Source organism: Streptomyces sp. NPDC001410 (assembly GCF_042895235.1).
Classification (GTDB): domain Bacteria; phylum Actinomycetota; class Actinomycetes; order Streptomycetales; family Streptomycetaceae; genus Streptomyces.
In genome coordinates this window covers 168,030-398,715 of the sequence record NZ_JBIAWE010000001.1, presented here as the reverse complement: position 1 = coordinate 398,715, position 230,686 = coordinate 168,030, and the positions used below count along the sequence as shown (strand labels likewise).

Annotated in this window: 198 protein-coding genes and 8 pseudogenes (2 of these 206 only partly in view); 116 read left to right on the top strand and 90 right to left on the bottom strand. The window is 70.5% G+C overall.

Features of this window, described 5'->3' with window-relative positions:
- Nucleotides 1–410: the 3' portion of an APC family permease gene (locus ACFY3C_RS01805; protein ID WP_386576800.1), read on the top strand. The gene continues 1,063 nt to the left of window position 1, outside the view; only the last 410 of its 1,473 coding nucleotides appear in the window; the start codon falls outside the window, past its left edge; it ends in the stop codon at nt 408–410.
- A 36-nt stretch (nt 411–446) separates the two neighbouring features.
- Here the strand turns inward: ACFY3C_RS01805 and ACFY3C_RS01800 are convergent, their stop codons facing one another.
- Nucleotides 447–1,340 (bottom strand): LysR family transcriptional regulator, encoded by an 894-nt coding sequence (locus ACFY3C_RS01800; RefSeq protein WP_386576799.1) that lies wholly within the window; start codon nt 1,338–1,340, stop codon nt 447–449.
- A 120-nt stretch (nt 1,341–1,460) separates the two neighbouring features.
- Between ACFY3C_RS01800 and ACFY3C_RS01795 the strand changes: the two genes are divergently transcribed.
- The 5 genes from ACFY3C_RS01795 (at nt 1,461) to ACFY3C_RS01775 (ending at nt 6,682) form a co-directional block, all read left to right on the top strand.
- Nucleotides 1,461–2,132: a succinate dehydrogenase gene (locus ACFY3C_RS01795; RefSeq protein ID WP_386576950.1), complete on the top strand. Its 672-nt coding sequence runs from the start codon at nt 1,461–1,463 to the stop codon at nt 2,130–2,132.
- A gap of 1 nt (nt 2,133) precedes the next feature.
- Nucleotides 2,134–4,080: a fumarate reductase/succinate dehydrogenase flavoprotein subunit gene (locus tag ACFY3C_RS01790; protein ID WP_390769317.1), complete on the top strand. Its 1,947-nt coding sequence runs from the start codon at nt 2,134–2,136 to the stop codon at nt 4,078–4,080.
- Nucleotides 4,077–4,826, top strand: a complete 750-nt coding sequence (locus ACFY3C_RS01785) for a succinate dehydrogenase/fumarate reductase iron-sulfur subunit (protein ID WP_386576797.1) — start codon at nt 4,077–4,079, stop codon at nt 4,824–4,826. The genes ACFY3C_RS01790 and ACFY3C_RS01785 overlap by 4 nt, the downstream gene beginning before the upstream one ends.
- A gap of 237 nt (nt 4,827–5,063) precedes the next feature.
- A complete protein-coding gene (locus ACFY3C_RS01780) occupies nt 5,064–5,834 on the top strand; it encodes a GNAT family N-acetyltransferase (RefSeq protein ID WP_390769316.1) in 771 nt (256 codons plus the stop codon).
- Nucleotides 5,834–6,682 (top strand): lysophospholipid acyltransferase family protein, encoded by an 849-nt coding sequence (locus ACFY3C_RS01775; RefSeq protein WP_390769315.1) that lies wholly within the window; start codon nt 5,834–5,836, stop codon nt 6,680–6,682. The genes ACFY3C_RS01780 and ACFY3C_RS01775 overlap by 1 nt, the downstream gene beginning before the upstream one ends.
- Here the strand turns inward: ACFY3C_RS01775 and ACFY3C_RS01770 are convergent.
- Both ACFY3C_RS01770 and ACFY3C_RS01765 read right to left on the bottom strand, forming a co-directional pair.
- A pseudogene (locus tag ACFY3C_RS01770) lies at nt 6,658–8,996 on the bottom strand (ATP-binding cassette domain-containing protein). The gene ACFY3C_RS01775 and the pseudogene ACFY3C_RS01770 sit on opposite strands and share 25 nt — an antisense overlap.
- A gap of 70 nt (nt 8,997–9,066) precedes the next feature.
- Nucleotides 9,067–9,258, bottom strand: a complete 192-nt coding sequence (locus ACFY3C_RS01765; RefSeq protein ID WP_390769314.1) for an antitoxin — start codon at nt 9,256–9,258, stop codon at nt 9,067–9,069.
- Between the two features lie 194 nt (nt 9,259–9,452).
- On the opposite strand from ACFY3C_RS01765, the gene ACFY3C_RS01760 reads away from it, so the two are divergent.
- On the top strand, nt 9,453–11,930 hold the full coding sequence (locus ACFY3C_RS01760; RefSeq protein ID WP_390769313.1) for an ATP-dependent Clp protease ATP-binding subunit: 2,478 nt from the start codon (nt 9,453–9,455) through the stop codon (nt 11,928–11,930).
- A 5-nt stretch (nt 11,931–11,935) separates the two neighbouring features.
- Here ACFY3C_RS01760 and ACFY3C_RS01755 read toward each other — a convergent pair whose 3' ends face one another.
- The 4 genes from ACFY3C_RS01755 to ACFY3C_RS01740 form a co-directional block, all read right to left on the bottom strand.
- A complete protein-coding gene (locus ACFY3C_RS01755; protein ID WP_390769312.1) occupies nt 11,936–12,940 on the bottom strand; it encodes an LLM class flavin-dependent oxidoreductase in 1,005 nt (334 codons plus the stop codon).
- Nucleotides 12,941–12,974: 34 nt separating this feature from the next.
- Nucleotides 12,975–14,360 carry an FAD-binding oxidoreductase gene (locus ACFY3C_RS01750; protein ID WP_386576791.1) on the bottom strand — a complete coding sequence of 462 codons (1,386 nt, stop codon included), beginning with the start codon at nt 14,358–14,360 and terminating at the stop codon, nt 12,975–12,977.
- Nucleotides 14,361–14,766: 406 nt separating this feature from the next.
- Complete coding sequence (locus tag ACFY3C_RS01745; RefSeq protein WP_390769311.1) at nt 14,767–16,440, bottom strand: LuxR C-terminal-related transcriptional regulator; 1,674 nt, start codon at nt 16,438–16,440, stop codon at nt 14,767–14,769.
- A 107-nt stretch (nt 16,441–16,547) separates the two neighbouring features.
- Complete coding sequence (locus tag ACFY3C_RS01740) at nt 16,548–16,922, bottom strand: (2Fe-2S) ferredoxin domain-containing protein (RefSeq protein ID WP_390769310.1); 375 nt, start codon at nt 16,920–16,922, stop codon at nt 16,548–16,550.
- 157 nt (nt 16,923–17,079) lie between these two features.
- Between ACFY3C_RS01740 and ACFY3C_RS01735 the strand changes: the two genes are divergently transcribed.
- A complete protein-coding gene (locus ACFY3C_RS01735) occupies nt 17,080–17,724 on the top strand; it encodes a dihydrofolate reductase family protein (RefSeq protein WP_386576788.1) in 645 nt (214 codons plus the stop codon).
- A 43-nt stretch (nt 17,725–17,767) separates the two neighbouring features.
- Nucleotides 17,768–18,259, top strand: coding sequence for a hypothetical protein (locus ACFY3C_RS01730; RefSeq protein WP_386576787.1), 492 nt, complete (start codon nt 17,768–17,770; stop codon nt 18,257–18,259).
- A 30-nt stretch (nt 18,260–18,289) separates the two neighbouring features.
- Here ACFY3C_RS01730 and ACFY3C_RS01725 read toward each other — a convergent pair whose 3' ends face one another.
- Nucleotides 18,290–18,505, bottom strand: coding sequence for a dodecin (locus ACFY3C_RS01725; RefSeq protein ID WP_097258557.1), 216 nt, complete (start codon nt 18,503–18,505; stop codon nt 18,290–18,292).
- Nucleotides 18,506–18,719: 214 nt separating this feature from the next.
- Between ACFY3C_RS01725 and ACFY3C_RS01720 the strand changes: the two genes are divergently transcribed.
- Nucleotides 18,720–19,979, top strand: coding sequence for an extracellular solute-binding protein (locus ACFY3C_RS01720; RefSeq protein WP_390769309.1), 1,260 nt, complete (start codon nt 18,720–18,722; stop codon nt 19,977–19,979).
- A gap of 1 nt (nt 19,980) precedes the next feature.
- Here the strand turns inward: ACFY3C_RS01720 and egtD are convergent, their stop codons facing one another.
- From egtD to egtA, 4 genes are read right to left on the bottom strand one after another with little or no spacing between them, the layout of a single operon-like run.
- Nucleotides 19,981–20,943 (bottom strand): L-histidine N(alpha)-methyltransferase, encoded by a 963-nt coding sequence (egtD, locus tag ACFY3C_RS01715; protein WP_390769308.1) that lies wholly within the window; start codon nt 20,941–20,943, stop codon nt 19,981–19,983.
- Nucleotides 20,940–21,755, bottom strand: a complete 816-nt coding sequence (egtC, locus tag ACFY3C_RS01710; protein WP_386576784.1) for an ergothioneine biosynthesis protein EgtC — start codon at nt 21,753–21,755, stop codon at nt 20,940–20,942. The genes egtD and egtC overlap by 4 nt, the downstream gene beginning before the upstream one ends.
- The gene (egtB, locus tag ACFY3C_RS01705; protein WP_390769307.1) at nt 21,755–23,092 is read right to left on the bottom strand and encodes an ergothioneine biosynthesis protein EgtB; all 1,338 of its coding nucleotides are present in this window, start codon (nt 23,090–23,092) and stop codon (nt 21,755–21,757) included. The genes egtC and egtB overlap by 1 nt, the downstream gene beginning before the upstream one ends.
- A complete protein-coding gene (gene egtA / locus ACFY3C_RS01700; RefSeq protein ID WP_390769306.1) occupies nt 23,089–24,405 on the bottom strand; it encodes an ergothioneine biosynthesis glutamate--cysteine ligase EgtA in 1,317 nt (438 codons plus the stop codon). Before egtA ends, egtB begins: the two co-directional genes overlap by 4 nt.
- Before the next feature lie 275 nt (nt 24,406–24,680).
- Between egtA and ACFY3C_RS01695 the strand changes: the two genes are divergently transcribed.
- Nucleotides 24,681–25,508: a TIGR02452 family protein gene (locus ACFY3C_RS01695; RefSeq protein WP_390769305.1), complete on the top strand. Its 828-nt coding sequence runs from the start codon at nt 24,681–24,683 to the stop codon at nt 25,506–25,508.
- 6 nt (nt 25,509–25,514) lie between these two features.
- Here the strand turns inward: ACFY3C_RS01695 and ACFY3C_RS01690 are convergent, their stop codons facing one another.
- The 7 genes from ACFY3C_RS01690 to ACFY3C_RS01660 form a co-directional block, all read right to left on the bottom strand.
- Nucleotides 25,515–25,961, bottom strand: coding sequence for a type II toxin-antitoxin system PemK/MazF family toxin (locus ACFY3C_RS01690; protein WP_390769304.1), 447 nt, complete (start codon nt 25,959–25,961; stop codon nt 25,515–25,517).
- Between the two features lie 86 nt (nt 25,962–26,047).
- On the bottom strand, nt 26,048–27,277 hold the full coding sequence (locus tag ACFY3C_RS01685; protein ID WP_390769303.1) for a hypothetical protein: 1,230 nt from the start codon (nt 27,275–27,277) through the stop codon (nt 26,048–26,050).
- Nucleotides 27,274–27,762 carry a hypothetical protein gene (locus tag ACFY3C_RS01680; protein WP_386576778.1) on the bottom strand — a complete coding sequence of 163 codons (489 nt, stop codon included), beginning with the start codon at nt 27,760–27,762 and terminating at the stop codon, nt 27,274–27,276. The genes ACFY3C_RS01685 and ACFY3C_RS01680 overlap by 4 nt, the downstream gene beginning before the upstream one ends.
- Before the next feature lie 78 nt (nt 27,763–27,840).
- Entirely contained in the window at nt 27,841–28,728 is an 888-nt protein-coding gene (locus tag ACFY3C_RS01675; RefSeq protein ID WP_390769302.1) for a polysaccharide deacetylase family protein, read from the bottom strand.
- A gap of 211 nt (nt 28,729–28,939) precedes the next feature.
- Nucleotides 28,940–30,430 carry a flotillin family protein gene (locus ACFY3C_RS01670; RefSeq protein WP_390769301.1) on the bottom strand — a complete coding sequence of 497 codons (1,491 nt, stop codon included), beginning with the start codon at nt 30,428–30,430 and terminating at the stop codon, nt 28,940–28,942.
- Between the two features lie 133 nt (nt 30,431–30,563).
- Nucleotides 30,564–30,782 (bottom strand): hypothetical protein, encoded by a 219-nt coding sequence (locus tag ACFY3C_RS01665; protein WP_386576775.1) that lies wholly within the window; start codon nt 30,780–30,782, stop codon nt 30,564–30,566.
- Between the two features lie 26 nt (nt 30,783–30,808).
- On the bottom strand, nt 30,809–32,230 hold the full coding sequence (locus tag ACFY3C_RS01660) for an amidase (RefSeq protein WP_390769300.1): 1,422 nt from the start codon (nt 32,228–32,230) through the stop codon (nt 30,809–30,811).
- 200 nt (nt 32,231–32,430) lie between these two features.
- Here ACFY3C_RS01660 and ACFY3C_RS01655 point away from each other — a divergent pair, with 200 nt between their 5' ends.
- Nucleotides 32,431–33,816, top strand: a complete 1,386-nt coding sequence (locus ACFY3C_RS01655) for a glycoside hydrolase family 43 protein (RefSeq protein WP_390769299.1) — start codon at nt 32,431–32,433, stop codon at nt 33,814–33,816.
- A gap of 91 nt (nt 33,817–33,907) precedes the next feature.
- Here ACFY3C_RS01655 and ACFY3C_RS01650 read toward each other — a convergent pair whose 3' ends face one another.
- The 3 genes from ACFY3C_RS01650 to ACFY3C_RS01640 form a co-directional block, all read right to left on the bottom strand.
- Nucleotides 33,908–35,989 carry a hypothetical protein gene (locus ACFY3C_RS01650; protein ID WP_390769298.1) on the bottom strand — a complete coding sequence of 694 codons (2,082 nt, stop codon included), beginning with the start codon at nt 35,987–35,989 and terminating at the stop codon, nt 33,908–33,910.
- Nucleotides 35,990–36,050: 61 nt separating this feature from the next.
- Nucleotides 36,051–36,347, bottom strand: a complete 297-nt coding sequence (locus tag ACFY3C_RS01645) for a hypothetical protein (RefSeq protein ID WP_390769297.1) — start codon at nt 36,345–36,347, stop codon at nt 36,051–36,053.
- 149 nt (nt 36,348–36,496) lie between these two features.
- Nucleotides 36,497–37,771: a helix-turn-helix domain-containing protein gene (locus ACFY3C_RS01640; protein ID WP_390769296.1), complete on the bottom strand. Its 1,275-nt coding sequence runs from the start codon at nt 37,769–37,771 to the stop codon at nt 36,497–36,499.
- Between the two features lie 487 nt (nt 37,772–38,258).
- Between ACFY3C_RS01640 and ACFY3C_RS01635 the strand changes: the two genes are divergently transcribed.
- Both ACFY3C_RS01635 and ACFY3C_RS01630 read left to right on the top strand, forming a co-directional pair.
- Nucleotides 38,259–40,337, top strand: coding sequence for a molybdopterin cofactor-binding domain-containing protein (locus tag ACFY3C_RS01635; protein WP_390769537.1), 2,079 nt, complete (start codon nt 38,259–38,261; stop codon nt 40,335–40,337).
- A 27-nt stretch (nt 40,338–40,364) separates the two neighbouring features.
- Nucleotides 40,365–40,823 carry a (2Fe-2S)-binding protein gene (locus ACFY3C_RS01630; protein WP_386576771.1) on the top strand — a complete coding sequence of 153 codons (459 nt, stop codon included), beginning with the start codon at nt 40,365–40,367 and terminating at the stop codon, nt 40,821–40,823.
- Nucleotides 40,824–40,826: 3 nt separating this feature from the next.
- Here ACFY3C_RS01630 and ACFY3C_RS01625 read toward each other — a convergent pair whose 3' ends face one another.
- Both ACFY3C_RS01625 and ACFY3C_RS01620 read right to left on the bottom strand, forming a co-directional pair.
- A complete protein-coding gene (locus ACFY3C_RS01625) occupies nt 40,827–41,807 on the bottom strand; it encodes an alpha/beta hydrolase (RefSeq protein ID WP_390769295.1) in 981 nt (326 codons plus the stop codon).
- A 426-nt stretch (nt 41,808–42,233) separates the two neighbouring features.
- Nucleotides 42,234–42,791, bottom strand: coding sequence for an NAD(P)H-dependent oxidoreductase (locus ACFY3C_RS01620; RefSeq protein WP_386576769.1), 558 nt, complete (start codon nt 42,789–42,791; stop codon nt 42,234–42,236).
- 102 nt (nt 42,792–42,893) lie between these two features.
- On the opposite strand from ACFY3C_RS01620, the gene ACFY3C_RS01615 reads away from it, so the two are divergent.
- Complete coding sequence (locus tag ACFY3C_RS01615) at nt 42,894–43,574, top strand: TetR/AcrR family transcriptional regulator (RefSeq protein ID WP_390769294.1); 681 nt, start codon at nt 42,894–42,896, stop codon at nt 43,572–43,574.
- A gap of 7 nt (nt 43,575–43,581) precedes the next feature.
- Here ACFY3C_RS01615 and ACFY3C_RS01610 read toward each other — a convergent pair whose 3' ends face one another.
- Both ACFY3C_RS01610 and ACFY3C_RS01605 read right to left on the bottom strand, forming a co-directional pair.
- On the bottom strand, nt 43,582–44,736 hold the full coding sequence (locus tag ACFY3C_RS01610) for an FAD-dependent oxidoreductase (RefSeq protein ID WP_390769293.1): 1,155 nt from the start codon (nt 44,734–44,736) through the stop codon (nt 43,582–43,584).
- Between the two features lie 25 nt (nt 44,737–44,761).
- Nucleotides 44,762–45,424: a TetR/AcrR family transcriptional regulator gene (locus ACFY3C_RS01605; RefSeq protein WP_389172236.1), complete on the bottom strand. Its 663-nt coding sequence runs from the start codon at nt 45,422–45,424 to the stop codon at nt 44,762–44,764.
- 157 nt (nt 45,425–45,581) lie between these two features.
- On the opposite strand from ACFY3C_RS01605, the gene ACFY3C_RS01600 reads away from it, so the two are divergent.
- On the top strand, nt 45,582–46,628 hold the full coding sequence (locus tag ACFY3C_RS01600) for a LacI family DNA-binding transcriptional regulator (protein WP_390769292.1): 1,047 nt from the start codon (nt 45,582–45,584) through the stop codon (nt 46,626–46,628).
- Between the two features lie 122 nt (nt 46,629–46,750).
- On the opposite strand, the gene trxA is transcribed toward ACFY3C_RS01600, so the two are convergent.
- A complete protein-coding gene (gene trxA, locus ACFY3C_RS01595) occupies nt 46,751–47,125 on the bottom strand; it encodes a thioredoxin (RefSeq protein WP_386576764.1) in 375 nt (124 codons plus the stop codon).
- Between the two features lie 176 nt (nt 47,126–47,301).
- Between trxA and ACFY3C_RS01590 the strand changes: the two genes are divergently transcribed.
- Nucleotides 47,302–48,732 (top strand): dihydrolipoyl dehydrogenase family protein, encoded by a 1,431-nt coding sequence (locus ACFY3C_RS01590; protein WP_390769291.1) that lies wholly within the window; start codon nt 47,302–47,304, stop codon nt 48,730–48,732.
- 8 nt (nt 48,733–48,740) lie between these two features.
- Here ACFY3C_RS01590 and ACFY3C_RS01585 read toward each other — a convergent pair whose 3' ends face one another.
- Nucleotides 48,741–49,385: a peptide deformylase gene (locus ACFY3C_RS01585; protein WP_390769290.1), complete on the bottom strand. Its 645-nt coding sequence runs from the start codon at nt 49,383–49,385 to the stop codon at nt 48,741–48,743.
- 108 nt (nt 49,386–49,493) lie between these two features.
- On the bottom strand, nt 49,494–49,826 hold the full coding sequence (locus tag ACFY3C_RS01580) for an SDR family oxidoreductase (RefSeq protein ID WP_390769289.1): 333 nt from the start codon (nt 49,824–49,826) through the stop codon (nt 49,494–49,496).
- Between the two features lie 53 nt (nt 49,827–49,879).
- Here ACFY3C_RS01580 and ACFY3C_RS01575 point away from each other — a divergent pair, with 53 nt between their 5' ends.
- The gene (locus ACFY3C_RS01575; protein WP_386576760.1) at nt 49,880–50,311 is read left to right on the top strand and encodes a BlaI/MecI/CopY family transcriptional regulator; all 432 of its coding nucleotides are present in this window, start codon (nt 49,880–49,882) and stop codon (nt 50,309–50,311) included.
- Between the two features lie 6 nt (nt 50,312–50,317).
- Nucleotides 50,318–51,247 carry a M56 family metallopeptidase gene (locus tag ACFY3C_RS01570; RefSeq protein WP_390769288.1) on the top strand — a complete coding sequence of 310 codons (930 nt, stop codon included), beginning with the start codon at nt 50,318–50,320 and terminating at the stop codon, nt 51,245–51,247.
- A gap of 98 nt (nt 51,248–51,345) precedes the next feature.
- Here ACFY3C_RS01570 and ACFY3C_RS01565 read toward each other — a convergent pair whose 3' ends face one another.
- From ACFY3C_RS01565 to ACFY3C_RS01515, 11 genes and pseudogenes are all read right to left on the bottom strand, one after another.
- A complete protein-coding gene (locus ACFY3C_RS01565) occupies nt 51,346–51,693 on the bottom strand; it encodes a tetratricopeptide repeat protein (protein ID WP_386576946.1) in 348 nt (115 codons plus the stop codon).
- A 62-nt stretch (nt 51,694–51,755) separates the two neighbouring features.
- Nucleotides 51,756–52,229: a MarR family winged helix-turn-helix transcriptional regulator gene (locus ACFY3C_RS01560; protein WP_386576758.1), complete on the bottom strand. Its 474-nt coding sequence runs from the start codon at nt 52,227–52,229 to the stop codon at nt 51,756–51,758.
- A gap of 30 nt (nt 52,230–52,259) precedes the next feature.
- Entirely contained in the window at nt 52,260–52,697 is a 438-nt protein-coding gene (locus ACFY3C_RS01555; RefSeq protein WP_390769287.1) for a hypothetical protein, read from the bottom strand.
- A 115-nt stretch (nt 52,698–52,812) separates the two neighbouring features.
- Nucleotides 52,813–53,274, bottom strand: a pseudogene (locus ACFY3C_RS01550) (sugar phosphate isomerase/epimerase family protein); the annotation flags it as partial.
- 65 nt (nt 53,275–53,339) lie between these two features.
- A complete protein-coding gene (locus ACFY3C_RS01545) occupies nt 53,340–54,836 on the bottom strand; it encodes a CoA-acylating methylmalonate-semialdehyde dehydrogenase (RefSeq protein WP_390769286.1) in 1,497 nt (498 codons plus the stop codon).
- 13 nt (nt 54,837–54,849) lie between these two features.
- The gene (gene iolD / locus ACFY3C_RS01540; protein WP_390769285.1) at nt 54,850–56,727 is read right to left on the bottom strand and encodes a 3D-(3,5/4)-trihydroxycyclohexane-1,2-dione acylhydrolase (decyclizing); all 1,878 of its coding nucleotides are present in this window, start codon (nt 56,725–56,727) and stop codon (nt 54,850–54,852) included.
- The gene (iolB, locus tag ACFY3C_RS01535; protein WP_390769284.1) at nt 56,724–57,596 is read right to left on the bottom strand and encodes a 5-deoxy-glucuronate isomerase; all 873 of its coding nucleotides are present in this window, start codon (nt 57,594–57,596) and stop codon (nt 56,724–56,726) included. The genes iolD and iolB overlap by 4 nt, the downstream gene beginning before the upstream one ends.
- Nucleotides 57,593–58,465, bottom strand: a complete 873-nt coding sequence (locus ACFY3C_RS01530; RefSeq protein ID WP_390769283.1) for an aldolase — start codon at nt 58,463–58,465, stop codon at nt 57,593–57,595. Before ACFY3C_RS01530 ends, iolB begins: the two co-directional genes overlap by 4 nt.
- A gap of 4 nt (nt 58,466–58,469) precedes the next feature.
- On the bottom strand, nt 58,470–59,444 hold the full coding sequence (iolC, locus tag ACFY3C_RS01525; RefSeq protein ID WP_390769282.1) for a 5-dehydro-2-deoxygluconokinase: 975 nt from the start codon (nt 59,442–59,444) through the stop codon (nt 58,470–58,472).
- A 210-nt stretch (nt 59,445–59,654) separates the two neighbouring features.
- On the bottom strand, nt 59,655–61,235 hold the full coding sequence (locus ACFY3C_RS01520) for an alpha/beta hydrolase (protein ID WP_390769281.1): 1,581 nt from the start codon (nt 61,233–61,235) through the stop codon (nt 59,655–59,657).
- Nucleotides 61,236–61,494: 259 nt separating this feature from the next.
- A complete protein-coding gene (locus tag ACFY3C_RS01515) occupies nt 61,495–61,683 on the bottom strand; it encodes a hypothetical protein (RefSeq protein WP_390769280.1) in 189 nt (62 codons plus the stop codon).
- Between the two features lie 270 nt (nt 61,684–61,953).
- Here ACFY3C_RS01515 and ACFY3C_RS01510 point away from each other — a divergent pair, with 270 nt between their 5' ends.
- The 5 genes from ACFY3C_RS01510 (at nt 61,954) to ACFY3C_RS01490 (ending at nt 68,056) form a co-directional block, all read left to right on the top strand.
- A complete protein-coding gene (locus ACFY3C_RS01510) occupies nt 61,954–62,637 on the top strand; it encodes a response regulator (RefSeq protein WP_390769279.1) in 684 nt (227 codons plus the stop codon).
- Nucleotides 62,638–62,900: 263 nt separating this feature from the next.
- Complete coding sequence (gene ctaD / locus ACFY3C_RS01505; protein WP_386576945.1) at nt 62,901–64,547, top strand: cytochrome c oxidase subunit I; 1,647 nt, start codon at nt 62,901–62,903, stop codon at nt 64,545–64,547.
- A 3-nt stretch (nt 64,548–64,550) separates the two neighbouring features.
- On the top strand, nt 64,551–65,114 hold the full coding sequence (locus ACFY3C_RS01500; protein WP_390769278.1) for a hypothetical protein: 564 nt from the start codon (nt 64,551–64,553) through the stop codon (nt 65,112–65,114).
- A gap of 233 nt (nt 65,115–65,347) precedes the next feature.
- Nucleotides 65,348–66,553, top strand: coding sequence for a globin domain-containing protein (locus ACFY3C_RS01495; RefSeq protein ID WP_390769277.1), 1,206 nt, complete (start codon nt 65,348–65,350; stop codon nt 66,551–66,553).
- A gap of 156 nt (nt 66,554–66,709) precedes the next feature.
- Nucleotides 66,710–68,056 (top strand): PP2C family protein-serine/threonine phosphatase, encoded by a 1,347-nt coding sequence (locus ACFY3C_RS01490; RefSeq protein ID WP_390769276.1) that lies wholly within the window; start codon nt 66,710–66,712, stop codon nt 68,054–68,056.
- Between the two features lie 4 nt (nt 68,057–68,060).
- Here the strand turns inward: ACFY3C_RS01490 and ACFY3C_RS01485 are convergent, their stop codons facing one another.
- From ACFY3C_RS01485 to ACFY3C_RS01450, 8 genes are all read right to left on the bottom strand, one after another.
- Entirely contained in the window at nt 68,061–68,423 is a 363-nt protein-coding gene (locus tag ACFY3C_RS01485) for a DUF488 domain-containing protein (RefSeq protein ID WP_386576748.1), read from the bottom strand.
- Nucleotides 68,424–68,470: 47 nt separating this feature from the next.
- Nucleotides 68,471–68,821 (bottom strand): cupin domain-containing protein, encoded by a 351-nt coding sequence (locus ACFY3C_RS01480; RefSeq protein WP_390769275.1) that lies wholly within the window; start codon nt 68,819–68,821, stop codon nt 68,471–68,473.
- A 41-nt stretch (nt 68,822–68,862) separates the two neighbouring features.
- Entirely contained in the window at nt 68,863–69,711 is an 849-nt protein-coding gene (locus ACFY3C_RS01475) for a class I SAM-dependent methyltransferase (RefSeq protein WP_390769274.1), read from the bottom strand.
- A 115-nt stretch (nt 69,712–69,826) separates the two neighbouring features.
- Nucleotides 69,827–70,432 (bottom strand): vitamin K epoxide reductase family protein, encoded by a 606-nt coding sequence (locus ACFY3C_RS01470; protein ID WP_390769273.1) that lies wholly within the window; start codon nt 70,430–70,432, stop codon nt 69,827–69,829.
- Nucleotides 70,429–71,208 carry a respiratory nitrate reductase subunit gamma gene (narI, locus tag ACFY3C_RS01465; protein ID WP_390769272.1) on the bottom strand — a complete coding sequence of 260 codons (780 nt, stop codon included), beginning with the start codon at nt 71,206–71,208 and terminating at the stop codon, nt 70,429–70,431. Before narI ends, ACFY3C_RS01470 begins: the two co-directional genes overlap by 4 nt.
- The gene (narJ, locus tag ACFY3C_RS01460; protein WP_390769271.1) at nt 71,205–72,011 is read right to left on the bottom strand and encodes a nitrate reductase molybdenum cofactor assembly chaperone; all 807 of its coding nucleotides are present in this window, start codon (nt 72,009–72,011) and stop codon (nt 71,205–71,207) included. Before narJ ends, narI begins: the two co-directional genes overlap by 4 nt.
- Entirely contained in the window at nt 72,008–73,576 is a 1,569-nt protein-coding gene (gene narH, locus ACFY3C_RS01455) for a nitrate reductase subunit beta (RefSeq protein WP_390769270.1), read from the bottom strand. Before narH ends, narJ begins: the two co-directional genes overlap by 4 nt.
- A 1-nt stretch (nt 73,577) precedes the next feature.
- On the bottom strand, nt 73,578–77,288 hold the full coding sequence (locus ACFY3C_RS01450) for a nitrate reductase subunit alpha (RefSeq protein WP_390769269.1): 3,711 nt from the start codon (nt 77,286–77,288) through the stop codon (nt 73,578–73,580).
- A 548-nt stretch (nt 77,289–77,836) separates the two neighbouring features.
- On the opposite strand from ACFY3C_RS01450, the gene ACFY3C_RS01445 reads away from it, so the two are divergent.
- The 6 genes from ACFY3C_RS01445 to ACFY3C_RS01420 all read left to right on the top strand — a co-directional run bounded on the left by ACFY3C_RS01445 (nt 77,837) and on the right by ACFY3C_RS01420 (nt 84,980).
- The gene (locus ACFY3C_RS01445; RefSeq protein WP_390769268.1) at nt 77,837–78,652 is read left to right on the top strand and encodes a DUF2249 domain-containing protein; all 816 of its coding nucleotides are present in this window, start codon (nt 77,837–77,839) and stop codon (nt 78,650–78,652) included.
- A gap of 23 nt (nt 78,653–78,675) precedes the next feature.
- A complete protein-coding gene (locus ACFY3C_RS01440) occupies nt 78,676–79,173 on the top strand; it encodes a hypothetical protein (RefSeq protein ID WP_386576739.1) in 498 nt (165 codons plus the stop codon).
- Between the two features lie 398 nt (nt 79,174–79,571).
- Complete coding sequence (locus tag ACFY3C_RS01435; protein WP_390769267.1) at nt 79,572–80,861, top strand: TIGR04053 family radical SAM/SPASM domain-containing protein; 1,290 nt, start codon at nt 79,572–79,574, stop codon at nt 80,859–80,861.
- Entirely contained in the window at nt 80,858–83,461 is a 2,604-nt protein-coding gene (locus ACFY3C_RS01430) for a multicopper oxidase domain-containing protein (protein ID WP_390769266.1), read from the top strand. Before ACFY3C_RS01435 ends, ACFY3C_RS01430 begins: the two co-directional genes overlap by 4 nt.
- Nucleotides 83,461–83,907, top strand: coding sequence for a hypothetical protein (locus ACFY3C_RS01425; RefSeq protein WP_386576736.1), 447 nt, complete (start codon nt 83,461–83,463; stop codon nt 83,905–83,907). Before ACFY3C_RS01430 ends, ACFY3C_RS01425 begins: the two co-directional genes overlap by 1 nt.
- A 62-nt stretch (nt 83,908–83,969) precedes the next feature.
- Nucleotides 83,970–84,980 (top strand): Acg family FMN-binding oxidoreductase, encoded by a 1,011-nt coding sequence (locus ACFY3C_RS01420; RefSeq protein WP_390769536.1) that lies wholly within the window; start codon nt 83,970–83,972, stop codon nt 84,978–84,980.
- Nucleotides 84,981–85,054: 74 nt separating this feature from the next.
- Here ACFY3C_RS01420 and ACFY3C_RS01415 read toward each other — a convergent pair whose 3' ends face one another.
- Complete coding sequence (locus tag ACFY3C_RS01415; protein ID WP_390769265.1) at nt 85,055–85,477, bottom strand: pyridoxamine 5'-phosphate oxidase family protein; 423 nt, start codon at nt 85,475–85,477, stop codon at nt 85,055–85,057.
- Nucleotides 85,478–85,765: 288 nt separating this feature from the next.
- On the opposite strand from ACFY3C_RS01415, the gene ACFY3C_RS01410 reads away from it, so the two are divergent.
- The 4 genes from ACFY3C_RS01410 to ACFY3C_RS01395 all read left to right on the top strand — a co-directional run bounded on the left by ACFY3C_RS01410 (nt 85,766) and on the right by ACFY3C_RS01395 (nt 90,675).
- Entirely contained in the window at nt 85,766–87,019 is a 1,254-nt protein-coding gene (locus ACFY3C_RS01410) for an MFS transporter (RefSeq protein WP_390769264.1), read from the top strand.
- 18 nt (nt 87,020–87,037) lie between these two features.
- A complete protein-coding gene (locus ACFY3C_RS01405) occupies nt 87,038–87,511 on the top strand; it encodes a hemerythrin domain-containing protein (RefSeq protein WP_390769263.1) in 474 nt (157 codons plus the stop codon).
- Between the two features lie 401 nt (nt 87,512–87,912).
- On the top strand, nt 87,913–88,893 hold the full coding sequence (locus ACFY3C_RS01400; protein ID WP_386576732.1) for a LysR family transcriptional regulator: 981 nt from the start codon (nt 87,913–87,915) through the stop codon (nt 88,891–88,893).
- Nucleotides 88,894–89,073: 180 nt separating this feature from the next.
- Nucleotides 89,074–90,675, top strand: coding sequence for a M4 family metallopeptidase (locus tag ACFY3C_RS01395; RefSeq protein ID WP_390769262.1), 1,602 nt, complete (start codon nt 89,074–89,076; stop codon nt 90,673–90,675).
- Between the two features lie 112 nt (nt 90,676–90,787).
- Here ACFY3C_RS01395 and ACFY3C_RS01390 read toward each other — a convergent pair whose 3' ends face one another.
- Complete coding sequence (locus ACFY3C_RS01390; RefSeq protein ID WP_386576730.1) at nt 90,788–91,462, bottom strand: hypothetical protein; 675 nt, start codon at nt 91,460–91,462, stop codon at nt 90,788–90,790.
- Between the two features lie 343 nt (nt 91,463–91,805).
- Here ACFY3C_RS01390 and ACFY3C_RS01385 point away from each other — a divergent pair, with 343 nt between their 5' ends.
- Nucleotides 91,806–93,146 carry a phosphatase PAP2 family protein gene (locus ACFY3C_RS01385; protein ID WP_390769261.1) on the top strand — a complete coding sequence of 447 codons (1,341 nt, stop codon included), beginning with the start codon at nt 91,806–91,808 and terminating at the stop codon, nt 93,144–93,146.
- Between the two features lies 1 nt (nt 93,147).
- On the opposite strand, the gene ACFY3C_RS01380 is transcribed toward ACFY3C_RS01385, so the two are convergent.
- The 7 genes and pseudogenes from ACFY3C_RS01380 to ACFY3C_RS01350 all read right to left on the bottom strand — a co-directional run bounded on the left by ACFY3C_RS01380 (nt 93,148) and on the right by ACFY3C_RS01350 (nt 101,651).
- Nucleotides 93,148–94,800 carry a DEAD/DEAH box helicase gene (locus ACFY3C_RS01380; RefSeq protein ID WP_390769260.1) on the bottom strand — a complete coding sequence of 551 codons (1,653 nt, stop codon included), beginning with the start codon at nt 94,798–94,800 and terminating at the stop codon, nt 93,148–93,150.
- An 87-nt stretch (nt 94,801–94,887) separates the two neighbouring features.
- Nucleotides 94,888–95,091, bottom strand: a complete 204-nt coding sequence (locus tag ACFY3C_RS01375; RefSeq protein ID WP_031161015.1) for a cold-shock protein — start codon at nt 95,089–95,091, stop codon at nt 94,888–94,890.
- 175 nt (nt 95,092–95,266) lie between these two features.
- Nucleotides 95,267–96,070 carry a polyphosphate kinase 2 gene (gene ppk2, locus ACFY3C_RS01370; protein WP_390769259.1) on the bottom strand — a complete coding sequence of 268 codons (804 nt, stop codon included), beginning with the start codon at nt 96,068–96,070 and terminating at the stop codon, nt 95,267–95,269.
- 58 nt (nt 96,071–96,128) lie between these two features.
- Nucleotides 96,129–98,951: a M48 family metalloprotease gene (locus ACFY3C_RS01365; protein WP_390769258.1), complete on the bottom strand. Its 2,823-nt coding sequence runs from the start codon at nt 98,949–98,951 to the stop codon at nt 96,129–96,131.
- Nucleotides 98,948–99,547, bottom strand: a complete 600-nt coding sequence (locus tag ACFY3C_RS01360) for a hypothetical protein (RefSeq protein WP_390769257.1) — start codon at nt 99,545–99,547, stop codon at nt 98,948–98,950. The genes ACFY3C_RS01365 and ACFY3C_RS01360 overlap by 4 nt, the downstream gene beginning before the upstream one ends.
- 108 nt (nt 99,548–99,655) lie before the next feature.
- On the bottom strand, nt 99,656–100,549 hold the full coding sequence (locus ACFY3C_RS01355; RefSeq protein ID WP_390769256.1) for a S1 family peptidase: 894 nt from the start codon (nt 100,547–100,549) through the stop codon (nt 99,656–99,658).
- Between the two features lie 180 nt (nt 100,550–100,729).
- Nucleotides 100,730–101,651: pseudogene (locus ACFY3C_RS01350) on the bottom strand (SMI1/KNR4 family protein).
- Nucleotides 101,652–102,064: 413 nt separating this feature from the next.
- Between ACFY3C_RS01350 and ACFY3C_RS01345 the strand changes: the two are divergent.
- From ACFY3C_RS01345 to ACFY3C_RS01280, 14 genes are all read left to right on the top strand, one after another.
- The gene (locus ACFY3C_RS01345; protein ID WP_390769255.1) at nt 102,065–102,664 is read left to right on the top strand and encodes a YybH family protein; all 600 of its coding nucleotides are present in this window, start codon (nt 102,065–102,067) and stop codon (nt 102,662–102,664) included.
- Between the two features lie 213 nt (nt 102,665–102,877).
- Nucleotides 102,878–104,086: a 3-deoxy-7-phosphoheptulonate synthase gene (locus tag ACFY3C_RS01340; RefSeq protein WP_390769254.1), complete on the top strand. Its 1,209-nt coding sequence runs from the start codon at nt 102,878–102,880 to the stop codon at nt 104,084–104,086.
- The gene (locus tag ACFY3C_RS01335; RefSeq protein ID WP_390769253.1) at nt 104,074–104,697 is read left to right on the top strand and encodes an isochorismatase family protein; all 624 of its coding nucleotides are present in this window, start codon (nt 104,074–104,076) and stop codon (nt 104,695–104,697) included. Before ACFY3C_RS01340 ends, ACFY3C_RS01335 begins: the two co-directional genes overlap by 13 nt.
- The gene (locus tag ACFY3C_RS01330; protein WP_390769252.1) at nt 104,694–106,607 is read left to right on the top strand and encodes an anthranilate synthase family protein; all 1,914 of its coding nucleotides are present in this window, start codon (nt 104,694–104,696) and stop codon (nt 106,605–106,607) included. The genes ACFY3C_RS01335 and ACFY3C_RS01330 overlap by 4 nt, the downstream gene beginning before the upstream one ends.
- Complete coding sequence (locus ACFY3C_RS01325; RefSeq protein ID WP_390769251.1) at nt 106,604–106,951, top strand: hypothetical protein; 348 nt, start codon at nt 106,604–106,606, stop codon at nt 106,949–106,951. The genes ACFY3C_RS01330 and ACFY3C_RS01325 overlap by 4 nt, the downstream gene beginning before the upstream one ends.
- Complete coding sequence (gene phzG, locus ACFY3C_RS01320; protein WP_386576717.1) at nt 106,948–107,565, top strand: phenazine biosynthesis FMN-dependent oxidase PhzG; 618 nt, start codon at nt 106,948–106,950, stop codon at nt 107,563–107,565. The genes ACFY3C_RS01325 and phzG overlap by 4 nt, the downstream gene beginning before the upstream one ends.
- 43 nt (nt 107,566–107,608) lie before the next feature.
- Nucleotides 107,609–109,465, top strand: coding sequence for an asparagine synthase (glutamine-hydrolyzing) (gene asnB, locus ACFY3C_RS01315; protein WP_390769250.1), 1,857 nt, complete (start codon nt 107,609–107,611; stop codon nt 109,463–109,465).
- Nucleotides 109,466–109,586: 121 nt separating this feature from the next.
- Entirely contained in the window at nt 109,587–110,078 is a 492-nt protein-coding gene (locus ACFY3C_RS01310; RefSeq protein WP_386576715.1) for a PhzA/PhzB family protein, read from the top strand.
- Between the two features lie 53 nt (nt 110,079–110,131).
- Nucleotides 110,132–110,542, top strand: a complete 411-nt coding sequence (locus tag ACFY3C_RS01305; protein WP_386576714.1) for a VOC family protein — start codon at nt 110,132–110,134, stop codon at nt 110,540–110,542.
- A gap of 93 nt (nt 110,543–110,635) precedes the next feature.
- On the top strand, nt 110,636–111,613 hold the full coding sequence (locus ACFY3C_RS01300; RefSeq protein WP_390769249.1) for a methyltransferase: 978 nt from the start codon (nt 110,636–110,638) through the stop codon (nt 111,611–111,613).
- Nucleotides 111,614–111,633: 20 nt separating this feature from the next.
- Nucleotides 111,634–112,110, top strand: coding sequence for a DUF488 family protein (locus ACFY3C_RS01295; protein ID WP_386576712.1), 477 nt, complete (start codon nt 111,634–111,636; stop codon nt 112,108–112,110).
- A complete protein-coding gene (locus tag ACFY3C_RS01290) occupies nt 112,107–113,783 on the top strand; it encodes an asparaginase domain-containing protein (RefSeq protein WP_390769248.1) in 1,677 nt (558 codons plus the stop codon). The genes ACFY3C_RS01295 and ACFY3C_RS01290 overlap by 4 nt, the downstream gene beginning before the upstream one ends.
- A gap of 66 nt (nt 113,784–113,849) precedes the next feature.
- A complete protein-coding gene (locus tag ACFY3C_RS01285) occupies nt 113,850–114,683 on the top strand; it encodes a PhzF family phenazine biosynthesis isomerase (protein ID WP_390769247.1) in 834 nt (277 codons plus the stop codon).
- Between the two features lie 146 nt (nt 114,684–114,829).
- Nucleotides 114,830–116,179 carry a replication-associated recombination protein A gene (locus tag ACFY3C_RS01280; protein ID WP_390769246.1) on the top strand — a complete coding sequence of 450 codons (1,350 nt, stop codon included), beginning with the start codon at nt 114,830–114,832 and terminating at the stop codon, nt 116,177–116,179.
- An 89-nt stretch (nt 116,180–116,268) separates the two neighbouring features.
- Here the strand turns inward: ACFY3C_RS01280 and ACFY3C_RS01275 are convergent, their stop codons facing one another.
- Nucleotides 116,269–116,664: a RidA family protein gene (locus ACFY3C_RS01275; protein WP_386576943.1), complete on the bottom strand. Its 396-nt coding sequence runs from the start codon at nt 116,662–116,664 to the stop codon at nt 116,269–116,271.
- Between the two features lie 136 nt (nt 116,665–116,800).
- Between ACFY3C_RS01275 and ACFY3C_RS01270 the strand changes: the two genes are divergently transcribed.
- Complete coding sequence (locus ACFY3C_RS01270) at nt 116,801–117,775, top strand: helix-turn-helix transcriptional regulator (RefSeq protein ID WP_386576708.1); 975 nt, start codon at nt 116,801–116,803, stop codon at nt 117,773–117,775.
- Nucleotides 117,776–117,813: 38 nt separating this feature from the next.
- On the opposite strand, the gene ACFY3C_RS01265 is transcribed toward ACFY3C_RS01270, so the two are convergent.
- The gene (locus ACFY3C_RS01265; RefSeq protein WP_386576707.1) at nt 117,814–118,395 is read right to left on the bottom strand and encodes a hypothetical protein; all 582 of its coding nucleotides are present in this window, start codon (nt 118,393–118,395) and stop codon (nt 117,814–117,816) included.
- A gap of 289 nt (nt 118,396–118,684) precedes the next feature.
- Here ACFY3C_RS01265 and ACFY3C_RS01260 point away from each other — a divergent pair, with 289 nt between their 5' ends.
- The 6 genes from ACFY3C_RS01260 to ACFY3C_RS01235 all read left to right on the top strand — a co-directional run bounded on the left by ACFY3C_RS01260 (nt 118,685) and on the right by ACFY3C_RS01235 (nt 125,704).
- Nucleotides 118,685–119,116 carry a pyridoxamine 5'-phosphate oxidase family protein gene (locus ACFY3C_RS01260; RefSeq protein ID WP_390769245.1) on the top strand — a complete coding sequence of 144 codons (432 nt, stop codon included), beginning with the start codon at nt 118,685–118,687 and terminating at the stop codon, nt 119,114–119,116.
- A 47-nt stretch (nt 119,117–119,163) separates the two neighbouring features.
- Nucleotides 119,164–120,942, top strand: coding sequence for a GAF domain-containing protein (locus ACFY3C_RS01255; protein ID WP_390769244.1), 1,779 nt, complete (start codon nt 119,164–119,166; stop codon nt 120,940–120,942).
- A 222-nt stretch (nt 120,943–121,164) separates the two neighbouring features.
- On the top strand, nt 121,165–121,605 hold the full coding sequence (locus ACFY3C_RS01250) for a pyridoxamine 5'-phosphate oxidase family protein (protein ID WP_390769243.1): 441 nt from the start codon (nt 121,165–121,167) through the stop codon (nt 121,603–121,605).
- A gap of 175 nt (nt 121,606–121,780) precedes the next feature.
- The gene (pflB, locus tag ACFY3C_RS01245; RefSeq protein ID WP_390769242.1) at nt 121,781–124,042 is read left to right on the top strand and encodes a formate C-acetyltransferase; all 2,262 of its coding nucleotides are present in this window, start codon (nt 121,781–121,783) and stop codon (nt 124,040–124,042) included.
- A complete protein-coding gene (pflA, locus tag ACFY3C_RS01240; protein WP_390769241.1) occupies nt 124,039–124,788 on the top strand; it encodes a pyruvate formate-lyase-activating protein in 750 nt (249 codons plus the stop codon). Before pflB ends, pflA begins: the two co-directional genes overlap by 4 nt.
- A gap of 64 nt (nt 124,789–124,852) precedes the next feature.
- Entirely contained in the window at nt 124,853–125,704 is an 852-nt protein-coding gene (locus ACFY3C_RS01235) for a universal stress protein (protein ID WP_390769240.1), read from the top strand.
- An 85-nt stretch (nt 125,705–125,789) separates the two neighbouring features.
- On the opposite strand, the gene ACFY3C_RS01230 is transcribed toward ACFY3C_RS01235, so the two are convergent.
- From ACFY3C_RS01230 to ACFY3C_RS01220, 3 genes are all read right to left on the bottom strand, one after another.
- The gene (locus tag ACFY3C_RS01230; protein WP_390769535.1) at nt 125,790–126,275 is read right to left on the bottom strand and encodes a pyridoxamine 5'-phosphate oxidase family protein; all 486 of its coding nucleotides are present in this window, start codon (nt 126,273–126,275) and stop codon (nt 125,790–125,792) included.
- 190 nt (nt 126,276–126,465) lie between these two features.
- The gene (gene adhE / locus ACFY3C_RS01225; RefSeq protein WP_390769239.1) at nt 126,466–129,111 is read right to left on the bottom strand and encodes a bifunctional acetaldehyde-CoA/alcohol dehydrogenase; all 2,646 of its coding nucleotides are present in this window, start codon (nt 129,109–129,111) and stop codon (nt 126,466–126,468) included.
- A gap of 237 nt (nt 129,112–129,348) precedes the next feature.
- Nucleotides 129,349–129,747 carry a hypothetical protein gene (locus ACFY3C_RS01220; protein WP_390769238.1) on the bottom strand — a complete coding sequence of 133 codons (399 nt, stop codon included), beginning with the start codon at nt 129,745–129,747 and terminating at the stop codon, nt 129,349–129,351.
- 285 nt (nt 129,748–130,032) lie between these two features.
- Here ACFY3C_RS01220 and ACFY3C_RS01215 point away from each other — a divergent pair, with 285 nt between their 5' ends.
- The 21 genes from ACFY3C_RS01215 to zwf all read left to right on the top strand — a co-directional run bounded on the left by ACFY3C_RS01215 (nt 130,033) and on the right by zwf (nt 156,484).
- Nucleotides 130,033–130,725, top strand: a complete 693-nt coding sequence (locus tag ACFY3C_RS01215) for a response regulator (protein ID WP_389172323.1) — start codon at nt 130,033–130,035, stop codon at nt 130,723–130,725.
- Nucleotides 130,726–130,992: 267 nt separating this feature from the next.
- On the top strand, nt 130,993–132,483 hold the full coding sequence (locus ACFY3C_RS01210; RefSeq protein ID WP_390769237.1) for an APC family permease: 1,491 nt from the start codon (nt 130,993–130,995) through the stop codon (nt 132,481–132,483).
- 29 nt (nt 132,484–132,512) lie between these two features.
- Nucleotides 132,513–133,727 carry an arginine deiminase gene (locus ACFY3C_RS01205; RefSeq protein WP_390769236.1) on the top strand — a complete coding sequence of 405 codons (1,215 nt, stop codon included), beginning with the start codon at nt 132,513–132,515 and terminating at the stop codon, nt 133,725–133,727.
- 18 nt (nt 133,728–133,745) lie between these two features.
- Complete coding sequence (gene argF / locus ACFY3C_RS01200; RefSeq protein WP_386576694.1) at nt 133,746–134,747, top strand: ornithine carbamoyltransferase; 1,002 nt, start codon at nt 133,746–133,748, stop codon at nt 134,745–134,747.
- A gap of 3 nt (nt 134,748–134,750) precedes the next feature.
- Nucleotides 134,751–135,674 carry a carbamate kinase gene (locus ACFY3C_RS01195; RefSeq protein WP_390769235.1) on the top strand — a complete coding sequence of 308 codons (924 nt, stop codon included), beginning with the start codon at nt 134,751–134,753 and terminating at the stop codon, nt 135,672–135,674.
- A gap of 181 nt (nt 135,675–135,855) precedes the next feature.
- Complete coding sequence (locus tag ACFY3C_RS01190; protein ID WP_390769234.1) at nt 135,856–136,476, top strand: hypothetical protein; 621 nt, start codon at nt 135,856–135,858, stop codon at nt 136,474–136,476.
- 152 nt (nt 136,477–136,628) lie between these two features.
- Nucleotides 136,629–137,534, top strand: a complete 906-nt coding sequence (locus ACFY3C_RS01185) for a universal stress protein (protein WP_390769233.1) — start codon at nt 136,629–136,631, stop codon at nt 137,532–137,534.
- A 30-nt stretch (nt 137,535–137,564) separates the two neighbouring features.
- A complete protein-coding gene (adhP, locus tag ACFY3C_RS01180; protein WP_386576690.1) occupies nt 137,565–138,587 on the top strand; it encodes an alcohol dehydrogenase AdhP in 1,023 nt (340 codons plus the stop codon).
- Nucleotides 138,588–138,592: 5 nt separating this feature from the next.
- Nucleotides 138,593–139,465 (top strand): universal stress protein, encoded by an 873-nt coding sequence (locus ACFY3C_RS01175; RefSeq protein WP_390769232.1) that lies wholly within the window; start codon nt 138,593–138,595, stop codon nt 139,463–139,465.
- 69 nt (nt 139,466–139,534) lie between these two features.
- Complete coding sequence (gene gap / locus ACFY3C_RS01170) at nt 139,535–140,548, top strand: type I glyceraldehyde-3-phosphate dehydrogenase (RefSeq protein WP_390769231.1); 1,014 nt, start codon at nt 139,535–139,537, stop codon at nt 140,546–140,548.
- A 35-nt stretch (nt 140,549–140,583) separates the two neighbouring features.
- Nucleotides 140,584–143,289: a GNAT family N-acetyltransferase gene (locus ACFY3C_RS01165; protein WP_390769230.1), complete on the top strand. Its 2,706-nt coding sequence runs from the start codon at nt 140,584–140,586 to the stop codon at nt 143,287–143,289.
- Nucleotides 143,290–143,303: 14 nt separating this feature from the next.
- Nucleotides 143,304–144,035 carry a CBS domain-containing protein gene (locus ACFY3C_RS01160; protein WP_386576686.1) on the top strand — a complete coding sequence of 244 codons (732 nt, stop codon included), beginning with the start codon at nt 143,304–143,306 and terminating at the stop codon, nt 144,033–144,035.
- A gap of 16 nt (nt 144,036–144,051) precedes the next feature.
- The gene (locus tag ACFY3C_RS01155; RefSeq protein ID WP_386576685.1) at nt 144,052–144,549 is read left to right on the top strand and encodes a flavodoxin domain-containing protein; all 498 of its coding nucleotides are present in this window, start codon (nt 144,052–144,054) and stop codon (nt 144,547–144,549) included.
- A 189-nt stretch (nt 144,550–144,738) separates the two neighbouring features.
- Nucleotides 144,739–145,641 carry a universal stress protein gene (locus ACFY3C_RS01150; RefSeq protein ID WP_390769229.1) on the top strand — a complete coding sequence of 301 codons (903 nt, stop codon included), beginning with the start codon at nt 144,739–144,741 and terminating at the stop codon, nt 145,639–145,641.
- 15 nt (nt 145,642–145,656) lie between these two features.
- Nucleotides 145,657–148,341 (top strand): pyruvate, phosphate dikinase, encoded by a 2,685-nt coding sequence (gene ppdK / locus ACFY3C_RS01145; RefSeq protein WP_390769228.1) that lies wholly within the window; start codon nt 145,657–145,659, stop codon nt 148,339–148,341.
- A 421-nt stretch (nt 148,342–148,762) separates the two neighbouring features.
- Nucleotides 148,763–150,352: an oleate hydratase gene (locus ACFY3C_RS01140; protein ID WP_390769227.1), complete on the top strand. Its 1,590-nt coding sequence runs from the start codon at nt 148,763–148,765 to the stop codon at nt 150,350–150,352.
- Between the two features lie 141 nt (nt 150,353–150,493).
- Complete coding sequence (locus tag ACFY3C_RS01135) at nt 150,494–150,748, top strand: hypothetical protein (RefSeq protein WP_390769226.1); 255 nt, start codon at nt 150,494–150,496, stop codon at nt 150,746–150,748.
- A gap of 207 nt (nt 150,749–150,955) precedes the next feature.
- Nucleotides 150,956–151,696, top strand: coding sequence for a polyphosphate--glucose phosphotransferase (ppgK, locus tag ACFY3C_RS01130; RefSeq protein WP_390769225.1), 741 nt, complete (start codon nt 150,956–150,958; stop codon nt 151,694–151,696).
- 62 nt (nt 151,697–151,758) lie between these two features.
- Nucleotides 151,759–153,825 carry a transketolase gene (gene tkt / locus ACFY3C_RS01125; protein ID WP_390769224.1) on the top strand — a complete coding sequence of 689 codons (2,067 nt, stop codon included), beginning with the start codon at nt 151,759–151,761 and terminating at the stop codon, nt 153,823–153,825.
- Nucleotides 153,826–153,880: 55 nt separating this feature from the next.
- Nucleotides 153,881–154,912 carry a phosphogluconate dehydrogenase (NAD(+)-dependent, decarboxylating) gene (gene gnd / locus ACFY3C_RS01120; protein WP_390769223.1) on the top strand — a complete coding sequence of 344 codons (1,032 nt, stop codon included), beginning with the start codon at nt 153,881–153,883 and terminating at the stop codon, nt 154,910–154,912.
- A gap of 162 nt (nt 154,913–155,074) precedes the next feature.
- Complete coding sequence (zwf, locus tag ACFY3C_RS01115) at nt 155,075–156,484, top strand: glucose-6-phosphate dehydrogenase (protein WP_390769222.1); 1,410 nt, start codon at nt 155,075–155,077, stop codon at nt 156,482–156,484.
- A gap of 53 nt (nt 156,485–156,537) precedes the next feature.
- Here the strand turns inward: zwf and ACFY3C_RS01110 are convergent.
- A pseudogene (locus tag ACFY3C_RS01110) lies at nt 156,538–156,681 on the bottom strand (pirin-like C-terminal cupin domain-containing protein); the annotation flags it as partial.
- A gap of 33 nt (nt 156,682–156,714) precedes the next feature.
- On the opposite strand from ACFY3C_RS01110, the pseudogene ACFY3C_RS01105 reads away from it, so the two are divergent.
- Both ACFY3C_RS01105 and ACFY3C_RS01100 read left to right on the top strand, forming a co-directional pair.
- A pseudogene (locus ACFY3C_RS01105) lies at nt 156,715–156,882 on the top strand (IS1380 family transposase); the annotation flags it as partial.
- Between the two features lie 628 nt (nt 156,883–157,510).
- The gene (locus ACFY3C_RS01100; protein ID WP_390769221.1) at nt 157,511–158,401 is read left to right on the top strand and encodes a GNAT family N-acetyltransferase; all 891 of its coding nucleotides are present in this window, start codon (nt 157,511–157,513) and stop codon (nt 158,399–158,401) included.
- 634 nt (nt 158,402–159,035) lie between these two features.
- Here ACFY3C_RS01100 and ACFY3C_RS01095 read toward each other — a convergent pair.
- Nucleotides 159,036–160,091, bottom strand: a complete 1,056-nt coding sequence (locus ACFY3C_RS01095) for a patatin-like phospholipase family protein (protein ID WP_390769220.1) — start codon at nt 160,089–160,091, stop codon at nt 159,036–159,038.
- Nucleotides 160,092–160,392: 301 nt separating this feature from the next.
- A complete protein-coding gene (locus ACFY3C_RS01090) occupies nt 160,393–160,869 on the bottom strand; it encodes an Hsp20/alpha crystallin family protein (RefSeq protein ID WP_390769219.1) in 477 nt (158 codons plus the stop codon).
- Nucleotides 160,870–161,497: 628 nt separating this feature from the next.
- Here ACFY3C_RS01090 and ACFY3C_RS01085 point away from each other — a divergent pair.
- The gene (locus ACFY3C_RS01085; RefSeq protein ID WP_390769218.1) at nt 161,498–161,962 is read left to right on the top strand and encodes a universal stress protein; all 465 of its coding nucleotides are present in this window, start codon (nt 161,498–161,500) and stop codon (nt 161,960–161,962) included.
- Nucleotides 161,963–163,029: 1,067 nt separating this feature from the next.
- Nucleotides 163,030–163,266 carry a hypothetical protein gene (locus tag ACFY3C_RS01080; protein ID WP_390769217.1) on the top strand — a complete coding sequence of 79 codons (237 nt, stop codon included), beginning with the start codon at nt 163,030–163,032 and terminating at the stop codon, nt 163,264–163,266.
- A gap of 628 nt (nt 163,267–163,894) precedes the next feature.
- On the opposite strand, the gene ACFY3C_RS01075 is transcribed toward ACFY3C_RS01080, so the two are convergent.
- The 5 genes from ACFY3C_RS01075 to ACFY3C_RS01055 form a co-directional block, all read right to left on the bottom strand.
- Nucleotides 163,895–164,398 (bottom strand): hypothetical protein, encoded by a 504-nt coding sequence (locus tag ACFY3C_RS01075; RefSeq protein ID WP_390769216.1) that lies wholly within the window; start codon nt 164,396–164,398, stop codon nt 163,895–163,897.
- 35 nt (nt 164,399–164,433) lie between these two features.
- On the bottom strand, nt 164,434–165,462 hold the full coding sequence (locus tag ACFY3C_RS01070; RefSeq protein WP_390769534.1) for a zinc-binding dehydrogenase: 1,029 nt from the start codon (nt 165,460–165,462) through the stop codon (nt 164,434–164,436).
- Nucleotides 165,463–165,853: 391 nt separating this feature from the next.
- A complete protein-coding gene (locus ACFY3C_RS01065) occupies nt 165,854–166,063 on the bottom strand; it encodes a BON domain-containing protein (protein WP_390769215.1) in 210 nt (69 codons plus the stop codon).
- Entirely contained in the window at nt 166,060–166,671 is a 612-nt protein-coding gene (locus ACFY3C_RS01060; protein ID WP_390769214.1) for a CBS domain-containing protein, read from the bottom strand. Before ACFY3C_RS01060 ends, ACFY3C_RS01065 begins: the two co-directional genes overlap by 4 nt.
- 688 nt (nt 166,672–167,359) lie before the next feature.
- Complete coding sequence (locus ACFY3C_RS01055) at nt 167,360–168,715, bottom strand: GAF domain-containing protein (protein ID WP_390769213.1); 1,356 nt, start codon at nt 168,713–168,715, stop codon at nt 167,360–167,362.
- Nucleotides 168,716–168,851: 136 nt separating this feature from the next.
- Between ACFY3C_RS01055 and ACFY3C_RS01050 the strand changes: the two genes are divergently transcribed.
- Nucleotides 168,852–169,097, top strand: coding sequence for a CBS domain-containing protein (locus ACFY3C_RS01050; RefSeq protein ID WP_390769212.1), 246 nt, complete (start codon nt 168,852–168,854; stop codon nt 169,095–169,097).
- Between the two features lie 556 nt (nt 169,098–169,653).
- Here ACFY3C_RS01050 and ACFY3C_RS01045 read toward each other — a convergent pair.
- A complete protein-coding gene (locus ACFY3C_RS01045) occupies nt 169,654–169,857 on the bottom strand; it encodes a cold-shock protein (RefSeq protein WP_390769211.1) in 204 nt (67 codons plus the stop codon).
- Nucleotides 169,858–170,628: 771 nt separating this feature from the next.
- Here ACFY3C_RS01045 and ACFY3C_RS01040 point away from each other — a divergent pair.
- Together ACFY3C_RS01040 and ACFY3C_RS01035 are read left to right on the top strand one after the other, a co-directional pair.
- Nucleotides 170,629–171,729 carry a hypothetical protein gene (locus tag ACFY3C_RS01040; protein WP_390769210.1) on the top strand — a complete coding sequence of 367 codons (1,101 nt, stop codon included), beginning with the start codon at nt 170,629–170,631 and terminating at the stop codon, nt 171,727–171,729.
- Nucleotides 171,730–171,795: 66 nt separating this feature from the next.
- Nucleotides 171,796–172,668: a universal stress protein gene (locus ACFY3C_RS01035; protein ID WP_390769209.1), complete on the top strand. Its 873-nt coding sequence runs from the start codon at nt 171,796–171,798 to the stop codon at nt 172,666–172,668.
- Nucleotides 172,669–172,826: 158 nt separating this feature from the next.
- Here ACFY3C_RS01035 and polX read toward each other — a convergent pair.
- Nucleotides 172,827–174,553 (bottom strand): annotated as a pseudogene (gene polX / locus ACFY3C_RS01030) (DNA polymerase/3'-5' exonuclease PolX).
- A 536-nt stretch (nt 174,554–175,089) separates the two neighbouring features.
- Between polX and ACFY3C_RS01025 the strand changes: the two are divergent.
- Together ACFY3C_RS01025 and ACFY3C_RS01020 are read left to right on the top strand one after the other, a co-directional pair.
- Nucleotides 175,090–175,548: an Hsp20/alpha crystallin family protein gene (locus ACFY3C_RS01025; protein WP_390769208.1), complete on the top strand. Its 459-nt coding sequence runs from the start codon at nt 175,090–175,092 to the stop codon at nt 175,546–175,548.
- Between the two features lie 193 nt (nt 175,549–175,741).
- On the top strand, nt 175,742–176,176 hold the full coding sequence (locus ACFY3C_RS01020; RefSeq protein WP_390769207.1) for an archease: 435 nt from the start codon (nt 175,742–175,744) through the stop codon (nt 176,174–176,176).
- Between the two features lie 124 nt (nt 176,177–176,300).
- Here the strand turns inward: ACFY3C_RS01020 and ACFY3C_RS01015 are convergent.
- Nucleotides 176,301–176,736, bottom strand: a pseudogene (locus ACFY3C_RS01015) (transposase); the annotation flags it as partial.
- On the opposite strand from ACFY3C_RS01015, the gene ACFY3C_RS01010 reads away from it, so the two are divergent.
- From ACFY3C_RS01010 to ACFY3C_RS00995, 4 genes are all read left to right on the top strand, one after another.
- Entirely contained in the window at nt 176,658–177,167 is a 510-nt protein-coding gene (locus ACFY3C_RS01010) for an STAS/SEC14 domain-containing protein (protein WP_390769206.1), read from the top strand. The pseudogene ACFY3C_RS01015 and the gene ACFY3C_RS01010 sit on opposite strands and share 79 nt — an antisense overlap.
- Nucleotides 177,151–177,348, top strand: a complete 198-nt coding sequence (locus ACFY3C_RS01005; protein ID WP_390769205.1) for an STAS/SEC14 domain-containing protein — start codon at nt 177,151–177,153, stop codon at nt 177,346–177,348. Before ACFY3C_RS01010 ends, ACFY3C_RS01005 begins: the two co-directional genes overlap by 17 nt.
- A gap of 753 nt (nt 177,349–178,101) precedes the next feature.
- Nucleotides 178,102–178,944 (top strand): universal stress protein, encoded by an 843-nt coding sequence (locus ACFY3C_RS01000; RefSeq protein WP_390769204.1) that lies wholly within the window; start codon nt 178,102–178,104, stop codon nt 178,942–178,944.
- Nucleotides 178,945–179,069: 125 nt separating this feature from the next.
- Nucleotides 179,070–179,534, top strand: coding sequence for an avidin/streptavidin family protein (locus tag ACFY3C_RS00995; protein ID WP_390769203.1), 465 nt, complete (start codon nt 179,070–179,072; stop codon nt 179,532–179,534).
- Nucleotides 179,535–179,578: 44 nt separating this feature from the next.
- Here ACFY3C_RS00995 and ACFY3C_RS00990 read toward each other — a convergent pair whose 3' ends face one another.
- Together ACFY3C_RS00990 and ACFY3C_RS00985 are read right to left on the bottom strand one after the other, a co-directional pair.
- The gene (locus tag ACFY3C_RS00990; protein WP_390769202.1) at nt 179,579–180,151 is read right to left on the bottom strand and encodes a cation-transporting P-type ATPase; all 573 of its coding nucleotides are present in this window, start codon (nt 180,149–180,151) and stop codon (nt 179,579–179,581) included.
- A 54-nt stretch (nt 180,152–180,205) separates the two neighbouring features.
- Nucleotides 180,206–180,493: a universal stress protein gene (locus tag ACFY3C_RS00985; RefSeq protein ID WP_390769201.1), complete on the bottom strand. Its 288-nt coding sequence runs from the start codon at nt 180,491–180,493 to the stop codon at nt 180,206–180,208.
- A 311-nt stretch (nt 180,494–180,804) separates the two neighbouring features.
- Between ACFY3C_RS00985 and ACFY3C_RS00980 the strand changes: the two genes are divergently transcribed.
- Both ACFY3C_RS00980 and ACFY3C_RS00975 read left to right on the top strand, forming a co-directional pair.
- On the top strand, nt 180,805–181,476 hold the full coding sequence (locus ACFY3C_RS00980) for a lysophospholipid acyltransferase family protein (RefSeq protein ID WP_390769200.1): 672 nt from the start codon (nt 180,805–180,807) through the stop codon (nt 181,474–181,476).
- 763 nt (nt 181,477–182,239) lie between these two features.
- The gene (locus ACFY3C_RS00975; protein WP_390769199.1) at nt 182,240–183,574 is read left to right on the top strand and encodes a phosphoribosyltransferase family protein; all 1,335 of its coding nucleotides are present in this window, start codon (nt 182,240–182,242) and stop codon (nt 183,572–183,574) included.
- A 70-nt stretch (nt 183,575–183,644) separates the two neighbouring features.
- On the opposite strand, the gene ACFY3C_RS00970 is transcribed toward ACFY3C_RS00975, so the two are convergent.
- The 3 genes from ACFY3C_RS00970 to ACFY3C_RS00960 form a co-directional block, all read right to left on the bottom strand.
- Entirely contained in the window at nt 183,645–184,445 is an 801-nt protein-coding gene (locus ACFY3C_RS00970) for a sigma 54 modulation/S30EA ribosomal C-terminal domain-containing protein (protein ID WP_390769198.1), read from the bottom strand.
- Between the two features lie 87 nt (nt 184,446–184,532).
- Nucleotides 184,533–184,955, bottom strand: coding sequence for a hypothetical protein (locus tag ACFY3C_RS00965; protein WP_390769197.1), 423 nt, complete (start codon nt 184,953–184,955; stop codon nt 184,533–184,535).
- 16 nt (nt 184,956–184,971) lie between these two features.
- A complete protein-coding gene (locus tag ACFY3C_RS00960) occupies nt 184,972–185,256 on the bottom strand; it encodes a hypothetical protein (protein WP_390769196.1) in 285 nt (94 codons plus the stop codon).
- Between the two features lie 308 nt (nt 185,257–185,564).
- On the opposite strand from ACFY3C_RS00960, the gene ACFY3C_RS00955 reads away from it, so the two are divergent.
- From ACFY3C_RS00955 to ACFY3C_RS00925, 7 genes are all read left to right on the top strand, one after another.
- Nucleotides 185,565–185,996, top strand: a complete 432-nt coding sequence (locus tag ACFY3C_RS00955) for a DUF2267 domain-containing protein (protein ID WP_386577908.1) — start codon at nt 185,565–185,567, stop codon at nt 185,994–185,996.
- 162 nt (nt 185,997–186,158) lie between these two features.
- Nucleotides 186,159–186,830, top strand: coding sequence for a CBS domain-containing protein (locus ACFY3C_RS00950; RefSeq protein ID WP_390769195.1), 672 nt, complete (start codon nt 186,159–186,161; stop codon nt 186,828–186,830).
- Nucleotides 186,831–186,979: 149 nt separating this feature from the next.
- Nucleotides 186,980–187,399: a CBS domain-containing protein gene (locus ACFY3C_RS00945; RefSeq protein ID WP_386577910.1), complete on the top strand. Its 420-nt coding sequence runs from the start codon at nt 186,980–186,982 to the stop codon at nt 187,397–187,399.
- Nucleotides 187,400–187,532: 133 nt separating this feature from the next.
- A complete protein-coding gene (locus ACFY3C_RS00940; protein ID WP_390769194.1) occupies nt 187,533–187,991 on the top strand; it encodes a CBS domain-containing protein in 459 nt (152 codons plus the stop codon).
- A gap of 156 nt (nt 187,992–188,147) precedes the next feature.
- Nucleotides 188,148–188,813, top strand: a complete 666-nt coding sequence (locus tag ACFY3C_RS00935; protein WP_390769193.1) for a CBS domain-containing protein — start codon at nt 188,148–188,150, stop codon at nt 188,811–188,813.
- Between the two features lie 172 nt (nt 188,814–188,985).
- A complete protein-coding gene (locus ACFY3C_RS00930) occupies nt 188,986–189,432 on the top strand; it encodes an SPW repeat protein (RefSeq protein WP_390769192.1) in 447 nt (148 codons plus the stop codon).
- A 352-nt stretch (nt 189,433–189,784) separates the two neighbouring features.
- Nucleotides 189,785–190,846 (top strand): NAD-dependent epimerase/dehydratase family protein, encoded by a 1,062-nt coding sequence (locus ACFY3C_RS00925; protein ID WP_390769191.1) that lies wholly within the window; start codon nt 189,785–189,787, stop codon nt 190,844–190,846.
- A gap of 468 nt (nt 190,847–191,314) precedes the next feature.
- On the opposite strand, the gene ACFY3C_RS00920 is transcribed toward ACFY3C_RS00925, so the two are convergent.
- Nucleotides 191,315–191,587: a hypothetical protein gene (locus ACFY3C_RS00920; RefSeq protein WP_390769190.1), complete on the bottom strand. Its 273-nt coding sequence runs from the start codon at nt 191,585–191,587 to the stop codon at nt 191,315–191,317.
- Nucleotides 191,588–191,624: 37 nt separating this feature from the next.
- Here ACFY3C_RS00920 and ACFY3C_RS00915 point away from each other — a divergent pair, with 37 nt between their 5' ends.
- The 3 genes and pseudogenes from ACFY3C_RS00915 to ACFY3C_RS00905 all read left to right on the top strand — a co-directional run.
- Nucleotides 191,625–192,341, top strand: a complete 717-nt coding sequence (locus tag ACFY3C_RS00915) for a hypothetical protein (protein WP_390769189.1) — start codon at nt 191,625–191,627, stop codon at nt 192,339–192,341.
- 476 nt (nt 192,342–192,817) lie between these two features.
- Entirely contained in the window at nt 192,818–193,657 is an 840-nt protein-coding gene (locus ACFY3C_RS00910) for an IS5 family transposase (protein ID WP_390769188.1), read from the top strand.
- Between the two features lie 43 nt (nt 193,658–193,700).
- Nucleotides 193,701–194,032 (top strand): annotated as a pseudogene (locus ACFY3C_RS00905) (substrate-binding domain-containing protein); the annotation flags it as partial.
- A gap of 78 nt (nt 194,033–194,110) precedes the next feature.
- Here ACFY3C_RS00905 and ACFY3C_RS00900 read toward each other — a convergent pair.
- The 8 genes from ACFY3C_RS00900 to ACFY3C_RS00865 all read right to left on the bottom strand — a co-directional run bounded on the left by ACFY3C_RS00900 (nt 194,111) and on the right by ACFY3C_RS00865 (nt 209,158).
- The gene (locus tag ACFY3C_RS00900; RefSeq protein ID WP_390769187.1) at nt 194,111–195,871 is read right to left on the bottom strand and encodes a cellulase family glycosylhydrolase; all 1,761 of its coding nucleotides are present in this window, start codon (nt 195,869–195,871) and stop codon (nt 194,111–194,113) included.
- A gap of 63 nt (nt 195,872–195,934) precedes the next feature.
- Nucleotides 195,935–197,446: a glycoside hydrolase family 43 protein gene (locus ACFY3C_RS00895; RefSeq protein WP_390769186.1), complete on the bottom strand. Its 1,512-nt coding sequence runs from the start codon at nt 197,444–197,446 to the stop codon at nt 195,935–195,937.
- A gap of 41 nt (nt 197,447–197,487) precedes the next feature.
- Entirely contained in the window at nt 197,488–199,623 is a 2,136-nt protein-coding gene (locus ACFY3C_RS00890) for an alpha-galactosidase (RefSeq protein ID WP_390769185.1), read from the bottom strand.
- Nucleotides 199,624–199,639: 16 nt separating this feature from the next.
- Complete coding sequence (locus tag ACFY3C_RS00885; protein WP_390769184.1) at nt 199,640–201,625, bottom strand: beta-galactosidase; 1,986 nt, start codon at nt 201,623–201,625, stop codon at nt 199,640–199,642.
- Nucleotides 201,626–201,937: 312 nt separating this feature from the next.
- Nucleotides 201,938–202,432, bottom strand: coding sequence for a MarR family winged helix-turn-helix transcriptional regulator (locus ACFY3C_RS00880; RefSeq protein ID WP_390769183.1), 495 nt, complete (start codon nt 202,430–202,432; stop codon nt 201,938–201,940).
- A gap of 158 nt (nt 202,433–202,590) precedes the next feature.
- Nucleotides 202,591–203,538 carry an expansin EXLX1 family cellulose-binding protein gene (locus ACFY3C_RS00875; RefSeq protein WP_390769182.1) on the bottom strand — a complete coding sequence of 316 codons (948 nt, stop codon included), beginning with the start codon at nt 203,536–203,538 and terminating at the stop codon, nt 202,591–202,593.
- A gap of 369 nt (nt 203,539–203,907) precedes the next feature.
- On the bottom strand, nt 203,908–206,796 hold the full coding sequence (locus ACFY3C_RS00870) for an RICIN domain-containing protein (RefSeq protein WP_390769181.1): 2,889 nt from the start codon (nt 206,794–206,796) through the stop codon (nt 203,908–203,910).
- A 130-nt stretch (nt 206,797–206,926) separates the two neighbouring features.
- Nucleotides 206,927–209,158, bottom strand: coding sequence for an alpha-L-fucosidase (locus tag ACFY3C_RS00865; RefSeq protein ID WP_390769180.1), 2,232 nt, complete (start codon nt 209,156–209,158; stop codon nt 206,927–206,929).
- Nucleotides 209,159–209,591: 433 nt separating this feature from the next.
- On the opposite strand from ACFY3C_RS00865, the gene ACFY3C_RS00860 reads away from it, so the two are divergent.
- The 12 genes from ACFY3C_RS00860 to ACFY3C_RS00805 all read left to right on the top strand — a co-directional run bounded on the left by ACFY3C_RS00860 (nt 209,592) and on the right by ACFY3C_RS00805 (nt 221,272).
- Nucleotides 209,592–210,656: a sugar ABC transporter substrate-binding protein gene (locus ACFY3C_RS00860; protein WP_390769179.1), complete on the top strand. Its 1,065-nt coding sequence runs from the start codon at nt 209,592–209,594 to the stop codon at nt 210,654–210,656.
- Between the two features lie 43 nt (nt 210,657–210,699).
- Entirely contained in the window at nt 210,700–212,262 is a 1,563-nt protein-coding gene (locus tag ACFY3C_RS00855; protein ID WP_390769178.1) for a sugar ABC transporter ATP-binding protein, read from the top strand.
- Nucleotides 212,255–213,298 (top strand): ABC transporter permease, encoded by a 1,044-nt coding sequence (locus tag ACFY3C_RS00850; protein ID WP_386577946.1) that lies wholly within the window; start codon nt 212,255–212,257, stop codon nt 213,296–213,298. The genes ACFY3C_RS00855 and ACFY3C_RS00850 overlap by 8 nt, the downstream gene beginning before the upstream one ends.
- Nucleotides 213,299–213,393: 95 nt before the next feature.
- On the top strand, nt 213,394–214,728 hold the full coding sequence (locus ACFY3C_RS00845; RefSeq protein WP_390769177.1) for an enolase C-terminal domain-like protein: 1,335 nt from the start codon (nt 213,394–213,396) through the stop codon (nt 214,726–214,728).
- A complete protein-coding gene (locus ACFY3C_RS00840) occupies nt 214,721–215,620 on the top strand; it encodes an amidohydrolase family protein (protein WP_386577948.1) in 900 nt (299 codons plus the stop codon). Before ACFY3C_RS00845 ends, ACFY3C_RS00840 begins: the two co-directional genes overlap by 8 nt.
- Nucleotides 215,611–216,048 carry an RbsD/FucU domain-containing protein gene (locus tag ACFY3C_RS00835; protein WP_386577949.1) on the top strand — a complete coding sequence of 146 codons (438 nt, stop codon included), beginning with the start codon at nt 215,611–215,613 and terminating at the stop codon, nt 216,046–216,048. The genes ACFY3C_RS00840 and ACFY3C_RS00835 overlap by 10 nt, the downstream gene beginning before the upstream one ends.
- Nucleotides 216,045–217,088, top strand: a complete 1,044-nt coding sequence (locus ACFY3C_RS00830) for a zinc-binding dehydrogenase (RefSeq protein WP_390769176.1) — start codon at nt 216,045–216,047, stop codon at nt 217,086–217,088. The genes ACFY3C_RS00835 and ACFY3C_RS00830 overlap by 4 nt, the downstream gene beginning before the upstream one ends.
- Nucleotides 217,085–217,846: an SDR family oxidoreductase gene (locus tag ACFY3C_RS00825; RefSeq protein WP_386577952.1), complete on the top strand. Its 762-nt coding sequence runs from the start codon at nt 217,085–217,087 to the stop codon at nt 217,844–217,846. Before ACFY3C_RS00830 ends, ACFY3C_RS00825 begins: the two co-directional genes overlap by 4 nt.
- Complete coding sequence (locus tag ACFY3C_RS00820) at nt 217,843–218,475, top strand: bifunctional 4-hydroxy-2-oxoglutarate aldolase/2-dehydro-3-deoxy-phosphogluconate aldolase (protein ID WP_390769175.1); 633 nt, start codon at nt 217,843–217,845, stop codon at nt 218,473–218,475. The genes ACFY3C_RS00825 and ACFY3C_RS00820 overlap by 4 nt, the downstream gene beginning before the upstream one ends.
- Entirely contained in the window at nt 218,472–219,509 is a 1,038-nt protein-coding gene (locus tag ACFY3C_RS00815) for a sugar kinase (protein WP_386577954.1), read from the top strand. The genes ACFY3C_RS00820 and ACFY3C_RS00815 overlap by 4 nt, the downstream gene beginning before the upstream one ends.
- 36 nt (nt 219,510–219,545) lie before the next feature.
- The gene (locus ACFY3C_RS00810; protein WP_390769174.1) at nt 219,546–220,559 is read left to right on the top strand and encodes an aldo/keto reductase; all 1,014 of its coding nucleotides are present in this window, start codon (nt 219,546–219,548) and stop codon (nt 220,557–220,559) included.
- A complete protein-coding gene (locus ACFY3C_RS00805) occupies nt 220,550–221,272 on the top strand; it encodes a FadR/GntR family transcriptional regulator (protein WP_386577956.1) in 723 nt (240 codons plus the stop codon). Before ACFY3C_RS00810 ends, ACFY3C_RS00805 begins: the two co-directional genes overlap by 10 nt.
- 477 nt (nt 221,273–221,749) lie before the next feature.
- On the opposite strand, the gene ACFY3C_RS00800 is transcribed toward ACFY3C_RS00805, so the two are convergent.
- Complete coding sequence (locus ACFY3C_RS00800) at nt 221,750–222,856, bottom strand: ricin-type beta-trefoil lectin domain protein (RefSeq protein ID WP_390769173.1); 1,107 nt, start codon at nt 222,854–222,856, stop codon at nt 221,750–221,752.
- Between the two features lie 605 nt (nt 222,857–223,461).
- A complete protein-coding gene (locus ACFY3C_RS00795; RefSeq protein ID WP_390769172.1) occupies nt 223,462–225,804 on the bottom strand; it encodes an alpha-L-fucosidase in 2,343 nt (780 codons plus the stop codon).
- A 341-nt stretch (nt 225,805–226,145) separates the two neighbouring features.
- On the opposite strand from ACFY3C_RS00795, the gene ACFY3C_RS00790 reads away from it, so the two are divergent.
- Nucleotides 226,146–227,585: an RICIN domain-containing protein gene (locus ACFY3C_RS00790; protein WP_390769171.1), complete on the top strand. Its 1,440-nt coding sequence runs from the start codon at nt 226,146–226,148 to the stop codon at nt 227,583–227,585.
- Between the two features lie 189 nt (nt 227,586–227,774).
- Nucleotides 227,775–229,235 carry a non-reducing end alpha-L-arabinofuranosidase family hydrolase gene (locus ACFY3C_RS00785; RefSeq protein ID WP_390769533.1) on the top strand — a complete coding sequence of 487 codons (1,461 nt, stop codon included), beginning with the start codon at nt 227,775–227,777 and terminating at the stop codon, nt 229,233–229,235.
- A 280-nt stretch (nt 229,236–229,515) separates the two neighbouring features.
- Here the strand turns inward: ACFY3C_RS00785 and ACFY3C_RS00780 are convergent, their stop codons facing one another.
- Nucleotides 229,516–230,686, bottom strand: the 3' portion of a protein-coding gene (locus ACFY3C_RS00780; RefSeq protein WP_390769170.1) for a cellulase family glycosylhydrolase. It continues 581 nt past the right edge of the window; 1,171 of the gene's 1,752 nt are visible here — the last part of the coding sequence; its start codon lies off the right edge, out of view; its stop codon occupies nt 229,516–229,518.

Here is a 230,686-nt window from a genome sequence, read left to right as displayed (position 1 = left end):
CCGTCACCGCCCTGCTGATCATCGGCGGCTGGGGCCTCGGGCACCTGGTGGGAGCCGACGGCGGCCCGATGGACCCCGTGGTCTTCTTCACCGAGTCCTCGACCTTGGGCACCATCCTGATTTTGCTCGTCTACCTGGCCTCCAACATCGCCCTGCCGCTGTACTACCGCCGCTACCGGCCACAGGAGTTCCGGACCGTACGGCACCTGGTGCTCCCGTCGATCGGCGCCCTGGCGATCCTGGTCCCGCTCTACTACCTCGCCAAGCCGGGCCAGCCCGCACCGTACAACTGGTTCCCCTACGCGGCCCTGGCCGCTCTGCTCGCCGCCGTCGGCTACGCCACCCACCTGGTCCGCCGCGACCCGGACCTGGCCGGACGCGTCGGTTCGGTCATCGCCGACGTGGAGTGAGTCTCTGACGGGTCGTCGACGTCGTCGCGCTCAAGGTCACCGCTCCACCAGCATCCGCTGCAACTCCCGCGCCGCCCGAGGCGGAGCCACATCACTGCGATGGGCCAGCGCGATCGTCCGATGCAAGCCCGGCCGCGCGAGCGGAGTCACCCGCAGTCCCCGTCCCGACCGCGTCGCGACCATGCGCGGTACGACGGCCACCCCCAGCCCCGCCCTTACGAAGCCGAGCACCGCGTCCATCTCCCCGCCCTCGACCGCGAAGTCCGGCTCGAAGCCCTCGGCGCGGCAGGCGGCCACGGTCAGCTCGCGCAGGTCGTAGCCGTGCCGGAACATCACCAGACGCTCGCTCTCCAGGTCCGCGATGCGCACGACCCGGCCGCCCGCACCGGAGGCGCCCGGCGCCCTCACCTCCGGTGAGGACACCACCACCAGATCCTCCCGCAGCAGCTCCACCGTGGTCAGCGCGGGCGCGGGCGTCGGCAGCGGCAGGACGACCAGGGCGAGGTCGAGGGCGCCGCGGGCGAGCTCCCGCACGAGATCGTGCGAGCCGCCCTCCTCGATCAGCAGCTGGATGCCGGGGTAGCGGTCGTGGAAGGCGCGCAGGACGTCCGGCAGCAGGCCGGTGCACAGGCTCGGCGTCGCGCCGAGGCGCACCCTGCCCCGCCGCAGCTGCACCAGTTCCTGCACCTCGTACCGGGCCGTGTCCGCGTCCGCGAGGATCCGCCGGGCCAGCGGCAGCAGTGCCTCGCCCGCGTCGGTGAGCGTGATGTTGCCCCGGGCGCGCAGGAACAGGTCCGCGCCCAGCTCCCGCTCCAGGGCCTTGATCTGCTGCGACAGGGACGGCTGGGCGACATGGACCAGCTCGGCGGCCCGGGTGAAGTGCCGGGTCTCGGCCACGGCCACGAAGTACTGAAGCTGCTGGAACTGCACGGTTACAGAATAGCCCCAGCCTATGGAAACAAGCTGGACCATGTCTTGGACCGATCGGTTCCCTCGCCTCTAGCGTGCTGTTCCATGGCTCTGGCAACGCGGACGGACCGACGGCCGTCCATGGCACGCACCGTGTGGGACAGCACCGTCGGGAAGAAGACGGTGATGGCCGTCAGTGGTGTGATCATGCTGCTGTACCTGGTCGCGCACATGATCGGGAACCTGAAGATCTACTTCGGGGCGGGCGAGTTCAACCACTACGGCCACTGGCTGCGCACCGTCGGCGAACCCTTCATGCACTACTCCTGGACTCTCTGGCTCATCCGGATCGTCCTCGTCGTCGCAGTGGTCGCCCACGCCACGTCCGCCTACCAGCTCAGCCGCCGTGACATCAGGGCACGGCCCAGCAAGTACGTGCACAGGAAGCCGCGGGCGAGTTACGCCACGCGCACCATGCGCTGGGGCGGGATCATCCTCGGCCTGTTCATCGTCTGGCACCTCCTGGACCTCACCACCGGCACCGTGCACTCCGGCGGCTTCCAGGAGGGCCACCCGTACCAGAACGTGGTGGACACCTTCTCCACCTGGTACGGCAACGTCATCTACATCGTCGCGATGCTCGCGCTCGGCCTGCACATCCGGCACGGCTTCTGGAGCGCCGCCCAGACCCTCGGCGTCGGCAGTCGCGCCCGCGACCGCGCCCTGAAGACCGTCGCCGACGTCCTCGCGCTGCTGCTCACGGCCGGCTTCGTCGCCGTACCCGTGGGCGTCATGACCGGAGTGGTGAGCTGACATGACCTACACCGAATACGCCACCGGTGAGCCCGTGGCCGACGGCAAGTCCCCCTCCGGCCCGATCCACGAGCGCTGGGACAAGCGCCGCTTCGAGGCCAAGCTGGTCAACCCCGCCAACCGCCGCAAGCACACCGTCATCGTGGTCGGCACCGGCCTGGCCGGCGGCTCCGCGGGCGCCACGCTCGCCGAACAGGGCTACCACGTCGTCCAGTTCTGCTACCAGGACTCGCCGCGCCGCGCCCACTCGATCGCCGCGCAGGGCGGTATCAACGCGGCGAAGAACTACCGCAACGACGGCGACTCGATCCACCGGCTGTTCTACGACACCGTCAAGGGCGGCGACTTCCGGGCCCGCGAGTCCAACGTGCACCGGCTCGCCCAGATCTCCGTGGAGATCATCGACCAGTGCGTGGCGCAGGGCGTGCCCTTCGCCCGCGAGTACGGCGGCCTGCTCGACACCCGCTCCTTCGGCGGCGTCCAGGTGTCCCGTACCTTCTACGCCCGCGGCCAGACGGGTCAGCAGCTGCTGCTGGGCGCCTACCAGGCGCTGTCCCGGCAGATCGCCGCGGGGAACGTGGAGATGCACCCGCGCACCGAGATGCTGGACCTGATCGTCGTGGACGGGCGGGCGCGCGGCATCGTGGCGCGGGACCTCGTCACCGGGAAGATCGACACGTACTTCGCCGACGCCGTCGTCCTCGCGAGCGGCGGCTACGGCAACGTCTTCTACCTGTCCACGAATGCCATGAACTCCAACGCGACCGCCGTCTGGCGGGCGCACCGGCGCGGCGCCTACTTCGCCAACCCCTGCTTCACGCAGATCCACCCCACCTGCATCCCGCGCACCGGCGACCACCAGTCCAAGCTCACCCTGATGAGCGAGTCGCTGCGCAACGACGGCCGGATCTGGGTGCCCAAGGCCGAGGGCGACGACCGGCCGGCGAACCGGATCCCCGAGGACGAGCGCGACTACTACCTGGAGCGCATCTACCCCTCCTTCGGCAACCTGGTCCCGCGCGACATCGCCTCCCGAGCCGCGAAGAACGTCTGCGACGAGGGCAGGGGAGTCGGCCCCGGCGGCCAGGGCGTCTACCTCGACTTCGCGGACGCGATCAAGCGGATGGGCCGCACGGCGGTCGAGGCGAAGTACGGCAACCTCTTCGACATGTACCAGCGGATCACCGATGAGGATCCGTACGAGGTGCCGATGCGGATCTACCCCGCCGTGCACTACACGATGGGCGGCCTGTGGGTCGACTACGACCTGCAGACGACCGTCCCGGGCCTGTTCGCGATCGGCGAGGCCAACTTCTCCGACCACGGCGCGAACCGCCTCGGCGCCTCCGCCCTGATGCAGGGCCTGGCCGACGGCTACTTCGTCCTCCCGTCGACGATCAACGACTACCTCGCCCGCAACCCGCACCAGGAGCCGGTGACGGCCGAACACCCCGTCGTCCAGGAGGTGTTGGCCGAGACCGAGGACCGGATCGACCTGCTCCTGTCCGTCGACGGCGACCGCACCCCCGACTCCTTCCACCGCGAGGTCGGCGAACTCATGTGGGAGTTCTGCGGCATGGCCCGCACGGACGCCGGCCTGCGCAAGGCCCTGGAGCGGATCCCGCAGATCCGCGAGGAGTTCTGGCGGCGCATCAAGGTGCCCGGCACCGGCGAGGAGTTCAACCAGTCGCTGGAGAAGGCCAACCGCATCGTCGACTACCTGGAGCTGGCCGAGCTGATGTGCCTCGACGCGCTGCACCGCGGCGAGTCCTGCGGCGGCCACTTCCGCGAGGAGTCGCAGACACCCGACGGCGAGGCCGCGCGCAGGGACGAGGAGTTCTCCTACGCGGCCGCCTGGGAGTTCACCGGCACCGGCGAGGCGCCCACCCTGCACAAGGAAGACCTGGTCTTCGAGTACGTCCACCCCACCCAGCGGAGCTACGCATGAAGCTCACCCTGCGCGTCTGGCGGCAGAAGAACGCCGACGCCGAAGGCACCATGTCCACGTACGAGGTGGACGGCATCTCCTCCGACATGTCCTTCCTGGAGATGCTCGACACCCTCAACGAGGAACTCATCCTCAAGGGCGAGGACCCGGTCGCCTTCGACCACGACTGCCGCGAGGGCATCTGCGGCGCCTGCTCGCTCGTCATCAACGGCGACGCGCACGGCCCCGAGCGCACCACCACCTGCCAGCTGCACATGCGGTCCTTCAAGGACGGCGACACGATCGACATCGAGCCCTGGCGCGCCTCGGCCTTCCCGGTGATCAAGGACCTGGTCGTGGACCGGTCGGCGTTCGACCGGATCATCCAGGCCGGCGGGTACGTCACCGCCCCCACCGGCTCCGCGCCCGAGGCCCATGCCACCCCCGTACCCAAGGCGGACGCCGACTTCGCGTTCGAGCACGCCGAGTGCATCGGCTGCGGCGCGTGCGTGGCGGCCTGCCCGAACGGTGCGGCGATGCTGTTCACCTCCGCAAAGGTCAACCACCTCAACGTGCTGCCGCAGGGGGCGCCCGAGCGGGAGACGCGGGTGCTGGACATGGTGGCGCAGATGGACGCGGAGGGGTTCGGGGGCTGCACGCTGACCGGTGAGTGTGCGACCGCCTGCCCCAAGGGGATTCCGCTGGTGTCCATCACGAGCATGAACAAGGAATGGCTGCGGGCCACCCGGAAGGTGGCGGGGCGCTAGCCGCAGCAGAAGACGTTCGCCGACCAGCAGGCGGACGGGCGGGGTCGGGAGAGGTGCTCCTTCCGGCCCCGTCTGGTTTTCCGCCGGCACCCTCACCCACGCCGTTCAACAAGCCCACACCCACTCTCCGGCCACCCGTCACGCGGACGCCAACCGGCGTCGGAAGAACAGGACCGGCAGAGCGGACCGCCGCTTTGCCGCTCCCGCCGACCCCGGCCCGTGACCATGGAGAGAGCCATGACCGGCGTCACCACGCTCGACCGTCCTCCGCAGCCCGCGGCACCCACCCGCTACACCGTCACCCTCGCCCGTGACGAGGCCGACGTCCGTGCCGCGCAGCGGCTGCGGCACGACGTCTTCGCCGGAGAGATGGGCGCCCTGCTGACCACCTCACAGCCGGGCCTCGACGTCGACCCGTTCGACGCTTACTGCGACCACCTGCTCGTGCGCGACACCGTGACCGGGCAGGTCGTCGGCACCTACCGGCTGCTGCCGCCGGAGCGCGCGGCGGTCGCCGGCCGGCTCTACTCGGAGGGCGAGTTCGACCTCGCCCCGCTCGACGGGATCCGGCCCGGCCTGGTCGAGGTCGGCCGCTCCTGCGTGCACCCCGACCACCGGCACGGCACGGTCATCGGCCTGATCTGGGCAGGGATAGCCCGGTACATGGTCGACCGGGGCCACGAGTGGCTGGCGGGCTGCTGCTCCGTGCCGCTCGCAGACGGCGGCGCGCTGGCCACGGCCACCTGGGAGCGGGTGCGCGCGGGGCACCTGGCGCCCGAGGAGTTCCGGGTACGGCCCCTGCTGCCGTGGACCCCGAACGCCGAGGCTCCGGCCGACCGCGTGGAACTGCCCGCCCTGCTGCGCGGCTACGTCCGCCTCGGCGCCTGGGTGTGCGGGGAGCCCGCGCACGACCCGGACTTCGGGGTCGCCGACCTGTACGTGCTGCTGTCGATGCGCCGGGTCAACCCGCGCTATCTGAAGCACTTCCTCTCCCTCGTGCCGGCCTGATGAGCGTCTGGCTGCCCAGCGCGCCCTGCACCCCGGGCGCCTGCGTGGAGCCGGCCGCACCCGCAGCGGCCGTACCCCGGGCCGTGCTGCGGCTCACCGCGGTCACCGCCTTGGTGCTGGCCGGGATCGTGCTGTCCCCGCTCGGCGGGAGGATCCCCGCCGAGTGGGTCAGGCGGTGGTGCCGGTCGATCGTGCGGGCCATCGGGGTCCGGGTCCGCTTCACCGGCACCGCCGCACCGGACGGTGGTCTGCTGCTGGTCGCCAACCACGTCTCGTGGCTGGACATCCCGCTGCTGGCCGCCGTACGCCCCGCCCGGATGCTCGCCAAGACCGAGATCCGTGACTGGCCCGTGGCGGGGGCCCTGGTCGCGCGCGGCGGGGCGGTGTTCATCGAGCGCGACCGGCTGCGCGCGCTGCCCGACACGGTCGCCCGGATCGCGCACGTCATGCGGGAGGGCGCGGCCGTGGTCGCCTTTCCCGAGGGCAGCACCTGGTGCGGGCGGGCGCACGGCCGCTTCCACCGGGCCGTCTTCCAGGCCGCGCTGGACGCGGGCGTGGCCGTGCAGCCGGTCCGGCTGCGCTACCGCCAGGACGGGGGAGGGGCCGCGAGCACCGCGGCCGCGTTCGTCGGCGAGGACACCCTGCTCGCCTCCCTGTGGCGGGTCGCCCGCGCGCGGGGCCTGGTGGCCGAGGTCGACATCCGGCCCGTGATACCGCCCGGCGCCCAGCCCGACCGCCGTTCCCTCGCCCACGCCGCCCAGCCGGTCCCCTCCGAGGCCGCCTGGACCCATGTGGTCCTGCTGGAGCCGAAGGCCGCCCCGAGTCAGGGCATGACCCGGGCCAGATAGGGCGCCGTGGCGCTGCCCGCCGCCCGCGCCACCCGCTGCGGCGGCCCGGCCGCCACGATGCGCCCGCCCCGGTCGCCGCCGCCCGGCCCGAGGTCGATCACCCAGTCCGCCTCGGCGACCACGGTCATGTCGTGCTCGACCACGACCACCGTGTGCCCGGCGTCGACCAGCCCGTGCAGCCGGTCCATCAGCACCTCGACATCGGCCGGGTGCAGACCGGTCGTCGGCTCGTCCAGCAGGTAGAGGGTGTGGGCACGGCGGCCGCGCTGCAGCTCGCTCGCCAGCTTGATCCGCTGGGCCTCCCCGCCGGACAGCTCGGTGGCGGGCTGGCCCAGACGCAGATAGCCGAGGCCCACGTCGAGCAGCGTGCCCAGGCTGCGGGCAGCCCCCGGGGTGTCAGCGAAGAACCCGGCCGCGTCCTCGACGGTGAGGTCCAGGACCTCGGCGATGTTCCGTCCCCGGTAGGCCACCCGCAGGGTCTCGGGGTTGTAGCGGGCGCCCGCGCAGTCCGGGCAGGGCGCGTACGTGCTCGGCAGGAACAGCAGCTCGACGCTGACGAACCCCTCGCCCTGGCAGGTCTCGCAGCGCCCGCCGGCCACGTTGAAGGAGAACCGCCCGACGCCGTAGCCGCGCTCCCGCGCCGCGTCGGTGGCGGCGAACACCTTCCGTACGACGTCGAACAGGCCGGTGTAGGTGGCCAGGTTGGAGCGCGGAGTGCGCCCGATCGGCCGCTGGTCCACCCGGACCAGACGGCCGACCCCGGCCAGGTCCTGAGTCAGTTCGCCGATGAGCGTGGACTTCCCGGAGCCGGACACACCGGTGACGGCGGTGAACGCGCTCAGCGGGAACTCGGCCGTCACCCCGCGCAGGTTGTGCCGGGTCACGGGACCCACCTTCAGCCAGCCGCGCGGCTCGCGGACCTCACGCGCCGGACCCGGGGCCTCGTCGAAGAGGTAGCGGGCCGTGGCCGACTCCTCGACCGAGGCCAGCTCGGCCACCGGGCCGCTGTACAGCACCTGTCCGCCGTGCTCGCCCGCGCCGGGACCCACGTCCACCAGCCAGTCCGCGCCGCGCACCACCGCCAGGTGGTGTTCGACCACGAACACCGAGTTCCCGGCCGTCTTGAGCCGGTCCAGCACCGCGAGCAGCGCCTCGGTGTCCGCCGGGTGCAGTCCGGCCGACGGCTCGTCCAGCACGTACACCACGCCGAACAGTCCGGAGCGCAACTGGGTGGCCAGCCGCAGCCGTTGCAGCTCGCCCGCGGACAGGGTGGGGGTGGCCCGGTCCAGGCTGAGATAGCCGAGGCCCAGTTCGACCACCGGCGCGATCCGGGACTTCAGGTCGTCGGTGAGGACCCGGGCCGTCTCGGTGCCGCCGTCGAGCAGCCCGGCCAGGTCGGTCAGGGGCAGCGCGGCCAGCTCGGCGATGGTCCGGCCGCCGAAGGTCACCGCCAGCGCCTCGGGCCGCAGCCTGCTGCCCCGCACACCGGGCAGGGCGCACTGGTCAGGAAGCGCTCCGCCTTCGCCCGCAGGGTCGGGGACTTGGTGTCGGAGAACGTCTTCATGACGTACCGGCGGGCGCTCATGTACGTGCCCTGGTACGGCCGTTGGATCCGGTCGGCGTCCCGCACCGGGTGGACGGTGACGACCGGCTGCTCGTCCGTGAAGAGGATCCAGTCCCGCTGCTCGGCGGGGAGTTCGCGCCAGGGCCGGTCCACGTCGTACCCGAGCGTGTCGAGGATGTCGCGCAGGTTCTTGCCCTGCCAGGCCCCGGGCCACGCGGCGATCGCGCCCTCGCGGATCGACAGCGAGGGGTCGGGCACCAGCAACTCCTCGGTGGTGCGGTGCACTTGGCCCAAGCCGTGGCACTCCGGGCAGGCACCGGCCGCCGTGTTCGGGGAGAACGCGTCCGAGTCGAGCCGCTCGGCGCCGGGCGGATAGTCACCGGCGCGCGAGTACAGCATGCGCAGGGAGTTCGAGAGGTTGGTGACCGTGCCCACGGAGGAGCGGGAGGTGGGGGCCGAGCGTCGCTGCTGGAGGGAGACCGCCGGCGGCAGCCCGGTGATCTCGCCGACCTTGGGCGCCCCGACCTGGTGGATCAGCCGGCGCGCGTACGGCGCGACCGACTCGAAGTAGCGTCGCTGCGCCTCGGCGTACACGGTGCCGAACGCCAGGGACGACTTCCCCGAGCCGGACACGCCGGTGAACACGGCCAGTACGTCCCGCGGGATGTCCACGTCGACACCCTTGAGGTTGTGCTCGCGGGCACCGCGGACACGGACGTAGGGGTCGTACGGATCATGAGGGCTGTGCATCGGGGGGACACTCCGTACGGGCCTGTCGGGGCGGGGACAAACCCCGCGATTCTAGCCCGCCGGGTCCCGGCTACGGATGCGGAGGGGTGTCCCGCTCCTGGCTTCCGAGCTCGTCCTTCAGCCTCTGCTGGGCGGTGTCGACCTGCGACTTGTACTTGTCCTGGGTCTTCTCGTCGACGTAGTCGCCGGCCTTGTCGATGCCCTTGTTCGCCACGTCCTCGTGGCCCTTGAGCATGCTCTTGATCTTGTCCAGCATGGACATGGCATCCCTCCTGAGGGATAGACGCTCCGCGTTCCAGGGTCTCCGGCCGTGACACGGCTCGCATCTCGGCGGGCGGGGGCGCGCGGAGCGAGAGCGCGGCGCGTGAGCCCGCCGGGGAGGCGCAAGTGCACGCGTGTCCCTTATGTGCGAGTTTGGGGGACGGACGCCTGCCGCCGCAGAAAGGCCTGCCCCTCATGAGCACTCCCGGTTTCGGATTCGGACGCAGCCCGTTCGAGGAGTTCGACGAGCTGATGTCCCGGTTCTTCGGCAGCGGCGGCCCGGCCGCGTCCGCCCGCCGGCCGCAGCGCGTCGACATCGGCAGCCTGCTGTCCGAACGGGCCCGGGACCTGGTGGCCGAGGCCAGGGACATCGCCGCGATCGAGGGCAGCGAGGAACTCGACGCCCGGCACCTGCTGGCCGCCGCCACTCACAACGAGTCCACCCGGCGCCTGCTCACCGAGGCCGGCGCCGACCCCGACCGCATCCGGGAGCGGCTCGGCACCGGCGCGAACGGCGGCGAGAAGACCGAGCCGAACACCCTCACCCCGGCCGCCAAGCGCGCCCTGCTCGACGCCTACCAGATCTCGCGCGCCGAGGGCGACTCCTACATCGGCCCCGGTCACATCCTGCGCGCACTCGCCGCGAACCCGGAGTCGGCGGCCGGGCAGACGCTCGGCGAGGGCGGCTGGGAGCCGGCCAGGCTGCCCACCGAGGGCAGCGCCGAGCGGAAGAAGCCCAGCACCACGCCGACCGTGGACGAGTACGGCCGCGACCTCACCGAGGACGCCCGCCAGGGCCGCCTCGACCCGGTGATCGGACGCGAGGAGGAGGTCGAGCAGACCATCGAGGTCCTCTCCCGGCGCAGCAAGAACAACCCCGTCCTGATCGGCGACCCCGGCGTCGGCAAGACGGCCGTGGTCGAGGGCATCGCCCAGCGCATCGTCGCCGGGGACGTGCCGAAGACCCTCGAAGGCAAGCGGCTGGTCTCGCTGGACCTGGCCGGGATGGTGGCCGGCACCAAGTACCGGGGCGAGTTCGAGGAGCGGCTGAAGAAACTGCTGGAGGAGGTCCGCGAGCACGCCGACGAACTGGTGCTGTTCCTTGACGAGCTGCACACCGTCGTCGGTGCCGGAGGCGGCGGCGAGGGCGCCATGGACGCGGGCAACATGCTCAAACCCGCCCTGGCCCGCGGCGAGTTGCACCTGATCGGCGCGACGACCGTGGACGAGTACCGCAGGCACATCGAGAAGGACGCCGCCCTGGAGCGCCGCTTCGCGCCCATCCTGGTCGGCGAGCCCAGTGTGGACGACACCATCGAGATCCTGCGCGGCCTGCGCGACCGGTACGAGGCCCACCACCAGGTCCGCATCACCGACGAGGCGGTCGTCGCAGCGGCCGAGCTGTCCGACCGGTACATCACCTCCCGCTTCCTGCCCGACAAGGCCATCGACCTGATGGACCAGGCCGCCGCCCGGGTCCGGCTGCGCGCCAAAACCCCCCTGGCCGACACCCGGGAGGTCGAGGACCGCATCGCCGCCCTGAACCGGGAGAAGGACCAGGCCGTCGCCGACGAGGAGTACGAGCGCGCCAAGGACCTGCGCGACCGGATCAAGGAGGCCGAGGCCGAGCTGGCCGCCGCGGGCAAGGCGGAGGAGCACGTCCCCAAGGTCACCGCCGAGGACATCGCCCAGGTCGTCTCCCGCACCACCGGCATTCCCGTCTCCCAGCTCACCGAGGAGGAGCGGGAACGGCTGCTGAAGCTGGAGGAGCACCTGCACGAGCGGGTCGTCGGCCAGGACGAGGCGATCACCGCCGTGGCCCGCGCGGTACGCCGCGCCCGCGCCGGCATGAGCGATCCCGACCGGCCCATCGGCAGCTTCCTGTTCCTCGGCCCGACCGGCGTCGGCAAGACCGAGCTGGCCCGCGCCCTCGCCGCCGCCCTCTTCGGCGACGAGAGCCGCATGATCCGCCTCGACATGAGCGAGTTCCAGGAGCGGCACACCGTCTCCCGCCTGGTCGGGGCGCCTCCCGGATACGTCGGCCACGAGGAGGCCGGCCAGCTCACCGAGGCGGTGCGCAGACAGCCGTACACCGTGCTGCTGCTGGACGAGGTGGAGAAGGCCCACCCGGACGTCTTCAACACCCTGCTGCAGCTCCTGGACGACGGCCGGCTCACCGACTCCCAGGGCCGCACGGTCGACTTCAAGAACACCGTGGTCATCATGACGTCGAACATCGGCGCCGACCGCATCCTGGCCGCCGGCACCGAGGACTACACCAAGGTCCGCGACGCCGTCATGCCCGCCCTCCAGCAGCACTTCCGGCCCGAGTTCCTCAACCGCATCGACGAGATCATCGTCTTCCGCGGCCTGGACCGCACCCAGCTGCGCCAGATCGTCGACCTGCTGCTGGAGCACACCCGGCGCCGGCTGCACGCCCAGGACGTCACCATGGAGGTCACCGACGCGGCCGCCGAACTCCTCTCGAACATCGGCTACCAGCCCGACTTCGGTGCCCGCCCGCTGCGCCGCACCATCCAGCGCGAGGTGGACGACCGCCTCGCCGACATGCTGCTGTCCGGGCAACTCGTACCGGGCGACCGCGCGGTGGTGGACGCGGCGGACGGCTCCATCGTGATGCGCGCGGACAGACCGGCCGACATGCAGGGCTGAGCCGCTCAGTCGCGGGGTGCGAAGAGGGCGGCGAGGCGCCGGTAGGAGTCCAGCAGCGCCGTACGGTCGTACGAGCTGGTCGTGACCAGGACCTCGTCCGCGCCCGTCTCCTTCAGCACCGTCTCCAGCTCGTGCGCGACCTGGTCCTCGGTGTCGGCGAGGTGACCGGCGAGACCGGACTCGTAGAAGTCCCGCTCCTTCGCGGTCATCGCGCGGGCCTCGATCTCCTCGGCCGGGGCCAGGGGCGGGAAGCTGCCGTGGGTCCGCGCGTGCGCCATGGCCCAGGCCTCCGGGACCAGCAGCCGCCGCGCGGCCTGAGCGGTGCCGGCGACCGCGATCGTGCCGGAGATCACCACATACGGCTCGGACGCCCACGAGGAGGGGCGGAACCGGGCGCGGTACTCGTCGATGCCGCGCAGCATCTTCTCGCGGCCCCGCAGGTCACCGATGACCATCGGCAGGCCGGCGCGGGCCGCGATTTGCGCGCCCTCGCCCATGGCCAGCACGAACGGCGGCACCCGCAGGCCCTCCGCCGGGCGGGCGTGCACCCCGGTCGGCGAGGTGCCCTCGAACCAGCCGAGCAGTTCGCCGAGTTGCGCCCCGAAGTCCTCGGCGTCGTCCTTGTCCCGCCCGAGGGCCTTGCGCACTCCGCCGGTGAAGCCCACGGAACGGCCGAGCCCCATGTCGATCCGGCCCGGGAAGAGCGACTCCAGCACGCCGAACTGCTCGGCCACCACCAGAGGTTGGTGGTTGGGCAGCATGACCCCGCCGGTGCCCACCCGGATCGTGCGGGTCGCCGCGGCCACGGCGGCGGCGAGCACGGTCGGCGCCGACCCGGCGACCCCGGGCACGCCGTGGTGCTCGGACACCCAGAACCGGTGATAGCCGAGCGCCTCCGCCTCCCGCGCCAGCGCGACCGTGTCCCGCAGCGCCTCGCCGGGCGGCCGGCCCGCACGGGTGCGGGAACGGTCGAGGACGGAGAAGCGGGTCGCGGCGGTCACGGAACTCATACGAGGTTCAACACCCTGGAGCCCGCAGGATTCCTCACGGCGCGATGTTGTGGTTCAGCCGGAACAGGTTGCCCGGGTCGTAGCGCCGCTTCAGCTCCACCAGACGGGCGTGGTTGCCGCGGTAGTTGTCGCGTACGCGGTCCTGGTCGTCGCCGTCCATGAAGTTCACGTAGCCGCCCCCGGCCGAGTACGGCTCCAGCGCCCGGTGGAAGGCGCGCGCCCACTCCTTCTGGGCCTCACAGCCCGCCCGGGTGGTCAGGGTCGGGCTGAGCGCGGTCGAGAAGCAGGCGTCCCGGTAGGCGAACGCGGTGTCCTGCGGCCCGACCCGGTGGCAGGCGCCGTCGACCGGGAAGATCACCGTCGCGCTCTGGACGGAGGGGGTCGTGGCGGCGTACTCGACGTACGCGTCGATCGCCCCGTCCGGCAGGCCACGGCTGAAGGTGCCCTTCCAGTAGTGGAAAAGACCGGCGGGCAGCAGCTCGTCGAAGAACGTGTTGACCAGCGGATACGGGATGCGCCCCACGTACTGGCCGACCACCGGACCCAGCCCGGCCAGCCGGGCGCGGACCCGGTCGTCCTCCTCCTGCGGCCCGGTCCAGCACAGGACCACTCCGCACAGCGGCCGCCCGTGCCGGCGCTCGGGCAGGAACGGCACCGGCGGTCCCAGCCCGAGGACGAACAGCGCGCCGAGCCGCTCGTCGGACTCGGCGATCAGCTCCCGGTAGCGGCGCAGCACATCGGCGTCGAGCGGGTAGAACGTCGGGCCGCCGAGGACGTCGGCCACGGGGTGCAGCCGGAACACGAAGGACGTGACGACCCCGAAGTTCCCGCCGCCCCCGCGCACCGCCCACAGCAGCTCCGGGTGGCGCTCCTGCGTGCAGGTCAGGAAGGACCCGTCGGCCGTCACCAGGTCTACGGAGACCAGGTTGTCGCAGGCCAGGCCGCAGCGGCGGGCCAGATGGCCCATGCCTCCGCCGGTCGTCAGGCCGCCGACACCGGTCGTGGAGACGACTCCGCCGGTGGTGGCCAGGCCGAAGGCGTGCGTGGCGTGGTCGACGTCCGCCCAGGTACAGCCGCCCCCGACCCGGGCGGTGCGCGATCGCGGGTCGACCCGGACCCCGCGCAGCCGGCCGAGGTCGAGGACCACGCCGTCGTCGCAGGTCCCGTAGCCGGGCACGCTGTGTCCGCCGCCGCGCACCGCGAGCGGCAGGCCCTGGTCGCGGGCGAAGTCCACCGTGGCGATCACGTCGCCCGCGTCGACGGCCCGGACGACGATCGCCGGCCGCTTGTCGTGCATCGCGTTGTAGACCCTGCGGGCCTCGTCGTAGCCCGGGTCGCCCGGCTCGACGATCCCGCCGCGCACGGCTCCGCGCAGCCGCCCGAGGAGCCGGCCGTCCAGGGCCGGTGGGGACGTGGTCATGGCCGCCACCCGCCTTCCGCGTCGGTGTACCGCCGGTCTACCCGCCCGGGCGGGTGGCGCTCATCGCCCAAACGGCCCATCCGCGCAGGTGGGGGCATGGGCGGGACGGCCCATCACGCGTGGCGGTGCGTGCAGGCGTACGCCGTCGCTGCGGCCCGCGAGGACGGTCGGTGTATCGCCGGTCTACCTGCCCGGGCGGGTGGCGCTCGTCGCCGGAACGGCCCATTCGCGCAGGTGGGGGCATGGGCGGGACGGCCCATCACGCGTGGCGGTGCGTGCAGGCGTACGCCGTCGCTGCGGCCCGCGAGGACCGGTCGGTGTGTCGCCGGTCTACCTGCCCGGGCGGGTGGCGCTCGTCGCCGGAACGGCCCATTCGCGCAGGTGGGGGCACGGGCGGGACGGCCCATCACGCGAGGCCGTGCGTGCAGGCGTACGCCGTCGCCGCGGCCCGCGAGGACACGTCGAGCTTGGCGAAGATGTTGTTGAGGTGCCGGGCGACGGTGTGCTCGCTGATCACCAGTTCCGCGGCGATGGCCCGGTTCGTACGGCCCGCCGCGACCAGCCGCAGCACCTGGATCTCGCGCTCGGTGAGCCCGCCCGGCGGCTCCTCGCGCAGGCCGGCGAGGAGGGCTGCCGCCCGGCGGGCATCCGGTGCGGCGCCCAGCTCCTCGAAGGCCTGCCGGGCCGCCCGCAGCTCCATCCGGGCGCCCTCGTCGTCCCCGGCACTCCGGTCGGCGGCGGCCAGGAGCATCCGCACCTGGGCCGCCTCGTACGGCACCCCCAGCCCCAGCCAGACGGCCAGTGCCCGGTGCAGCAGGGGCAGCGCGCGGTCGAGGTCGCGCTCCGCGAAGGCCACCGCTGCGCCGGCAGCCGCGGCGCTCGCGTGCAGCAGGGTCGCCGCCGAGCCGCACCGCAGCTGCCACTCCAGGGCCAGGGCGTCCAGCTCCTCGGCCGCCGCCCGGGCCTCGTCGAGCCGGCCGAGCGCGAGGCAGACCTCCACCTGGGCGGCGAGCAGCCGGCACCGCTCGACCCGGCCCGTCCCGTCCCCGGCGACGGCCAGCCGCAGTCCCGCGGCCGAGGCCTCGGCCCTGCCCTGCGCCAGCCGCAGCAGTGCGAGGCCCGGCTGCGGGTCGCGGCCCAGCTCGTGCGCGCGCTCGTAGGCCTCCTCGGCCGCGGCCGTCTCGCCGCGCCGGCGCCGGATCTCTCCGGTCAGGTAGCAGGCCTCGGCCGCCAACCGCCGCTCGTAGGGCAGCAGTTCCTCGCAGGTCCGGACGGCCTCGGTCAGCGCCAGGGGCCAGCGGCCGCGCAGCTCCAGCACCTGTACCCGGTGCACCCGGCACAGCCCCCGGAAGTTGTTCTCCGCCGGCATCGAGGCGCACCACCGGATGGCCGCCTCGGTCCACTCCGCGGCGCGTTCGAGGTCGGCGCAGGCCATGCACTGCTGCAGGCCCAGACAGTAGATCCAGCCGGTGAAGAAGGCGCTCAGCTCGCCCGCCACGGCCGAGCACATCGCCTCGTCGAGAAGGTCGAGCCCGGCGGCGACCCGGCCCCGGGCCACCAGGACGCCCGCCTGCGCCTGGACGCTCATGGCGTACAGGTCGGCGCTGCCGCAGCGGCGCGCGATCGCCGCCATGCGCCGGGCCGAGGCCATCGCCTCGTCGAACGCGCCGCGCTCCTGCGCCTGCTCCGTGTCCATCCAGACGAGGAAGCACTGCTCGGCGCACTCGGGCTCGGCGCGCAGATGCCGCCGGGCCCGGCGCAGCCAGCCGGTGGCCATGGCCGTACGGCCCGCCAGGTGGTGCTCGTAGAAGAGCAGCCACGCCATGAATCCGGCCTGCCGGTCGGCACCGGCCGCCACGTACCCGGCGTAGGCCCGCATCCGCTGGGCGACGGACTCCTCGACCCGGCTCGTCCACCAGGCGGCGTCGGCGAGCGCGGCCCAGTCGTCGGGGGTGAGATCAGCAGGGTCCAAGCCGTGCAACAGCCGGTACGCGTCGGCCCACGCCTCCCGGGCCACGGCGTCCCGTGCCCGTCGCAGCGCGTCCGGCGTCGCCGTCGCGCCGGCCGTCCGACCACTCACACGCGGCTCCCTTCTCGCTCCTCGCGAGCAGGACGCCCCCTCATACGGTAGTCCGGCCCGGCCCTCGGGGCGCAGCAGGCCGGCTCGCCCGCGGCCGGCCGCGCCGGTCACCGGCCCGACCGTGTCCGTGCGCCTCGTGGGGCCTCGATCATCTGCAGCTCAAGGGCGAGCGGCGGCTCGGCCAGCCCGGGCCCGCCCGTCCGCGCCCACTCGGCGACCTCGGCCGTGCAGTCGTCGTCCAGGGCGAACCCGATCCACACCGGCCTGCCGCCCGCCCGCCGCCCCTCGGCCGAGGGGCGTACGACCACGACGTTCGCCTGGTCGCACGGCCCCAGGCAGTCGGTCGTGCGCACCGCGAAGCCGCCCTCGGCCGCGGCGGCCCGCAAACGGTCCAGCTGGCCGTCGTGATCGGTACCGGGGTGCTTGGCCGGGTTGCCGCAGCAGCAGCCCCGGCAGACGACGAGGGTGGGAACAGAAGGCATGGGAGAAGCATGAGGCCCGCGCTCCTGGGGAGTTGACGCAGGGGTGGCTGGTCGAAAAAAGTTACGCGCCGCCGTCGATCCGCCCCTGTCCCGTTCGACGTGATGGTGTGGGGCGCCTCGCCACACGATGACGCGACCGGACCTGACGAGGAAACACATGGATCAACTGCTGAGAGTCATGAACTTCAACGTCTCGAGTGACGGAATCGGTGCCGGTGAGCACCAGAGTCTCGAGCGGCCGTTCGGCCTCGACGGTGCCGAGAGGCTGTTCGCCTGGGCCGGCGCCACCGCGAGCTGGCCCATGCGCACCGATCCCGGGGGGACCCGGGGCCTCGACGACTACTTCACGCGAGACTTCGCACGCAACATCGGCGCCGAGATCATGGGCCGCAACAAGTTCGGGCCCCAGCGCGGGCCCTGGCACGATCACGAGTGGCGCGGCTGGTGGGGCGACGAGCCCCCGTTCCGCACGCCGGTGTTCGTCATGACCCATCACAAGCGGCCTTCGTTCACGCTCTCCGACACCACCTTCCACTTCGTCGACGGCGACCCGGCCACGGTCCTCGAACGGGCGCGGGAGGCGGCACAGGGCAAGGACGTTCGCCTCGGTGGCGGGGTCACCACCATCAGGGAGTTCCTTGAAGCCGACCTCGTCGACACCATGCATGTGGCGGTCTCGCCCGTGACGCTCGGGTCCGGACTACGGCTCTGGGAGTCACCCCATGAGCTGCTCGACCGGTTCCACCTGGAGGTCGTGCCCAGCCCGAGCGGCGTGACGCACCACCTGTTCTGGCGAAGGTGACGCGAGGGCCCACCCTGTGCGGTCACCGCACTAGGGTGGCCCCGTGACAGACAGCAGTGCGCGCCCGGTTGCCGTGTTCGACCTGGACAACACCCTTGCCGACACCGCCCATCGGCAGCACTTCCTTCAGGCCCGGCCGCGGAACTGGGCCGGGTTCTTCGCGGCCGCGCCCCAGGATCCACCGCTCGCCGAGGGCGTGACGCTCGTCCTGGAGCAGGCTCGCGAGTGCGAGATCGTGTACCTCACGGGGCGGCCCGAGCAATGCCGGCGCGACACGCTCGACTGGCTCGCCGACCAGGCGCTGCCCGAGGGGCGCCTGCACATGCGGAGCAACGCCGACCGCAGGCCCGCCCGGTTCACCAAGCTGGAGATCCTGCGCCGGCTCGCCCGCGACCGCCAGATACGGTTCCTCGTCGATGACGACGAGCTGGTGTGCGACGACGCCGAGCGCGCCGGGTTCGCCGTCGTACGGGCCCGCTGGGCCGCGAAGTCCGCCGCGCTGGAGGACGCCCAGGAGCGTGAGGGCCGGACCTGAGGGCCGGACCTGTGCTGGTCCTGGGGGGGGCTACTCCCCGTCCTCGATGCGGAAGCCCACCTTCAGACCGACCTGCCAGTGCGCGATCTGCCCGTCCTCGATCTGCCCCCTGACCTGCGTCACCTCGAACCAGTCCAGGTTGCGCACGGTCTGGGCCGCCCGGGCGATGCCGTTGCGGATGGCCTTGTCGACGCCGTCGGGGGAGGTGCCGACGATCTCCGAGACCCGGTAGGTGTGGTTGGTCATGTGGTGCTCCTAGCTGTGCCGCCGTGACGGGTGTGTCACGCGTCACTCCACGGTGCCGTATGCGGGGGCGGAGCGCGAGGCGTCGCGGCCGTACCCTCGGTAGCCCTTGACCGCCGCATTGGTCCATACCAAAATCCAGACACCCGTGCGAGCCCCGGCTCGTCCCCCCACGTCGGGCCCCTTCCCCTGTCCGTCAGACAGAACAGGACCCCTCGTGAGACGTCGTCGTCTGCTCGCCCTCCTCTGTGTCACCGGCTCCCTCGTCAGCGGCTGCGCCCTCCTCCCGGGCGGCCAGGACCGGCACACCGTCACCGTGTGGCTGATGAAGGACAGTGCCTCGAAGGAGTTCCTGCGGCGCTTCACCGAGGACTTCGAGCGCACCCACAAGGACCTGCGGCTCGACATCCGCATCCAGGAGTGGACCGGCATCGTCGAGAAGGTCCAGAAGGCCCTCAGGAGCGACGCGAAGGACGGCCCCGACGTCATCGAGGTGGGCAACACCCAGGTCCCGCTGTACGTCGACGACGGCCGCCTCGCCGACCTGACGCTGGAGTCGATGCGCGACTGGGGCAAGGAGCACTGGCTGCCCGGCCTCGCCGAACCCGGCAAGGACGGCAACAAGCAGTACGGCGTGCCCTGGTACGCGGCCAACCGGGTCGTCATCTACCGCAAGGACCTCTTCGAACAGGCCGGCATCACCGCCCCGCCGAAGACCCGCAACGAGTGGCTCACCGCCACCCAGAAGCTCAACTCGGGTGGCAACCAGGGGATTTACCTGGCCGGACAGGACTGGTACACCCTCTCCGGGTTCATCTGGGACGAGGGCGGCGAGCTGGCCGAGCAGAAGGACTACGAGTGGCGCGGCACCCTGGACACCCCGGCAGCCCTGCGCGGCATGGACTTCTACCGGCGGCTCCAGGCGCTCGGCGCGGGACCCATGGACGCGGACGAGGAACACCCGCCCCAGGCAGGGGTGTTCGCGGGCGGCAAGGTCGCGCAGATCATCGCCGTACCGGGGCTCGCCCAGTCGATCGTGCAGCAGAACCCCGGGCTCAAGGACAAGCTCGGCTTCTTCCCGGTGCCCGGCAGGACCGCCGCCCGGCCCGGCACGGTCTTCACCGGCGGCTCCGACCTCGTCGTCCCGCGCAACACCGACGACCAGTTCGCCGCGACCGCCGTCGTCGGGGCGCTCACCGGCGCCAAGTGGGACACCGAACTCGCCCGCACCATGAACTACGTGCCCAACAAGACCACTCTGGCGGGCGCGGTCGCGGGTGAGGAGGGGGTCGCCGCCATGGCGGCGGGCGCCGCACACGGCCGGGCGACCCCCAACAGCCCGCAGTGGGCCGCGGTCGAGGCCGACAACCCGATCAAGGGCTACATGACCAAGGTGCTCGGCGGGGCCGACCCGGCGGCCGAGGCACGCCGGGCCGGCCGGAAGATCACCGACGCCCTCGCTCCGAACCTGGGCTGACCTACCGCGCCACGCTGAGCGACAGCGCGAAGCGGCCCTCGGTGTCCGTCCACCAGTGGGTCAACTCCAGGCCCACCGCATCGAGTTCGGCACTCACGCCCTCCTTGCGGAACTTCGCCGACACCTCGGTGCGCAGCTCCTCGCCCGCCGCGAAGTCCACGGCGAGATCCAGTGCGGGCACCTTCACGGTCTGCGCGGTGCGCGAGCGCAGCCGCATCTCGATCCACTCCTGCTCGGTGTCCCACAGCGCCACATGGTCGAAGGCGTCCGGGTCGAAGTCGGCGCCCAGCTCCCGGTTCATGACGGCCATGACGTTCTTGTTGAACGCGGCCGTCACCCCGGCCGCGTCGTCGTACGCCCGGACCAGCACCTGCTCGTCCTTGACCAGGTCCGTGCCGAGCAGCAGCCCGTCGCCCGGTGCGAGCAGGGCGCGCACCGAGGCCAGGAACTTCGCCCGTTCGGCGGGCAGCAGGTTGCCGATCGTGCCGCCGAGGAACGCCACCAGCCGGGGCCCGGGCGTCTCGGGCAGCGCCAGCGGGGCGGTGAAGTCGGCGATCAGGGCGTGCACGTCGAGTCCGGGACGCTCCTCGATGAGCGCCTGCCCGGCCTGGGTCAGGGCGCTCTCACTGACGTCGACGGGGACGTACGCCGCCAGCGAGGTGAGCGCGTCGATCAGATAGCGGGTCTTCTCCGAGGAACCGGAGCCCAGCTCGACCAGGGTGCGCGCACCGCTCGCCGCGGCTATCTCGCCGGACCGGGCGACGAGGATCTCGCGCTCGGCCCGCGTCGGGTAGTACTCGGGCAGCTCCGTGATCTGCTCGAACAACTCGCTGCCGCTGGCGTCGTAGAACCACTTGGGCGGCAGCGTCTTGGGGTTGACCGTGAGGCCGGCGAGGACGTCCGCGCGCAGCGCGGCGTCCGTCGCGTCCTCGGGGAGAGTGCGGGTGACGTGCAGAGGACTCACGTACAGGGCTCCTTCGGTGATCGGGGCGCCCCCGCTCGAGCGGAGCCGAGAGTGGGGGAGGGCGCCGGGTCCTCGATCGGGGCGAGCAGCACGCCGGTGCGGCTCGCCGTGAGCACGGTGCGGTCGGGGACCTCCTGCCAGAGCGGGTCGTCGTCGTACGGTTCGGAGGCGACGACCGTGCCGGTGCCGGGCTCCGTGCGGTACCAGAGGCTGTCGCCCCAGGCGGTGGCGGTGATGGTGGTGCCGTCGGTGAGCAGCAGGTTCAGCCGGGAGGCGGGGGCCGCCTCGGCCAGCTCGCGAACCGCCCCGCCGAGGGCGTCGGCGGGGTCGTCACCGAGCCGCAGCCGGTGCAGCACCAGCGCCCAGACGAACGCCGAGTCGGTGCGTGCCTCCAGCGACAGCAGTTCGACCGGGGGCAGGGCGGACACCAGCGGTGCCGCCGAGTCCGGCCAGCCGGCGATCGCGCCGTTGTGGCTGAACAGCCACCGGTCGGCGGCGAAGGGTGCCGCCGCGGCCTCGCCGTCCGCGCCCGCGCGGGTCGCGTCGCGTACGGCGGCCAGTACGGCACCGGCGCGCACGACCCGGGCCAGGTCGGTGAAGGACAGGTCCGCCCAGATCGGCCCGGACCGCCGGTAGCGGGCCGGGACCGGATCGCCGGGGGCGTACCAACCCACGCCGAAACCATCGGCGTTGACCGTGCCGTACCGCTGCCGCCGGGGCGCCCACGACTGCCGGAACAGGCTGTGCGGGGGCTCCACGAGGAGTCGGCCCAGCGGCTCCTCAGGTCCCAGGTAGGCCAGATGACGGCACATCAGACGGCCTCCGAGCGGGCGGTGCGGAACCCCGAGAAGATCTGCCGCCGGATCGGGTAGTCCCAGTTGCGGAACGTGCCCCGGCAGGCCACCGGGTCCACGGCGAACGAGCCGCCGCGCAGCACCTTGTACTCGGGCCCGAAGAACACCTCCGAGTACTCCTTGTACGGGAACGCCTGGAAGCCCGGGTACGGCAGGAAGTCGCTCGCCGTCCACTCCCACACGTCCCCGATCAACTGCCGTACGCCGAGCGGGGACTCACCGGCCGGGTAGCTGCCGGCGGGGGCGGGCCTGAGGTGCCGCTGCCCCAGGTTGGCGTGCTCGGGCGCCGGGTCGGCGTCGCCCCACGGGTAGCGGGTGGAGTGCCCGGTGGCCGGGTCGTACCGGGCGGCCTTCTCCCACTCGGCCTCGGTCGGCAGCCGGCGCCCGGCCCAGCGGGCGTAGGCGTCCGCCTCGTACCAGCACACGTGCAGCACCGGCTCGTCGGCCGGCACGACCTCGCTGATGCCGAAGCGGCGCCTGAGCCACTGGCCGCCGTCGCGGCGCCAGAACAGCGGCGCGGCGAGGGAGTGCTGCCGGATGTGCGCCCAGCCCTCGGGCGTCCACCAGCGCTCGGTTTCGTACCCGCCGTCCTCGATGAACGCCTGGTACGCCGCGTTCGTCACCGGGGTCGTGTCGATCCAGTACGGCGCCAGGTCCACCGGATGCGCCGGGCGTTCGTTGTCCAGCGCCCACGGTTCGGTGGAGGTGCCCATGGTGAACGGACCGCCGGGGACGAGGACTTCGGCCGGGCCCGTGAACAGTGGCGCCGGTTCGGGGTCGGGGGCGGTCAGGGCCTGCGGGCCCTTTCGGAGCTGATGGGTGATCAGCATCGTCTCGTCGTGCTGCTGTTCATGCTGCGCGATCATCCCGAAGGCGAACCCGGCCTCGGTCAGCCGGCTGCCGTGGAAGTCCGCGGCCCCCAGCAGGTCCAGGGCCCGGCCGCGCACCTCGGACGCGTAGCCGCGGGCCTCGTCGGGCGGCAGCAGCGGCAGCGAGGGCCGCTCGGCGCGCGGGTGCTCGAAGGCGTCGTACAGGCCGTCGATCTCGGGCCGCATCGCCTCCCGGCCGCCGACCGCCCGCAGCAGCCACAGTTCCTCCTGGTTGCCGATGTGCGCGAGGTCCCACACCAGCGGCGACATCAGCGGGGAGTGCTGGGCGGTGAGGTCGGGGTCCTCGACGCAACTGGTCAGCAGCGTGGTGCGGGCGCGGGCTGCGGTGAGCGAGGCCAGCGCACGCTCGCGCAGCGCCTCGGTGTCCGGCTCGGTGGCCGTGACCTCGGTCTCCGGGGCGGTCATGTGCGGATGTCCTTCCTCCCGTGGGCACGACGGTCCGTGTCGCGCAGGCGGTCCAGCAGGTCGTCGGCCGGGCAGCGGCCCTGGGTGACGTAGCGGTGGAGATGGGCCGCCACGGCGTCCATGACCGCCGGTGTGGCACCGAGCCGGGGCAGGGCCTCCAGCGCCACCGTGAAACAGGCGACAGCGGCTTCGCGCAGCTCGGGGTCGGCGAGCCCGTGCCGGGCCGCGTCGGTCCACAGCGGATTGTGCGGGGCGGGCAGGTTCAGGGCCCGCTCCGCCAGGGGTTTCACCACCCGGTGCGCGGACTCGGCGGCCTCCGGGTCGTCGAACAGCGCCGCCGTCACCGCGAGCGGCACGATCCAGCCGTCCTCGCCGGGCTGCGCGTCGATCATGCGCAGCTCCAGGTGGCCGCGGGGCCGGACCGGCGGGAACAGGGTGGTGAGGTGGTAGTCGAGATCCGCCCGGGTGGGCGGCCGGGGTGTCCGCGAGCGGGTCCACTTGCGGAAGGTCAGGTCCTCGGGCACCTCCCACGAACCGCCGTCGCTGCGGACGCACATCACCGGGGCGTCCAGCACATGCCGGGTCCAGGCGTCCCGCGGCTCGCCGTCCGGCGGGGGCCCGCCCGCCCGGCCGGCCACGCCGATCTCCATCCACAGCAGCTGCCGGGTGGACCGCCAGCCCGTGGGCTGCCGGCCGATCAGCGGGGAGTTCGCGAACGCGGCCACCAGTACCGCGCCCAGCAGGTGCGCCAGCCGCCAGCGCCGCTCGTGCCCGAGCGGCCCGGGCTCCTCGTAGCCGGCGTCCACACACACCTGGACCGAGGCCGAGGTGCACATCATGTGCCGGCCGGCCGTGCCGGTGCGGTCGAGGCAGGCCTCCATGGCGTCGTAGCGCGGTTCGTGCAGGAACCGGCGGGGTGGGTGCCAGGGGTCGTGGCCGACGCCGACGAGTCCCAGATCGTCCTCGGCGAGGACCGCGCGGACCGTGTCCAGGTCGGCCGAGACGGTGTCTATGCACTCCATCAGGGAGGTGGCGGGCGGTGAACTCAGCTCCAGCTGGCCGCCGGGTTCGATCGTCAGCGGCGACTTCAGGGGCACGGTCCGCAGGGCGGCGTAGGCCGCTTCGAGTCGTTCGGGTGTCACCGGGAGCTGCGGCTGCCGCAGCTCGTGTACGAGCCATTCCACTTCGACCCCGAGCGTGCGGGGCGGGCCCGTCTTGAAACAGATGCCTCGGACGAGAGCTTCGACCTCGGCCTCGGTGACGGCTGTGCGGTGCTCCGTACAGTCGCCACCATCGGATATTGAGTCGGACATGTCGGGATCCTCCTGAGATTCCACCATGTCACCGGCCCGGCGTTCGGTGAGCCGGGCAGGCACTCGTCCCACCCAAGACCCTCGCAACGATTCGCACAAGGGTGCCCATCGGGACGTTCGGGATCGGTAATCTCCGTTTTCTTGGGCGTTTCCAGGCCGTTCCTGGACCCGGAAACTCCGTTGCACCGCATCATCAGCATCACCCAGGATGCCTGCATGAGCACGACGGGGGAGGCTGCGCGGGCCGCGGTCATGGCGCCCACGGGGGTGGCGCCGTGAGCGCGCGCCTGCGTGGCATCGCCACGGAGACCGAGCAGATCGTGGCGTCAGGGAGGTACCGCCTGCCGGGCGGCCGGGAGGTCTCCGTCGCGGCGGCGACCGAGGCCGCCCGGGCGGGCACGCGGATGTATGGCCCCGGGCCGGTGCCGGTGTCCGTGACGGCGGATGCGGAGACGTTGTTCCAGGTCACGGGCGAGAGCAGCCTCGAAGCCGCCCGCCGGCTCGCCGACGCCCCGGTCGCGGTGCTGAACTTCGCCTCGGCCCGCAATCCCGGCGGCGGCTATCTGAACGGCGCCCAGGCCCAGGAGGAGGCCCTGTGCCGCGCCTCCGCGCTGTACACCTGCCTGCTGGAGGCCCGGGAGTACTACGACCACCACCGCGCCCACCGCGACCCGCTCTACACGGACCGGGTGATCCACACCCCCGCCGTCCCGGTGTTCCGCGACGACCGGGGCCGCCTGCTGCCGGAGCCGTACCTGGCGGGCTTCCTGACCGCCGCCGCCCCCAACGCGGGCGTCGTACGGCGTATGGCACCCGAGCGCGTCGGCGAACTCCCGGCCGCCCTGACCCGGCGGGCCGAGCGGGTCCTGGAGACCGCTGCCGCCCACGGATACCGGCGGCTGGTGCTGGGCGCCTGGGGGTGCGGTGTCTTCCAGAACGACCCGGCGCAGGTCGCGGGCGCCTTCCGTACGCTGCTCGGGCCCGGCGGCCGGTTCGCTCGGGCGTTCGAGCGTGTGGTGTTCGGCGTCCTGGACCGTACGCCGGGAGCGACGGTCCGGGAGGCCTTCGTACGGGCGTTTCCGCAGCGCCTGCCGCAGCCCTAGAGGGCGTCAGGTCCAGCCGTACCGCTCGTGGAGCCGCCGGCGGACCAGGTCGAACCGCATCCGGTCGATCGCGCACGCCTCCCGGCGCATCCCCTCCTCGTGCAGCCGCAGCACCCGGTCCACGTCCACCCACGAGTCGCGGCCCGACCGGTCCCATGGCCCGCTGCCTATGGCCACCCACTCCCGGTCGCCGTCGTGCCGCTTGCTGGACAGCTGCACGGCGAGGAAGGTGCCCGCCGCCTCCCGGGCCACGACCAGCACCGGGCGGTCCTTGCCCCGGCCGTCGTTCTCCTCGAACGGCACCCAGGTCCACACGATCTCGCCCGGATCGGGGTCGCCGTCATGGGCGGGGGAGTACTCGGTGCGCACCTTGCCGACCTCGCGCGGGTCGGCCTCGGTGGTGGCGGAGGGGCCGTGGCGGCCGGGGATGTCTTCGTCGGTAAAGGCAGTCACGGGGGCACCTTAGGGCGTGCGCCGGGGAGTTGGGCAACCGCCCTCCGGTTGTGGTCCGTGACCGACACCGGCCGGAGCTGTCAGGTCTAGGCGGCCGGCCCGGGCCCCGGGTCGCCGGTCTCCTTCGGGATGGTCCGCCAGGTCCGGGCCGTCGGCACGCCGCGCCGGTGCAGCTCCCGCAGGGCCGGGCGGGTGCGCGCCCACAGTTCGCGGATGATCTGCCCCTGGATGTCGGCCAGTTCGAGCGTCATCCGTACCCGGTCGGCATCGGCCATCTGCGGAAGGACCGCGCGAAGGCGCTGCTTGCGCAGGTCGGACGGCGGGTGGGAGCCCAGTTGACGGGTGCGCTCGTCGCCCGTCTGCAGCAGGGCGACGGCGCGGTCCATCACGTTCAGGGCGTCGAAGAACAGACTGATGCCCAGGAACCCCACCCACAGGTCGCGGTTGTCGTGCTCGATCCCCGCGTTGAGGGAGAGGACCATGCCGATCAGGTCGGCGTCGAACTCCTGCCCCCACGAGTGCACCAGCACCTCGGCCTCCTCGACCGGCAGCACACCCTTGCGCCGGACCGCGGAGTTCAGGTGGCCGCTGACGATGTGGGCGTACTCGTGGCCTATGACGAAGTACTCGAGGCCGTCACGCAGCATCCCGGCGAGGTTGAACGGGCCCGGCGGCAGCAGGTGGTGGCCGGCGTCGCCGATCCGGCCCGAGACGGCGTAGGCCACGACGATGTCCGTGAAGCGCTCGACGACCTCGGGCACGGTCTCGATCCGCTCGACCGCGGCGGCCAGGTTCCACTGGATGTCGATCAGGCCCTCGGTGGCGGCCGGTCCGTAGGGGAGGGCCCAGGCGACCGCCTTGCTGAGTTTGGAGGCGAAGAGCGGCATCTGGTCCTCGACGAGCACCAGATGGGCACCGTGGTGGCCCGGCACGCGCAGGCTCACCGCGTTGAGCTGTCCGGTTCGCAGATGGCTGATGAGCGGGCGCATCGCCGCGAAGTCCAGGCCGTCGCCCCGGATCCGGTCCTTGGCCGTCCGCTCGATGTGGTCCTGCATCCCCGCGAACATCTCGTCGAAGACGTCGTCCCGGTTCCGCAGGTTGCGGGCGGCCTCCTGCTCCACCAGCGCCCGTACCCGAGGGTCGTTGCCCTGCTCGGCGTTGAAGCTGTCGCGCAGGAGCCGTTCGGTCAGGTCCCGTACGGCGGCCCCGGTTCCCGGCCGCTCGGAAATGCCCTGTTCGGCCTGGGTCTGTGCCCTGAGCAGGTCGAGGAAGTCCCGCGCCTCCTGCTGCCGCCCCTGCTCCGTGTCCCCGCTCATGCGTCACCGCCCGGGGTCGGCCGCCCGGCCGCGGGCCGGACCTCCACGTCGGCGCCGAACCTCGCCGTGACGGCCGCCGTGACCTGCGCGGTGCCACTCCCGCCGGCGGAGAGGAGGTTCGGCAGGACGGAGATCACTTTGCCGAACATGCCGGCCGGCTCCCTGACCTCCACGGTCACCGTGCCGTCGGCCGCGAGGACGACCACCGTTCCGTAGACCACGTCCGGGGTGCGGTAGATCGCCCGCGGCGCGCCTGCTCTGAGGTCGATCACCTGGCCACCCCTGCGCTGCTCCAGCGCGTGCTGCAGGGCGCCGACGGCGGTCGCCGCGCCCACCAGGACCAGGGTGACGGTGGTGACGGGTTCGATGCCGCGCCGCGGGACCTCCTGCAGTTCGACGCCGTGGGCGGCCGCCAGCTCATGCACGGCGGGCAGCTCCGCCGGGTCGAGAACGACGAGGGCCTGCGTCCGAGCTGACTCCGACACCTGAACTCCCTTTTGTCCGACGGTCTTTCACGCCAGAAGCATGCCATCCCGGAGCGCAGTCCGGTCAGCGCCGTCCGGTCAGTGCAGTCCATCCGAGAGGCGGACGAAGTCGTTGCCCGCCGCCAGGAGATGAGGGACTGCCGCGGTGATGCCTCGGGCGGTGCCGCCCTCGGGGTGGTTCATGTGGCAGATGACGATCGAACCGGCCTGGGCGGCGGAGACGGTGGCGCGGACCTGTTCGGGCGTGAAGGTCGCGCCGCCGTCACCGTTCACGGAGAAGCTGACGAAGCGCTCCCCGAGGTCGCCGACGATCCGTGCCGCGACGTCGTCGCAGTACGCCGTGCCGGAGCGGAAGAAGCGCGGAGCGGTGCCCAGCAGGTGGGTGAGCCTGGCGCGGTTGCCGGCGATCTCGTCGTACACCTCGCCGGCGTTGAGGGTGCCCGGGATGCCGTAGGCGGAGCGCCCGGTGACGGACAGCGGGCGGTGCCGGGTGCCGTGGTTGGCGATCTCGAACAGCGGCTCGGCGGCCAGCCGGCGGAAGACCGCCGGGTTGGCGTCGATCCAGCGGGAGTTGATGAAGAGGGTCGCCGGTATCTCCCGCCTGCGGAGGAAGTCGATCAGTGCCCGGTCGTAGCCACTGCCGCCCGGGCCGCCGCAGGCGTCGAAGGTCAGCGCGATCGCGCGTTTCGTGGCCGGCAGCGCATGCGTCACTCCGGGCGCGTCGAACCCCCAGGTGTGCGGCACGGAGTGCCGGTAGCGGACGACGATCTCGGCACGAGTGACCTTGGGCGGCGCGGTGGCGGGTGCCGTGGCCGAAGGGGTGCCGGTGGCGGGGGTGCGGGTGGCGGTCGCCGAGGGTGCGGGCGACGCGGGCACACGGATGTTCGTCGAGCTTCTCGGGCCCGCGCAGCCGGCGAGCACGCCGCCCGTCAAGCCGGCCAGCACAGCACGGCGACTGGCAGTCATCCACGCCCCCACCTGGTCGAAGTTCCTCAATCGGGGCGTTCGACGCCCGTCACGGAAACCGTACGTGGTGGCGATGCCGCAACCGGAAAGGGGGCGGTAAGGGTTCGGTTGGGGTTGGCCAGGCGTTGCCTTCCGCGGCACAGGTGCCCCGGGCCAGCCCGCCGGGGCCCTCGCAAGCCGAGGACCCCGGAACGGACCGACGGGTGGGTGTTCAGTCCTCGTCCTGCTCCACCGGCACCTGCTGCGCCGGCGGTGCCGCGTGCCCGCCCAGGGACGGCACGGTGCCGTTCTGCGCCTGCCCGTTCTGGTTCATCGAGGAGAGCAGCTGACGGGCGAGCCCGAGGCCCGTGCCGCCCATCGTGAGCGCCTTGGCGAACAACTCGGCCATGCCGTCGGCGCCGTTGAGCAGCACCATGTTGTCCACATTGCCGAAGGCGGACGCGCCGGCCTGGACGATCTCCGGCCAGTTCTCGGCGAGTTGCTGGGCGACGACCGCCTCCTGGTTCTCTGCGAGGGCGCTGGCGCGGGCCTTGATGGCCTCCGCCTCCGCGAGACCCTTGGCCCGGGTCGCCTCGGCGTCGGCCAGACCCTTGGCCTGGGCGGCCGCGGCCTCCGCCTCACCGGTGGCCCGGGTCGCCGCGGCCGTGGCCGCACCCCGGGTCTGGGTGGCCTCCGCCTCGGCGCCCGCGGCCGTCTTGACCCGGGTCGCCTCGGCCGCGGCCGCCAGTTCCGTCTCCTTCGCCTTGGCCTCGGCCGCCGAGATCCGCGCGTCACGCTCGGCCTCGGCCAGCGTGCGCTTCTCGTACGCCTTGGCGTCGGCCGGCTTGCGGACGTCCGCCTGGAGCTGCTGCTCCCGCCGGTGCGCCTCCAGCTCGGCGACCCGCGTCTCCTGGACCACGACCTCCTGCCGGGCGCCCGCGTCGGCGAGCGGACCGGCCTGGCGGGCGCGTGCCGCCGCCTTGTCCCGCTCGGCCTGGTAGCCGGCCTGCAGGATCTCGCTGTCCCGGGTGGCCTCCGCCATCCGCGCGAACGACTGCTGCTCGGCCTCGGTGGCGAGACGGTTCGACTCCGCCTGCGCGATGCGCGCGTCCCGCTGGACGGCGGCGGCGTGCGGGGCGGCCAGGTTCTGGATGTACCCCGTCGGGTCCTCGATCTCGTGGATCTGCAGCGAGTCGACGATCAGACCGAGCTTCTCCATCTCCGTACCGCAGGCCGCCCGGGTCTGCCCGGTCAGCTTCTCCCGGTCGCGGATCATGTCCTCGACCGTCAACCCGCCCACGATGGAACGGAGATGACCGGCGAAGACGTTGTGCACCCGCTCCGACATCATGCGCTGCTGGTCCAGGAAACGGCGGGCCGCGTTGGCGATCGACACGAAGTCGTCGCCCACCTTGAAGATGACCACGCCCCGCACCTTCAGCGGAATACCCTGGTGCGTCACGCAGTCCACGTGCAGCTCGGTCTCGTTCAGGTCCAGGGAGAGCTTGCGCACCGCCTGCACCCCGGGCAGCACCAGCGTGCCGCGCCCGGTGACGATGCGGAAGCCCATGCCCTCCTCCAAGCCCTCGGTGCGGTGCTTGGACCCGGAGATGATGAGCGCCTCGTTCGGTTCGGCGACCCGCCACATCATCTTGAACAGACCGATCAGAACGAGGACGGCAACGACGACCGCCCCCGCAACGACGCCGACAACCATCGGCATTCGCCCCCTTTGGATGGTGCCCTTTCGGCACCGAACGAAGGGAGTGTGCGCCTGCGGGAACACGCCGAGAAGACGCTGACGAATCCTTGTTGCAATCTTGACGCACACGCCCCTCACCTGGGGCTGAGCCCGCTCAACTGTCGTACGCGGCAGTGACGTAGACCGTCCTAGGCGGCAGGTACTCCACCACCATCACCACTGTGCCGCGCTCGATCCGGCCGGTGCCGTCGGCCGCGTAGGCGAGGAAGTGCTCCGCGCCACCACGCACCCGGACGATCACCTCGCCGACCAGCCCCGGCCCGATCGTCCCCGTCACCCGTCCCACGAGCCCGACCATCGACGCATCGTCCATGGTCACAGGGTACGGGCGGAGCGCGTTCATGCCGCCGTGCCGTCCGCGTCCGCCTTCTGCGGCGGCCACCGTTCGTGCCAGCGCAGCTCGGCCTCCAACTGGGCTGCCAGGGAGACCAGCAGGAGTTCGCTGTTGGCCGGGCCGAGCAGTTGGGCGCCCACCGGCAGCGCGCCGACGAACCCGGCGGGTACGTTCACGCCGGGCCAGCCGAGGACGTTCCAGGGCCAGGCATAGGGGCAGGCGGCGATCATCGCGCGGTCCGTGGCGAGCCCGCCGAGCCGGTACAGGGCGCCGATCGCGGGCGGGGGAGCGGCCGTCGTCGGGGCCAGGACGACGTCGTACGACCCGAAGAACGCGCCGATCCGCCGGTGCAGGACCGCCTCGGCGCGCCGGGCAGCGCGCAGCGGGGCCCCGCCGAGCAGCCGGCCCAGCCGGGCCGCGTCCCGGGTGCGCGGGTCGAGCAGGGCGGGGTCGGGGGTCTCGCGGACGTGGTCGGCGATGCCGGCGGTGGCGCGGGGCACGAAGGTCAGCCCGATCTGGCCGTAGGGCGGGTCGGCCTCCTCGACGATGTGTCCCAACACGCTGAGTTTCTCGGCGAGTTCGAGGATCCGGGCCCGGACCTCCGGGCGCAGCCGGGCGGGTACCGCTGTGAACGGCGGCTTCAGCGACAGGGCGATGCGCAGGCGGCCGGGGTCGCGGCCGACCGCGTCCGACACCGTGAGCGCGGGCGGCCGGTGCGGGTCCCGGTCGTGGTTGCCGCTCGCCGCGTCCAGCAGCAGGGCCGCGTCGGCGACCGTGCGGGCCAGGGTGCCGTTGACGGTGATGCCGTGGAAGGCCTCGCCGCGCGGCCAGGTCGAGATGCGCCCGCGCTGCGGCTTGATGCCGATCAGATGGGTCCAGGAGGCCGGGATCCGCACCGAACCGGCGCCGTCCGAGCCGAGCGCGGCCGGGACCAGGCCGGCGGCGACCGCGGCCGCCGAACCGCCCGACGAACCGCCCGGGGTGTGGCCGGTGTGCCAGGGATTGCGGGTTTCCCCGAACGCCGGGCCCTCCGTGAACGGCCACTGCCCCAGCTCGCAGGTGTTGGTCTTGCCGACGATCACCGCCCCGGCCGCCCGCAGCCGGCGTACTGCCTCCCCGTCCCGGGCGACCGGCGGGAAGTCGCCGGGGCAGCCGAAGGCGGTCGGCTCGCCCGCGACATCCATGTCGTCCTTCACCGCGACCGGTACCCCGAGCAGCGGGCGCCGCGCTCCGCCGGCCAACTCCCGGTCGGCGGCGTCCGCTTCGGCGAGCGCGGCCTCCGTGCGTACGATCCGGAAGGCGTTCAGGGTCGGCTGGGTGGCCTCGATCCGGGCCAGGGCCCGCTCCACCAGCGTGCGGGAGCTGACCTCCCCTTCGGCGAGCGCGCGGGCGGACTCTGCAAGGCCTGCGGCACGGTCGGGCATCATTGCGGGAGCACCTCCGAGAGCCTCCTGACACGATATCTACTGAACGGTAACCGCAGAGCGGCCGGTGTCGTACAGGTTTCGCGCAGGCGGCATCGAGTCAAGTTCAAAGCATTGACGTGAACCTGCCCGCGTCTTAGTTTCTGGGCGATTTATCGAACTGCGTTCGAAATATCGTACGCGCGAGTTCAGGAGAGCCGCCCGTGAGTACTGCCCCCACCCCGCCCCGCCGCACCCTGCTGCGCGCTCTGGCCGCCCTGCCCGCCGCCGCGGCCCTCCTGGGCGAGACGCCCGGCCTGCTCGGCACGGCCCTGGCCGCCGTACCCCCCGCCGGGTCCGCCTCCCGCTACACCATCGTCCCGTTCCTGAACAGCAACGACGGCACGGTCAACGTCTACCAGTCCGACGACGCCACCGACTTCCGCCTGCTGCGGGCCTCCGCCTACACCCCGCCCGCGAACCGCATCCGCGACGCCAGCGTCTTCAAGCACACGGACGGCTCCTACTACCTCTCCTACACCACCCACACCTGGCAGGACGTCAGCACCACCATCGGCTTCGCCCGCAGCGCCGACCGCGTCAACTGGACGTTCCTGTACGACTACACGGTCCCGATCCCGAACCTGTCCCGGGCCTGGGCGCCCGAGTGGTTCGTGGACGCCGACGGCAGCGTGCACCTCATCGTGTCCTGCTCGACCACCGACAACGAGTGGATCTTCACCCCGTACCTACTGACGGCCACCAACTCCGCCCTGACCGCCTGGAGTTCACCGATCGCCCTGTCCGGCATCGGCCCCAACCACATCGACACCTTCATCGTCCGCATCGGCTCGACCTACCACGCCTTCACCAAGAACGAGACCACCAAGTACATCGAGTACGGCACGGCGTCGAGCCTCACCGGCCCCTACACGATCACCAGGACGGGCGACTGGGCCGGCTGGGGCAGCTACCGCGAGGGCCCCGCGCTGGTGCAGCTGGACAACGGCGGCCGCCGGATCTTCTTCGACGGCTACGGCGACGGCAGTTACTACTACTCCGACAGCTACGACACCTTCACCACCTGGACCACCCCGGCCAAACTGCCCGGCATCTCCGGCACCGCCCGCCACTTCACCGTCGTCAAGGAGACGGTGTCCGGCGGAACGAGCATCACCAGGAACGCCGCCCGCTCCCTCCAGTCCGTGAACTACACCACCCGGTACTGGGAGGAGCAGTCCGCCCTGCTCAACCTGCCCGTGGTGAACGCCTCCAGCGCCACGGCCGACAAGCAGGCCGCCACCTTCACCGTGGTCGCGGGCCTGGCCGACGCGAACGGCTACTCCTTCCGCGACGCGTCCGGCGCCTACCTGCGGCACTACGACTTCCGAGGCCGCTTCGACGCCGACGACGGCACGACGACGTTCGCCGAGGACGCCACCTTCATCGCCCGCACCGGCACGGCGAGCGGTTCGGTGCGCTTCGAGTCGTACAACTACCCCGGCCGCTACCTGCGCCACTACAACTACCAGCTCCGCGTGGACCTCCCCGACGGCACGGACCTCTTCCGGCAGGACAGCTCCTTCGTGCCGGTGACGGCCTGGAGCTGAGCCATCCGGACGAGGCGACCAGGGCCACGGGGGCCGGGCCGACGGCTGCTTGCCGCCGGCCCGATGCCTTCCTCCGTGACGCCCCTTCCCGTCAGTGGTGCACCAGTACGCCGGGCATGATGCCCCGGTATCCGCGCAGCGCGCCTTGCTCCGGCTGATCGCCGGCCGCGACGGTCTGTGCTGCGGACTGCAGCCGGTTGACGGCCTCCCGCAGGTGAGGGGCGCCGCCCAGGGCCACGTACTTTCCGACCTCGGGGTGGAGGAGCGTGGCGGCGATGTCGTTGTCGGTCCGGGACTGCGGGTAGTTCACCCACACTTCGGCAGTCGCCTTGGCGCCGACCGGGACCGCGCCCTGCGCCCACAGGAGTTCCACCTCGACGAGGTGACGGCCCGGCGTGGAGAAGGCGAACCCGTCGGAGTCCCAGAACACCCGGGCCTCGGCACTCCGGTCGCTGTTCGCCTCCAGAGGCCGCAGCGACACATGGTCGGTGCGGATCACGTACGAGCGCAGCGTCTTCAGACGGCCCTGCGGGTCGATGATCCGGATGAACGCGTGCTGTGCCTCGATACCGACGTCGGTCGGCACGGGGATGGGCAGTCGCGTCCGGTTGGTCAGCGTCCACGACAGGACCAGCGGCTCGCCCAGGTCGATCCGGTCGCTCTCCACCGTGAGGTTCAGGTTGAGCTCGTCCGGGCTGAAGTAGAGCCGGTCGGCCGACGGAATGCTCGACGAGTGACCGGAGCCGAAGGTCATGCCGCCGGGGCGCACCGCCGGATCCGGCCAGTGGATCAGGTGGTGCCGGACGTGCTCGTTGAACGCCAGGTTGATGTCCGTCGGGAACACCCCAGGAGGGCCACCCAGCACGTCCGCCACGCTGGGCGTCGTCGTCATGATCGAGTTGTCGGCGCCGCCCTCCTGCTCCTGGTGGATCTGGTTGAAGCCATGTCCCAGTTCGTGGCAGGCGCTGCGCATGAACGCCCGCGGTACGTTGCGCTGCCGCTGGTCGGCCGCGGAGCCGAAGAACTGGGACTCGTTCGAGGGGTAGCCGTCGTCCGAGAAACTGGCCACGCCTTCACGGGGCACGTCGATCGTGTCGTACATGACGCCGCGGCCGCAGCCGAGCCGTGCGGGCACGACGACGACGTGGATGTGCCATTCCTTGTCCAGGTCGGTCGTGGGTTTGCGCACCGACTGCATGAGCTGGTGGAGGTTCCCATTGCTCCAGCAGTCCGTGCTGGTGACACCCGCGGGGACAGGGATCCCGGTCTGGTCGTACTCGACCGTCACATCCCAGTTGACCGAGGCGAAGGCGGTGCGGATGTCCTGCGTCCCCGTACCCGACGCGTCGGGCACGGGTTGAGGCGCGATCGCCCCGGCCACGGTGTCGATCTCCACCGTGGCGCGACGGAAGTACGGCGAGATCCACCGCATGCTGACCGTTCCCTGCGGTGCCCCTGCCTCCAGGAGGCTTCCCTCGAATGCCGCGCCCCCGAGGACCGGAGGAGTGGGAACCGGGTGCAGGTCCATCGTGAACGTGCGGCTCGGGGTGGCCGGGAACGTGCCGTTGAACGAGCCCGGCGTGGGCTGGGTGTAGCGGTACTCCTCCACGGTGAGCGTCAGGCGAGCCGGGCCGGGAGGGAACGGCGGGCTCTGCCGGATGCCAGTCACCTTCAGGTAGGAGTAGTACTTGTTTCTCGGGTGAACGGGAATCTCGGGGGCGCTCAGGTCCAGAGGCTCGAGGCTGGCGAGCATCGCGGGCGAGTGGCCCACCTCGGCCGCTTCTCCGTTCACGTTCGCACCGGGGACCGGAATCGGGAGGTTGAGGAAGCGGTACAGGTCACCGCTCGCGGTGGTGTTGGTGCCGTTCCGTTCCACGCGCAGCGTTCCCCGGTACGACACCAGGGCCGGCGCGGCCTGGATGGTGAGCTGGTAGCAGCCCTGGCGCAGACCGACCTGGGGCAGAGGGGACGGCGGGAACGGCGTCACCTGCGGAAAGCCGGGGATCTCGCCCGATGGCTGCATGCCTCCCGGGGTGGGCTGTCCGAGCCCCAGGTCCACGGCCGTCTGGATCGGCTCGGCGATCGGCACCGTACCGGCACCGGTCTGGACGGCCGACGGTACGGCTTCGGGCGGAGTCGGTTCCGCGTGGTCGTGTGCGACCCTGTCGTTCATGCTTTCTCCCTCGACAACGATGTCATCTCTGTGGTTGGTGCTTCAGAGGTCGTAGCGGTGGTCAGAGGTCGTGGCGGCGGTAGGAGAACTCGCACCCGTCGGCATCCCGAAAGGTCAGAACGTCGTCGCAGAGCGTGTACGTGTACCGCGCGAGTTCGTCGGTGGCGGTGGTGATGTGCACCGTTCCGGGCGTGTCCGTACGCCAGATACCGGCATCCCAGCAGATGAATGCCTGACCGGGGCCTTTGGCGGCGCGGTAGGTTCCTTCGAAGAACTCCAGAACCCTGGGGTACAGGCGATCGCAGTCCGTGCTGGAGACCTTTTCCCAGCGCCCGACCAGAATGGGCTGCTCGGTCATGTCTGAACTCCTGTATTGCGCCCTGCGCGCCTGCAACTGGGCGAGCAAGGGCAGCTCGATCACACAGGTCTCTGCCTCCACCCTCAGGCCGGCCCAGGGCAACGGCAACCCGAGTTGCTCCGCTGGAGGAGGCAGGCATCCGAGCGGTTTCAGTGCCCTCGGGTCAAGTGCCTGAGCGTCAGCGCGAGTTGGAGCCGGAAGCGGCCCTGCGGGGTGCGCACCGGCCAGCCCAGCAGGTGCTCGGCGTGGGCGAGGCGGTCCTGGAGGGTGGAGTGGTGCACGCCGGCCTCGGCGGCGGCCGCCCGCAGGCTGGCCGTGGCGGCGACCGCGTGCAGCGTCCGCAGCATCCAAGGGGCGGCCGCCGCGGCCGCCTCCACGGCCCGGACGTCCGGGTGCGGTTCCGCGCCAGGTACGACGAGTTCGGCGAGCTGTGCGATCCCGCCCAACTCATCCGCCGCTACCGCCCGTTGTCCCGGGTCCAGGTCGTCGCCCTCGGCGGTGAACCGCAGCGCGAGCCGGGCGGCGGCCCAGGAACGGGGGAGGTCCAGGACCGGGACGGCGGGGCCGATGCCGAGCCGCTCGGAGGGGACCGCGCCCGCGGTGGGCGCGCCGGGGTGTGCGGGACCGATTCCGCGCCCGGGGGCGGCGCCGCCGTCCGGTCGCCCGGCGCCGATGGGATCCGTTCCGGGCCGCCCGGTCGTGGCACCGCGGTCCGGTCGCCCGGCGTCCACGGGATCTGTCCCGGGTCGCCCGGTCGTGGCACCGCCGTCCAGACGCCCTGAGCGGGCCCGAGCCGCTCCCTTCCGTTCGGGCCGCGCCGCACCGCCGGCCTGTGCAGGCAGGGCAGCCCCTGCCCCGGTGAGGTCCTTCGCCCGGTCGGCCGCGACGATCCGGGGCGGCCCCTCGGCCGGGGCGACGGCGCGTACCCGTACGTCCGGGGCCAGGCCCAGTCGGCGGGCCGCGTGCAGCCGGGCCTGCTCGGGTGCCGTGGCGTCGAGGAGCGTCTCCACCAGTGCCGGGTCGTCGGCCGGGGCGGCAGGGGCGCGCCCCCGGGTGCGGTCCAGTACGGCCCGTGCGGCTCCGGCGGCTCGCTCCAGGATCACCGCGTCCACCATGCTGGGCCCGGCCTCCGCCCGCTCCAGCCACAGCGCCGGAGGCCCGCCCGGCACCAGGGGTGCGGACGGCCAGTCGGGGTCGGCGTCCGTCTCCGGGGCGCGGCGCCGCCCGTCCGGCTCGACCCGTAGCGTCACCCGCCGCTCCGCGTCGACGAGCCGCGCGGGACACCCCGCCAGTACGGCGGCACCGCGCACCAGCGCCTCCAGACCGGCCCGGGTCTCGGCCAGCCGGTCGAAGTAGGCGATGGCCCGCACCGCGGCACCTGCATCCGGATCCAGCGCGGCGAGCCGCCCGGCCAGCTCTTTCATGGGGTCATCATGCGCCACGGGCCTGGGCGGCGAGGAGACGGTGGACCGGATCGGGCAGGGCCTGCCTGGCGAGTGAGTCGGACCCGGGGCGCGCTGCCCTGCGTGCCCGGGCGCCGGACTTGGCCGGCTCGTCGAAGGGGGCGATGACCCGCGCGGCGGCCCCGGCCCGGGCGGCGAGGAGATGGCAGACCGGGACCGGATCCGGCAGGGAACCGGCGCAGGGCCAGGGCTCTCCTATTTCTTGAGTGAGCCGAACGCGATGACCCGCGGCGCCGCCCCGGCCTCGGCGGCGAAGAGACGGTGGACCGGATCGGGATCCGTCAGGCAACCGGTGCGCGGCCAGGGCCCTCCTACCTCTTGAGTGAGCTGACCCCAGGACAGGCGTCGCCCTGCGTGCCGAGTCCCGCCCGCCCCACGTGCCGACAGGAGCCCTCGTTTGGACCGCACCGAGCCCCTGCCCTCCGCAGGCCCGTCCCGCCGCGGATTCATGGTGTACACGGTGGCCGCTGCCACCCTGACGGTCGCCGCCCCGCTCGCCTGCACCCCTTCGCGCGCGGAAGGCGCCGAGCCCGACCGGGCCGGCAACGGCACCCACGTCCTGGTGACCGGCACCGACGAGGAGATGCTGGTCCTGGAGGTCACGGAGAAGAACCACGTCGTCGTACGGCTGCCCCGGGCCGAGGTCGGACAGGGCATCACCACCGCGGTCGCCATGATGATCGCCGAGGAGCTGGACGCCCGCCTCACCGATGTGCGCATCCCGCTCGCCGACGCCCGCACCAAGGGCAACCAGTACACCGGCGGCTCCAGTTCGGTGAGTTCGCTGTACGGCCCGGCCCGGCAGCTCGCCGCCACCGCCCGGGCCAAGCTGGTGACCGCCGCCGCCCGCCGCTGGCACCTGCCCGCCCGGACCCTGCGCACCCGCGACACCATGGTTGTCGCCCCGGACGGGCGCACGGCCACCTTCGGCTCGCTGACCGCGAGCGCGGCCCGTGTCCACCGCCCCGACGTCCCGAGCAAGCCCAAGCCCGCGTCCCGGCATCGGGTGATCGGCCGGCCGACGACCAGGATCGATGCGCGGGACATCGTCACCGGCCGGGCGAAGTACGCCGGGGACGTGGCGGTGGCCGGGGCGAAGCCGACGGTGGTGGCACGGCCGCCGACGATCCGGGGCAAGCTCGTCTCGGTCGACGACCGGGCCGCCCGCGCCCTGCCCGGCGTCCACGCCGTCGTCCGGCTGCCCGGCGGTGTCGCCGTCGTCGCGGACACCTTCCACCACGCCTTCCGCGCCCGGGACGCCCTCCGCCTCACCTGGGCGCCCGGCCCGCTGCACGCCCTGTCGGACGCGCAGATACGCTCCCGGCTCAAGGCCGCCGTGCCCCGGCTCGGCACCCCGCCGCACGGATCGACCCCCGTAGCGGCCGAGTTCGCGTTCGCCTTCGTCGGCCACGCCCCGATGGAGGTGCTCACGGCGGTGGCGGACGTCCGCGCCGACCGCGCGGAGCTGTGGTTCTCCTCCCAGACCCCGATGGACGCGCGGGACGCGATCGCCCAGGCGGTCGGTCTGCGCCCGTCGAAGGTCAAGGTCCATGTGGTGCGCGCCGGTGGCTCGTTCGGCCGCCGGCTCAACTACGACGCGGCGATCGAGGCGGCGCTGGTCTCCAAGGCGGCCCGCCGCCCGGTGAAGCTGATGTGGAGCCGCGGCGACGACATCCGGCACGGCCGAATGCGCCCCGCGAGCCACCACCGGATCCGGGCCAGTGTGGCCGGCGGCCGGGTGGTGGCCTTCGAGCAGGTGATGGCCTCGGTGTCGGAGTCGTACGACGCCGCCGGGCTGTCCGCGCAGGGGGGCGTGCGGGCCGCGTCCGGCCCCCTGCCCAGCCAGACGGGCCTGTACAACTTCGGCCGCGTGTCCGGTAATTCGGGCGGCATCGAGCTGGCCGTGCCGCTCGGCGCCTGGCGGTCGGTGGACTCCGGGACCGTGCGGACCGCCGAGGAGATCGTCGTGGACGAGATCGCCCGCAAGCTCGGCAGGGATCCGGTGGCCTTCCGCCGGACCACCTTGCGGAACAAGAAGGTCAGGGCCGTCCTCGACAAGGCGGCGGCCGCCGGGCACTGGGGCCGCACCATGCCCACCGGATGCGCCCAGGGCATCGCCGTGCACGAGGAGTACGGCTCCTGCGTGGCCTGCCTCGCCGAGATCGACGCGACCGACCCGAAGAACCCCCGGGTGACCAAGGTGGTGATGGCGGCCGAGGTCGGCACCGCGGTCAACCCCCGTGGTCTGGAAGCCCAGTTGATGGGCACCGCGATCGACGGCATCTCCGTGGTGCTGCAGGCGGGCCTGCACATCGACCGGGGCGCCGTACGCGAGGGCAGCTTCGCCGACTTCCGCTACGCCCGCCAGCGCCACGCCCCGCTCGTCTTCGAGGCCCACGTCCTGCCCTCGACCGGGGAGCCGGGCGGCGCCGGCGAACTCGGCGTCCCCGCGGCGTCCGGCGCGGTCGCCAACGCCTACGCCCGCGCGACCGGCACCGCACCGCGCAGCTTCCCGCTCACCTTCTGACCGCCGACTCATCTTCCGAGGCACCCCATGAGTACGTACTCCTTCACCCTCAACGGCAGACAGGTGACCGTTCAGGCCCCCGCCGACATGCCCCTGCTGTGGGTCCTGCGCGACCTGCTCGGCGTCACCGGCCCCAAGTACGGCTGCGGAGTGGGCGTCTGCCGCGCCTGCACCAGCCACCTCGACGGCGCCGAGATCCAGCCCTGCGTGGTCCCGGTCGCCGACTGCGCGGACCGTACCGTGACCACCATCGAGGGCCTGGCCGACGGCGACACCCTGCACCCGGTCCAAAAGGCCTGGCTGGACTGCGACGTGGCCCAGTGCGGCTTCTGCCAGCCGGGCCAGATCATGGCCGCCACCGCCCTGCTGAAGCGGACGCCCCACCCCACGGACGCCGACATCGACGCCATCGAGAACATCTGCCGCTGCGGCACGTACGCCCGCATCCGGGAGGCGATCAAGAAGGCCGCGGAGAGCGGTGGCTGACCCTCAGTCGGCCAACAGCCGCCGCAGCCAGTCCAGTTGGGCTGCCCGGGCCGCCTGGGACAGGGCCGCCTGCGGGGCGAAGCCGTCGAAGCCGTGGAAGCCGCCCGGCCAGACGTGGAGTTCGGCGGTGCCGCCGGCCTGCCAGATACGGGAGGCGTAGTCGACGACCTCGTCCCGGAAGGTCTCCGCGGAGCCGACGTCGAGGAAGGCCGGCGGCAGGCCGGACAGGTCGCTCGCGCGGGCGGGGGCGGCGTGGGACGGGACGTCGGGGCCGCCCCGGCGCTCGCCCAGCAGCGCCGTCCAGCCGGTCTCGTTGGCGGTGCGGTCCCAGACGCCGAGGCCCGCCATCTGGCGGCTGGAGACGGTCTCGTTGCGGTCGTCGAGCATCGGGCACATCAGCAACTGGCCGATGACCGGCGGGCCCTGGCGGTCGCGCAGCAGCAGGGCGAGCGCGGCGGTCAGGCCGCCACCGGCGCTCGCGCCCGCGATGACGATCCGGTCCGGGTCGCCGCCGATCTCCTTGGCGTGCGCGGCCGTCCACAGCAGGCCCGCGTGGACGTCGTCGATCGGCGCCGGGTGCGGGTGCTCGGGCGCGAGGCGGTACTCGACGGACACGACCACCGCGCCCAGCTCGCGCGCCCAGGCCAGCGGGCCGTCCACGCCGGCCCGGTTGTCGCCGAGGACCATGCCGCCGCCGTGCATGTGGTAGATCACCGGCAGCGGGGTGGCCGGGTCGGCGGACGTGGGGCGGCAGACGAGGAGGGAAATCTCCGGTGCCCCTTCCGGGCCGGGCACCGTGCGGTCCTCCACCTCGAAGGCCCCGCCCATCGTGAGGTCGAGCTGTCCCAGCAGCCCGACGCCCGCGCCCTGCCGGACGGCGGGGATCTCCTCCATGGTGAATCCGGGCGAGATCTGGTCCTTGATCAGCTCCAGCGCGGCGGCGAGTTCCGGGTCGAACGGGGGCGGGGGCGGGACCTGGGGCATGGCTTCTCCTCACCTGACTCATGCGGCTCGGGCCACCCGTCGCACGACTCGAACGACCCGCGGTGGCTCCTGTGGCCATGATCCGCGTACCCCGAGGAGCCCGGAGGCCGCCGGACGGCGGAACCTGCCCGCCGGACGGCGGGTGCCCGGAACAGGCCCGAGTGGCGTAGTGGCCTCAGCGCGGTGAGCAGCGCGACCAGGACGCACACCCCGGCCCGGCCGAACCGCCCGTAGGCCCGCGTGCCCAGCCACGACCCCAGGCTGCCACCGAGGTCGGCGCACGTCATGCACGCGGTGTCGAGGCGGCTGCGGACCTCTCGATCAGCGCCGACCAGCCCGCTGGGGGAGCGGCTGGTGTCGGCGTGACCCCGGTGGCACGCGAAAGGGGCCGGAGCATGGCTCCGGCCCCTCGCTGGTGCCGATGGCTCAGGCAGCCGCGCCCACGTTGCCGTGCAGGCGGGCGACGACCTCGGTCAGCTGGGCGGCGACCTCGGTGTCGTCGACCGGGTGGGTCTCGGCGAAGCGGGTCACGGAGCCCGGGATGGACAGCTTGATGTCCTCGATGACCTTGCCGCCGGCGATGCCCACGGCCTTGCGGGCCTCGTCCTGCGCCCACACGCCGCCGTACTGGCCGAAGGCGGTGCCGATGACGGCGACGGGCTTGCCGCCGAAGGCGCCGGCGCCGTAGGGGCGGGACAGCCAGTCGATGGCGTTCTTCAGGACGGCCGGGATGGTGCCGTTGTACTCGGGGGAGAAGAGCAGGAAGGCGTCGGCGGCCTGGGCGGCCTCACGCAGCTTGGCGGCGGCGGCCGGGACGCTGCCCTCGACGTCGATGTCCTCGTTGTAGAAGGGGATCTCGGCCAGGCCCTCGAACAGGTTGACCTCGGCACCCTCCGGAGCGAGCTTGACGGCCGCCTCGGCGAGCTGGCGGTTGTGCGAACCGGCGCGAAGGCTGCCGACGAGCGCGAGGATACGAACAGACATGGCTGTACTCCAAGGGGGGTGAAACATCGCTGGCACGATCCGGACCGGGGTCCGTTTAACTTTCTACCAGGCTAACCGGACCGCGGTCCAGTTTCATTCCCGATGCTTTACGCTGTCGTCATGTCCAGCGCCCTGCCGCCCTTCCCGAAGCCTCAGGAGCCCCTCGAAACCCCTCAGTTGCTGGAGGTCGAGTCGGCCCCCGAGGAGCCGTGCCTGCGCGCCGACGCGGCACGCAACCGCGCCCGGCTGCTGGAGGCCGCCGCCCGGCTGATCGCGGAGCACGGAGTGGCCGGAGTGACGATGGAGGCGGTGGCCGCCGCGGCCCAGGTGGGCAAGGGGACGGTCTTCCGCCGCTTCGGCGACCGCAACGGGCTGCTGACGGCGCTGCTCGACCACTCGGCGCGGCAGCTGCAGGCCGACTTCCTGGGCGGGCCGGCGCCGCTGGGTCCCGGGGCGCCGCCCCTGGAGCGGCTGGGGGCCTTCGGTGTGGCCGTGCTCTACCGGTCGGCCGAGCAGCTGGAGCTGCAGCTGGCCGCCCAGCCGGAGCCGGCCCGCCGCTTCTCGCACCCCTCGTTCCAGGCCCTGCGCACGCACGTCGCGATGCTGCTGCGGCAGATCGCGCCCACCGCCGACTGCGAACTGCTCTCCCAGACGCTGATGGCGTATCTCGACCCCGCGCTGATCCACCATCTGACCCGGCAGTGCGGGATGCCGATGCAACGGCTGGAGTCCGGCTGGCACGACCTCGTGGCGCGGGTGACGTGCACGGAGCGCTCCGGCTGAGCCGTGGTCAGCCGTGGTCGGCGGCGAACATGTCGAGCAGCCCCTGCGGCGCGTCGGCGCGGAACAGCATCGCGGCGTTGCGTGCGGACTCCGACGCGGAGAACTCGGCGCGCGGGAACATCCTCTCCTCGTAGGCGGCCAGCGCTGCCTCGGTGTCCCCGGGGTGCGCGGCGAGCGCGAGGCCCAGTTCGGCGCCGTCGAGCAGCGCGAGGTTGGCGCCCTCGCCCGCGAACGGCGACATGAGGTGCGCGGCGTCGCCGAGCAGCGTGACCCCGGGGATCCGGTCCCAGCGGTGACCGACCGGCAGGGCGTGGATCCGTCGCGGCACCAGCTTGCCGTCCGCGTCCGTGACCAGCGCCGTCAGGCTGTCGTCCCAGCCGCCGAACTCCTTGAGCACGGCAGCCTTGGCCGCCTCCGTGTCGGTGAAGTCGATGCCGTCCAGCCAGTCCTCCGGCGCCTCGACGGCGGCGTAGACGTGCAGGCTGCCGTCGGACTCGCGGTGCGCGAGGAAGCCCCGGCCCGCGCCGAGCGCGAACAGCATGCCGCCGCCGGCCACCCGCGCGCTCCCGGGGTGGCGCACCTCGGCCTCCAGCAGGTCCGCCTCGACGAACGACACGCCGGTGTAGGCGGGCTGTGCGGACGAGAGCAGCGGGCGGATGCGGGACCAGGCGCCGTCCGCGCCGACCAGCAGGTCCGTGGTGAAGGCGCTGCCGTCCGCCGGCGTCACCTCGTGCCGGCCGGCGCCGAGCGAGCGCGCGCCGGTCACCTTCACGCCCCAGTGGACCGTGCCCTTCGGCAGGGAGTCCAGGAGCAGGTCGCGCAGGTCGCCGCGGTCGATCTCGGGACGCCCGCGGGTGCCGTCGTCGGGCTGCTCCAGGCGGACGGTGCCGTCCTGGCCGAGCACCCGCGTGGCCTCGCCGCCGACGTGGACGCGGGCCAGGAATTCCTCGTGCAGCCGGGCCGCACGCAGCGCCTCCTGGCCGGAGTCGTCGTGGATGTCGAGCATGCCGCCCTGCGTCCGCACGGTCGGCGAGGGGTCCAGGTCGAACACGGCGGACTCGATGCCGTGCACGTGCAGCACCCGGGCGAGCGCGAGCCCGCCGAGTCCGGCGCCGACTATGGCGATGGGGTGGTGGGGGAGGGTGTGGGCAGGGGTGGTCAACGTGGCCTCCTGGGAGGTGAGGGGATCAGTCGGGTACGGCGGTGCGCTCGATGCCGTTGATCAGCGCCTGGAAGGCCCAGGACAGCCGGGCCTCGGGGGCACCTGACAGCAGGGCGTCGGCGGTCGCGGCGATGTGCGGGTGGGTGTCCTCGGACGCTCCACGCAGGGCGCTGTCCAGCGCCTGCCAGTCGCCGGGGGACTCCTCCCCGGCGTGCTCGGCGGCGGTCGCGGTGGCGTGCTGCAGCAGCAGGTCGACGCCCCAGGCCGCCCGCTCGCGCGGCACCCCGCCCTCGTCGAGCAGGGCGAGCAGCGTCTCGATCAGATTCAGGTAGTGCGGGCCGCTCGGCCTGGCGGTCAGCGCCGAGCGGGCCAGGCTCGGATGCTCCAGCAGCATCCGCGTGCAGTCGGTGAGCACGCGCTCCAGGCGCTCGCGCCAGGTGCCCTCTGCCGGAGCGGGTCCGACCGTGCCGAGCAGCTCGTCCAGGACGGCCGCGTGCAGCTCGTCGGTGTTGCGGACGTAGACGTACAGCGAGGCGGGACCCGTGTCCAGCTCCTGCGCCAGCCGCCGCATGGTCACCTTCCGCAGGCCTTCGGCGCGCAGGATCGCCACCGCGGCGGCGACGATGCCCTCCCGGGTGAGGGCGGGCTTGGCGGGACGCTCACGACGGGAGCGGGGGGAAGCTGTCATGCGTCCACAGTAACGAACACGTTCGCCCCGAACAAGTTCGTAGCGAACGTGTTCGCAATTAGTCGACCTGCGGTTGCTCGACGGAACCTTCGTTCAGCGGTGAAGCACCTTCCCCCGCCCGCCCCCGCCCGCCCCCGCCCGCCACCCCTCTGCAAAGATGCGCTCTGTCATGGTGCAGATACCGAACACGTCCCCGTCCGCTGCGCCCGCACCGCACTCCGTCCCCACGAGTGCCGATGTGGCCCGGCTGGCCGGCGTCTCGCGCGCGACCGTCTCCTACGTCCTCAACAACACCAGCGCCGTACGGATCAGCGAGCCGACGCGCCGCCGCGTCCGCGAGGCCGCGCGGGAGCTGGGCTACGTGCCCCACGCCGCCGCCCGCAGCCTGCGCGCCGGACACAGCCGTATGGTCCTGATGCCCGCCCCGACGATCCCGGTGGGCCCCCTCTACAGCCGCTTCCTCAGTGATCTCCAGTCGGCGCTCGGCCGCCTCGACTACACGGTCGTGCAGTACGGCACGGTCGGCCTCCAGGGCGACGAAGCTGCCCGCGCCTGGGCCGAGTTGCGTCCCGTCGCCGTCCTGGTGCCGGGCGCGGGGCTCGGCCCGCAGGGCGTCGCGGTGCTCAAGCGGTCCGGCGCCCGCGCCGTGGTGACCCTCGGCCCCGAACGCGTCGACGGCGCACACGCCCTGCTCATGGACCACGAGGCTGTCGGCCACTGCGCCGGCATGCATCTCTACGCCCGCGGCCGGCGCCGTATCGGTGTGATCGTCCCCGAAGAGCCGGGCCTGGAGTCCTTCTCCCGGCCCCGGCTCGCCGGTGTGCACCAGGCCCTGCACGGCACGGGCGCGACCGTGACCGCGCTGCCGCTCGCGTACACGGAGCAGGCCGCCGCCGAACTCGCCGCCCGCTGGCCAGAGTTGGGCCTGGATGCGGTGTTCGCCTACAACGACGAGTACGCCATGCTCCTGATGCGCGCTCTGCAGGACCAGGGCGTGCGCATCCCCGAGGACATCGCTGTCGTCGGCGCCGACGACCTGATGCTCGGCCGGCTGCTGCGGCCCCGGCTCAGCACCGTCCACATCGAGCTGCCCTCCGGCCGCGAACTCGCGGAACTGGTCGACCGCGCGCTACGCGACCCCGGCGGCGAGCCCGAGGTGCGCAGGGTGCTGGGGGCCTCGCTCGTCCAGCGCGCCTCCAGCTGAGCCGGTCTCCGGCGGCGGTCAGGGATCCGGAGAGGTGTGACCGGGCCCAAGTGCCGTGCAGAGCAGGGGACTTACGTGGCGGCGTACCCCTCCCAGGGCCGCCCAGGGCTGCCGCCCGGGTGTCACTCGCCCTGCGCCTGCTGGGCGGCGATGCTCTTGCGGACCTCCTCCATGTCCACCTTCCGAGCCTGCCCGATGACGTCCGCGAGGGCGGCCTCGGGCAGGGCACCCGGCTGGGCGAAGATCGCGACCTGGTCGCGGACGATCATCAGCGTCGGGATCGACTGGATGCCGAAGGCCTGGGCCAGTTCCGGCTGGGCCTCGGTGTCCACCTTGGCGAACACCAGGTCGGGGTTGTCCTCGGCGGCCTTCTCGTAGACGGGCGCGAACTGACGGCACGGCCCGCACCAGGAGGCCCAGAAGTCGATGAGGACGAACTCGTTCTCGGTGACGGTCTGGTCGAAGTTCTCCTTGGTCAGCTCCACAGTGCTGCTCATGGCGTGATTCCCTCTTCCTGATGTGGGGGCTTGTGCCGACGGCGGAAACACGGCGATGCGGTCGCCTATTCCATGCCTGTTCCGTGCGTGTTCCATGCCTGTCCCGTGGGTGCACGGTCGTGTCCCGCGCGCGTACTCGTGTGGCCTGGGCGCCGACCACCCACCAGACTGACCCCATGACGGAAACGGAATCCATCGCGTACGACGTCGTGGTGCTCGGGGCCGGGCCCGTGGGGGAGAACGTCGCCGACCGCACCCGTGCGGCCGGCCTCACCACCGCGGTCGTGGAGAGCGAGCTGGTCGGCGGCGAATGCTCGTACTGGGCCTGCATGCCCAGCAAGGCGCTGCTCAGGCCGGTCATCGCCCAGGCGGACGCCCGCCGCCTGCCCGGCCTGGCCGAGGCGGTCCAGGGTCCCCTCGGCACACCCGCCGTCCTGGCCCGCCGGGACGAGTACACCTCGCACTGGAAGGACGACGGCCAGGTCCGCTGGCTGGACGGCATCGGCGCCGACCTGTACCGCGGTCAGGGCCGCCTCGCCGGCCCCCGCACGGTCACCGTGACCGGCCCCGACGGCACCGTGACGACCCTGACGGCCCGGCACGCCGTGGCTGTCAGCACCGGCACCCGCGCCCAGCTGCCCGACCTGCCGGGGCTGGCCGAGGTCAAGCCCTGGACCAGCCGCGAGGCCACCAGCGCCAAGGCCGCCCCCGGCCGGCTGATCGTGGTCGGCGGTGGTGTCGTCGCCACCGAGATGGCCACCGCCTGGCAGGCCTTCGGCTCGCAGGTCACCCTGCTGGTCCGCGGCAAGGGCCTGCTGGGCCGCATGGAGCCGTTCGCCGGGGAACTGGTCGCCGAGGCCCTCGCAGAGGCGGGCGTCGACGTCCGCACCGGCACCACGGTCGAGTCCGTCGCCCGCGAGAACGGCACCGTCGTGGCCGTCACCCACACCGGCGACCGCCTGGAGGCCGATGAGATCCTCTTCGCCACCGGCCGCGTCCCGCACACCGACGACATCGGCCTCGACACCGTCGGTCTGGAACCGGGCTCCTGGCTGGACGTCGACGACAGCCTTCGCGTCGACGGTACCGACTGGCTGTACGCGGTCGGCGACGTCAACCACCGCGCCCTCCTCACCCACCAGGGCAAGTACCAGGCCCGCATCGCAGGCGCCGCCATCGCCGCCCGGGCCGCGGGCACCGCCCTGCTGGACGAGCCCTGGGGTGCGCACGCCGCGACCGCCGACCACTACGCCGTGCCCCAGGTCGTCTTCACCGACCCGGAGGCCTCCGCCGTCGGCCTCTCCCTCGCCGAGGCGGAACGGGCCGGTCACCGCGTCCGCGCCGTCGACGTCGAGTTCTCCTCCGTCGCCGGGGCCGGCCTGTACGCCGACGGCTACAAGGGCCGCGCCCGCATGGTGGTCGACCTGGAGGAGGAGATCCTGCGGGGTGTCACCTTCGTCGGCCCCGGCGTCGGCGAACTGATCCACTCCGCGACCGTCGCGGTGGCGGGCCGGGTCCCGGTGGGCCGCCTGTGGCACGCGGTGGCGTCGTATCCGACGCTCAGCGAGGTGTGGCTGCGGCTGCTGGAGGCCTACCGGGACAACTGACGGCCGGCTCAGGGCAGTTCAAAGCCCAGCGCCTCGGCCGCCGCGTGCGCGGTCGGCTGTCCCCAGCGGGCGGCCACCGCCTCGTTCGTGGACAGGGAACGCAGTTCGGCGCGGTCGAGATAGAGCAGGCCGTCGAGATGGTCCGTCTCGTGCTGGACGATGCGCGCGGGCCAGCCCGTGAACACCTCGTCCAGCTCGCGGCCGTGCTCGTCCTGCCCGCGCAGCCGCACCTCGGCGTGCCGGGCCACCACGGCCTGCCAGCCCGGCACGCTCAGGCAGCCTTCGAAGAACGCGGCGCGGGCGGTGCCGACAGGCTCGTACGACGGGTTGACGAGGACCCGGAACGGCTGCGGCACCCGGCCCCGGGCCAGCGCCACCTCCTCCGGCACCGGCGCCGGGTCCTCGATCACCGCGATCCGCAGCGGCACGCCGACCTGCGGTGCGGCCAGGCCCACGCCCGGGGCCGCGTGCATGGTGACGCGCAGGGCCTCCACGAAGCGGTCCAGCAGAGCGGGGCCGAGCTGACCGTCGTACGGTTCGGTGCCCTGGCGCAGGACCGGCAGACCGGCCGCGACGATGGGCAAGGGGCCGCCGGCCGCGAGGAGTTCCTCGACCCGCTCGGCGAGAAGTTCGCGATGACTGGGAGGTGCCATCGCGTCAGGATGCCATGCCCGCCTGCCACATCCTGTGGAAGCCGGTGAGTTCCCCTCAGTGCGGCTCCGCACGGCAGGGGTTTGTCCTTCCGTCGGCACGTTTCCGGTTCAGACCGTCTTGATCGTGCCGCCGTCGATGACGTAGTTGGCGCCGGTGATGTTTCCGGCGACGTCGGACAGGAGGAAGGCGATGAGGGCCGCGACTTCTTCGGGTTCGGTCGGGCGGCCGGTCGTGATGTTCTGGCCTTTCACGAGCTGCTGAACGAATTCTTCAAGGCTCATGCCGGCCGCGGCAGCCCACTCGCCGACCGGGCCGTCGGGATCCTGGTAGACGGCGGTGCGCACCAGGCCGGGGGAGACGGTGTTCACGCGTACGCCCCGGGGACCGGACCAGAGGCGACGGCCGGCGTGAAGTAGCGTGGTCCGACACGCTCTCGGCACTGGCTCCGGTGCCCCGGAGGTGAACCGAGCGACAGGCAAGGGGAGAGCAGGACATGGTGCGGGACGGTGGCCGGGCCCGGCGGCGCGGGCAGGGGGAACTGGAGGGCCAGGTCCTCGGCGCGCTGCGTGAGGCGGGCGGGCCGGTCAGCGCCGCCTGGGTGCAGGAGCGCCTCGGCGGCGACCTCGCCTACACAACCGTCGTCACCATCCTCACCCGGCTGCTCGCCAAGGACGTCGTCGCCCGCGAACGACAGGGCCGCTCCTTCCTGTGGACGCCCACTGCCGACGTGGCCCGGCTCGCCGCCCTGCGCATGCGCCGTCTGCTGGACGGCGAACGGGACCGCGAGGCCGTCCTGGCGAGCTTCGTCACCGCCCTGCCGCCCGGCGACGAACAGGTGCTGCGGGCGCTGCTGGACGCCGCCGAGCCGGGCTCGGTGAACAATGGGAACACCCCGCACACCGGCGACGGCGGTGCGCAAGACTGACCGCCCATGGGGGTCTTCGTCTTCCTGCCGCTGGTGCTGCCGCTGTCCGCCTGGCCGGTCGCCCGGCTCGCCGAGGTGCACCTGCACCCGCGCACCGCCACCCGGCTGCTCACCGCGGTCGCCGTCGTGATGGCCGTGTGCAGCACGCTCTGCCTGGCCCTGCTGATGGTCGTGGGCACCGCCCAGCTGCCCGGCAACCCCCTCCCGGACGGCTGGTCCGACCCCGAGGTGCGGGCCGCCGTCCCGCACGACGAGGTCGCGGGCCGCGCCGCCATCCCCGCGCTCGCCGCGGTCGCCACCGCCTGCGCCCGCACGCTGTGGCGCCACCACCGGGTCACCCGCCGGGCCCACCGCGCCCTGGCCGCCCTGCCCGGACCGACGGTGGCCGTCCTGCCCGACAGTGCGCCGTACGCCTACGCCCTGCCCGGCGGCCGGGGACGGATCGTCGTCACCACCGCGCTGCTGGACGGGCTCGCTCCCGCCGAACGGCGCGCCCTGTTCGCCCACGAACGCGCCCACCTCGCCGCCCGCCACCACCGCCACCTGCTCGCCGCCCAGCTGGCCGCCCGGGCCAACCCCTTCCTGCGCCCGCTGCGCACCGCCGTCGTCTACACGGCTGAGCGCTGGGCGGACGAGGAGGCGGCCCGCGCGGTCGGCGACCGGCGCACGGTCGCCCGCGCGATCGGCAAGGCGGCGCTGCTGCCCCACGGCACCCCGGCGCCCACCCTCGCCGCGCTCGCCACGACCGGCTCCGTCCCGCGCCGGGTGGCGGCCCTGCTGGCCCCTGCCCCCGTGGCCCGCTCCTGGCCCTCGGCGTTCACCTCGGTCGGCCTCGCCGCCTGGGGCGCCGCCGCCGGCACCCTGGTGTCGGCGATGTCCTCGGCGAACTCGGCCGTCACCCTGTTTGTGACCCTGCACGCGGCGGCCCCGCTGTGACCGCGGTAGATCGCCGATGACGTGCACGGTGCGGCGGCCGGTCCAGGACGCACGAAGGGCCCGGTTCCTTGAGGGAACCGGGCCCCGCTCACGTCGTGTCAGTCCTCCGGGAAGTCTCCCGCGAGCGCCGAGGCGATCCGCAGATGCTGGTCCGCCTCGTCGTGCCGCGCCTGCCGCTGGAGCGTGCGGCCCAGCATCAGCCGGGCGTAGTGCTCCACCGGGTCGCGCTCCACGATGAGCCGCAACTCGGCCTCCGCACGGCGCAGTTGGGCCGAGTGGTAGTAGGCGCGGGCCAGCAGCAGCCGGGGTCCGGTCTGCTCCGGCACCTCCTCGACCAGGCCGGCCAGCACCCGTGCGGCGCCCGCGTAGTCCTGAGCGGCGAAGAACTGCTGCGCGCGCTCCCAGCGCTCGGCGGGGGTGCCGTGGTCGTAGTACGTGGTCTCCACTTGCGTCTCCACTCGTGACCTCCTTCGACGGCCACAACGGAACGCGATAGTTCAATATTCCACTACTGCGGGGTGGTGGCGGTCGGGTCCAGAGGCGCGTCGAGCAGGGTCGTCAGCTCGTGGGTCAGCTCCCGGGTCCGGGCGCTGTCCAGTCCGCCGAGCGGCTCCAGCAACTGGGTCAGCAGGCCGTGGACGACGTCGATCGCCCGCCGGGTGGTCTCGAGACCCTCCTCGGTGAGCGCGAGCTGCACCGCGCGCGGGTCGCGCGGGTCCTTCGCGCGCTCCAGCAACCCGGCAGACTCCAGGCTGCGGGCGAGCTTGGAGACGTACAGCGGTTCCAGGCCGGTGTGGTCGGCGAGGCGCCGCTGGCTGGGCCGCTCACCGGAGCGCTGCATGCCGTACAGCGACGCCACCAGCGAGTACTGGGCGTGGGTGAGGCCCAGCGGGGCCACCGCCCGGTCGACGGCGACCCGCCACTTCATCGACAGCCGCCACACCAGGAAACCCGGGGTGGCCCCTTCGGATGTCTTGCTCATGGCGGATACGGTACATGGCTACTATGGCGGTCACGATCGCAGCGACTCCTGGAGCGCCGCGTCGGCCGCCTTGAGCACTTCGGCGGCCACGGCGACGCCCTCGACGCGTCCCAGCTCGGTGTCCTCGTGCTCGATGTTGACCAGCATGTCCGGGTCGACCTCGTGGAGGGCACGCAGGAACTCGGTCCAGTAGGCGACGTCGTGGCCCTTGCCGAGGGCGACGAAGTCCCAGGAGGACTCCTTGGGCCACTCGTTGGCCCACTCGTCTCCGCCGAGGTTGGTGCGCGGCTCGTCGGGCGACAGACGTCGGAAGCTGTTGTCGAGCACGCCGTTGAGGGCGACGTGTTCGCGGTTGATCCGGACGTCCTCGGCAGCGGCGTGGAAGACCAGCTCGCCCAGGTGGCGGACGACCTCGACGGGGTCCACCTGCTGCCGGAACAGGTGCGAGGCGTCCAGCTCGACGCCCACGTGGGTCGCCCCGGTGAGCTCGATGAGCCGGTGGCACGTCGGCGCAGTTGAACACGACGTTCTGCGGGTGCAGTTCCAGGGCGACCTTGACGTCGTGGTCACGGGCGAGCCGGTCGGTCTCGCGCCAGAAGTCCGCGACGATCCGCCACTGGTGGTCGAGCACGTCCAGGGCCGCGGAGTTCCACGCGTTGACGATCCAGTTCGGGCGGGACGCGCCCGGCTCGCCGCCGGGCAGGCCCGACATGGTCACCACGCGGTGCTGTCCGAGCCGCTCGGCCAGGCGGATGGAGCGGCGGATGTCCTCGGCGTGCTTCTCGCCTGTCCGCGCGTTCGGGTGCAGGGGGTTGCCGTTGGCGTTCAGGCCCGCGACGGCGACTCCGGTGCCCTCGAAGAGGCCGAGGAAGTCGTCCCGGGCGGCGTCGCTGACCAGGATGTCGTCGAAGGTCGGGACATGGACGGCGGGCAGGAAACCACCGGTGTTGATCTCGATGCCGGTCAGGCCCAGACCAGCGATGACTTCGATCGCTTCCGGCAGCGGCCGGTCGTGCAGGAGCGCGTTGTAGAGTCCGAGCCTCATCTTGTCGTTCCTCAGCCCTTCTCGACAGTGCGGGTAATGGTGCGCGGGGTGGGCGGGAAGGGGAGTCAGCTGGAGGTGGGGAAGGCGAAGCCGGCGGCGATCTGTTGTGTCCGCTGGGGCCAGCGGGTGGTGACGACCTTGGGGCGGGTGTAGAAGCGGATGCCTTCGGGTCCGTGGATGGGGGAGTCGCCGATGAGGGAGTCCTTCCAGCCGCCGAAGGAGTAGTAGGACATCGGGACCGGGACCGGGACGTTGATGCCGATCATGCCGATCTTGACGTTGCGCTGGAATCGGCGGGCGGCTTCGCCGGAGGCGGTGAAGAGGGCGGTGCCGTTGCCGTAGGGGTTGGCGTTGATGAGGTCGATCGCCTGGTCGAGGCCCTCCGCCCGGACGATGGCGAGGACCGGGCCGAAGAGTTCCTCCTGGTACGCGTCCATGGCGGTGGTGACGTGGTCGAGGAGGGAGGGGCCGGTGAAGAAGCCGTCTTCGTGGCCGTCGATCTTGAGTCCGCGGCCGTCCACGACGATGGTGGCGCCCTGGGCCGCGGCGGTGGTGACGGCGTTCTCGACGCGTTCCTGGGCGGCCTTGGTGACCAGGGGGCCCATCTCGGTGCCGGGTGCGTTGCCCGGTCCGACCCTCACCTCGCGGGCCTTGCGCTCCAGCACCGCCACCAGTGCGTCGGCCGCGTCACCCACGGCCACGGCGACGGAGACGGCCATGCAGCGTTCGCCGGCGGAGCCGTAGGCGCCTGCGGTGATGTGGTTGGCGGCGAATTCCAGGTCGGCGTCGGGGAGGACGACGGCGTGGTTCTTGGCGCCGCCGAGGGCCTGGACACGCTTGCCGTGAGCGGTGGCCTGCTCGTGGACGTACTTGGCGATCGGAGTCGAGCCGACGAAGGAGACGGCCTCGATGCCGGGGTGGGTCAGGATGGCGTCCACGGCGTTCTTGCCGCCGTGGACGACATTGAAGACGCCGTCGGGGAGGCCGGCCTTCTGGTACAGCCCGGCGACGAAGTTGGCGGCGGAGGGATCGCGTTCGCTGGGCTTGAGGATGAAGGTGTTGCCCGTCGCGATGGCGATGGGGTGCATCCACAGCGGCACCATGGCGGGGAAGTTGAAGGGCGTGATGCCGGCGACGACGCCGAGGGGCTGGCGGAAGTTGTGGACGTCGATGCCGCGGGAGACCTGGTCGGAGAAGGATCCCTTGAGGACGTCGCCCAGGCCGCAGGCGAACTCCACCACCTCGCGTCCGCGGACGATCTCGCCGCGTGCGTCGTCGACCGTCTTGCCGTGCTCGGCGGAGATGATCCGGGCCAGTTCCTCCTCGTGTTCGACGAGGAGCTGACGGAAGGCGAACATCACCTGAGTGCGCCGGGTCAGCGAGGATTCCGACCAGGTCTCGAACGCGGCGGTGGCAGCCTGGACGGCGGTGTCCACGTCGGGTGCGCCCCCGAGGACGACCTGGGCCCGTTCCTGCCCGGTAGCGGGGTTGAAGACCGGCTGGGTGGCGGTGGCGGAGCCCTGGGTGGGGGAGCCGTTGATCCAATGGGGAATGGTGTTCACGGGAGCGGGTTCCTTACAGGTAGTGGCGCTGGGTCTGCTTGTGGGCGGCGTATGTCTCGTAAGCGGTGCGGGTGGTGTCGAGCGCGGAGACTTCGCTGACGGGGACGTCCCACCAGCCGTGGCCGGGCGGGTTGGGCCCGTAGAGGTCGGTCTCGACGTGGACGACGGTGGTGCGGGTGGCGGCCTTCGCCTCCTCCATCGCCGAGCGGAACTCCTCGACGCTGGTGGCGTGCAGGACATCCGCACCCAGGCTGGCGGCGTTGGCGGCGAGGTCGACCGGGAGGACGCTGCCGTCGAGGAGGCCGGAATCGTCGTTTCGGTAGCGGTACTTGGTACCGAAGCGCTGGGAGCCGAGTGATGCGGAGAGCGCGCCGATGGAGGCGAAGCCGTGGTTCTGGACGAGGACGATGATGACCTTGAGCCCTTCGGAGACCATGGTGACGATCTCCTGGGCCATCATGAGGTAGGAGCCGTCGCCGACGAGGACGACGACCTCGCGGGAGGGATCGGCCATCTTGGCGCCGACGCCGGCGGCTACCTCGTAGCCCATGCAGGAGTAGGCGTATTCGACGTGGTAGGCCTTCGGATCGCGGGCTCGCCACAGTTGTTGCAGGTCGCCGGGCATGGAGCCGGCCGCGTTGATGACCACGTCACGGTCGTCGAGTACGTCACCCAGCACACCGAGGATCTCGGTCTGGGCGGGAAGCGGACCGTGGCCCAGGGTGAAGCACCGGTCCTCGATCTCCCTTGTGCGGGCGATGAGCCGGCGGGTGTGCGCCCGGTGGTCCGCGGAGACCTCCCAGTCCGCCAGCGCTCCCGCGAGGGCCTGGATGCCCAGGCGGGCGTCGGCGACCAGCGGTTCGGCGGAATGCTTGACGGCATCGAGCCGGGCGACGTTGAGGTTGACGAAGGCGACGTCGGGGTTGGCGAACACGGTGTGGCTGGCGGTGGTGAAGTCGCTGTAGCGGGTGCCGATGCCGAGGACGACGTCGGCCTCGCGAGCCAGCTCGTTCGCCGCGTACGAGCCCGTCGAGCCGATGCCGCCGACGGCGTAGGGGTGGTCCCAGGGCACCGCGCCCTTGCCGGCGTGCGTGTCGGCGACCGGGATGCCCGTGGCCTCGGCGAACGCCCGCAGTTCGGTCTCGGCACCGGAGTACACGGCGCCGCCGCCCGCGACGATGAGCGGCTTCTTCGCGTTGCGCAGCAGCCGCGCGGCTCGCTCGACGGCGCTGGGTTCCGGCACCGGGCGGCCCACGTGCCAGACCCGGCGCCGGAAGAAGGAGAGGGGCCAGTCGTAGGCCTCGGCCTGCACGTCCTGTGGCAGGGCGAGGGTGACGGCGCCGGTCTCGGCCGGGTCGGTGAGCACGCGCATCGCGGCCAGTGCGGCCGGGACGAGCTGCTCGGGGCGGGAGATCCGGTCGAAGTACTTGGACACGGCGCGGAAGGCGTCGTTGACGGTGACGTCCCCGCCCCGGGTGTCCTCCAGCTGTTGGAGCACCGGGTCGGCGGCGCGCGTGGCGAACATGTCGGACGGCAGCAGCAGGACCGGGATGCGGTTGGTCGTCGCGAGCGCCGCGCCCGTGATCATGTTCGTCGAACCGGGCCCGGTGGAAGCCGTGCAGGCGAAGGTCGCCAGCCGGTCGCGCATCTTCGCGTACGCCACCGACGCATGCACCATGCCCTGCTCGTTGCGCGCCAGGTAATAGGGGAGGTCGGCCTCCTGGGTGACGGCGGCCTGGAGGAGTGCCTGTCCGATGCCGGCGACGTTGCCGTGCCCGAAGATGCCCCACACACCGGGGATCAGCCGCTGCTCCTGGCCGTCGCGTTCGCTGTACTGGTTGGCCAGGAAGCGGACGAGAGCCTGGGCTGTGGTCAGTCGTACGGTGTTCATCGGTTCTCTCCGAAGGGCAGCCGGTCGTCGATGTCCTGGGAGTCCCAGGTCGATCGCACCCAGCCGTGGGCGGGGTCGTCGCAGATCAGCCAGGCGCGGTCCGGGCCGGGGCCGGCCATGACGTTGAGGTAGTAGAGGTCGTAGCCGGGCGCGGCGATGGACGGGCCGTGCCAGCCGTGCGGGATCAGCACGGTGTCGCCTGAACGCACCTCGGCGAGCACGTCGATCGGCCGATCCGAGGTGCCGTAGACGCGCTGGTAGCCGAAGCCGTTCTCCCCGGCGATCTGGAAGTAGTAGATCTCCTCCAGCTCCGATTCCTGGCCGGGCCGGGCCTCGTCGTGCTTGTGCGGCGGGTAGGACGACCAGTTGCCGCCGGGGGTCAGCACCTCGCACACCAGCAACTGCTCGGCGTCGAAGGTGCCGGGCAGGCAGTAGTTGTTGACCTGCCGGGAGCAAGCGCCCGCGCCGCGCAGTTCGACGGGGACGTCCTCCTTGCGCCCGTACCGAGCGGGGAGGCCACCGCGCTCGGTACGGGCGGAGGGCAGCGCGAACGTCCCGCCGGACGCACTGCTGATGAGGGCCTCCGACTCGCGGGTCAGATACGCGAAGTCGGAGGCCGAGGCGAACACACTGCTGCGGCCCTGGAGTTCGAAGGCGCGGCCGTCCGTGGTGACGGTGCACGAGCCCGTCAGCGGCAGCACCAGGAACTCCGAGTCGCCGGTGGACAGCGCGTGCGCCTCACCCGGCTTCAGGGTGAGGATCCTGAGGCCGGAGCATCCCCAGCCCGCCGACTCGGGCGTGACCAGGAGGTCGTAAGGTCCGTCGGCCGAAGTCCCCTTCGGCAGGTGGTACTTGCTCGTGCTCGTCACAGCAGGCTCACCGCCCGGTCCACCGCACCGGCGACATCGCCGTCCGAGGGATGGAGCAGCGAGCGTCCGACGACCAGACCCTGCGCCGTGGGCAGCTTCAGCGCCCGGCCCCAGGAGGCGAAGGCCGCGTCGGGGTCGGTGACCTCGCCGCCCAGCAGCAGCGCGGGCAGCGTGGACGAAGCGAGTACGCGCTCCATGTCCTCGACGACCGGCAGCTTCAGCCAGGTGTACGCGGTACGGCGGCCCAGCCCCGACGCGATCGTGATCGACTTGACGACGGCCTCGGGGGAGAGGTCGTTATGGATCTTCCCGTCCTGCCAGGTCGAGATGAACGGCTCGACCATGGCGATGAGGTGATGGTCATTCAGCTCATTCACGGCGCGGGCGGTGTCCACCAGGGCCGACGGAGTCGCCGGATCGTCCAGGGCGATGCGCGTGAGCATCTTGCCGCCGTCGAAGCCCATCGCGGCGATCGTCTCGGCGTCGTAGCCGGTGAACCGGTCGTCGATCTCGAACACCGACCCCGCAAGGCCCGCCCGGTTCATCGAGCCGAACACGCTCTTGCCGTCGAGGACGCCGAGCAGCAGCAGATCCTCCAGGATGTCGGCGGTGGCCAGCACCCCCGTCACACCCGGCCGCTCCAGAGCGGTGCACAGCCGCTCCAGCAGCTCGAAGCGGTCCGCCATGGCGCTCGGATCACCGCCCACGCCGTTGGCGCCCCGCGCCGGATGGTCCGCAGCGACGATCATCGCCTTGCCGTGCTCACCCAGCAGCGAGGTCGCCTTCACGCGGCGCGCGGCCGCTGCCGCTATGGCGCCGGGATCATTGACCCGGGCGGACACGATGCGGCTCACGTTGTCGGACGACACGTCGTCACGCCTTTCGTTCGGTGGAGGCGGGGACGAGGGATGCCTCGCGGAGCCTGACGTCGACCTCGGCCTCGGTCGGCATCGCGTCGGAGCAGGCCAGGCGGCCGGCGACGATGGCACCGGCGGCATTCGCGAAGGAGACCGTGCGCCGGGTGTCCCAGCCGGAGAGCAACCCATGACACAGCGCGCCGCCGAACGCGTCACCGGCACCCAGGCCGTTCACCACGTCCACCGGCACCGGCGCGATCTCGACCGCCGAGCCATCCCGGTCCATCGCCAGCACGCCTCTGGGACCCTGCTTGACCACAGCCAGCTCCACCCCTGCGGCCAGCAGCGCCTTCGCGGCCGCGTACGGCTCACGCTCACCGGTGGCCACCTCGCACTCGTCGAGGTTGCCGACCGCGACCGTCGTATGCCGCAAGGTCTCCGCGTAGTACGAACGCGCCTCGGCCGGGTCCTTCCAGAACATCGGCCGCCAGTCGAGGTCGAAGATCGTCGTCCCGGCCTCGGCCCGATGCGCGAGCGCGGCCAGGGTCGCCGAACGGCTCGGCTCCTCGCTCAGCCCGGTACCGGTGATCCAGAAGATCCCCGCGCCGCGCACCGCCCCCAGATCCAGCTCACCCGGCTGAATGTCCAGGTCAGGCGCCTTGGGCAGTCGATAGAAGTACAACGGAAAGTCATCCGGCGGGAAGATCTCACAGAACGTCACCGGAGTCGGCGCAATATCCGACGTACCGACGAACCGGCTGTCGACGCCGTATCCCTCCAGCGCCGACCGTACGAACGCACCGAACGGATCCCGCCCCGTCTTCGTGATCACAGCCGAGCTGCGCCCGTACCGCGCCGCGGCCACCGCCACATTGGTCGGGCTGCCGCCCAGGTACTTCCCGAACGACGTGACCTCCGCCAACCCCACACCTGTCTGGAGCGGATACACATCCACTCCCACTCGGCCCATGGTCAGCACTTCGAACGACATCAGGCTGGTTTCCCTTCGAGGGCTTGAAGCGCTTTAAAAGCACGCTCTAAGGCCAGTACGATGCCGTTCTTCAAATGTCATGTCAATAGGATGTTGCTACGTGGTCGTCCGGGCCTGTCTCGGTCACACCCATCACCGGTTGCGCGCCGGGCCCTGCTTCTCGCAGTGCCCGGCGCGCAACCGGCAGTCAGCATGCCTCGGTGAGGCGTGTCAGAAGCGGGGTGCCTGCGGTGTGTTCTGCGGCATCGGGACGATGCGCTGGTTCACGCCGGGGCTCTGTCGGCCGGACGGCTTGCAGGTGACGTCCTGCGCCGGCAGCTTTCCGTCGCCCAGGTAGGCGTTGATGGTGCGTTCGGCGCAGGAGCCCGGGTCGGTGGCGTAGACGCCGTGACCCTCGCCGCCCTTGACGTACACCATGCGCGAGCCCTTCAGGGCGCGGTGCATGCCGAGGCCGCTGACCAGGGGCGTCTGGGAGTCCCACTGGTTCTGCACGGTGAGTATGCCGACCTTGTTGTCCACCGTGGTGACGGGCTCGGCCGGCTTGTCCCAGAACGCGCAGGGCGTGATGTTGGAGCCGAAGTCACCGTAGAGCGGGTACTTGGCCTTGTCCTGGATCGCGTCACGCCGGTACTGCTCGGGGTCGCGCGGCCAGGCCGCCGTGTCGCCGCAGACCACGGTCCAGAAGGCGGCGCTGCCGTTGTCGGCCGGCGGCTGCGCGGCGGCAGCCCCGGACCGGCGTGGTCCCCGCTGATCGTCCGGCGCGGGGGAACGGTGGGAGACCGCGTGGCCGCCGGCGGCCTTCTTCAGCTCGACGACCGCCTCGGCCGCGCCCTTGGGGCTGAAGAACGCGGGGCGCAGAGAGGCGCGGATGTCGTCCCCGGTGACCTTCTCGCCGCCGTTGTCGATGGGCGTGCGGTCGGCCCGGGCGATCAGGTCCCAGAAGGACTTCTTCACCTTGGCCGGGGTGTCCCCGAGTCGGTAGGTGCGGTTGCGCTGCGCGGTCCACTTCGTCCAGCGGGCGAACGCCGGCTCCGTGCCCTCCGCCCAGACCTGGATCATGCCCCGCCAGACCCGTGCGGGGTCGACCGCGCTGTCCAGCACGAAGCGATCGGTCCGCTCGGGGAACATCTGCGCGTAGACGGCGCCCAGGTACGTGCCGTAGGAGTAACCCAGGTAGGAGATCTTCTTCTCGCCCAGAACGCCGCGGATGACGTCCATGTCGCGGGCGGTGTTGCGGGTGGTGATGTACGGGAGCTTGTCGCCGTTCTTGGCACGGCACTTGTCGGCGACGGTCCGGGCCCACTTGACGTCATGGCTGAACGTCCGCGGGTGGTAGGGGTGTTCGGTGTTCTGCTCCTTGTCCGTGAGGCCGCAGGTGACCGGGCTGCTGCGACCCACGCCGCGCGGGTCGAACCCGATGAGGTCGTACTGCTCACGGACCTTCTTGGGCATCACGTCCTTCATCATGACCGGCATGTCCAGGCCCTCGCCGCCCGGGCCACCGGGGTTGAAGAGGAGCGCGCCGTGCCGCTTGCCCGGGACACTGGTCTTCATACGGGAGATGGCCAGCTTGATCGTCTTGCCGTCGGGGCGGCTGTAGTCGAGCGGTACCTTGAGCGTCGCGCACTGGTACGCGGCGGGCAGCGACGTGTCGCATCTGTGCCACGCGGGCCTCTGGCTCTCGAATGTCTTCAGCGGTTCCGCCGCGGATGCCTGAGCCGGGGCGAGGGCGGGGACCAGCGTTGCCGTGACCCCCACGGCGAGCAAGGGCGCAATGCGTCCTATCCGCACGATGGTCGTTCCTTTCCGTCAACTTCCGGGAAGGTATGACCATTTCGTGTCTGTGGGGGCCGGCGAATCCATCTGCAGGGCGGTCTTGCTACAACTCGCGGCGTACACAGAACAAGACGTGCGGAGGAGAACCCGAACGGGCTGATCACCATCCGCGCTTGTCCGTCGAGACACCGTTGCCGAGGGCGTTGTCGTCGCGTCCGTACTGGAGTTCCTCGTCGAGCACGCCGAAGACCCTGTCGAGTGAGCGCGTGGAGGGTCAGCCGTGCTGTCGCCGCGTCCGGTCGCGGAGCAGGGCGGTGCCCGCGCCGAGCGAGACGACGCCCATGCCGACGCTGGTCGTCACCCCCTGGGTGCCGTCGACGGCGAAGGGTGCGACCGCGGCGACGGCGAGGTTGAACAGGAACAGGGACCACAGGACCGGACGGGAGGAGAGCAGCTGCTTCACGGACGTTTCCCTTCGGAGGGGGGACGCGGACTCCCCGGCGGGGCGTCGCTGAACTTGCGTAAGTCAACGATCCCGCTTGCCGCGATGCGCCACGAGGGAGTGCACTCCCGGACCTGTGGTGCAGCCGGCTACACCTGCGTCGTGACAGGCGAGAGAGGGCCGACCGGCCCTGGCCCTTGGTCTTGGATGCAGGAAGGATCTCGGCAAAGCGGCCGATCCCTCCACGAGCATCCACAAGTGGTCGGCATGAACGCGGACAAGGAGTCTTCGATGGCGGACGGCGAGCTGGGCAGCCCGATACGGGTCTTCCTGCTGGACGACCATGAGGTGGTACGGCGTGGCGTGCGCGACCTGCTGAACGACGAACCGGACATCGAGGTGATCGGCGAGGCCGGTTCGGCGGAGCAGGCCCTGGTACGCGTCCCCGCGCTGCGCCCGCAGGTCGCGGTGCTCGACGTGCGTCTGCCCGACGGCGACGGAGTGAGCGTCTGCCGGGAGCTGCGCTCGCGCATGCCGGAGCTGTCCTGCCTGATGCTGACCTCCTTCGACGACGAGGAGGCCCTGCTGGACTCGATCATGGCAGGCGCCTCCGGGTACGTCCTCAAGCAGATCCAGGGCTCGGACCTGGTCTCGGCCGTGCGCACCGTGGCCGCCGGGCAGTCGCTCCTCGACGCGAGCGCCACGACCAAGCTGATGACCCGGCTGCGCGGCGGTCAGCCGCAGAAGGAGGAGCCGGACGGCCTGCCCGGTCTGACCGACCGGGAGCAGGAGATCCTGGCGCTCATCGGGGAGGGCCTCACCAACCGGCAGATCGGTCAGCGCCTGTATCTGGCCGAGAAGACCGTGAAGAACCACATCTCCCGCCTGCTGGCCAAGCTCGGCGTGGAGCGCCGTATCCAGGCCGCCGTCATCGCGACCCAGGTCCAGGACCGGCAGAGACAGGAAGGACGCTGACCCAGGTGTCTGCTCCGGCCGCCGCGTGACGAGGGACCGTTGGACCCTGTCGAACGGCCGATCAGGGACTGTTCGGCCCTATGCGGTCCTGGTACCCCTCCGACGATCATGATGCGGCGGCCGGGAGGGGAGCCAGGTTCACACCCGCACAGCACTTCCCGGCTCGCTGTCTTCATGACACAAGGGAAGGGCACCGTCCGGTGGACGAGACGCAGGAACAGCAGGTGACGGCCGTGCGGCCGGGGGACACATCGGTGGTCTCCATATCCGCAGGGACCGTCGGGCGAACGGAGCAGGTCACGGCCGGACGGCCGTCGTGGGCGGAGTGGTTGACGACCACCGACCACAAGAGGATCGGGACGATGTACCTGGTCAGCGCGTTCGCCTTCTTCATCGTGGGTGGCGTGATGGCGCTGATGATGCGCGCGGAGCTGGCCAGGCCCGGCCTGCAGATCATGTCGAGCGAGCAGTTCAACCAGGCATTCACCATGCACGGCTCGATCATGCTGCTGATGTTCGCGATGCCGCTGTTCACCGGGTTCGCCAACTGGATCATGCCGCTCCAGATCGGCGCCCCGGACGTCGCCTTCCCGCGGCTGAACATGCTTGCCTTCTGGCTGTTCCTGTTCGGCTCGTCGATCGCGGCCTTCGGCTTCCTGACTCCTGGAGGTGCCGCCGACTTCGGCTGGTTCCTCTACGCTCCGCTCTCGGACGCCGTCCACTCGCCGGGGCTCGGTGCCGATCTGTGGATCATGGGTGTGGCGCTGTCGGGCTTCGGCTCGATCCTCGGTGCGGTCAACTTCATCACCACGATCATCTGCATGCGCGCGCCGGGCATGACCATGTTCCGGATGCCGATCTTCACCTGGAACGTGCTGCTGACCGCTCTGCTGGTCCTGATCGTGTTCCCGGTCCTGGCGGCCGCGCTGTTCGCGTTGGAGATGGACCGCAAGTTCGGTTCCCACGTCTTCGACGCGGCCAACGGCGGGGCGCTGTTGTGGCAGCACCTGTTCTGGTTCTTCGGCCATCCCGAGGTCTACATCCTGGCACTGCCGTTCTTCGGCATCGTCTCCGAGGTCGTCCCGGTCTTCGCCCGCAAGCCGATGTTCGGATACATGGGACTGATCGCGGCGACGATCTCCATCGCCGGTCTGTCGGTGACGGTCTGGGCGCACCACATGTACGTCACGGGCGGTGTGCTGCTGCCCTTCTTCTCCTTCATGACGTTCTTGATCGCGGTGCCGACCGGGGTGAAGTTCTTCAACTGGATCGGCACGATGTGGAAGGGCTCGCTGTCCTTCGAGACTCCGATGCTGTGGACCACCGGCTTCCTGATCACGTTCCTCTTCGGCGGCCTGACCGGGGTGATCCTGGCCTCCCCGCCGCTGGACTTCCATCTCTCCGACTCTTACTTCGTCGTGGCGCACTTCCACTACACGGTCTTCGGCACCGTCGTGTACGCGATGTTCGCCGGATTCCACTTCTGGTGGCCCAAGTTCACCGGCAAGATGCTCGACGAACGTCTCGGGAAGATCACGTTCTGGACGCTCACGGTCGGCTTCCACTCCACGTTCCTGGTGCAGCACTGGCTGGGCGCCGAGGGCATGCCCCGCCGGTACGCCGACTACCTGGCCGCCGACGGCTTCACGGCTCTCAACACCGTCTCGACGATCGGATCGTTCCTGCTCGGCCTGTCGATCCTGCCGTTCTTCTACAACGTCTGGAAGACGGCGAAGTACGGTGAGCGGGTGGAGGTCGACGACCCGTGGGGTTACGGCCGTTCGCTGGAGTGGGCGACCTCCTGCCCGCCGCCCCGCCACAACTTCGCTTCCCTCCCTCGTATCCGCAGCGAGTCTCCGGCGTTCGACCTGCACCACCCGGAGATCGCCGCGCTCGAGGCGGCGAAGTAGACCATGTCCCAAGCCGTACTCGCGCTTGGGGCCACCATGGTGGCAGCGGCAGGCTGCGTCTGGTACCTGCCGGCGCTCGCCGACCTGCGGGCGGGAGCCGACCGGCCGGTGTCCCGTCGCAGGGCGGCTGCCGCCTGCCTCAGCGGCTGGACCACGGTCGGGGTTGTCGCCGTACTGCTGCTCGTCGCGGAAGCATGGTGGGTACCTTCGGGTGCGGCCGTGGCCGGCGCTGCTGTCACGCTGGGCCTTCGGGTCCGGGCGTCCCTGCAGCGCCGCCGCGAGTCGCGCGAGGCCGCAAGCCAGTGGGCGGAGTTGCGCAAGGATCAGCAACCGCCCGGCACCGGACGTGCCCGAACGGCCGTCGTCGCCGTGCTCGTCGGCTTCGGGCCGGCTGCCGCCGTGGTCGCGGCGGCAGCCATGGTGGTCGTAGAACCCGGGCACGGCATGTCCGGATGGATGCTCGCCGCCATGCCGACCACGATCGTCGCGCTGTTTCTCGGCGTCGCGGCCGTGTCCGGGTGGATGCTCCGCCGTCATCGCGTCGACGCGAGCGGCCGCCGTCGGTGACACCGCGCCGGCGGTCCGGGTCCGGCCGTCCGGCGCACCGGTCCGCATGCCTGTGACAGGCGTCATGCCCTGCACGGTGACCGGACCGACGGGCCCTGCCTTCAGGGCGGTTCGGCCCTATTCCGGGTGGCGGCGTCACCGGATGATCGATGTGCCGGTCGGACCCGCACGACGGATCCCGGCTGTGGCGGTGAACGCCGTCCCTCTACCTTCGTACACTCCAGAGGAGTCCCATGCTTTCGCCCGAGTCGGCCGCTGTCGTTCGCGCCACCCTGCCCGCCGTCGGCGGCGCCCTGGACGAGATCACCGCACGCTTCTACGCCACCATGTTCGCCGAGCAACCCCAACTGCTCGACGGCATGTTCAACCGCGGCAACCAGGCCAGCGGCGAGCAGCGCCGGGCACTGGCCGGGTCCATCGCGGGCTTCGCCCAGGCCCTGCTGGCCGACCCCGACGCCCGGCCGGACGCCCTCCTGGCCCGGATCGCTCACAAGCACGCGGCGCTCGGGATCACCGAGGACCAGTACACGATCGTCCACAAGTACCTGTTCCGCGCCATCGGCGACGTGCTGGGCGATGCGGTCACCCCCGATGTGGCCGCGGCCTGGGACGAGGTGTACTGGCTGATGGCCGGCGCGCTGATCGCCCGGGAGGCCCGCCTCTACCAGGAGGCACAGGTCGACCCGCGCAAGCCGTGGCGGCAGTGGACCGTCGTGGAGCGGCGGGAGGAGACCCCGGACGTGGTCTCCTTCCTGCTGCGCCCGGCCGACGACGGCCCCCTGCCCCAGGCGCGTGCCGGGCAGTACGTCAGCGTCCGGGCGCTCATGCCCGACGGCATCCACCAGACCCGCCAGTACAGCCTGTCCAACGCACCCGGCGACCGCCTGCGGCGCATCACCGTCAAGCGGGTGGCGAGCGTCGCCGACGCCCCCGAGGGCGAGGTCTCCAACCAGCTGCACCGCACGGTACGGGCCGGTGACGAGCTGACCCTGTCGGCCCCGTTCGGAGACGTGGTCCTCGACGACGCCGACACCCCGCTCGTACTGGTCTCCGCCGGCATCGGCTGCACCCCTATGGCCGGCATGCTCGAACACCTCGTTGCCGGCGGTTCGTCCCGGCCGGTCCGGGTCCTGCACGCCGACCGCACCCCGGCCGACCACGCCCTGCGCGCGGAGACCCGGCGCCTGGTGGAGCAACTGCCCGACGCCACGGCCGAGTTCTGGTACGAGGAGGACGCTGCCGAACAGCCGGGCTCCCGCACGGGCCTGATGGACCTCGACGGCCTGGGCCTGCCCGCCGACGCCGACGTCTACCTGTGCGGCTCGCTGCCCTTCATGCGTGCCGTCCGCACCCAGCTGCTCCAGGCCGGTATCCCCGCCCGCAGCATCCGCTACGAGGTCTTCGGCCCGGACCTGTGGCTGGCCCACGCCGAAGACTGAGACGGTCGCCCCCGACCCGTCAGCCGGCCCTCCCCGTGGTGTGGACGGGGCCGGGGCGAATCCGTGGGGCCGCGTTCGGTCGGCTGAGCCCGTAGGGTGACAGAGCAGGGCAGGGCGAGGTGGCGACGGCGCCGGGCGGCGTCGGGAGGAAGCACCATGGCGCACGATCCGTGGCAGCGGTCCTACGACAGCCCGCCGTCCGGGGCCGTTCCGGCCGACGAGTCGCAGCAAGGGGCCGTGCCGGGCCGAGTGGCCGCGCCGGCGTCGCAGCTCGTTCTCAGTCCACAACGACTGCGGCGGCTGCTGGGCGCGGTCGCGGCGATCAGCGCCGACATGGACATCCGTACCGTGCTGCACCGCATCGTGGAAGCGGCCACCGACCTCGTCGGCGCGCGCTACGGAGCACTGGGCGTGCTCGGGGACGACGGCGCCTTCACCGACCTGATCACCGTGGGCATCGACGACCCGCACCTGTGCGCCGCCATGGGCCTGCCACAGGGGCACGGCGTGCTGCACACACTGGTGGCCGACCGGAGGCCGTTGCGGGTGCCGGACGTGGCCGCACACCCTCGTTCCGCCGGATTCCCGACCGGGCACCCGGCCATGCGCACGCTGCTGGGCGTACCGCTGACGGTGCGCGGGACCGTCTACGGCGACCTCTACCTCGCCGACAAGACGGACGGCACGCTCTTCGACGATGACGACGAGAACCTGCTGACGACGCTCGCCAGTGCCGCGAGCGTCAGCATCGAGAACGCCCGCCTCTACGATCACCTCAAACGCGCCGCCGAGCACTTCCAGCGCCGCATGCTGCCCGTCCTCCCGGACCTGTCGCCGCTGCAGGCGGCGGTGCGCTATGAGCCCGCCTCCGAGCTGCCCAGGCTGGGTGGGGACTGGTACGACGCCTTGGTCCTGCCCGACGGCGCCACCTGCGTGGTGGTGGGCGACGTGACCGGCCACGACGTCGAGGCCGCCCCGCTGATGGGCCAGTTGCGCAACATGCTGCGGGCGCTCGCCTTCGACCGGTGCGAGCCGCCCGGCCTGATCGTGTCGCGTCTCGACCGCGCTCTGACGATGTTCGAGGACCCGCCCATGGCCACCCTCGTGTTCGGCCGCATCGAACCTGGCCCTGATGGATACACCTTCGGCTGGAGCAACGCCGGGCACCCGCCCCCGCTGCTGATCGGGGCGGACGGCAGCGCCCGCTACCTGGCGCCCGCCCGGCACGGGATTCCGGTGGGCATCGATGCGTCCGTCCCCCGGTTCAACCACGCGCAGGCGCTCCCGCCGGCGAGCACCCTGCTGCTGTTCACCGACGGGCTGGTGGAGCGCCGCGGCCAGGACATCGACACCGGCCTGGGCGACCTGGCCGAGCAGGCCGCCTCCCTGGCCCGGGCCCCGTTGGACGACCTGTGCGACGCCCTCGTCCCGCGAAGTGGCCAGGTGTTCGACGACGACGTCGCCGTCCTCGCCCTGCGCACGCCGGGCGACCCGGCACAGTGAGCCGTCACCGCTTCCTGGTCAGCCACTCCGTCAGAACAGCGGCCTGGCTGTGGTCCACGTCCTTGGTGGCGGTCAGCAGCATCAGCTTGTCGTGCGCCGCCAGGTCACGCAGATGCTCCGCGGCCTCCTGGTGTTCGGCATCCCGCAGCTCTGCCAGGTAGCGGCGACGGAACTCGCCGAAGCGGCTGGGCTCATGGCCGTACCACTTGCGCAGTCCGCTCGACGGGGCGACATCGCGCAGCCACTCGTCCAGATGTGCGTCCTCCTTGCGCATGCCCCGGGGCCAGACCCGATCGACGAGCACGCGCTTGCCGTCCTGCGGTGAGGTCTCCTCGTAGACCCTGCGGTAGGTGATCTGTTTGACCATGACGAAGTCCTTCCGGATCGGTCGGCCGACCCGACCGGCCCTGACGGTCAGGAGTCCGCAGCGCCGTCGGCCGCGGCGGGCAGCATCGTCAGCAGCATGATGGTGGGCTCAACGGCGCGGACGCAGTGCGGCAGCCGGGCGGGCAGGTGGATCCAGGTGCCGGGGGTCGCCTCGGCCTTCTCCTCGCCGAGCACGAGGTCGAGACGGCCCTGGACGACCTGGATGACCACGGGGAGGGCCGAGGTGTGTTCGGTCAGCTCCTGGCCGGCCGCGAACGCGAAGCCGACCACGCGCAGCCGGTCGTCGCGGTACAGGACGCGGCTGAGGGTGCCGTCCTCGGACAGGGGCAGTTCGGCGGCCAGGTCCTGGATCAGGGTGGCGGTCACAGGGGTTTCCATACCCTTCTTCTCCTTACTGTTCACCGGGCGGACGAGCCTGTTCACCGGGCGGACGAGTCGGGGACGGCGACCAGGCTGATCGCGCCCAGGTGCTCCCGGTGGCGCTGGAAGACGCTGCGCATGTGCAGCACACGCTGCCGGGCCGCCGGGTGCCGCAGGGCGCGGCCGGCGATGCCGAGGGCCCGGATCAGTCCCTCGTCGGCGATGACGCGGCCTGGTTCGAGCAGCGCCATCGGTGCCGTTCTGCGGGCGGTGACGGTGAAGCCCTCGGCGGCGAGCAGGTTCTTCCAGCCGGTCGGGGTGAGCGGGCGGGCGCCGACGTGGATGGCGTCGTGCAGGTCGGCGGCGATCTGCCGGGCGTGGGCCGGATCGATGTCGTCGGGCAGGAGGCACATCTCGTGGATGGCGTAGCGACCGGACGAGTCGGCGAGGAGACGGCGTGCCTCTCGTACGATGCGCCGCTTGGCGGGCTCGGGCTGCATGGTGAGCATCGCCTCGCCGTACACGACGGTGGCGCTCTTGCTCGGCAGGCCGGTGTCCGCCGCATCCGCCCGCACCGCGCGGACCTCGGTCGGTCCGGGAGCCGTGAGGGCGCTCAGGCGCGTCACGGCGGCTGCGTCGCGGTCGACGGCGGTGTAGGCGGCGGGAGTGCACGCGAGCGCAAGCCGGGCGGTCGCCCCGAGTCCCGCGGCGAGTTCCACCACGCGGTCGTCGGGACCGATGGCGAGTGCGTCGAGCATCGAGCGGGTCAGTTCCAGACCGCCGGGGCGCAGGACGCGCTTGCCCAGGCGGGCGAGGAGCCAGTGGCCGGGCATGCGGGCGGCGTCGAGACCTTCGCCGGGTATCGGCATGTCCTGGGGGAGTGGCTGGTTGCGGTCTGTCGTCGCCATGGAGTGAGGCCTCGCTCTCTACCTGCCCTTTCGGTACTTACTTAGGGGAGCCTAATTCTGATGGTCCAGGTGTGCTTGGGCCGAACGTCCCGATCCGCGGTACCTGGCGGCCCGGTCACAGCAGGCTGCTCCAGTACGGCCAGAACCGGGTCAGGACGAGCACGCCGATCACGCCGTACCAGGCGGCCAGGAGCATCCAGTGTGTCTCCAGCACCAGGGCGAGCCAGCTCCGGCCGGTTGCCGGTACGGGGACGAGCCCGTGTCTGAGGTTGCGCAGCGTGACGTACCAGAACAGGGCGATGGTGACCGTCCAGACCACGGCGCAGTAAGGGCAGAGCCGGCCCAGCGAGAAGAGGGACTCATAGATCAGCCAGTGCACGAACAGGACGCCGGCGGCCGCCCCCGCGTTCAGCGTGAGCCACAGCGCCCGGTGCAGGCGCGCCCCCGTGAGCACGGCCAGGCCGAGGACCGCGACGGCGGCGAAGGCGCCGAGACCGAGCAGCATGTTGGGGAAGCCGAAGACGCTGCCCTCGGGGCCGGCCATGACGCTGCCGCAGCTGATGACCGGGCTGATGTTGCACGGCGGCTGGTAGTCCGGGTCCTTCAGCAGCCGCCAGTCGTCCACGGTGAGCTGGAACGACGCGAGCCAGCCGATGAGCCCCGTCAGGGTCAGCAGCCAGCCGATGCGCCGGCCCGGTCGCGTCGGGCGGGGCTGCCTCATGCGGTACGCCGGGTACCCGGCTCGGGGGACTGCACGCCGTGCACCGCCGGCGCCGGTGTGGCCGCGCGTCGCCGGTAGACCAGATAGGGCCGGGCGAGGTAGCCGATCGGGGCGCTCCAGACATGCACGAGGCGGGTGAAGGGCCAGGCGGCGAAGAGCAGGCAGGCACTCAGGGCGTGCAGCTGAAAGAGCAGCGGCGCTCCCGCGATCGCCTCCGGATGAGGGTGGAGGGCGAAGATGCCGCGGAACCAGACCGAGACGGTGGAGCGGTAGTCGTAGCCTCCGCCGAACACGTTGTGTACGGCGGTGGCGCTGAAGCCCAGCAGGACCGTGACCGACAGGAGCGGGAACAGCACCTTGTCGCTGCGGTCGGTGGTGAGGCGGATCCGGCGGGCGAGCAGCCGGCGGGCGCTCAACATGCCCAGGCCGGTGACCATGGCGACCCCGGCGACGGAGCCCAGTGCGACGGCGGTGGTGTGGTAGGCGTGCTCACTGATGCCCGCTGCCTCGGTCCAGGACGCCGGGACGGCCAGGCCCACCACGTGTCCGGCGATCACCGCGAAGGCGCCGAGGTGGAACAGGGGGCTGCCCCAGCGCAGCCAGCGGTGTTCGAGGAGCTGGGTGGTGCGGGAGGTCCAGCCGAACTGGTCCTGGCGGTAGCGCCAGACGTGTCCGACGGCGAACACGGCGAGACAGATGTAGGGGAAGGCCACCCACAGGAGCAGGTCGGCACCGCCCGCCGGGGCGGCGGCCGAGAGGGAGAGCGGGGCGTTCAACGGGGGCCTTCCAAGTGGCTGGTCGGGGCGGGCGGTACCCGGGTCGGCGGGGCGGGCGCCGGCGGCACGAAGGCGCCGGGCGGGGCGAACTCACCGTCGCCGTAGGCCCCGTAGGGGTCGAGGCCGACCTCCTCGTCCGGCGGTCCCTCGGCGACGAGCTGGGCCACCGCTGCGCGGTCCGCCTCGGTGGGCGGCGGCAGCAGGGTGAACAGGGCGGCCAGGACGTGCCGGTAGGGGGAGTCGGCGTCGGTCAGGGCGCGGTGGATCAACTCCAGTCCCCGCCGGTGCTGGCGCAGGGGTGCCTCGCCGCCCCTGGGTCCCGCCAGGGCCGCGAACTCCAGGACGACCGGCAGGTGGTCGGGCAGTTCGCCCCCGTTGATGTCCCAGCCCATGGCCCGGTACCGCTGGTTCAGGGCGAGCAGGGCCATGCCCCGGCGACGGGTGTCACCGTGCAGGTAGTAGGTGAGGTAGAGGCTGCTTCTGCGGCGCAGGTCGAACATCTCGACGTAGTGGCGCTCCAGCCCGTCGGGCTCCTGGCCGGCCATCCACGTGGTGACGGCGGTCAGGTGCGCGGCAGCGGGAGAGGCCGGAAGCGCGGCGACACCGGCCTCCAACTCCGGTCGGGCGGAGCTGAGTTCGCTGTCCGGGTACTGCAGCAGCAGCGAGCACAGCCGCAGCAGCAGGGTGCGTGCCTCGGCCTCCTCGTACGCGCCGGGCCCGGCGGTGCGGCGGACCGGGCGGCGCACGGCCGCGCGGAGGCGGGTCCGGACGATGGCGGGGATCGTTGCGGGCAGCGGGCTCACGGACGGCCTCCGGCGGGAGCTTCGGGAGTACGGCGGCGCAGGGTGGGGATGCCGAGCATCACGCGCCGGCCACCGGCGTCCGCCGGTTCGCCGGACGTCTCGACCGGGCAGCGGTTCTCCATCGCGGTCAGCGCGGCGGCGTCCTCCTTGTGGGCGGCGGGGACGACGTACCGGTCCTGGTACTTGGCGACGGCGAGGAGCCGGTGCAGGTCCTCCGCCTCGCGCGGGGTCAGTCCCACGGCCTTCAGCGTGGCCTCGTCGCCGGTCTCGCCGAGGGTGCGTTCACGCATGTACGAGCGCAGCGCGGTGAGCTTCATCAGCACCCCGGCGACCACGTCCGTGTCCCCGGCCGTGAACAGTTCTGCCAAGTACTCCAGCGGGATGCGCAGCCGGGTGACGGCGGCGAAGACGTGGTCGGGGTCGTCCTGATTCCCGCCCGCCGCGTCGACGGCGTCGAGGACGGGGGAGAGCGGCGGGACGTACCAGACCATCGGCATCGTCCGGTACTCCGGGTGCAGCGGCAGCGCCACCTTGTAGCGCATGACGAGGTCGTACACGGGGGAGCGGCGGGCGGCGTCCAGCCAGTCCTCGGGTATGCCCGACTCCCGTGCGGCCGCACGGACTTCGGGGTCGTGCGGGTCGAGGAAGACGCCGCGCTGGGCGTCGAGCAGGTCGTGCTCGTCGGGGGTGGCGGCGGCCTCGCCGACGCGGTCGGCGTCGTACAGGAGCAGGCCGAGGTAGCGCAGCCGGCCGACGCAGGTCTCGGAGCAGACGGTGGGCTGGCCGGCCTCGATGCGCGGGAAGCAGAACGTGCACTTCTCGGCCTTGCCGGTGGCGTGGTTGACGTACACCTTCTTGTACGGGCACGCCGTCACGCACATCCGCCAGCCCCGGCAGCGGTCCTGGTCGACGAGGACGATGCCGTCCTCGACCCGCTTGTACATCGCGCCGGAAGGGCAGGCCGAGACGCAGGCCGGATTGAGGCAGTGCTCGCACAGGCGGGGCAGGTGGAAGAGGAAGGTCTGCTCGAACTCGAACTTCACCTTCTGGGCCCATTCCCCGCTGAGGTTGGGGTCGCCGCCGGCGTTCTCGGGCGCTCCGCCCAGGCCGTCCTCCCAGTTGGCGCCCCAGGTGATGGCGGTGGGCCTGCCGGTGAGGACGGACCGGGGGCGGGCGACCGGGACGTCCTTCTGGGCGGGGGCGTTGACGAGGTTGTCGTAGTCGTAGGTGACCGGCTCGTAGTAGTCCTCGATGGACGGCAGGTCGGGGTTGGAGAAGAGGGAAAGGAGCCGCTTCATCCGCCCGCCGGAGCGCAGGACCAGACGCCCGCGCTTGTCGAGCATCCAGCCGCCCTTCCAGTGCTCCTGGTCCTCGTAGCGGCGCGGGTAGCCGACGCCGGGCTTGGTCTCGACGTTGTTGAACCAGGCGTACTCGACGCCGGTGCGGTTGGTCCACGTCTGCTTGCAGGTGACCGAGCAGGTGTGGCAGCCGATGCACTTGTCGAGGTTCATCACCATCGCCACCTGTGCCATAACCCGTCCGACAGTGACTCCGTCACGGGGCATCTCAGTACTCCACTTCCTGGCTGCGGCGCCGGATGACGGTGACCTCGTCGCGCTGGTTGCCGGTCGGTCCGTAGTAGTTGAAGGCGTAGGTGAACTGCGCGTAGCCGCCCGCGAGATGGGTGGGCTTGAGCAGCAGCCTGGTCAGGGAGTTGTGGATGCCGCCGCGCTTGCCGCTGACCTCGGTCTTCGGCACGTTCACGTTGCGGTCCTGGGCGTGGTACATGTACACCGTGCCCTCGGGCATACGGTGGGTGACCACGGCCCTGGCGGCGACGACACCGTTGCGGTTGTACGCCTCGATCCACTCGTTGTCCTTGACCCCGATCCTGTCGGCGTCGGCGGTGGACATCCAGATCGTCGGTCCGCCGCGGGACAGGTCGAGCATGTACTTGTTGTCCTGGTAGTTCGAGTGGATGGACCACTTCGAGTGCGGGGTCAGATAGCGGACGGTGACCTCCGCGCGGTCCTTGTCGTGCAGGTGTTCGTCGCCGTAGTGCCTGGGGGTGTTCAACGGCGGCCGGTACACGGGGAGTTGCTCGCCCAGCTCGGCCATCCAGTCGTGCTGGACGAAGAAGTGCTGCCGGCCGGTGAGGGTGTGCCAGGGCTTCTTGTGCTCGGTGTTGATGACGAAGGGCGAGTAGCGGCGCCCGCCGGTCTCCGAGCCCGACCACTCGTACGACGTCATCACCGAGCGGGGCTGGGTGCGGGTGTCGGCGAACGTGATCCGGTCAGCCTCGCGCTCGGCGGCGAGTTCCACCAGGCCCTCGCTGCCGGTCTGCCGCTCCAGCTCGCGGAAGCCTTCGGTGGCCAGGCGGCCGTTGGTGGTGCCGGACAGGGCGAGGATCGCCTCGCACATGTCGCCGGCGGTCGCGAGCGAGGGCCGCCCGGCGGCGACTCCGTCCCTGACGGTGCCGTTGCGGTGCCGAAGGTCTTCGATCTCCTGGTTCGGGTGGACGGTGACGCCCTTGGTGGTCGTGCCCAGGGTGTCGAGCAGCGGGCCGACGGCGCGCATCTTCTGCGCGATGGCGGCGTAGTCCCGCTCGATGACCACCAGCTTCGGCATGGTCCGCCCGGGAACCGGCTCGCACTCGCCGCTCTTCCAGTCCCGCACCACGCCGCCCGGCTGGGCGAGTTCGTCGGGGGTGTCGTGCAGCAGCGGCACCGCGAGGACGTCGGTACGGGTGCCGAGGTGCTCGGCGGCCAGCTCGCTGAACCGGTCGGCGATCGTCAGGAACGTGTCGTAGTCGGTGCGGGCCTGCCAGGGCGGGGCGATGGCCGGCGTGAAGGCGTGCACGAAGGGATGCATGTCCGTGCTGGACAGGTCGTCCTTCTCGTACCAGGTCGCCGCCGGCAGGACCACGTCGGCCATCAGGCCGGTGGACGTCATCCGGAAGTCCATGCAGACCAGCAGGTCCAGCTTGCCCTCAGGGGCCTCCTCCCGCCACACCACCTCCTTCGGGCGGCCCTCGGGCGGGGTCTCCTCGGAGCGGACCGCCGCGTCGGTGCCCAGCAGGTGGCGCAGGAAGTACTCGTTGCCCTTGCCGGAGGAGCCCAGCAGGTTGGCCCGCCACACGGTCAGCACGCGCGGGAAGTTGGCCGGGTCGTCGGGGTCCTCGACGGCGAACCGCAGCCGCCCGGACTTCAGCTCGTCGACGATGTGCTCGGCGACCGGACGGCCGGCCTGCGCCGCTTCGTCCGTCAGGTCGAGCGGGTTGCGGTTGAAGCCGGGGTGGCCGGGTGTCCAGCCCAGTCGCACCGCCTGCGCCAGGCAGTCCGCGAAGCCCTTGCCCTTGAACCGCCCTTCCCCCAGCGGGGAGGCCAGCTCCTCGGGCCCGAACGCCTCGTAGCGCCACTGGTCGGAGTTCAGATACCAGTAGGAGGTGCCCGCCATGTGCCGGGTGGGCCGCTGCCAGTCGAAGGCGAACGACAGATGCTGCTGACCGGTGACCGGGCGGACCTTCTCCTGGCCGACGTAGTGCGCCCAGCCGCCGCCGTTGACGCCCTGGCAGCCGGTCATGGTGAGCAGCGCCAGGAAGGCGCGGTAGATGGTGTCGGAGTGGAACCAGTGGTTGGTGCCGGCGCCCAGCGCGATCATGGACCGGCCGTTCGTGCGCTCGGCGTTGCGGGCGAACTCCCGGGCGATACGGGCCGCCTGCTCGGCCGGCACGGAGGTGATCGTCTCCTGCCAGGCCGGGGTGTAGGGCTCGGAGGCGTCCTCGTACGACGACGGCCAGCTGCCCGGAAGACCCGGCCGCGCCACTCCGTACTGGGCGAGCATGAGGTCGAAGACGGTGGTGACGAGCCGTCCGCCGACGCGCCGCACGGGCACCCCGCGGACCATGACCGAGCCGCCCTCCGTGCCGCCCTCGTCGAAGCGGGGCAGGGCCACGGCCACTGTCTCCTCCGCACGGTCGAGCAGACTCAACTCGGGCACGGTGTCGCCCAGATCGAGGTTCCAGCGGCCTGACTCCGCCTTTGCCCAGCGGAAGCCGAGCGAGCCGTTCGGCACGACCGGCTCGCCGGTGGCCGCGTCGATGAGAACGGTCTTGGACGCCGCGTTCTCTTCGGTCTCCGTGTCGCGTCCGAGGTCGGCGGCGGTCAGGAACCCGTCCGGGACCAGGCCGCTCTCGCCGTGCTCGCGCAGCGTCACCAGGAACGGTGCGTCGGTGAACTTGCGCAGGTAGTCCTGGAAGTACGGCACCTCGCGGTCGACGAGGAACTCGCGCAGGATCACGTGCCCCATGGCCATCGCCAGCGCGCCGTCCGTGCCCGGGTGCGGGGCCATCCATTCGTCGGCGTGCTTGACGTTGTCGGCGTAGTCGGGGCTGACCGCGACGACCTTCGTGCCGTTGTAGCGGGTCTCGGTGAGGAAGTGCGCGTCGGGCGTGCGGGTGACGGGGATGTTGGACCCCCACATGATCAGATAGCCCGCGTTCCACCAGTCCGCGGCCTCCGGCACGTCCGTCTGGTCGCCGAAGACCTGCGGCGAGGCGACAGGCAGGTCGGCATACCAGTCGTAGAAGGACAGGAGCGTGCCACCGATCAGCGACGTGTAACGGGCACCGGCCGCGAACGAGGCCATCGACATCGCGGGGATCGGGGAGAAGCCGGCGACGCGGTCGGGGCCGTACGTCTTGATGGTGTGGACCTGGGCGGCGGCGACCAGCTCGGACACCTCGTCCCAGTCGGCGCGCACCAGCCCGCCCTTGCCGCGGGCCCGCTTGTAGGCGCGCGCCTTCGCCGGATCGCCGGTGATCTCCGCCCATGCGGCCACCGGGTCCCCGAGCCGCCGCCGGGCCTCGCGCCACAGCTTCAGCAGCGCGCCGCGCACATACGGGTAGCGGACGCGGCTGGGGGAGTAGGTGTACCAGGAGAACGACGCCCCGCGCGGGCAGCCGCGGGGCTCGTACTCGGGACAGTCGGTGCCGATCGACGGGTAGTCGGTGGCCTGGTGCTCCCAGGTGATGATGCCGTCCTTGACGTACACCATCCACGAACACGAGCCCGTGCAGTTGACGCCGTGCGTGGAACGCACCACCTTGTCGTGCGCCCAGCGGTCCCGGTAGAAGCCCTCCCACTTGGGGTCGCCCGCACCGAAGACGGCGCGTCCGTCGGCCGAGATCTCGCGGCGGGTCAGCAGCCTGCGGGCGGCCAGCGGCCAGGCGTCGCCTGTGCGCCGTTGCGATGGGTGTGCGGTCCTGTCGTTCTCCATGGTCAGGAACCTAGGCGCCGGCGCGGTCCCGGTCCCGGGGCCGAACGGCCCTGTCCTGGCGCCCTACCGGCCCAACCTTCCCGTCGGAGCCCGTCCGGTGGAGGCCACCGGACGCCAGGGCTGTGTGAGCGGCGCGCACCTGGGCCGAAGTTCCCTGCTTCGGGTGGCCGTTCGGCCCTGCTCACAGCCGTGATCAGGGGCCGGTGGGCGGTGCCGGAGGACCGCTCGGCCCAGGCATCGGCGGCTGCGGCACGGTGATGCTTTGCTGTGACCGGCCAGGAGCGGCCACGGACCATCGGGTCCCGCTGTCCGCGGCCACGTCTCCTCGTGTACAGGCCGGGGCAGGCGCGGCTCGCTCCCGGTCCGGTCACCGTCCGGCCCGCTGTCTCTGCCAGGGCCACGGCCGGACAGCCGTCCGCCACGCCCCCGCGCCGGCGTGCCCTCTGTGCCTGGCCGCCTGGTGCGTCGGTCGCTTCGGGGACGTGGCGGACGGCCGCCTCTGCCCGACTGGCCGGCTGGTCCGGCTGTGAACCGCTGGAGACACCTTCATGAGTGCTCTCACCCTTGCCTCGGCCCCCGAGGACGCCGAGGCTCTCGAAGCCGCAGAGCGGCATCATGTGCGCCTGGCGGGCGAGCTGGCCGGGCGCGCGGCGATGCTGCTCACCGCCGCGGACCGCGATCCCGGTGCCGCGGAGAGGATCCGCGCCGGCCTCGTCGCCTTCTGCGACCGCGAACTCCTGCCGCATGCGACCGCCGAGGAGTCCGTGCTCTACCCCGCCGCGCGCAGTCTTCCCGACAGCCGGCTCCTCATCGAGAGCCTGATCGCGGAACACAGCTGCATGACCGCGCTGGTGGACGCCCTGCGTGCCGCGCCCGCGCCGACCGGCGCCGCGGCCGACGCCCGCGCCCTTCAGGTGCTCTTCGAAGAGCACGTGGCCAAGGAGAACGGACTCGTTCTCCCACTGCTCGCCGTGGCACCCGGCGTACGACTCGCCACGCTGCTCGAGGAAATGCACGAGCGGGTCTCGTCGGCCACGCCCGCAGACGGCGGGTCCGACTCCCAGGCATCCGGAGCAGACGCGGATCGCACGGTCGAAACGGCCCAGGAGGGCTGCGACTGCGGCGGTCACGCAGAGGAGGCCGTGCCCGAACTGGATGTGCGGTCCGTGCCCCACGCCCTGCGTCATGCCACGGTCTTCGGCGCGCTCGACGCCGTACCGGCGGGCAGCGCCATGGTGCTCGTCGCGCCGCACGACCCGCTGCCGCTGCTCGCGCAGATCGAGCAACGCAACCCCGGCCGCTTCGCGGTGGAGTACCTGCAGCGGGGCCCCGAGGCCTGGCGGCTCCGCCTCGGCCACCGCTGAATCTGCAACAAGGAAGGCACGTCATGAACTCAGCACACCGCTGGACCGGCGCACTGCTCGGCACGGTCGGCGCGACCCTGATGGTCGCCGGACCCGTCATGCTGGCCCGGGGCCGACAAGGCCGGAAGGAGATACGCACCGAACTCGCCGCGCAGAAGATCACATTCCCCGATCACGGGCTGCCGGCCCATCTCGCCGCCTTCGCCGGCCGGAGCGTGGAGACCGGGCCCCAGGCCCACGCCTACGCCGATCTGATAAAGGACCATGTCGTCCAGGCGACCGGTGGCCGCACCTACGCCGAGATCACCGAAGAGCTGTTCGCCGCCGGCGACGACGAGAAGCTCGCCCAGCTGCGTCAGACCGCTTTCATGGGCGAAACGCTGCGTGGCTCCCTGCTGTCCGCCTATCAGGCCTGGCACCTGACCACACTGGTCACAGGCCTGGGAGGTGCGCTGACCGGCCTCGGTGCGGCGCTGGTGGCCACGGCGAACACCCTGGGCGCGAAACCGCCGCGCCCCTGATCCACCCGGCCTCGCGAGCCGCTCGTGCCGAGGCCCCAAGACGCCCGGGACCCGGGAAAGCTCGCACGCCCTGTCGATCCCCACCACGAACGCATCCATGGTCCGCAGGCCCGTACGGCACAGCCCTGATCGCCGGAACCAGGGACCCTCGGCCCCCCTCGACGGGCCCATCGGCCGCCGCGCCGAGGCCGTCGGATGCCGGATGCTGACTGCCGACCGATCCGGAGGTATCCCGTGTACGACCGATCCGAGCGCCCGCGCGGGTGTCTTTGCCGCCGTCCCTCGCGACGGGTGCCGTGCACGTGCCGGACCGGTCACCGTCCGGCCGCCCGCCACGTCTGCCCTGACTCCCGGGCGGCCGGACGCACGATACGGATGAACCCGGCATGGAGGACCTGGTGAGCGGCGCCCGAGTGATCCGTCGACAGCGTCAGAACGTGGCGGACAAGCCGTTCATCGTGATCTGGGAGTGCACCCGCGCCTGCCCGCTGGCGTGCCTGCACTGCCGCGCGGAGGCCGTGCCCGACCGCGACCCGCGCGAGCTGGACACCGCCGCCGCGCGCGGACTGCTCCGGCAGGTGGCCGCATTCGGGCATCCCGCTCCGTTGTTCGTGATCACCGGCGGGGACCCGTTCCAGCGTCCCGATCTGCCGGAGTTGATCGCCTACGGCCAGGAGGTGGGCGTCCGAGTCGCCGTGTCCCCCTCCGGCACCCCCACGCTCACCCCGGCCCGGCTGCGGGAGGTGCACGAGGCGGGCGCCGTCGGGCTCTCACTCAGCCTGGACGGTTCCACAGCCGCGTCGCACGACGGCTTCCGGGGTGTGCCCGGGGTGTACCGCTGGACCCTCGACGCCTGGGACACCGCCCGCACACTCGGTATGAAGGTGCAGATCAACACCACGGTCACCCGGCGCAACCTCCATGACCTGCCGGACATCGTCCGCCTGGTCGTCGAGCACGGCGCGATGCTGTGGAGCGCGTTCTTCCTGGTGCCCACCGGCCGTGGCCGCGGGCTCGGCGTGCTCACGGCGGCCGAGACCGAGGACGTCCTGAACTTCGTGTACGACGTCGGGCTGACCGTGCCCGCCAAGACGACCGAGGCACACCACTTCCGCCGCGTGGCACTCCAGCGAAAGGTGCTGGCGCAGGCGGGCGAGGATCCCGTCGCGGCGCTGGGACTCGGGCCGCTGTACCGGCAACTGCGTGATCGTACCCTTGAGTTGGGCCTGGACGCCGGGGGACGCCGGGCCCGCCGCCCGCCACTGGACGTCAACGCCGGCCGTGGCTTCGTCTTCGTCTCCCACACCGGCACGGTCCACCCGAGCGGCTTCCTGCCGCTGGGCGCGGGCACCGTACGCGAGACGCCACTGCCCGAGATCTACCGCACGTCCGAGCTGTTCACCGGCCTGCGGGACCCCGACCGGCTCGGCGGCCGGTGCGGAGCCTGCGAGTTCCGCCGCGTCTGCGGTGGCTCCCGCTCCCGCGCCTACGGCCTCACCGGCGATCCGTACGCCGAGGAGCCCTGGTGTGGCTACCGGCCCGGATCCTTCCCCCACCAGCAAGAACTGGCCGCGCTGTTGGCCGACGACGCCGCTGTGGCGCATACCGCCGACCCGCCGGTCCACCCCGACCTGCCGGTCCACGCTGCCTCGTCCGCGCCCTGCGCACAGCGACAGGACGTCACATGACCGGCCAGCTCGATCCCCCCGAAGCCACCGCGGGCCGGTACCCCAGCAGGTTCAGGCAATCCGGTCTGAAGGCCCGTCACCTGCGCGCCCACATCGTCGTCGTGGCGTGGGTGATCCTGGCACTGCTGGCCGCTACCGCCCAGCAGACGTTGCCCGTCGCCCGCTGGCTGGCCATCCATCTGTTCCTGCTCGGGGCCGCCACCACCGCCATCGTGGTCTGGAGCGAGCACTTCGCTGTCGCCCTGCTGCATGCCCGCCGTCCTGACCAGCGGTGGAGCGATGCCCGGCTGGTGGCGGTGAACCTCGCTGTGGCAGGTGTGCTCACCGGTGTGTGGGCGGATCAGCCCGCCATGACGGGCGCCGCATGCGCGCTGCTGGTGGGAGCGATCACCGCCCATCTGGTGGTGCTGGTGCGCATGGGCCGTGGCGCGCTCGGCGGACGCCTCACCCCTGTGGTCGGCTTCTACCGGGTGGCCGCCGGGGCCATGATCGCCGGCGTGGTGCTGGGCGGCCTGCTCGCCACCGGTCACACAGGTCCGGGGCAGTATGCCGGGCTGCGGCTGGCCCACATCCACGTGATGCTGCTCGGCTGGATCGGACTGCCGGTGCTGGGCACCCTGTTCATGCTGTGGCCCACCGTGCTCGGCGTGCGCATGGCCGAGCGCACCACCCGGGTCGCGCCCTGGGTGCTGAGGCTGACGGGGAGTGGACTGCTGATCACGGTGGCGGCGTCGGCGGTCGGCCGGCGCTGGGCCACACTGGCCGGTGTCGCGGCGTACGCCATCGGCGTGGCGGTGGCGATGGAGCTGTTCGTCCGCACGGTGCGAGGGCGCCGCCCGGTGTCGGGGGCGGCCGCCTGGATGCTGGGCGCGGCGGCCGGATGGCTGTGCGCGGGTGTGGCGGCGGACGCGGGCATCCTGGCCGCCCGGCCGCTCGCCGAGGCGGGGGAGGCGGTCCGATCCCTTGTGCCGGTCCTGCTCATCGGGTTCGTCGCACAGGTCCTCATGGGCGCCCTCACGTATCTGCTGCCGATCGTGCTCGCCGCCGGTCCCAAGGAGCGGGCCGCGCTGCGGGCGGTACTGGAGCGCGGTTGGCCGGCCCGGCTGGTGAGCCTCAACGCCGGCGTCGCACTGCTGGCGCTGCCGCTGCCCGGGCCCGCCGCGACCGCGGGTTCGCTGCTGGCCGCGGCATCCGGAGTGGCATTCGTCGCTCTCGTGGTCTTTGCGCTCCTCGGCGGTGGTCTCGGTGCTCGGGAGGACGGTCCGTCGCGACGGCCGGTCCTGCTGGGCAGCGCGGCGGGTGCCGTGCTGATCGTGCTGGCCGTGCTGGTGGCCAACAGCGGTGGCGGCACCGACGCCCCGGCCGTCGCCGCCGGGACAGGCGGTGGCGCTGCCGCCGTCACACGCACCGTCGACGTCACCCTGGCCGACATGCGCATCCGGCCCGGCAGGATCGAGGTCACCGAGGGAACCGCCCTGAAGCTGAACGTCACCAACAGGGACGGGCAACGCCACGACCTCAAGGTCGACGGCGGCCCCGCCACCCCGCTCCTCTCCCCGGGCGAGAGCCGCACGCTCGATCTCGGGCAGGTCACCAAGGACCGCACGGCCTGGTGCACGCTGCCCGGACACCGTGCCGCCGGGATGTCGCTGAGCATCGTGGTGCGGCACAGCACGGGTGAGGACGCCGTGGCGCACGATGGCCACATGTCCATGACGGACGGCAGCGGTCTGGACCTCGCCGCCGACTTCTCCCACGGGTGGAAGCCCCGCGACGCCGCGCTGCCCCCCGCAACCGCCGGAACCCTGCACCGCATCGAGCTGCACACCGTCCGCCGGACCATCGAGGTCGCCCCGGGCGTCGAGCAGCAGATGTGGACCTTCGGCGGCACTGTGCCGGGCCCCACCCTGCACGGCAAGGTGGGCGACACCTTTGAGGTCACCCTCGTCAACGACGACCCCACCATGGGCCACGGCATCGACTTCCACGCCGGTTCGCTCGCCCCCGACCAGGCGATGCGCACCCTTCAGCCCGGTCAGCGCCTCGTCTACAGGTTCCGTGCCGACAGGGCCGGCGCGTGGCTGTACCACTGCAGTACGGCACCGATGCTGCAGCACATGGGCAACGGCATGTACGGCGCCGTTGTCATCGACCCGCCCGGCCTGCCCAAGGTGGACCACGAGTACGTACTGGTTGCCTCCGAGCTCTACCTCGGCACCCCCGGCAGCACGGCCCAGGTGGCGAAGATGCGTCAGGACACCCCGGACGCCTGGGTGTTCAACGGCAGCGCCGCCCAGTACGCCAAGGCGCCGCTGTCGATGAAGGCCGGCGAGCGGGCCCGCTTCTGGGTGGTGGCCGCCGGACCGAGCGACGGCGTCTCCTTCCACATCGTCGGCACCGTCTTCGACACCGTGTACAAGGAGGGCACCTACCTCCTCGAACCCGGCCGGCCGGGCGGTTCGCAGGTCCTGGACCTGGCCGTGGCCCAGGGCGGCTTCGTCGAGACGACGTTCCCCGCGGCCGGCCACTACTCCTTCGTCGACCACGACATGCGGCACGCCGAGGCCGGGGCGATGGGCATGGTGGAGGTGAACGGGTAGTGGGCACTGTCGGCCTGTGGTCCCTGGTGCGGTTCCTCCACGTCACCGGCGCCGTCCTGTGGGTCGGCGGACAGCTGGCCCTGACCCTGGTGGTGCTGCCGCTGGCCCGGCGGATGCTGTCCCCGGAGGCCAGGGACCGCTTCGCGGCCGCGGCGGGCCGCCGGTTCGGACTGCTGACAGCGGCGGTGTTCCTGCCGGTGCAGCTGGGCACCGGCTGGGCCATGGCCTGGCACCAGGGCGTCACTTGGGCCTCGCTCGCCGAGCCCGGCTACGGGCGCACCCTGGCCGCCAAGCTCGGGCTGTTCGTGCTGGTGATGCTCGCAGCGGCCGGGCATGGCATCGCGTACGCCAAGGGCCGTGCCGAACTGGCCCGAGCCCTGGCCGTCGTGTCGCTCGTCGGCTCGCTGGGCGTCGTCCTGCTCGCCACCGCCCTGCCCGTCACATGACCGCCGACGGTGCGGGTCCCGCCCCTCGGGCGTCGGCGGTCCCGGACAAGAGAGGAAGCATGGTGCGTACTTCTCACCTCGATGCGGCAAGCCTGGAAACGCTGCTCGCGGCAGCGGTGGCGGCCCCGTCCATCCACAACACCCAGCCCTGGCGCTTCCGCGTCAACCCGCACGACCAGAGCCTGGAGATCCGCGCCGTGCCGGAGCGGATGCTGCCGCTGGCCGACCCCGACAGCCGCGCGCAGTATCTGTCCGTGGGCGCGGCCGTGTTCAACCTCCGGCTGACCGCCGAGCATCTGGGCCGGCGCCCGGAGGTGTGGCTGCTGCCCGATCCGGGCGAGCCCGAGCTGCTCGCCATCGTGTTGCTCGCCGACCCGACCGGTCCGCACGCCCACCGCGCGCGGGACACGGACCTGTACGAGGCCATAGCCCGGCGGCACACCAGCCGGATGCCGTTCACCGGGCGTCCGGTACCCGATCCGGTCGTGGTGGAAATGACCACGGCCGCGCACACCCAGGGCGCGCAGCTGTATCTCCCGGAGATCGTCGGCACCCGACGGCTCCTGCGTCTGACCGCCGTGGCCGAGGCCCGCAACCAGGCCAGCGCGGCGCGCACCGCCGAATCCCGCCACTGGATCACCGTCCCGGGAACGGGCGCCCCCTACGGCATCCCCGTCACCGCCCTCGGCCCGTCGGACGCGGGCGGGCGGATGCCGATGCGGGACTTCACCGGCCCGCTGCCGGTGCCGCGCCTGCCGGCTCTCCGCTTCGAACGCCACGCCCAGGTCGCGCTGTTGTGGACTTCCCACGACCGGCCGCAGGACTGGTTGCGCGCGGGCCAGGCCCTGCAACACGTGCTGCTGACGGCCACGGTGCACGGGGTGCGCACCTCGCTCCTGCACCAGGCGATGGAGTGGCCGGACCTGCGCGAGGCCACCAGCCTCTCCCGCAAGCGGTGCCACCCGCAGGTGCTGATCCGCTTCGGCTACGGCCCGGACGGCGGCCGTACACCCCGCGTCCGCGGGCAGGCGGTGACAGAGCTGGTGGGCGAGCCCGGCGCAACGCGTCCCTGACGCCTACAAGGCCGACTTCCTGAACCCGAATTTTCCCGCCGCTACGGGACGGGCGCGTGTCGCCCGCACCGTGGTCAGTCCGCTTCGCGCGTGCCGACGATCTCGCGGCCCGTGACCATCTCCGCCTCGACGCGCACGAAGACTGCGTCGTCCGTGACCACCCAGGAGCGCGGACCGGTCCGTGACAACCGTTCCTGTTCGGCAGGGTCGGTCACCACGGCCGCCCGGCCGGTGACGACCACGCTCCAGCCCGACCGGGTCGCGACGTCGAAGTCGTCGGCCTCGAAGGCCACCACGACGCCGTCGATGGCGCGGACGAGGTCCGAGCCGACGGAGGTGCGCAGGAGCACGGAGGAGTCGTGGTCCACGGAGAAATTGACCGGGAGCACGGCGGGCAGTGCCTTCCGGGTGTAGACGACACGACCGACCGGTGCCTTCGCCAGCAGACGCAGGCACTCCTGCCGATCGAGCGCGCGGAAGCCGTCTTGGTGGATCATCCGGCCATGGTCTCTCGCCGGAGCGGGGCACGTTAGGGCCGTACGGCCCTTGTCCCGTCGTCCGCCGGTACAGCCGGGGCATGCCAGCAGCCGCTACGAGGGCCCGTGGGCCGGTGGGGCGGGGGAACCGGGGACTGCCGGTCCCGGGGATGAGGCCGTACGGCCCACCCTGCGGAGAGTCTCCTGCGCGAATAGTGGCGGTAGGCCGCCGGCCGCACCGCGCGGCCGTAGGCCCTGCGCCCCGGCTCCGACCGGGGCCGCACCACTGCGAACGAAGGGACGGGCGGCATGTTGCAGCCGTCGAGGAAGCAGAACGAGACACCGGCACCAGCACCGGCTGCGCCCGTGTCCGGCCAGGCCTGGCTGATGCTGGCGCTGGCCACGGTGGGCTTCGCCGTCAACTTCTGGGCATGGGCGCTGCTCAGCCCGCTCGGCCCGCGGTTCAAGGACAGCCTGGGGTTGTCGTCGTTCCAGCAGTCGCTGCTGGTGGCGGTGCCCGTGGTGGTCGGCTCGCTGGGCCGGATCCCGGTGGGCGCGCTGACCGACCGGTTCGGCGGGCGCGTCATGTTCCCGCTGGTCTCGGCGGCCACCATCGTGCCGGTGCTCTACCTGGGTCTGGCCGGGCACTCCTCGCTCACGGCGCTGCTGGTGGGCGGGTTCTTCCTCGGCATCGGCGGCACCGCCTTCGCGGTCGGCGTGCCCTTCGTCAACGCCTGGTTCCCGCCGGAGCGGCGCGGACTTGCCATCGGCGTCTTCGGGGCCGGTATGGGTGGCACCGCGATCAGCGCCCTGACCACCGTCAAGCTGGTGAAGGCGCACGGCATGGCCAACCCGTTCCTGCTCACCGCCGCGGTACTCGCGATCTACGCCGTGGTGGCCGCCCTCGTCATGCGGGACGCGCCCGGCCGGAACGTGCCCACCGAACCGCTGGCCCGCCGGCTGGCCGCCACCCTGAAGCTCGGCGTCACCTGGCAGGCGTCCGCCCTCTACGCGGTGGTCTTCGGCGGCTACGTCGCCTTCTCCGTCTACCTGCCGACCTACCTGAAGACCGGATACGGCCTGGCCCAGGCGGATGCCGCGAACCGGATGGCCGGCTTCGTGCTGCTGGCCGTCGCGATGCGGCCGGTCGGCGGCTGGCTCTCGGACCGGATCGGTCCGGTGCGGGTCCTGGCCGCGGCCCTGGCCGTGGTCTTCGCCGGAGCCTTCGTCCAGGCGTTCACGCCGGATCTGGCGCCGGCGGGCACGATCGCGTTCCTGGCGATGGCCGCCGCGCTCGGCGCGGGCAGCGGCGCCGTCTTCGCCTTGGTCGTGCTGCTGGCCCCGGCGGACAAGGTCGGCTCGGTGACCGGTGTCGTCGGCGCCGCGGGCGGCCTCGGAGGTTTCCTGCCGCCGCTGGTGATGGGCTCGCTGTACGGCGCCTACGGCTCCTACGCCGTCGGCCTGGTCCTGCTCGCGGCGGTGGCCGCCACTGCCCTGGTCTTCACCGGCACCGGCGTGCGCCACGCGCTCACCCGGCGCGTCGCCGCGGTCCAGGCTCACTGATCAGGAGGAGAGCACACGATGTGCGAGTACTGCGGCTGCCAGGCACTGGAGTCCATCGACCAGCTGACCATGGAGCACGAGACAGTGGTCAACCTCATCAGCCAGGTGCGCGACGCCCACCGCGACGGCAAGATCGCGTACATGGCGGAGCTGGCCCGGGAGATCACCGCCGTGCTGGGCTCCCACACCCAGGTGGAGGAGCACGGACTGTTCCCGGCGATGGCCGCCGACTTCCCCGAGAAGATCGCCGCGCTGGAGGACGAGCACCGGCGCATCGAGGCAGTGCTGGGCGAAGCGGACGGACCGTTCCTGACCGACCCGGACTGGCCCGGACGGCTGATCGAGGCACTCGATCTGCTGCGGGACCACATCCTCAAGGAGCAGGACGGCGTGTTCCCCGCCGCACTGGCGCTCCTGGACACCGAACAGTGGGAGGCCATCGACGCGGTACGCGCCCGAGTCGGCACCCGCATGCCGCAGCGCTCCGCCTGACCTGACATCCCCGTCCCCGTCCCACCGTCCGCCCGGCGCAACCTCTGCCGCCGGGCGGACCGCTGCGATCCGACCACTCGACGACCGTGCCGCTCGGCCGGTTCGAGGACAGGGCCGGGAAACCGGCGGACGCCGGTACCGCTCCCCTCATCGTTTCGCCCCCCGTCCTCAGGATGCCCGACGGCCTGTCAGGGGCAGGGGCAGCCCGGTGAGTCATGCCGATATCGGCGGACCGGAACTGTTATGCCGGTGAAGCGTCCTAGCGTTCGCACGGATGTTTTACCAACCCATGGTTGCCGCCCTCGCGGGTCCGTCGGACTCTTGGTCACCATGCCGTCGGGCAGTTGGTTCTGCTGGTCACGGGGGTGCAGGGGTTCCCCCGCGCTGAGCGGGGAATGTTCATGCACCTCGAGTTCCGGCACCTCCGTATCCTGCTCACCGTCGCCGAGGCCGGCAGCATCCGCAGGGCCGCCGCACGGCTGCAGCTGTCCCAGCCGGCCACGAGCGCTCAGCTGAAACGGATCGAACACGAGCTGGGCGGCCCGCTCTTCATCCGCAGCGCCGACGGGGTGAAACCGACCGAGAACGGACAGTACGTCCTGCGCTGCGCCCGTGACCTCGTCGTCGGCTTCGACCGGCTGCGCGAGTACGCGCGATCGGCGGCCGAGGCGGACAGAAGGGCCGCCGCGCCGCTGAGGGCGGGCGGAACCGCCGGCCCCCTGGTGTCCCTGCTGGTCTCCGCCCTCTTCGAACTCGTCCCGGAGCGCCGGCTCACCATAGATGCCCGCCGTTCCGTGCACACCCTGGTGAAGTCCCTGAGCCAGTCGAAATGCGACATCGCGGTGTTCGGCGAGTTCCCCGGCTTCCCGCTTCCGGTCGGCGAGTCGGTGGCGACCCGCACACTGCTCCGTGAGCCGGTCTTCGTCCTGCTCGCCGAGGACCACCCGCTGGCACGCCAGGAGAGGGTGAGTCTTCATGAGCTGGCCGGCGAGGAGTGGGTCATGCCGGAGGCCGACGAGAGCGGTGTGCACGCGTACCTTCATCTCACCTGTAGGGCAGCGGGATTCACTCCGCGCATCGCCCATGTGACGCCGGATCTGTCCGTGGCGCAGATCCTGGTCGCCGGCCGCCGCGCCGTCTGCGGGGTGTGGCCGACCGCCGACGTCCCCGCCCAGGGCACCGTGCAACGGCCGCTGGTGGACGTCCCGTTCCACCGGCGGCTGCTGCTGGCCTGGAACACGGAATCGGTGCCGGCCGAACTCGCCGACGCGGCCGGCGAGCGTGTGCTGGCCGCCTATCTGTCGCTGGTGCGCCAGCGGCCGCAGTACCTGGCCTGGTGGCAGGACGGGGGAGAGGAATTCGCCCTCGGCGAGGGCACGTGACCGGCCGGGCCACGGTTCCCGCTGCCCTATAACTCCGGGGTTGTATCCCAGCTGGAGTCACGTCAGGAACATGTCACCTGGTGAACACTTCGCGTCAACGTCCAAGGACGTCGTCACCCCACGACGAGCGAACGTCCGAAGGCGTCGTCACCCCACGACGAGCGAAGGAATCACCCCGTCATGCCCCGTCCCCTCATTGCCCTTTCCGCGATGGTCGCAGCCGGCGTCATCACCACGGGTGCGATGGCCGTACCCGCGCACTCGCAGACCAACGCGGTGCGAGGCGGAATTTCCGTCCGCGACACAGCGATATCCCAGGCCAAGGCGAACGTGACCCGGCACGCCGACACCTTCGGTTTCGGCGCGGGCCAAAGACTCCACGTCAAGGACGTCGTGATCGACGCCGACGGCACCCAGCACGTCCGCTTCGAACGGACCTACCACGGCCTGACCGTCGTCGGCGGCGACTTCGTCGTCCACCAGAAGGCCGACGGTTCGCTCAAGGGATCCACCCGGGCCAAGGCCCACAAGGTGGCGCTCAAGTCCGTCACTCCCGCCGTCGACGCGAGGGGCGCCGCGGCAGGCGCCCTGAAGCGCTCGCACGGGCTGGTGCGCAACGCCAAGTCCGCCCCCGAGCTGATCGTGTGGGCCGCCGACGGCACCCCCCGGCTGGCCTGGCGCACCACCGTGCAGGGCCTGGGCGACAAGGGCCAGCCGCACGGCGAGGTCTTCGTCACCGACGCCACCACCGGCGCCGCGATCGAGAACTACGACGTCGAGCGCGAGGCGACCGGCACCGGCCACTCCGAGTACACCGGTGACGTCGGCATCGACACCACCCAGCAGGCCGACGGCACCTTCGCCCTGATCGACCCGGTGCGCGGCCACATCACCAGGGACGCGCACAACATCTCGTCCTCGTCCCTGAAGAGCACCTCCGGCACCCTGTTCACCGACGCCGACAACATCTGGGGCGACGGCAGGAAGTTCTCCACCGACCGCGCCACCGCCGCCGTCGACGCGCACGCCAACACCGCGGAGACCTTCGACTACTACAAGGCGACCTTCGGCCGCAACGGCATCAAGAACGACGGCCGCGGTGCCACCGTCTTCGTCCACGTCGGCACCAACTGGGACAACGCCCAGTGGTCGGACGCCTGCTTCTGCATGATGACCGGCGACGGCAACGGCACCACCGACCCCGAGCAGGTCGACCTCGACACCATGGGCCACGAGATGACCCACGGCGTCACCTCGGCCACCGCCAACCTGCGCTACAGCGGTGAGTCCGGCGGCCTGAACGAGGCCACCAGCGACATCCTCGGCACCATGGTCGAGTGGTACGCCAACAACCCGATCGACACCCCCGACTACCTCTTCAGCGACCAGTCCACCCCGCCGTGGCTGCGCCGCTTCGACAAGCCGTCCCTGGACGGCCGCTCCGCCGACTACTGGTCGAAGTCCGTCGGCCGGCTCGACGTGCACAACTCCTCGGGCGTCGGCAACCACTGGTTCTACCTCGCCAGCGAGGGCAGCGGCACCAAGACGATCAACGGCATCACCTACAACAGCCCGACCTACAACGGTTCCACCGTCACCGGCATCGGCAACAAGAAGGCCTCCGCCATCTGGTACCGGGCGCTGACCGTCTACATGACCTCCACCACGGACTACAAGGGCGCCCGCACCGCGACCCTGAACGCGGCGAAGGACCTCTACGGCGCCACGAGCCCCGAGTACGCCACCGTGGCCGCCGCCTGGAGCGCGGTCAACGTCAACTGACGCACCGACGCCCCACCTGATCCGCGGGCGCCGGCCCGGACGACGAGTATGTGGTGCATGCTGCCCGGCATGCACGGTCGTCCGGGCCGGCCCCGCTTTCAAAATCGCCGGATCAGCCCTGGACGACGAACGTCTTGGCCTTACCGGAGCGGCTGGAGCAGGACTGCTTCTCCTTCGCGGTCATCTTCCGGGACTTGACGACCACCGCGTTGCTCTCGCCGTCCGTTCCGTTCGGGGCAGGCCCGGTGACGACATCCGGGACGAACCAGAAGTAATGGCCCCACTTCCGGTCGTCGTAATGGGTCTGCCACGTACCGGAGACGGTCTGCATGACCTGCGCACGCGAGATCCAGCCGACTTCACCCGGCTTCACCGTCATGTTGATGGAGCTGGACTCCGAGTGCGAGCTCGACCAGGTGTGGCTGTAGGTCGCCGTCACGCTGAGATCGATGATGTCCGCGATCTTGCCGCCGACGGTCACGGACACGCCCGCCGAGTCCGTGGAACCGACCGTGTCGGACCAGGTCATCGACTGGGTGGCAGCCGAGGTGCTGCAGTTGTAGAGCGAGTCGGAGACCCGGTGGAAGTCTCCGAGGTACGCCTCGCCCAACTGCGGCTCGTTGAAGGTGCACTTCCCCAGCCCCGAGTCGCAGTCCGCTATGAGCTGCGCCCGGGTGGGCTGGTCATCGGCCGAGGCCGGGGCGGCCATCGCCGCGACCATGCCCAGGGCAGCCGCCGAGAGCGCCAGCACGCGTCCGCTATAGCGCATCCTGCGGTTGTTCGCCATACATGTGCCTTTCGCTGTGCATGAGGGGGGTCGGCGATCGCAGGAAGAGCATCCAAGCCACCACGATCACCGCCTGTTGCGATCGAGGAGACGCAACAACTGACTTATCTACACCACCAGTTGATGAAATCCCAGCCGTGGGCGGCCTTCTGCCTGTAAATGATCGGCGGGACCCGCTTCGCGGCAGGTGGGTCGGCGAGTCCGAGAGAGGCCGGATGTCAGGCCGTGGCGGCGCAGCCACCGGCACCGCTGCGATGGCATGATCGGCTCTCGACACTGTATGACCAACATCTAACAATCGGCCGAACAATTGATACCTAGAGTCTCGCGGGCACTCTCGCGAATGGACGGCAGAACCAAGTTCGCCGCATGGCGTCAACCGCGGTCGATGCTGTGGGCCGCGGCGGGGGTGGCGGCCCTCGGACTCCTCGTCGCGCTGGAGGTCGCCGCACGCCGCTACGGCTTGCCGGGGCCGATCACCAACCAGGTGCAAGGGGTGATATTCGCCCCCAAGGCGGGGCCGCTATATGCCGGTTTGGCGTTGATGATGGTGGTGCTCACCTGGCGGCAACGGTTCATCGCGGCCGGTGTCGCGATCGGCATCGACGTCGTCTTCTTCCTGGTGCGGTGGGCGGTCGGCGCCAGGACGCCCGACGGTCATTTCTTCGGCAGCGGCGCGTTGTGGGTGATGTTGGGCTGTGCGGTCATCGCTGTCACGCGCCGCACCGGCCGGGACCGTGTCCTGCTGCTGAAGGGTGTCGGGCTGGGCCTGCTGCTGGTGGCCGCCCGCAAGACCGGCGACACCTGGCTGCTCATCACGGCGAAGACCCGCCCCCTGGTGCTCGACCCGTACGTGGCAGCCGCCGATCACGCGCTGGGCAACCCGTCGTGGCTGGTGGGCCGGATGGTCAAGGCCACCGACCCGATCGGCACCCATCTACTCGAATTGGTCTACGCCCAGCTTGCGGTGGCCGCTGTCGTCGTCGTGCTGTACCAGCTGCGCAACGTGGCGGCCGAGCGCCGCTTCCCGCGCCATCATCTGCTGCGCACCTTTCTGGTGATCGGCCTCCTCGGTCCGGGCATCTACATGCTCTTTCCGGTGGTCGGACCGGTCTTCGCCTACGGTCCAGGCGCCTCCGGCACCGGCGGCGTGCAGTGGGCGGTGGCCAACCTGTGGCCGGACACGCCACCGCCGATCAGTACCCCGCACCCGGTGCCGTACGACTCGATCACCCCTCGCAACTGCATGCCCAGCCTGCACACGGCGTGGGCCACCGCGATCTTCATCCATTCCCGCAAGGGCCCGCGCATGCTGCGATGCGCAGGCGTGTTCTGGCTGATCGCCACGCTCACCGCAACGCTGGGCTTCGGCTACCACTACGGCGTGGACCTCATCGCCGGCGTGGTGTTCACGCTCACGATCGAGGCAGCTCTGCGCGCGCTCGACCATGGCTGGGACCGGTCGGCAACCCAGCTGGTCGCGTACGGCACAACGGTCTTCGCTGCGCTCCTGCTGTCCTATCGCTACCTGCCGACGGACATGGCCGAGCATCCGTACCTGTTCGGACCACTTCTCGTTCTGGCGATGGGCTCAGTGATCTACGGCTACGTACGAACCACCAGAGTGTGGGAACCGAAGGCCGCACCGGCGGCGCAACGGGACCCACAACCCGAACTGGTCTGAATCAGGTGGCAGAGGTGCGGCGGCCGCCTCGGCGGTCGGAGCTGCGGCCTCCGGTCCCGGCCGCGCCACCCGTGGCTCCGCCGGCCGCCGCACGTCGGCCGGATCCGCGGACGACCTTGCCGGAGGCGGCACCGGTCGCCGCACCGGCCGCGGACCGGCGCTCTGAGCTGCGGCCGCCCGCGCCGGCGGCACCGCCCGATCCCGCACGGCGGTCGGAGCCCCGACCCCCGGTCCCGGTGGCAGCACCTGTCGGCGCCTTGGCCCCGCCGCCGTTCCGGCGTCGGCGGCCCGATCGCGCGCCCGGCTTGGCATCGGTCGTGCGGTCCGGGCGGGACGCCGCCGGTGCCGCCGGCTGGGGGACCTCGATGGTGACGGCCACGCCGGACGGCTCACGGGCGCCGGTGATGGTGGCCAGCGCCGCGTCGCTCGACGTGATGCGGGCCGTCCGGGGCCGGATGCCCGCGTCCGACATGAGCCGGGTGACGTCCCGCTTCTGATCGGGCAGGACCAGCGTGACCACGCTGCCGGAACCGCCGGCACGGGCCGTGCGGCCGCCCCGGTGGAGGTAGTCCTTGTGGTCGGTGGGCGGATCGACGTTCACCACGAGGTCGAGGTCGTCGACGTGTATGCCCCGGGCCGCGACGTTCGTCGCCACCAGGGCGGTGACCTGGCCGTTCTTGAACTGTTCCAGGGTGCGATTGCGCTGGGGCTGGGAGCGGCCGCCGTGCAGTGCCGCCGCGCGGACACCGACGGCCAGCAGCCGCTTGGCGAGCCGGTCGGCGGACCTCTTGGTGTCGAGGAAGAGGATGACCCGGCCGTCACGGGCCGCGATACGCGTGGTGACGGCCTTCTTGTCGGTCTCGTCCTGCACGTGGAGCACGTGGTGCTCCATGGTGGTCACCGCACCCGCGGACGGGTCCACGGAATGCACCACGGGGTCGGTCAGGAACCGTTGCACCAGGCGGTCGATGTTCTGGTCCAGGGTGGCCGAGAACAGCATGCGCTGTCCGTCGGGCCGCACCTGCTGGATCAGCTTGGTGATCTGCGGCAGGAAGCCCATGTCGGTCATCTGGTCGGCTTCGTCCAGCACCGTGATGCGTACCTGGCCGAGCACGCAGTCGCCGCGTTCCACGAGGTCGTTGAGCCTGCCGGGCGTCGCCACGAGCACCTCGGCACCGCGCCGGAGCGCACCGGCCTGCTTGGTGATGGACAGCCCGCCGACCACGGTGGCCAGCCGGAGGTTGACCGCCGTCGCGTAGGGGGTCAGCGCGTCCGCCACCTGCTGGGCGAGTTCACGCGTGGGTACCAGCACGAGGGCGAGGGGCGCCTTGGGCTCCGCACGCAGCCCGGCCGTGCGGGCCAGCAGCGCCAGCCCGAACGCGAGGGTCTTGCCGGAGCCGGTGCGTCCGCGTCCCAGCAGGTCACGGCCGGCGAGCGAGTTGGGCAGCGTGGCGGCCTGGATAGGGAAAGGGGCGGTCACGCCCTGCGAGGTGAGGGTCTTCAGCAGCGCCGCGGGCATGTCCAGACCGGCGAAGTCCTCGACGGCGGGAAGCGCGGGTGTCGTGCTTTCCGGAAGCCGGAATTCCCTCGGTGACGACGCGGACGGTCGGGGCGACGAGGCGCGCCGGTTCGGCTTCTGGGACCTGCGGGACATGCGGTTATCTGCCTTCCTGGAAACAGCACAAACCGAGGTCCGCACCATGATGGTGCGGACCCCGGTGAGCGGATACGCGTCCGGTGATCAGGCGGGGACGATGTTCTCCGCCTGCGGGCCCTTCTGGCCCTGCGTGACGTCGAACGAGACCCGCTGGCCCTCCTGGAGCTCACGGAAGCCCTGGGTCGCGATGTTCGAGTAGTGGGCGAAGACGTCCGGACCGCCGCCGTCCTGCGCGATGAAGCCGAAACCCTTTTCAGCGTTGAACCACTTCACGGTTCCCTGCGCCATGACCTTCTCCTTCAGTAGGCAGAGGCCCCATCCGGAGATGCCGGAAAACAAATAGGCGCCTGAGGAAAAACATTATCCGTCAGGCGCACATACGTTCATGGGTACCACAACTGCAACTCCGAAACCCTAGCACAGCTCGGCGGGCCCGTCGTGCATCACCGAGGCGCGCACCCGCTCAGAGGCCCGCCGCGTGGTCGGGGACGTAGGTCTGCAGATCGCGCGGCGGTCGCTCGTAGCCGGTGGACGGCGGCCGGTCCGGGAGCTCCAGCACCGGGGGCGGCACCTCGTGGTACGGCAGGGAGCCCAGCAGATGGGCGATCATGTTCAGCCGCGCCCGCCGCTTGTCGTCGCTCTCCACGACGTACCACGGCGCCTCGCGGACGTCGGTGTGCACCAGCATCTCGTCCTTGGCCCGCGAGTACGCCTCCCAGTGGGTGATCGAATCCAGGTCCATCGGCGACAGCTTCCAGCGCCGCAGAGGATCGTCCAGCCGGCGCCGGAAACGTTCCTGCTGCTCGGTGTCGCTCACCGAGAACCAGTACTTGCGCAGCAGGATCCCGTCCTCCACCAGCATCCGCTCGAAGATCGGGCACTGGCGCAGGAAGAGCTGGTGCTCCTCCTTGGTGCAGAAACCCATCACGTGCTCGACCCCGGCCCGGTTGTACCAGCTGCGGTCGAACAGCACGATCTCCCCGGCTGCGGGAAGGTGCTCGACGTACCGCTGGAAGTACCACTGGGTGCGCTCGCGCTCAGTGGGCTTGGGCAGCGCCGCGATCCGTGCCACCCGCGGGTTGAGGTATTCGGTGACCCGCTTGATGGTGCTGCCCTTGCCCGCCGCGTCCCGCCCCTCGAAGACCACGACCAGGCGGGCGCCCTCCGCCCGCACCCACTCCTGGACCTTGACCAGCTCCGTCTGCAGACGCAGCAGTTCCTTCTCGTACACCTCGCGCGGCAGCTTCGCCGCCTTCTTACCGGCCATGCCGTCTGCGTACCCCTGAGCGCGGAGGAGTTCAACACCATGACCGGACGTGTCGGCATCAGCGGTTTCGGGCGTCCTTCCACTGCGGCCACTGCTCCAGCGCGGAGGTGACGCGGTCCGTCAGGAGTGAGAGGGCCTTACCTGCCTCTTTGTAGGCGTCGACCAGGTGCTCCAGCATCCTCGTGTTGCGCTGCACGTCGTCCGTCTCCGAGTCGAGCACGGACGTGCACTCGCGGGCTGCGTCCCGGCTCTTGGCCAGCAGGGTGGACCATGCGCGGCCCAGCTCGGCGTCGGGTACGCCCAGATGGTGCTGGGCGGTGACCGTGTCGCGGGTGAGGCCGGTGCAGACGGGGCGCAGGGTACTGCCGTCGACGGCACCGGTCTCGGCGTCGGCCGACTCCTTGATCCACTTCGCGAGTTCCGTGTAGCGAGAGGCCAGGGCAACCATGTCGGCCCGGCCGCTCATCTTGAACCAGGCCAGTAACTGGAAGCTGCCCACCCTTTCGTTGCTGTCGGCGGCCGAGGGACGGTTGGGAACGGCCAGGGCCGTGCCGTCGCCCGTGACCGAACGCACGGCGACGACGGACGACATGACGGCCAGGACCGCGACGGCGCCCACCGCGATCCGGATCGGCCAGGACCGCCGTACGGCTTCGGCGGGCGCCGAAGGTCTTTCGGCGCGGGGGAGCCGGGCCAGGGGGGTGGCGACCAGGGCGGCGCCGAACATCGCCGGTGCGGCCGTCTGTACCAGGAGTTCGGTCAACGACCATGAGGCGTCGGGCAGCCAGTGGCAGGTGTTGCCCATGACCCGCAGCGGGCCCAGACAGCCGTCGGCGGACTGGAGCAGGAACTGCCCTGCCAGCGCCGTGATCTGGGCGATTCCCGCGGCGGCGAGGGCGCGGGGCAGTCGGTGGGTGCGGGTGGTCGCGGCGACGGCGGCCGCCGTCACGGCCGCGCCGGTCCACAGGGCGACGGTCCGCCACCACATGTAGACGACTCCGAAGGCGACGCCTCGCCCGTCGAGCGGAGGGCGCCAGGAGTGGACGTACGCCATCACCGCCGCCACGGCGGCGACGCCGAACACACCCCCGGCCAGTCCGGCGAGGACCGTGGACTGCAGCCCCGTCGCCCGTGGCCGCCTGAGCAGCAGCGCCGCCGGATAGACCCACAGCACCACCGCGGCCGCCGCGATCAAGGGGGTCGAGCCCGCAGCGCTCGCGCTCACGAGAGCCGAGGAGATCCAGGGCAGGACCGTCGCGTACTGCTCGACCTGGTTCCAGGGGCCGGGGAAGAGCTGACGGATGTGCTGCTCCAGACCGCCCGCGTGATACAGGTCCCCGGCCAGCCACAACTGGCCCTCGCCCAGCCACCAGCCGAGACCGGCCGCCGCCACGACACACCCTGAGACGGCCGCGACGAGCACCGCCCCGCGCAGCGCGGGCAGGGTGCCCGGCATGTCCCGCAGGCGCAGCCGGGCGCACTGGGCCAGCCAGCAGACGTAGACCACGGCGCCGAGGAAAGGGAAGAGCAGAGGCTCCAGGTGCGCGGGCCACCAGCCGGGGCCGATGCCCGCACCGGACAGCAACCCCCCGCAGACCAGACCGAGTCCGAGAGCCAGGCCCGCCCGCACACCCGAGGGACCGGGGGCGCCCCGGTGCGCCGCGTACAGGGCCGCACGCCAGACCGAGACCGTCAGGAGGGCCGCCGCCAGCCCCCCGATGAGCCAGGCGGCCGGACGGGTGTCCCACAGGTTGCTCAGCGCGTTCCCGGTGACCAGGGTCACCGCGCCGAGCAGGAACAACGGCACGCCCGTCAGCGCGAACAGGCCCGCCGGATCCCCGAGTACGCGGCACCGCTCCTCCCAGGAGGGGTGACTGCGCCACAACGCCGAGACGCCCCGGGCCGGGCGGCCCTGTGTCACGGCGGCCTCGGCCCGCGCCCGCCAGACGTCGGGGTCGGCACCCAGGGCCACGGCCCCCCGGTCGGCATACAACTCGCGGTGGCGCAGGGTGTCGGCGCGGGCCAGGACGACCAGCAGGAAAAGGAACGCGGCGGTCGCGATCTCCCTGACCATGTACGGTCGGGCGGCGGGCCAGAAGACGGCGTCGGCGCCCATGAACCAGCCGAAGTGCGCCGCGACGAGGCTCCCGCCGACCACGAGGGTGAACGGGACGGCGGCCAGGGCGAGGAAGGCCCGCCAGAGTGCCGTCACGGCGTAGGCGATGTCCACGTCTCGGTGGCGCAGATGGGCCAGTTCGTGCAGGACCACGGCCTGGAAACGGGCCGGCTGGGAGCGGCGGACGTGCAGCAGGCCGTTGTTGAGGCAGAGGGTGCGGCTGCCCGCACGGCCGAACACCACCGCGCCGGGATCGAGGGCGGCCAGGTCGACCACGAGGGCGGGCAGGGTGCGTACCCCGGCGGCCCCGGCCAGCCGGGCGATCTCGGCTCGGATCTCACCCTGCGGGTCCCGGCCGTGCAGCGGCACCAGACCGCGCCGCCGCCGCTTCCAGCGTGGCAGCAGCAGGTACACCGCCGTGGCCGCCAGCAGGACGACGACGCTGCCGGCCAGGCCGTACCAGTCCGGCGTCACGGGGGCGCCCTTGGCGCACTCCTTGATCGCCGCTGCCTGGGCGTTGCTCCGTGTCACGTTGTCGATGAGATTGCCGCCCGGGTCGTAGCCCGCCGCGAACTCGCAGACGAACTCGACGTTCTGGGCGGGGTACGGCCGCAGGATGTCCCGCAGCATCTCGAGTGTGGCCGCCGCCATCGCGACGACCAGGACGAGGAAGCGCAGGGTGGTCCCGGCGGGCAGCGCGCCGGGGTCGGGGGCCGACGCCACGGGGGCCCGGCGGGGCACAGCCGCCTCCGTGCCCCCGCTCACCGGACCTCTCCGTTCTCCTGGCGACCACCACCATCCCCCGACTCACCGGGCTCACCCGACTCACCCGACTCACCGGGCTCACCTAACTCACCCGAACCGCCGGGCTCACTGGACTCGGCCTCGTGGGGATCTTCAGTGCCCGCCAAGGCCAGCCGTGCGACCACGCTGTCCGCGAGGGCGTCGGCCTCCGTGTCGGGGAGGCCGCGCCGGATCGCCTCCTCACGCACTCGCCGCCGTACGGACGCCAACTGCTCCCGGTCGAGGTCGGGCACCTCGGGAGGGGCGGCTGTGCGGCGGGCGGACGGTCGCAGCCGTCCGAGGGCGGTCGTGGCCCGGTTCACCAGCCGCCCGGCCCCGTCCGCGACGGCGGCGCGGCACGCCTCGTCGACCACCATCAGTACCCACGGCGTGAGCATGCTCGCGATGTCGTCGAGGCCGAAGCCCAGCGGGTCGCTCCGTCCGGCGGAGGACGCCTGCCGCATCCGCCGTATCACGAGGCCGTACTCCAGACCCGCCAGGTCCTCGACCAACTGCCTTTCCTGTGGCGCGTGTTGGTCGACGACGTCCCGCACCACATCCAGCACGGTCGCACGCATGCGTCCGCTCCCTCCCTCTGTGCGCCCCCTCACCGAGCGCGCCTGATGCGGTATTCCCGCGGGGGCATGCCGTACGCCTGCCGGAACGCACAGCTCAAGGGAACCGGATCAGCGGCCGAGCAGTTGCTTCACCTTCCGGCCCGCGGCGGACTCGTCCAGCGTGTCCCACAGCTTGGCCGAACCGGTGTACGTGTACACGCCCGGAGCGCCCTGTGCCGCGCAGCCGTCGCCGTACGACACGATGCCCACCTGGTAGACCCCGCGGCGGCCCGGCAGCTTCCGGAACATCGGTCCGCCGCTGTCACCCTGGCAGGAGTCCTTGCCCTCGACGCCCGCACAGACGTTGACCTTCTTGTCGTAGCTCGAGTAGGACGCCTTGCACTCGATGTGGGACACGATCGGGACGTCCACCGCTCGCAGGCGGTCCGGATAGTTCGGCACTTCCGTGTCGGTGTTGCCCCAGCCGATGACCGTGGCCTTGGCGCCCGGGCGGATGAGCGCGTCCGTGCCCATGGTCGGCAGGTTGACCGGCGCGGTACCGGTGACGGGCTTGTCCAGCATCAGGAACGCGATGTCGTACGCCTCCTGGCCCCTGGTGTAGCGGGGGTGGACGACGATGTCGGTGACGTTGCGCAGGTGGCCCTGGTTCTTCTTGGACAGCACCGTGCGGCCGACGACCGTTTCGAGCTGCTTGGGCTGCACACCGACGACGCAGTGCGCGGCCGTCATGACGACGTACGGGTCCAGCAGGCTGCCGCCGCAGAACTGCCGGTCGTGCGGGTTGCCCCGACCCTTCGCCAGCAGCGCCGCCATGAACGGATAGGAGCCGACGGGCTTCTCGGTGCCGCCGATGATGGGACTGTCCGGGCGGCCGGGGTGCGTCGGTGTCGCCGCGCCGGCCGTACCGGTGGACGTACCGACGAGGCCGAGCACCGCGCCGGCGGCGATCGAGACGGCGGCGATCCGTCGGGTCGCGGTTCTGTGGGCGGTGGAAAGACGCATGGGGGGTGTCTCCAATCTCCGAAGGGCCACCACGACGGACACTCCCGAGGCGCCCAACCGGGCCGGACATCGCGGAATGACCCGTCGACGGTGGCATGCCGCCCTGTCAGATGGGATCTTGCAGAGCGCGGTTCCCGAAGGTCCTCGACGGTGCACAAGGGTGTCCCGCTCGCGGAGTGTTCAGCGCCGGTGCCGCTCGAAGCCGATGTAGGCGTAGGCAAACGCCTCGCCCGTGCGTGGCGACCGGGTCCAGGACCGGGTGGTGAAGGTGCCGAGCCTGCCTTGGGTCAGTCCGAAGCGGGGGAGCGAGAGCGCGAGTTCGGTGTGCAGAGCCTCCAACACACGTAGTTCGCAGTCCAGTTCACTGTCTTCCGGGCGGAACAGCCGTGCGGGGTCCAGGGCCTCGGGTATCGCGCCGGAGCGCTCGATCTCCGTGCCCCGCACGGTGAACGCGTACAGCTCCTCGCCCTGTTCGGCCACCGACAGGTGGAACGCGGTCGGATGGTCACCCGGGGTCGAGCGCCTCGGGTCGCGCCACACCACCACATCTCTGCGCCCGGTCGCCGTGGAAGCCGCGGTACATGGCCTCCATGTAAGCGCGGAACGACGGGTAACGGTCCGGCAGTTCACCGCTCCAGTTCTTGTAGACGTAGAGCGACCACTCGCCGTCCTGGTCGCTGTCGCCCGGGTCGAGCAGGGCGTGCGACATGTCGGAGTCCGTCTCCAGCCGTAGCGCCCGTTGCCACATCCCGGCCAGCAGGACGTCCTCCTCGGCAGGGTTGTCGTCCAGAAGCTCCTCGTACAGCGGGGTCATGTCGTAGGGATCCCGAAACCAGTCGATGTCCGCGGCGCCGCCGAGCTGATAGACCCCGGCCATCTGGTCCACGTGCCACCCGTCGCTCACGGCCAGGAAATCCCGGTACGAGGGCGGCAGCCGCCGCCCCAGCCGCTCCTCGGCCGCGGCGATCGCCGCCTCGTCCGCCCCGGAACTGCCCAGCGGGACGACGGTCTGCCCGCCGTCCCCGTCCCGGTCCGCGCGCGGAACCCACTCCGCCTGCCAACGTCCGAAGAACTCATGCCAGTTGAAAGACTCGCCACTCATGGCCGGATGGTGTCACCCAGCACTGACAACGGCGCCCGACTGCCTCCACGGCCACCGTCCTAAACCGCGCCACTGACCAGCCCGAATGCGTCAACGATCAAGAACTGCAGCTGCCGTGACAAATATTCACACCCTCTGCATTTTTGCCTGGCATTGACAGATCATAGTTTCGGACGGTTATATGGCTGCCATCACGGGGACGGGATGGCAAACGGGGGCGAGTGCGACCACACCCGCCAGTAAACGGATCACGGTATTCCTCGGTAAACGGATCTCAGTATTCCGCAGAGAGCGGATCGCGATATTCCGTAAAGAACGGATCGCGGTATTCCGTCGAGGAGTGGGCCCGAGAGTCCAACGCCGCAGACGCGTTGTGTCCACCTGCTTGCCATCTCCAGTTTGGGGGAGATGTCATGAGTAGAATCAAGCGCGCCCTGCCGATCGCTACCACCGCCATTGTGTTGACGGCTGCGAGCATCGTCGGCCCTACCTTCTTCCTGGCCGAGACGTCGAATGCGGCGCCGGCCGTGAGTAAACCGACTGCCACCACGACCCCGGCGGACCGCAGCGGTAAGCCGGCCGCCGCCAAGACCCCCGCCGAGTTGCTGCAGCTCTTGGGCGAGAGGATCAAGTCCAAGGACGTGGACGGAATCATCGCTCTCCAGGAGCCCGAAGCGGCGATCGTCAACTACGACGGGTCGATCATCAGAGGCCGCGAGGACATCAGGGCGTTCTACGTCGAGTGGTTCAAGTCGGATCCGGTGCTCACGGTCAACCCTCTCCAAACTGTGCTGGCGGGAGGGAAGCGGGCAAAGGACGGCACGGTACGTGGCCGCTCGGCGTCCATCATGGGCAAATACACCCTGGAGCAGACTCGCGCGGATGGTACCCGCGAGAGCTTCAGTGGGAATTTCTGCGACACCGTGCATGAGCAGCCGAACGGTACGTGGCTGTATGTCCAGGACAACCCGTACCCGCCCCACGGCGGAACAGCGCTGTCGCACCACCACTGATCGGGCTGTCTCGGCGGTCTCGTCTTCTTTGTGCTCAGCCGACTTGTCGGCGAGCAAGCTGTAAGAACGGGAGTTTGATCCGCCGTACCCAAAATCAAGCGTTGCGGGGCAACCCCTGCCACCTTATTGGGCTTCTTCATCGGTCATTTGTGGCGGGTCATCGGTTGAGGCGCGGATGGCGAGTTGCCGACATGCCTGAGGTTTGGAGAAAGCTTGAACGTCACCTCGGTCGAAGTTTCACAGGCCCCGGTTGTGCGGCAGCAGCCTCAATGGAGAGACCCGGCACAGGTCGAGCAGGTCCGGGATGTACTGGCGGCCCTTCCCCCGCTCGTGGAGGCCGAATCGCTGGGCAGGCTCCGGGGGTTGCTCGCCGGAGTTGCCGCCGGGCAGGCACAGGTGGTGCAGGCGGGTGACTGCGCGGAGGATCCCGCGGAATGCACCGCAGTTGACGTGGAGCGGAAGGTGGGACTCCTCAACGTGCTCGCCGGCGTCATGAACGCGATTACTCATCAGCCGGTGGTGCGGGTGGGCCGGATCGGAGGCCAGTACGCCAAGCCCCGGTCGGCGCACACCGAGCGGGTCGGTGGCGTCGAGCTCCCGGTGTACCGCGGGCACATGGTGAACGGTCCGGAGCCGAACCCGGAAGCACGGCGGCACGATCCCCGGCGCCTGTTAGCGGGCTACCGGGCGGCGAGCCAGCTCATGGTCAATCTCAGCCCGACGCCACGGGCGCGCATCGATCCGGCGGTGTGGACCAGCCACGAGGCTCTGCTGCTCGACTACGAGATTCCGATGCTGCGCCGGGATCGGGAGGGCCGAGTCGCGCTCACTTCCACCCATTGGCCGTGGGTCGGCGAGCGAACCCGCCAGCTCGAGGGAGCCCACGTCGCGCTGTTGGCAGATGTGGTCAACCCGGTCGCGTGCAAGGTCGGGCCGCGTATGACGGTCGCCGAGCTGCTCGGGCTGTGCGCGCGGCTCGACCCTGAACGGGAGCCGGGCCGACTTACCTTGATCGCTCGGATGGGTGCTGACGCGACCATGGATCTGCTGCCGCCGTTGGTCCAGGCCGTGCGCGCCGCCGGACACCCGGTGATCTGGCTGGTCGACCCCATGCACGCCAACACGGTGACCACCGCTGAGGGACGCAAGACCCGCATGGTGGAGACGATCGTCCGGGAAGTCATGGCCTTCCAGGTCGCCGTTCGCACAGCCGGCGGAATTCCGGGCGGGATACACCTGGAGACCACTCCCGACGACGTGACCGAATGCGTCGACGCCCGATGCGGCACCGACCGGATCGATGAGAACTACAGGACGTTGTGCGACCCGCGCCTCAACCCTCGCCAGGCAGTATCGGTGGTCTCGGCCTGGCAGACGCAGATGATGATGAACCGGGCCGAGGGAGAACCGTGCCGGGCATAGCGCCGATTCCAGCCTACCCACTGCCCACGACGGAAGAACTGCCCATCAGCACCGCGCAGTGGACCCTCGACCCGCGCCGGGCGGTGCTGCTCGTGCACGACATGCAGCGCTATTTCCTCGCGCCGTTTCCCTCGTCGGTGCGTGACCCGCTGGTGCGCCACTGTGTGCTGCTGCGGGAGCGCTGTACTGCGCTCGGGGTCCCGGTGTTCTACACCGCGCAACCCGGTGGCATGACGGATGAGGAACGCGGCTTGCTGAAGGACTTCTGGGGTCCGGGGATGAAGGTGGACCCCGTCGACCGTCAGATCGTCTCGGAGCTCGCACCCCGGCCGGCGGACCAGGTGCTCACCAAGTGGCGCTACAGCGCGTTCTTCCGCTCGGACCTGCTGGCGCAGATGCGCGACCAGGGCCGCGACCAGCTGATCGTCTGCGGGGTGTACGCGCATGTCGGTGTACTGGTGACGGCCCTCGAGGCATTCACCAACGACATCCAGCCGTTCCTGGTGGCCGACGCCGCCGGCGACTTCTCCGCCGAGTACCACCGGCTGGCCCTCGACTACGCGGCCACTCGCTGCGCGGTGGTCACCACCACCGAGGAGGTCTTCCAATGAACTCGCCGCAGTTACTCCAGCAGGTGCTGGGGCCCGACCCGGGCGCCTTCGCCCTGCTGCACCGCCCCGAGACGCTGGGCCCGGACCGAGTGGAGATCCTGCTGGGCCAGGTCAGCACCCCGGCCCGGCTCGCCGACATCCCGCTGGTCGACGTGGCCGATCTGGCCGGACGGCCCGGCGAGGCCCGGCATGAAGCGCTGGTCCTGGTGCCCCACCAGCAGATCACCGAGCGCGGCTTCGCCGCCGCCGCGGACGGCTCACCGCTGCTCGCGATGTCAGTGACCCACCAGGGGCAGATCGCCACGTCCGAGGCGCTGAAATCCCTGCCGGACGAGCCGATCACCCTGACCGGGGGGCGTTTCGACACCGAGGACGACGCCTACGCCGACACGGTGCGCGCGGTGCTCGACAACGAGATAGGCACCGGAGAGGGCTCGAACTTCGTCATCAAGCGCTCGTTCGTCACCACGATCACCGGGTACTCCACGCGCAGCGCACTGAGCCTGTTCCGCCGGTTGCTCACCCGGGAGAGCGGCGCCTACTGGACCTTCCTCGTGCACACCGGCACTCGGACCTTCGTCGGCGCCACACCGGAGCGCCACGTCAGCCTGCGGGACGGGATCGCGGCGATGACCCCGATCAGCGGCACCTACCGCTACCCGCCGACAGGACCGGTCCTGTCGGAGGTCATGGATTTCCTCACCGACGGCAAAGAGACCGACGAGTTGTACATGGTCCTGGACGAGGAACTGAAAATGATGGCCCGGGTCTGCCAGGGCGGTGGGCGGGTGGTGGGCCCGTTCCTGCGGGAAATGGCCTGGCTCGCGCACACCGAGTACATCATCGAGGGGCGCAGCGACCTCGATCCCCGGGACATCCTGCGGGAAACAATGTTCGCCCCCACGGTGACCGGTAGCCCGCTCGAGAACGCCTGCCGGGTGATCGCCCGCTACGAGCCGCGCGGCCGCGGGTACTACGGGGGCGTCGCGGCCCTCATCGGCCGCGACGCCGGTGGCGCGCGCACCCTGGACTCGGCCATCCTCATCCGCACCGCCGACATCAGTACCTCGGACGTCGACGACAGCGGTCATGTCGAGGTCGGGGTGGGCGCAACCCTGGTCCGGCACTCCGACCCCGACACCGAGGTCGCCGAGACCCGCACCAAGGCCGCAGGCCTGCTCTCGGCGCTGGGCGCCGACGAGCGGCTCGACGAGCACCCGCTGATCCAGGAAGCTCTGGGCAGGCGCAACGCGACGATCGCGAACTTCTGGCTCACCGACGCGGACACGCGAGCGCAGCCGCATCCGGTGCTGGCCGGCCGCCGGGCGCTGATCATCGATGCCGAGGACACCTTCAGCTCGATGCTGGCCCACCAGCTGCGCGCCATCGGACTGACCGTGCAACTCACCCGCTTCGACGCACCCCACCGCTTCGACGACCACGATCTCGTCGTACTGGGCCCCGGACCCGGCGACCCGCGGGAGGCCGACCACCCCAGGATGGCCCACCTCACCTCGGCGATCGAGCACTTGCTGGCCCGGCGCATCCCCTTCCTGGCTGTGTGCCTGAGCCATCAGTTGCTCTGCCGGCACCTCGGGCTCGGGCTGAGGCGCCGGGAGGTCCCGAACCAGGGCACCCAGCGCGAGATCGACCTGTTCGGCTCGCGGGAACGGGTGGGCTTCTACAACTCCTACGTGGCCTGCGGACGGGCTGAGCAGTTGGAGTGTCCTGGCATCGGTGAGGTGAAGGTCAGCCTCGACGCCGGCACGGGCGAGGTGCATGCCCTGCGCGGGCCGCACTTCAGCTCGGTGCAGTTCCACCTCGAATCGGTGCTCACCCAGGACGGGGAGCGCGTCCTGGGTGAACTGCTGGCGCCGCTGATGGAGACCAAGGAGGTACTGAAGGCATGAAAGCCACCATCTCCTGGTGGGACCTCTCCGGGTCCGACCAGACCATCGACTCGCTACGCGTCTACCTGCGAGACGAGGGCGTGGAACCGTGGGCGCAGATTCACGGGCTGCGGCTGAAGTTCTGGATCTCCGACCCGCAGACCAACCGCTGGGGCGCGGTGATGCTGTGGGAGTCCACAGCCGACCTGACGGCACCGATGCCGCCGAACCGTGCCACCGAGCTCATCGGATACCCGCCGACCGACCGGATGATGACCGACATCGAGGCCATCGTCGAAGGTGTCCACTCCGGCCGGCTGGTCGATCGCGGCCTGGCCTTCGAACCGATCAGGAAGTCGTCGTGAGCGCATCGCCCCAACCCCGGCCGGCCGAAGAGTTCGTGACCCCGCCCGCCGACCCGATGGGCCTGCTCCAGGCCTGGTTCGACAGCGCCGTCGCGAACGCCGTCCGCGAGCCAGGGGCGCTGGCGCTGGCCTCCGCCGATGCCCGCGGTCACGCCTCCAACCGGATCGTGCAGGTGCTCGCCGTCCGCGATACGGGTCTGGTGTTCGCCAGCCACGCCGACAGCCGCAAGGGCCGGGACCTGGCCGAGACGGGCTGGGCATCGGGCGTGCTCTACTGGCGCGAGGCCGGCCGCCAGGTGAGCGTGACCGGCCCGACCCGTCCGTTGCCCGACGAGGAGTCCGACGCCCTGTGGGCGGCCCGGCCGGTCGGCGCGCACCCGATGTCGGTGGCTTCGCATCAGAGCGCGCCGCTGCTGGACGAGGACGCGCTGCGGAAGCAGGCCGAGGAACTGGGTCGCGACGGCTTGGCGCTGCCTCGCCCGGCCCGCTGGCTGGGCTATCTGCTGGAGCCCGCGTCGGTCGAGTTCTGGCAGGCCGACCCGGACCGGTTGCACCAGAGGCTGCTTTATGAGCGTGACGGTTCCGGCTGGCGTACTGGCCGGCTCCAGCCCTGACCGTGCCCTGGGCAGTGCACTCGAGAGGAAGAAAGGCAAGTCGATGTGTGGAATCACGGGCTGGGTCTCGTTCGATCGGGATCTGACTCAGCAGCGCGCGGAGCTGGACGCGATGACAGCGACCATGGCCTGCCGTGGACCGGACGCCGAAGGCACCTGGGTCGACCGGCATGCGGCGCTCGGCCATCGAAGGCTGGCGGTCATCGACATCGAAGGCGGCACCCAGCCCATGGAGGTGCGCACCGACGACGGCGCGGTGGCGATCACCTACAGCGGTGAGGTCTACAACTTCACCGAACTCAGGAGCGAGTTACTCCGTCGCGGCCACCGGTTCCGGACCCGCAGCGATACCGAGGTGGTGCTCCACGGCTACCTGGAGTGGGGCGAGGCAGTCGCCGAACGTCTCAACGGCATGTACGCCTTTGCCGTCTGGGATGCCAGGACCGACAAGCTCGTGATGATCCGCGACCGGATGGGCGTCAAGCCGCTCTATTTCTCCAGCACCGACGACGGGGTGCTGTTCGGCGCCGAGCCGAAGGCGATCCTCGCCAACCCGCTGGCGGACCGCGCGGTCGACCTCGACGGACTGCGTGAGCTGGTCAGCTTCACCCAGACGCCGGGTAGTGCGGTGTGGTGCGGGATGCGTGAGGTGGTACCGGGCGGCGTGGTCACCGTCGACCGCGCCGGCCTGCGTGAGCGGCGCTACTGGACCCTGCCGACCCGTACGCACACCGATGACCGGAGGACTACGGTCGCCCACGTGCGCGACCTGCTCGAGGACATCGTGAGCCGGCAACTGGTCTCCGACGTGCCGCGCTGCACACTGCTTTCCGGCGGGCTGGACTCCAGTGTGATCACCGCGCTGGCCGCCGCCAAGCTCGGCAGGCCCGGGGAGCACGGCGAGCCCGGGGAGAAGGTGCGCAGCTTCGCGGTGGACTTCGTCGGGCGGGAGGACGATTTCGTCGCCGACGAGCTGCGCGCCACGTCGGACGCCCCCTACGCGCTGGAGGTGGCCGCACACGTCGGCGCGCAGCACGAGACCATCGTGCTCGACCATGCCGCGATCGCCGACCCGGCGGTGCGCCGTGCGGTCATCACCGCGCGGGACAGTCCGCTCAGCCTCGGCGACATGGATGCCTCGCTCTACTTGCTGTTCCAGGCCATCCGCGAGCAGTCCACGGTCGCCCTGTCCGGGGAGTCCGCCGACGAGGTCTTCGGCGGGTACAGGTGGTTCCATCAGCCGGAAGTCCAGGCCGCGGACACCTTCCCCTGGATGGCCGTCTTCGTCAGCGGCGCGCGGGCCCAGGTGTCCGACCGGTTCAATGCCGACATCACCGCGGCCCTCGACCTGCCCACCTACATTCGCGACCGCTACGCCGACGCGGTTGCCGAGGTCGAGCGGGCCGACGGTGAGAGCGACCACGAGATGCGGATGCGGGTGATGTGTTACCTCCACCTGACCCGCTTCGTCCGCATGCTGCTGGAGCGCAAGGACCGGATCAGCATGGCCGTCGGACTGGAGGTCCGGGTCCCCTTCTGCGACCACCGGCTCACCGAGTACGTCTACAACACCCCGTGGTCGTTGAAGACCTTCGACGGCAGGGAGAAGAGTCTTCTCCGCGCAGCGACTGCCGACCTGCTGCCCCAGTCGGTGCTGAACCGGGTGAAGGCTCCCTACCCGGCGACTCTGGATCCGCACTACACCGGCGCGCTGCTGCAGCAGTGCAAGGAACTGCTCACGACCGACGACCCGGTGTTCGATCTGGTCGACCGCAGCTGGCTGCAGGACATCACGCGGCAGGACTCGGGTGCGATGCCCATCGACGTCCGCAACGGCATGGAGCGAGTACTCGATCTGAGTACCTGGTTGGACATCTACCGCCCCGAGCTCCGGTTCTGACCGATATCGCCGCCGCTGCCTGCGAGCGGAGACGGTCGCAGGCAGCGGTCGGCAGCCCAGCCGCACGCACCGATCACGAGCGACAACATCCACGCCCACATCACGGATTGAGGGGTTCGAGATGGGAACGGACAACACTCGGCCTGGCGGCTTCGAGACCGACCTCGACCTGCGCGCCCGGCACCGTGCCGTCGTCGCGGATTACATGAGCCGGAAGGGCGAGAACCGATTGACGCGGTATCAGCTCTTCACCGAGGACGGCAGCGCCGGCCTCTGGACGAGCGATACCGGTGAGCCGATCACCTCCCAGGGGCACGAGAAGCTCAAGGCGCACGGCGAGTGGTCATTGCGCATGTTCCCCGACTGGGAATGGAAGAACGTAGAGATCTTCGAGACACAGGACCCCAACAGGTTCTGGGTCGAATGTGACGGAGAGGGTCAGATTCTCTACCCGGACTACCCGCCCGGCTACTACAAGAACCACTTCATACACTCGTTCCTGCTCGAGAACGGAAAGATCAAGCAGAACCGCGAGTTCATGAACCCGTTCCAGCAACTGCGTGCGTTGGGGATCGAGGTACCGAAGGTCAACCGCGGCGGGATCCCTACGTAGGGCTTGCCCGCTGCCGGGTTCAAGTTTTTCGCACTCACAGCAAGGAACATCGGATGGAATCTCGGCTCAACCCGTACATCGCCTTCAACGGGAACGCACGGCAGGCGATCGAGTTCTACCAGGAAGTCCTCGGCGGCAAGCTGGAGATCGGCACGTTCGGGGACTTCGGCTCGTCGGAGATGCCCGACGCCGACAAGGTCATGCACGCCGTGCTCGATACCGCGGACGGGTACAGGGTGATGGCGTGGGACGTCCCTGAGCGGGTGCCCTTCAACCCGGGCAACAATGTTGCGCTGTACCTCGGCGGAGACGACACCAAGCTCCGCGACTACTTCGAGAAGCTGGCCGTCGGTGGCACCGTGACGATGCCGCTGGAGAAGCAGTCATGGGGTGACGAGGCCGGCACGCTCGTCGATCGGTTCGGGATCACCTGGATGGTCAACATCACCCAGCGGCAGTCCTGATCGACCACGACGGCCGTCAGACGCCCTACTGCGGACATCCCGTCTTAGAATGGAGAGGTCTCAATGACAGTCGACGTGCAGGCCACTCGAGACGTGGTCGACATCATCACCGGTGGATGGAGGGCGCAGGCACTCTACACCGCCGTCAAACTGGGGCTGCCGGACCATATCGAGGCCGGCCGGGCCACCTCCGCCGAACTCGCCAAGTCGACCGGGGCGAATGAAGAGGGCATTCGCCGCCTGATGCGCCTTCTGGTGGCCATGGGCGTATTCGAGGGCAACGAGTCGACCGGCTACCGGAGTACCGATGTGAGCGCGGCACTGCTCGACGGCCCTCAGTCCCTACGCGACATGTGCCTGCTCTACGGCGAGGAGTTCTACTCCGCCTGGGGTCACGCCCACCACGCCATCAGCACGGCAAGCTCGGGTTTCGAGGTCGCCTACGGCCAGTCGTTCTACGACTATCTCGGTCAGGATGCGGCCACCGCCAGGCGATTCCAGCACACCATGAACGCCGGAAGCATGTTCTTCCACCAAGTACCCGAGATCTTCGACTTCTCCGGCGGCAAGATGGTCGTGGACGTGGGCGGAGGGGGCGGACACCTGCTCGCCACGATCCTCGGCGCCGCACCGGATGCCAGAGGCACGCTCTTCGACCGCGAACACATGATGCCCAAGGCGCGTGAGCACCTGGCCGCCACCATCGGACTGGACCGCGTCGACCTGGTCGGGGGCGACATGTTCGAAAGCGTCCCGACCGGCGGGGACGTCTATATCCTCTGCCGAGTTCTGGCCGGCTGGGACGACGACGCGGTCGTCAAAGCCTTCGAGAACTGCCGCCGCGCCATGGCGGACTCCACGTCGCGACTGCTGATCCTCGACCGTTTCGTCGAGGACGAGAACTCCACCATGCTGCCCGCTCTGTGGGATCTGCACCTCCTGATGACAACCGGCGGCCGGCACCGCACCGTTGAGGGGATCACGGCGCTGCTGACCCGGGCCGGCCTGGACGTCGCAACGGTCACCGAGTTGCCCATGGAGACGACCGCCCTGATCGCTCGATCTCGATGAGGAGATCTCCAGTGCGCAAGATGGCAACAATCGGCGTCTATGGCTTCGACGGCGATTCCTACCTGCAACAACTACAGCGGGCGAACGTTCGTCTGCTGCTCGACGTACGTCAGCGCCGCGGCGTCCGCGGACCCGACTACGCCTGGGCGAACTCACGCCGGCTGCAGGCGGCCCTCGCCGATGCCGGGATCGCCTACGAACACCACCGGGAACTCGCCCCGACCACCGAGCTGCGTCAGCTCCAGTACGCCGAGGACGACCGCCTCGGGGTCGGCAAACGCTCCCGCCGCGAACTCGCTGCCGAGTACACCCGCCGCTACACGAGCGAGATCCTCGACCACGCCGACCTCGCGCCGATCGTGTCGGCGCTGCCGAGCGACGGAACCGCGGCGCTCTTCTGTGTCGAGCGCGACCCCGAGGCCTGCCACCGATCGTTGGTCGCCCAGCGGCTGACCGAATGGCACCACGTCACGATCGAGCACCTGCGGCCATTGTGACAGGCGAAATCCTTCCGGGCGGCGCGCCGCGACCGCGGATCGCGGTGTTCGCCGGGCCGACGGCGACGATTCTGAACACACCAGACCTGATCACATCGAACAAGGCACGCACACGCCACGGTCTCCCGCTACGCCCCTCTCACTTCGACGTCCTGCGCCCTCAGCGGCTCGCAGCACCTGTGACGGTCTACATCGAGGCGTTCAGCGCGCACCCACTCGAACGAGATGCGGCCGGCTTGTACGCCCCTCCGGACGGCTGGCTCGACAAAGACGGCAACTTCCACCAGGAGCAGCCTTTCGACGACGCCACACCGGTGTATGTCGTCGAACTCGATCCCGCCGACGGTCTCTATCCCCTCCCTTACATGGCCAGACAGGCGAATGGATCCCCTTGGGAGGAAACCTCGACGACACCGTTCGCACCACCGGGAGCCGCTCGGCAGACGTTCTACCCCGACGCTCGCCGCTTCTACGAGGAGATCGAGCGGTTCGGCCTTGCCGACCACGGCACGCCCGTCGAGCTGTGGTCAAGCGCCGACTTCGACTTCTTCCGCGCTGCTCCGTCGGGCGGATACACCGCAGACCCCGATTCCGAGCGCCATGGGCAGGACTTCTTCGTCTACTACCCCTACCACCTGCAGAGCGAACCCGGCCTGACGAACCTCGCCGAGGCGACCAACCAGGTCCAGGCCGTCCTCGCCACGGGAAAGTACGCCGGCGTCCAATGGCTCGAGGGGAGTCCGACTGTCGAGGAGACCTTGTACTGGCTCGGACTGGTGGTCGACACGACAGTGCCACTCGTCGGACACGCGGCTCAACGCCGTCACCAGTCGTTGAGCGCCGACGGCGACCGCAACGTGGTGGATGGCGTGAAGTACATCGCGTCGGGTGTCGCCCTGAACGAGCGGGGCGAAGACCGCGTCGGTGCCTGCGTGATCGTCGATGAACTCGTCTACTCGGCCCGGGACGTGACCAAGGTCGACGCCCGACCGGGCGGTTACGAAGTCACCGGCGGTCATGGAGGAGTCGTTGCCGACCTGGGTGGCTACGGCCCCCCTCAACTCACGTACCTCCCGGTCCGTCGCCACACACATTGCTCGGAGCTACGCCTCACCGTGCTCCCCGAGCGGGTGCCCGGCGTCGCTGGGACATTGGACACGGGCGTGTCCTTGGCCGACGTCTCGACCAAGGACGCCGACGGACTCGTACCCACCGCCATGCCGCACGTCACGATCACCAAGTACACCCGGTACGCGGCAACACGGACCGGCACCGACAGTCCGCCCACCGCTGACGACGAGGTCGAGATCTTCGCACGGATCAAGGCCAATCTCGCCGGCGCGCCACTGGCCGGTTTCGTATGTGAAGGCATGTCGCCGTTCGGGATGGCCGACCCGACCAGGAACGCGGCATTGAGCGTCGCCATCTTCGCCGGCATGCCGGTGGTCCGCACCGGCCGTGGCAACACCGGAGGCATGGCGTACCGGACCGACCCGACGTTCATCTCGGGCAACAACCTCACAGCCACCAAAGCGCGCATGCTTCTCATGGCCGCGCTGCTCAAACTCGGTGCCCTGCCCCCTGCCGCAGATCCGTTCAACCCGACCTCCGACGAGCGTGCCGCCACAGAAAAGGCAGTCGCTCGATACCAGACCCTGTTCGACACCCACTGACCCGACACGTGTCCACCGACCGACTCCCCACTTCGAGAACGGGAACCCATGGGTACATATGAGTACGTGGTGGCCGACGTCTTCACCGACGTCGCGCTGGAAGGAAATCCGACCGCGGTCTTCGTGGATTCCTCCCGCATCTCCCCCGAGCGAATGCAGCAGATCGCGCAGGAGATGCACCTGTCGGAGACCGTTTTCGTCCTTCCCGCGGAAGCCGACGGTGATGTGCGGGTCCGAATCTTCACCCCGGTGAACGAGTTGCCGTTCGCCGGGCATCCGACCCTGGGTACTGCCATCGTGCTCGGCGAGTTGAAGACGGCGGAGACGATCCGCATGGAGACCGCCATGGGCACCGTGGCGTTCGATCTCGAGCGGGCCGGCGACGGCGCGGTCGGCGCGGCTCGCATGTGGCAACCCGTCCCGACGTGGGAACTCTACGACCGTGCGGACGAGTTGCTCGCCGGTCTCGACCTGGCGACCTCCGCCTGCACCCTGCCGGTCGAGGTCTACTGCAACGGACCGCGGCACGTGTTCGTCGGCCTCGACAGCGTGGCTGCGCTCTCAGGTCTGGAGCCGGACCAGAGGATTCTCGCCAGGCTGCCCGACATGGCCGCCAACTGCTTCGCGGGTTCGGGCTCACGATGGCGGCTGCGGATGTTCTCGCCCGCCTATGGCGTGGTGGAGGACGCGGCCACCGGCTCGGCTGCTGGTGCGCTCGCGGTACACCTGGCCCGGCACGGACTGATTCCCTTCGGGGAGTGGATCGAGATCCAGCAGGGTGTCGAGATCGGCCGTCCTTCGACGATGCGGGCCCGGGCCATGGGGACGCCGCAACGGATCGAGTCGGTCCAGGTGGCGGGATCCGCCGTCGTCGTCGCCCGGGGAACGCTGTACGCGTAGGTGCCGAGAACCACAGGACGTAGGGTCCTTTTCATGAGTTACCGACCCATCATTCGGACCGGGTCAGGACGAGGCGACCGAGAACCTCGGACGCGCAGCCGACTCCGACACCAAGGTGTGCTCTGTGTCGATGGACGGGGGGAGTGATGACTGCCGAGGGGGAGGGGCTGTTCGAGTTGCCGACGTCCGACACCCCGCCCGCTGAACCCGCGCGGGCCACCGCGCCGTTGGCGGTGCGGATGCGGCCGCGCGCGCTCGATGAGGTCGTCGGGCAGTCACACCTGCTGAGCCCCGGCGCGCCGCTGCGGCGGCTGGTGGAGGGCGGGGATGCGGCGTCGGTGCTGCTCTACGGTCCGCCAGGCACCGGCAAGACCACGATTGCGCGTCTGCTCGCCACCGGCGCCACCCGGTACTTCGTCGCCCTCTCGGCGCTGTCCAGCGGAGTCAAGGAACTGCGCGAGGTGATCAACGACGCGCGCCATCGCCACCATCGTCACAACCGGCAGACCGTGCTGTTCATCGACGAGGTCCACCGCTTCTCCAAGACCCAGCAGGATGCGTTGCTCGGGGCTGTCGAGGACAGGCTTGTGCTGCTCGTTGCTGCCACCACGGAGAACCCGTCCTTCTCGGTGGTCTCTCCGCTGCTCTCGCGGTTGCTGGTGTTGCAGCTCCGGTCTCTGCGCGAGGACGAGGTCCGCGAACTGCTGCGGCGGGCGGTGACGGATCAGCGCGGCCTCGACGGTTCGGTCTCGCTGTCGGCCGAGGCCGAGGACGCCCTGGTGCGCCTTGCCGCCGGCGATGCCCGTAGCGCGCTGACCGCGCTGGAGGCGAGCGCCGACGGGGTGGCTGACACGGGTGGCAAGGTGATTGACGTGCCGGCCGTGGAGCGGGCCGTCGCCCAGGCCACCGTGCGCTACGACCGGCAGGGTGACCAGCACTACGACGTCATCAGCGCGTTCATCAAGTCGATCCGCGGCTCGGACCCCGACGCCGCGCTGCACTACCTGGCCCGCATGCTCGTGGCTGGGGAGGACCCGCGGTTCGTCGCGCGGCGGCTGTTGGTGCACGCCAGTGAGGACGTCGGGCTGGCCGACCCCACAGCGCTGCAGGCCGCCGTCGCCGCGGCGCAGACGGTCCAGCTGATCGGGATGCCCGAGGCCCGCCTCGCCCTGGCGCAGGCCACCGTGCATCTGGCCCTGGCGCCGAAGTCGAACTCGGTGATCGTCGGGATGGACGAGGCCATGGCCGACGTCCGGGCGGGCGCCGTCGGTGAGGTACCCGCTCACCTGCGACAGGGACGCTACGCAGGCGCCGCGGAGCTGGGCAACGCCGTCGGCTACCGCTACCCCCACCGCACGTCCGACGGAGTCCTGGAGCAGCAGTACCCGCCGGACGAACTGGTGGGGAAGGATTACTACCGCCCCACGCAGCACGGCGGGGAACGCACCCTGCACGAGCGTCTCACCAAACTCCGCCGCGCAGTCCGCGGCGGGTAGAGGTATTGCCGCTGTCGTCAGGGTGCGGAAAACACTCACCTGCCCGGCTGGTCGTGCCGGTTGAACCAGCACGACCAGCCGAGGTCGCATCACGCGACGGCGGTTCCCTCGAGCTCGACCATCTGGCCGGGGATCGCCAGTCGCTTCACCTCGAGCATCGTGGTGGTCGGCGCCACCCCCGCGGCGCCCAACCGCGCCGCCAGCACGCCGTAGTGCTGGAAGAGCAGATCGACGTCGGTCGTGTAGACGTTGAGCCGGACGAGGTTCGCGAAGGACATGCCGGCCTCGCCGAGCACGGCCTCCACGTTGTCGATGCTCAGCTTCAACTGCGCCGCCATGTCATCGTCATGCAGGGGCTTGCCGTCGCCGCTCATCGCGGTCTGCCCCGAGATGTACAGGGTCCGTGTGTGTCCGGAGACGACCTCCCCCTGGTTGAATCCCATCTCCACCGACCACGGCACCGGGTTGACCGCCGCTCGTTCCATTGCCACCCCAACTCGATTCGATTCATTGGCAGTTCGCACGTCCGTGGGCTCGCTCGCCGCCGGTTCGGACGTCGCGATCATGAGCCTCCCAAGAAATCACGACATCCTCAGTCATGTATTCCGTTACAGTTTTCGTATGCGCGCCGACCGGTTGTTCTCGCTGGTGCTGCTGCTGCGCCACCGGGGTCGGCTGACTGCGGACGAGCTGGCCCGCGAGCTGGAGGTATCCACCCGCACCGTGCTGCGCGACATCGAGGCGCTGTCCGCGGCCGGTGTCCCGGTCTACGCCGAACGCGGGCGGCACGGCGGTTTCGCCTTGCTGCCCGGTTTCCGGACCGAGCTCGCCGGACTGAACCACGACGAGGCCCTTGCCTTGCTGACCGCCGGATCGGGGCGCGGCGAGCAGGTGTTCGGCCTCGGCTCGGCGCTCGCCTCGGCCATGCGCAAAGTGGTCGACGCGCTGCCCGAAAGCCACCGGGCCACCGCGAGCGACGCGACCCAGCGATTTCTCGTCGACCCGGAGACCGACCTGCTCTCACGCCGGCCGGCCACTGCGGAGATACCCGACACCACAATGATCGAGATCCGGCGCGCGGTGCTCGCCGGACACAAGCTGCGCATCCACTACGCGGCTACGGGCCAGGCACCGCAGTGGCGCACGGTGGACCCGATCGGCCTGGTCACCGTACGCGACCGGGGATACCTGCTGGCCACAAGATCAGGCGCGGACCGCACCTACCGGCTGTCGCGGGTGCTGGCCGCCGAGGAACTCCCCGAAGCGGCGCAGCGACCGAACCGGGTTGACCTGGACCGGATCTGGCGGGAACGCTCCGCGCAGTTCCTCTCCGGCGGCGACCACATCACCGTGCTGGTGCGGGTCAACCCGGCGCGGCGGGAGGACCTGCTGGACACCGCGCTGGCCGTCCGCGCAGAAGACCCCGACGCAGACGGCTGGCTGCGGCTGGAGGTCACCTTCCAAGATTCACGACACGCCGAATGGGCGCTGTGGCAGCTCAGCACGGACGCGGAAGCGCTGGCCCCGCAATCGTTGCGCACCTTCCTGTACCACCGCGCCACCGCGGTCGCCACCCGCTACCGACACTCATCCTGAGAGTGAGAAGCCATCCCATAGCCGTCATTCGGCGCGGCTCATCCAGTTTTGTGGCCCCACTGCGGGCCGACAAGTTCCCATTCCCTGTCCCACTGCTCGATGCGTTGCCGTTCGAGCTTCCACCGCGCGAGGCCTCCAACGCCGAGGGCGAGGCCGGCGAAGGCCAGTACGGCCCCGGTGGCCAGGAGACCGGCTTCCGCGGCCGCCTCGGAGGGACTCGGCGGCTCCGTGACGACCTGACCCCTGTCGTCCGTCCAGACCAGGACCCCGGATCCGGCCTTGAGACCGGTGTTCACCAGGGCCTTGTCGGTGTGGACGGATCCGTCGGGCGCCGTCCACCGTACTCGCGTGGAGATCTTGTCGATCGTGGTCCAGCTCCCCGTCGGCTTTCGAGGTACGTCGGTGAGGAGCACGGCGTGCACGGGATGTCGCTCCAGTCGCTGCCGGGTGAACACCTCACTGGCCGAGTGGGCTGTCAGCAGGCCGACGACGGTGCCTCCCACGGCGACAACCACCCATATGGTCAGTACCACCCACGCCTCGACGATGTCGCCATGCCGCCGTAGGGGATTGTTCCGCCATCGCCAAAGCATCTTCTTGGTACGCCGGTTGCCGTTCATGACCCTCCCTCGCGCCGTCATCGCACTGCCCATGAAGATGACAGCCGGAAGCGAGCCGCGGCATGGGCCGACCAGGCCGTCGTGGAGGGGCTTTCCGGACCTGCTCGCAGCCGCGCCTGGTCCGTTCGTCCCGGTCCCCGCAGGGTAGTGAGCCGGCGGCGCTTCCGGTTGCCTCAGGGTCGCTCTCCGGCACCGTCGGGACCCATGGGCCCTGATCCCCGGGCGTCATCCGGCGCAAGGTGAAAGAACGAAGTACCGCCGCACCCAATGGCTGAGGACAGACTGACCGATGTTCCCCGATGACGGCTTCCGCGAACTTGCGCGGCACGAGTGCCTGCGGCTGATGGCCAAGGCACCCGTCGGTCGCATCGTCTACACGCGCCAGGCCCTCCCTGCCGTGTCGCCGGTCAGCTTCCGCCTCGAAGCCGATGGTGCTGTGGTGGTGCGCACTTCCGCAGCTTCGGACCTGGTCCGCGCTGTCGACGGGGCAGTGGTCGCCTTCGAGGCCGATGACGTCGACACGGCCCGGCGGTCAGGGTGGAGCGTAGTCATCACAGGCTCGGCCACGGTGGTGACCGACCCCGCCGAGCACGAAGGCCTGGCCCGTACCGGCCCTGTCTCCTGGGCGGCGACGGCGTCGAAGGAGGTCTTCATCCGCATCGAGCCGGAATTGGTCACCGGCCGGGAGATGGTGTCGCCTGCCACTGAGCCCTGCCCCTAGCAGGGCGGGCTGTCTTTCGGTAGGGCCGTTCGGGCATGCTGTCTCCCATGGTCAGCGAAGACGACGAGGGCACCGGCACGGACGAGCGGTTTGGAGCCGAGCGTTCCGGCGCGGTATCGCCGTTGCGGATGGATGCGCTCCTGAGCGAGCTGCAGGAGCATGTACAGCGGGTCCGCGGTGGTCGGGACCGCATGCACACATTGCTGGATGCCGTGATGGCGATCGGCAGCGACCTCGATCTGGAGGATCTGCTGCGACGGATCGTGCAGTCGGCCGTCGATCTGGTGGACGCCACCTATGGCGCGCTGGGCGTGCTGGGCGAAGAGGGTACGATCCGGCAGTTCATCACGGTCGGCATGGACGAGGAGGCGATCGCGAAGGTCGGCCACTACCCCGAGGGGCGCGGCATTCTGGGCCTGCTGATCCGGGAACCCCAGCCGCTGCGGCTGGACCATCTCGGGGAGCACTCGGCGTCGGTGGGTTTCCCGCCGGGACATCCGCCCATGCGTACGTTCCTGGGCGCCCCCGTTCAGGTGCGTGGGAAGGTGTTCGGCAACCTCTATCTGACGGACAAGCGTGGCGGTCTGGCCTTCGACGCCGACGACGAGGTGGTGCTGCAGAGCCTGGCCGCAGCCGCGGGCGTGGCGATCGACAACGCCCGCCTGTACGACGGCAGCCGCCATCGCGAGCGTCGCCTGTCCGCCAGCGCGGACATGACCCGTGCTCTGTTGTCGGGGACACCGCCCGAGGAGATCCTGCGGTCCCTGGCCGACACGGTCCGGCAGATGACCGAGAGCGACCTGGTGACCCTGGCCCGGCCCGTGCGGGAGGGCTCGGATCTGATCGTGGAGGCCGCGGCCGGCGAGCGGGCCGACGAGGTGCTCGGCCTGGCGCTGCCGGCGACCACCCTGGCGGCGAAGGTGTTCACCACCGGAGAGCCGATCACGAGTGAGACCCTCAGCGACGACCCCCGAGGAGCGGGTGGCAGCGCCTCCGCGGTGCGCCTGGGTCCTGCCTTCTTCGTGCCCGTAGGGGACAGCGAGGGGGTACGTGGTGTGCTGCTGGTGGCCAATGTGCCCGGCAGACCCTCGTTCAGTGACGCGGCCTTCGACATGGTCCTCACCTTTGCCGATCAGGCGGCCCTGGTGCTGAAGATCGCCGAGCACCGTCGGGAATCCGAACAGCTCACGCTGCTCGGTGACCGCGACCGCATCGCCCGCGACATGCACGACCAGGTCATCCAACGTCTCTTCGCGGACGGACTGACGCTCCAAGCCGTGCTCGGCCACGTGCGCGACCAGCCCACCGCTGTCGAGCGCATCCAGCGGGTCGTGGACGACCTGGACGACACGATCAAGATCATCCGCTCGACCATCTTCGGCCTGCAGCACCGCGGCCGGCAGGAGCGATCCGGTGGACTGCGCGCCCAGCTGCTCGGTCTTACGGACGAAGCCACTCGGGTCCTCGGCTTCACCCCGGCTCTGCGCATGACCGGTCTGCTGGACACCGACGTGCCCGCCACGCACGCGGGCCACCTCCTCGCGGTCCTGCGCGAAGCCCTGACCAACGCGGCCCGGCATGCCGAGGCCACGACGGTGGAGGTCACCGCCGAAGCCTTTGACCGGACGCTGCGGCTGACCGTCGCCGACAACGGACGCGGCGTCGACCCGGCCGTGACTCGCCGCAGCGGGCTGGCGAACCTGCGTAGCCGTGCCGAGGAACTCGGCGGTACCTTCGACGTCGCTCGCCGTGACCCTTCCGGCACGCTTCTGGAGTGGACCGTACCCCTGCCGGTCGGTGGCGAGACTGCTCGGGCGGGCGGGTGATCTGCCCAGGAAGACACTTCCTCACGCCCTGACGAGGGTTTCGGCCATGGTCAGAGGAAAGCCGGATCCAGGGCCCGGCCGGAAGGGCCGTTCGACCCCCGGTGAACGGCATGCTTGCGTGGGCCACTCTCCGGTCAGGGCGGGACGGGTGGCACTCACCCACGGTGGCGGCCGGGCTCAGCATGGACGGAACCCGTGTACCGGTCGAGGGAGGGCTGACTCATGCACCCCAACGACGGATTCCGCGAACTCGGTCGCGCCGAGTGCCTGCGCATGCTCGCGACAGCACCCGTGGGCCGGCTCGTCTACACGCGGCAGGCCCTGCCCGCGGTGGTGCCGGTCAACTTCGGCCTGGACACGGACGGAGCGGTCCTGCTGCGCACGTCGGCGGCGTCCGAGCCGGCCCGCGCGGTCGACGGTGCGGTCGTCGCGTTCGAGGCGGACGCGGTCGACGTGGCACGGCAGGCCGGCTGGAGTGTCGTCGTCACCGGCCGGGCCGAGATCGTGACCGACGGGCCGGAACTGGAACGCCTTGAGCGGATGTCCCCATGCTCCTGGGCGCCGTCGCCCGACGAGGTCATCGTCCGTATCGACCCCGAACTGGTCACCGGGCGTGAACTCGTCGGCGGCCGGACCATGTACGGCGTGCCCCTGTCGGCCTGACGCCCGCGCATCGCCTCTCACCACCGGGACCGAACGTCCCTACGACGGTGGGGTCGGACGGCAGGGCAACGGGCTCCCGCAGGCCCTGCCTCCCGCGGTGACGGGCGAGGAGCATCGTCGGTGGAGCCGCCCACGGGACCTTCCCTGAGCGGTGTCGCGAACGATGGAGGCAGAGATGACCGTGGCACCCCACCCAGACGTGGCCGCACCCACCGAGGCCTGGCGGGGTTTCGCCGGACCGCGGTGGCGCGAGAGTGTCGACGTGCGTGACTTCATCCAGGCCAACTACACGCCGTACGAGGGCGGTCCCGAGTTCCTGGCCGGCCCGACCGAGCGCACCCTCTGCGTATGGCGCAAGGTCAGCGCCCTGTTCCCCGAGGAGCGCCGCAAGGGCATCCTCGACGTGGACGCCGCCACCCCTTCCACGATCACCGCGCACGCGCCCGGCTACATCGACCGGGAACGTGAGCTGATCGTCGGGCTGCAGACCGACGCCCCGCTGAAGCGGGCGATCATGCCGAACGGCGGCCTGCGGATGGTCGAGAACGGGCTGAAGGCGTACGGCTACGCACCCGACCCGTTCGTGACCAAGGTCTTCGGGACCTACCGCAAGACCCACAACGACGGCGTCTTCGATGCCTACACCCCGCAGATGCGCGCCGCCCGCAAGGCCGGCATCATCACCGGGCTGCCCGACGCCTACGGCCGGGGCCGGATCATCGGCGACTACCGGCGCGTCGCGCTCTACGGCACCGACCGGCTGATCGAGGCCAAGCGGGCCGAACGCGCCCTGCTGGACGCCCAGCCCTCCACCCCGGACGTCATCCGCGACCGCGAGGAACTGGCCGAGCAGATCCGCGCGTTGGGTGAGCTGACGCGGATGGCGGCGTCGTACAACTGTGACGTGTCCCGGCCGGCCGCCACCGCGCAGGAGGCCGTGCAGTGGCTCTACCTCGGTTTCCTGGCCGCCGTGAAGGAGCAGAACGGCGCCGCGATGTCGCTGGGCCGCACCTCGACCTTCCTGGACGTCTACCTCCAGCGGGACCTGGACGAGGGCCGCATCGACGAGGTCCGGGCCCAGGAGCTGATCGACGACTTCGTGATCAAGCTGCGGATCGTCAGGTTCCTGCGCACCCCCGAGTACGACGCCCTCTTCTCCGGCGACCCCACCTGGGTGACGGAGTCCATCGGCGGCATCGGCGCCGACGGCCGACCGCTGGTCACCCGCACCTCCTTCCGCTTCCTGCAGACCCTCTACAACCTCGGGCCCGCACCGGAGCCGAACCTGACCGTGCTGTGGTCGCCGCGACTGCCCGAAGGGTTCAAGCGGTTCTGCGCCCAGGTCTCCACCGACACCAGCTCCATCCAGTACGAGTCCGACGACCTGATGCGCCCCCGCACCGGCGACGACACCGCCATCGCCTGCTGCGTGTCCGCCATGGCGGTGGGCAGGCAGATGCAGTTCTTCGGCGCCCGGGTCAACCTCGCCAAGGCCCTGCTGTACGCCGTCAATGGCGGCCGGGACGAGCTGACCGGCGAGCAGATCGCATCCGAGATGTCCCCGCTCACCGGCGAGTACCTGGACTACGACGAGCTGTCGGCGGCGTACGACAAGATGCTGGACTGGCTGGCCGAGACGTATGTCGACGCGCTCAACGTCATCCACTACATGCACGACAAGTACGCCTACGAGCGCATCGAGATGGCGCTGCACGACCACCCGGTCCACCGCTTCATGGCCTGCGGCATCGCCGGCCTGTCGGTCGCCGTGGACAGCCTGTCCGCCGTCAAGTACGGCCGGGTGAAGGTGATCCGGGACGAGACCGGGCTCGCCGTGGACTACGAGACCGAGGGCGAGTTCCCCGCGTACGGCAACAACGACGACCGCGCCGACGCGCTCGCCGTCGACCTGGTCGAGTCGTTCATGGCGAAGGTGCGCAAGCACCCCACCTACCGGGGCGCCGAACACACCCAGTCGGTGCTGACCATCACCTCCAACGTGGTCTACGGCAAGCACACCGGCAACACCCCCGACGGCCGGCGCGCCGGTCAGCCCTTCGCGCCCGGCGCCAACCCGATGAACGGCCGGGACCGGCACGGCGTCGTCGCCTCGGCGCTGTCGGTGGCGAAGCTGCCGTACGAGCAGGCCCGGGACGGGATCTCCCTGACCACGACGATCACGCCCGAGGGGCTCGGCCACGACCCCGCGGAACGCGCGGGCAACCTGGTCGGCATCCTCGACGGCTACATGGCCGCGGGCGGCTTCCACATGAACGTCAACGTGCTGGACCGGGCCACCCTGGAAGACGCCATGGAACACCCGGAGAAGTACCCGGATCTGACCATCCGGGTCTCCGGATACGCCGTCAACTTCGTCCGCCTGACCCGTGAGCAGCAGCTCGACGTGATCAGCCGCACCTTCCACGGGTCGCTGTGAAGGGTACGACGGCGCCGGCGGTGACCGGCCGGATCCACTCCTGGGACCTGTCCACCGGCGTGGACGGTCCCGGGACCCGGTTCGTGCTGTTCGTCAGCGGCTGCCCGTTGCGCTGCCTGTACTGCGCCAACCCCGACACCTGGCACATGCGGGACGGCCGGGAGACATCGGTCGACCAGGTCATGGCCGAGATCGAGAAGTACCGGAGCTTCGTGACCACCGCCGGGGGAGGGGTGACGATCACCGGCGGGGAGCCGCTGCTCCAGCCCGCGTTCACCGGCTCCGTCCTGCACCGCTGCAAGGAGGCCGGACTGCACACCGCGCTGGACACCTCCGGCTTCCTGGGCGAGCGGGCCTCCGACCGACTCCTCGCCGACACGGACCTGGTGCTGCTGGACATCAAGTCGTTCGACGTCCCCACCTACCGCAAGCTCACCGGTGGCCGGCTGGCCCCCACGCTCACCTTCGCCACCCGCCTGGACCGGCTCGGCGTCCCCGTGCACATCCGCTACGTCCTCGTCCCCGGCTGGACCGACGACCCGTCCGCGGTGGACGGCCTCGGTGCCTTCCTGGCCGGGCTCGGCAACGTGGACCGGGTGGACGTCCTGCCGTTCCACAAACTCGGTGCCCACAAGTACGACGCCCTCCGCATCGACTTCCCGCTGCGCGACACGCCTGTGCCCGACCTGAATCTGGTGGAACGGGTGCGGGAGCAGTTCAGGGAGCACGGCCTGCGGGCACTGTGAGCCGAGCGGTGGGTGACACCGACGCCGTTCACCCAGTGAGTTCACATTCGAGAAGGAGATCAGCATGCCCCGCACCATCATCGTCGGCGTGGACGGTTCGCCCGGCTCCCTCGCCGCCGCCGACTGGGCCGCCCGGGAGGCCCGGCGCCGCGACGTTCCGCTGCGTCTGGTCCATGCCGTACGGCAGTCTCCCGACGCGGACCGGTCGCTGGGGGAAGCCGAGGCGAAGATCGCGCGCCGCCACCCGGACCTGCGGATCGAAGGTGACCGCGTTGCCGCCGAGCCGGCCTCCGCGCTGCTCACGGCGGCTGAGGGTGCCGAGCTGGTGGTACTCGGCTCGCCCGGTCCGGTGGGCGGGGTCGCAGGTCTTCTGGCCGGGTCCGTCGCCCTCGCCGTCGTCGCGCGCAGCCGGCGGCCCGTCGTCCTGGTACCGGGCGGACCCCACCAGGACGAGCACCGGACCGGCGCCCACGACACCGTGCCGCAGGCCACCACCGTCCCCGACGTGGTCCTCGGCCTCGATCTGTCGGATCCGCACGACGCGGTGCTCGAGTTCGCGTTCGACGCGGCCTCGCGCCGCGCGGCGAGGCTGCGCGTCGTCCACGGCTGGAGCGCGGAGCCGTACGCCCACGACGAGGTCGGTGCCGCCGAGGCCGGACAGCCCGGGGTGGCAAGAGGGCGCACCCTGTCGGAAGTGCTGGAAGCCTGGCGGGAGAAGTTCCCCGGCGTCGAGGTGACCGAGCAGGCCGTGATCGGCACGGCCGGGACGCACCTGGCCGAGGCCTCCGGCGACGCGTCCCTGGTCGTGGTCGGCCGCGCCGAGCGCCGGATGCCTGTCGGTACCGCGATCGGGCCGGTCACCCAGGCTGTGCTGCAGCACGCTTCGGCACCGGTGGCGGTGGTCCCGCACGCCTGATCCCGTCCGCGAACCGCCCGTCGGCCGGTGGGCCGGCGGGCGGTTGCACGCATGGCCGACGCTGCCTGTGGCAGGTGAACTGCGGTCAGGAGTCGCCGGTGGGGCTGTCTGCTTCGGCCACGCGCTCGGCGGCCGTCAGACGGATACCGGTGATCAGTTCGGGGCGGATGCGGACCGCGTGGTCCATGGTCTGCTGCATCCAGGGCACCAGCAGACCCTGGTAGCGAACCAGTTCATCCGGGTCGGTCACCAGATGCGCGTAACCGGTGACCACCACACTCCAGCCGAGGTGGGTGTCCGGGTCGATGACGTCGGCCTCATAGGCGACGACGACGCCGGATCCGTCGGCCTCCTGTGCATGTGAGGTGAGGGCCGCGGTTTCGTGGGTGCGGATGACGATGCAGCCGTCGTCCAGGACGTGGTTCACCGGGCGCACGGTCGGCAGTGCGTGCCGGGTGAAGACGATCCGGCCCAAGGAGACGCTGCCCAGCAGCCGTAGCGCCTCGTCGCGGTCCAGCTCGATGCTCTGGCGCGGCTCGGCGGGAAGGGCCTGGGTGCGGTCGACGGTCATGGCGGGCTTCCGTGCGGTCTCGTTGCTCACTGCCGTGTGTCTCTGCTCGACGTGCCGGGAGGTGAACGCACGCGCGTCCGCGGCGCAACGCCGAAGCGTACGCCGCGGACAGACGCATCCGATCATTGAAACCGCGCCGGGACTCGCCACACCAGGGCCGTTCGGCCCTGGTGTGCGTCCGCTCGGCCCTTTACACCGCCCAGTAGTAGGCGGTGCGCATGATCTTCTGCATGTCGTCGAGCATGGGCATCCGCGGGTTGGCGGGCGCGCACTGGTCCTCGTAGGCGTTCAGCGCCTGCTGGGGCAGTGCGTCGAGGAAGGACCGCTCGTCGACGCCCAGTTCCCGGAACGACCGCTCGATGCCGACGGTGTCGCGCAGCTGCTCGACCGCACGGGCGAGGGACTCCACGCCCTCGTCCGCGGTGGCAGCCGGCAGGCCGAGGGCGCGGGCCATCTCCTGGAAGCGTTCCGGCGCCCGGTAGTTCTCGTACTTCGGCCAGCCGGTCAGCTTCGTCGGCACGGTGCCGTTGTAGCGGATGACGTGCGGCAGCAGGACCGCGTTGGTACGGCCATGTGCGATGTGGAAGGTGGCACCGAGCGTGTGGGACATGGCGTGCACGATGCCGAGGAAGGCGTTGCCGAAGGCCATGCCGGCGATGGTGGCCGCGTTGTGCATCTTCTCCCGCGCGTCAGGACGGTCGGTGCGGTCGTTGACCGCCGCTTCGATGTTGTCGAAGATCAGCCGGATCGCGTGCAGGGCGAGACCGTCGGTGAAGTCGTTGGCGTACACGGACACATACGCCTCGATGGCGTGGGTGAGCGCGTCGAAGCCGCTGTCGGCGGCCAGCGCCGGGGGCAGGTCGGCGGTGAGCAACGGGTCGACGATGGCCACGCTGGGGGTGAGCGCGTAGTCGGCGAGCGGGTACTTCTTGCCGGTCTCCGGGTCGGAGATGACCGCGAAGGGGGTGACCTCGGCTCCGGTGCCGGAGGTGGTGGGAATGCAGACCAGGCGTGCGCGGACGCCGAGCGGCGGGAAGCGGAAGGCGCGCTTGCGGATGTCGGAGAACTTCTGCCGCATGTCGGCGAAGTCGATGTCCGGGTGCTCGTAGAGCAGCCACATCACCTTGGCCGCGTCCATCGGGGAGCCGCCGCCGAGCGCGATGATGGTGTCCGGGCGGAAGTCCCGCATGAGCTGGGCGCCGCGCTGGACGGAGTCGATGCTCGGCTCCGGTTCCACGTTGTCGATGATCTGCACGGTCACGGGCTCGTGGCGCCGCTGCAGGACGCGGCTGACCCGGTCGACGAAGCCGAGGCGGGTCATGGTCGCGTCGGTGACGACCGTGACGCGGTGGACGTCCGGCATGGAGGTCAGGTAGCGGATGGACTGCGGCTCGAAGTAGATCTTCGGCGGTACCTTGAACCACTGCAGGTTGTTGCGGCGGTTGGAGACCCGCTTGATGTTCAGCAGCTGGGCGGCGGAGACGTTGTTGGACACCGAGGTGCTGCCCCAGGAGCCGCAGCCGAGGGTCAGGGACGGCAGCAGACTGTTGTAGATGCCACCGATCGCCCCCTGCGAGGACGGGGAGTTGACGATGACCCGGACGGTCTTCATGCGCCTGCCGTACTCCTCCGCCAGCGCCGGGTCCTCGGTGTGGACGACGGCAGTGTGTCCCTGGCCGTGGAAGGCGACCATGTCGGCGGCCAGGTCGAAGCCCTGCTGCTCGGACCCGGCCCGCAGCACGGCGAGCACGGGGCAGAGCTTTTCCCGGGTCAAGGGCTCGTCCGGGCCGACCCGTTCGACCTCGACGAGGATCAGCGAGGTGTCGTCGGGCACGGTGAAACCGGCCTGCTCGGCGATCCACGCAGGGCTCTGGCCGACGGCTGCGGCGTTCACCTTGGGCTCGCAGCCCGAGTTCGCGCGGCCGTCCGGGAACAGGAACGCCTCCAGCTTCGCCTTCTCCTCGGCGGTCGCCAGATGGGCGTGCAGCGTGTGGAACTCGGCGAGAGCCGCGTCGTAGATCTCGGCGTCCAGGATGACGGCCTGTTCGGAGGCGCAGATCATGCCGTTGTCGAAGGACTTGGACAGCACGAGGTCGTTGACGGCGCGGCGCAGCTTGGCGCTCTTGTGCACATACGCCGGCACATTGCCCGCGCCGACCCCGAGGGCGGGCTTGCCCGCCGAGTAGGCGGCCCTGACCATGGCGTTGCCTCCGGTGGCGAGGATCAGCGAGATGCCGGGGTGGCGCATCAGGAGGCCGGTCGCCTCGACGGAGGGTGTCTCGATCCACTGCACGCAGTGCTCCGGCGCGCCGGCGGCGACGGCCGCGTCCCGGACGATCCGGGCCGCCTCCGCACTGCACCGCTGGGCGGAGGGATGGAAGGCGAACACGACGGGGTTGCGCGTCTTCAGCGCCATCAGGGCCTTGAAGACGGTGGTGGAGGTCGGGTTGGTGACGGGCGTGACGGCGCAGACGACACCGACCGGTTCGGCGACCTCGACCATGTCCTCGATGTCGTCCCGGGCGATGACGCCGACGGTCTTCATCCGGCCCATGCTGTGCGTGACGTGCTCACACGCGAACATGTTCTTGGCCGCCTTGTCCTCGAAGACCCCGCGCCCTGTTTCCTCGACGGCCAGCCGGGCCAGCGCGGTGTGGTGGTCCAGGGCGGCGACCGAGGCCTTCTTGACGATGTGGTCGACCTGCTCCTGGGTGAGGGCGTCGTAGTCGGCGAGCGCCTTGAGTCCGTTGGTGACCAGCCGGTCCACCGCGACGGCGATGTCGGAGGGTGCGCCGGCGCTGGTGGCTGCCTCGGTTCCGGCGTCATGACGGGACATGGGGATGGGCCTCCCTTTGACGGAGCCGCCGGGTGTGGCCGGCGGCGGGCGGGTGTGACCGGCACCTCGGGGAACGCCGCCGCTCACACCTCGACTCTCGTGCGGTGCGCCCTTCGCTCCCAGGTACCGATGGTCCCTGCCGGCGGGCCTGACCGGCACGGCTGCGGGTGGGACGTGAGGCGGTACGGGGTTCGGCGGCGGCCGGCCGAGGACGTCGACCGGCCGCCGCCGACGGCCCTAACCGCGTCGGTCCACGGCCGGGCCGCCGCGCCACGGAGGCGGAGTGGCCGACTTCCGGGCCGCCTCGCGGCGGTGCAGCACCTTGGTCAGCTGACCGCGCAGCCGGTCCTGCACCCGGTCCGCCAGCTCGTGTGCCGTCGCCTCCTGGGCGTGCACGACCACGCGTACGTCCCCCACGACCAACTCGGCCCCGGCCGACCAGGGTTGCTCCGTGTGGCGCGCAGATGCCCTGGCGATCCGCACCTCGCCGCTGACGGCAGGCATCCCCGGCCGGCCGAGGACCGCGTCGATCTTCGTCCTGACGTACGCCAGTGCCTCCTCGTCCACATCCCCTTCGCTCCGCACGTGTACGGCGACGGCGGTGTCGGCGTGTGTCACGGTGTCCTTGGCAGTCATGCGATCCGCTCCTTCTTGATCGTCGGTGACGGCTCCAGACTTCTGCGCGGTGCGTCCCGTGCCCAGGGCTGCCAGGTCCCCGCGAGCGGACCGAAGGTCCCTCCGCCCGGCTCCTCCCCTCGCGCCACGTGACCGTCGTGACCGCTCCGGGTACGGAAGACTGGGCGGGAACACTGGGCCGTCCGGCCCTGGTCCTTCCGCCGGGATGGGAGCAAGATCTCGACGTGGACCGATACCGTCCACGAACGGACCTCGGTGAAGTACGCCCGGAACAGGGAGCGATTGATGGCAGACGGCGAGCAGCACGGCCCCGACAACCCGATCCGGGTCTTCCTGATGGACGACCACGAGGTGGTACGGCGTGGCGTGCGCGACCTGCTGAACGACGAGCCGGACATCGAGGTGATCGGCGAGGCCGGTTCGGCGGAGCAGGCCCTGGTACGCGTCCCCGCGCTGCGCCCGCAGGTCGCGGTGCTGGACGTCCGCCTGCCCGACGGCGACGGAGTGAGCGTCTGCCGGGAGCTGCGCTCGCGCATGCCGGAGCTGTCCTGTCTGATGCTGACCTCCTTCGACGACGAGGAAGCACTGCTGGACGCGATCATGGCGGGTGCCTCCGGGTACGTCCTGAAGCAGATCCAGGGCTCCGATCTGGTCTCGGCCGTGCGCACCGTGGCCGCCGGGCAGTCGCTCCTCGACGCGAGCGCCACCACCAAGCTGATGGCCCGGCTGCGCGGCGGCCGGCAGCAGGAGGAGGAGCCGGACGTGCTGCCCGGACTGACCGACCGGGAGCGGGAGATCCTGGCCCTGATCGGCGAGGGCCTCACCAACCGGCAGATCGGTCAGCGCCTGTATCTGGCCGAGAAGACCGTGAAGAACCACATCTCCCGTCTGCTCGCCAAGCTCGGGGTGGAACGCCGCGTCCAGGCGGCCGTGATCGCCGCGCAGGTCCAGGACCGGCAGAAGCAGGACGGCCACTGACCGTGGAGCCGTACTCGGCGTCGCGTCCCCGTTGCGCCCTACGCCCTACGCCCTTCGCCCTTCGCCGTGATGCGTGACAAGCGTGCCCGGCCGGTCGCACCGGCCGGGCACGCTCGCGTCGCGTGGGCGTGCTGGGCTGGGCGGGCCTCGGGGGCGGGACCATCGGGCCGGGAGCGGGGGCCTTGCGGCCACTGACCTTGTGCGGCGGGGCGCAGAAAGATCGTCAGCAGATCGACTCACCCTGACGAACTGCGCAAGGAGTACGCCATGTCCGGACCCAGACGAGACGGAAAGGGGACGGCGCCGACGGCGGCACTCGGCCTTCCCGCCGCATCCGCGCTCGTGATCGGCAGCATCATCGGCACCGGAGTCTTCGCGCTCCCCTCCGCCCTCGCCCCCTACGGACCGATCTCCCTCGTCGCGTTCGCCGTCGTCACCCTCGGCGCCCTGGCGCTGGCGCTGACCTTCGGTGCGCTGTCCCAGCGGGTCCCGGCCAGCGGCGGCCCGTACGTCTACGCCCGTGAGGCGTTCGGCGAGTTCGCCGGGTTCCTCAACGCCTGGTCGTACTGGATCACCGCGTGGGCCGGCAACGCGGCCATCGTCGTGGCCTGGGTCGGCTACGTCGAGGTGTTCGTCAACACCGGTCACAGCAAGTGGATTTCGGTGCTCCTCGCGCTCGTCGGACTGTGGATCCCCGCCGCGATCAACCTCACCGGTGTGCGCAACATGGGCGCCTTCCAGGTCATCACGACCGTGCTGAAGTTCGTCCCGCTCGTCTTCATGGCCACCGTCGGGCTGCTCTTCGTCGACTCCCACAACTTCGGCCCGTTCAACGCCAGCGGGCAGTCGGCCCTCGGCGCCATCTCGGCAGCCGGCGCCATCGCCCTGTTCAGCTACCTCGGTCTGGAGGCGGCCGCGGTGGTCGCCGGGCGGGTCCGGGAGCCGGGACGCAACGTTCCGCGCGCGACGGTCTACGGCACCCTCCTGTGCGCGGTCATCTACATCCTGGGCACGCTCGCCGTCTTCGGCACCGTCTCCCACGGCAAGCTCGGTGGCTCGACCGCGCCGTTCACGGACGCCGCGAACAACATCTTCGGCGGCACCTGGGCCGGTGACATCGTCGCCGTCGCCGCGATCATCTCCGGCATCGGAGCCCTCAACGGGTGGACCATGCTGTGCGCCGAGATGCCGTACGCCGCAGCCCGCGACGGCCTGTTCCCGCGCGCCTTCGCCCGGCTGCGCGGCAAGAACGACGTGCCGGCCTTCGGCATCGTCGCCTCCACCGTGCTGGCCTCGCTCATCACGGTGTTCAGCTACACACGCTTCGACGACGTCTTCACCAAGATCGTCCTGCTGAGCGTGCTGACCGCGGTGATCCCCTATCTGTTCTCCGCCGCCGCCCAGCTGTACTGGCTCCTCGTGCGCGACGGGGAGAAGCCGAACCCCCGGCGATTCGCCCGTGACGTCACGGTGGCCGCTCTCGCCCTCGCCTTCTCGTACTGGTCGATCCAGGGCAGCGGCTACCAGACCGTCTACTACGGCCTGTTCGTGCTGCTGCTGGGTGTGCCGGTGTACGTCTGGCTCAAGCGTGGTCAAGCCGTCGGCGACCGGACGGCCGACGCTCAGGACGCGGCGATCCCGTCCCAGCGGGAGCGGGCGCCCGAGACGCCCGCACCGGCCCGGCGGCTCTCCCGGGGTCTGCGCACCGGCCGCATCGGCGGGTTCCGCAGGCTGGGCGACCTCCGCCACCGCGACTGACCACCCACCCGCTCGAAGGAACTGCCGCGATGAACACCTTTCACGTCGACTCCGAGGTCGGCCGCCTGCGCCAGGTGATCCTGCACCGCCCCGGCCTCGAACTCTCCCGCCTCACCCCGCGCAACGTCGACGCCCTGCTCTTCGACGACATCCTGTGGGCCAAGCGCGCCCGCGAGGAGCACGACGCCTTCGCCCAGGTCCTGCGCGACCACGGCGCCCGCGTCCACCACTTCGCCGACCTGCTCGCCCAGACCCTCGACGTCCCCGAGGCCCGCGAATGGCTCCTCGACCGGGTCATCACCCCGGCCGTCGTCGGGCCGGCCCTCATCGACCCGGTGCGCGCTCTGTGCACCGAGCTGGACGGCGAGACGCTCGCCGGCTACCTCATCGGCGGGCTGCTCAAGAGCGACCTGCCGCTGGCCGCCCCGCACAGCCTGGTGTGGAGCGCGCTCGACGCCGACGACTTCGCGCTCACGCCGCTGCCCAACCACCTCTTCCCGCGCGACAACTCGTGCTGGATGTACGACAAACTCTCCGTGAACCCGATGGCCAAGCCGGCCCGGCGCCGCGAGAGCCTCCACGCGGAGGCGATCTACCGCTTCCACCCGAGGTTCGTGGGCGTCGCGCCCCAGCCACTGCTCGACGGTGCCGTGGGCACGCTGGAGGGCGGCGACGTACACGTCCTCGGCAACGGCGCCGTCATGGTCGGCATGGGCGAGCGCACCACCGCCCAGGCCGTGGAGAACCTGGCCGCCCGCTTGTTCGCGAGCGGCACGGCGAGTCGGCTGATCGCGGTCCAACTGCCCGCCACCCGCGCCTACATGCACCTCGACACCGTACTGACCATGCTCGACCGCGACGCCTTCGCCGTCTACCCGGGCCTGGCCGACTCCCTGCGCTCCTGGACCCTGCGCCCCAGCGACGCCCGCGAGACGGGCTTCGACGTGACCGCGAATTCCGATCTGGCCACCGCGCTCGCCGAGGCCCTGGACCTGGACAAGGTCCGCATGCTCTCCGCGCCGCAGGACATCCGGGGCGCCGAGCGCGAACAGTGGGACGACGGAAGCAACTTCCTCGCCCTCGCCCCCGGCGTCGTCGTCGGCTACGAGCGCAACGTCACCACCAACACCTACCTGCGCAAGCAGGGCATCGAGGTCGTCACCATCGCCGGTGCCGAACTCGGCCGCGGCCGGGGCGGCCCGCGCTGCATGAGCTGCCCCATCGAACGCGACCCGGCCGCCTGACCCCGTAAGGACACCACCATGACCATCGACCTGCGAGGCCGCTCCTACCTGAGCGAACTCGACTTCACCGCCAGGGAGATCCAGCACCTCCTCGACCTCGCCGCCGACCTGAAGGCGGCCCGTCGCGCCGGCACCGAACAACCCCGGCTCACCGGTAAGCACCTCGCCCTGATCTTCGAGAAGACCTCCACCCGCACCCGCTGCGCCTTCGAGGTCGCCGCCGCCGACCAGGGCGCCGCCACCACCTACCTCGGCCCCGGCGACACCCACGTCGGCCACAAGGAGTCCGTCGCCGACACCGCACGCGTCCTCGGCCGCATGTTCGACGGCATCGAGTACCGGGGCTCCGCCCAGTCGATCGTCACCGAACTCGCCGCCCACGCCGGCGTCCCCGTCTACAACGGGCTGACCGACACGGCCCACCCCACGCAGAGCCTGTGCGACATGCTCACCATGCGCGAGCACAGCACCAAGCCGCTCACCGACATCAGCTACTGCTACCTCGGCGACGCCCGCAACAACATGGGCAACTCCCTGCTCTCCATGGGGGCGCTGCTGGGCATGGACGTGCGCATCGCCGCTCCTCGTGCGCTGTGGCCGGACAGCGGTCTGGTCGCCACCTGCCAGGTGCTCGCCGGGCGAAGCGGAGCCCGCATCACCCTCACCGAAGACGTCGAGAGCGCCGTGCGCGGCGCCGACTTCCTGCACACCGACGTCTGGGTGTCCATGGGGGAGCCCGCCGACACCTGGCGCGAGCGGATCGACCTGCTCCTGCCGTACCAGGTCAACGGCAAGACGCTCGCGGCGACCGAGAACCCCGACGTCAAGTTCATGCACTGCCTGCCGGCCCTGCACGACGAGGGCACCAGGCTCGGCCGGGAACTGCTCGCCACCTACGGCCTGACCGGTCTTGAAGTCACCGACGAGGTCTTCTCCTCGCCCGCCTCCCTCGTCTTCGACCAGGCCGAGAACCGCCTGCACACCATCAAGGCCGTCCTCGTCGCCACCCTGGAGGACTGAACCATGCGCATCGTCGTCGCCCTCGGCGGCAACGCCCTGCTGCACCGTGGCGAACGCCCCGACGCGGCCGTGCAGCAGACCAACATCGATGCCGTCGCCGGCGCCCTGGCCGTCCTCGCCCAGGAACACGAGCTGGTCATCACGCACGGCAACGGCCCGCAGATCGGCCTGCTCGCCCTGGAGAGCGAGGCCGACCCCGTGCTCAGCGCCCCGTACCCGCTCGACCTGCTCGGCGCGCAGACCCAGGGCATGATCGGCTCCCTGCTGGCCCGCGCCCTGCACGACACCCTGCCCGGGCACCGGATCGCCGCCCTCGTCACGCACACCCTCGTACGGGCCGACGATCCCGCGTTCGCCCGGCCCACGAAGTTCGTCGGCCAGGTCTACTCCCGAGCCACGGCCGAGAAGCTGGCCCGCAAGCGCGGCTGGCACATCGCCCGGGACACCACCGGCTGGCGCCGTGTCGTCCCCTCCCCGTCGCCCGAACGGATCCTGGAGACCGACACCATCCACGAACTGCTCGGTCCCGGCGCCCTGGTGATCTGCGCCGGCGGGGGAGGCGTCCCCGTCACCGCCGACGACGACTCGGGCGCCCTGACCGGCGTGGAGGCCGTCATCGACAAGGACCTCACCGCCGCCCTGCTCGCCGAGGACCTGAAAGCCGACTTCCTCCTCATCCTCACCGACGTGCCGTGCGTCTACGAGCAGTACGGCACACCGGACCAGCGGCCCGTCCCCGACGCCACACCCACCGACCTGCGCCACGGCGGCTTCCCGGACGGCTCCATGGGACCCAAGACCGAGGCCGCCGCCCGCTTCGTGGAACGCACCGGAGGACTGGCCGCGATCGGCGCGCTGGACGCCGCGTACGACATCGTCCACGGCCGCTCCGGCACCCTGGTCCGCCCCGATCTCACGGTCGGCTGAACGGCCCGGTCCCGGCGTCCTACGCCCCCCTCCGCTCACCGCGAACCGGCCCTGAGGGCAGGGACGTTGGGCCCCACCGCCGGAGCCCTTCGGCATCCGGCGCCGGGCGGCGCACGCCACGAGAGTAAGGGGCGTCAAGGAAACCAGGACCTGAACTGCCAGACCAGAAGGGACCACCATCATGGCCGCGCACGAGCACTCCCACCGCAGCCCCGGCTTCCGTCTGTCGTTCCGCAGCAACCGGACCGGCTCCGCGCTCGCCGTGTCGGCGGGCATCGAAGCGCACACCGCCCAGGCCCGCGCCCTCGCGTCCCTGCGCATCCTGACCGGGTTCGTCTTCCTGTGGGCGTTCCTGGACAAGACCTTCGGCCTCGGCTACGCCACGGCGTCCGGCAAGGGCTGGATCGACGGCGGGTCCCCGACGAAGGGCTTCCTCAGCTCCGTCGCCGCCGGGCCCATGCGGTCCACGTTCCACGCGTGGGCCGGTGACACCTGGGCCGACTGGCTGTTCATGCTCGGCCTGCTGGGCATCGGCGTGGCCGTCATGGCCGGTGTGGCGCTGCGGCCGGCCGCGGTCGCGGGCACCGCGATGATGGCGCTGATGTGGATGGCCGAGTGGCCGCCGGCCAGACACCTGGCCAACGGCTCGCCGAGCATGTCGACGAACCCGTTCGCCGACTACCACCTGATCTACGCGGTGGCGCTGATCGCCGTCGCGGCCGTCGGCGCCGGCACCACATGGGGTCTGGGCCGGTGGTGGGCGGGACTGCCCGTCGTCCGCGACCACGCCTGGCTGCGCTGACCCCCCGCCACGCCGGGACGGGCCCTCCGGGCGGCCCCGGCGAGCGGTGATCAGGGCCCATCGGTCCACCCGGAGGACCGGCGGCACCTGCCGCGAACAACCCCCCAACACGACGCTGGAATCGGGAGTCCCCGATTCAGGAGGTGGAGATCATGCCCCGCACCATCACCGTCGGCCTCGACGGTTCCGTCGAGAGCCGGGCCGCCGCCGAGTGGGCGGCCCGCGAGGCGGAGACACGCGGACTGCCCGTCCGGCTCGTCCACGTCTGGGAGCCGGTACCGGAACCCATGGCACAGGCCCCGCTCCTCGGCGCCGAGACGCACCAGCACTGGACCGAGCGCATTCCGCGGAAGTCCGCCGAGGACCTGCGGCTGCGCCACCCCGGCATCGAGGTGACCACCGAACAGCTCACCGGACGGCCCGCCGAAGTCCTCGTCCACGCCGCCCAGGACGCCGAACTGCTCGTCCTCGGCTCCCGCGGCCTCAGCGGGATCGGCGGCTTCCTGGTCGGCTCGGTCGGCCTCGCGGTCGTCGCGTCCACAGAACGGCCCGTCGTGCTGGTCCGCGCCGGCGAACAGGCCGCCGACCGGCAGGAGAAGAACCGCGCGGGCAGCCCTGCCACGGCCACACCGTCCGGCCCCGTCGTGCTCGGACTGGACACCCGCAACCCGGACGCGGCACCGATCGAGTTCGCGTTCGAGGCCGCCGCCCGCCAGGGCGTGCCACTGCGGGTGCTGCACGGCTGGAACGAGCCCTACTACTACCCCTACGGCATGGCCCCCGACCCCCAGGTCACCCAGATGGTGGCGCAGAGCGACGCCGCCGCCCTGACCGAGGCGGTCAAGCCCTGGCGACAGAAGTACCCCGACGTGGAGGTCGTCACCGAGTCCCGTTCCGGCAGCCCCTCGGTCCTCCTGATCGACGCCTCCCACCAGGCCTCCCTGGTCGTCGTCGGCCGGCGCATCCGCCGCTCCGCCCTCGGGGCCCACATCGGCCCGGTCGCCCACGCCGTCCTCCACCACGCCACCGCACCCGTCGCCGTCGTCGCCCACGACTGAACGCGCCGATACCCGAGGAGAGAACACATCATGAAGGCAGCGGTCGTACGAGCCCTCGGCGATCCCCTGGTCATCGAGGAGCGCCCGGACCCCGAGCCCGGCCCCGGCCGGATCCGCATCCGCCTGGAAGCCTCCGGGCTCTGCCACACCGACATCCACGCCGCGCACGGCGACTGGCCGGTCCAGCCCAACCCGCCCTTCGTCCCCGGCCACGAGGGCGTCGGCCTGGTCGAGAAGCTGGGCGAGGGCGTCACCCAGCTGGCCGTCGGACAGCGGGTCGCCGTGCCGTGGCTGGGCAAGGCGTGCGGGCGGTGCGAGCACTGCCTGTCCGGGTGGGAGACGCTGTGCGAGCAGCAGATCAACACCGGCTACGGCTGCGACGGCGGGTACGCCGAGAAGATGCTGGCCTGGGCTGACTTCGCCCAGCCGGTGCCCGAGGGGGTCTCCGCCTTCGAGGCCGCCCCGCTGACCTGCGCGGGCGTCACCACGTACAAGGCCCTCAAGGTGGCAGACGTCCGGCCGGCCCAACTGGTGGCGGTCTCCGGGGTCGGCGGCCTCGGCCACCTCGCCGTGCAGTACGCGAAGATCGCCGGTGCGACGGTGGCCGCGATCGACGTCACCGACGACAAGCTCGAACTCGCCACCGAACTCGGCGCCGACATCGTCATCGACGCCCGCAAGCAGGACGTCGGGGCGGAGCTGAAGAAGCACGGCGGCGCCCATGCGGCGATCGCCCTGGCGGTGAACCCGGCCGCGTTCGAGGCCGTCAACTCGGGCCTGCGGCGCGGCGGAAAGCTCGTCATGGTGGCGCTGCCCGCCCACGGCGCGATCCAGGTCCCGATCTTCGACACCGTCCTCAACGGCACTTCGGTGATCGGCTCCATCGTCGGCACGCGGCAGGACCTGGCCGAAGTGTTCCAGCTGCACGCCGCCGGCCGCACGAAGGTCATCTACGAGACGCGTCCGCTCAGCGCGGTCAACGAGTGCATCGACGAGGTGCTGCGCGGTGACGTGAAGGCCCGGATCGTCTTCGACCTGGGTTCGGGACGGTGAGGACGATGGAACTGCCCCTGGTCGTCGGCGTCGACGGTTCGGAGCCGAGCCTCGGCGCCGTCGACTGGGCGGCCGACGAGGCCGCCCTGCGCGGGGTGCCGCTGCGCGTCGTGTACGCATCCCTGTGGGAGCGCTACGAAGGCATCGCGCCCGCGCAGGCCCTGAACAAGCCGTCCGACCAGGTGATGGCGGAGGACATCGTCGCCGGCGCGGCCCGGCGCGCACAGGGCCGTCACGCCGACCTGAAGGTCGTCACGGACGTGCTGCCGGAGGAGCCGGAGTACGCCCTCGTCCGGGAGAGCCGCAGCGCCTGCGCCCTGGTCGTGGGCACCCGGGGCCGCGGCGGCATCGTCGACATGCTGCTCGGCTCGGTCAGCCTGACCCTGGCGGCCCACGCCGACTGCCCGGTGATCGTGCTGCGCGGCAGCCACGACAACCAGATCGCCCCGGACACCCACGGTCGCATCGTCGTCGGGGTCGGCGAGCACCCGGAGCACTCCGCAGCCGTGCGCTTCGCCCTGGAGGAGGCACAACGGCGCCGCGTTCCGCTGGAGGCCGTACGTGCCTGGCGGCGCACCGCTCCGGCTACCACCGATCAGGCCTTGCCGACCGCCGAGTCGGCCCGGCTGCCCGAGCGGCAGGCGGCCGAGGAACTGGACAAGGCGCTCAGCGACGCACCCGCCGACGTCGAGATTCACCCGCGTACGGCCGAGGGTCACGCCCGCAAGGTGCTCCTCGACGCCTCCCACGGCGCGGACCTGCTGGTCATCGGCGCCCATCGCCGCGGGGACCGCTTCGGCCTCCAGCTCGGGCGGGTCGCCCACACGGTCCTGCACCACTCCGCCTGCCCGGTGGCGGTCGTCCCCCAGCGGTGGTGAGTGACGCGACCGGACGGCTGCCGACAGGCCCGACCACTGCAGCGCTTCAACGAGAAGGAGTTCACCACCATGACCGTACGTGTCGGCATCAACGGCTTCGGCCGCATCGGCCGCACCTTTCTCCGCGCGGCCCTCGACCGCGCCGAGGCGGGCACCCAGGACGTCCACGTCGTCGCGATCAACGACATCGCGCCGCCCGCCACCCTCGCCCATCTCCTGGAGTACGACTCGACGTTCGGGCACATCGGACGCGAGGTCACGCACGACGACAGCTCCCTCACCGTCGACGGCCGGCGCATCGCCGTCACCGCCGAACGCGACCCGTCGGCCCTGCACTGGTCCGACTGCGGAGCCGACATCGTCATCGAGTCCACCGGCCGCTTCCGCGACCGCGACTCGGCCGCGCTGCACCTGAAGGCAGGCGCGCACACCGTGCTGCTGTCGGCACCGGGCAAGGGCGTCGACGCCACCATCGTGATGGGCGTCAACGACGACACCTACGACAGGCACCGCGACCGCATCATCTCGGCCGCCTCCTGCACCACCAACTGCCTCGCGCCGATGGTCAAGGTGCTCGACGACGCCTTCGGCATCGAGCGCGGTCTGCTGACCACGGTCCACGGGTACACCAACGACCAGTCGCTGCTCGACGGCCCGCACAAGGACCTGCGGCGCGCCCGCTCCGCGGCACTGAGCATCATCCCGACCAGCACCGGTGCCGCCCGGGCCGTGGGCCTGGTGGTGCCCGAACTGGCAGGTGCCCTCGACGGCATCGCCGTCCGGGTCCCCGTGGAGGACGGCTCGCTCACCGATCTGACGGTGCTGCTGGAGAACGAGGCCACCGCCGACGAGATCAACGCCGCTTTCGTGGCAGCCGCCGACGGCCCGCTGAACGGCATCCTGCGCGTCTCGACGGCACCCATCGTCTCCCGCGACGTCATCGGCGACCCCGCGTCCTGCGTCTTCGACGCCGCCCTGACCCAGACCAACGGCCCCTTGGCCAAGGTCTTCGGCTGGTACGACAACGAGTGGGGCTACACCAACCGGCTGCTGGACCTCACCGCACTGGTCGCCGACGACTGACGACCACCCACCGAGAGTCCTGAAGGAGCTCTGTGATGTCGGACGACGTGCTCAACCGCCCTCCGGTCCGCCCTCCCGTCCACGCCCTGCTGGCGGACGGCACCACCGCGTGCATCCGTCCCGTGGCCCCGGCCGACCACGACCAACTGCAAGGACTCTACGAGGAGATGTCCCCGGAGAACCTGCGTCTCCGTTTCTTCTCCGCGAGCCCGTTCTCCGCCGGACGGGCCGCCGACCGGGCCTGTGCCCCGGCCCACCCGGGCCACCGGGCCCTGCTGGCGGAGCGCCACGGGCAGGTGATCGGTCTCGCCGAGTACGACACCGGGGGCACCGGCGACGGGGCCGACATGTCCATCGCCGTCTGCGACGGCCTGCACCACCGCGGGGTCGGCACCCTGCTCGTCGAGCACCTGGTCTCCGCGGCCCGGGCCGAGGGCATCACCGCCTTCACCGCCGACGCACTCTGCGAGAACCACGAGGTTCTGCGGCTCTTCGCCGATCTCGGCCTGCGCATCACCCGTCGGTTCGACGGCCCGGAGGTGCGCTGCACGATCCGGCTGGACCAGGACGACACCTACCTGTCGGCCGTGGAAGCCCGGGGCCGCGCCGCCGATGTGGCCAGCCTGGAGCCGCTGCTCCGTCCGCAGACCGTCGCCGTCGTCGGCGCCGGACGCAAGCCCGGATCCGTGGGCCGGGCGATCCTGCACCACCTCAAGACGGGCGGCTACAGCCACCGCCTGTTCGCCGTGAACCCGGGCGCCGACCACATCCTCGGCGTACCCGCCTACCCGTCCGTCAGCGCCCTGCCCAGGACGCCCGACCTGGTGGTCGTGGCGGTGCCCGCCGCCGCGGTCCCGGCGACCGCCGAGGAATGCGGCAAAGCGGGAGCCCGGGCGCTGCTCGTCGTCACCGCCGGCCTCGACCCCGACCAGGCGCACGCCCTGCTGGCCACATGCCGCACCCATGGCATGCGCCTCGTCGGACCCAACTGCCTCGGCATCTCCAACACCGAACCCGGCGTGAGCCTGGACGCCACGTTCGCCGCCGATCACCCGCGACCCGGCACCGCGGGCGTCGCCGTACAGTCCGGTGGGGTCGGCATAGCCCTGCTCGACGGCCTGTCCCGGCTCGGCATCGGTGTCTCGTCCTTCGCGTCCCTCGGCGACAAGTACGACGTCAGCGGCAACGACATGCTCCAGTGGTGGGAAGGCGACGGCCGCACCGAACTGGCGCTGCTGCACCTGGAGTCCTTCGGCAGCCCCCGGGCGTTCTCCCGCACGGCCCGCCGCGTCACCCGCCGGATGCCGATCCTCACCGTGGACGCGGGCCGCACCGACGCCGGCCGGCGCGCCGCCGCCTCCCACACCGCGGCCGCCGCCACCCGCACCATGACCCGGCAGGCCCTGTTCACCCAGGCGGGCATCACCGCGACCCGCTCGATCGGCGAACTCCTGGAAACCGCCGCTCTGCTGCACTCCCAGCCGCTCCCGGCCGACGACCGCGTCGCGATCGTCACCAACGCGGGCGGCGCCGGGGTCCTGGCGGCCGACGCCTGCGCGGAGGCCGGACTCACCCTGCCGCAGCTCACCCCGCAACTGATCGACGACCTGCTCGCCGTGCTGCCCGAAGGCGCCGCGGCCGGCAACCCCGTCGACGCCACCGCCGCCGTCACCGAGGCACAGCTCGCGGACGTCGTGGACCTGCTGCTGCGCCACCCCGGCGTCGATGCCGTCCTGGTGGCCCTGGTCCCCACCGCGGTCGCCGCCGCGACCGGGGACGACCTCGTCCGGGCGGTGACCCAGGCACCGGCACACCGGGGCAAGCCCGTCGCCGTCGTACGGCTCGAACAGGAACTGCCGGTCAAGCTGCTGCCGGCGGCCGAGGGCGGCACGATCCCGTCGTACGCCGAACCGCAGGCGGCGGCCCGTGCGCTGGCTCACGCCGCCCGCCGCGCGGCCTGGCTCGCCCGGCCCGCCGGCACGGTCCCGGACCTCGAAGGCGTCGACACGACCCGCGCCCGTGAACTCACCGAGACCTTCCTGGCCGCGCACGAGGACGGCGGCTGGCTCGACCCGCACACCTGCGCCGACCTGCTGGCCTGCTACGACATCCCGCAGCTGCCGTGGGCCTGGGCCCAGACCGAGGAGGACGCGGTCATCGCCGCCCGGCGGTTGCGCGGTCCGGACGGCCGGGTGGTGATGAAGGCGCACTGGCCGGGACTGCTGCACAAGAGCCGGCAGCGCGCCGTCCACCTGGACTTGGAGGGCGACTCCCAAGTACGGGCGGCCTTCCGGGACTTCGAGACCCGCTTCGCCGGACTGCTGACGGGCGTGGTGATCCAGCCGCTCGCCGCGCGCGGCACCGAACTGTTCGCCGGGGTCGTCCAGGACGAGGTCTTCGGCCCGCTCGTGCTGTTCGGGCTCGGCGGGACCGCGACCGAAGTGCTGGGCGACCACGCCGCCCGGCTGGCCCCGCTCACCGACCACGACGTCCACGACCTGATCACGGCCCCGCGCTGCGCGCCGCTGCTGTTCGGCGCCGGCGGCGCCGGGCCGGTCGACCTCGCCGATCTCGAACAGCTGCTGCTGCGGCTGTCCCGGATGGCAGCCGACCTGCCGCAGCTCGCGGAGGTCGACTTCAACCCCGTACTGGCGGCACCGGGCGGCATCAGCGTGCTCGACGCGCGCGTGCGCCTGCTGCCCCGCAGGCCCCAGGACCCGTATCTGCGCCGACTGCGCTGAGGGAGGCACACACCATGAGACACGACAAGGTCGGTTCCGTGATGACCACGGAGGTCGTCCGAGCCGGATACGGCACCCCGTTCAAGGAAGTGGCACGACTGCTCGCCGAGCACCGGATCAGCGGACTGCCGGTCGTCGACGAGGACGAGAAGGTCATCGGCGTCCTGTCCGAGACGGACCTGATCACCCGTCAGGCGCAAGCCCCCGATCCCTACCGGACGCCGCGCCGCATCCCCGACGTGGCACTGACGAAGGCCGCAAGGCGCCGCGCCGCCAAGGCCCGGGCCCGCACCGCCGGCCAGCTCATGACCGAGCCGCCCGTCACCGTGCACGCCGAGGAGACCGTCGCCGCGGCCGCCCGGACCATGGCCGAACGGGGCGTGGAACGGCTGCCCGTCGTGGACGAGGAGGACCGGCTCGTCGGCATCGTCACCCGCCGCGACCTGCTCCAGGTCTTCCTGCGGCCCGACCCGGAGATCCGCGACGAGGTGCTCGAAGAGGTGCTGGAACGCACCCTGTGGCTGGCGCCCCGGAGCATCGACGTCTGCGTGGTGCAGGGCGTCGTGACCCTCACCGGTCAGCTGGAGCGCAAGAGCGAGACGGAGATCGCCGTCTCGATGACCAGTCGGATCGACGGCGTGGTGGCCGTCGTGGACCAACTCACCTACCGACTGGACGATTCCCACCTGCAGCCCGCGCGACAAGGGCCGCACGGCGTCACCGAGGAGTGGCTGCGCAGCCTGTGAAAGGAGGTGGACGGCGATGTCCACCAGGGTGTTGGTCGCCTACGGCACGACGAACGGCTCGACCGCACAGATCGCCGAGACCGTGGCCGAGGCTCTGCTCAAGGAAGGGCTGACGGCGCAGGCGCGGCCCGCCCGGTCCGTCACGAGCGTCGCCCCGTACGACGCGGTGGTCGTCGGAGGCGCCCTGTACGCCGGGCGCTGGCACCGCGACGCACGCCGCTTCCTGCGCCGTCACCGCCGGGACCTGGCCGAGCGCCCGCTCTGGCTCTTCAGCAGCGGGCCGCTCGACGCCTCCGCCTCCGAGCGGGACATCCCGCCCGTGCCCGGCGTACGGCGCGCCATGGACCGTCTGACGGTCATCGAACACGCCACCTTCGGCGGCTGCCTGGAAGAGGGGGCGAAGGGCAGGATCGCAGGCATGCTCCTGCGCGACGGCAAGGGCGGTGACTTCCGCGACGTCCCCGCGATCGAGGAGTGGGCGAGACACATCGCAGCCGGACTGCCTCCCGGTTGAGCGGATGGCCCGGTGCGGCGGTCCGGCGCAGCCCCCCGCCGCACCGCCGCACCGCCGCACCGCCGCGCCCACCGGCCTCGGCACGCAGGGCCGAACGGGCCCGGAGGAGACCGTGCGGCCCCTGCCCACAGGGTTGCGGCCGCACGATCCTGGCACCAACCAGTAGACCCCACACAGGAGGTGGGCACCATGCCCGCACCCGTCATCGCCGGAGTCGACGGATCACCCGAAAGCCTCGCCGCCGCCGAATGGGCGGCCCGCGAGGCGGAGCGCCGCGACCGGCCACTGCGACTGATCCACGTCTGGGACTGGCACCCGCGCCCGCACGACGGCGAGCCGGCGAACGCCGCGCAGCGCTACCTGGCGTTGCGGGCCCTGCGCCAGGCGGAGGACCGGATCCGCGGCGCGGTTCCCGGCGCGCGCCTCACCGACGAGCAGGTCGAGGGCCCGGCGACCGCCGCTTTGCTGAAGGCCGCCGAACAGGCGGACCTGCTCGTCCTCGGCTCGCGCGGCCTGACCGGCCTCGCCGGGTTCCTGGTGGGCTCCGTCGCCCAGGGCGTGGTCGCACAGGCCACCGGCCCCGTCGTCCTGGTCAGGGCGGAGGAGACGGCCGAGGACGAGCACCTCCCGGCCGCCGACGGCAGCGCCTCCGCGCGAACCGGCTACCGGGACGTCGTGCTCGGCCTCGACGTCAACGACCCGTGCGACGAGGTGATCGAGTTCGCCTTCGAGGCGGCCATGCTGCGGCGGGCCCGGCTGCGCGTGGTGCACGCCTGGCAGCCGCCGTCCGCCTTCGGCCTGGGCCCCGGCGACATCGCCCTGGTCGACGACCCCTACCGGGCGGAGGAGTGGCGGGGCTTCGTGTCCGCCGTGCTCCGGCTCTGGCGGGACAAGTACCCCGGCGTCGAGGTCCTGGAGACGGTCGTACGCGAGAAGGCCACGACCGCACTGGTGCGGGCCGCCTCCGGTGCGAGCCTGCTCGTCGTGGGCCGGCACGTCACCGACCGGCCGACGCTCGCGCGCACCGGCCCCGTCACCCACTCCGTGCTCCGTCACGTCGGCTGCCCCGTGGCTGTCGTCCCCCACCACTGAGAGGAGCCGGCGAAGATGAGCACGCCGACGAAGTACGTGTACGCGTTCGCCGAGGGCGGCCGGGAGATGGCCGACGTGCTCGGCGGCAAGGGAGCCGGGCTGGCCGAGATGACCCGGCTCGGTCTGCCCGTGCCGCCGGGCTTCACGGTCACGACCGAGGCATGCAGGAGCTATCTGACCACAGGTCAGGAACCGCCCGGACTCGGCGCCGAGGAGGCTCGTGCCCTGGCCGCCCTGGAGCAGACCATGGGCCGCACGCTCGGCGCGCCGGACGACCCGCTGCTGGTGTCCGTACGGTCGGGGGCCCGGTTCTCGATGCCCGGCATGATGGAGACCATCCTCGACATCGGCCTGAACGACCAGTCGGTCGCCGGCCTGGCCAAGGCGTCCGGGCAGGAGCGGTTCGCGTGGGACTCCTACCGGCGGCTCGTGCAGATGTTCGGCCGCACGGTGCTGGGCGTGGACGGCGACCTGTTCGAACAGGCCATCGCCGAGCACAAGGCGCAGCGCGGCACGCGCGACGACCACGACCTCGATGTCGGCGAACTCGCCGCCCTCACCGAGGAGTTCAAGGCGATCATCCGCCGGGAGACGGGTGAGGACTTCCCCCAGGACCCCGCCGAGCAGCTGCGTCGTGCGGTCCGCGCGGTCTTCGACTCCTGGAACGGCGAACGCGCCCGCGTCTACCGGCGCCGCGAGCACATCCCCGACGACCTCGGCACCGCCGTCAACGTGCAGGCGATGGTCTTCGGCAACCTCGGCTCCGACTCCGGGACCGGAGTCGCCTTCACCCGCGACCCGGCCACCGGCGCCCGTGGCGTGTACGGCGACTACCTGCCCGACGCCCAGGGCGAGGACGTCGTCTCCGGGGTCCGCGACGCCGTACCCCTGGACGAGCTGAAGATCCTCGACCCGCGCGCCTACGTCGAACTCGGCGACCACCTGCGCACCCTGGAGAGCCACTACCGGGACCTGTGCGACGTCGAGTTCACCATCGAGCGCGGCCGGCTGTGGATCCTGCAGACCCGGGTCGGCAAGCGCACCGCCGAGGCCGCCTTCCGCATCGCCCACGACCTGCGCGAGGAGGGGACGATCACACCGGACGAGGCGCTGGCCCGGGTGGACGGCGCCGAGCTGACCCGGCTGATGTTCCCCCGCTTCGACACCACCCCCGCCGACGTGCCCCTGGCCCGCGGCGTGCCCGCCTCGCCCGGCGCGGCGGTCGGCGTGGTCGTCTTCGACTCCGCCGAGGCGCGCCGCCGGGCCGCCGACGGTCGGCACACCATCCTGGTCCGCCGCGAAACGACCCCCGACGACCTGCCCGGGATGATCGCCGCGCAGGCCGTCCTCACCAGCCGCGGCGGCAAGACCAGCCATGCCGCCGTCGTCGCGCGCGGCATGGGCAAGGTGTGCGTGTGCGGTGCCGAGTCGCTCACCGTCGACCCGGCCGCCCGCCGGTTCACCACGGACACGGGCGTCGTCGTACGCGAGGGCGACACCGTCTCCGTGGACGGAACGGCGGGCACCGTGCACCTCGGTGCGCTCCCGCTCACCGCGTCCGACGTCGGCCGCGCGCTGGAAACCGGCGAGAGCACCGGCCCGCTGACCGAGGCTGTTCTCACCGCTCTCGCCCACGCGGACTCCGAGCGCCGCCTAGAGGTGCGGGCCAACGCCGACACTCCCGAGGACGCCGCACGCGCCCGTGCGCTCGGCGCCCAGGGCATCGGCCTGTGCCGCACCGAGCACATGTTCCTCGGCGAGCGCAGGCAACTGGTCGAGGCGATGATCCTGGCCCGTGACGACACCGCACGGGAGCAGTCCCTGGCGGCGTTGCTGCCGCTCCAGCGAGCGGACTTCACCGGCATCCTGAAGGCGATGGACGGGCTGCCGGTGACCATCCGGCTCATCGACCCGCCGCTGCACGAGTTCCTGCCCGACCGCACCGGGCTGGCCGTCCGGCTCGCGGGCATCGCCGACCCGGATGTCCACGACCGCGAGCTGCTGGACGCAGTCGAGCGCCTGCACGAGCAGAACCCGATGCTGGGCCTGCGCGGCGTCCGGCTCGGCCTCGCGGTCCCCGGTCTCATGGCCATGCAGGTCCGGGCGATCGCCGAGGCCGTCACCGACCGCCTGGACGCGGGCGGCCGGCCCAGGGCCGAGATCATGATCCCGCTCGTCGCCACCGTCGAGGAACTGCGGCAGGCCAGGGCGGAGGCGGAGCGCGTGCTCGCCCAGGTCGCGGCCGAGACCGGCCGGCCCCTGGGCCTCCCCATCGGCACGATGATCGAACTGCCCCGCGCGGCCCTGACCGCCGGACGCATCGCCGAGGCCGCCGACTTCTTCTCCTTCGGCACCAACGACCTGACCCAGACCACCTGGGGCCTGTCCCGCGACGACGCCGAGGCGTCCTTCTTCCCGCTCTACCTGGAGAAGGGGATCTTCGGCGTCTCGCCCTTCGAGACGATCGACCCGGAGGGCGTCGGCCGGCTCGTGGAGCTGGCCGTCGAGGCGGGCCGCGCGGTCAGGCCGTCCCTGCAGACAGGGGTGTGCGGCGAGCACGGCGGCGACCCGGAATCCATTCACTTCTTCCACCGGGCCGGTCTCGACTACGTCTCCTGCTCGCCCTTCCGCGTCCCGGCCGCCCGCCTGGAAGCCGGGCGAGCGGCTCTCTGCGGCACCGAGATCAGCGACAGCAGGTGAAGGACGGGGCGAAGGGCGGGGGCGAGGGCGGCGCCGGAATCGGGCCGATGGGGCACCTCCCGGGCCTCATCGGCCGGCGGAGGCGCCTGGCGCCGTCCTGGGCTTGCCGCCTGCGCTTGCCGTCCTGCGCTCGCAGGGGCAGGACTTCAGCCGCCCGGGGCAGGGCCGCCGCCCCCGACCTGACCGGCCGCGCTCCAAGGGCGGCCCGGCACAGGGCCCGTCCGGCGCCCGCCCAGGGACATCCGGCCCTGCCCACACCGCCTCCCCACGAGTTGACTGACGACTACAGGCACCTGGTCCAGACAGAGACCACCGGCGCCCTGCCGTGCGCACGCCCCGGCCGCAGAGTGGCCGATGCACCGCTGCACGGAACCTGATCACTGTCGGCAGCCCTGAGGGGCGGCCGGAACGGAGAGACGTCATGACCGATGCTGCGCAGCAGTCCCGCGCCTACCTCGTCGGCGGCGGAATCGCCTCGTTGGCAGCCGCCGTCTTCCTGATCCGGGACGGGGGATTCGCCGGAGCGGACATTCACGTCCTTGAGGAGCTACCGCTCGCCGGTGGCTCCATGGACGGCCGCGGCGAGCCCGCCGGATATGTCTCGCGCGGCGGACGCATGCTGGAGGACGAGGCCTACACCTGCCTGTGGAACCTCCTGGAGACCATCCCCACCCTCACCGACGAGACGGTGTCGGTGCGTGAGGAGATCCGCGCCTTCAGCGCCCAGTGGCCCACCGAGGCCAAGGCCAGGCTGATCGGCAAGGGCACCGAGATCCTGGACGCGTCCGACTACGGCCTCGACGCCCGGGACCGCCTGGAGCTGACCCGGCTGCTCGTGCTCCCGGAGCCGGTCATCGGGGCCCGCCGGATCGAGGACTTCTTCTCCCCGCACTTCTTCACGACCAACTTCTGGGCGATGTGGCGCACCACGTTCGCCTTCCAGAACTGGCACAGCGCCATCGAACTCAGGCGCTACTTCCTGCGCTTCATGCAGGAGTTTCCGCGCATGCACACCCTGGCGGGTGTGCGCCGCACCCGGCTCAACCAGTACGACTCGATCATCCGCCCCGTGCGGGCCTGGCTGGAGGAGCGCGGCGTACGTTTCGAGCACGGAGTGCGGGTCACCGACGTCGACTTCACCACCGAGGACGACGGCACCCGCCGGGTACGGCGCCTGCACCTCGACCGCGCCGGGCAGCCGGACACCTGCGAACTCACCGACGCCGACTACGCCTTCCTCACCCTCGGCTCGATGACCGCCGACGCCGCCTACGGCAGTGACGACCGCGCACCCGAGCTGATCCGCGACAAGCGGGACGGCGCCTGGAGGCTGTGGGAGACCATCGCGGCCAAGGCCGACGACTTCGGTCGGCCGGCCGCCTTCTACGGGAACGTCGACGAGGCCAAGTGGGAGTCCTTCACCCTCACCATGCGCAGCCCGCTGCTGCTGCACCGCATCGAGGAACTGTCCGGCAACCTCCCCGGCACCGGCGCCCTCATGACCTTCAAGGACTCCAACTGGCTGATGTCCGTCGTGGTTCCCCACGCCCCGCACTTCGAGGGCCAGCCCGAGGACGTCTACACCCTGTGGGGCTACGGCCTCTTCGTCGACAACGAGGGCGACTTCGTCGGCAAGCCGATGGCCGGCGCCACCGGCCGCGAGATCCTCACCGAACTCCTCGGCCACCTCGGCCTGTCCGACATCGAGGAACAGATCGCGGCCACCACGACCGTCATCCCGGTGATGATGCCGTACATCACCAGCCAGTTCGCCCCTCGTACCACCCATGACCGGCCCCTCGTCATCCCGCGCGGCTCGGTGAACTTCGCGTTCCTCGGCCAGTTCACGGAGATCCCCGAGGACGTGGTGTTCACCGTCGAGTACTCCGTCCGCGGCGCCATGCGCGCCGTCTACGGCCTCCTCGGCCTCGACCGCGAGATCCCCGGCATCTATCACGCCCTGGCCGACCCGAAGACGGCGTTCGGCGCACTCAAGGCCGCTCTGGGCTGATCGTTCCGACTGGAATGAGCGTGTACCGGATCACCGAGCAGGTCGGAAGGGGCACAAGAACGTCGACGTCACGTTCGAGATCTACCGGCACTTGCGGAGGGTCCGCCCACACCAAGTGCCCTCTCAGGCTCGGGGCTTGGCATGATGGTGGTGCTCGACCGAGTCGCCGCGGGCGACGAACACGTCGGCGACCAGCGTCGGAGGGAACAGACCGTGCTCGACGACTCCGGGGGTGGCGCCGACCAGCCTCGGCAGCGCGTTGCTTCTCGTGTTCGACGCTCACGGTCCTCCTCCTTGCTCGCCGAACTGCGCGCGAGCTGCGACCGCGGCCGCCTCGACGACCTCGATCGGGAAGTCGCGTTCCTCTCGAAAAGCGGGGAAGGCCAATACCCTTGAGGGTGCACAAAGCTTGGATATACCCCTTAGGCTTAGATACAACCAAATAAGAGCGATGTAGCGAATATATAGGATATATGCTATTGTTGAGCATTGTCTAGCGAAATCCTTGCGGGGTTTGACGTCCAAAATTCACGCAACACACTTTGGGCCGGCCCCTGAGGGGAGCGGGCAGTGGTGCAGGAAAGTCTGGACAAGACGGCCCACGTGCTGGGGGTCGACATCGGCGGGACCGGTATCAAGGGAGCGCCGGTCGACCTCGAGCTCGGTAGCCTCATCGGTGAGCGGGTCCGGATCCCGACCCCGCATCCGGCGACCCCGGAGGCAGTCGCGGACGTGGTCGTGCAGGTGCTCTCCCAGCTCGGCGTCCCAGGACCGGTCGGGCTGACGCTCCCGGCCGTCATCCGGGGCGGCAAAGTCCAGACGACGGCCAATATCGATCCGGCCTGGATGGAGACGGACGCCGCCCAGCTCTTCGCACGAGCGACCGGCCGCGACGTGAGGGTGGTGAACGACGCCGACGCGGCCGGGATCGCCGAGATGCGCTTCGGCGCCGGCAAGGGACGCAAGGGCGTCGTCGTGATGGTGACGCTCGGCACCGGTATCGGCAGCGCCGTCTTCTCCGACGGGTTCCTGGTGCCCAACAGCGAGCTGGGGCACCTGCCGCTGCACCACGGGGATGCCGAGGACTGGGCCGCGGAGTCGGTGCGCGAGCACGACGACCTGTCCTGGAAGAAATGGGCGCACCGTCTGGAGACGTATCTCGAGCTCGTCCAGCGGCTGCTGTGGCCCGACCTGATTGTCATCGGCGGCGGCGTCAGCAAGAAGGCCGACAAGTTCCTGCCGCACATCGAGCTGAGGACCGAGATCGTGCCGGCGCAGCTGTTGAACGATGCGGGCATTGTCGGCGCGGCACTCTTCGCCCCGGCCGGAAAAGCTCAACCCTAGTCTGCCGCACTCGATATCAGCGCAGGGGAGCACCTTCAGGGAGACCTTCAGGGAGGCTCGCGTTGAGCAACAACGACCTGGAAACCCTTTCCGTCAACACGATCCGCACTCTGTGCATGGACGCCATCCAGGCGGCCGACTCCGGCCATCCGGGGACACCGATGGGAATGGCCCCGGTCGCGTACACGCTCTGGCAACGCTTCCTGCGCTTCGACCCGGCCGACCCGATCTGGCCCAACCGCGACCGCTTCGTGTTGTCGGAAGGACACGCCTCCGCGCTGCTCTGGTCGCTGTTCCACCTCACCGGCATGCAGGCTGTCGACCCCGACTACGAGGTCCTCGGCCGACCCGCCGTGACCCTCGACGACCTCAGGACGTTCCGACAGCTCGGCTCGCACTGCCCCGGGCACCCGGAGTACCGGTGGACCAGCGGCGTGGAGACCACGACCGGCCCGCTCGGCCAGGGCGTTGCGACCTCGGTCGGGATGGCGATCGCCGGACAGTGGCTCGCCGCCCGGTACAACCGCGACGACTTCACCGTCTTCGACTTCGACGTGTACGCGATGGCCGGCGACGGCTGCATGATGGAGGGGATCTCCTCGGAGGCCGCCTCGCTCGCGGCCCACCAGCGGCTGTCGAACCTGTGCTGGATCTACGACTCCAACCGGGTGACGATCGAGGGCCACACCGACATCGCGTTCACCGAGGATGTGGCGGCCCGCTTCATCGGCTACGGCTGGAACGTCACCACCGTGGCCGACGCCAACGACCTCGACGCCGTGGCCCGCGCGCTGCACACCTTCAAGTCCGAGAACGAGCGCCCGACGCTCATCGTGGTGCACAGCCACATCGGCTACGGGTCACCGGTCGAGGACACCCCGAAGGCGCACGGCGCGCCGTTCGGCGTGGAGGGCGTCAAGTCGACCAAGCGATTCCTCGGGATGCCGGAGGACAAGGACTTCTTCGTTCCCGACGGCGTCTACGAGCACTTCGCCTCAGGAATCGGCGCGCGCGGCCGCGAAGCCCGGACGAGCTGGGAGGCTCGAATCGAGGCCTACCGAACCACCCATCCCGCGCTCGCCGACGAGCTGGAGCGCATCCAGCGGCGTGAGCTGCCGGAGGGCTGGGAGTCGGCGCTTCCGACCTTCCCGCCCGACCCCAAAGGCATCGCCGGCCGTGACTCCAGCGGCCAGGTGCTCAACGCCCTTGCCCAAGCCGTGCCGTGGCTGCTTGGCGGATCGGCGGACCTTGCGCCGTCGACCAAGACCAACCTCATGTTCTCCGGCGCCGGCGACTTCCAGGCCGATGACCGCTCGGGACGCAACCTCCACTTCGGGATCCGCGAACACGCCGCCACCGCGATCACGAACGGGATGGCGCTGACCAAGCTGCGCCCGTACTGGTCGGGGTTCCTGATCTTCTCGGACTACGCACGCGGCGCGATCCGGCTTTCGGCGCTGATGGAGATCCCGGTCGTGCACATCTTCACCCACGACTCGATCGGGGTCGGCGAGGACGGTCCCACCCACCAGCCGGTCGAGCAACTCGCGTCGCTGCGCGCGATGCCGGGGCTGCTGGTGTTCCGTCCGGCCGACGCGAACGAGGTCGTCGAGACCTGGCGGGTCGTCGCCGCGCTCAGGCACGAGCCGGCGGTGCTGGTCCTGTCCCGTCAGGCACTGCCGACCCTCGACCGCTCCGAGACGGGGGCCGCATCCGGGGTGGCCAGGGGAGCCTATGTTCTGGTCGACGCGGTGGACGGCAAGCCCGACGTCATCCTGCTCGCCACCGGGTCGGAAGTACAACTCGCGCTCGCGGCCCGTGACGAGCTCGCCGCCGAGGGCCTCGCGGCTCGCGTGGTCAGCATGCCCTGCTGGGAACTGTTCGACCGCCAGCCCAAGGAGTACCGCGACTCGGTCATCCCGCCCGGGGTCAGGGCCCGGGTCGCCATCGAGCAGGCGGCGACTCTCGGCTGGGACCGTTACGTAGGCGACGGCGGCGCGGTCGTCGGCATGCACACCTTCGGGGCGTCGGCACCGCTCAAGATGCTCCTGACCAAATTCGGCTTCACTCCCGAGAAGGTCACCCAGGTTGCCCGCGAGTGCGTGGCCGCCGGCAGGGAGCAGGCGTGAACGTAGCCCAGGCGCTCCATGAGCAGGGCCAGCGTGTTGGACTAGGAGGCACCACATGGCGACAGACAAGCCCATGCAGCTCGGGATGATCGGGCTCGGCCGGATGGGGGCGAACCTGGTGCGTCGGCTGATGCGAGACGGCCACCATTGCGTCGTGTCCGACGTCAACGTGGACGCCGTCGCCGAACTGGCCGGCGAGGGTGCGACGGGCGCAGAGTCACTCCGGGATCTCGTTGCGAAACTGGACAAGCCACGGGCTGTATGGCTCATGGTTCCGGCTGCGATCGTCGACTCCATCCTCGACCAGCTCGAGCCGTTGCTGGAGCCCGGCGACATCCTCATCGACGGCGGCAATTCCTACTACCGCGACGACATCACGCGCGCCAAGCGCCTTGCCGACAAGTCGCTGCACCACGTCGACTGCGGGACCAGTGGTGGGGTCTGGGGGCTGGAGCGCGGCTACTGCCTGATGATCGGCGGCGAGGACGACGTCGTGGCCCATCTCGACCCGATCTTCAGGACGATCGCTCCCGGCGAGGGCAGCGCCGAGCCCACGCCGAGCCGGACCCGGACCGACGGCACCGCCCCGCTCGGGTACCTGCACTGCGGGCCGAACGGGGCCGGGCACTTCGTGAAGATGGTCCACAACGGGGTCGAGTACGGGATGATGGCCGCGATCGCCGAGGGCCTCGCCATCATCGAGCGCGCGGACGCCGGCAAGAGCCGGCAGGAGGTCGACGCGGAGACGACGCCGCTGCGCGATCCGTGGGCCTACCGGTACGACATCGACGTCGGTGAGGTGGCCGAGGTCTGGCGACGCGGCTCGGTCGTCGGCTCATGGCTGGTCGACCTGATCGCCGACGCCTTCGCCAGGTCGCCCTCCCTCGACGACTTCGCCGGGCGGGTCTCCGACTCCGGGGAAGGCCGCTGGACCGTCCTCGCCGCAGTGGACGAAGGCGTCCCGGTACCGGTCATCACCACCTCGCTCTACGAGCGCTTCGAGTCCAGGCAGGCCGGGGAGTTCACCGACAAGATCCTCTCGGCGATGCGCTCCGAGTTCGGCGGGCACGCCGAAAAGAAGGGCTGACCGCCGTGCATCACGAACTCGAGGCCGTCGCCGACCCCCATGCGGTCGCCGGCATCGCGGCGGCGTTAGTGGCGCGGCCGAACCGAGCCTGCATGCAAGCCCACGGCCGATTCACGTTCGCCGTCAGCCGGGGGGACACACCCTGGGCGATGGGAGGATGAGGTGGCTTCGAACTCGTCGAACGTTCCCGCAGACGTGCTGGTCATTTTCGGGATCAGTGGCGACCTCGCTCGTAAGATGACGTTCCGCTCGCTCTATCGGCTTGAGCGGCGCGAGCTGCTGACCTGCCCGATCGTCGGAGTGGCGCGCGACGGCTGGTCCGACGACGCGCTGCGTGACCATGCCCGCGCGGCGATCAAGGCAGCGGGCGAGCCGCTGGACGAAAGCGTCCTGGCCCGGTTCGCCGCCCGACTCAGCTATGTGCAGGGCGATTACGCCGACCCGGAGACGTTCCATCGCCTCGCCCGGGCGGTCAACGGCAAGCGGCACCCCGTCTTCTATCTGGAGATCCCGCCGTCGCTGTTCGCCCGGGTGGTCGAGGGCCTGGCAGGCGTCGGGCTGACCAAGGGCGCCCGGGTTGTCGTGGAGAAACCATTCGGGCACGACCTCGCGTCGGCGCGCGCCCTCAATGCCGAGCTGCGTCAGCTCCTCGATGAGGATCAGCTGCTGAGGATCGACCACTTCCTCGGCAAGGAGCCGGCGATGGACATCCAGTTCCTGCGGTTCGCCAACTCCGTGTTCGAGCCGGTGTGGAACCGCGACCACATCTCCTGTGTGCAGATCACCATGGCAGAGGACTTCGGGGTCGAGGACCGCGGCCATTTCTACGACCCGGTCGGCGCGCTCCGCGACGTCGTGCAGAACCATCTGCTGCAGCTGCTCGCCCTGGTGGCGTCCGAGCCGCCATCAGCCGCCGATGCAGACGCGCTCCGGGACCGCCGGGTCGATGTGTTCCGGGCGATCCCCGACGCCGACCCGGCCCACTACGTCCGCGGGCAGTATGAGGGGTACCTGCAGGTCCCCGGCGTGCGGCCGCACTCGCGCACCGAGACCTTCGTCGGGTTGCGGCTGGAGATCGAGAACTGGCGCTGGTCCGGCGTGCCGTTCTTCATCCGCGCCGGCAAGTCGCTCCCCGAGCGAGTGACCGAGATCCGGATCGTGTTCAAGCGCCCGCCGCGGCTTGCGTTCGCGGAGTGGTTCGCGCCCGAGCCCGACCAGTGGATCCTGCGGATCGACCCGAGCCCTGGCGTGAACTTCCGCATCCAGGCCAAGCAGCCGGGCAAGCAGGACACGCAGCTGGTGGACCTTGACCTCCTCTTCGAGGCCGCGCTCGGTGAGGCACCCGAGCCGTACGAACGCCTGCTCAGTGATGCAATGCAAGGCAACGCGAGCCTGTTCACTCGGGAGGACTCGGTGGAGGAGACGTGGCGAATCGTCCAGCCACTGCTGGAGGCGCCCAGCGATCCCGAGCGCTACCGGCAGGGGACCTGGGGACCGGCGGGAGCCGGCAAGCTCGTCTCCGGAAGTGCGCAATGGCACGAACCATGGATGCCGGCGAGGTCTCCCGACTGACACAGCCGCGCCCCGGACCCGGTGAACCGCCGGTTGTGTCTCCGGAGATGGCGCTTCAGCGGCACAGCCGGCATCTCGGGCGCAGGCAACGGCTCCCCGTCGTACCCCTTCACCTCGCCGAAACTGGACCCGCTCATCCAGTCCGTACGGGCCTGCTCGATCTCCTCCTGGGTGCGCGCGACGAAGTTCCACCACATATCGCACTACGTCGCTGTTTCCGCAGGTCAACGGCCTGCGCGACTGCTCCAGGTCCGCAATGGCGGAGGTCGCGGGCCGTCCACGATCCCGGCAAGGCCCTCCTGGACGTCGCCCTGGCGGTCGCACTGGGCGGGGACTGCCTCGCGGACGCCGCGATGCTGCGGTGTGAGCCGGCCGTCTTCGGCCAGGTCACCTCCGACCGCTTGCGACTCCACCGTGTCCGCTGCCTGCGCTGCGCCGTCGATGCCGACGGCGCGTTTTCACCCAATTTTCATAAAACCCATTGACTCGGAACATATACAGCGCAACATGGTTAATAGCCCACAACACCGAAAGAGTCACAAAGTCGACGAGGACGTCTAGTCGGCGGAGCGAACTCGGACAGGATGTGGTTCAGGCCCCCGGCAAGCCGGCGCGATACCGAGGCGGCAGTGACGACTGAAGCCCCAGGACACGTGCAGCACTACCGGGGACTGTTTTGCCCTCGGAGCCTTCGCACCGCAGCCTGACCTCGGTGCGAAGGTTCTGCCACGCCTACGCTCCCCATGGAACCGAAGAGCACCAAGCGTGGCCTGCAGCGCCCACCCAGCGGCCTCCGTATCGCGGCTTGCCTTCCGCTCAGCCGTCGGGAACTGCTCCGGTCGGGTTACGTCCCGCCTTCATCGCCGCCCCGAATCCCCAGTCGACTCGGCCGTGCAACACCCCCGCTCCGCCTCGTGACGGGCAAGAGAGCCAGGTCGGCCGACACGACATCCGTGGTGGTGGCGTGTGCGGACCGGCAGGAGCAGGCTGGGGAAAGAACGGTTCAAGAAAGGGCGGAAGAAGTCCGTGGCGAGCACGAGTTCCGGTTCGGTGTCGCAGTTGTCGGTGCGGTCTTACGAGGCGGGGGACGAACAGGCCGTGCTGGATCTGATCGATGCCGACCGGCTGCCCGGCCAGCCTCCCACGTCCGCGGCCATGCTTGCCGAGGCGCTGGCGGGTCGCTCACCGGTGGACGGCAGCCGGTGGGCCGACCTCGATGGGCTGGTCACCGAGGTGATCCATGACGGTGTCCGGGTGCTGGGCGTCGTCTCCTACGCGGTCCGCCCTTCGGATGGGGCCGGCCATGTCCTGTGGCTGCATTGTCTGGAGGAGTCTGCCCTGGCGCAGGCCCTGGTCGTCCGCGCCCTTGACCGGCTCGGCTCGCGCCCGGTGTACGCGTTCGAGTTCGCTTCGGCACTGGCGCACGAGGTGAGGGGCCTCCCGGTGCGCAACCGTCCGGGCACCCGCCGGGCCTTGGAGAGGAGCGGGTTCACCGCTCGCGACCGGTGGCGATACCTCCACCGGCTCCTTCCCACGGCCCCTGTGGGTGTGCTCAGCTATCCGGTCGCGGAGGTGAGCGAGTGCGCCGATTCGCCCGGCTGGCAGCTGCGCGTGCGCGAGCCGGACGGCACCGCGGTCGCCCAGGCCACCGTCGGCCGCCCGGTGAACGGGGCCGGCGTGCTGTGGTGGATCAGCACCGACCCCGCCCACCGTGGCCGCGGGCTCGGCCACAGCCTGCTCGCCCAGTGCTTGATCGTCCTGGTCGAGGCGGGTGCGCGCGAGGTCATCGCCTGTGTGCCCGCCGACGACGACGCGCCCGGCGCAGCCGAGCGCGACCCCGCCGCGGCGATCTGCTTGTTCGAGTCGGCAGGCTTCAGCGAGATCGACCGACTGGTGTCCTTCATCCGCCGTCCCTGAGCCCCCCCCGTGCCCGGGCCGGTCGGTGCAGGGTCGGCTGCGAAGCCAGGCGGCGCCCGCACAGGGTTCTGCGGAACGTCGCCCTTGGCCATTGATCTGCCTCCCTTCCCCGGCCCTGCCGGGCCCGGCGGCGCGGCCCACAGGGCTGCCCACGAAACGGTCCCGGCACCTGATCGGACCGGCCGACGTGGGCCAGCCGGGCGAACTGCAAGGCCGAATCCCCGCGTCGCCCGGCGGGCCGTCACCGCACGGCATGAAAGAAGGGAACATCAAGATCACGCCGGTGCTGTCGCTGCTGCTGCGGTACTGGACCGACGCGGTCATCATCGGGGTGCCGCCGACGATGAGCGGCGGGGTGGCGTGAGGAACACCAAGCAACGAGCACCGTCACCGCGCTCAAGGCGGGCTCCTGGTGGCCACCGCTCCGCCCTTCGCCGGCGATTTTTCGGAGCCGATGCGTCCTGGCTGTATCAGCGGGCTGGTGCTCCTCGCCCCGTACGACCTCGTCGGCCACTTGGCCATCGATGCCCGGACTCTGCGAAACCCAAGGCAGCTCAGTTGACCTGGCGGGCTCAAAGCCGCCTGATCGTGGCCCGGTCTTTGGTGGTGGCCGGCGGCGTGGAACTCCGCTCTGTCAGCCTGCGCGTCGGCCCGCCGTGCCTGGCTCGACCGGTGTGCTTCTCTGCTGCGGGCAGGGCCTGCGCAAGTCTGCGGCGGTCGTTTGCAGCGAGGTCTCCAGGACGGCCAGTCGCTGTTGTGGGTCCATCAGATTCGCGCCCATGGCTGCCAGATCCTTTGGCCCGGGAACGATCAGCCGAACCCGAGTGCCTGCCTCCCGTACGAGTTGGGCTTCGTGCAGCAGGCGCCGGGTCGCGATTCCGCGCAGGCGGCGCTCGACTCTGGCGGGGATACTGCGCGGGTGGTCCATCCGGCGGGCGGAGGTGGGTGCCAGGACGAACACCTCGTCCAGTTCCTCTCCGGCCATCAGGTCGAGGTTGGTGTCCGACCAGGCGCAACCGTCCACGTACCGTCGCCCGTCGATCGGCACGGGCTCGAACCAGGCGGGCAGGGCACAGGAAGCCGTCACTGCGGAGGCCAGGCCGGTGCGCGGGGCGTCGGGTGCCCCGAACAGCACGCGCGTACCGCTGTCGAGGTCGACCGCGACCACGCGCAGCGCCGGGTTGGCGGACCAGCGGTCGGTCATCCCAAGCTGACGGAACAGGTCGTGCACGCCGCTGAGGCTTCCCCGCCCCGGCGGTGCGCAGGCGGCGAGCAGGGTCGTGAACGGCATCCGGTGCGGGTGCCTGGCCAGGCTCCCCAGCAGTTTGACCGACCCGATGCCCGGCCTGGGGAGGTGCGGCAGCGCGCCGCCGACCCACGTGTCGTAGTCCACGTGGACCTGGTCGAACGGGCCGGACGGCACCGCCTCGCCCCGCTGATGGTCGCGCAGGTCACGCGGACGCGCCCCGAGCGCCAGCATCGAGCCCACGATGGAACCCGCGGAGGTGCCCAGGATCACGTCTGCGGTGCGCGGATCCCATCCGTAGGCGTCCTCCAGCGCGCACAGCGCTCCGATCGTCCACGCGGCGCCGAGGCTTCCGCCGGCACCGAGTACCAGGCCCCGGCGCCGACCGGGAGCCGAACGCGGCGTGTCCGAATGCCTGCGGCCCCCCGTCACCTGCGACGTCATTTCCAGCCGCCTCTCCTCACGTGTCCATCGGCCGACGCTGTCACCAGCTTCCCGGACAACAACGCAGGAGGAGTATCCCAAAATTCCTTCATTTGCCACATTTGCGGCGACCGTCAGGGTGCGCACCACGTCGACCAGCCAGGCACTTTGGGGGAGGTTGCGGGGCGACGGGTTCCGTCCCCGACGGCTCGACTGCCGAGGGGCGGTACCGGACCAGGCCGGATGACGACGGTGGCGGCCTTGCCGCCCATACGACGGGGCGGGCGACGCCAACCGCCCCGTCACCTTGCCTTGCTGCGGTTCAGGCCTGGGTGATCTCGATGTGCCGCGGCTTGGCCTCCTGGGCCTTGGGGACGGTGACGGTCAGCACCCCGTCGGCCAACGTCGCCGTGATCTCTTCGGCCTTGGCGTCGGAAGGCAGCAGTGCCCGGTATTCGAACCGCCCGGCGCGCCGGGTGCTGCGACGCAGCACGCCTTCACGTTCGCGTTCCTTGTACTCGCCGGTGATGCACAGTTCGTGCTCGCTGATCTCGACGTCGATGTCCTCGCGCTTGATGCCGGGCAGTTCGGCCTCGACCACGTAGGCGTCGTCCGTTTCCTGCAGGTCGGCCAGGGGCGCCCAGGTGCCGACCGCAGGGGTGACGCCGGCGGCCTCCAGGAACCGGTTCATCCGCTCGAAGAGTTCGTTGAATTCGGCGGCGATCGGTTCGCTCCAGCTCAGGGCTGGAAACGGCCGCTCCAGGAGCTGGCCGGGCCGGTGGCGTACGGGCAGGTTCATCGCGGTTCACCTCCGCGAACGACGGCATTCGGGTCATTTCCATGCTCCGCGCCTTCGCCTCGCCTGGCGAATCGGGGACCGGATCGCAGCAAGCGCGGCCCTCTGCCACGGATCCCAGCCTCCCTCGACCGCAACCGGAGCAGACGTCCCAGCAGGCTCCGGCTCCCGTACACCGGCCTGCGCCACCAGTTCGGCCACGGTCTCCCGCGTGATCACCAATCGCGACAGCTTCTCGCGCTCGGCCTCCAACCGCACCGTCAACTCCGAGAATTCCGCCTTGAGTTCCTCAATGCGGCGCGAACCGCTGCCTCCCGCGACTCCAACTCCTCGCGCAATGAGCCCATCGACGCCCCCTTTGCCGCCACGGCAGAAGGATCCCTACCCGCCCCACCCGCGATCAGCGTTCCTCCAGCTCAGCCCTTCCCTTCAGAAGAACCGGCACGCTTTTGAGTATGCGCCCGGCCGACGGTGTACTGCGCGGGGCGTTGGGCCCATGGAGTGACTCGAACTCCGGGAAGCCGGCGGATCTGCTCTTGTGCCCTCGAGATCCGCTGACTGAGGTGGCGGCCCGCTGCTGCCACGGGGATGGTGGAAAGGGAGAACCAGGCGCGGACCAGGCAGGTGTGTAATGAGCAACGAAGCGACGTCCGCTCCGCGGATCGTGGTGGGTGTCGACGGCTCCGAACCGTCGAAGGAAGCCCTGCGGTGGGCGGTCGCCCAGGCGAAGCTGATGGGTGGTGTGGTCGACGCGATCATTGCCTGGGACTTCCCGACGGCCTGGCACGGCTTGGCGCCGCCCACAGACAAGGATCCGGCTGACTACCAGAAGCAAGTACGCAAGATCCTGGACCGGGCGATCGACGAGGCCCTCGGCCCGGGCCCGGGACGGCCGGTCGACCTCCGCCCCATCTCGGCCCACGGACACCCGGCCGCCGTCCTGCTCGATGCCGCCGCAGGAGCGCAGTTGCTGGTAGTAGGCAACCGAGGGCACGGCGGATTCCGTGAGGCACTACTGGGCTCGGTCGGCCAGCACTGCGTGCAGCACGCCCCGTGCCCAGTAGTCGTGATCCGCGGCTCCGGCCACGGAGCCTGAACAGTGGGCGTATGTCCCCCACTGGCCGGCCGGCGGGAGATGTCTGTCCCGGCGTGCGGCGTGAGGCTCGACCGCATGCGGCCGCTACCGCGCGACTTTGCGAAGTCCACTGCCACCAGGGGGCGGTGGGGGCGCAGGTTCAGTGACAAGGCAGGCTGGCCGCTGACGGGCGTGGCCCGGCGGGCCCGCTTTTCCTGCGTCCGCCCAGGGCACCAGGGGTCACCTGCGCGGGGTGCGCAGGGCGTGGATGGCCACGTCGTCGTGGCCATCGCATGCCGGGGCGAACGGCGAACCGGTGGTGTGGCTCCGCCCGGAGTGCCCGCATGATCGCGCGCGTGTTGGGCGCGGTGGCGGACGGCAGACGAGAGGGAAGAGGAGACAGTACGGGACGGGACGACTGGAAGACGGCGGCGGGCTCGCGCGTGTGGATCGGGGCGGATCGGCGCGGAGGGTTCGTCTGGTGGGACGGGTGCCGACGGCGGATCCGGATCATCGGTGCGGGTCCTGCTCGGTTCGCCGCTCGGCAGCGCGCAAACACCTGCCGGACCTAGCGGAAATGGCCCCTCGGCGGGCTGGGGTTTCCTCTGTTACGGGTCTGCCCCTGCTTGTGAGACGTGGGTCGTTCGGCGCACTCTCAGGGCATGGGCGGCCAGACTTCAGGGCCTCCGCCGTGCCACTCGATCAGGGGCGAGTCGATCACATCGACTTCGTCCACGTCCTGGACATGCCGACCGCCTCTCTCGGTCGGCGGGGACACGGTCACGCGACGTTCGGCCATACCCCCAGCGCCTCACCCGGTGTGGGTGCACGCGCATGCGGGAGAGGGCTGTCAGTGACGCCCCTGCTCTCCGACGTGCGGTTCGGGATTCCGGGCCAGGCGGGCGCCCGGACGGTTGCCTGGTATTCGCAACTGCAGTTCATGTCCCGGGGCCGTTGACATCCCCATCTTCGAGGCATAGGACAAAAGGCGTAAAGCATATGAATCTATGCATTCCTGGATCTTGGGTGGTCCCGGGCGGCCACGCCAGAACTCCTTGACTTGTGTGCCGCGAGACGGAGGTGAACACATGAGCGACACCGAACAAGAACCTCAGGAACCCGAGGAGACCTCGACCGAAGGCGAGCAGCCGGCGGCCGAAGCGGAGGAGGTCACGGAAGGCGCGGAGGCGGAAGCCCCCGCGACCGGTGAGACGGCAGAATCCGAGGAGACCTCGACCGAAGGCGAACAGCCCACAGCCGAAACGGAGAAGGAGGAAGTAGAGGCGCCGAAGGCTGAGAGTGAGGAGTCGGCTGAGGGTGAGTAAGGGTGATCGTATCCTGGCAAGATGATCACGTCAGGTGATCGACGGATAGTGCCCTTTCCAGGAGGCCGGAGGAGAACGCGCCGACCCCGGCATTCTCCTCCGGTCGACGCTTCTTCTTCCCCGCGCCGTTTGGTCATGTCCCGGGGGAGTTGTGCAGACCACCGGGCGACGTCACTCCAGGTGCCTCATGCCCTGCACGCCCCCGACTACCCGACTGGCCAAGCGGATCGAGCAATCTGCGGGCTGCGGGCAAGAGCTGTGCTGATCCGCTGGGGCTGACCTGGACGGTTACTCCGTCGTTGCCCCGCTTGGCAATGATGTTGACGCTGAACTCATCCTGGTACTTGGAAATCGTCGTCCATCCCTCTCGGGCCAGAGTGTCCACGTAGAACGCCCCCACCTTGCTGACGGGTCGCCGGAGTGCAGCAGAGTGGACCCGTCGACGTGGCTGGTCACCGTTGCGCCCGGGTAGGTGGGCATCGACTCTGAGGGCGAGCGTCTTGGACGGTGTCCCCGACGGTGATGAGGACTGGCTGGGGGGTGTCGGCGCGGGGGCCGGGTTGTTGGAACGCGCCGAGTGTGATGAGAACCGCAGTGACACCCGCGGAACTTTCAGGCGGTGCCGGGCTCAGCCGCCTGTGCCCGTCGTGCGCGTCCGACGCTCCGCCAGCTGTCGAAGGATCACCCAGCGTGTCACGGCGTATCCGAGCAGGCCGGTGTACACGGCCATGAACAGCACGAATCCCGCCAGGGAAAGACCGGACAGCCCCAGGGCACCGAGCAGCCGCAGCGTGACGGTGGCGACGACCGCCACTCCCAGCCCGAGCAGCAGGCCAAGAGCCCACCATCGTGCGGGTAGCCGCGCCAGCACACGTCCTGCTCTGGGCGGTTCGTCCGTCGCCCTGACGCGTCCGGCGTCGAGATCGTGGCGCACCCCTGCGGAGACGAACAGCGAGACCAGCAGCGACAGCAGGATCGAGGTCACGAAGACGTCAACGACGATGCCGCTGTTCCCGGCGAGCAGCACGGAGCGCGTCCGGCGATGGCCGAGCCAGGTGATCGGTGAGTTGATCACCACGGTGATGATCGCGCAGATCGTCCCTTGCCTGCGCATGTACGAGGTCACCGACATACGAGTTCTCCGTGCACGCCGGGGCGCGGTCCCGGCTACGGCTTGACCACGATCCGGACTGGGTTGCCTTCCTTCGTCTGTAGCCGCTCGACACCCCGGGTGACCTCTTCCAGGGGCAGTACGTCGGAGACCGAGCGGGACAGGTCGAGGCGGCCGGAGGCCAGCAGGCGCATGAGCTGGGTGAGGTGGCGGCGGGTGTAGCCGTCGTGGCCGAGGACGGAGTGGTTGTAGTAGCCGAAGAGGATCGTGTTCTCGGTGAGACGGATCGGCTCCGGCGACATTCCGATCATGACAGCCCGTCCATACCGGCCGAGACAGGAGACCGCCTGGTCGAGCGTGCTGTTGACGCCGGAGAGTTCGGCCGTCAGGTCCAGCCCCTCGCCGTCGGTGAGCCGCCGTACCTCCTCGGGCACGTCAGCCGTGCCCGGGTCCAGGGCATGGTCGGCTCCGGCCTCCAGGGCCCGTCGGCGGGCGGCGTCGAGAGTGTCGACGGCGATGATCAGGCTCGCCCCTGCCAGGCGGGCGATCTGAACGGCGTGCACGCCGAGGCCACCGACCCCCCACACGCCGACGGTCTCGCCAGGGCGCAGCCCACCTCGCTCGACGAGTCCTGAGAACGGTGTGGCCACCGCGTCGGCGCAGATCGCCGCCTGCTCGATGGGCACCCCGTCGGGCACCTCCACCAACGTCTGGAACGGGGTGATGACGTACTCCGCCCAGGCGCCGTCCCAGTTCTGCCCCATCGTCTGGGGGGCAAGGCAGGCCAGGGCGTCCCCGCAGTGGCGGCAGGAGCCGCAAGCTCTCCCCGGCGCGATGACCACCCGCTGGCCCGGCTGCCAATACGGCACGTCGGCCCCCACCTGGGCGATGGTGCCCGCCGGCTCGTGGCCTGGGGTGACCTCCTCCAGCGGGCAGTCGATGGTGCCATCGATCATGTGTACGTCCGACAGGCATATCCCGCAGGCTTCAACACGGACCAGCACTTCCGCCGGCCCCGGCTGCGGCACCGGCACCTCCTCCACCCGCAATCGGCGACCGGCACGGGAAAAACGCGCCGCACGCATGGTCGCCGTCGTCATCGGTTCACCTCCACAATGCCGGCAGTCAGGGTACGGCTGATACTCGGTCGCCTATCGGAGTAAATGCCAGATCATTACCCTTTTGTGAGAGTTGAAACCATCCGGCCTCCCAGCGGGCACCGACCGGCGCCCGCCCACACCACACCGCGGTCCGGGCCATCGGTTCCCACTTGTGCGGTGTGGCTTGGTGGCTGGGTCTCCATTGGAGCGAAGGCGTGCACTGCCCGGTATGGCGGGGTGAAACATGCCCGGTATTGCGCGCGCTCGCCAGGTGGCTGGCGGGATGCGCAGGCGAGGCCAGGGCCTGGACGGGGCACGGCGACTGTGGATGTGCGCTGGAGGACTGCATGGCCGGTGGACGGGGTGGTCCGCCGCGTCAGGCCGTGGTTCCGCTGACGTGGTCGAGCAGCTTGGGAAGGAGATCCACATCCAGCTGTCCCTCAACGGTCACCACGCCGTTCTCCACCTCCACCCGGAAGGTGGCCGGGTCAAGGAGGAGGTCCCCCCTGAGGATCCGGCCCTCGATCTCTTCCTTGATCTCGGCATCGTCGCGTACCAGGGATCGCAGCAAGTCGATCCGGCTCACGACGCCCACCAGCCGGCCCAGATGGTCGGCAGCCGCTTGAGGCGGGAGCGTGCGGCACTCCAGGCGGCATCGGTGACCAGGTCCCCGGGATGCACGGTGATGGCCGGGTACGTCATGAGCGTGGCGGCCGTCTCGCCGCGGCTCTTTTCGTAGAGGCGGTGCTCGCGCAGCCTGGCCAGCGGGCCGGGGCGGTGCGGGGTGGACATGACGGCGGCCTTGGCCAGCAGGTCGGATTCGGAGACCACTCCGATCACATGGTCCTCGGCATCGACGACGGGTACGGCGCTCACGTGCTCGTGGCACAGCGTGTGGGCGACGTCCAGGAACGGTGTGTCCCCGCGGACGGAGACGGCGGGGACAGTCATGACCTGGCGCACGCGCGGTGCGGGCGGCCGTCGGGGCGTCGCAGCCTCGCGCTCGTGAATCGGCCTTGTCCCCTCGTCGGGGACGGGTTCTGGTGCGGCGGCCTGTGAGGCCGCGGCCGCGGCGACGGCTGCGAGATATCGCCGTAGCATCTCCTCCCGGCGTTCTTCTTCCGGTGTCCAGACGCGCCGCGGAACGGTCAGACGGGCCTCCTTGCCAACGGTCTGGCGATCGAAGTCGCTCACGGCAACCTCCTGATGAGAGTGGCCCGTCACCTACCCGGTCAATGTCGCACCGATCCGATCAGCCTGCCGCTGGATGAAAGAGGCAGTGCGTAGGGCTGCCGACTCGGTGCCACGCAGTCTTTTCCCATGGGGAGATCTGGCCGCCCGTCGGGCCTCGACGCCCGGGTGCCCGGCCTCAAGTGCGTTCACCGCCGCCCGCGACCTGCTCCCCTTCGCGGGTCCGCGGGAAAGCCGTGGGACGGCGGGCGGCCGGAGAACAAGGCTGTGAGGGGGCCGCAGGTATAGAGCGCGACCACCATCCACCGGCTCCCAGCCCCCGTCGGCAGGAGGCGAAGCGGCCGCTGCACCCACATCACCATCACGACGAGCGTCACCAGTACTGCCGTCAGGAGCGCGATCCAGGCGGCGCGCAGGGGGCCCACCACTGCGCCGCCCCGATCGTCGGCTGAGGCAACACCACACCCCCGCCCGGGCCCCTGCCCGATCCGCGGGCCCGGGCGAACCGCGAGGAAACCCTGGCCGCCGGGCAAGGGGCCCAACAGACAGTCCAGCAGCCGGTGCCCAACAGGCGACAGAGGCCGCTCTCCGCCCCCTGCCCGCACCGCCCGGCGCGAGCAGGGGGCGGAGACGGACATCGTCGGTGCTCACTGCGGTGTGCGGGGCGGCGTCGCTCAGCGCCTGGCTGCGGTCACCCGGCACCGTGGTCCCGGTCCTTCGGGCTCTCTCCTGACGTATGCAGCCCGAAGATCACGGAGCGGATGATCTTGATGGTGGTGTCGAGATCGTCCAGGGTCCGGGCCAGCCGCTCCGCGGCCTCAGGGTGCTCCACGAACGGCTGGACGCCGTGCAGGCCCAGACCCGATGCGAACAGCCGCTGGGTGACGATGTCGTGCAGGTCGTGGAGGATCCGCTCCCGTTCGCGCAGCAGGGCGACCTGTTCCGCTTCCTGCCGCCGGTCTGCCAGCTCCATCGCCACGGCCGCGTGTCCCGCGAAGTCGGCCAGCGGTCGGGTCTCGGCCGCGCCGAAGGCCGGGCGCCCCCGGTGGCGCGCCAGGAACAGCACACCGTGGACTGTCCTGCCCGTACTCATCGGGACGGCCACCGCGGGCCCGAACCCCGCCCATTGTCCGGCGTCCTCGGCAGCAGTCCGCGGATCGTGCACGATGTCGCTGGTCACCACGACTTCGCAGCCGCTGACCGCCGCCGCGAGAAATCCGTCCCGCGCCGAGAGCCGAAGGCCGGTGTTGTGCACTGCCGCCCCTTCGCCGTCCGCCAGGGCGGTGCGCAGGCCGTCCGTTTCCTCGGCGGGGACGAGGACGATGCCCAGGTCGGCGGAGACGTTCCGCCGGGCGTGCTCGATGACGAGCCGCAGCACCTCCTTCTGCGGCTGGTCCGACAGCAGACTGCTCGTGACCTCCCCGGCGGCGGTCGGCCAGGCCTGCCGACGTTGCCCCTCGGCGAGCAGGCGGGCGTTGTCTATGGCCACCCCGGCCGCAACTGCGAGCGTGCTGACGACCGACTCGTCCTCCGCGTCGAACTCCTTCGCCGACCGCTTGTTCGCGAGGTACAGGTTGCCGACGACCTCGTCCCGCACCCGCACGGGAACTCCCAGGAACGAGTGCATGGGTGGATGGTGCTCGGGGAAACCGTGGAAATCCGGGTGATCGTAGATCTCCGCGATCCGCACCGGCGCCGGGTGCCGGATCAGCAGGCTGAGGACTCCGTGGCCCTGCGGCAGCGCGCCGATGTGCTCCCGGACCTCGTCAGGGATTCCGACTGGTACGAACTCCACCAGCTCATGGTCCTCGCCGATCGCTCCGAGCGCCCCGTACTCGGCGTCCACCATCACGACAGCCGCCTCGACGACCTGCCGTAGCACCTGAGGCAACTCCAGCCCTCGGCCGACGGCCGGGACCGCCTCCAGCAGAGTACGCACCCGGTCCCGGGTCTCACGGATCGCGTTGACGCGCGGCTGCACCTCGTCCAGCACCTGGTCCAGATGCAGTCTCAGCGGCTCGTCCCCGTGCATGCTGCCCGCGCTCACCACGCCCTCCGTCTTGCGTCTGCCCGACGGTCCAGCCTCGGCTTCCACGGTAGAACGGGGCAGCTCACCGGGCCAGAGGCGCAGTCAGCCGCCAAGGCCGGCGGGCTGGTTCCTGGTTCCGCCGGCTGCAGCCCCCGTGGCGTCGCTGATCGCCGACTACTCACAGACCCGGACAGTGACGGTGGGTGAGGTGATGGTGCCGCTGTCGCGGACCACCGTTGCTGGTCCGGACGACTCACTGGCGGATCTGCTGCCCCGCATGGAGCCCGGCGCCGAGCACCGCGTCCTGGTGATGGACCAGAGCGGACTCGTCGGGATCCTGTCGTTGTCGGACGTCAGCCGTACGGTGACCTGGCTGATGGGTGCCGCCCCGAGGAGGTGAGAAGTCGATCGCGGAGCCCCCGGTCAACGGCCCATCCACCGCGCACGTCGGCGTCGTTGGGGTGCTCGGCCAGGTTCAGGAGGCCGGGTACGAGATGCTCTGGCGCTGTTGCACAGCCGGCGTGCGGTGTGGGCCTGGCTGTGCCGGGACCGACCTCGGCGTGCGCGACCAGACCCGCGATCGCCGAGGCACCCGAGGCACGCCAGCAAGAACTCGTACCTGTTTCGAGCGCACGGCGGAGTTGGCGAGGTGACCTACTCCAGGGCGACGCAGGGTAACCAAGTCCGGGAAGCGTCATAGCGGCTCACCTCCACCTCGGTCACGCATCCCGATCACTTCCAGGTCGGATCGCCCAGGCGCGCCCGGCGCCCCGAACACCACGGCGCTGCACTCTTCGGCGGCGGCCCCGATCCCAAGGTTCTGAGCGAGAACGGTCTCAAGGCGGGTCAGCGCGTGCCGCAGATGGTCGCGGCTGTTCGCGTAGCCCGCGGCGAGCGGTCCATGCTCGTCATCTCCGGGTTCGTCGGGCTGCCCGGTGTGGTCGCTCGCCATGCCACTACAGCGGTACGACCTGGTCGGCCTGTGGCCCCTTCGGCCCTTGGACGATGGTGAACTCGACCCGCTGGCCCTCCTCCAGGCTCTTGTAACCGGGCATGTGGGTGGCGCTGTAGTGAACGAAGAGGTTGTCGCCGCCCCCGTCGGGGGTGATGAACCCGAAGCCCTTGTCCACGCTGAACCACTGCGCTGTTCCTTGCGCCATCGCCATGTCCCTTGCAGGAGAGGTACCGAAGATCGGGACGCACTGTCCGTCGGCACGGTACAGGGCTGCGGCCACCGACCAGGTGCCGCCACGACGCGGACAGTTGCATGGCGCCTGGTGGGTGGCGGCCCTCTCGCCGACAGAACGCGGGACCCGACCGACACCGGGTCCGCTGCCAGTAGCGTCCGCCTGCTCAAAGTCGGCCCTTCGGCCTCACGAGGTTCGCCCGATGAGCGGCACGGGCGGCCTCGTCGCGGCCCGGCACTGCGCCGCCTGCCTGCTCCGGCCGTGTGGCCCTTGTCGACCGGAGCGACACCTTCGGGTTCGCGCCGAACCTGGACTCCGGTCTCGACAGGTACTGGCAGGAGCTTCTTTATGACACCGAGGTTGAGGACTGCCGCTGGATGCCGTGCACTTCGACTGCGGGTTCGCTCCACGGCCGTGCTGATCGCGGATTCGCCGCGACCCGCCGTGGCTCTGGAACCGAGTCGCCGTTGCTGCGGGCACCCGCGGCCGACGACCGTCCCAGGCGGCGCACGGCGGTTGCCTCGTTTCGCGTCCGCGCAGGCCGCGGATCCTCCCCTGCGGATTCGATCCGCGATCGGCATGCTCTGCGACCTGTGAGTTGGCGGTGCACCGTCCGGCGCGCAAAATCGGTGGCCGGGAGGTCTACTGGAAGCAGCGGAAGCGGGTTTGGGGTGACACCGAAAGCGGTGGCCGGGAGGGAGCGGCTCGGGGTGGCTCGGCCGGCCACCGTGATGAGGAGCGACCGTGGAACTGACCTTTCTCGATCCCGTGTACGCACGACCGGGCCCTTACGCCTGCGCCTACCTCGACACCTCCCGTGACGTCCGCAACCCGGAGGCGGCGATCAGGCTGCGGCGTCGGCATCTGCGTGAGGATCTGGCGCAGCAGGGGGCCGACAATGCCACCGTGGCTGTTGTCTCCGATGTGGCGGGCACGGACCGGGAGGTTTCCGGGCGACACGGGCAGGCCATCTTTGCGAGCCACGGCCACGTGGCCCTGGTGGAAGAACTGCCCGACCCGCCGGCGCACGACGCGGCCCGGTTCAGCGCCTTGCCCGACGTGATGCCGCTCGCGGTCCAGCACGCGCCGGACATCCCGTATGCCGCCGCCACCATGCACCGTGTGGCGCGCCCGGAGACCGGCGCGCCGGAAGAACTGGAGGTGGACATCCAGACGGGGAGGTGGCCGAGCAGCACCGTCGCACCTGGAACGCGTCACCACCGGAGTGGTCCTGCGGCCCGGTGGCCGCACGGCGCCGCCGAGGTCGCCGGTGAGCTGGCGGAGTTGGTCCACCGCACCCATGCCGAGGTGATCGTGCTGAGCGGGGACGCATGGGCGCTCAATGTCCTGGTGAACCGCATACCCGGCCCCTTGCGTGAGCGCGTGGTCACAGTCGCGGGTGACGGGCACACGGCCGGTGAGGGCCGGGCGCTGCTGGAGCAGGAGCTGAGCGAGGTCTTCCGGGGCCGGATGAGCGAGCGGGACCAGGCTCGGGTGGAAACGTTCCGGGCGCGGCGAACCCAGCACGCCGACGCGGTCGAGGGAATGCCTGCGGTCGTGGCCGCGTTGCAGCGCGCTCAGGCAGGCGCACTGCTGCTCAACACGCCCGTCGACCCGCCCGTGCGGCTGTGGGTGGGCTCCGAGCCGACGCAGATCGCTCTGTCAGCCGCCGACCTGGAGTCCTTCGGCGTCCTCGGTTTCCAGGAGGTACCACCCGGCGCGGCCTTGATCCGCGCACTGGTCCGCACCGGCGCGGAGCTGGTGGTCGTGCCGCGGGAGGAGTTGCCCCTGGAGGACGGGGTGGGGGTGCTGCTGCGGTACACCGAACCGGGGGTGCCGCTGTGACGCCCCGTCGCCCGGCCGGGGCCGAGACGGTGGGGTCTGTTCGGTGCCGGGAAGAGCTGATCGGGTATGTCTGAGGGACCGGTGGTGGTGGGGACGGACGGCTCGGCCGGAGCGGCCCGCGCCGTGCTGTGGGCCGCGCAGGAGGCCGCTCTGCGGCACCAGCCCCTGCACATCGTGTGCGCCGTCGACCTCGACCTGGCGCAGCGCCTGTCCGCCGAAACCACCCGGCGGGTCCGCGAGGCCGCCCAGTCGCTGGCGGCCGAAGCGGCGGCCGCGGCCTCCGACAGGGCGCCTGACCTGACGGTCACCACGGAGGTCGGCCGGGAACCCGTGGCGGACAGCCTGATATGGGCCGCATCGGCAGTGCCGCACGCCGGGGATGCCACGGTGACGATCGTCGTGGGTTCACGGGGGACGGGTGGTTTCTCCGCGCTGCTGCTGGGGTCGGTCGGGCTGACGGTGGCCGAACAGGCGACGTGTCCCGTGGCCGTCGTGCGTGGTACGGAGCGGCCGTCGAGCGGGGTGATCGTGGTGGGCGTACGGGATGAGGGGGACCTCGAAGCTGTGCGCTTCGCCGGGGAGACGGCCAGGCGGCGGAAGGCGACCTTGCGCCTGCTGAGTGCGTGGACCTACATCCAGTACGTCGGAAGCATGGTGCCCATGGCCGACGCGGTGCGGGGTGCCGTGGAGGCGAAGGCCGCGGCGAGCACGCGCGTGCTCGGCTCCGTCAAGGCGGAGTTCCCGGACCTCAAGGTGACCGAAGAGGTCGTGAGGGTCCCGTCGCCGGCCGGTGCACTGGTCGCGGCGTCCCTGGACGCGGATCTCGTCGTGGTCGGCGCACGCAGGCCCGCGCACCACGTAGGCCGTTCCCTGGGCCGGGTCACGCACGCCGTTCTGCAGCACGCGCACTGCCCGGTGGCTGTCGTCCCGCGGGGGTGACTTGTGTTGAACCGGTGCTCCGGCCCTGGCACCCTCGGCATTGCCTCGGCGCGCAGCCCGAGCAGGTAGGCGTCCCGCTTCAACGGGTTGGAACGGTGGTGGCAGGTCCCCGGTGACGGGGCATGCGATGCCTGTCGGGACGCCCGCGCAGCGCAGCCTCAGTCCGCCCAGTCTTTGCGCAGCAACCGGCGCAGCCGCAGCAGTGGCCATGTGTTGATCACATCGTCCGGGGTGAGCCAGCCGCGTTGTGCCGTGCCGATTCCGTAGCGGAGGTACGCGAGCTGGGGGACCGAGTGGGCTTCGGTGTCGATGGCGAACTTCGCACCGTGACTCCTGGCCCGGAGGATGTCCTCGTCGCCCAGGTCGAGGCGGTCGGGCTGGGCGTTGATCTCCAGGGCCGTGCCGGTGCGGGCACAGGCGGCGAACACCTCGTCGAGGTCGGCGTCGATGCCGGGCCGTTTGCCGATCAGGCGGGTGGTGGGGTGGCCGATGACGTTGATGTGGGGGGTTCTCGCAGGCGCGTACGATCCGCCGGGTCATCGTTTCGGTCGAGGTTGAAGTGGGAGTGGACGGAGGCCACGCAGATGTCGAAGCCCCGGAGGAACTCGTCGGGCCAGTCCACCTCCCCTTCGGCGCCTATGTTGAGTTCGGTGCCGTGCAGCAGTCGCATCCTGTGGTGCTTGCCGTCCAGTGACCGCACCTGCTCGCGCTGGGCCAGGATCTTCTCGTCGGTCATGCGCTGCATGTACAGGTTCGGTGCGTGGTCGGTGACCGCGTAGTACGCCTAGCCCCGCTCGGCGGCGGCTGCCACCATTTCCTCCAGTGAGGCGAGGCCGTCGGTGAGGTCGGTGTGGGTGTGCAGGTCGCCTTTGATGTCGTCCTCCGTCACGACCTCGGGCAGTTCGCCGCGCAGGCCGGCTTCGATCTCTCCTCGGTCCTCGCGCAGTGTGGGCGGGATCCATGGCAGGCCGAGCCTGGCGTACACCTCCTCCTCGGACCGGGAGGCGACCCGCTTCCCGCCCTCGGTTTCGAACAGGCCGTACTCGGAGAACTTCAGCCCCAGGCGGACGGCGATCGTGCGGGTACGGATGTTGTGCGCCTTCGAGCCGGTGAAGTACTGCAGACCGGCACCCCACGCGTCCGGTCGCACCACGCGCAGGTCGACCTGGACGCCCTTGACGGTACGGATCGAAGTCTTCTTCTCGCCGTGAGCGATGACCTCGGCGGTGGAGGGCAGCTCGGTGAGTGCGTCCATGAAGGGGGCCGACCGGCCGGCGGAGACGAGGATGTCGATGTCGCCGATGGTTTCCTTCATACGGCGCAGCGATTCGGCGTACGCGCAGTCTTCACAGTCCGTGATGCGGGAGAGTTCCGTGACGATGTCCTCGGCGGCCTCCATGGCGGCGCCCAGCGGGATCCGCCCTCCCGCCTGCTGCATGAGGGCGATGCCGTGCAGGATGTTCTCCTCGGTCTTCTCCCCGAAGCCCTTCAGATCGCGCACCTTCTCCGCCTTGATGGCGTCGGCCAGCTCGCCCACCGAGGAGATGTGCAGATCCTCGTAAAGCTCCATTGCCTTCTTGGGGCCGAGGGTGGGGATGGTGATGAGCTGGCGCACCCCTGCGGGAATCCTGGCCCGCCTCTCCTCGACCACCGTGACCTTGCCGGTGCGGAAGTACTCGATGACCTTCTCGGCGATCGACTTGCCCACGCCCGGGATTTCTTTCAGACCCGCGACGTCGAGGTGCGAAACATCGGCGGGGTAGCCGCCGACCGCGCGGGCGGCCTTTTCGTAGGCGCGCGCTTTGAACGCGTCGCCTCCGGTGATGGCGATGAGATCCGCATACTCCTGAAGGAGTGCCTCGACCTCCTCGTCGGGCCGGACCACGTCTCACAGTCTAGGAACCGACCTGTCCGACACGCCAGTTGAGGGCACGTGCCCGGTGGCACCACGACCGGAGGGAGGCGGTCGGACCTCGACGTGCTCTCCAGGCCCCTCCAGCGCGCGAAGCCATAGGCCCGAGGTTGTACTGGAGGAAAGCAGAATCCGCACAGCGAGAGATCCGAAGCGTGCGCGTGATCGATGACAAAGTGGTGCGCACACCGCGTATCACCCCCTGAGTGGCCGGGGCGCGGCCCGTGACCCGGCGGTCTTCCCTTGCGGGCGGGTTTTCCCGGGAGGTCTGATCCAGCGCCGCGCAAGTCGTGGCTGTGCCTGCGACACGCGCCCCGAGCGGCATTCGTCCCCGCCGGCCATCACGCGCACGCCTACCATGACGTGCCCATTCCGAGGCCGCCGAAGCACGCCCTCCCACAGCATCCGTGCCATGCCGGTGCGAGTCGCAGACCGGGCAGCAGCCGCTCATGATGGAGAGCGAGAGAGTCACAGGGCTTTTCGAGTTCACATCCGCGGAGGTGAGCCTCATGACTCTGCCCGCACGACACCGGCACGGCAGCATGCTGGAGCGGGCCTACCCGCCGATAGCCGCCGAGTTCGACGAATTCTTCGAGCGGATGCACCGGTTCCTGGAGTCCGCCGCACCGTCCTGGACGGAGCCCATGGCCTGGGCGCCGTTGGCCGACCTGAGCGAGACCGACGAGGCATACCAGATCGAGTGCGAACTGCCCGGCATCAAGCGCGAGGACATCAACGTCGAGGTCAGCGGACGGGAACTGCACATCACCGGGGAGCTGAAGGAACGCGAACGGGAAGGCGTCCTGCGCCGCGCCACGCGCCGCACCGGGCGATTCGAGTACCGGGCACTGCTGCCCACCGAGGTGAAGGCCGAGGACGTGCACGCCACCCTTGCCGACGGCATCCTCACCGTCGCTGTCCCCAAGGCTCAGGCGGCCAAGCCCCATCACATCGAGATCGAGGGCTGAACCACCGCTCCCGCAGGGGCGCGACCGGCGGGTGCGGACGGCTGACCCCTCGATCCGCACCCGTGCGACCGCGTGGGGTGACCAGCCGAATGGGGTGCCCCACGCCCCCTGCACCATGCGACAGGAACGTGTCAACCATGATCCGCCGTGCCGGGACGTGTGTCCGGCCGACCGGCCGGATCTCTGGACGATCATGACCAGCGGGCCCGGACACTCGCTGCGCGGCCATCGGAGTGTTCCGCACACCGGTGATCTGCGGGTCGAGGCGTGGGCGCCGACACGCGAGGAGTGCATCGTGGAGGCGGTGCGGGGCGTGGTCGGCAGCTTCGCCGAACTGCCCGCAGATGCCTCCTGCGTTGCGCGGGAGTGCGTGGTGTCGGCCGAGGACGACGGCCGGCTCCTGGTCGCCGTACTCAAGGAAGTCATCTACCGCATGGACGCTGCGGACGAACTCCCGGTGGACGTCTCGGTGGCGCCGGAGCCGGGCGGGGTACGGGTGCGATTCAGGATGGCCGACAGCTCGACGGCCACGCAGACCGGGGCCGTGCCCAAGGCCGTCGCACTGCACGGGCTGCGGCTGGCCCGGGAGTCGCAGGGGTGGGCCTGCCGAGTGACGCTGGATGTGTGATGCCGTCCCGGCGTCCCGCGCCGGAACGGCTCGCCGAGGAGGCCGAACCGATATGGACATCCGGCTGGTGGCGGAGGGACCCTGGCGGTTCCGCATCGAGCAGACCGCCGCCATGCGCGTGCCGGGTGAGCTTGGCAGCGGCGGCCGGGGTCGGTGCTGCAGCGAGCACGGCGCGGGCGCGGGCGGAGTCCAGGCCGAGCTTGCCGCCGCCGTGGAAGGCCATGAGGGCGGCCGGGTAGTACTCACGCAGGTGGGAGCGGAGTCGGCTGACCAGTTGGCCCTTGCCCCAGACCGCGTCCTGATGGGCGCGGGCGAGCACGGTGACGGCCTGGCCGAGCTCGCTGTCGTCGGGCAGCGGGCGGTGCGTCTTGATGTCGGTGCGCAGGACGTTGACCAGGACACGTGCGTCGGCTGCGTCCGACTTCGCGCGGGAGACGCTGCTGCGGTCGCGGTAGCGGGCGGCCGCGAGCGGGTTGGTTGATTGCGTAGACCTTCCGGCCGGTGGCGCGTAGGCAGGCAACCAACAGTCCGCGCGGCGTCTCGAAGGCCACCGGGATCGGGTTCCCCAGTCGATACCGCAGAACACTCGGCTCAAGGTTCGAAGGACGACTACCAAGCGGTGATCGAGCCGCTCGTCGACTACGCACGTAGGGAAGGCCGTCGCATCCGGCTTCTGTACGAGTTCGGCCCGGAATTCCGGTCGTTCACCCCAGCGGCCGGGTGGGAGGACCTCAAGGTGGGGATCGGCGCCATGCGCCTGTTCGAAGGGTGCGCCGTCGTCAGCGACATCGGCTGGATCCGGCAGTCGACCCGGCTCGCGAGCTTCCTGATGCCCTGTGTGGTACGCGTCTTCGACTGCCGGGATCGCGAGGCCGCCCTGCGCTGGCGCGTCTCACTGCCCGAAGGGCCCGGCGCGTCCCACCAGCTACAGCCCGAGTCCAAGGTTCTCGTGGTCGAGGTCGAACAGCGGGCATGTGCGTTTCGTCCGTGACCGTCATCGCAAGGTCAGGAGGGTCGCATCGGCGGCCGACAGCAAGCTCGCGGGCCTCGTGCCTCACTTCGCGAACCACTTCGTCCAAGCCGAAGTACGGCAGTTCGGATACGGAGAACTCAACGACGCCGTCGCCTGGGCGTCGAGCCCGCCCGACCGTAACCCTGCCGGTGCGGGTTGAGGTGGAAGCCCCCTCCGCCCAGGCGCTACGTCCAAGGGCCGCGCCTCGAGTCGTGAGGCATTCCGCATCCCGGCGTTCTTGAGCGAAGGAGAAGACGATCACGATTGACTGCTGGCATCCGCTTCAAACACACCCGTGCCATGCGGTTGATGGCCTCGATGGAGGTGTGCACTGTCATCGTGCCCTTCGTCGTCCTCGGTGCCTGTATCGCTTTGCACGATGGGCAGGGGCTACTTGGCCACGCGGGGCGCGGTGCCCGAGGGCCGGGCGGGCCTGGTGCACTGCCCAGGAACCCACGCGCCCGAAGTGCTGCAACCGTCAGGAGTCCACCGGGGCAGGGCGGCCGATGTTGTGCGAGGACCTGGCCGGAGGGCGGAGGCGCTGCGTGAAGGGCGCGCCGGTTTCCGCGCCCTGGCCACAGACGCTGGCCGACGGCCCTGTCGGACTCGCCCGAGCGGCCATGCGGCGCAGGCCCTGACACGCCGTGGGTGCCGTTCCACGGCATGCGCGCGGGAGGTGCTGTATCCACACTGGTCTTGAAGGGATGCCGGGGCGGGCCAGACTCCACGGGCTCTTTCCGCGCGGACACCGAAGGAGACGCCCATGACGACCGCCCGAGAGGTCATGCAGACCGGTGCGGCCCCCTGACCGACCGATGGCTGAGTCGCTTGCGCGGCAAGTCCGATGGCCATGGTCACTCAACCGCAGATCCAGCGGCGGCGAACACCGACGTCCGTCTACCCGGGAGAGGTAATGACTGGTCCGATCGTGGTCGGAGTCGACGGCTCCGGGCGAAGTCTGCGAGCTCTGGTGTGGGCCGCCCATGAGGCGACTCTGCGCCAGTGCCCCTTGCGCATCATCCACGCCCTGCCCCAGTTCCACTCCTACGCGACCACCGAAGAGGGGCGCTCCCAGGAGGCGCGCAACTGGGACCAAGGCGTCGTGGACGAGGCCACCGCCATCGTGCAGGAAGCCCATCCGGACCTGGAGGTCACATCCGCTCTCCCCTCGGGCACCCCGGCAGCGGTAGTGCTGGCCGAAGCCGAGCACGCCCACACGGTGGTACTCGGGGCAAAAGGCATGGGCGGCTTCGGGAGTCTGTTGCTCGGTTCGGTCGCCTTGCAGGTGGTCGGTCACGCGGCCAGCCCGGTGGTCATCGTCAACCACGCCACCACCGGCCACGGCCGCATCGTCGTCGGCGCCGACGGGTCGGCGCACTCCCGGACCGCTCTGGCGTATGCCTTCGAGCAGGCGTCGCTGCGCGGTGCCCAGTTGCAGGCCGTGCATGCCTGGAGCCATCCAGGGCCCCACGCCTATGTCAGCGCGGCCCAGGACGCTATGGCCAAGGAGCAGCGGCAGGCGTTGGAGGAGTGGCTGACTCCGCTGCGCGAGGAGTATCCCGATGTCGAGGTGGTGGAACATCTGCCCGACGAGCCACCGGTCATCGCGCTGGCCCGCGCCTCGGACCGGGCCGACCTCCTGGTCGTCGGCTCTCGTGGACTCGGCGGCTTCCACGGTCTGGCCCTCGGCTCCGTCAGCCACCACCTCCTGCAGTTCTCCCAGTGCCCCCTGGCAGTCATTCGCCCACGGGCCTGAGCATCGCTGCCCGCTGCCCGCTGGCCGCATACCGCCGCCGCGCCCTCCCGGAGCGGCTGCGCCGACGGCTTCAACAGGCTGGCGTCACCGCGTTAGCCGCCACAAATCACTGTATGAAATGACAGGTGCCGGTCGAGATGTCACAGGCGCGAGCGGACAGGGAGAAGATCATGCCCATTGACGGAGAGTGGTACAACGAGTTCGGTTCGCAAATGAACGTCGAGTCGGACCCGGAGGGTAACGTCACCGGAAGGTACGTCACCGCCGTAGGACACACGCCGGGGACGTACCTCCTCACTGGACGGCATGACGGGCCGACGAGCCCGGGAAACGGCATCGCTGTCGGCTGGACGGTCGCCTGGCGCAACGAGCACGGCAACGTGGGCTCCGTGACGAGTTGGAGCGGCCAATTCTTTGCCAACCCAGACCGCATCTTCACTACCTGGCTGCTGACCCGCTCCGCCACGGCAGAGGCGTGGGAGTCCACTGTGGTCGGGCAAGATGTGTTCACTCGGCAGAAGCCGACCAGCGAAGACGTCGATCGCGCTCTTCACAGCGGCCGACCGGTCTCGCATCCGATGCCGTCCTGAAGGTCGATACCCGTGAGTGCGTCCGGCAGTCACGTCCGGACCGGTCACCGGGAACCCCGGTCGGCCGCACGGTAGGCGGGCATCGCCTCACCGGTCAGCGGTGACAGATCGACCTCGATTCCGCCCTCGATCAGCCGTGCGTCTGCCGAGATCCGGTCCCCCTCCTCGATCGCCAGCACGTCGCCGGGCACCAGGGTGACCGCCTCGACCTGGTGAACGTGCCCGTCCCGCACCACGGTCGCATGCGCCGGCAGGTAGGCGGCCAGCGTCTCCACGGCCCGTTCGGCCTGCATCTCCTGGACGAAGGCGAACGCCGCATTCACCACGATCACCACCACGATGGCCACCGCCACCGCCGCGATCCCCGCCCACCACGCCAGCAGCGCGGCCGCCCACAACAGGAGCGCCAGTGGATGGACCGCCTGCCGGACCAACTCGCCCGGCCAGCGTCTGCCGCCGCGTCGCCGCAGCTCGTTCGGCCCGTAGCGCACCAGCCGCCGAGCCGCCTCGCGCGAGGACAGGCCCCTCCGGGTGCTGCGCAGATCCCGCAGCAGCAGGTCCAGGCGCTCCTCCGGATCAAGCTCCACCACCGCGGCCCCACCGGCTTCGGCGTTCATCCCACCCCACCACCCGTGCCCGTCAGCTGATGGCCGGCCGGGCCGACCCCACTCTCACCGGGCCGAGGAACCCGCCGTGCCCCCGGCTCCCGGGACCAGAAGGTCCGCCCCCTGGGCGGCGTCCAGCAGAACACGCGCGGGGTTTCCTTCCATGACACACGGCGTGACACGCACCGGCCGGTCGACGTCGACGGCCTCGAGGGTCGCCCTGGCGAGGACCGCCTCGACCACGCCGCCGGTCAGCCTGGCCTGACCGACCGCCCACCGCAGAGCCGCCTTCGACGGCTCCGACCCGTCGACCCCGACCACGACCCGTCGGCCGGATGACGCATCGTCGCTCACCACCCACCTCCCGGTTCCTTCCGCCACTGCCCCAGCGTTCCCGCCGCACCCCGGTGAAGGCCGCTGCAGTCCTTCCTGCTCACCCGTTTCGCCCCCTCTCGTTCCTCCCTCAGCGGCCCACACGGGGCCAGAGGAACACACGGTGAGTACGGCCGCGCGGACGGCTGACACCGAATGGAGTCCCTGGGGTGGGCGGCAATCGGCCGGGACAGCCGACCGGAGCGGCGCGCGCAGGCGTAAGGTGATCAAGGAGTGCCGCCGCGGCAACGACAACGGCAGCTATCGGCTGTCGCCACCCTGGGGGTGCTGTGGTGCTCAGTCGCCTCGCAGACGCCGCAGTGCCGGTCTTCGGCCGCCTGGGCGTCACCACAGATGCCGGTTTCGGACCGATTGCGGGCAGCATCATCATCGCCAACCACACCTCCCTCAGCGACCCTGCGGTCGTCCTCGCCGCCCTGCACCGCCTCGGCACCGAGCCCATCGTGCTGGCAGCCGCGGGGCTATGGCACGTCCCCCTGCTCGGCTGTGTCCTCACGCGCGAGGGGCACATCCCGGTTCACCGGCATGACCCGCGAGCCGCTCAAGCACTGCAAGAAGCCCAAGCCGCACTGAGCGTGGGCCGGTCGGTCCTGCTCTACCCGGAAGGCGGCCTCCCGCATCGCAAGGGCGTCCGCGAGGCTCCACCCCGACCCTTCCATCCCGGCCTCTTCCATCTCGCGCACGCCACCGGCGCCCAGATCGTGCCCGTGGGCCAGGCCGGAGCCCGCGCACTGGCATCCGGCAGCCCCCTCGAAGAGGTGGCCAGGCTGCTCACCGCCCCCCTGCGCCGCCCACGGCTTCACGTACACCTCGGTGGACCGCTGCGCCTGGAGAGCGAACAGAGCCAAGCCCAGGCTCTCGCCGTGACACACAACGCGCTGACCCAGGCCTGGTACGCCGCAGCCCAGCAACTCGGCGCGCCGGTGCTCCTCACCGGGCGCTGAACCTTGGACCCACCCACCTGAGCCGTCGCCCGTTCGGCCGGCCCATGGTCATCGCCACCGGCATCACCGAGGACGGCGGCTGCGAATTCCTCGGACTGATGGTCGGCGACAGCGAGACCGAGGCCACCTACTGCAAGGCCCGGGTCTCGCATCAGATCGTTTCCCAGGCGACATCCCGGGCAGAAACCTTGAGCAAGAGCAACGACACCTCTGATCGAGCTCGCCAAGGGCGGAGGCACCGACGCCGCCGAGCTGGTCCGTTCCCAGCTCGACACCGTCGCTGACACCTCGACGACATGGGTGTCGTCGGTGTCCCGCATGTCCGCTGCCAGCAACCGGGTGAGTGCGGCGGGAGCGGTGGCAGTTCCAGCAGCCGTTTCATGCGCTGCCAGAGTTCGTCGAACTCGGCGGCCACCGGTTCACCCCGCCGTCCACCTGGGCGAGTCGGCCGCAAAGGTCCAGTCGGCAGCCCCGTTGATTCAATGACGGTCTGTCACCATTGCTTGGAAGCAAGGACATCGGGGTCTGGACTCCGGGGAGCGGTCCTCTGGCGATCAGGTGGTTCACCGTGACGCCGCGACCGCGTTCCGCAGCGGTGACGCCGTGATCCCCTACACCGTCCGCACGCGGGAGGGCACCCCCCAGGTCCAGGAGCGCCTCCCACTGCGGTGCGCATTCGTTCTCCGCTGGGGTGAGGATGGAAGTACGGGGCACGTGCACATCGCGTTGTCCGCCGTGGTCCCCGGGGCGAGGAGGCCGGGTCGTGTTGTTCCTGGATCGTCGGGATGCCGGCCGACAGCTGGCTTCCCTGCTGAAGCATTTCAAGGGTGCCGACATCGTGGTGCTGGGACTGCCCCGCGGAGGGGTCCCGGTCGCCGCAGTGGTCGCGAAGGCGCTGGGCGCGCCGCTGGACGTCTGCCTGGTACGCAAACTGGGCGTGCCGTTCCAGCCGGAGCTGGGCATGGGGGCCATCGGCGAAGGCGGCGTCCGCGTGATCAACGACGAGGTGGTGCGCGCCGCGCGTGTCACCCCGCACGAGCTGGCCGAGGTCGAGGCACGCGAGCGGGAGGTACTGGAAAGCCGTGCACGGCGCTATCGGGGCAGACGGGAACCGGCGGCCCTGGCGGGCCGCACGGTACTGGTTGTCGACGACGGGGTCGCCACCGGTTCGACGGCACGCGCGGCCTGTCAGATCGCCCGCGCTCGCGGGGCCGCACGGGTCGTGCTGGCGGTCCCCGTGGCCCCGCACGACTGGACCGCGCGCCTGGGTGCGGACGCCGACGAACTGGTGTGCCCGCACACGCCGTGGAACTTCTACGCGATCGGGCAGTTCTACGCCGACTTCTCCCAGACCGACGACGACGAGGTCGTCGCCTGCCTGGAGGAGGCGCTCGCCCGCCCGGTGAGCGCCCGCCGGGCTCCGCCGGGGCAGGCCGCGCCCGAGGACCGGGAGGCGGATGTGCGCGCGGGTCCGCTGGTCCTGCGGGGACAGCTGACGGTGCCCGAGGGCGCGCTCGGGATCGTGGTGTTCGCGCACGGCAGCGGCAGCAGTCGGCACAGCCCGCGCAACCGGTTCGTCGCGGCCGGCCTGAACCGCGCGGGGCTGGGCACCCTGCTGTTCGACCTGCTCACCGAGGTAGAGGAGATCGACCGGGCCAATGTCTTCGACACGGGTCTCCTCGCCCGGCGGCTCACGGACGCCACCGGCTGGCTGCGCGGGCAGCCCGAGGCGCAGGGGCTGGCCATCGGATACTTCGGCGCGAGCACCGGCGCTGCCGCCGCGCTCTGGGCAGCCGCCGAGCCCGACGCGCGGATCGCTGCGGTCGTCTCCCGCGGCGGCAGGCCCGATCTCGCAGGGCCACGGCTGTCGGCCGTGACCGCCCCCACCCTGCTCATCGTCGGCGGCCACGACCGACTCGTGCTCGACCTCAATCGTGAGGCGCAGGCCCGGCTGCGATGTGAGAACCAGCTCGCGATCGTCCCCGGCGCGACCCACCTCTTCGAGGAGCCAGGAACCCGGGAGCAGGTCACCCGCCTCGCCCGTGACTGGTTCACCGACCACATGGCCCCGGCACCTCACGGGGTGGCGCGATTCTGAACGCAGGGTGCACGTCGTCGGCCCGGTGGCCGGGCTTCCCGCCTGGGCGCGGCCCTCAGGTGACGGGCCGCTACTCGACGGGCGAGATCAGGCCGTAGTGGCCGTCGTAGCGGTGGTAGAGGACGTTTCCCCGCCCGGTGGTGGCGTCGGCGAAGAACACGAATGGGAACCCCGTGAGATCCAGCCGCTCCTTCGCCTCGGCCACCTTCATCCGGGGAGCGGGAAGCTCGCTCAAGGTCAGCGGCACCGCCGCAGGGCCGACCAGTTCGGGGTGCGGGTGCACCTGGGCGAGGCGGTAGCCCGTCGGGCCCGACCGGTACAGCACGCTGTCCTCTCCTGTGCCGATGTCGGTGAAGAGGTGGAAGTCGTAGTCCATCGTCTCCAGTTCGAAGGCCGCCTCGTCGGGCGACTCCCAGGCCAGCGAGTAGGACTTGTGCCGCACGACCTGTCGCTCCTCGGCCGGGCGCGGGAAGCGGTCGGGGCGGTGGGTGGGCTCGCTGCCGTGCCGCCACTCGTGCGGGCCCGGCACGGGTGTCTTGCCGCGCCGGGCTTCCCAGTGCTGTTCCAGGCGCTCCAGCCGTGCAGCGAGCCGGTCCTGCAGCAGGTCGACGGCCTCGGTCACGGTCGTGGCGGCCACGTGCGCGCGAGCCGGGCGCCCATTGACGTCCAGATTGGCCTGGGCGATCGCCGGCCGCTCCATGGCAGGGTTGGCCATGTGGGTCAGTTTGACGCGGGCGAACAGGACCGGTTCCCGCGTCCGGCCGGTGAGCGCCCGTACCTTCTCCTGTGCGTACTCGATGACTCCTGGCGGCATCTGCCCCTGGGTCTCCACCTGGATCTCGGGAGCCTGCTGTGGTGCCGGTCGCTTCATGGCAGCCTCCTTGCGCCGAATATGCCACTATCCACACTTGCGCTCATTGGGCCTGCACGCACGGCCGGCGTGCCCGTCCCTGGCTGATCAACCTCCTTGCCATGAGCGGGACACGCCGAAGCGGTCCATGCAGCGACGGGCCCGGACGCTCGTTCTGAGAGCGTCGAAGACGTGCATGACCAGGTTCTGCTCCTCGGCCAGCAGGAAAGCGGAGGTGTCCATCACGTTCACCCTTCGATCGACCGCCTGCTGGTAGGTGTGGTGGGCGTACCGTTTCGCGTCCGGATGCGTTTTCGGATCACTGTCGTAGACGCCGTCGACGCCGCGTTTGGCGACCAGCAGCGCATCGGCGGACAGCTCCACGGGCCGCTGCACCGCGGCGTAGTCGGCGGCCGCACAGGGCTGCCCGGTGCCACCGGCCAGCAGCACGATCCGGCCGCGCCCCAGATGCCGGTCCGCGCGCAGCCGGATGAACGGCTCGGCGACGCTCTGCATGGCTACTGCCGTCATCACTCGCACATCGGGCTCACCGCGCGCGGTACAGGGCGCCCCGCAGCATCAGGGCGTTCATCACCGTCCCGAGCATGCCGATCTCGTCCGCCTCGGCCCTCCCAATACCCCAGCTCCCGGCCAGCGTTCCCCGGAAGTAGTTGCCCCCGCCAACGACCACGGCGATCTGCACACCCAGGTCGTGTACCGAAGCGACCTCGTCCGCCATCTGCCCCAGACAGACCGGATCGGTGCCTGCTCCGGCCGTCCCTTCGAACGCCGCGCCGCTGAGCTCGACCACGACCCGCGCATACCGGCTCACACGGCTCTCCCTTGCTTCCACTGCCGGGAGAACCCAGCGCGTGCGTCCTGTCTAGTGGTCCTGAACGCACGGTCGCGTGGTGCCGTGCGGTGGTGAGGCTGCCAACCGGCCCCGCCCGCCCTAGCATGGAGCCCTGGGCGGGGAAAAAGAGAAGCCGCCGCGGCGCCATTGATGCCCGCGCGGACGCCACCGGGCCAGTGCTGCGACCCCGCCGCTTCCCGACAAGTCAACATTCGCGTCTGCGGATGACGCCTCTTGGCATCCGGCGAAGCAGGCGAATTCCGCGGACAGGCTGGAAGGGAATCTCCATGCCTCCCACACACCCACCCGACTTCGAGCACGCCATCCACAGCGCGAACATCTGGCTCAAGGCCGTGTCGGAAGCCCTGGACACGGAGGACCGCCACTACGCCCACCGCATCCTGCGCACCTGGCTGCACGCGTTCCGTGACAGGCTCACCGTCGACGTGGCCGCCCACTTCGCCGCGCAGCTCCCCGATCTGCTGCGGGGCGCCTACTACGACGGCTGGGACCCCAGTGTTGTACCGGTCAAGTACGACCGCGAGGGTTACGTAGACCGCTTCGTCCAGGAAGCCAAGGTCACCGCCGAGGACGTCCCGCGGATCGCCGCCGCGGTCACCGCCGTCGTACGCGAGCACGTCTCGCCCGGGCACCTGGAGGCGGCGCTGGAACAACTCCCGCACGACATCCGCGCTTTGCTCCTCCAGCCGACTGCCTGACCAGTGGCGCGAGACGGCGCGCATCCCTTTGCCGCGTGGCTCAACCGCGCCTCGGTGCGTCTGCCCGGGTGCTCAGGACGAGTGGACGCTACGTCGGCTTCTCACGGGCGGACGGTGTGAGGAGAACCGGCTCCATCGGCGCTTGAGGAGGGAAGTGGGGACATGCTGCACCGGAGAGTCGGAGAGCTCATGACGACGGCCGTGGTGCGCGTGCGGCGCGACACGGGCTTCAAGGACGTCGCCCTGCGGCTCGCGGAGCACGACATCACGGCGGTCCCGGTCGTCGACGACCAGGAGCACCCGATCGGCGTGGTGTCGGAGGCGGACCTGCTGCGCAAGCAGCAGCGTCAGCCGGATCCGGGGGGACATCTGGCAGGCGCTCACCTGCCGCCTGCGGAACGCGCCAAAGCGCATGCGCTGACCGCCGAGGGGCTGATGACCAGCCCGGCCGTCACAGCACGGCCGGACTGGTCGGTGGTGGAGGCGGCCCGCACCATGGACCGTCACCACGTCAAACGGCTGCCCGTCGTGGACGACGCCGACCGGCTGGTAGGCATCATCAGCCGCGCCGACCTGCTGCGCGTCTTCCTGCGGCGAGACCTCACGATCTGCGAGGAGATCACGGCCGAGGTCCTGACCCGGACCCTCGGTCTGGACCCAGCCTCGGTCACGGTCCAGGTCACCGACGGACGGGTGACGCTCAGCGGCATCGTGCCGCACAGCAGCCTCATCCCCATCGCGGTACGTCTGTGCGAAAGCGTCGACGGCGTCATCGACGTCACCAACCACCTCAACTACGCCGTCGATGACACCGGGAGTACACCACGGCCATAGCCCCCTCCGTGCTACGCGGCCCCGGCACCACGGGCACTGCCCGTTACCGGTTCCGTGACTGCGGCGGCCCGGCCGCCGATTGCCGGCGTGCGTAGGGCAATTCGAGAACCCATACGGGGCATTAAGCCCGCATCGGAAAGGTAGAAGCCATGACCACTGCGCGGGACATCATGCACACCGGCGCCACCTGCATCCAGGAAAGCCAGACGCTGGAGGACGCAGCGCGCAAGATGAAGGAACTGGACGTCGGCGCCCTGCCGATCTGCGGGGAGGACGACCGCCTCCACGGGATCATCACCGACCGAGACATCGTGCTGAAGTGCCTCGCCAAGGGGAAGGACCCCCGGACCATGACCGCAGGCCAGCTCGAACAGGGCAAGCCGATCACGATCGACGCGGACACCGACAGCGACCGTGTCCTCCAAGTCATGGAGCAGCACAAGATCCGGCGGCTGCCGGTCATCGAGAACCACCGCCTCGTCGGCATGATCAGCGAGGCGGACCTCGCACGCCGCCTGCCGGAAGAACAGGTGGGCCACTTCGTCGAGGCCGTCTGCGCGGCCACCTGAATTCGGGCAACGTGCACAACCTCCTGGCCATCACCGCGTCACGGCCCGTTTTCAGGTGGCCGCCGCAGCGACCGGGCCGGGCGCGGGATGGACCGGTGTCGCCAACCGACGCTGTTGAGGGCAGGGATCAAGGTTGCTGATCCAGCACGTGATGAACGCGCCGCCGGCCACTGTGCTTCCGACGGAGTCCCTTGAGGACGCGGCGCGGCACATGGCCGATGCCGGCGTCGGCGCCTTGCCTGTGGTGGAAGGCGACGCGGTGATCGGCATCCTGACCCATCGAGATCTCGTGGTACGGGCGATGGCCCGCAGGCTGCCACCGCACACCCGAGTGGAAACGATCACGTCTCCGGCCCCTGCGACCGTAGAGGCCGACACAGCTGTTGCGGTCGCCGTCATGAAAATGCGTGCGGCTCAGGTGCGTCACCTTCCCGTGGTGGCCGAGGGGCGACTCATCGGGATGGTCTCTTTCGACGACCTGTTCTGGCGGCTGACCCAGGAACTGGCAGACCTGGCCGCCGTGGTCGACGCCGCTCGGAAAATCCCCGAGACCTTTCACGGTGCAAGGCAGGCGCCGCTGCTGGACGGCTGAGACGGGTATTGCTTCAGTGCCGTCCACCGCTGCCCGTAGGAGCCTGCGCACACAAACACAAGGCGAAGGAGGATACCGGAGACGCAAGGAGCACAGTGGAAGGCAGGCGCGAGTCGGCGTCCGCGCGATGCGCGCACGCAGGAAGGAGCTGCCACGATGTCCGCCCAGCACAGCACCGTCAGCGAAGTGATGACACGCGATGTCGTCACCGTCAGCCCTGACACCCCGTTCAAAGAGATCACCTCCGTCCTGACCACCCATGGCATCAGCGCCGTGCCCGTGGCCGACACACGTGGTGCGCCCATGGGACTGGTCTCCGAAGCCGACCTGCTCCGCAAGCAGGCCGAGCAACCCGACAAGTACGGCGAGCAGGAAGCAGCCCCCGCATGGCCGAACGAGAGGGCCAAGGCGCGCGCGGAGAACGCTGCCGGACTGATGACCACCCCCGTGGTCACCGCTCACGCCGACTGGCCGGTCGCCCAGGCGGCCCGGACAATGGACCGTCACCGGGTCAGACGGCTGCTGGTCGTGGACGAGACCGACCGCATCATCGGCATCGTCAGCCGCTCGGACCTGCTACGTGTTTTTCTCCGCCCGGACGAGGAGATTCGAGAGGAGATCCGGGACGACGTACTGGAAGGGATGCTGCGGCTGGGCGGAACGGAGGTGCAGGTCCAGGTTCACGATGGTGTCGTCACCCTGCGCGGCGAGGTCGAGAACCGCAGCACCGCCCAGATCGCGGAACGGCTCGCCAAGGGCGTGGACGGCGTCGTCACCGTCAGGCCAATGATCGACTACACCGTCGACGACAGAGCGACATAGCGCATGCCGCCACCGCGTGTCCCGTGGAGCCGGGGCGCTCGGCATCCCGTGCGGGGCCGTTCGGCTCACGACAAGGGTCAGGGCGCGGTACACGATGTAGGCAAAAGCTAGGCCCTTTACCCGATGCGACAGGAGCGCAGTGGGTTCGTGAATGACACGGTAGGTGTCTGACGTGGCCGAACGCACATTCCCGGGTATTGAACAACACCCGGACATCGTTGCGCTGCGTGTCAGCTCCGAGCGGGCGACGACGACGGTGACAGCGCAGATCATGGAGGGACTGGCCCTGCTGACCGGCCTGTATCCGGCGGCATCGGCATGGATCGTCGGCTTCCACACGACCCTGCCGACACTCGCCGTCACCAACCTGATCGCCGGTCTGGCGTACGCGTTCTTCATGGGCGCCGGCTTCGGCTCCGCCTACGAGCGCACGCACGCGATGTGCTGGGCGGCGGCCGGAATCGGCGTGTGGACCGTCATCGCCCCCTTCGTCGTGTCCGGCACCAGGAGTTCGCACCCCGCGGCAGTGATCGTCAGCAACGTAGTGATCGGCGGCCTCGCCATCGTCTTCGCCGCAGGCACGGGTTTGCTGGCCCTGAGGATCAAGCGCCGGTCGTGAGGATCCTCCCGCATCCGGGGTGGGGCCGAGTCAGCCCGCTCGGCCCCACCACGCGTGAACCAGGCGTCTCCCGGCCCAGGCGATCACCGGGACGTCTCCAGTATCCGAAGCCAGGCCGTTACGAGGGGCTGACTGGTTGCGCCCGCAGCGTCGTAGACCAGTGTCTGCACGGGGTGGCGTTCAGGCACACAGCGGCGACGTGCCAGCTCGCGGCCCCCGGCGTGCACATGACGCAGACGGCCGCTTGCGGGCACCGCGTAGTCGCGTGCGGCGCCGCCGATGTCGTCTTACGGTCGTGGAGGGGGACTCAAACAAGCTATCCGCCTCAGCACCGGAAGGGCAGGCGAGATCCATGGCAGCTCCTGGCATGCGGGTGGTGGTCGTCGGGGCCACCGGAAACGTCGGCACCAGCATCGTCCAGACACTCGGCGCGGACCCTCAGATCGACTCGATCCTGGGCTTGGCCCGCCGCCTCCCGCAGTGGACTCCAGCGAAGACGCGGTGGGCGAGCGTGGACATCTCGGACGACAACACCGACCTGGCCGGTCACTTCGCCGGCGCCGACGTCGTCGTCCACCTGGCGTGGCTGTTCCAGCCCACGCATCACCCGGCGACGACCTGGCGCACGAACGTGCAGGGCAGCACCCGGGTCTTCGACGCCGCGGCCGCGGCCGGCGTCCCCGCGCTGATCTACGCATCCTTCGTCGGGGCCTACTCACCCGGGCCCAAGGACCGTGCCGTGGACGAGCTCTGGCCCACCGACGGCTGGCCGGAGTCGACGCTGTGCCAGGAGAAGGCCTACGTCGAACGCGTCCTGGACACCTTCGAACTCCAGCACCCCGAGGTCCGGGTGGTGCGGATGCGGCCCGGCTTCATGTTCAAGCGGGAAGCCGCCTGCGAGCAGCACCGCTTGTTCCGCGGCCCGCTGGTGCCCAAGCGCCTGACCCGCCCGGAGCGCATGCCTGCGATCCCGAACATCGCGGGCATGCGGTACCAGGCCCTGCACACCGACGACGCGGCCGAGGCCTTCCGGCAGGCCATCGTGCGCACGGTGCACGGAGCCTTCAACCTGGCCGCCGAACCCGTCGTGGACGCGCCCATGCTGGCCGAGTTGTTCGACGCACGGACCATCCCGGTGCCGGGCTGGCCGGTCCGGGCTGCGGTCTCCGCCGCCTGGCGGACGCATCTGCTGCGAACGCCCCCATCCCTGTTCGACGCCGTCCTGCACTTCCCGATCATGGACACGTCGCGGGCACAGCGCGAACTGGAGTGGACGCCCCGGTACACCGTCCAGGAGGCCCTGCAGGAGTGGCTGGCCGGCCTCCGTGAAAACGCGGGCATGCCCACCCCGCCACTGGCCTCTCCGACAGGACGCGTCGGCAAGACCAAAGCCAAGGTCAGCGCCCGGACATGATGCTGCCCCCGTTCGGCCATCAGGCCGCAGTGCCGATTCGGCGACCGTTGGAGGTAGGCGCGCTGGGCGCGCGGCCGAGTTCGTGGCCTTCGGTGAGGAATCGACGGGAGCCGCCGGCGCCGCGGTGAAGGTCGAGGATGTCCACGCGGCTGGAGGACAGGGTGCTGGCGGTGAACGTTTCCAAGACGCAGGCCGCAAGGGCCCACCGCATCGTGATCGCAGCCTGACCCTCCGCCCATCGGCAGCATGCGGCGTACAGGTGGGCGAGTTACGGCCGTCCCTGCCTGCACCTGGGCCGTCCCCACAAAGCAACGGGACTTGCGCCCTTTTCCGGGACAGGCGAAACGTCCAGGCGGTGTGCCGGGACGTCAGGTGGGCGGCATCGCTCCGTTGGATGGACGTTGCCACAAAAGGAGCGTGCCCTCACCCCGATGACCTGGGTGGGTGCACGCTCCTTTTGTGGCCCGGTCAGAAGTCGGGATTGCGGGTGACTTCGACGGTGGCCGTGGCGGTGATGCCAGAGCTGGTGCCCCGGGCGGTGAACGTGTAGGTGCCGGGGATGATGGCGAGGCCGGCCTGAATGGAGATGCGCCCCTGGCTGTCGGATGTCTGGGTCGACAGCGCGAAAGACTGCCCGTCGCGGGTGAGGGTGACCTGCTCGCCGGGTTTGAAGTTGGATCCGTTGAAGGTGCAGTTGTTGCCGGAGAGGACCGCGTCCTCAGCACGGGGGCGTGGTAGCACCCCCCCCACATGTCCCCCCACCCATGGAAGGGACACCATGGTCAAAAGCAGAATACGCAAGATCACCATGGCGATGCTCGCGCCGGCGATGGCTCTCGGTGCCACCGTCGGACTGGCCTCCGCCCCGGCTTCGGCAGCAATCTGGAACTCCTGCGACCAGTGGGCCAGCACCCATCTGAACGGCTACACGCTCTACAACAACATCTGGGGCTCCGGTGCGGGCGGCCAGTGCATCTGGGCCAACTCCGGGACCGGATGGGGCGTCTGGGCCGACCATCCCAACACCGGCGGCATCAAGTCCTACCCCAACTCGACGAAGGCGATCAACAAGACGATCGACTCCCTCGGCTGGCTCACCAGCGACTACAACGTCAGTGTCCCGTCGTCCGGCGCGTACAACACGTCGTACGACATCTGGGACACCGACCACCAGTACGAGATCATGCTCTGGGTCAACTACAACGGGGCTGTCGGCCCGATCGGCGGCTATGAGGGCAACGTCACCCTCGGCGGCCACAACTGGAACGTCTACAAGGGCACCAACGGGTCGAACCAGGTGTTCTCGTTCCTGCGGACGTCCGACTCCAGCTCCGGCAACGTGGACATCAAGCCGATCCTCCAGTGGATCGCCTACACCAAGGGCTGGATGCCCGGCAATGAGACCATCGGTGACGTGCAGTTCGGCTACGAGATCACCTCGTCGTCCGGCGGCCTCGACTTCAACACCAACAACCTGACCATCAACGGCGGCTGACCAGGCATCAGGGTCGAGGTCGGTCCGCGTCCTTCCGTAGGCGCGGTCGACCTCGGCCCGCAGCGCGTTGTACTCCGCGAAGGCGGCTGCGACGCCAGCGCGGCTCAGGCCGCAGGTGCCCTCTGGCCAGGGGTGATCCCCACAGGCAGGCATGTCCCTGGTAAGCCTGCTGTCGGAAGCTGTGCCCCATGCACTGAGTGGGCTTTCTTCTGCCGGCTGCGAGAATGCCGGCAGTAGCAAGCAGTCGGTCGGCGCCCTCAAAGAGCGTTTTGTCCCCGCGGGGTTGTTTGGTGGCCCTTCGGGGGACGAGTGGGTCTGCGACTGCTGAGGCGAGAGTGGTCAATGTGGGCTGTGCGACAGGAGACTCCATCCCTCTGCCCGTTTGAGTCGAGTCGCTCCTGTCTGATCCCAACGCGCCCCCGGTTGACGCTGTTTGCGCCCTGGGGGCGCGTCGTGCCCGACGGTACTACCGAAACATGACGCGACAGCGCCCGTATCCCAGCGACCTGTCCGATGCCCGCTGGGAGTTGATCGGTCCCACACTCACCGCCTGGCGGGCCGAGCGCAGAGGCAAGGGCCTGGACATCGGCCGCCCACCCGAGCACGACCTGCGCCGCATCATGGACGCCATCCTCTACGTCGACCGCACCGGGATTCCCTGGCGCTACCTCCCGCACGACTTCCCACCGTGGGAGACGGTCTACGGCTACTTCGCCGCCTGGCAGAAGGAGGGCGTCTTCGACCAGCTCAACGGCCTGCTGCGGCGACTGGTCCGCGAAGCCGAAGGCCGCAGCGCCGAACCGAGCGCCTGCGTGCTGGACGCCCAGAGCATCAAGACCTCCACCAACGTGCCCGCGGCCGGCCAAGGTATTGATGCAGGGAAGAAAATCGCAGGTCGCAAGCGCCACATCGGCGTCGACACCCTCGGCCTGCTGCTGGCCGTGTGGGTGACCGCGGCGAGCGTCTCCGACAACGCCGGCGGCATCCACCTGCTTTCCCGGATCGCCACCACGAGCCCTCGCGTGACCAAGGCGTGGGCCGACACCGGCTATCGCACCAAAGCCATCGACCACGGCGCCCGCCTCGGCATCGACATCGAAGTCGTCCAACGCGACCCCGGCGCCAAAGGGTTCAAGGTGATCCCCCGACGTTGGGTTGTCGAGCGCACCTTCGGCTGGCTCATGCACCACCGCCGTCTCGCACGCGACTACGAGACCCACCCCCACCGATCCGAAGCCATAATCCACGTCGCGATGATCGACCTCATAAGCCGACGACTCACCAGCGAATCCACCCCGAACTGGCGCGACACCTGAACCTCGAACCAAACAACCTCGCCGGGACAAAACGCTCTTTCAATGCGTCCTGTCGATCGCGCACCCTCGGATTCCGAGCGGGAACGACTGACAGCGAAGGGCATCCCGTTCGTCGTCTTCGACCCGATCGACGAGCTGCCTTTCGCCCGGCTGTCCGGCTACTCGTCCGCTCTCGCGCAAGCCGGACTGCCGGTGTAGCCCGGCCTGGTCGTGAAGACCCAGCTCACGCGTGAGCATGGGTACGCCGCCGGGCGGGAACTGCTGTCCCATCCCGATCGCCCCACCGCCGTGTTCACCGCCAACGACATGCAGGCGCTCGGTGGCTACCAGGCCGCGCGCGAGCTGGGCCTGCGCATCCCGCACGATCTCAGCGTGGAGGAGTGAGGCGGCGCCCAGGGACTCCGCTGCCCCGGCTGCCCGGGAGGTGGGCAACCAGGGCGAGGGGCCTGTCGGTCAGGATTCCTTGACAGCCGTACCGGTGACTGAGTCTCCGGACTTCGTGACCTTGTACTTCAGCTTGGCGCCGCTGTGGAAGTGGAAGGTCAGCGTCGCCGGTTCGCCGTCACGCAGGGACTTGAGGGTCTCGGTGGTCAGGATGATCGTGCCGTTCGGGTAGTCCGGCGAGAAGGCCTTGTTGAACTCCTGGTACGGAGTCCAGCTGGTCGGGCCGGCGTTGGTGCCGTCGGCGTATGTGGCCTCCATGGTCGCCAGGTCGTCTCCCTGGTACTTCGTGGGAATGGTGAACTTCTCGGCGGTGCCCGTGGCGTCCGACAGCACCGGGGTGTCGTAGGTGAGCACGTCGATCTGCCAGGGCAGCCCCGTGGAGAACCGGGCCTGGAGCGTCGCGTTGACCCCATAGTCGCGATCGCCGGTCAGCCGGGTCAGGGCCGGTGCTGTGAGGGTGAGCCGATTCTCGAAGACGGTGTAGTCCCGGCCCTCGGCCAGCTTGGTGTCGCCGTGCCACAGGCCCCGGAACTTGGTGCCGTTCAGGTTCAGGGTGAGCGACTGGGCCGTGATCCGGCTCGACTTCGCCACGAAGACCTTGTCGAAGGAGGCGGTTCCCGAGCGGGTGGTCCAACTCGACTTGATCCAGGCGAAGAGGGCGGGGTCGCGCCACTTCAGGGTCGCGCGGTTCAGGTAGGCGAAGCCGGGGTCCCACAGGGCGGTGGTGACACCGGTGACGCGGCCCAGGTGTCCGACGTGCTCGTAGTACTTCAGCGCCTCGCCCCGCTCGATGCGGGAGGGGTGGTTGTCGTCGGGGTACGCGAGCAGGCCGTACTCACCGAGGTAGACGGGGATGCCCCTGGCGACGAAGGTGTTGTGCATGCGGGCGAAGGCGTCGTCCGCGTCGTTGCGGGCGGCGTCGTCGTACCGGGTGCCGCCGGCGATGTTCACGCTGAACGGGTACCAGCTGTAGTAGTGCACGGTGGCGACCAGGTTGCTGTCGTGCAGCCCGCTGATCGTGGTGTACAGGTCGTCCATGAGGTCCTGGGAGGGGGTGCCGCCTTGGGTGGTCAGGACGAGCAGGCGGCTCTTGTTCCCACCGCCCGAAGCACGGACGATCTTGTGGAACGAGGCGTTCAGCTCGTTCATGAACTCGGTCTTCTGCGCAGCCGTGGCGTCCGTGAAGCCCGGTTCGTTGACGCTTTCGAAGAGCAGGCTGCGCGGCTCGTCCCGGAACGCCGTGGAGATCTGGGTCCACAGGGCGTCGTAGCGGGCGCGCACGTTGTCGTGGTCGGTGGAGATCTTCTCGATCCACTGCCATGAGTCGTGGTGGACGTTGAGCACGACATAGAGGTTCTCGGCGAGCGCCCAGTCCACCACTTGCTTGACCCGGCTCATGTACGCGGCGTCGACGGTGTAGGGCGCGGTGGTCGACTGGTGTGCGCTCCAGGTCACCGGGATGCGGACGCTGCGGAAGCCCTGCGCCCGGACGGTTTCGAACAGCTCCCTGGTGGCCTTGGGGTTGCCCCAGGACGTCTCGTCCGGAATCGCGTCCAGGGTGTTGCCCAGGTTCCAGCTGGGCTGCATCGCGGCGACGGCGTCCATGGCGCGGGCCGGAACTCTGACCGTGGAGGATCTCTGCGGTGCGGTGCCGCCCGGCGCGGCGAGCGCGGTGCTGCCGGACAGTCCCAGGATGACGAGCAGTGCCAGCAGCAGGCCGGCCAGGCGTCCGGGGCCGCGGCGGCGGGCGGGTTGCCGTATGTCCTTCACGTTCTTTCCTTTCGTTCGATGGTGCGTTCGGTCGTGCCTTTCGGTCGGTCGTAGGGTTGGGGTTCAGACGTCGAGGGGCTCGTAGTCGAACCAGTCGAAGTGGACGGCGCCTGCCGTGGCGTACATGCCGATGACCCGGCCGGTGAAGCCGCCGGCGACTTCGGTCGACAGGTAGCGGCCGTCGAGGGTCGCGAGCTCGGTGAACGTTCCGTCCGGGGCTTCGATCCCCAGAGAGACGACGTCGGGCCCGGTGCAGGGCCCGTGCGGTGACGGCGGATCAGTGACGGTTACGGCAAGGGTCACTGGCCCGGCGGGCACGGACTGGGCGGCTACGACTGTGCGCAGGGAGCCGACGCGCGCGATCACCCGCACCTCCGTGCCGCACGCCTCGATCGTGCAGTGGTGCCGCTCGTCCAGCCGTACGGCGAGGCCGCCGCGCCCCTCGCCCGCGTCGACCAGGGTGCGCGCCCGGCAGGAGAAGTGCTGCTGACGTCGGCCCGTGAACACCACGTCGGGCTCGTCCAGGGAGCCGCCGCGCGCGTGGAGCGTCAGCCAACCGGGGCGCTCCTTGGTGGTGCAGAGCTCGGCGGGGCGGTCCCGCACGGAGATCCAGGTCGGCCCGAGTTCACTGAGCTCGAAGTCGTCGCGCCGTTCCTCGACGGGGCCGGGGGTGAGCGGCCAGGGGAGCGCCGACAGGTCCAAGGCGACCTCGCCGACGACCGGCCAGTCGTCCTCCCAGGTCACGGGCGCGAGGAAAGTCTCCCGGCCGAGCACGTGCCAGCCGGGCGTGCCGCCGCGCGGCCGTACCCCGAGCAGGACCATCCACCACGAGCCGTCGGGGCCCTGGACCAGGTCCGCGTGGCCGGTGTTCTGCACGGGGTGGTCGGTGCCGCGGTGGGTGAGGATCGGGTTGGCCGGGCACGGCTCGAACGGGCCGCTGGGCGTACGGCTGCGGGCGATCGACACGCCGTGGCCGCGCTCGGTGCCGCCCTCGGCGATGAGCAGGTACCAGTAGTCGCCGATCCGGTACAGGTGCGGCGCCTCCGGAGCCTTCGCGCCGGGGCCGCCGGACCAGAGCCTGTGCGGTGTGCCGTGCGTCTGCCCGGTGGACGGGTCGAGACGGACCTGCGACACCCCGGCGACCGTGCACCAGCACGTGCCGTCCTCGTCCCAGGCCAGGTCGGGATCGATACCGGGCACGCCCGGTGCCCAGATGGGATCCGACCACGGTCCGGCGGGTTCGGTCGCCGTGACGATCAGGTTGCCGCCGCCCTCGCTGCAGTTGGTGACGATCAGCCAGAAGCGTCCGTCGTGATGGCGAAGTGTGGGGGCGTAGATGCCGCCCGAGGACGCCATGGAGGCCGGCAGACGCAACTGCTCCGGCCGGTCCAAGACGTTGCCGATCTGCCGCCAGTGCACCAGGTCACGGCTGTGGAAGAGGGGTACGCCGGGGAAGTACTCGAAGCTGGAGCAGGCGAGGTAGTAGTCGTCGCCGACCCGGCAGATGCTCGGGTCGGGGTGGAACCCGGGGAGCACGGGGTTGGTGGCGTGGGCGGGCGGGTTCTGAGCGGGCACCCTCGGTCGTCCTTTCGTCGGGTGGGTGGCAGGGTCGGCGCTCAGGGAGCGTCCGGTTCCGTGCGGGTGATGCGGAGCAGTGCCGCGGACGGCGCGGTGGGCAGGGTCACGGTGAGGTCGGCGGTGTCCGGGTTCCAGACGGCAACGGCCTGACGTGCGGCGGGGTACAGCACCTCGACACAGGCCGCGCCGCCCGCCCGTTCAGGCAGCCGGAGGGTGGTGGTGGCCTCGCCGCCCGGGCGGCGCCAGACGGTGAGGTAGGTGGTGGCGGGGGTGTGCAGGGCGAGGGCGATCCAGGGGTCGTCCCAGCCAGGCAGCCCGAGTGGCCAGGACGGCACGGCTCGGGGCAGGTCGGCGCGGACAGCCTTGTATACGGCGACCGCCTCGTGGACCAGGCCGCGGGCCTCGGGCCCCAGCTCCGGCAGGAGGCCGGAGAGGTGGATGCGGCCGAGGAGGGCGCTCGCCATGGTGAAGGCGACCTCGTCGAGTGAGTCCTCCGGCTGCGGATAGGCCCACACGGCACCCTGCTCGGGGGTGACGGCGGTGGGTGCGGAGGCCGCGATGGGCGCGTAGCGGTGCAGGTTCTGCTGGTCGCTGGTGGACTGCAGTTGCAGCCGCGACAACAAGGCGTGGTCCCAACGCATGCCGCCCGAGGCGCAGTTCTCCACCACCAGGTGCGGATGGCGGTCCAGGATGCCGTCGAGCCAGTCCAGGTGGGCACGGTTGTGGCCGAGCAGTCCGGCGCCCGGACTCTCGCCGGGGTGGGCGCTGGTGCCGGAACCGGGGTCGATGTTGTGGTCGAGCTTGAGGTAGCCGACGCCCCACTCGCCGACCAGGCGGTCCACGACCCGGTCCAGGTGGGCGCGGGCGGCCGGGTGGCGCAGGTCCAGGTGGTGCCGGCCGGACTCCGTGACGCGGACGCCGTCGCGGCGGAAGAACGCCTCGTCGGGTAGGGAGTCGGCCATGGGGCTGTGCACGCCGATCACCTCCGGCTCCAGCCACAGACCGGGCACCATGCCGCGCTCCCGGATGCGTTCCAGCACCTCGTGGATTCCCTTCTCCCCGGGGAAGCGTGAGGAGGCCGGTTCCCACGCGCCGACGGTGGTCCACCAGCCGTCACCGCCGTCGTCGTACCAGCCCGCGTCGATGACGAAGTACTCGGCGCCGGCGTCGGCCGCCGCGTCGATCAGTGGCAGCAGCTTTTCGGTGGTGGGGTCTCCCATCAGGCAGTTCATGTAGTCGTTGAAGATGACGGGCAGATCCTGGTGGTCGGGATGCGGGCGGCGCTGGGCCCGTCGGTAGCGGGTCAGCGCGGCGAACGCGGCGTCGGAGCCGCCGTCGGCACTGAAGGACAGGGCCACGGGTGCGGTGCGAAAGACGGCGCCGGGTTCCAGCGGCTGCCGCCAGCCGTGGTGGGAGTCGGTGGGCCCGAACAGTGCCAGGTAGGCCGTCTTGTCGCGCTCGGCGCACTCCCAGCGCCAGCCCCCGCCGTTGTGCTCGATCTGCCACACCCAGGTGCGGCCGGTGCGCCGGTCCGTGAGGCCGCCCATGGGCAAGCGTCCGCAGCTGGACCAGGTGCCCTGTCCGGTCAGGGCGAAGCCGGAACGGCCGTTCGCGTGCCGCACGCGTCCACCGTGGCCCGGTGTGGTCAGCCGCAACGGCCGGCGCTGCCAGCGGCATTCGGTGAGCCAGTCGTTCTCCGCCCACAACAGGTCGGCGGCGTCCATGTCCGCCGGGTCCGGCGTGGTGAGGCACCCCATGGCGAACGAGCTGACCGACTCCAGGTGGAGCGTGTCCTGCCCTTCGTTGCGCAGGGTCACCTCGCTGCGGAGCACGGGGATGCCGTCCGGCGACCGGTAGGTCACCTCTGCGACCAGACCGGTGTCCGGGTCGTGGAGTTGGACGGTCAGGGTGTGCCAGTCACCGTCGCGGGCCGCACGGTGGGTCCGGTGGCGCAACCGCCCGCCGAGGGCCGTCTGGACCAGGCGGCTGCCCGACCAGTCGCGCCCGTGACCCGTGGCCGTCACCTCCACCAAAGGCAGGGACCCACGGCTGCCGTTCCCCGCCTCTTCGGGCAGCCCGAGGTGCGTCAGGCGGGCGCTGCCGTCGTCGCCGAGGGTGAACTCGACGTGCAGGGCCTCGTGACCCCAGCGGAAGCTCCGCTGTTCCGTTTCCATGGTGGCCTTTTCCAGGTCAGTGGTCGCGCAGGACCGCGCAACCGCCGGGCGGCAGTTCGTGGGCCGCCCGGCCGGTGAGCAGGTCGTGGGCGGGATCCGGCAGGGGCACGGCGTCCTCGGTGTGGTTGATCAGGACGTGCCAGCGGCGGCCGTCGGCTGCGTGCCGGGTGACGGCTTCGACACCGGCCGGCAGGTCCGGCAGCTCCGGCTCGACGCCTGCTTCCTTCAGGAGCCGTCCGAGCAGGGCGGCGTAGTCGGCGTCGTCCAGGCAAGTGGAGAGATACCAGCCCTGTCCGGTGCCGAAGCGGTGGCGGGTGAGTGCCGGGCTGTCCGTGAGCATGCCGTGGGTGTAGGCGGCGAGCGTTTCGGCGCCCTCGGCGCGCAGAGACTCGCTCCAGACGGTGCCGTGCGAGCCGTCGGACAGGGTGATCCGCTCGTCCGTCCGCAGCGGACGGTGCTCCTCGACGCGGATGCCCAGGGCCTCGCGCAGCGGTGCGGCCGGGTAGCCGCCGAGCCGGGCGTGCACGCGGTCGTCGACGTAGCCGGTGGCGTGCTGGACGAGGAGCGTTCCCCCGCCCTCGACGTAACGGCGCAGGTTCTCCGCGCCTTTGTCGGACAGCAGGAACAGGGAGGGGGCGATGACGAGCTGGTAGCGGCTCAACTCGTGCTCGGGGTGGGCGAAGTCGACCGTGGCGCCCGCGTCCCACAGCGCGCGGTGCGCCCAGGCGAGCGGAGCGTGGTAGTCGAGGCGGGAGGAGGGCAGGCCGTCCGCCTCCAGTGCCCACATGGCGTCCGGGTCGTCGAGCACGGCCACCTGCGCGGTGACCGTCGATCCCGCCAGCTCGCCGAGCCGGGCGACTGCCTCGCCGGTCTGCGTGACCTCGCGGAAGATACGGCTTTCGGGGCCCGCGTGCGGGAGCATCGCCGAGTGCCAGGTCTCGGCGCCCGCCCGGGACTGCCGCCACTGGAAGAACAGGGCACCCTCCGAACCGCGCGCGATGTGGCCGAGGCTGTGGCGCAGTACGTCACCCGGCTCCTTGCCGATCACCTGATCGCCGTCGTAGACCGTGCTGGTGCCCTGCTCCATCAGTAGCCACGGGCGGCCGCCGGCCAGGGAGCGGGAGCGGTCGGCGTAGTAGGCCACATGTGCGGCGCCGTCGAGGCCGTTCGCGTGCGGGTACTGGTCGGAGGTGACGACGTCGAGTTCGCGGGCGAACGCCCAGACGTTCAGCCGCAGGTCGTAGGGCAGCATCAGGTTCGTCGTCACCGGACGGTCGCTGTGCTCGCGGATCGCGTCGCGCTGCTCGCAGTAGGCGGTGATGATCTCGTCGCCCCAGAAGCGGTGGAAGTCCACTGTCTGGCCGGGGTTCTTGTGGTACTGCGTCGCGCGCGGGGGCAGGATCTGCTCCCAGGAGGTGTAGCGCTGGCTCCAGAAGGCCGTGCCCCACGCCTCGTTGAGGGTGTCCAGCGAGCCGTGCCGGGCGCGCAGCCACACTCGGAACGCGGCCGCCGCATGGTCGCACCAGCAGAGCGTGCCGTACTCGTTGTGCACGTGCCACAGCGCGAGGGCGGGGTGGTGGCCGTACCGTTCGGCCAGGGCGGAGGCGATCCGGCGGGCCGCGCTGCGGTAGGCGGGGGAGGCCAGGCAGTAGGTGTCGCGGCTGCCGTGGACGAGACGGGTGCCGTCGGCCCTGACCGCCAGCGCCTCGGGGTGGGCGAGGGTGAACCAGGGCGGCGGGGAGGCCGTCGGGGTGGCGAGGTCGACGGCCACGCCGTTCGCGTGGAGGCGTTCGATGTGGGCGTCCAGCCAGGTGAAGTCGTAGCGTCCCTCCTCCGGTTCGAGCAGGGCCCAGGAGAAGACGCCCATAGTGGCCAGGTTGACCCTGGCCCGACGCATCAGTTCGTCGTCCTCCTTCCAGACCGGCTCGTCCCACTGCTCGGGGTTGTAGTCGCCGCCGAAGGCGAGGCCGCTCAGGCGGTCGGTGATACTGCGTGCCGTCATGAGGCTTCCTTGGGTACGGAGAGTCGAGTGATTCTCTGAGGAGACGTCAGGACCGGTTGGGACACGCCCAGTTCCTCTGCCGACCGTTCGTAGCGGTACCACCGGCGCGATGACTCATCACTCATGGCGGCGGCCCGTCCTCGGCAGTATCGAAGCGCTTCACCTCGCAGGCGAAGGTAACGGAGAAGTTTCGTGCGAAACAAGAGCCCCTGCGCCAGGAAACTTTCTTTCCTCTGGCTCTTTGTGGCTTCTCAGGGGGGATGGCGCTGTCGATGCGCTTCGATACTCGGCCTTCATAGCCACGAGTCGGCTTCACGTCCGACATCTGCTCCTCGGCCTTGAGCGAGTGCAGGTCGCGATGACGTAGGCGCCGGGGTCGCCGGCGATGGCGCTGGCGCCGTTTGCGTCGGAGTACTGCTCGGCGACGCCGAGGCGGTCGGCCAGTCGCTGATCCAGAGCGGTGCGGGCGCGCCGCGCCGCGACCACGGCGTCCTGGCTGCGAGAGGTCAGTCGGACGCGGGGGATCCGGGCGTCGGCAGCATCGGGCACGTGCTCGCAGTAACCGAGGCGTTCGAGTTCGGCCACGGCCTCGGAGGCTCCGTGCTGGTTCATGGCCAAGTGCGCGGCCGGCTCGCCAACCGTGGGCTCATCGTCGATCAGGTGCCGGAAGACGTGGCCGTGCGAGAAACGCAGGTCGCCGAAGCCCTGCTGGGGCAACTGCTCCTGAACCAGCAGGGCGGCGGCATGGCCGACGAAGAGGGCGAGTGTCCCGGTGTCCAGTTGGCGCGGGCCCGCTGAGAGCGGCATGGGCCGAACTCGGCCCGGCAGGTGCGCTCGTCCTGCTTTCCGTTCTCGCCGTATCCGGTACTGCCACGGGTCGGAGCGGTTCCTGACGAACAGCCGACTGAATCGGCAGTCGCCGCCCCGACGTCCGGTGAGAGGAGATGCGCGCCCGGGCGGCGCGATCAGTGCCGGGCGAACTGGACCCGGGTCGGTTGGACGACGTTCGGCCGCAGGGCGATCCCGCTGACGGTCAGCCGTTCCCCGTAGATGTCCGTGATTCTGATCGTGCTGCCGCACCCACTGCCGTCGGCGGATATGAAGTAGTTGTAGGAGGTGCGGGGCAACTGCCGCCAGCCGCTCCCGGTGTGGACCTCCAGCCTCGCCACCGGATTGCGATGGCCGATCGCCTGGATGCCGCACCAGTAGGGGTTGGACCCGGTCTTGTACCTGATGGACACCGTCTGGGACGTGCTCGGGCTGACCAGGCTCCAGGTGATCGGTATCCGGCCGACCTTGAGGTCGGCGAGTTTGGCGAAGGCCTGTTGGCTGAGGTCGAGTTGCCCGGGTGCGCAGGGCAGGGGGCACTCGTTGGTGATCCGTACCGTGATGGAGGCGCCGTTCGCCGCGCGGACGCGGACGTACGCGCCGCACGCCCTGGACGTCTCGTAGTCGGTGGTGTTCATCGCCGCGATCATCATGTCGTCGCTCGGGCCGAAGCCACAGGCGCCGTCTCCGTCGCCGGCTTCGTAGGCGGTGGCGACCCCTGGGTAGGTGGTCCCGGGCCGTATCCGCCCTGCCGACGATGCCGTGGTCGACCTCGTTCGCGCGGCCCGCGGGGTGGACGCGGCCGACGGTCGTTTCGACCGGGTGTTTGCGGAAGCCTTCGGCGTCGGCGAGCCCGTCGCGGTCGGGGTGCCCGTGGGACTCGGGGTGCCTGTCGGGGGCGTGGCCCTCGCCGGGGTGCCGGCGGCGGGTGCGACCGCGACCGACGCCCCATCGGTCCCGCGGTCGGGGAGCAACGCCATGACCAGGGCGGCGACGACCCCCGCGGCGGCCAGCGCCACCGTGGTGCCCACCATCAGCCTGTGTCTGCGCCTGCGCTGCCGCGCGGCCTGCCTTGCTGTCTTCATGCCTGTCCGTTCGGATGGTCGAGTCGACGATGCACTGTTCAGTGGCCACAGGAAGCGCAAAGGTTGCCGACGTTTTTTCGTCTTGTCGACGAGGAGCGGTCGCCGTGCCCCGCCCGGCGCAGGATGCCGCGCTCACTTCCCGGGGGAGAGGCGCTGTGGGATGTGCGCCGGAGCGCGTACGGCGGGCCGGAGATCCGCCGCGATGCTGGCCGGCGGTCTCGTCGACCGCCGGGACGTCAGCGCGTTTCCGGCCCTCCGGTGCGCGGGCCCCGGCGGCGGGCTGTCACTGCGGCCCCAGCTGACACGTGATCACGGCCTGGTGCTCAGAACCATGGGTACGGTGCTGGGCCGACCGTAGAGCGGCGACGGTCAGAGGGCGACCAGTCGCCACTGCTGGTTGGTTCCGTCACCGACAGGCCACTGGATCACCTTCGCGCCGCTGTCCGCCGATCCGCCCTCCACATCCGCGCACAAGCCGTTGCGGACGTTGACGAGCCGGACGTATCCGCCGCCTGCGTCGACGACTCTCCAGTGCTGGTTGTCGCTGTTGCCGTCCGGCCACTGGATGAGCTGGGCACCCTGTCCGGAGCCCCCGGGGCTGTCGACGACCTTGCCGCTGTGGCGGGAGACGAGGCGGAAGGAACCGTCGGCGTCGGGCTGGAGCCGCCACTGCTGGTTCTCGCTGCCGGACCAGCCCCACTGGATGAGGGTGGCGCCGTCGGCGGTACTGCCGCTGGTGACGTCGAGCACCTTGCCGCTGCGTCGGTTTTCGAGCCGGAAGAAGCCGCTGAGCAGGGAGACGGTGATGTCGGTGCGCTGCCCGGCGGTCAGTGAGATCTTCCTGGCGTGGGTGCCGAGGGAGGAGAGCGCGACGGGCGCGGTCGTGGCCAAGGAGGTCATGCCGCGGCGGCTGATCAGCGTGACGTCCTGGTTGACGGCGGAGGTGACGGACAGGGTGGCTGTGCGGGCGTCAAGGTCCCAGGCGAAGCTGTGGATCCGGATCCGGCCTCGGGTCCGGACCCCGGTGATCGTGCCCTTCGGCAGTTGGTCGGGCAGCGCGGGGAGGATCTCCAGCACTCCGGGCCGGCTGTAGATCAGGGCCTCGGCCAGCACGCCGGGGATGGCGTTCGCGGCGTCGGCGTTGTAGATGTCGAGGTTCGGGTTGTGGGAGGTCATCAGCGACTTGAAGATCATGTTGTTGCCGAGGATCTTCCTCAGGTTGCCGTAGACCTGTCCGCCGTCCTTCAGCCGGGCCCAAGCCAGTGCCCGGTGCAGGCTGCCGTGTGCGGAGACGTTCTGGTCGCCGCGCAGCTCAAGGGCCCGCTGTGCCGGGCGGACCAGGGAAGGTTCGTTCTCGGGGTTGATCTCATGCAGCGGCCAGGCACCGTACAGGTGCTGGACATGCCGGTGGTTGTAGTTGTCGGTGAGGCTCGGCCAGGACCATTCGGCCAGTGCGTTGTCGCTGTTGACGCGGTAGTCCGGGAACTTCTTCAGCAGCGCCGTCCAGCGGGCGACGCCCTGGCCGCCGCCTTGTTCGACGCCGAGGGTGTTGGCCGCGTCGACGGCGGCCTGGAGGGCATGCTTGCCGGCCATGATGTCGCCGGTGGCGTTGATCGAGAGGTACACGCCGGTGTTGCGGGGGGCGTTCTCCATGGAGAAGGACGGTACGAAGACCGCCTTGCCGGCCGCGTTGGTGCGGGTGAGGAAGTCCTCGTAGAACAGGGCCAGTTCCATCAGCGCGGGGCCGAGTTTGTCGCGCAGGAACGCATGGTCGCCGGTGACCTCGTAGTACTCCAGGAGCGGGTGGAGCAGCCAGTCCGCGCCGCCGGTCCAGCAGTGGCCGGGGAAGTTGCCGTTGTTGAAGTGGAGCATGTGGCCGTACTCGCCGTCGGTGCGGGAAGGGGCGAGGAAGCCGCGGGCTCCGTAGAGGTTCTTCGCGTTGGTGCGCCAGTCGTTCAGCTGGCCCAGGATCAGGTCGAAGTAGCCCTGCATGGCCTCGGTCAGGTCGAGGATGTTGCCGCCCGCGACCTGGAGGTTGACGTTGGCGTCGGTGGTGAAGTCGTCGGCCCAGGCGGCGCCCCAGGATCCGGCCCAGATGCCGGTGAGGCGGGGTGGCAGGATGCCGCTGGAGCTGAGGAAGAGGTAGCGGCCGGAGTCGTAGAGCCGTTCCAGCAGCGCCGTGTCGATGACTGTGCGGTCGGCGTTCTGGCGGGTGATCAGTTCACTGACGGAGAGCTGGCGGTCGGCAGCCGGCACGTTCAGGTCAAGGTGGGAACGGTCGTAGAGAGTGGTGTGCAGGGCGGTGTGCCGCGCAAGCAGCGCGGCGTAGTCGGTGCCGAGCGCGGCCAGTTGCGTGTGCAGCGGCTCGGAGTCCCAGCCCGTGGACGACTCGTAGCGGCCCAGCTTCGTCAGCAGCAGCACCTTGGCCGCCTTGGCCACCACGATCGTGGCGCCGTTGACGGTGACTGTGGAGCCGGTACCCGAGGTGACGACGCGGGTGACGCCCTCGTAGCCGAAGGCGCCCTGCCCCGAGGGGTAGGTGCCGCGCAGATTCAGGTAGCCGGAGCCGCCTGTGACGGTGGCACGCGTGGTGAAGCTCAGGCTGCCGGGCAGCCCGGTGAGTGCGGTGTAGGCGCTCAGCGTCGTGTCGACGGTACGGCCGGGAGCGGGTGTCAGCTCATGGACGATCACTTTGTCGGCCCGGGAGGCGAACGCCCGCCGGGTCCAGGTGCCGGACTGGTCCGTCCAGCTCGAACTCGCCTCGCCGGTACGGAAGTCGGTGACCCGTCCGTAGTTGTTGACCGTGGTCATGCCGGGCGTGTCGATGTGCAGTTCGTAGGCGGGGTGGTAGGCCTGTGTCCAACGCAGCGACCAGCCTGCGGCGAAGTCCCGGTTGGCCCCCGCGTAGTCACCCGCGAGTGCTTTGTCGCGTGCGCCTTCCAGACGGCCGGAGATCACCGGCGGGGTCACGTCACGGGTGCCGTTCGGCAGCACCAGCCGGTGATGGTTGAAAACCACCTTCTCCAGGGCGGGAGCGCCGTACAGCACGGCCCCGTATTCGCCGTTGCCGGTGAGGAAGCCGTCGGTCCAGGAGGAGGCCGGGGACGTGTCGTGGATGCCGCGCTCGGGGAGTGTGATCTGCGGGGGGACGGCCGCCACCGCCCTGCCCGAGAGCGGGCCGCCGGGCAGGGCCGCGGCTCCCGCGGTCAGTGCGGCTGCGGTGAGGAACCGTCTGCGGTCGATAGGGCTGGCCGTCAAGGGAACTCCTTTGTCCGGTCGGCGGTGTGTGGTGCCGGGGGAGTGGAGCGGTGACCCGCCGTCGTGGTGACCCACCGCCGCCCAGTCGACTTGGAACGGAATCCGGGCGGCGGGGTCCGGGGAAAAGGGATCAGACGGCCGTGAAGGACCACAGGAGGTTGGTGCTGCTGCCGTACGTCCACTGCTTGGTGACGGAGCCCGAGTCGACGTTGCCGCCGCCGTCGAGGACCAGGCCGGTGGTGCGGTTGGCGATCGAGTAGCGGTCGCCGCCCCGGTGGGTGATCTTCCACTGCTGGTTGGTGCCGCCGTTCCACGGGGCCTGTCGGGCCGGAGAGCCGTCGGAGGTGGCGCCCCAGCCGTCGGCGACCATGCCGTTCGTCCGGTTGACCAGCCGGTAGTAGCCGCTTCCGACCGCCTCGGCCTGCCACTGCAGGTTGGAGCTGCCGTTCCAGGTCCACTGCTTGAGGTTGGACCCGGAGGCCACGCCGCCGCCACTGTCGAGGGCGAGTCCGTTGGTGGCGTTGGTGAGCCGGAAGTAGGTGGCCGGGTTGAACTGGACCCTCAGTGAGGCGATCTGGTCGTTGTTGCCGGTGACCCGTAGGTCGGGGTTTTCGTCGGTGAAGGTCCAGGAGGTGCCGGTGAAGTTGTCTCCGGAGTAGCCGATCACCTGGTAGCCGGGCGCCGGCCGGAGGGAGGAGATGCGGCCCGCGCCCAGCCCGGACGAGGTGAGGTCGGCCGTGGTGTAGTCGCCGACGGTGAGTACGGCCGAGTTGCCGCTGTAGTTGACGTCCGTGGAGGCGAGGGCGCCGGCGAGCGGCCGCAGGCCCGGAATCGTGCCGGAGAAGGCGAGCTTCAGGACGTAGGCGTTGGCGTTGTACGGGGCCGAGGACGGCAGGGTGACCGTCAGGCCGGACGAGTTCTGGGCCGGTGTGGCCAGGTCGATGTAGGTGCCGGCGGTGGTGCCGAGGAGCTTCACCGAGGTCAGCGACGAGAGGTTGATCCGGTCCGAGCTGAGGGTCTTGATCGTCAGTGAACTGCCGGGCCAGCCCAGGACTGTGGCGTACAGGACGTTGTCGGCCTTGTTGCGGGTGAAGCGGATGTCCTGCGGCGTGCCGGCATGCGGGGTGGTGAACGCACCGCCGCCCATCTTCGTCGGGCCCTCGCCGTACGCCGTCCAGGCGCGGGTCGAATACACCGACTCACCGAAGCGCTTCAGGTGGTCCCCGATACCGAGCAAAATGTCCTTCTGCGCCTGGGGGATGGTGCCGTCGGCCATCGGCGCGATGTTCAGCAGCATGTTGCCGTTCTTGCTGACCCGGTCGATGAACGAGTGCAGCATCTGCTGGATGGTGTAGTAGCCGATGCCCTGGGTGTAGCACCAGCTGCTGCTGGAGATGCTGTCGTCGGTCAGCCAGTACGGGGAGGTCAGATCCCCCGGACCGCCGCGCTCGTAGTCGAAGACCTCGCCCTTGCCGTTCATGCCGTCCTTGTAGGTGGCGACGACCTCACGGCCCCAGCTGTTGGCCTGGTTGTAGTAGTACGCCAGGAAGTTCAGGCGCTGTGTCTCGTCGACGGCGTCCATCCTGAAGTCCTGCCACAGGATGTCGGGTTGGGTACGGTCGATGACCTCCTTGAGCTTGTCGAACCAGAGCTGGTTCTCCGCGGCAAAGCCCAACTGCCCGTAGAGCTTCTTCAGGCTGGGGTCCGTCTGGGCAGGGACGAACTCGTAGAAGCCGTTGAAGTTGTACGCGTGATGCATGGCCACCAGCAGCTTGAGACCCTTGGCACGGATGGCCGTGGAGAAGAGCCGCAGGAGATCCAGCCCCGGGCCCTTGTTCACCGAGTTCCACTCGTTGACCTGGCTGTCCCACATCGAGAAGCCGTCATGGTGCTCGGCGACCGGGCCGGCGAACCTGGCACCGGTGTCGACGAACAACTGCACCCACTCGTCGGGGTCGAACTTCCCGCCCGCCGACTTCAGCTTCGGCGCGAACTTCACGAAGTTGCCCGCCAGGTCCTGCGCCCCGTTGATGAAGTTGTGGTACGGCCATGCCGACGGCTGGCCGTAGGTCGCGATGTGGTGCTGGTTGGCGTTGCTGCCCGCCTGGTACATGTTGCGCGGGTACCACTCGTTGTCGTAGGCGGGGACGCTGAAGACACCCCAGTGGAAGTAGATCCCGAACTTCGCGTCCTGGAACCACTCCGGGGCCGGCGGATGCTGGTCGACCGAGTTCCAGTCGGGCGTGTACGTGCTGGGCGCCGCCTGGGCGATGCCGGCACCGAACACACCTCCGGCAACGGCCGCCGCGGCGACGCAGGCGGCTCCGGCGAGGAAGTGGCGTCTGTTGATCGAACTCGACATGGAGACATCCCTGGTGCAGAAGGGGACAGGGGGATGGAGGGCGCCGCTTGTTACGCATGAAGGTCCGCCATGTCTCCCTGGGATGTCAACCGGCGTGCAGGGATGAAAAGCACTGCACGGCCAGGGAGTTGGCTCTATTTGAGGCTTGTCTGATGCGATTTGCGACTGCCCAAACATCGCATGTCTGTCAGGGCTTCATGGCCGATTCGGATCATCCAAACGCAAGGATTGATGGGATGGATCTTGCCTCCTTGTGTCATCCCGTATCAATCCCGGGTGGGTTGTGAGCTGGAATCTTGGTGCTCATTCGATCGCGGGGTAGACAGGGCGCCGGAGGCGCGCCTATAAACATCCCATCTCTACCGCACGGCGATACGCAGATGTCGTCGAGGCGAAACATCTCCCGCTACGGGACCGGCGCGAGGAAGCATCGATGAGAGTCAGAACCGCCCTCTGTTCAGCCGTCTCCGCCCTGTCCGCACTGGCGTTGCTCAGCGCCTGCGGCAGCGGCTCCACCAGCGGTGCGTCGTCGAGCGACACGCCGCTGGTCGGCGTCGACTACCCGCGCTCCGACACCGACTTCTGGAACTCCTACATCAAGTACACGCCCCAGTACGGCAAGGAGCTGGGCCTGGACCTGAAGACGACCAACTCGCAGAACGACGTCGCCAAACTCACCGCCAACGCACAGACGTTCATCAGCCAGGGCGTCGAGGGCATCGCCATGGCCCCGCAGGACACCGCCGCCATCGCGCCCACCCTCGCGCAACTGGAGGCGAAGAAGATCCCCGTCGTCACCGTCGACACCCGCCCCGACAGTGGCAAGGTGTTCATGGTCGTGCGCGCCGACAACCGTGCCTACGGCGAGAAGGCCTGCCAGTACCTGGGCACGAAGCTCGGCGGCAAGGGCAAGGTCGTCATGCTGGAGGGCGGTCTGGACTCCATCAACGGGCGTGACCGCACCGAGGCGTTCAACGACTGCATGAAGAAGAACTACCCGGACATCAAGGTGTTCGGCGAGGCCACCAACTGGGACGGCGCCGTCGCCGCCCAGAAGCTGCAGACCGATCTGACGGCCCACCCGGACATCAAGGGCGTCTACATGGAGGCCAGTTTCGCGCTGTCCGGAACGCTCCAAGTTCTCAAGCAGAAGGGGCTGTTGGTGGGCCCGAAGGACAAGAAGCACGTGTTCGTCGTGTCCAACGACGGCATCCCCGAGGAGCTCAAGTCCATCGCCGCGGGCAAGATCGACGCCACGGTCTCGCAGCCGGCCGACCTCTACGCCAAGTACGCCCTGTACTACGTCAAGGCCGCGATCGACGGGAAGACGTTCAAACCCGGCAAGACCGACCACGACAGCACCATCATCCAGGTCCGCGACGGCGTGCTCGAGGACCAGCTCTCCGCCCCGCTCGTCACCGCCGACGGCGGCACCTACGGCGGCGTGCCCAGCGTCAAGAGCGACGACAAGTCGCTGTGGGGCAACAACCTCGGCTGATTCGTCTTCCGGAACAACGGCCCACGAGAACAAGGCGGTTGAGATGAGCGACGGGGAGCGAGCAGTCACCCCCGCGCCCGCCCCGGCGGACGACGGGCGGGCGCCCTCGGACCCGCCCGTCGTCGAGGCGACGGGCATAGTCAAACGATTCGGCCCCACGGTGGCCCTGAACGGCGCCCGGATCACCATCCGGCCCGGCGAGACCCACGCGCTGGTCGGCCGCAACGGAGCCGGCAAGTCGACCCTGGTGTCGGTCCTCACCGGCCTTCAGGCCCCCGACGAGGGAACGGTGTCCTTCGGCGGCGAGCCGGCCCCGCGGCTCAGCGACCGTGACGCCTGGCGCCGGCGCGTGGCCTGCGTCTACCAGAAGTCGACGATCATCCCCACACTGACCGTCGCCGAGAACCTCTTCCTGAACCGGCACGACCACGGACGCAACCGGCTCATCAGCTGGCAGGCCACCCGTCGCCGCGCACAGGACCTGCTGTCGGCCTGGTCGGTGGACGTCGACCCGCAGACCCCGGCCGGTGATCTGAGCGTCGAGCAGCGGCAGTTCGTCGAGATCGCCCGCGCGCTGTCCTTCGGGGCCCGGTTCATCATTCTCGACGAACCGACCGCCCAACTCGACGGGGCGGCCATCAACCGCCTGTTCGGCCGCATCCGCGACCTGCAACGCCAGGGCGTGACCTTCCTGTTCATCAGCCACCATCTCCAAGAGATCTACGAGATCTGCGACATGGTGACGGTGTTCCGCGACGCCCGGCACATCGTGACCGCGCCGGTCGCGGACCTTCCCCGTGCCGACCTCGTCGCAGCCATGACCGGCGAGGCGGCGGCCGACCGGCGCGAGGAACGCACGAGCGTCCTCGACCCCGGTGCCACGGCCGCACTGAGCGTTCGCGCTCTGCGGGGCGACGCGTACGACGACGTCAGCTTCCAGATCGGGGCCGGCGAGATCGTCGGCCTCGCGGGGGCCGCCGGCAGCGGTCGTACCGAGGTCGCCGAGACCGTCGTAGGACTTCGGGCGGCAGCGGCGGGCGAGGTGGAGATCGCCGGGAGGCGGCCCCGGCCGGGCAGCGTGCCCGCGGCGCTCGCCGCGGGCACAGGGTTCGTCCCCCAGGACCGGCACCACCAGGGCTTCGTTCCCGACATGTCGATCGCGGACAACGCCACCCTGTCCGTTTCCCGCAGGCTCGGCCCCAACGGGTTCCTCAGCCGCAGCCGCCGGGACCGGCTCGCCGAGGGCCTGATCGGGAACCTCGCGATCAAGACTCCCGGTCCCGAACTGCCCGTCTCCGCTCTGTCCGGAGGCAACCAGCAGAAGGTCGTCATGGCCCGCGCCCTCGCCGACGACCCCCGGCTGCTGGTCCTGATCAACCCGACCGCGGGCGTGGACGTGCGCTCCAAGGAGTTCCTCCTCGGAAAGGTCGAGGAGACCGCGGCCACCGGCACCGGAGTGCTCATCGCCTCCGACGAACTCGACGACCTGCGCATGTGCGACCGGGTCCTGGTGATGTTCCAGGGCCGTGTGACCTCAGCGATCGCCCGCGGCTGGCACGACCACGACCTCGTGGCCGCGATGGAAGGAGTGGACCTCGATGCCTGAAACCGTCCTCGCGGACACCGCCGCCGCCAAGGGCACGGAGCCGGCGCCCAGGCGGACCGTGCTGCTCGGCGGCCGGATACCCCTGGCCCGGCTGCGCGACCTCGCGCTCGTCCCGGCCATCGTGGTCATCGCGATCGTCGGACAGATCGTCAACCCGGTCTTCCTGCAGGCCGACAACCTCATCAACGTCCTGCAGACCATGTCCGAGATGGCCCTGCTGGTCCTCGCCCAGACGATGATCCTGATCGTCAGGAAGATGGACCTGTCGCTCGAGTCCACCATGGGCCTCGCGCCCGGCGTCGCGGCCTGGCTGGTCGTGCCGGTCGGTGCGGGCCACGGACTCGGACTGCTCCCCGGCGCGTGGTCCATTCCCGTCACCCTGGCCGTGGGCGCGCTCGTCGGCGTGATCAACGCCCTGCTGATCATCCGCTTCGGCCTCAACGGCTTCATCGTCACCCTCGGCATGCTGATCGTCCTGCGCGGCGTCCTCACCGGCATCTCCGGCGGCCAGACCTTCTTCCAGCTGCCGGAGTCGATGCTCTACCTCGGCACCGCCGAATGGTTCGGGATGCCCGCGTCCATCTGGATCTGCCTGGTGCTGTTCGCCGTCGCGATCGTGGTGCTCGGCTGGACCAGCTTCGGCCGCTCGCTGTACGCCATCGGCGGCAACGTCGACGCGGCGAAGGCAGCCGGCATCCGCACCGACCGGGTGCTGTGGATCGTCATCGTCACCGGCAGCGTGCTCGCCGCCCTCGCCGGACTGATGCTCTCCGGACGCCTGGCCTCCGTCGCCTCGGCGCAGGGCAACGGCTACATCTTCACCGTCTTCGCCGCCGCCGTCATCGGCGGGATCAGCCTGAACGGCGGCAAGGGCACCATGTTCGGGGCGTTCAGCGGCATCCTGCTGCTCTTCATGATCCAGAACGTGCTCACACTCGCCGGCGTCCCTGCCCAGTGGATCGGCGCCCTCAACGGCCTGATCATCCTGGTCGCACTGACCATCTCGCGCATCACGGGCGGCAAGGTCCAGGAGTGAACCCGGCGGCCGTCCCGGCCGCCCGACACCCTCCGCCGCCCCGTCTCTCGTCGCAAGGGGCCGTATCACCCCTGCACCTCACAGGAGTTGCCGCCATGTCATCCGCCCTGTCCGCTTCACCGGCCTCTGCCCGTATCACCGCCCTGGACGTGCTGGACGTGCGTTTCCCGACGTCCGAGCACCTGGACGGGTCGGACGCGATGAACCCCGAACCCGACTACTCCGCCGCCTACGTCGTCCTGCGCACCGACGTCGGCGACGGCCTGGAGGGCCACGCCCTGGCCTTCACCACCGGCCGCGGCAATGACGTCCAGGCCGCCGCCATCGCCGCTCTCGCCCCGCACGTGGTGGGCCTGTCGGTCGATGAAGTCTGCGCCGACCTCGGCGCGTTCTCCCGTTCGCTCGTTCACGACCCGCAACTGCGCTGGCTGGGCCCGGAGAAGGGTGCCATCCACATGGCCACCGGCGCGGTCGTCAACGCCGCCTGGGACCTCGCCGCCAAGCGGGCAGGCAAGCCCGTGTGGCGCTTCCTCGGCGAGATGTCGCCCGAAGACCTGGTCGCCCAGGTCGACTTCCGCTGGCTCAGCGACGCCCTCACCCCCGAGGAGGCCCTGGAGATCCTGCGCCGCGCCGAGCCAGGCCGCGAACAGCGCATCGGCCGCCTGCTCGACCACGGCTACCCCGCCTACACCACCACCCCCGGCTGGCTCGGCTACTCCGACGAGAAGCTGGCCCGCCTCGCCCGCGAGGCCGTCACCGACGGCTTCACCCAGATCAAGCTGAAGGTCGGCGCGGACCTGGCGGACGACATTCGGCGCATGCGCACCGCACGCGAGACAGTCGGCGAATCCATCCGCATCGCCGTCGACGCCAACCAGAGATGGGACGTCCAGGCCGCGATCGACTGGATGCGCGCCCTGGCCCCCTACCACCCGTACTGGATCGAAGAGCCCACATCACCGGACGACATCCTCGGCCACGCCGCTGTCCGCAAGGCCGTCTGCCCCATCAAGGTCGCCACCGGCGAGCACATCGCCAACCGGGTCGTCTTCAAGCAGCTCCTCCAGGCCGGCGCGGTCGACATCGTGCAGATCGACTCCGCACGGGTCGGCGGCGTCAACGAGAACATCGCGATCCTGCTGCTCGCCGCGAAGTTCGGCGTCCCGGTCTGCCCGCACGCGGGAGGCGTCGGCCTGTGCGAGATGGTGCAGCACCTGTCGATGTTCGACTACGTCGCCGTCTCCGGCACGACCGAGGACCGGGTCATCGAGTACGTCGACCACCTGCACGAGCACTTCGTCGACCGGGTGCGCATCGTCGACGGCCACTACCTGGCGCCCACGCTACCCGGGCTTAGCGCGCAGATGCACGCCGAGTCCCTCAAGGAGTACGCCTACCCCGACGGCCCCGTCTGGACCGCTCGTGTCTGACGCCCAGGCCCTTGTCGACGCCCACCACCACGTGTGGGACCTGGACGTCCGGCCGCAGCCCTGGCTGGACGAGCCCGGGCACGAGCTGATCCGCCGGAACTTCAGCTCGCACGCCTTGCGCTCGGCCGCGACCCGGCCGATCGCCGGACGGCGACTGACGAGCACAGTGGTCGTCCAGTGCGTCGCGTCCGTGCCCGAGACCCGCGACCTCCTCGCCCTGGCCGACAGCGACCCGCTGATCGGTGCCGTGGTCGGCTGGGCGGACCTGACGTCCCCCGCGATCGGCGACGTACTCGACGACCTGCGGACCGGGCCCGCGGGCCGGTACCTGCGGGCCGTGCGGCACGTCGTGCAGGGCGAGTCCGACCCGCACTGGCTCGGGAGGCCGGACGTGGAAAGGGGGCTGCGAACGGTCGGGGAGCGCGGGCTCGGTTACGACGTGCTGATCCGCAGCCACCAGCTCCCGCAGGCAGTCCGCCTCGCGGAACGGCTCCCCGAGCTGCCCCTCGTCCTGGACCATGCCGGCAAGCCGCCGCTCGCGCGGCGGGAACTGACCGACTGGGCACAGCAGTTGCGGATGCTGGCCAGGCATCCCCAGGTCCGCTGCAAGGTGTCGGGTCTCGTCACCGAGGCCGACCACGAGAAGTGGACCATCGACGACATCCGTCCGGTGTGGGACGTCCTGCTCTCCGCCTTCGGTCCCGACCGGCTGATGTTCGGCTCCGACTGGCCGGTCGTGAACCTCGCGGGTGGCTGGAACCGCTGGGGCGCCACCGTCGAGGTGCTCCTGGACGGCTGCTCCGGCACCGAGATCCACGCGGTGCTCGCCGGCACCGCGACCGCCTTCTACCGCCTGACCGCCCCCACGAAGGAGGGGACACCGTGCTCCTGACGGAACTGCTGCACCCCGGGATCCTCGAATCCCTGGCCGGAGCCGGCCACGGCGCCCGCGTCCTGCTCGCCGACGGCCACTACCCCGCGAGCACCGCCACCGGCGAGCGCGCCAGGACCGTCCACCTCAACCTGGCCCCCGGCCTGCTCGACGTCAGCACCGTGCTCGACGTCCTGCTGCGTGCCCTGCCCGTCGAGGCGGCCCACGTCATGGTGCCGCCCGAGGGCGAACCGGAGCCGCCCGCCGTCGCCGAGTACCGCTCGATGCTGGCGCCCGTCCCGGTCGACACGCTCGGCCGCTTCGAGTTCTACGGCGCCGCCCGCTCGCCCGACCTGGCGCTGGCGATCGTCACCGCCGACACCCGCACCTACGCCAACCTGCTGCTGACCATCGGCGTCCGCGCTGAAGGGACCCTGACGACACGATGACTCTCGCCGTCCGTTACACGGCCGCCCGCACCCTGGACACCGCGGTCGTCGATGCTCCCGAGCCCGGTCCGGGTGAGGTGGAGGTGGCCCCCGCCTACGTCGGTATCTGCGGTACCGATCTGCACATCTTCCACGGCGACATGGACGCCCGGGTCGCCGCGCCCGCCGTTCTGGGACATGAGATGTCCGGCCGGATCGTGCGGGTCGGACCGGGCGTGGAGGGCTGGCAGCCCGGTGACGCGGTCACGGTGATGCCGCTGCGCTGGGACGACACCTGCCCGGCCTGCCAGGCCGGCCACCGGCACGTCTGCCAGCACCTGGACTTCATCGGCATCGACTCCCCGGGCGCGATGCAGCAGCGCTGGACGGTGCCCGCCTCGACGCTGATCAGGCTGCCGGAGTCGCTCGCCCTGGACCGGGCCGCGCTCGTCGAGCCGACCGCGGTCGCCGTGCACGACGTGGGCCGCGCCGAGGTCGCCGAGGGCGAGAAGGTCGTCGTGGTCGGCGGCGGCCCGGTCGGCCTCCTGATCGCGCTGGTCGCACGGGCCGCGGGCGCCGAGGTCCGGGTGGTGGAGCTGAGCACGCACCGTCGGCTGCTGGCCGAGGAGTTGGGGCTGACGGCGTGGAACCCGGCCGACGACGACGTGCCGGAGCTGGTGCGGCAGTGGACCGGGGAGGCGGGAGCGGACGTCGCCTTCGAGGTGTCCGGCGCGGCGGCCGGCGTGGACACGGCCGTCGAGGTCCTCGGGGTGCGCGGCCGGTTGTGCCTTGTCGCCATCCACCCGCGCCCCCGCGAGGTCAATCTGCACCGCTTCTTCTGGCGCGAACTGACCCTGGTGGGCGCCCGGTTGTACGACCGCGGCGACTTCGAGCGCGCGGTGGCCCTGGTGGCGGACGGCACGATCCCGGCCGAGCGGCTGATCAGCAAGGTCGTCCCGCTCATGCAGGCGCCCGCCGCCTTCGAGGCCCTGGAGGGCGGCGGCGACGTGATGAAGATCCTCGTGGACTGCACCGACGACGCTCAGGGAGTGGCCGGATGACCGCCTTCGACCTCACCGGAAAGCTCGCCGTCGTCACCGGGGCCCGGCGCGGCATCGGCCGGGCCATGGCTCGCGCGCTAGCCGAGGCCGGCGCGGACGTCATCGGCGTCAGCGCCGCGCTGGAGGAGTCCGGCAGCGCGGTCGAGAAGGACGTCCTCGCCGCCGCCCGCTCCTTCGAGGCGATCCGGACCGACTTCGCCGACCCGGAAGCCGTACGAGCCCTGGGCGCGGACCTGGCCGGGCGCGAGCGGCCGGTGGACATCCTGGTCAACAACGCGGGCACGATCCGCCGCGCTCCGGCGGCCGAACACGCCGACGCGGACTGGGAGTTGGTGCTCCAGGTCAACCTCAACGCGCAGTTCGCGCTGACCCGGACGGTCGGCGCGACGATGGTGGCCCGAGGCCAGGGGAAGGTCATCTTCACCGCCTCTCTGCTCAGTTTCCAGGGCGGCATCACGGTCCCCGGCTACACCGCCGCCAAGCACGGCATCGCCGGACTGACCAAGGCGCTGGCCAACGAATGGGCCCCACGCGGGGTGAACGTCAACGCCATCGCGCCCGGCTACATCGCCACCGACAACACCCAGGCCCTGCGGGACGACCCGGTGCGCAGCAGGGCGATCCTGGACCGGATCCCGGCCGGCCGCTGGGGCGACGCCGACGACCTGGCGGGCGCCACGGTGTTCCTCGCTTCGGACGCCGCCGCGTACGTGCACGGCGTCGTCCTGCCCGTCGACGGCGGATGGCTCGGCCGATGACCGGCACCGACCTGGCCTCCGCACTGGATGGGGCCCGCGTCGTGCCGGTGCTGACCGTGCCGTCTGCGGCGACCGCCGGCCCGCTGGCCGACGCGCTCGCGGCGGGCGGCGCCCGGTGCGCCGAGGTCACCTTCCGCACCCCCGGCGCCGAGCAGGTGCTCAAGACGATGGCCGCCCATGGGGGGCTCACCGTAGGCGCCGGCACGGTCCTCACGCCCGAGCAGGCGGAGCGGGCCGTGGCGGCCGGGGCCCGCTTCGTGGTATCGCCCGGCTTCGACGAGGAGGTCGTCGCCAGGTGCCGCGAGCTGGGGGTACCCGTGGTGCCCGGCATCGCCACCGCCACCGAGTTGATGCGCGCCCTGCGGGCCGGTGTCGACACCGTCAAGCTGTTCCCCGCCGAGCCGCTCGGCGGCCTGCGGACGCTGCGGGCGCTCGCGGCGCCCTTCCCCGGGACGCGCTTCGTACCGACCGGCGGGATCGACGCCTCCCGCATGGCCGCCTACCTCGCCGACCCGGCGGTCCTCGCCGTGGGCGGCAGTTGGATGGCCACCGTCGCCCATCTGGACAAGGGCGACTACGAGGACATCCGCCGACTGACGGCCGACGCGGTGGAGAGGAGCACGACGTGATCGACGTGGTGGCCCTCGGTGAGGTGATGCTGCGCTTCGACCCGGGTGAGGGACGGATCCGCACCGCCCGCTCCTTCCAGGTCTGGGAGGGCGGCGGCGAGTACAACGTGGTACGCGGACTGCGCCGCTGCTTCGGTCTGCGCACCGCCGTCGTGACCGCTCTCGCCGACAACGCGGTGGGCCGGCTGGTCGAGGACCTGATCCTCCAGGGCGGCGTCGACACCTCGCTGATCCGCTGGGTGCCGGACGACGGCATCGGCCGCACCGCCCGCAACGGCTTGAACTTCGTCGAACGCGGCTACGGGATCCGCGGCGCGCTGGGCGTCAGCGACCGCGCTCACACCGCCGTTTCCCAGCTGCGCAAAGGGGATGTCGACTGGGACACCATGTTCTCGGCCGGGGTGCGCTGGTTCCACACCGGCGGCATCTTCGCCGGCCTGTCCGACACCACGGTGGACGTCGCGGACGAGGCCATGGCCGCGGCCCGCCGCCACGGCGTCACCGTCTCCTACGACCCCAACCACCGCCCCAGTCTCTGGGCCGGCCGGGGCGGCGCTGACGCGGCCCGCGAGGTCGACCAGCGGCTCGCCCGGTACGCCGACGTCGTGGTGGGCGCACTGGGCCTGGCCGGGACGTACCCGGGACAGGCGCGCGTCGGGGCCGACGAGGTGCAGGACGCGCTCGCCGAGGTGGCCGGCCTGCTGCCCGAGGCGAAAGTGCTGGCAACGACCCTGCGCGACGTGCCCTCGGCCGGCGTCAACGACTGGTCCTCGGCCGCCTGGTCCGCCGAAACCGGCTTCGTCACCGGCCCTCGGATGCCCGGCCTGCAGGTCCTGGACCGCATCGGCTCCGGCGACGCCTTCGCCGCCGGCCTGATCCACGGACTGTTCAGGGGCACCGGCCTGGAGCGCGCCCTGGCCTACGGCACCGCCCACGGCGCGCTCACCATGACCACGCCCGGAGACGTCTCCATGGCCTCGCTCGCCGAGGTCGAGGCGCTCATCGCGGGCGGGTCGCCCCACGTCAGACGCTGACCGGCGCCCCCACCGCCCGTATCCCAGGAGCATGTCTTGCACCAGCGGAAGATCCAGAACACGTCCGTCACACTCACCGAGCTCGGCTTCGGGTCATCTGTGATCGGCAACCTCTACCGCGTCACCCCGGCCGACGACGCGACCGCCGCCGTCGACGTGGCCTGGGAGGCCGGCCTGCGGTATTTCGACACCGCACCGCACTACGGCCTCGGCCTCTCCGAGCGCCGTCTGGGCGCCGCCCTGCAAGGTCGCCCGCGGGACGAATACGTCATCTCCTCCAAGGTGGGCAGGCTGCTGGTGCCCAACGAGGAGCGACGTGGCGTCGACACCGAGGGCTTCGTCGTACGGGACGACCTGCGCCGGCAGTGGGACTTCAGCCGCGACGGCGTACTCCGCTCCATCGAGGACACGCTGCAGCGCACCGGCCTGGACCGCCTGGACATCGTCTACCTGCACGATCCGGACGACCACTGGCGGCAGGCGGCAGAGGAGGCCATGCCCACGCTCGCGGAGTTGCGCGACCAGGGCGTGATCGGCGCGATCGGCGCCGGCATGAACCAGTCGGCGATGCTGGCCCGCTTCCTGCGTGAGACCGCCGCCGACGTGGTGATGCTCGCCGGGCGCTACACACTCCTGGACCAGTCGGCGCTGGACGACGTCCTGCCCGCCGCGCGGGACCTCGGCAAGAGCGTGGTGGCGGTGGGCGTGTTCAACTCGGGACTGCTCTCCCGTGACCGGCCCGCCGAGGGTATGAAGTACGACTACCAGGACGCCCCGCCGGCTCTGGTCGCCCGTGCCCGGGCGATCGCCGAGGTCTGCGCGGCGCACGGGACCAGCCTGCCCGCCGCCGCGATCGCCTTCCCGCACACGCATCCCAGTATCATCAACATCACCCTCGGCATGCGGAATCCGGAACAGGTCGTACGAAACGTGGAACTCCATGATCAGCACGTCCCCGACGGTCTCTGGGACGATCTCCGAGCTCAGGGGCTGATCAGGTCGGACGTGCTCACGGAGCACGGTCGGGGGAGGGGTGTGCGGTGTCTCTGACGGACAAGGCCATCGAGCAGATCCGTGAGCTGATCCGGACCGGTGCCCTGCCTCCGGGCTCGAAGCTCCCACCGGAGCCGGATCTGGCCGCTCAGCTGGGCCTGTCCCGCAACCTCGCCCGTGAAGCGGTCAAGGCGCTGGCAGTCGCGCGGGTCCTGGAGGTCCGGCGGGGCGACGGCACGTATGTGACCAGCCTGCAGCCGAGCCTGCTGCTGGAGGGGCTCGGCGGCGCGGTGGAGCTGCTGCAGGGCGACTCGGTCGCCCTGCAGGACCTCATGGAGGTACGGCGGCTCCTCGAACCCATGGCCACGGCCCTTGCCGCCACGCGGATCTCTGATGAGCAACTGGCCGAGGTGAAGCGGCACCTGGACGCCATGCGCGAGGCCCGCGACGACGTCGAACGGCTCAACGCCCACGACGCCGCCTTCCACCGCGCCGTCGTCTCGGCCACGGGCAACGAGACCCTCCTCACCCTCCTGGAAGGGATCTCCGGCCGCACCCTGCGTGCCCGCATCTGGCGCGGTCTGGTCGACGACAAGGCCGCGGGCCGCACCCTCGCCGAGCACGAGGCGATCTTCAACGCCCTGTCCACCCGTGACGCCACCCTCAGCCAGGCCGCCGCACTGCTGCACGTGAGCAACACCGAGCAGTGGCTGAGGGAGCACCTGCGCTCGGGCGAAGCGCTCCCCTTCGGGACGACAGCGGGGAAGTGACGGGCGGGCGCCGCCTGCCCATGCCCTCGTTCGCCTGCGCTCACTCTGTCCGTACGGTGTCGTCCTTCGGTGTCGGATGCAGGGACGAGAGAATCTGATTGCCTGTCGCACGCTCGTAGTGGTCGCGCACCTCGACGTCGGGGCTTTCGAGGGACAGCGCGCGCCTCAACTTGAGCATGTTGGGTGCTCGCGCAACGGACGCAGCAGGGACCGGTCGAGGAATCGCCGTGCCAGGGCCGCGTACCGGTCCGTGCCGGTAACGTCGGCGAGGTCCGCCAGAACTCGCATGCGGGCGGCGGCGGAGTCGTGCACGTTGGCGGCGGTGATGGTGACGGGCCTCGTACGTGCAAGAGAACACCGGCTCCCCGTACACGCCGGCGGGTTCAGGCCACGGCCGGCGCCGCACCCGGCGATGCCCGCCACCGATGTTCTCCCGGGACCGGAGCTCGGAAAGGGCCGAGGTCCCGGGAGCGGGGGTCAGCCGGCGGTCACAGTGGTCCACTTCTGGTTGGAGCCGCCGTTGCAGTCCCACAGGTGGAGTTGCGTGCCGTCGGTCGTGGAGAAACCCGGAACGTCCAGGCAGCGGCCGGAGGCGGGGTTGCGGTAGCCGCCGTTGTACGGCTGCCAGACCTGGTTGGCGCCGCCGTGGCAGGACCAGATCTGTACCTTGGTGCCGTTGGCGGTGCCCCCGCCGGCGGCGTCGAGGCACTTGCCCATCGAGCGCAGGGTGCCGTCGGTGTAGGCGGACCAGAACTGGTTGGCGCCGTCGCCGCAGCTCCACGTCTGGACGGCCGTCCCGTCGGCGGTGTTGGCGCCGTTGACATCCAGGCACTTGCCGGCGATGCCGGACTGCACGCGTGCGGGGGCGGGGGCGGGATTCCTCAACCACCCCGCGCTGTCCGCGGCCTGGACGCCGCGGTGGAAGGCGTCGGCCATCTTCTGGTAGCCGGAGTCGTTGGGATGCAGGGTGTCGGCCAGGTCGGCCGTGGTCAGGCTGCTCATGTCGACGTGTGCGACGTGCTTGCCCGCGGCCTGTTCGTCCCTCACGATCTGGGGGATGGCCTGGTTGTACGCGGCCCGGTACTGCTCCTCCGAGCCGCTGGTGGACACGACCAGGGAGGCCACGAGGACGGTTGCGTCGGGGGCGGCGGCGGTGATCTGGTCGACCAGCGACCTCAGCCGGGCGGTGGCCGTGGAGACCTGGTAGCTCTCGTTGAGGTCGTTGGTACCGATATGCAGCGTCACGACGTTGGGCCGGTAGCGGGTCAGCGAGGCGTCGGTGAGTGCGGCGATCTGATGGATCTTGTATCCGGAGTGGCCTTCGTTGTAGGGGTCGGACATCGAACCGCCCCGCAACGTGCCGACGAAGTCGAGCGGATGGCCCTCCGCCGCGAGCTTGTCCCACAACGGTCCCCGGTAGCCGTTGCCCGTACTGCTTCCCACACCCCAGGTTATCGAGTCGCCCAACGGCATGATCCGCAAGGGCGTGTTCGAGGCGGCGGCGGCAGGGGTCACACCTGCCGCTGTCACCCCGAGCGCGGCGGCGACAAGCGTGATCACGGGTAGAGCCCAAGGCTTTCTCATGCAGCGTCCTCTTCTGCGAGTGATTGCTGACAGCGGGCCTGATCGCCGTTCGTGTCAGTAACTCGGCCGCAGCGCCTTCCCTTCGGCGTCGGCGGCCGCCCGACGTGCTGGCGGAACGGCGTGGACGGGGAGCCTCTTGCGCTCTGAGCGGCGAACCGGCCTCACAAGCGCACCCGTATAGATACCACGATCCTGGCTGGAACATCCCATGAATGTCAGAAATCAGGCATTGGTGATCCGGGGCGGGACCGTCAGTTTCCGCCAAAGTGTGCTGCTCCTCCGGCCTGTTCGCCCCTCCCTCCCTCTGTTGTCGGCCCGTTAACATCCTATGTCTGGTTGCTGGTGTTCGACCCTGTCGCACTGTCCCCGCCGTACAGCAGCGCCAGTGATGGGCGACGCAGCGCCGTGCTGTGTGGATGGAGGAACGAGGGCGGCGTGCTGCCACGGACAACGAACCCGACCGCAGCCTCCAGCCGGAGGTGAACGTCGACTGCACGCCGGAGCGGTCCCCAGCCGGCGCCTTGTCCCGTACGGACTCCAGGCGGCCGGAGGAGAGGTAGGGCGGGGACCGCGCCGTCACGCGGCACGACCCCCGCCGGGCGTCGTCACAGTGCGAGGATCTGCCAGTCCTGATTGGAGCCGCCGGTGGCGGGCCACTGGATGACCGAAGCGCCGTCTGCGGTGGAGGCGTCCTTGACGTCGGCGCACCAACCGTTGCGGACGTTGACGAGCTGGTGGTAGCCGCTGGTCTGGGAGGGCATCAGCTTCCACGACTGGTTGTCGCCGCCGTCGTCGGTCCACTGGCTCAGTCCGTCGCCCTGGGCCGAGCCGCCCGGGCTTTGCAGGACCTTGCCGCTGCGGACGTTGGACAGCCGGTAGGAGCCGTCGGTGTTGGGCAGCAGCTTCCACTGCTGGTTGGTACCGCCGCTCCACGGCCACTGGATGACGGTGCCCCCGTCGGCGGTCGAGGCGCCGCTGACGTCCAGCACCTTGCCGCTCTTGCGGTTCACCAGCCGGACGGTGCCGACGTCCGCGCTGAAGGGCCGGTCGTAGACCTCCAGGCTGCGGATCGACGCCCAGACACCCGAGGGCAGCCCGGTGACCGTCACCCGCACATACCGTGCCTGAGCGCGGAAGACCGAGACCTGCACCTGACTGGTGCTGGTGGTGGCGGTCAGGTCGGCCAGGGTGGTCCAGCCGGCGCTGTCAGTGGAACCCTCGATCCGGTAGCGGTAGTTCGTGGACGGGGACTCCCAGGCGATACGTGTTCCGGTCAGCGACCTCACCGACCCCAGGTCCACCTTCAGCCACTGCCCCGTGTCGCCGTTGCTCGCGCACCAGCGGGTGGCGGTGGAGCCGTCGACGGCCTTGGCCGCGGTGTTGCCCTTGGAGGTCTCCTCGCTGCCGGCCGTGGCCGTCTTGCCGACGGCGATGTCGGCCGGCTGCACGGAGCGGTCCAGCGTGACCTCGACGACGCTGTCCTCGGGGATGCGGGTGCGGTTGACGCCGGTGATCGTCACCCTGCCGTCCGAGCCGACGGTGTACGACAGGTCGGTACCCGTGGCGACCTCGAAGACGCGGGTGACCTTGGCGTCTCCAGTGGACGGGGTGGTGAAGGAGGTGCCGCTGTAGCCGGGCAGCAGGTGGACGTAGAAGGTGTTGTCCTTGTACGTGAACCCGTACTGGCCGTCGACCGGTTCCCAGGGTCCGCCGCGCGTGCCGTAGACGGCCTGGCCGCAGGTGGACAGGAAGGAGCCGACTCTGCGCACCGCTGCGGCCTGGTCGGCGGGGACCACGCCGGTGCGGTCGGGGCCGACGTTGAGGAGGACGGTCATGTTGCGCACCCAGGAGTTGACCAGGATGTTCATGATGTTGCCGAAGCTCATCACGGGTGTGCCGGCCTTGTAGCCCCAGGCGCCGCCGATGGTGAAGCACTTCTCCGCCAGCTTGCCGGTGCGCATCGCGCCGGTCGGCACGGAACCGCCTTCCTCGCTGGTGAAATCGCCGATCCAGCCGGAGCGCAGAGTAGTGACGATGTCGGGCTGGTGCTTGCGCGCCAGGCCGGTCAGCCCCAACGGCTTGCCGGTGGCGGAGTCGGTCTCGCTGTAGGCGGAGTCCACCGGCCACTCGTTGGAGGGGTCGCGGAACTTGCCGGGCTCCCAGAAGAAGGCGGCGTCCGCGTCGGTACCCTGCTGGCCGAGCCAGCCGCCGTCCCACCACAGGTCGTCGATCTTGCCGTACTGGGTGACCAGCTCCTTGACCTGCTGGTACACCTCGTTCTTCATGATCCGCGCGTTCTCCTTGTGCGCGGGATCGGTGACGTAACCCCACGCGTTCGGGAGGCAGTTGGTGCCGCGGACGTCGTAATAGCCGGGGTAGCGCCAGCTCAACGGTGAGTAGTACAGGCCCACCCGCAACCCGGCGTCGCGCACGGCGGTGACGTACTGGCTGATGAAGTCGCGCTGCAGGGGCGCCTGTCCGCTGTGCCAGGCGCTCGGGTGGGTGGACGGCCACAACGCGAACCCCTCGTGGTGGCGGGCCGTGAGGACCGTGTACTTGGCGCCCATGTCCTTGGCCAGCTGCGCCCAGGCGGCGGGGTTGTAAGCAGTGGCGGTGAACTGTTCGCTGGTGGCGTCAGTAAGGTACTTCCGGTAGTTCTCCGGCGTGATGGCGGCGTTCTCCATGTACCACTCGCCCTTGGCCGGGCCGGAGTAGACCCCCCAGTGGATGAACATGCCGAGCTTTGCGTCCTGCAGCCACTGGATCTTCTCGTCGGACTGCTGCTCGATGCCCAGGTCCGGCTGGGGGACTCGCAGGGGGAGGAGGGGCAGCGGCGGTGGGGAGGAGGCGGCGTGGGCGGGGGGCGCCAGCGTCGGCGAGACGGCTGCGGCAACCGTCAGGGCGGCCATGCCGGTCAGCACTCTGCGGCGACTGATCGGTTCGGGCAAGGTTCTCTCCTGACTGTTCACAGAACAGCGCGGGCGGTGTGCCGGTTCAGGTTCAAAGCGAGCGGGTGGAGGGGTGTTCCGGTGATGGACCCCATGCCGCGACGCAACAGGAACATTGGATGTATTAGCGAGTACTGAACAGGCTGTTGTCCAGTACCCAGACGCAACTGGCTGATGGAACAGGGCTTTTACGCCACCGCTCTCTGGATCGTCGACTCTTGACATGGGATGTATTTACCGTGCGGTAGCTCTTGACGAGGACATGCCTGGTGCTTACCGTCCTGCGACGGATCCGAACAGATTTCAACAACAAGAAGCCTGTCGCCGGGAGCGGAGTACCGATGCTCAGACGTGCGTTGTCCCCTCTTCTCGCCCTTGTCCTGGGCGTGTTCACGCTGCTGGTCGCCGGCGCGCCGGCCCAGGCGGCCCCGGTCACCGTGACCAACGGGACGCAGTTCGCCGACACCGCGGGAGCCGTGGTGCACGCCCATGGCGGCGGGGTGATCAAGGTGGGCGCGTACTACTACTGGTTCGGTGAGAACCGGAACGCTGACAACACCTTCCGCGCTGTCTCCGCCTACCGCTCGACCGACCTGAAGACCTGGGAGTTCAGACGCAACGTGCTGACCCGGACCAGCGATCCTGAGCTGGCGGTCGCCAACATCGAGCGTCCGAAGGTCATTTACAACAGCACGACCGGCAAGTTCGTGATGTGGATGCACAAGGAGAACGGCAGCGACTACAACCAATCCCGTTCCGCGGTAGCCGTCTCCGACACCGTCGACGGCGACTACGCCTGGCGGGGCAGCTTCCGGCCGCCGTCCGGTACGACGTCCCGGGACATGACCCTGTTCAAGGACGACGACGGGACCGCGTACCAGGTCACTTCGGCGGCCGGCAACGCCGACCTGCACATCTACAAGCTCACCGCCGACTACACCGGCTACGACAGCCTGGTTGCCAACCCCTGGCCGAAGAACTACCGCGAGGCGCCCGCCCTGTTCAAGCGCGACGGCGTCTACTTCATGCTCACGTCCGGCACCAGCGGCTGGAACCCCAACCAGCAGAAGTACGCCACCGCCACCAGCCTGGCCGGCCCCTGGACCGCCATGACCGAGATCGGCGACGCGACCACCTACGGTTCCCAGACGGCGTTCGTGCTGCCCGTGCAGGGAACCTCGGGCACCTCCTACCTCTACATGGGCGACCGCTGGGGCAACTCCATGGGCGGCACGGTCAACGACTCGCAGTACGTCTGGCTGCCGCTGACCTTCCCGACCAGGACCACCATGAACCTGCCGTGGTACCCGCAGGTCGCCATCGACACGGCTGCCGGCACGGTCACCGGAGTGGGCGGCGGCCCGTACTACAACCTCGTCGCCCGGCACAGCGGCAAGTGCCTCGACATCACCGACAACTCCGCCGCCGACAGCGCGATCGCGCTGCAGTACACCTGCAACGGTGGCCTCAACCAGCAGTGGCGGCTCCAGGACGCGGGCGACGGCTACGTCCGGGTGCTCGCCCAGCACAGCGGTAAGTGCCTGGACGTCGACGGGGGCTCCACCGCCGACGGCGCGTTCGTGAACCAGTACCACTGCACGACGGGCACCAACCAGCAGTGGCGGTTCGACGACCAGGGAGGCGGCTACTACCGCCTGGTGGCCCGGCACAGCGGCAAGTGCCTGGACGTCGCGGACGCCTCGACGGCCAATGGTGCCCGCCTCATCCAGTGGCCCTGCGGTACCGGAGCCAACCAGCAGTTCCAGCGGGCCGCGGTGTGAGACGGGCGGCGACGCCGAGCAACGATTCCAACAGCGGTGCGCCCCGGCCCTGCCCTGGGCGCGCCCCCAGCGGACAGGCAGCCGCACTCAGTGAAGGAGACACAGATGACGGGCATGCGTACGGCATGCAGGGTCCCGCGGTGGCGACGGGGGAGGCGTACTGGGGTGCTCGCCGCGGTGACCGCCCTGATGGCAACGCTCCTGTCCGGGTTGGGCGCCGCCGGGACGGCGCAGGCGGCCACCGTGGACACGAACGCGTCGTACGTGCTGGTCAACCGTGGCAGCGGCAAGGTGCTCGACGTGGCGGGCGCGAGCACGGCCGACGGGGCGAGTCTCACGCAGTGGACCCGCACCGATGGCGCCAACCAGCGGTTCCAGTTCGTCGACTCGGGTGGCGGCTACTACCGGTTGAAGGCGCAGCACTCCGGCAAGGTGCTGGACGTCTACAACTACTCCTCGGCCGACCACGCGGACATCGTGCAGTGGAGCGACCTCAACGGCACCAACCAGCAGTTCCGGCTGTCCGACTCGGCGGACGGATACGTCCGTCTGCTCAACCGCAACAGCGGCAAGGCCGTCGAGGTGGAGAACGCCTCGACCGCGGACGGTGCCAAGGTCGTGCAGTTCACCGACTGGGGCGGGGCCAACCAGCAGTGGCAGCTGGTCCGCGTCGGCTCCAGCGGCGGCGGCGCACTGCCATCGACGTTCCGGTGGTCCTCCAGCGGCGTCCTGGCCGGTCCGAAGCCGGACGCCCAGCATCCGGACGTGACGTCGATCAAGGACTTCTCAGTCGTTCGGTACAACAACCAGTGGGTGACCTTCGCGACCAGCGCCAGCCCTTCCGGCTGGGGTCTGGTGCAGTTCAACTTCGACGACTGGTCCCAGGCTGGGTCCGCACCGCAGACCTACCTCGACACCTCGCCCATGGGCCCTGGCTACCGGGCCGCGCCCCAGGTGTTCTACTTCGCGCCGCAGAACCTGTGGTACATGGTCTACCAGACCGGTCCGCCCACCTACTCCACCAGCACCAACCCCGCCGACCCGCACTCCTGGTCCGCGCCGCGCACCCTCATCTCCCAGGAGCCGCCCATCGTCACCCAGAACAAGGGCAACGGCACCTGGATCGACTTCTGGGTCATCTGCGACACGGCCAACTGCCACCTGTTCTTCAGTGACGACAACGGCCAAATCTACCGCGCCCGGACCAGCCTGGCGAACTTCCCGAACGGTTTCGGGAACACGCAGATGGTGATGTCGGACACCAAGAACAACCTGTTCGAGGCGACCAACGTGTACAAGGTCGCCGACAGCAACCAGTACCTGCTCCTCCAGGAGGCCATCAGCAACACGTCGGGCCGGCGCTACTTCCGCTCCTTCACCTCCACCAGCCTCACCGGCAGCTGGACCCCCCTGGCCGCCACCGAGAACGAACCCTTCGCCAGCCGCAACAACGTCACCTTCCCCGGCGGCGCCTGGACCCAGGACATCAGCCACGGCGAGATGGTCCGCGCCGGCAACGACCAGAACCTGACCATCAACCCGTGCCGACTGCAGTACGTCTACCAGGGCATGGACCCCAACGCCGGAGGCGACTACATACGCCTGCCCTGGCGGATGGGCCTGCTCACCCAGACCAACTCCACCTGCTGACCGGCCGAACCGTCATCGAGCATCCACGCACCCCGCCGGGCAACTCACCCGGCGGGGTGATGTGCTGCTTGCCCGGCGCCACGGCAGCCGGTCGCACCCGTCGCCGCCCGGCTTGGCGAGGCGGTCTGTCCCGGCCCCGGCAGGCAGGGGGCGGTCTCGGCGCGTTTCCCGCCGACGGCATCGCGCGCCGCGTCCGGTGAACGGAGCGCCGGCGAATTCGCCCGTGGCCGGAAGGCGGTGCCCGCCCGGGGAGTCTCCCCGGGCGGGCACCCGCCCCACCTCAGGACGCCGTACCGGTCACTGTGCTTCCCGACTTGGTCACGTGATACGTCACGGTGGCGCCGCTCCAGAAATGGAAGGTGAGCTTCACGGGTGCGTTGTCCTTGACCGCGTCGAGGAAGGCGGGAGTGAGGCGGATGGCCTTCTTGGCGTAGTCCGGCGCGAAGGCGGTGTTGAACTGCTGGTACGGGGTCCAGCTGGTAGGGCCGGCGTTGCCGCCGTCGACGTACTCGGCCTTCATCGTCGCCAGCACATCACCCCGGAACTGCGTGGGGATGCGGAACGAACCGGCCGTTCCGGTCGTGCTCGACTGTGCCGGGGCGTCGTGGGAGATCACCTGGATCCGCCAGGGGACTCCTCGGGAGAACTCGGCCTGGAGCATCGCGTTGACCCCGTAGGAGCGGTCGCCGACGAGCCGCGTGAGCGTGGCCGCCTTCAGGGTGAGCCGGTTGCCGGAGAGGACGTAGTCCCTGCCGCTGACCAGCTTGGTGGTGCCCTGCTTGAGAGCCTTGAAGGTGGTTCCGTTCAGGTTCAGCGTGAGGGTACGGTCCTTGACGGGACCGGACTTCGGTACAAAGACGTTGTCCGAGGAGGCGGTTGCCGAGCGCGTCGTCCAACTCGACTTGATCTGGCGGAAGAGCCCCGCATCCTTCCACCGGAGCTTGCCGCGGTCGTAGAAGGAGCCGTTGTCCCACAGCACGGTGGTGACCTTGTTACTGCGGGCGGCGTGGCCGAGCGCCTCGAAGTATTTCAGCATCTCGCCGCGTTCCACGGCGCCGGGGCCGTGGTCGTAGCCGAGCAGGCCGTACTCGCCGAGGACGACGGGGATGCCCTGGGCGACGAAGGTGTCGCGCATCCGCCGGAACGTCTTGTCCAGGTCTCCCCAGGCCTGCGTGTCGAAGCGGGTGGAGCCGGCGACGTTCACACTGAACGGGAAGTAGCCGTAGTAGTGCACGGTGGCGATCAGTCGTGGGTCGTGCAGCGACTTGATCGTGGTGGCCAGGTTGTCCATCAGCCGCTGGTCGGGGGTGCAGACCTCGGTGGGCAGCATGAGCAGGCGCTTGGTGTTGTTGCCTCCCGACGCGCGAACGACCTTGTGGAAGGACGTGTTCAGCTCGTTGAGCAGCTCGGCCTTACGAGCGTTGTCGGCGTTGTCAAATTGGGGCTCGTTG

Coding starts and splice junctions, on each gene's coding strand:
- ACFY3C_RS01660 (WP_390769300.1), bottom strand. CDS start 32,230: ATGATGCCCGACCGTGCCGCAGGCCTTGCAGAGTCCGCCCGCGCGCTC.
- ACFY3C_RS01510 (WP_390769279.1), top strand. CDS start 61,954: ATGGCGGACGGCGAGCTGGGCAGCCCGATACGGGTCTTCCTGCTGGAC.
- ACFY3C_RS01685 (WP_390769303.1), bottom strand. CDS start 27,277: ATGAGCGGGGACACGGAGCAGGGGCGGCAGCAGGAGGCGCGGGACTTC.
- ACFY3C_RS01190 (WP_390769234.1), top strand. CDS start 135,856: ATGGCCGCGCACGAGCACTCCCACCGCAGCCCCGGCTTCCGTCTGTCG.
- ACFY3C_RS00915 (WP_390769189.1), top strand. CDS start 191,625: ATGGTCAAAAGCAGAATACGCAAGATCACCATGGCGATGCTCGCGCCG.
- ACFY3C_RS01440 (WP_386576739.1), top strand. CDS start 78,676: ATGAACTCAGCACACCGCTGGACCGGCGCACTGCTCGGCACGGTCGGC.
- ACFY3C_RS01325 (WP_390769251.1), top strand. CDS start 106,604: ATGAAAGCCACCATCTCCTGGTGGGACCTCTCCGGGTCCGACCAGACC.
- ACFY3C_RS01750 (WP_386576791.1), bottom strand. CDS start 14,360: ATGACCACGTCCCCACCGGCCCTGGACGGCCGGCTCCTCGGGCGGCTG.
- ACFY3C_RS01615 (WP_390769294.1), top strand. CDS start 42,894: ATGCTTTACGCTGTCGTCATGTCCAGCGCCCTGCCGCCCTTCCCGAAG.
- ACFY3C_RS01360 (WP_390769257.1), bottom strand. CDS start 99,547: ATGCGTGCGACCGTGCTGGATGTGGTGCGGGACGTCGTCGACCAACAC.
- adhP (WP_386576690.1), top strand. CDS start 137,565: ATGAAGGCAGCGGTCGTACGAGCCCTCGGCGATCCCCTGGTCATCGAG.
- ACFY3C_RS01345 (WP_390769255.1), top strand. CDS start 102,065: ATGAGTAGAATCAAGCGCGCCCTGCCGATCGCTACCACCGCCATTGTG.
- egtB (WP_390769307.1), bottom strand. CDS start 23,092: ATGACCGCCCCGGAGACCGAGGTCACGGCCACCGAGCCGGACACCGAG.
- ACFY3C_RS01790 (WP_390769317.1), top strand. CDS start 2,134: ATGACCTACACCGAATACGCCACCGGTGAGCCCGTGGCCGACGGCAAG.
- ACFY3C_RS01470 (WP_390769273.1), bottom strand. CDS start 70,432: ATGAGGCAGCCCCGCCCGACGCGACCGGGCCGGCGCATCGGCTGGCTG.
- ACFY3C_RS00800 (WP_390769173.1), bottom strand. CDS start 222,856: ATGAGAAAGCCTTGGGCTCTACCCGTGATCACGCTTGTCGCCGCCGCG.
- ACFY3C_RS00935 (WP_390769193.1), top strand. CDS start 188,148: ATGTCCGCCCAGCACAGCACCGTCAGCGAAGTGATGACACGCGATGTC.
- ACFY3C_RS00845 (WP_390769177.1), top strand. CDS start 213,394: ATGTCATCCGCCCTGTCCGCTTCACCGGCCTCTGCCCGTATCACCGCC.
- ACFY3C_RS01165 (WP_390769230.1), top strand. CDS start 140,584: ATGTCGGACGACGTGCTCAACCGCCCTCCGGTCCGCCCTCCCGTCCAC.
- ACFY3C_RS01135 (WP_390769226.1), top strand. CDS start 150,494: ATGATGGTGGTGCTCGACCGAGTCGCCGCGGGCGACGAACACGTCGGC.
- ppdK (WP_390769228.1), top strand. CDS start 145,657: ATGAGCACGCCGACGAAGTACGTGTACGCGTTCGCCGAGGGCGGCCGG.
- ACFY3C_RS01485 (WP_386576748.1), bottom strand. CDS start 68,423: ATGGTCAAACAGATCACCTACCGCAGGGTCTACGAGGAGACCTCACCG.
- ACFY3C_RS01385 (WP_390769261.1), top strand. CDS start 91,806: ATGGACGGCAGAACCAAGTTCGCCGCATGGCGTCAACCGCGGTCGATG.
- ACFY3C_RS01740 (WP_390769310.1), bottom strand. CDS start 16,922: ATGCCTTCTGTTCCCACCCTCGTCGTCTGCCGGGGCTGCTGCTGCGGC.
- ACFY3C_RS01265 (WP_386576707.1), bottom strand. CDS start 118,395: ATGAACGGCAACCGGCGTACCAAGAAGATGCTTTGGCGATGGCGGAAC.
- ACFY3C_RS01355 (WP_390769256.1), bottom strand. CDS start 100,549: ATGCGTCTTTCCACCGCCCACAGAACCGCGACCCGACGGATCGCCGCC.
- ACFY3C_RS00850 (WP_386577946.1), top strand. CDS start 212,255: ATGCCTGAAACCGTCCTCGCGGACACCGCCGCCGCCAAGGGCACGGAG.
- iolC (WP_390769282.1), bottom strand. CDS start 59,444: ATGTCGTTCGAAGTGCTGACCATGGGCCGAGTGGGAGTGGATGTGTAT.
- ACFY3C_RS01635 (WP_390769537.1), top strand. CDS start 38,259: ATGGTGTACACGGTGGCCGCTGCCACCCTGACGGTCGCCGCCCCGCTC.
- ACFY3C_RS01205 (WP_390769236.1), top strand. CDS start 132,513: ATGAACACCTTTCACGTCGACTCCGAGGTCGGCCGCCTGCGCCAGGTG.
- ACFY3C_RS01585 (WP_390769290.1), bottom strand. CDS start 49,385: ATGGCACCTCCCAGTCATCGCGAACTTCTCGCCGAGCGGGTCGAGGAA.
- gap (WP_390769231.1), top strand. CDS start 139,535: ATGACCGTACGTGTCGGCATCAACGGCTTCGGCCGCATCGGCCGCACC.
- ACFY3C_RS00785 (WP_390769533.1), top strand. CDS start 227,775: ATGGCAACGCTCCTGTCCGGGTTGGGCGCCGCCGGGACGGCGCAGGCG.
- ACFY3C_RS01490 (WP_390769276.1), top strand. CDS start 66,710: ATGGCGCACGATCCGTGGCAGCGGTCCTACGACAGCCCGCCGTCCGGG.
- ACFY3C_RS01295 (WP_386576712.1), top strand. CDS start 111,634: ATGGCAACAATCGGCGTCTATGGCTTCGACGGCGATTCCTACCTGCAA.
- ACFY3C_RS00855 (WP_390769178.1), top strand. CDS start 210,700: ATGAGCGACGGGGAGCGAGCAGTCACCCCCGCGCCCGCCCCGGCGGAC.
- ACFY3C_RS01080 (WP_390769217.1), top strand. CDS start 163,030: ATGAGCGACACCGAACAAGAACCTCAGGAACCCGAGGAGACCTCGACC.
- ACFY3C_RS00880 (WP_390769183.1), bottom strand. CDS start 202,432: ATGCCGCTCTCAGCGGGCCCGCGCCAACTGGACACCGGGACACTCGCC.
- ACFY3C_RS00945 (WP_386577910.1), top strand. CDS start 186,980: ATGACCACTGCGCGGGACATCATGCACACCGGCGCCACCTGCATCCAG.
- ACFY3C_RS01175 (WP_390769232.1), top strand. CDS start 138,593: ATGGAACTGCCCCTGGTCGTCGGCGTCGACGGTTCGGAGCCGAGCCTC.
- ACFY3C_RS01620 (WP_386576769.1), bottom strand. CDS start 42,791: ATGTCTGTTCGTATCCTCGCGCTCGTCGGCAGCCTTCGCGCCGGTTCG.
- ACFY3C_RS01270 (WP_386576708.1), top strand. CDS start 116,801: ATGCGCGCCGACCGGTTGTTCTCGCTGGTGCTGCTGCTGCGCCACCGG.
- argF (WP_386576694.1), top strand. CDS start 133,746: ATGACCATCGACCTGCGAGGCCGCTCCTACCTGAGCGAACTCGACTTC.
- ACFY3C_RS01560 (WP_386576758.1), bottom strand. CDS start 52,229: ATGAGCAAGACATCCGAAGGGGCCACCCCGGGTTTCCTGGTGTGGCGG.
- ACFY3C_RS01405 (WP_390769263.1), top strand. CDS start 87,038: ATGTGCGAGTACTGCGGCTGCCAGGCACTGGAGTCCATCGACCAGCTG.
- ACFY3C_RS01035 (WP_390769209.1), top strand. CDS start 171,796: ATGTCTGAGGGACCGGTGGTGGTGGGGACGGACGGCTCGGCCGGAGCG.
- egtC (WP_386576784.1), bottom strand. CDS start 21,755: ATGTGCCGTCATCTGGCCTACCTGGGACCTGAGGAGCCGCTGGGCCGA.
- ACFY3C_RS01765 (WP_390769314.1), bottom strand. CDS start 9,258: ATGTCCATGCTGGACAAGATCAAGAGCATGCTCAAGGGCCACGAGGAC.
- ACFY3C_RS01780 (WP_390769316.1), top strand. CDS start 5,064: ATGACCGGCGTCACCACGCTCGACCGTCCTCCGCAGCCCGCGGCACCC.
- ACFY3C_RS01645 (WP_390769297.1), bottom strand. CDS start 36,347: ATGACCGAGCAGCCCATTCTGGTCGGGCGCTGGGAAAAGGTCTCCAGC.
- ACFY3C_RS01475 (WP_390769274.1), bottom strand. CDS start 69,711: ATGGCGACGACAGACCGCAACCAGCCACTCCCCCAGGACATGCCGATA.
- ACFY3C_RS00860 (WP_390769179.1), top strand. CDS start 209,592: ATGAGAGTCAGAACCGCCCTCTGTTCAGCCGTCTCCGCCCTGTCCGCA.
- ACFY3C_RS01725 (WP_097258557.1), bottom strand. CDS start 18,505: ATGACCAACCACACCTACCGGGTCTCGGAGATCGTCGGCACCTCCCCC.
- ACFY3C_RS01625 (WP_390769295.1), bottom strand. CDS start 41,807: ATGCCCCAGGTCCCGCCCCCGCCCCCGTTCGACCCGGAACTCGCCGCC.
- ACFY3C_RS00910 (WP_390769188.1), top strand. CDS start 192,818: ATGACGCGACAGCGCCCGTATCCCAGCGACCTGTCCGATGCCCGCTGG.
- ACFY3C_RS01630 (WP_386576771.1), top strand. CDS start 40,365: ATGAGTACGTACTCCTTCACCCTCAACGGCAGACAGGTGACCGTTCAG.
- ACFY3C_RS01735 (WP_386576788.1), top strand. CDS start 17,080: ATGGATCAACTGCTGAGAGTCATGAACTTCAACGTCTCGAGTGACGGA.
- ACFY3C_RS01415 (WP_390769265.1), bottom strand. CDS start 85,477: ATGATCCACCAAGACGGCTTCCGCGCGCTCGATCGGCAGGAGTGCCTG.
- ACFY3C_RS00970 (WP_390769198.1), bottom strand. CDS start 184,445: ATGAAGCGACCGGCACCACAGCAGGCTCCCGAGATCCAGGTGGAGACC.
- ACFY3C_RS01495 (WP_390769277.1), top strand. CDS start 65,348: ATGCTTTCGCCCGAGTCGGCCGCTGTCGTTCGCGCCACCCTGCCCGCC.
- ACFY3C_RS01640 (WP_390769296.1), bottom strand. CDS start 37,771: ATGAAAGAGCTGGCCGGGCGGCTCGCCGCGCTGGATCCGGATGCAGGT.
- ACFY3C_RS00865 (WP_390769180.1), bottom strand. CDS start 209,158: ATGTCGAGTTCGATCAACAGACGCCACTTCCTCGCCGGAGCCGCCTGC.
- ACFY3C_RS01070 (WP_390769534.1), bottom strand. CDS start 165,462: ATGCGTGCGGCGCGTTTTTCCCGTGCCGGTCGCCGATTGCGGGTGGAG.
- ACFY3C_RS01185 (WP_390769233.1), top strand. CDS start 136,629: ATGCCCCGCACCATCACCGTCGGCCTCGACGGTTCCGTCGAGAGCCGG.
- ACFY3C_RS01760 (WP_390769313.1), top strand. CDS start 9,453: ATGAGCACTCCCGGTTTCGGATTCGGACGCAGCCCGTTCGAGGAGTTC.
- ACFY3C_RS01020 (WP_390769207.1), top strand. CDS start 175,742: ATGACCAGCGGGCCCGGACACTCGCTGCGCGGCCATCGGAGTGTTCCG.
- ACFY3C_RS01095 (WP_390769220.1), bottom strand. CDS start 160,091: ATGACGTCGCAGGTGACGGGGGGCCGCAGGCATTCGGACACGCCGCGT.
- ACFY3C_RS01045 (WP_390769211.1), bottom strand. CDS start 169,857: ATGGCGCAAGGAACAGCGCAGTGGTTCAGCGTGGACAAGGGCTTCGGG.
- ACFY3C_RS00830 (WP_390769176.1), top strand. CDS start 216,045: ATGACTCTCGCCGTCCGTTACACGGCCGCCCGCACCCTGGACACCGCG.
- ACFY3C_RS01785 (WP_386576797.1), top strand. CDS start 4,077: ATGAAGCTCACCCTGCGCGTCTGGCGGCAGAAGAACGCCGACGCCGAA.
- ACFY3C_RS00875 (WP_390769182.1), bottom strand. CDS start 203,538: ATGAAGACAGCAAGGCAGGCCGCGCGGCAGCGCAGGCGCAGACACAGG.
- adhE (WP_390769239.1), bottom strand. CDS start 129,111: ATGTCCCGTCATGACGCCGGAACCGAGGCAGCCACCAGCGCCGGCGCA.
- pflB (WP_390769242.1), top strand. CDS start 121,781: ATGACCGTGGCACCCCACCCAGACGTGGCCGCACCCACCGAGGCCTGG.
- asnB (WP_390769250.1), top strand. CDS start 107,609: ATGTGTGGAATCACGGGCTGGGTCTCGTTCGATCGGGATCTGACTCAG.
- trxA (WP_386576764.1), bottom strand. CDS start 47,125: ATGAGCAGCACTGTGGAGCTGACCAAGGAGAACTTCGACCAGACCGTC.
- ACFY3C_RS00885 (WP_390769184.1), bottom strand. CDS start 201,625: ATGACGGCACGCAGTATCACCGACCGCCTGAGCGGCCTCGCCTTCGGC.
- ACFY3C_RS01235 (WP_390769240.1), top strand. CDS start 124,853: ATGCCCCGCACCATCATCGTCGGCGTGGACGGTTCGCCCGGCTCCCTC.
- ACFY3C_RS01570 (WP_390769288.1), top strand. CDS start 50,318: ATGGGGGTCTTCGTCTTCCTGCCGCTGGTGCTGCCGCTGTCCGCCTGG.
- ACFY3C_RS01600 (WP_390769292.1), top strand. CDS start 45,582: ATGCGCTCTGTCATGGTGCAGATACCGAACACGTCCCCGTCCGCTGCG.
- ACFY3C_RS01195 (WP_390769235.1), top strand. CDS start 134,751: ATGCGCATCGTCGTCGCCCTCGGCGGCAACGCCCTGCTGCACCGTGGC.
- ACFY3C_RS01575 (WP_386576760.1), top strand. CDS start 49,880: ATGGTGCGGGACGGTGGCCGGGCCCGGCGGCGCGGGCAGGGGGAACTG.
- ACFY3C_RS01155 (WP_386576685.1), top strand. CDS start 144,052: ATGTCCACCAGGGTGTTGGTCGCCTACGGCACGACGAACGGCTCGACC.
- ACFY3C_RS01210 (WP_390769237.1), top strand. CDS start 130,993: ATGTCCGGACCCAGACGAGACGGAAAGGGGACGGCGCCGACGGCGGCA.
- egtA (WP_390769306.1), bottom strand. CDS start 24,405: ATGTCCGACTCAATATCCGATGGTGGCGACTGTACGGAGCACCGCACA.
- ACFY3C_RS01085 (WP_390769218.1), top strand. CDS start 161,498: ATGAGCAACGAAGCGACGTCCGCTCCGCGGATCGTGGTGGGTGTCGAC.
- ACFY3C_RS01380 (WP_390769260.1), bottom strand. CDS start 94,800: ATGTCCCGCAGGTCCCAGAAGCCGAACCGGCGCGCCTCGTCGCCCCGA.
- ACFY3C_RS01480 (WP_390769275.1), bottom strand. CDS start 68,821: ATGGAAACCCCTGTGACCGCCACCCTGATCCAGGACCTGGCCGCCGAA.
- iolD (WP_390769285.1), bottom strand. CDS start 56,727: ATGAACACCGTACGACTGACCACAGCCCAGGCTCTCGTCCGCTTCCTG.
- ACFY3C_RS01280 (WP_390769246.1), top strand. CDS start 114,830: ATGACTGCCGAGGGGGAGGGGCTGTTCGAGTTGCCGACGTCCGACACC.
- ACFY3C_RS01150 (WP_390769229.1), top strand. CDS start 144,739: ATGCCCGCACCCGTCATCGCCGGAGTCGACGGATCACCCGAAAGCCTC.
- ACFY3C_RS01390 (WP_386576730.1), bottom strand. CDS start 91,462: ATGGCGAACAACCGCAGGATGCGCTATAGCGGACGCGTGCTGGCGCTC.
- ACFY3C_RS00790 (WP_390769171.1), top strand. CDS start 226,146: ATGCTCAGACGTGCGTTGTCCCCTCTTCTCGCCCTTGTCCTGGGCGTG.
- ACFY3C_RS00955 (WP_386577908.1), top strand. CDS start 185,565: ATGCCTCCCACACACCCACCCGACTTCGAGCACGCCATCCACAGCGCG.
- ACFY3C_RS01140 (WP_390769227.1), top strand. CDS start 148,763: ATGACCGATGCTGCGCAGCAGTCCCGCGCCTACCTCGTCGGCGGCGGA.
- ACFY3C_RS01430 (WP_390769266.1), top strand. CDS start 80,858: ATGACCGGCCAGCTCGATCCCCCCGAAGCCACCGCGGGCCGGTACCCC.
- ACFY3C_RS01215 (WP_389172323.1), top strand. CDS start 130,033: ATGGCAGACGGCGAGCAGCACGGCCCCGACAACCCGATCCGGGTCTTC.
- ACFY3C_RS01670 (WP_390769301.1), bottom strand. CDS start 30,430: ATGCCGATGGTTGTCGGCGTCGTTGCGGGGGCGGTCGTCGTTGCCGTC.
- ACFY3C_RS00990 (WP_390769202.1), bottom strand. CDS start 180,151: ATGAACGCCGAAGCCGGTGGGGCCGCGGTGGTGGAGCTTGATCCGGAG.
- ACFY3C_RS01000 (WP_390769204.1), top strand. CDS start 178,102: ATGACTGGTCCGATCGTGGTCGGAGTCGACGGCTCCGGGCGAAGTCTG.
- ACFY3C_RS01755 (WP_390769312.1), bottom strand. CDS start 12,940: ATGAGTTCCGTGACCGCCGCGACCCGCTTCTCCGTCCTCGACCGTTCC.
- ACFY3C_RS01795 (WP_386576950.1), top strand. CDS start 1,461: ATGGCACGCACCGTGTGGGACAGCACCGTCGGGAAGAAGACGGTGATG.
- ACFY3C_RS01230 (WP_390769535.1), bottom strand. CDS start 126,275: ATGACCGTCGACCGCACCCAGGCCCTTCCCGCCGAGCCGCGCCAGAGC.
- ACFY3C_RS01275 (WP_386576943.1), bottom strand. CDS start 116,664: ATGGAACGAGCGGCGGTCAACCCGGTGCCGTGGTCGGTGGAGATGGGA.
- gnd (WP_390769223.1), top strand. CDS start 153,881: ATGGCGACAGACAAGCCCATGCAGCTCGGGATGATCGGGCTCGGCCGG.
- narH (WP_390769270.1), bottom strand. CDS start 73,576: ATGCCCCGTGACGGAGTCACTGTCGGACGGGTTATGGCACAGGTGGCG.
- ACFY3C_RS01675 (WP_390769302.1), bottom strand. CDS start 28,728: ATGACTGCCAGTCGCCGTGCTGTGCTGGCCGGCTTGACGGGCGGCGTG.
- ACFY3C_RS01330 (WP_390769252.1), top strand. CDS start 104,694: ATGAACTCGCCGCAGTTACTCCAGCAGGTGCTGGGGCCCGACCCGGGC.
- ACFY3C_RS01025 (WP_390769208.1), top strand. CDS start 175,090: ATGACTCTGCCCGCACGACACCGGCACGGCAGCATGCTGGAGCGGGCC.
- ACFY3C_RS01665 (WP_386576775.1), bottom strand. CDS start 30,782: ATGGACGATGCGTCGATGGTCGGGCTCGTGGGACGGGTGACGGGGACG.
- ACFY3C_RS00890 (WP_390769185.1), bottom strand. CDS start 199,623: ATGGAAACGGAACAGCGGAGCTTCCGCTGGGGTCACGAGGCCCTGCAC.
- ACFY3C_RS01605 (WP_389172236.1), bottom strand. CDS start 45,424: ATGACAGCTTCCCCCCGCTCCCGTCGTGAGCGTCCCGCCAAGCCCGCC.
- ACFY3C_RS01400 (WP_386576732.1), top strand. CDS start 87,913: ATGCACCTCGAGTTCCGGCACCTCCGTATCCTGCTCACCGTCGCCGAG.
- ACFY3C_RS00965 (WP_390769197.1), bottom strand. CDS start 184,955: ATGACGGCAGTAGCCATGCAGAGCGTCGCCGAGCCGTTCATCCGGCTG.
- ACFY3C_RS00825 (WP_386577952.1), top strand. CDS start 217,085: ATGACCGCCTTCGACCTCACCGGAAAGCTCGCCGTCGTCACCGGGGCC.
- ACFY3C_RS01255 (WP_390769244.1), top strand. CDS start 119,164: ATGGTCAGCGAAGACGACGAGGGCACCGGCACGGACGAGCGGTTTGGA.
- ACFY3C_RS01410 (WP_390769264.1), top strand. CDS start 85,766: ATGTTGCAGCCGTCGAGGAAGCAGAACGAGACACCGGCACCAGCACCG.
- ACFY3C_RS01650 (WP_390769298.1), bottom strand. CDS start 35,989: ATGAACGACAGGGTCGCACACGACCACGCGGAACCGACTCCGCCCGAA.
- ACFY3C_RS01590 (WP_390769291.1), top strand. CDS start 47,302: ATGACGGAAACGGAATCCATCGCGTACGACGTCGTGGTGCTCGGGGCC.
- ACFY3C_RS01395 (WP_390769262.1), top strand. CDS start 89,074: ATGCCCCGTCCCCTCATTGCCCTTTCCGCGATGGTCGCAGCCGGCGTC.
- ACFY3C_RS01075 (WP_390769216.1), bottom strand. CDS start 164,398: ATGTCGGTGACCTCGTACATGCGCAGGCAAGGGACGATCTGCGCGATC.
- ACFY3C_RS01310 (WP_386576715.1), top strand. CDS start 109,587: ATGGGAACGGACAACACTCGGCCTGGCGGCTTCGAGACCGACCTCGAC.
- ACFY3C_RS00820 (WP_390769175.1), top strand. CDS start 217,843: ATGACCGGCACCGACCTGGCCTCCGCACTGGATGGGGCCCGCGTCGTG.
- ACFY3C_RS00925 (WP_390769191.1), top strand. CDS start 189,785: ATGGCAGCTCCTGGCATGCGGGTGGTGGTCGTCGGGGCCACCGGAAAC.
- ACFY3C_RS01160 (WP_386576686.1), top strand. CDS start 143,304: ATGAGACACGACAAGGTCGGTTCCGTGATGACCACGGAGGTCGTCCGA.
- ACFY3C_RS01260 (WP_390769245.1), top strand. CDS start 118,685: ATGTTCCCCGATGACGGCTTCCGCGAACTTGCGCGGCACGAGTGCCTG.
- ACFY3C_RS01305 (WP_386576714.1), top strand. CDS start 110,132: ATGGAATCTCGGCTCAACCCGTACATCGCCTTCAACGGGAACGCACGG.
- ppk2 (WP_390769259.1), bottom strand. CDS start 96,070: ATGGCCGGTAAGAAGGCGGCGAAGCTGCCGCGCGAGGTGTACGAGAAG.
- ACFY3C_RS01250 (WP_390769243.1), top strand. CDS start 121,165: ATGCACCCCAACGACGGATTCCGCGAACTCGGTCGCGCCGAGTGCCTG.
- ACFY3C_RS01450 (WP_390769269.1), bottom strand. CDS start 77,288: ATGGAGAACGACAGGACCGCACACCCATCGCAACGGCGCACAGGCGAC.
- ACFY3C_RS01445 (WP_390769268.1), top strand. CDS start 77,837: ATGAGTGCTCTCACCCTTGCCTCGGCCCCCGAGGACGCCGAGGCTCTC.
- ACFY3C_RS01090 (WP_390769219.1), bottom strand. CDS start 160,869: ATGAACCTGCCCGTACGCCACCGGCCCGGCCAGCTCCTGGAGCGGCCG.
- ACFY3C_RS00950 (WP_390769195.1), top strand. CDS start 186,159: ATGCTGCACCGGAGAGTCGGAGAGCTCATGACGACGGCCGTGGTGCGC.
- ACFY3C_RS01500 (WP_390769278.1), top strand. CDS start 64,551: ATGTCCCAAGCCGTACTCGCGCTTGGGGCCACCATGGTGGCAGCGGCA.
- ACFY3C_RS01775 (WP_390769315.1), top strand. CDS start 5,834: ATGAGCGTCTGGCTGCCCAGCGCGCCCTGCACCCCGGGCGCCTGCGTG.
- ACFY3C_RS01220 (WP_390769238.1), bottom strand. CDS start 129,747: ATGACTGCCAAGGACACCGTGACACACGCCGACACCGCCGTCGCCGTA.
- ACFY3C_RS01375 (WP_031161015.1), bottom strand. CDS start 95,091: ATGGCGCAGGGAACCGTGAAGTGGTTCAACGCTGAAAAGGGTTTCGGC.